The sequence below is a fragment of the Candidatus Ichthyocystis sparus genome (genome assembly GCF_900078745.1).
Lineage (GTDB): Bacteria > Pseudomonadota > Gammaproteobacteria > Burkholderiales > 2013Ark19i > Ichthyocystis > Ichthyocystis sparus.
Map to the genome: position 1 here is coordinate 57,672 of NZ_FKII01000047.1, position 162,503 is coordinate 220,174.

133 protein-coding genes, 7 tRNA genes and 1 pseudogene (1 of these 141 only partly in view) are annotated in these 162,503 nt (G+C 36.9%); 46 read left to right on the top strand and 95 right to left on the bottom strand.

The genetic code is table 11. The features are described 5' to 3' along the window. The 7 genes from A6733_RS03370 to A6733_RS03395 form a co-directional block, all read right to left on the bottom strand. Positions 1-161, bottom strand: partial view of a hypothetical protein gene (locus A6733_RS03370; RefSeq protein ID WP_092403519.1) — the beginning only. Its footprint begins 298 nt before the window's first position; the window shows 161 of its 459 coding nt (coding positions 1-161); it begins with the start codon at positions 159-161; the stop codon falls past the left edge of the window. A gap of 510 nt (positions 162-671) precedes the next feature. Next, positions 672-2,696 carry a ShET2/EspL2 family type III secretion system effector toxin gene (locus tag A6733_RS03375; RefSeq protein WP_092460429.1) on the bottom strand — a complete coding sequence of 675 codons (2,025 nt, stop codon included), beginning with the start codon at positions 2,694-2,696 and terminating at the stop codon, positions 672-674. A 275-nt stretch (positions 2,697-2,971) separates the two neighbouring features. Beyond that, complete coding sequence (locus A6733_RS03380) at positions 2,972-4,027, bottom strand: DNA-binding protein (protein ID WP_092403589.1); 1,056 nt, start codon at positions 4,025-4,027, stop codon at positions 2,972-2,974. Positions 4,028-4,049: 22 nt separating this feature from the next. Beyond that, positions 4,050-4,607 carry a hypothetical protein gene (locus A6733_RS03385; RefSeq protein WP_092411546.1) on the bottom strand — a complete coding sequence of 186 codons (558 nt, stop codon included), beginning with the start codon at positions 4,605-4,607 and terminating at the stop codon, positions 4,050-4,052. Positions 4,608-4,973: 366 nt separating this feature from the next. Further along, positions 4,974-5,468, bottom strand: a complete 495-nt coding sequence (locus A6733_RS03390; RefSeq protein ID WP_092460431.1) for a hypothetical protein — start codon at positions 5,466-5,468, stop codon at positions 4,974-4,976. Between the two features lie 259 nt (positions 5,469-5,727). After that, positions 5,728-5,868 (bottom strand): hypothetical protein, encoded by a 141-nt coding sequence (locus A6733_RS08815; protein WP_176695673.1) that lies wholly within the window; start codon positions 5,866-5,868, stop codon positions 5,728-5,730. A 220-nt stretch (positions 5,869-6,088) separates the two neighbouring features. Beyond that, on the bottom strand, positions 6,089-6,490 hold the full coding sequence (locus A6733_RS03395) for a DUF2237 family protein (protein ID WP_092403402.1): 402 nt from the start codon (positions 6,488-6,490) through the stop codon (positions 6,089-6,091). Positions 6,491-6,639: 149 nt separating this feature from the next. On the opposite strand from A6733_RS03395, the gene thiL reads away from it, so the two are divergent. After that, positions 6,640-7,614 carry a thiamine-phosphate kinase gene (gene thiL / locus A6733_RS03400; protein WP_092403404.1) on the top strand — a complete coding sequence of 325 codons (975 nt, stop codon included), beginning with the start codon at positions 6,640-6,642 and terminating at the stop codon, positions 7,612-7,614. Here the strand turns inward: thiL and A6733_RS03405 are convergent. Further along, complete coding sequence (locus tag A6733_RS03405) at positions 7,611-8,471, bottom strand: MBL fold metallo-hydrolase (RefSeq protein WP_092411547.1); 861 nt, start codon at positions 8,469-8,471, stop codon at positions 7,611-7,613. The two genes, thiL and A6733_RS03405, sit on opposite strands and share 4 nt — an antisense overlap. Positions 8,472-8,587: 116 nt before the next feature. On the opposite strand from A6733_RS03405, the gene A6733_RS03410 reads away from it, so the two are divergent. After that, complete coding sequence (locus tag A6733_RS03410; protein ID WP_092403408.1) at positions 8,588-9,025, top strand: prepilin-type N-terminal cleavage/methylation domain-containing protein; 438 nt, start codon at positions 8,588-8,590, stop codon at positions 9,023-9,025. Between the two features lie 27 nt (positions 9,026-9,052). Then, positions 9,053-9,841, top strand: coding sequence for a 3-hydroxybutyrate dehydrogenase (locus tag A6733_RS03415; protein ID WP_092460433.1), 789 nt, complete (start codon positions 9,053-9,055; stop codon positions 9,839-9,841). On the opposite strand, the gene A6733_RS03420 is transcribed toward A6733_RS03415, so the two are convergent. The 14 genes from A6733_RS03420 to rpsF form a co-directional block, all read right to left on the bottom strand. Then, positions 9,834-10,619 carry a hypothetical protein gene (locus tag A6733_RS03420; RefSeq protein ID WP_092460435.1) on the bottom strand — a complete coding sequence of 262 codons (786 nt, stop codon included), beginning with the start codon at positions 10,617-10,619 and terminating at the stop codon, positions 9,834-9,836. The genes A6733_RS03415 and A6733_RS03420 overlap by 8 nt on opposite strands. 272 nt (positions 10,620-10,891) lie before the next feature. Continuing rightward, positions 10,892-11,686 carry a peptidylprolyl isomerase gene (locus A6733_RS03425; RefSeq protein WP_092460437.1) on the bottom strand — a complete coding sequence of 265 codons (795 nt, stop codon included), beginning with the start codon at positions 11,684-11,686 and terminating at the stop codon, positions 10,892-10,894. A gap of 20 nt (positions 11,687-11,706) precedes the next feature. Next, positions 11,707-12,000, bottom strand: coding sequence for a BolA family protein (locus A6733_RS03430; RefSeq protein ID WP_092460439.1), 294 nt, complete (start codon positions 11,998-12,000; stop codon positions 11,707-11,709). Next, positions 11,984-12,544, bottom strand: a complete 561-nt coding sequence (locus tag A6733_RS03435; RefSeq protein WP_092460441.1) for an inner membrane-spanning protein YciB — start codon at positions 12,542-12,544, stop codon at positions 11,984-11,986. Before A6733_RS03435 ends, A6733_RS03430 begins: the two co-directional genes overlap by 17 nt. Before the next feature lie 30 nt (positions 12,545-12,574). Continuing rightward, positions 12,575-13,870 carry an adenylosuccinate synthase gene (locus A6733_RS03440; protein ID WP_092402723.1) on the bottom strand — a complete coding sequence of 432 codons (1,296 nt, stop codon included), beginning with the start codon at positions 13,868-13,870 and terminating at the stop codon, positions 12,575-12,577. A gap of 30 nt (positions 13,871-13,900) precedes the next feature. Continuing rightward, the gene (locus A6733_RS03445) at positions 13,901-14,095 is read right to left on the bottom strand and encodes a DUF2065 domain-containing protein (protein ID WP_092402721.1); all 195 of its coding nucleotides are present in this window, start codon (positions 14,093-14,095) and stop codon (positions 13,901-13,903) included. Positions 14,096-14,104: 9 nt separating this feature from the next. Beyond that, positions 14,105-14,983 (bottom strand): protease modulator HflC, encoded by an 879-nt coding sequence (gene hflC / locus A6733_RS03450; protein WP_092402719.1) that lies wholly within the window; start codon positions 14,981-14,983, stop codon positions 14,105-14,107. After that, positions 14,984-16,237, bottom strand: coding sequence for an FtsH protease activity modulator HflK (gene hflK, locus A6733_RS03455; RefSeq protein WP_092402717.1), 1,254 nt, complete (start codon positions 16,235-16,237; stop codon positions 14,984-14,986). Positions 16,238-16,329: 92 nt separating this feature from the next. Beyond that, the gene (gene dnaB, locus A6733_RS03460; protein WP_092402715.1) at positions 16,330-17,697 is read right to left on the bottom strand and encodes a replicative DNA helicase; all 1,368 of its coding nucleotides are present in this window, start codon (positions 17,695-17,697) and stop codon (positions 16,330-16,332) included. After that, the gene (gene pyrF, locus A6733_RS03465; RefSeq protein WP_092411552.1) at positions 17,687-18,550 is read right to left on the bottom strand and encodes an orotidine-5'-phosphate decarboxylase; all 864 of its coding nucleotides are present in this window, start codon (positions 18,548-18,550) and stop codon (positions 17,687-17,689) included. The genes dnaB and pyrF overlap by 11 nt, the downstream gene beginning before the upstream one ends. Before the next feature lie 39 nt (positions 18,551-18,589). Beyond that, on the bottom strand, positions 18,590-19,039 hold the full coding sequence (gene rplI / locus A6733_RS03470; RefSeq protein ID WP_092402731.1) for a 50S ribosomal protein L9: 450 nt from the start codon (positions 19,037-19,039) through the stop codon (positions 18,590-18,592). Positions 19,040-19,095: 56 nt separating this feature from the next. Next, the gene (gene rpsR, locus A6733_RS03475) at positions 19,096-19,401 is read right to left on the bottom strand and encodes a 30S ribosomal protein S18 (RefSeq protein ID WP_092402711.1); all 306 of its coding nucleotides are present in this window, start codon (positions 19,399-19,401) and stop codon (positions 19,096-19,098) included. A 7-nt stretch (positions 19,402-19,408) separates the two neighbouring features. Further along, positions 19,409-19,762: a single stranded DNA-binding domain-containing protein gene (locus tag A6733_RS03480; RefSeq protein WP_141663446.1), complete on the bottom strand. Its 354-nt coding sequence runs from the start codon at positions 19,760-19,762 to the stop codon at positions 19,409-19,411. After that, positions 19,749-20,150, bottom strand: a complete 402-nt coding sequence (gene rpsF / locus A6733_RS03485; protein WP_092402706.1) for a 30S ribosomal protein S6 — start codon at positions 20,148-20,150, stop codon at positions 19,749-19,751. The genes A6733_RS03480 and rpsF overlap by 14 nt, the downstream gene beginning before the upstream one ends. 372 nt (positions 20,151-20,522) lie before the next feature. Here rpsF and A6733_RS03490 point away from each other — a divergent pair, with 372 nt between their 5' ends. The 8 genes from A6733_RS03490 (at position 20,523) to A6733_RS03525 (ending at position 31,341) form a co-directional block, all read left to right on the top strand. Continuing rightward, entirely contained in the window at positions 20,523-21,965 is a 1,443-nt protein-coding gene (locus A6733_RS03490) for an aspartate ammonia-lyase (protein WP_092411554.1), read from the top strand. Between the two features lie 421 nt (positions 21,966-22,386). Then, positions 22,387-22,779: a hypothetical protein gene (locus A6733_RS03495; protein WP_092411555.1), complete on the top strand. Its 393-nt coding sequence runs from the start codon at positions 22,387-22,389 to the stop codon at positions 22,777-22,779. 1,225 nt (positions 22,780-24,004) lie between these two features. After that, a complete protein-coding gene (locus A6733_RS03500) occupies positions 24,005-27,172 on the top strand; it encodes a hypothetical protein (RefSeq protein WP_092411556.1) in 3,168 nt (1,055 codons plus the stop codon). Positions 27,173-27,387: 215 nt separating this feature from the next. Further along, a complete protein-coding gene (locus A6733_RS03505) occupies positions 27,388-28,128 on the top strand; it encodes a hypothetical protein (RefSeq protein WP_092403555.1) in 741 nt (246 codons plus the stop codon). Positions 28,129-28,317: 189 nt separating this feature from the next. Then, positions 28,318-29,154, top strand: coding sequence for an amino acid ABC transporter substrate-binding protein (locus A6733_RS03510; RefSeq protein WP_176696142.1), 837 nt, complete (start codon positions 28,318-28,320; stop codon positions 29,152-29,154). A 36-nt stretch (positions 29,155-29,190) separates the two neighbouring features. Further along, a complete protein-coding gene (locus tag A6733_RS03515) occupies positions 29,191-29,931 on the top strand; it encodes an amino acid ABC transporter permease (protein ID WP_092411557.1) in 741 nt (246 codons plus the stop codon). Further along, on the top strand, positions 29,928-30,602 hold the full coding sequence (locus tag A6733_RS03520; protein ID WP_092403573.1) for an amino acid ABC transporter permease: 675 nt from the start codon (positions 29,928-29,930) through the stop codon (positions 30,600-30,602). Before A6733_RS03515 ends, A6733_RS03520 begins: the two co-directional genes overlap by 4 nt. A gap of 19 nt (positions 30,603-30,621) precedes the next feature. After that, on the top strand, positions 30,622-31,341 hold the full coding sequence (locus tag A6733_RS03525; RefSeq protein WP_092403576.1) for an amino acid ABC transporter ATP-binding protein: 720 nt from the start codon (positions 30,622-30,624) through the stop codon (positions 31,339-31,341). A 47-nt stretch (positions 31,342-31,388) separates the two neighbouring features. On the opposite strand, the gene ppa is transcribed toward A6733_RS03525, so the two are convergent. Then, a complete protein-coding gene (gene ppa, locus A6733_RS03530; protein ID WP_092403574.1) occupies positions 31,389-31,910 on the bottom strand; it encodes an inorganic diphosphatase in 522 nt (173 codons plus the stop codon). Positions 31,911-32,027: 117 nt separating this feature from the next. Here ppa and A6733_RS03535 point away from each other — a divergent pair. The 4 genes from A6733_RS03535 (at position 32,028) to A6733_RS03550 (ending at position 33,152) form a co-directional block, all read left to right on the top strand. After that, positions 32,028-32,118 (top strand) — tRNA-Leu (locus A6733_RS03535). A 67-nt stretch (positions 32,119-32,185) separates the two neighbouring features. Beyond that, positions 32,186-32,261: transfer RNA gene (locus A6733_RS03540), tRNA-Gly, on the top strand. Between the two features lie 39 nt (positions 32,262-32,300). Further along, a tRNA-Cys gene (locus tag A6733_RS03545) sits at positions 32,301-32,374 on the top strand. 43 nt (positions 32,375-32,417) lie between these two features. Further along, a complete protein-coding gene (locus tag A6733_RS03550; RefSeq protein ID WP_092411558.1) occupies positions 32,418-33,152 on the top strand; it encodes an outer membrane protein assembly factor BamD in 735 nt (244 codons plus the stop codon). A 111-nt stretch (positions 33,153-33,263) separates the two neighbouring features. Here the strand turns inward: A6733_RS03550 and phaR are convergent, their stop codons facing one another. The 4 genes from phaR to A6733_RS03570 form a co-directional block, all read right to left on the bottom strand. Next, positions 33,264-33,806, bottom strand: a complete 543-nt coding sequence (phaR, locus tag A6733_RS03555) for a polyhydroxyalkanoate synthesis repressor PhaR (protein ID WP_092402846.1) — start codon at positions 33,804-33,806, stop codon at positions 33,264-33,266. A 69-nt stretch (positions 33,807-33,875) separates the two neighbouring features. Continuing rightward, entirely contained in the window at positions 33,876-34,106 is a 231-nt protein-coding gene (locus tag A6733_RS03560) for a hypothetical protein (RefSeq protein ID WP_092402845.1), read from the bottom strand. A 34-nt stretch (positions 34,107-34,140) separates the two neighbouring features. Continuing rightward, complete coding sequence (phbB, locus tag A6733_RS03565; RefSeq protein ID WP_092402844.1) at positions 34,141-34,878, bottom strand: acetoacetyl-CoA reductase; 738 nt, start codon at positions 34,876-34,878, stop codon at positions 34,141-34,143. Next, positions 34,878-36,572 (bottom strand): PHA/PHB synthase family protein, encoded by a 1,695-nt coding sequence (locus tag A6733_RS03570; protein ID WP_092411559.1) that lies wholly within the window; start codon positions 36,570-36,572, stop codon positions 34,878-34,880. Before A6733_RS03570 ends, phbB begins: the two co-directional genes overlap by 1 nt. A gap of 601 nt (positions 36,573-37,173) precedes the next feature. Between A6733_RS03570 and A6733_RS03575 the strand changes: the two genes are divergently transcribed. Next, on the top strand, positions 37,174-37,902 hold the full coding sequence (locus tag A6733_RS03575) for a hypothetical protein (protein ID WP_092402842.1): 729 nt from the start codon (positions 37,174-37,176) through the stop codon (positions 37,900-37,902). A gap of 177 nt (positions 37,903-38,079) precedes the next feature. On the opposite strand, the gene A6733_RS03580 is transcribed toward A6733_RS03575, so the two are convergent. Further along, positions 38,080-38,658 (bottom strand): hypothetical protein, encoded by a 579-nt coding sequence (locus tag A6733_RS03580; RefSeq protein ID WP_092460443.1) that lies wholly within the window; start codon positions 38,656-38,658, stop codon positions 38,080-38,082. Between the two features lie 343 nt (positions 38,659-39,001). Here A6733_RS03580 and A6733_RS03585 point away from each other — a divergent pair, with 343 nt between their 5' ends. The 6 genes from A6733_RS03585 to A6733_RS03610 all read left to right on the top strand — a co-directional run bounded on the left by A6733_RS03585 (position 39,002) and on the right by A6733_RS03610 (position 51,122). Then, positions 39,002-40,204, top strand: a complete 1,203-nt coding sequence (locus A6733_RS03585; RefSeq protein ID WP_092402840.1) for a site-specific integrase — start codon at positions 39,002-39,004, stop codon at positions 40,202-40,204. Positions 40,205-40,545: 341 nt separating this feature from the next. Further along, positions 40,546-42,627 (top strand): hypothetical protein, encoded by a 2,082-nt coding sequence (locus tag A6733_RS03590; RefSeq protein WP_092460445.1) that lies wholly within the window; start codon positions 40,546-40,548, stop codon positions 42,625-42,627. Positions 42,628-43,405: 778 nt separating this feature from the next. Next, positions 43,406-45,232 (top strand): hypothetical protein, encoded by a 1,827-nt coding sequence (locus A6733_RS03595; protein ID WP_092460447.1) that lies wholly within the window; start codon positions 43,406-43,408, stop codon positions 45,230-45,232. A gap of 916 nt (positions 45,233-46,148) precedes the next feature. Beyond that, positions 46,149-48,497: a hypothetical protein gene (locus A6733_RS03600; RefSeq protein WP_092460450.1), complete on the top strand. Its 2,349-nt coding sequence runs from the start codon at positions 46,149-46,151 to the stop codon at positions 48,495-48,497. A 227-nt stretch (positions 48,498-48,724) separates the two neighbouring features. Then, positions 48,725-50,077, top strand: a complete 1,353-nt coding sequence (locus A6733_RS03605) for a hypothetical protein (RefSeq protein WP_141663447.1) — start codon at positions 48,725-48,727, stop codon at positions 50,075-50,077. 64 nt (positions 50,078-50,141) lie between these two features. Next, complete coding sequence (locus A6733_RS03610) at positions 50,142-51,122, top strand: RluA family pseudouridine synthase (protein ID WP_092460452.1); 981 nt, start codon at positions 50,142-50,144, stop codon at positions 51,120-51,122. A gap of 116 nt (positions 51,123-51,238) precedes the next feature. On the opposite strand, the gene A6733_RS03615 is transcribed toward A6733_RS03610, so the two are convergent. The 15 genes and pseudogenes from A6733_RS03615 to A6733_RS09620 all read right to left on the bottom strand — a co-directional run bounded on the left by A6733_RS03615 (position 51,239) and on the right by A6733_RS09620 (position 62,910). Then, positions 51,239-51,315: transfer RNA gene (locus A6733_RS03615), tRNA-Pro, on the bottom strand. Between the two features lie 8 nt (positions 51,316-51,323). After that, positions 51,324-51,611: an integration host factor subunit alpha gene (locus tag A6733_RS03620; protein WP_092402414.1), complete on the bottom strand. Its 288-nt coding sequence runs from the start codon at positions 51,609-51,611 to the stop codon at positions 51,324-51,326. Beyond that, on the bottom strand, positions 51,608-53,998 hold the full coding sequence (gene pheT, locus A6733_RS03625; RefSeq protein ID WP_092411563.1) for a phenylalanine--tRNA ligase subunit beta: 2,391 nt from the start codon (positions 53,996-53,998) through the stop codon (positions 51,608-51,610). The genes A6733_RS03620 and pheT overlap by 4 nt, the downstream gene beginning before the upstream one ends. Continuing rightward, positions 53,995-55,020 (bottom strand): phenylalanine--tRNA ligase subunit alpha, encoded by a 1,026-nt coding sequence (locus A6733_RS03630; protein ID WP_092411564.1) that lies wholly within the window; start codon positions 55,018-55,020, stop codon positions 53,995-53,997. The genes pheT and A6733_RS03630 overlap by 4 nt, the downstream gene beginning before the upstream one ends. A gap of 68 nt (positions 55,021-55,088) precedes the next feature. After that, complete coding sequence (gene rplT / locus A6733_RS03635) at positions 55,089-55,451, bottom strand: 50S ribosomal protein L20 (protein WP_092402408.1); 363 nt, start codon at positions 55,449-55,451, stop codon at positions 55,089-55,091. Positions 55,452-55,474: 23 nt separating this feature from the next. Next, positions 55,475-55,672 carry a 50S ribosomal protein L35 gene (rpmI, locus tag A6733_RS03640; protein ID WP_092402406.1) on the bottom strand — a complete coding sequence of 66 codons (198 nt, stop codon included), beginning with the start codon at positions 55,670-55,672 and terminating at the stop codon, positions 55,475-55,477. Positions 55,673-55,682: 10 nt separating this feature from the next. Continuing rightward, on the bottom strand, positions 55,683-56,204 hold the full coding sequence (infC, locus tag A6733_RS03645) for a translation initiation factor IF-3 (protein WP_092402403.1): 522 nt from the start codon (positions 56,202-56,204) through the stop codon (positions 55,683-55,685). 26 nt (positions 56,205-56,230) lie between these two features. Then, positions 56,231-58,138, bottom strand: a complete 1,908-nt coding sequence (thrS, locus tag A6733_RS03650; RefSeq protein WP_092402401.1) for a threonine--tRNA ligase — start codon at positions 58,136-58,138, stop codon at positions 56,231-56,233. A 34-nt stretch (positions 58,139-58,172) separates the two neighbouring features. After that, a tRNA-Val gene (locus A6733_RS03655) sits at positions 58,173-58,249 on the bottom strand. Positions 58,250-58,333: 84 nt separating this feature from the next. Beyond that, positions 58,334-59,089, bottom strand: coding sequence for a uracil-DNA glycosylase (locus A6733_RS03660; RefSeq protein ID WP_092402398.1), 756 nt, complete (start codon positions 59,087-59,089; stop codon positions 58,334-58,336). Further along, on the bottom strand, positions 59,086-59,784 hold the full coding sequence (locus A6733_RS03665; RefSeq protein WP_092402395.1) for a hypothetical protein: 699 nt from the start codon (positions 59,782-59,784) through the stop codon (positions 59,086-59,088). Before A6733_RS03665 ends, A6733_RS03660 begins: the two co-directional genes overlap by 4 nt. A gap of 2 nt (positions 59,785-59,786) precedes the next feature. After that, positions 59,787-60,449 (bottom strand): BON domain-containing protein, encoded by a 663-nt coding sequence (locus tag A6733_RS03670; protein WP_092402392.1) that lies wholly within the window; start codon positions 60,447-60,449, stop codon positions 59,787-59,789. A 532-nt stretch (positions 60,450-60,981) separates the two neighbouring features. Beyond that, positions 60,982-61,111: pseudogene (locus A6733_RS03675) on the bottom strand (prepilin-type N-terminal cleavage/methylation domain-containing protein); the annotation flags it as partial. A 395-nt stretch (positions 61,112-61,506) separates the two neighbouring features. Further along, positions 61,507-62,022, bottom strand: a complete 516-nt coding sequence (locus tag A6733_RS09615; RefSeq protein WP_278183866.1) for a prepilin-type N-terminal cleavage/methylation domain-containing protein — start codon at positions 62,020-62,022, stop codon at positions 61,507-61,509. A 381-nt stretch (positions 62,023-62,403) separates the two neighbouring features. Then, positions 62,404-62,910: a prepilin-type N-terminal cleavage/methylation domain-containing protein gene (locus A6733_RS09620; protein WP_278183867.1), complete on the bottom strand. Its 507-nt coding sequence runs from the start codon at positions 62,908-62,910 to the stop codon at positions 62,404-62,406. A 1,338-nt stretch (positions 62,911-64,248) separates the two neighbouring features. Here A6733_RS09620 and A6733_RS03690 point away from each other — a divergent pair. The 3 genes from A6733_RS03690 to A6733_RS03700 all read left to right on the top strand — a co-directional run bounded on the left by A6733_RS03690 (position 64,249) and on the right by A6733_RS03700 (position 67,842). Further along, the gene (locus A6733_RS03690; RefSeq protein ID WP_092460454.1) at positions 64,249-65,379 is read left to right on the top strand and encodes a hypothetical protein; all 1,131 of its coding nucleotides are present in this window, start codon (positions 64,249-64,251) and stop codon (positions 65,377-65,379) included. A gap of 204 nt (positions 65,380-65,583) precedes the next feature. Then, on the top strand, positions 65,584-66,621 hold the full coding sequence (locus tag A6733_RS03695; RefSeq protein WP_092411565.1) for a hypothetical protein: 1,038 nt from the start codon (positions 65,584-65,586) through the stop codon (positions 66,619-66,621). 177 nt (positions 66,622-66,798) lie between these two features. After that, positions 66,799-67,842 (top strand): hypothetical protein, encoded by a 1,044-nt coding sequence (locus A6733_RS03700; RefSeq protein ID WP_092401588.1) that lies wholly within the window; start codon positions 66,799-66,801, stop codon positions 67,840-67,842. A 10-nt stretch (positions 67,843-67,852) separates the two neighbouring features. Here the strand turns inward: A6733_RS03700 and A6733_RS03705 are convergent, their stop codons facing one another. The 27 genes from A6733_RS03705 to A6733_RS03835 all read right to left on the bottom strand — a co-directional run bounded on the left by A6733_RS03705 (position 67,853) and on the right by A6733_RS03835 (position 92,941). After that, positions 67,853-68,455, bottom strand: a complete 603-nt coding sequence (locus A6733_RS03705; protein ID WP_092401591.1) for an NUDIX domain-containing protein — start codon at positions 68,453-68,455, stop codon at positions 67,853-67,855. Continuing rightward, on the bottom strand, positions 68,452-68,748 hold the full coding sequence (locus tag A6733_RS03710) for a DUF2818 family protein (protein WP_092401594.1): 297 nt from the start codon (positions 68,746-68,748) through the stop codon (positions 68,452-68,454). Before A6733_RS03710 ends, A6733_RS03705 begins: the two co-directional genes overlap by 4 nt. After that, positions 68,749-70,245: an NADH-quinone oxidoreductase subunit N gene (locus tag A6733_RS03715; protein ID WP_092460457.1), complete on the bottom strand. Its 1,497-nt coding sequence runs from the start codon at positions 70,243-70,245 to the stop codon at positions 68,749-68,751. A gap of 19 nt (positions 70,246-70,264) precedes the next feature. Beyond that, a complete protein-coding gene (locus tag A6733_RS03720; RefSeq protein ID WP_092401600.1) occupies positions 70,265-71,731 on the bottom strand; it encodes an NADH-quinone oxidoreductase subunit M in 1,467 nt (488 codons plus the stop codon). A gap of 18 nt (positions 71,732-71,749) precedes the next feature. Next, the gene (gene nuoL, locus A6733_RS03725; RefSeq protein ID WP_092401603.1) at positions 71,750-73,708 is read right to left on the bottom strand and encodes an NADH-quinone oxidoreductase subunit L; all 1,959 of its coding nucleotides are present in this window, start codon (positions 73,706-73,708) and stop codon (positions 71,750-71,752) included. Between the two features lie 5 nt (positions 73,709-73,713). Further along, positions 73,714-74,037 carry an NADH-quinone oxidoreductase subunit NuoK gene (nuoK, locus tag A6733_RS03730; RefSeq protein WP_242641518.1) on the bottom strand — a complete coding sequence of 108 codons (324 nt, stop codon included), beginning with the start codon at positions 74,035-74,037 and terminating at the stop codon, positions 73,714-73,716. A 2-nt stretch (positions 74,038-74,039) separates the two neighbouring features. Beyond that, entirely contained in the window at positions 74,040-74,690 is a 651-nt protein-coding gene (locus A6733_RS03735) for an NADH-quinone oxidoreductase subunit J (RefSeq protein WP_092401606.1), read from the bottom strand. After that, the gene (gene nuoI, locus A6733_RS03740) at positions 74,674-75,171 is read right to left on the bottom strand and encodes an NADH-quinone oxidoreductase subunit NuoI (protein WP_092401609.1); all 498 of its coding nucleotides are present in this window, start codon (positions 75,169-75,171) and stop codon (positions 74,674-74,676) included. Before nuoI ends, A6733_RS03735 begins: the two co-directional genes overlap by 17 nt. Then, positions 75,171-76,286: an NADH-quinone oxidoreductase subunit NuoH gene (gene nuoH, locus A6733_RS03745; protein WP_092401612.1), complete on the bottom strand. Its 1,116-nt coding sequence runs from the start codon at positions 76,284-76,286 to the stop codon at positions 75,171-75,173. The genes nuoI and nuoH overlap by 1 nt, the downstream gene beginning before the upstream one ends. Before the next feature lie 4 nt (positions 76,287-76,290). Further along, on the bottom strand, positions 76,291-78,597 hold the full coding sequence (gene nuoG, locus A6733_RS03750) for an NADH-quinone oxidoreductase subunit NuoG (protein ID WP_092401615.1): 2,307 nt from the start codon (positions 78,595-78,597) through the stop codon (positions 76,291-76,293). Between the two features lie 11 nt (positions 78,598-78,608). Then, the gene (nuoF, locus tag A6733_RS03755) at positions 78,609-79,895 is read right to left on the bottom strand and encodes an NADH-quinone oxidoreductase subunit NuoF (RefSeq protein WP_092460459.1); all 1,287 of its coding nucleotides are present in this window, start codon (positions 79,893-79,895) and stop codon (positions 78,609-78,611) included. Beyond that, entirely contained in the window at positions 79,892-80,368 is a 477-nt protein-coding gene (nuoE, locus tag A6733_RS03760; protein ID WP_092401620.1) for an NADH-quinone oxidoreductase subunit NuoE, read from the bottom strand. The genes nuoF and nuoE overlap by 4 nt, the downstream gene beginning before the upstream one ends. Positions 80,369-80,377: 9 nt before the next feature. Next, positions 80,378-81,631 carry an NADH-quinone oxidoreductase subunit D gene (locus A6733_RS03765; RefSeq protein WP_092401623.1) on the bottom strand — a complete coding sequence of 418 codons (1,254 nt, stop codon included), beginning with the start codon at positions 81,629-81,631 and terminating at the stop codon, positions 80,378-80,380. 4 nt (positions 81,632-81,635) lie between these two features. Next, positions 81,636-82,232, bottom strand: coding sequence for an NADH-quinone oxidoreductase subunit C (locus A6733_RS03770; protein ID WP_092401626.1), 597 nt, complete (start codon positions 82,230-82,232; stop codon positions 81,636-81,638). A gap of 8 nt (positions 82,233-82,240) precedes the next feature. After that, complete coding sequence (locus tag A6733_RS03775; protein ID WP_092401629.1) at positions 82,241-82,726, bottom strand: NuoB/complex I 20 kDa subunit family protein; 486 nt, start codon at positions 82,724-82,726, stop codon at positions 82,241-82,243. 9 nt (positions 82,727-82,735) lie between these two features. Further along, entirely contained in the window at positions 82,736-83,095 is a 360-nt protein-coding gene (locus tag A6733_RS03780; RefSeq protein WP_092401632.1) for an NADH-quinone oxidoreductase subunit A, read from the bottom strand. A gap of 41 nt (positions 83,096-83,136) precedes the next feature. After that, positions 83,137-83,221 (bottom strand) — tRNA-Leu (locus A6733_RS03785). Positions 83,222-83,228: 7 nt separating this feature from the next. Next, the gene (gene secG / locus A6733_RS03790) at positions 83,229-83,618 is read right to left on the bottom strand and encodes a preprotein translocase subunit SecG (protein WP_242641512.1); all 390 of its coding nucleotides are present in this window, start codon (positions 83,616-83,618) and stop codon (positions 83,229-83,231) included. Next, positions 83,603-84,376 (bottom strand): triose-phosphate isomerase, encoded by a 774-nt coding sequence (gene tpiA / locus A6733_RS03795; protein WP_092401635.1) that lies wholly within the window; start codon positions 84,374-84,376, stop codon positions 83,603-83,605. Before tpiA ends, secG begins: the two co-directional genes overlap by 16 nt. Positions 84,377-84,380: 4 nt before the next feature. Then, positions 84,381-85,154: a phosphate ABC transporter ATP-binding protein PstB gene (gene pstB, locus A6733_RS03800; RefSeq protein ID WP_092401638.1), complete on the bottom strand. Its 774-nt coding sequence runs from the start codon at positions 85,152-85,154 to the stop codon at positions 84,381-84,383. A gap of 4 nt (positions 85,155-85,158) precedes the next feature. Then, the gene (gene pstA / locus A6733_RS03805; protein WP_092401641.1) at positions 85,159-86,067 is read right to left on the bottom strand and encodes a phosphate ABC transporter permease PstA; all 909 of its coding nucleotides are present in this window, start codon (positions 86,065-86,067) and stop codon (positions 85,159-85,161) included. Next, the gene (gene pstC, locus A6733_RS03810; protein WP_242641511.1) at positions 86,057-86,959 is read right to left on the bottom strand and encodes a phosphate ABC transporter permease subunit PstC; all 903 of its coding nucleotides are present in this window, start codon (positions 86,957-86,959) and stop codon (positions 86,057-86,059) included. Before pstC ends, pstA begins: the two co-directional genes overlap by 11 nt. Positions 86,960-86,968: 9 nt before the next feature. After that, positions 86,969-87,976: a PstS family phosphate ABC transporter substrate-binding protein gene (locus A6733_RS03815; RefSeq protein WP_175330549.1), complete on the bottom strand. Its 1,008-nt coding sequence runs from the start codon at positions 87,974-87,976 to the stop codon at positions 86,969-86,971. Next, complete coding sequence (gene folP, locus A6733_RS03820; protein ID WP_242641510.1) at positions 87,976-88,851, bottom strand: dihydropteroate synthase; 876 nt, start codon at positions 88,849-88,851, stop codon at positions 87,976-87,978. Before folP ends, A6733_RS03815 begins: the two co-directional genes overlap by 1 nt. A 19-nt stretch (positions 88,852-88,870) precedes the next feature. Beyond that, positions 88,871-90,241, bottom strand: a complete 1,371-nt coding sequence (locus A6733_RS03825) for a phosphohexomutase domain-containing protein (protein ID WP_092401653.1) — start codon at positions 90,239-90,241, stop codon at positions 88,871-88,873. A gap of 65 nt (positions 90,242-90,306) precedes the next feature. After that, positions 90,307-92,226, bottom strand: a complete 1,920-nt coding sequence (gene ftsH, locus A6733_RS03830; protein ID WP_092401665.1) for an ATP-dependent zinc metalloprotease FtsH — start codon at positions 92,224-92,226, stop codon at positions 90,307-90,309. A 103-nt stretch (positions 92,227-92,329) separates the two neighbouring features. After that, on the bottom strand, positions 92,330-92,941 hold the full coding sequence (locus tag A6733_RS03835; RefSeq protein WP_092401656.1) for an RlmE family RNA methyltransferase: 612 nt from the start codon (positions 92,939-92,941) through the stop codon (positions 92,330-92,332). A 1,539-nt stretch (positions 92,942-94,480) separates the two neighbouring features. On the opposite strand from A6733_RS03835, the gene A6733_RS03840 reads away from it, so the two are divergent. From A6733_RS03840 to icd, 9 genes are all read left to right on the top strand, one after another. Beyond that, a complete protein-coding gene (locus tag A6733_RS03840) occupies positions 94,481-97,264 on the top strand; it encodes a hypothetical protein (protein ID WP_141663113.1) in 2,784 nt (927 codons plus the stop codon). Between the two features lie 301 nt (positions 97,265-97,565). Next, entirely contained in the window at positions 97,566-100,067 is a 2,502-nt protein-coding gene (locus A6733_RS03845) for a hypothetical protein (protein WP_092411566.1), read from the top strand. 247 nt (positions 100,068-100,314) lie between these two features. Next, the gene (locus A6733_RS03850; protein WP_092411567.1) at positions 100,315-102,861 is read left to right on the top strand and encodes a hypothetical protein; all 2,547 of its coding nucleotides are present in this window, start codon (positions 100,315-100,317) and stop codon (positions 102,859-102,861) included. A gap of 296 nt (positions 102,862-103,157) precedes the next feature. Continuing rightward, positions 103,158-106,892: a hypothetical protein gene (locus A6733_RS03855; protein ID WP_092415237.1), complete on the top strand. Its 3,735-nt coding sequence runs from the start codon at positions 103,158-103,160 to the stop codon at positions 106,890-106,892. Positions 106,893-107,381: 489 nt separating this feature from the next. Next, on the top strand, positions 107,382-111,137 hold the full coding sequence (locus A6733_RS03860) for a hypothetical protein (protein ID WP_092402961.1): 3,756 nt from the start codon (positions 107,382-107,384) through the stop codon (positions 111,135-111,137). Positions 111,138-111,458: 321 nt separating this feature from the next. Continuing rightward, positions 111,459-114,344, top strand: a complete 2,886-nt coding sequence (locus A6733_RS03865; RefSeq protein ID WP_092411569.1) for a hypothetical protein — start codon at positions 111,459-111,461, stop codon at positions 114,342-114,344. Between the two features lie 471 nt (positions 114,345-114,815). Next, positions 114,816-118,136, top strand: a complete 3,321-nt coding sequence (locus A6733_RS03870; protein WP_092411570.1) for a hypothetical protein — start codon at positions 114,816-114,818, stop codon at positions 118,134-118,136. A gap of 308 nt (positions 118,137-118,444) precedes the next feature. Beyond that, complete coding sequence (locus A6733_RS03875) at positions 118,445-119,251, top strand: inositol monophosphatase family protein (RefSeq protein ID WP_175330564.1); 807 nt, start codon at positions 118,445-118,447, stop codon at positions 119,249-119,251. A gap of 66 nt (positions 119,252-119,317) precedes the next feature. Next, positions 119,318-120,571: an NADP-dependent isocitrate dehydrogenase gene (gene icd, locus A6733_RS03880; protein ID WP_092402482.1), complete on the top strand. Its 1,254-nt coding sequence runs from the start codon at positions 119,318-119,320 to the stop codon at positions 120,569-120,571. 166 nt (positions 120,572-120,737) lie between these two features. Here icd and A6733_RS03885 read toward each other — a convergent pair whose 3' ends face one another. From A6733_RS03885 to hemC, 7 genes are all read right to left on the bottom strand, one after another. Beyond that, positions 120,738-121,475, bottom strand: coding sequence for an RNA methyltransferase (locus A6733_RS03885; protein ID WP_175330563.1), 738 nt, complete (start codon positions 121,473-121,475; stop codon positions 120,738-120,740). Further along, positions 121,463-121,585, bottom strand: coding sequence for a hypothetical protein (locus A6733_RS09625; protein ID WP_278183883.1), 123 nt, complete (start codon positions 121,583-121,585; stop codon positions 121,463-121,465). Before A6733_RS09625 ends, A6733_RS03885 begins: the two co-directional genes overlap by 13 nt. Positions 121,586-121,590: 5 nt before the next feature. Further along, a complete protein-coding gene (locus A6733_RS03890; protein ID WP_092402488.1) occupies positions 121,591-121,803 on the bottom strand; it encodes a cold-shock protein in 213 nt (70 codons plus the stop codon). Positions 121,804-121,997: 194 nt separating this feature from the next. After that, positions 121,998-123,182 carry a heme biosynthesis HemY N-terminal domain-containing protein gene (locus A6733_RS03895; RefSeq protein WP_092402478.1) on the bottom strand — a complete coding sequence of 395 codons (1,185 nt, stop codon included), beginning with the start codon at positions 123,180-123,182 and terminating at the stop codon, positions 121,998-122,000. Beyond that, entirely contained in the window at positions 123,179-124,237 is a 1,059-nt protein-coding gene (locus A6733_RS03900; RefSeq protein ID WP_092402476.1) for a uroporphyrinogen-III C-methyltransferase, read from the bottom strand. Before A6733_RS03900 ends, A6733_RS03895 begins: the two co-directional genes overlap by 4 nt. 84 nt (positions 124,238-124,321) lie before the next feature. Next, entirely contained in the window at positions 124,322-125,074 is a 753-nt protein-coding gene (locus tag A6733_RS03905) for a uroporphyrinogen-III synthase (protein WP_092411571.1), read from the bottom strand. A gap of 4 nt (positions 125,075-125,078) precedes the next feature. After that, the gene (gene hemC, locus A6733_RS03910; protein ID WP_092460462.1) at positions 125,079-125,999 is read right to left on the bottom strand and encodes a hydroxymethylbilane synthase; all 921 of its coding nucleotides are present in this window, start codon (positions 125,997-125,999) and stop codon (positions 125,079-125,081) included. Positions 126,000-126,209: 210 nt separating this feature from the next. Here hemC and A6733_RS03915 point away from each other — a divergent pair, with 210 nt between their 5' ends. Continuing rightward, positions 126,210-127,586 carry a DEAD/DEAH box helicase gene (locus A6733_RS03915; RefSeq protein ID WP_092402470.1) on the top strand — a complete coding sequence of 459 codons (1,377 nt, stop codon included), beginning with the start codon at positions 126,210-126,212 and terminating at the stop codon, positions 127,584-127,586. Between the two features lies 1 nt (position 127,587). Then, positions 127,588-128,376: a glutamate racemase gene (gene murI / locus A6733_RS03920; protein ID WP_092402469.1), complete on the top strand. Its 789-nt coding sequence runs from the start codon at positions 127,588-127,590 to the stop codon at positions 128,374-128,376. Here murI and A6733_RS03925 read toward each other — a convergent pair. The 6 genes from A6733_RS03925 to A6733_RS08280 form a co-directional block, all read right to left on the bottom strand. Further along, entirely contained in the window at positions 128,368-129,576 is a 1,209-nt protein-coding gene (locus A6733_RS03925) for an MFS transporter (RefSeq protein ID WP_092402467.1), read from the bottom strand. The genes murI and A6733_RS03925 overlap by 9 nt on opposite strands. 526 nt (positions 129,577-130,102) lie before the next feature. Next, on the bottom strand, positions 130,103-131,599 hold the full coding sequence (gene lysS / locus A6733_RS03930) for a lysine--tRNA ligase (protein WP_092402465.1): 1,497 nt from the start codon (positions 131,597-131,599) through the stop codon (positions 130,103-130,105). 5 nt (positions 131,600-131,604) lie between these two features. Next, positions 131,605-132,745 (bottom strand): peptide chain release factor 2 gene (prfB, locus tag A6733_RS03935; RefSeq protein ID WP_278183868.1). Its coding sequence is split into 2 segments (ribosomal slippage): positions 131,605-132,660 and positions 132,662-132,745, totalling 1,140 coding nucleotides; the frame shifts between segments, so codons are not numbered across the junction. A 38-nt stretch (positions 132,746-132,783) separates the two neighbouring features. Further along, positions 132,784-133,485, bottom strand: a complete 702-nt coding sequence (gene queC / locus A6733_RS03940) for a 7-cyano-7-deazaguanine synthase QueC (RefSeq protein ID WP_092402461.1) — start codon at positions 133,483-133,485, stop codon at positions 132,784-132,786. Positions 133,486-133,564: 79 nt separating this feature from the next. Continuing rightward, positions 133,565-134,890: a DEAD/DEAH box helicase gene (locus tag A6733_RS03945; protein ID WP_092402459.1), complete on the bottom strand. Its 1,326-nt coding sequence runs from the start codon at positions 134,888-134,890 to the stop codon at positions 133,565-133,567. Next, positions 134,883-135,050 (bottom strand): hypothetical protein, encoded by a 168-nt coding sequence (locus A6733_RS08280; protein ID WP_175330517.1) that lies wholly within the window; start codon positions 135,048-135,050, stop codon positions 134,883-134,885. Before A6733_RS08280 ends, A6733_RS03945 begins: the two co-directional genes overlap by 8 nt. Positions 135,051-135,818: 768 nt before the next feature. Between A6733_RS08280 and A6733_RS03950 the strand changes: the two genes are divergently transcribed. Next, a complete protein-coding gene (locus tag A6733_RS03950; RefSeq protein ID WP_092460464.1) occupies positions 135,819-138,710 on the top strand; it encodes a hypothetical protein in 2,892 nt (963 codons plus the stop codon). Between the two features lie 167 nt (positions 138,711-138,877). On the opposite strand, the gene A6733_RS03955 is transcribed toward A6733_RS03950, so the two are convergent. Further along, a tRNA-Ser gene (locus A6733_RS03955) sits at positions 138,878-138,967 on the bottom strand. Positions 138,968-139,104: 137 nt separating this feature from the next. Here A6733_RS03955 and A6733_RS03960 point away from each other — a divergent pair. From A6733_RS03960 to A6733_RS03975, 4 genes are all read left to right on the top strand, one after another. Continuing rightward, positions 139,105-140,466 carry a type IV secretory system conjugative DNA transfer family protein gene (locus A6733_RS03960; RefSeq protein WP_141663114.1) on the top strand — a complete coding sequence of 454 codons (1,362 nt, stop codon included), beginning with the start codon at positions 139,105-139,107 and terminating at the stop codon, positions 140,464-140,466. Further along, a complete protein-coding gene (locus A6733_RS03965; protein WP_092460467.1) occupies positions 140,453-141,208 on the top strand; it encodes a hypothetical protein in 756 nt (251 codons plus the stop codon). Before A6733_RS03960 ends, A6733_RS03965 begins: the two co-directional genes overlap by 14 nt. After that, positions 141,205-142,251 carry a dihydroorotase gene (pyrC, locus tag A6733_RS03970; protein ID WP_242641591.1) on the top strand — a complete coding sequence of 349 codons (1,047 nt, stop codon included), beginning with the start codon at positions 141,205-141,207 and terminating at the stop codon, positions 142,249-142,251. Before A6733_RS03965 ends, pyrC begins: the two co-directional genes overlap by 4 nt. A 211-nt stretch (positions 142,252-142,462) precedes the next feature. Continuing rightward, positions 142,463-143,362, top strand: coding sequence for a hypothetical protein (locus A6733_RS03975; RefSeq protein ID WP_092411575.1), 900 nt, complete (start codon positions 142,463-142,465; stop codon positions 143,360-143,362). Here A6733_RS03975 and purF read toward each other — a convergent pair. From purF to fdxA, 10 genes are all read right to left on the bottom strand, one after another. After that, entirely contained in the window at positions 143,359-144,774 is a 1,416-nt protein-coding gene (gene purF / locus A6733_RS03980; protein WP_092403328.1) for an amidophosphoribosyltransferase, read from the bottom strand. The genes A6733_RS03975 and purF overlap by 4 nt on opposite strands. A 27-nt stretch (positions 144,775-144,801) precedes the next feature. Next, on the bottom strand, positions 144,802-145,311 hold the full coding sequence (locus A6733_RS03985; RefSeq protein ID WP_092403326.1) for a CvpA family protein: 510 nt from the start codon (positions 145,309-145,311) through the stop codon (positions 144,802-144,804). Further along, complete coding sequence (locus tag A6733_RS03990) at positions 145,308-145,889, bottom strand: hypothetical protein (RefSeq protein WP_092403324.1); 582 nt, start codon at positions 145,887-145,889, stop codon at positions 145,308-145,310. The genes A6733_RS03985 and A6733_RS03990 overlap by 4 nt, the downstream gene beginning before the upstream one ends. 3 nt (positions 145,890-145,892) lie before the next feature. Further along, complete coding sequence (locus A6733_RS03995) at positions 145,893-147,182, bottom strand: bifunctional folylpolyglutamate synthase/dihydrofolate synthase (protein ID WP_092403322.1); 1,290 nt, start codon at positions 147,180-147,182, stop codon at positions 145,893-145,895. Beyond that, entirely contained in the window at positions 147,179-148,057 is an 879-nt protein-coding gene (accD, locus tag A6733_RS04000; protein ID WP_092403320.1) for an acetyl-CoA carboxylase, carboxyltransferase subunit beta, read from the bottom strand. The genes A6733_RS03995 and accD overlap by 4 nt, the downstream gene beginning before the upstream one ends. Before the next feature lie 22 nt (positions 148,058-148,079). Continuing rightward, a complete protein-coding gene (gene truA / locus A6733_RS04005) occupies positions 148,080-148,874 on the bottom strand; it encodes a tRNA pseudouridine(38-40) synthase TruA (protein ID WP_092403318.1) in 795 nt (264 codons plus the stop codon). A 24-nt stretch (positions 148,875-148,898) separates the two neighbouring features. Continuing rightward, positions 148,899-149,504 (bottom strand): hypothetical protein, encoded by a 606-nt coding sequence (locus A6733_RS04010; protein WP_092411576.1) that lies wholly within the window; start codon positions 149,502-149,504, stop codon positions 148,899-148,901. A 112-nt stretch (positions 149,505-149,616) separates the two neighbouring features. Beyond that, positions 149,617-152,115 (bottom strand): LysM peptidoglycan-binding domain-containing protein, encoded by a 2,499-nt coding sequence (locus A6733_RS04015; RefSeq protein WP_092460468.1) that lies wholly within the window; start codon positions 152,113-152,115, stop codon positions 149,617-149,619. 181 nt (positions 152,116-152,296) lie between these two features. Continuing rightward, complete coding sequence (locus tag A6733_RS04020) at positions 152,297-153,970, bottom strand: AMP-binding protein (protein WP_092402698.1); 1,674 nt, start codon at positions 153,968-153,970, stop codon at positions 152,297-152,299. A 183-nt stretch (positions 153,971-154,153) separates the two neighbouring features. Continuing rightward, complete coding sequence (gene fdxA, locus A6733_RS04025; RefSeq protein WP_092411577.1) at positions 154,154-154,477, bottom strand: ferredoxin FdxA; 324 nt, start codon at positions 154,475-154,477, stop codon at positions 154,154-154,156. A 334-nt stretch (positions 154,478-154,811) separates the two neighbouring features. Between fdxA and trxA the strand changes: the two genes are divergently transcribed. The 3 genes from trxA to rpmE all read left to right on the top strand — a co-directional run bounded on the left by trxA (position 154,812) and on the right by rpmE (position 156,792). Continuing rightward, positions 154,812-155,138: a thioredoxin gene (trxA, locus tag A6733_RS04035; protein ID WP_420885931.1), complete on the top strand. Its 327-nt coding sequence runs from the start codon at positions 154,812-154,814 to the stop codon at positions 155,136-155,138. 118 nt (positions 155,139-155,256) lie between these two features. Next, complete coding sequence (gene rho / locus A6733_RS04040; RefSeq protein WP_092402691.1) at positions 155,257-156,534, top strand: transcription termination factor Rho; 1,278 nt, start codon at positions 155,257-155,259, stop codon at positions 156,532-156,534. A gap of 27 nt (positions 156,535-156,561) precedes the next feature. Then, positions 156,562-156,792: a 50S ribosomal protein L31 gene (rpmE, locus tag A6733_RS04045; protein ID WP_092402689.1), complete on the top strand. Its 231-nt coding sequence runs from the start codon at positions 156,562-156,564 to the stop codon at positions 156,790-156,792. A 25-nt stretch (positions 156,793-156,817) separates the two neighbouring features. On the opposite strand, the gene orn is transcribed toward rpmE, so the two are convergent. Next, positions 156,818-157,360, bottom strand: a complete 543-nt coding sequence (gene orn / locus A6733_RS04050) for an oligoribonuclease (RefSeq protein ID WP_092402687.1) — start codon at positions 157,358-157,360, stop codon at positions 156,818-156,820. A gap of 623 nt (positions 157,361-157,983) precedes the next feature. On the opposite strand from orn, the gene A6733_RS04055 reads away from it, so the two are divergent. Together A6733_RS04055 and A6733_RS04060 are read left to right on the top strand one after the other, a co-directional pair. Then, entirely contained in the window at positions 157,984-159,078 is a 1,095-nt protein-coding gene (locus tag A6733_RS04055; RefSeq protein ID WP_242641592.1) for an efflux RND transporter periplasmic adaptor subunit, read from the top strand. Then, a partial coding sequence (locus A6733_RS04060; protein ID WP_092460472.1) for an efflux RND transporter permease subunit occupies positions 159,075-162,503 on the top strand: 3,429 nt, incomplete at its 3' end. The genes A6733_RS04055 and A6733_RS04060, both read left to right, overlap by 4 nt.

A 162,503-nucleotide genomic window follows, 5' to 3' on the forward strand; every position in this document is an offset into this window, starting at 1 on the left:
ACACTATCACTCCCACAAATGCCTCTACTACTTAAAATTATCAGAGTTTTCTTCAGTAAAACAAGCAAATCAGACCTAACAGACTCAAACCGAGCTCTGTAAACATATCTTTGATAGGCCACTGTAGAAAGAGTAGTAAGAACACCCACTATCAAAACCACAATTAGAAGTTCTATTAAGGTGATTCCTAGGAACAACTTATACTTATTTGTAGAGTACATTTTAGACAAGCCTACATAATAGCTTGATAATTACAAAAATTTTTAACTATCTTCAGTAATAAACAACATCTGTTAAAAATACTATAAGAACATAGGATATAAGAACAGCAATTGTAGCGCCAGCTAGATTAAAAATGTGACTAGCAGATTATATAATAACTAACACTGCCAGAATTGTATATCATTAAGATTGATATGGAAATATGTGATCTGTGTAGGCCGTACTGTTATTTCTTACCTCATTGTTTAATATACATATTAAGTAGATTTATAATATATGGATGTTGCAACCAGATTCAGTATGTATATTAATAATAATCCTTGAATGTCAGAACAACCAATCACTAAGTCAAATAGATATAAATTAAGATCAAGCACTTACAGCAAGACAAGCACTTTTAGCATGTAAGAGGCGAAAGATCCTGCCTAATATTCATTTAAAAATTAGCTTTACATTAATGTGCATCTTATATTGCAAATGGAACCCGCAGCTTGCTCTTCAAATAAATTAAGTCTTGCTAGGACTTGCCTGTAATTTGCGTTAAGATCAGCATTACTTAAAAATAAAGTAGGAATCGATTTCTTTGTTTCATTAATTCGTAAACGTAAATCCTTTATCACACTAACAGGCAAGCTATTTAGCATAGTAAAATAAGATTCTGCAGCATCCTCGCCCGCGACTAATATACTTGGAATGCCGTTATTGTCCGGAGCTACTAGTACATTAACCAGCGCACTTTCTGGTATTTTTTTTAATAAAAGTGAATAAATATCAACAACATCACACAAATTCTTAGTTAGTGCTATAGATAGACCTGTTGTACCGTCAGGCCTCCTAGACGTTATAAGTTCTGTTAACATATAATCGAAATGATTACTCTCTATACAGCCCTTAAACATAATAAATTTTTCTAGTAACTTACAAAAAGCAAGTACAGTACTGACATGACCTTCCTGCATAGCCATAAACAGGCCAGGAATGTTGTCACCGCCTTTAGAAATTAACAATCTAAATGCCATATCAGCCAGCTCTACATCTGATATACGCCCCTTCATGACAAGCAACTTATCTATCATAACAGCAAAAGAAAGCACAGCACTGCTATTTCCTTCTTGCATAGCCATAAACAAGCCATGCGTATCATGACCATCAGTAGATGATATTATTTTATAAAGCATCCGCACAAGTTTAGCATCAGATATATGGTCTCTTAGTATAAAAATATTATCCAGTAGTTTAGAATAGGCGGTTATAGCATTAGACTTTCCAGTATATAAAGCTATAAACAAAGCGGGTAGTCCATCATCTCTTTTAGAAAGTAATACATCAAAAAGAATATTGGAAAAATCATCAATAGACATTGCAGATTTCATTGGGATTAAATGATTTTCTAGTAGCACTCCAAATTGATCAATACATTCAGACTGTCCTGCCTGCATTGCTATAAATAGAGGAGGTACTCCGCTACTATTCTTAGCTGTCAATAATTCTGACATTAGATCTGCATTAACTTGTTCGAGACAAGAAAGTTTTTCTAATAAATAACCATATGACGCCACAGACTGTGATTTACCATCATACATAGACGTATAAAGGGCAGGGGATCCTCTAGTATTTTTAGCATAAAATATTTCTTTTACAGCTTCACGATCTAAGACAGATAAATCTATTCTTTTTGCTATGTCTCTTAGACAAAATGAACCAAGTTCATCATGCATAATGTGATATACCATGCAGCCAGAAATACCATATTGAGACAGAGTTTCTAATGTTGAGAATTTAAAATCCGCACTTTTCTTATATGAATACTCATATATTGCACATTCTCTCTCTTTAAAATGTCCTGTAGGTGAAAAAAAATATGATTCATAAAAAAATTTACCTATGAACATTTTAAGGGAAAATCTTCTTACATTTAGAAAGTCTCTAGGATCATAAACTTCACTACGAGAAGTAACATTGGTTTTATTGGGGTCAAAAAAATTAACTACCCAGCTACCAAATGTACGTTCTTTTCTAATTTTACGTGAAACTATAAATGACATTACATGACTAGAGCTATGCAAAAAGAAAAACCTCTGCTCAGAGTAGTTCATTTTTATAGCAACTTTATATAGAAACACACCAAAATTATCACATGCAATGATATGTCTGGCACATGATTTTTCAAATGTATTTTCATATAATTCTTCAATATTATCCGGAGTTACTTTTGCTATTGAATCTTTGCTTTGAAACAACTCACTAACTTTAATTTTTTTGCCTTTAGAATAACAACCAATAGCATTAAGAACAAACAATGTAGATAAGTGTCTGCAATCAATAATACGGCCACTGACTTCAACTTTTCCATTAAGTTCAGCTATTTCTTCGACGCTTTTAGTAGATATATATGGATCGACTTTATCATTGGCAAATACTTCATTACCAGAGTAAGCATACGTATAGATTGAGGATGAAAAACCTGAAACCATCGCCAGAACTCCATTCTCTTCTATTTATTATGAGCTCATGTAGCCTTAACTTAAGTATTTATACTGACATCAGTCCCGAGCTAAAAGCACCGTTTGGCGTATGTTGTATCTTATCAGTGAATAAAACCGCATGTCTATACAGAGTAATGCATATAATGCATTTTTTAACGAAAGTACCCGGCAAACGGTGAAGTGATGTAACGGTCCTCAGCAAAATCTGCTATTTCCAATAGTCCCTACTATTGGAAATAGTGTAATTATCACAAAAATAAGGATTATTCCTCTACTGGCACTGATAAAAGACTTTCCATATGACTTAACTTTCCCTCTAAAAATGAGTTCTTTTTAAGCAAATTTGTGTATTCCTTTTGAAAAGAAGCAATACGAGCCTTTTCTTCCTTTAAATCATCAACTGTCTTCTCATACTCTTTATGTTTTTTATCAAATAAACACTTTGATTTAACTAAGTTTTTTTCAAGATTAACTAATAAATTTTCTTTTTCATCTAGCTTTAGAGAAAGAAAATTTACTCTTTCTTTTATTAAATTATTTTCCAAACAAACCTTCTCCTTAGCCAAAAATATCTCATTTTTTTCATCAGCAAGACACTTAAACTTCTCTTCCATCTTTTTGATGGTAGAGATTTTTTCAGAAACTTGATTTTTCATCTCTAAGCATTGATCCTTAAATATATTGGCCTCTGCTCTAAGTTGTTCTTGTAAAATATGACTTTCTTCTCTTTCTCTCTGTCTTTCTTCTGCAATCTGTTGACAATAATGATCAAAATTTTCCCTAATCATTTTATTCTCTTGTTTCTTTTCGTCTAATCTGATCTTATAATCGTCTATCCTCTTCCCATATTCTTCAAGTTTAGCGCTCAACTTAGTAAGTTGCTTATCATGACTTATTAATTTGTCAGTAAGTAATTTATTTTCGGCAATAAGATTAGTTTCGCTATCCTTTAAGTGTTCTAGATCAGCCTGCAATTTACTGTTAACTTTTTTTGCCTCATCTATAGAGATATTAAGATTGTCTATAGTTTCCTTACAATCAACACGAAATTTTTCTATCCTGTCTTCCGCTGATGCCTGAATAGAATCGTATATTTTTTTTACTGATAAATTAAGTTCATCTGGCAAAGAAAGTGAATTATTTTTAACGCCCATTACAGCACAATTTTTACGCCATTTATTCATTAAACTAGATATTGTTGTCTTGCTTCCTGTTTTAAGAACCTCCCTCACTCTATCTATAGTAGGCGACATACCTGCTTCTTGTATACTTTCTATAGCATCTTTTACTTCTTCATAGGTTACACCGTAACGAGCCATCTTTGCCTCTATAAAAAAACCACTAAAAATACCTAGCTAATATAAGTATAATCATGAAAATAATAGCTATACACATTACAATCTCACCTATTATCGCTGAAGAAATAGAATATTTGTCGTACTTTATGTGAGAACTATTAGAGGAACAATTACTGATTTTGTCGACGGTAAAATCATCACTTAAGCTTCCAGAAAAACTCGAACCAAGTTCCAGTAATTCAATGTCTGCTTCATAATTACTACCTATGTTTTTACTAGAAGCAAAGTCACTATCCAAGACCTCAGGAGATCTCAAGCCAAGTTCTAGTAATTCGATGTCTGGTTCACAATTACCACTTGTATTTTTACTAGAGGTAAAATCACTATCTAATATTTCAGAAGAACTCAAGCCAAGTTCTAGTAATTCGATGTCTGGTTCACAATTACCACTTGTATTTTTACTAGAGGTAAAATCACTATCTAATATTTCAGAAGAACTCAAGCCAAGTTCTAGTAATTCAATGTCAGACTCATCATAATTGGCACTAGAATCTGATAAGTTAATATATTCTGATAATAAGCTACCGTACGAGGCATGCATGATTCTAACCTAAATAAAAAAACTACAATTATGTGACATTGTAGTAAAATGAATAAAATAAATCAACACTATATGTATGATGTATGACTACAGCAAAATACTGATTATGAGTCAGGAAAAGTAAGAAATCCACAAAAAACAAATGTCAATACCATACAAATCAGAGTGATATAATAATAGAAAAATAAACTAGATTAGATTTATCAGAATAAGAATTATTCTATAACAGTAATAAGATACGAAGAGAAAAATGGCAGTAGATTAGATATCAGATTGCCAAATAATAAAATAACCGACAAGTAATCGGCACAAAAAAACCAAGAAACAAAATAGCAACTAAAAATAAGTTAGTAATTTAAACAGACGTCATAAAATAGACATACTTAACAAAAGTGTCAATAACAAAACCGCAAGAGACAAAATAAGAAGAGCAATAATCATTAATAAAACAGCAATAGATCCCCAACGCCAACATTTATCATCATACGGAGCACACACCCTCCCCTCACAAACATCACCGGAAGAACACAAGCCAGTAGGAGAAGAAGATAAAGGAGGAGGAAGAGGAGGAGTTTCATCATCAGAACTCACAGAACCCAAATCATCAGACTCAGACCCATATCCACCACTGCGCAGCGATCCAAAACCGCAGTACACAAGGGAAGAAGAAGACAAAAGAGAAGGTGGTGGTGGTGACAAAAATGAACCAGATCCAGACCAATCACTACCCGGCGACTCAGCGCGACAGGGATACTCCATACCAGAGTAACGCCAATCAACATCGTAATGGTGCGCCCACCAAGGAACGCCAGGAACATCAACAGGAGAGGTACTTCCACGACCTAAGGCAGAATTTTCCATAACACTCCTCCGACCCCCTTCAATTACGACACTGTACGCGCCCCGTATATAATAAGGAGGTGAGAAGAAAAAAATCCACCCTATGACAGCTTTATTATTGCCGGCACTGTATTATTATAATCGTTGTATTGTTGTTATTGTTCTATTATTGTTATCGTTGTAGTTATTGTATTGTTGTTATCATTGCACCGCTTGCCCGGTTGGGACAGTTTCTTTTCTTCTTTCACCATTAAATTTAAACAAACCTAGAACACTAGAATCACCAAACTAAAGGCCAGGAGAAAAAACCGCAATTAGGACTAACTCTCAAACTCACCAACCAGAGCACACGCGGCAACCTAAAAACAAACACCGCAGAATCCCTCTTACCCCAACACCTTCTCTCTGTTCCCTCAAACAATCCTCAATTTCCCACACAAAAACAACACTAGGGACATTATCAGTGAAAGTACCATTATTCTCTATTAGTATTATCTACCAAGGGCAAACACCTATAAAACTCAAGCAATAGTCCAATAAAGGCCATTTAAGTGACATATAAATAACAAATCCAAACAATAATTTTTATAAAAGGATGTACTTTGTTGTATTTACGGTGTACTGGCGAATGAATATATGTATCAAGTGGTAGATGATTTTGGTGTTGCCTTATCATTCCATATAGCATATCGCTTACTTAGTAGACTGTTAATAGAAACAACCGACAAAACTGATTCATGAGTAGCGGTTAAATTAACCAACGGAGCAACATTAGCATCAAATGCTTTTTTCCATATAGAAACAGGGATGCAGCACCAAAGATCTACATAAATTTCGCTACTATCACAAAAATCTGGAATATTTGAACGTAAAAAAGAAAAAAAATCCTCACTTATCAAAGCACATACTAGAGGCTCGTTATCTGAATCACCAGAGATAGATCTACAAAAGCCGCCAGAACTTCCAACAGCCCTAGGGAAAAAGCAACACGATTCCAAAGCACCACCTAAAACATTCTTCTCACCTATAGAAATGCACGACACTAATGTCTCCTATAGCTATAAATAACAAATAATATAGCTTACTAAAGTAAAAAGTGGCAATATAAGACAATACACGTAGAGGTCATACGCCTAACTAACAAGAGCAGCGCACGTAATTTAGTTAGCGCGTTATACATTAAAAGATTGTTATGGATTTAGAAGAAGAGATAATTAATATTTTTAGGAATAACTTCCCTATCGCAAATGGCATTGGAGACGATTCTTCTATTATCCCCAACGGGGATAATAGTTATTATCTAACTACTCAAGATACATTAACTGAGAGCATTCACTTTAGCACTAAGTACTATACGCCGCAAGATCTTGCTTATAAGGCATTAGCTGTAAACATAAGTGATATATCAGCTATGGGCGCAACACCCAAATATCTGTGGAACAGCATATCTTTCCCGAAAAAAAAAGCATCATACATGCTTCAATGGAGCAACTTTTTTTGTGAATTTTGCAAAGATACCAATATAGAAGTAATGGGTGGCAATGTCAGCAAATCGCCTAGAGAAATACAAATTGTCATCACACTAATTGGCGTATCTGAATCCAAGTATATAAAGAGGATAAATGGAGCTGAGGATGGTGATTTCATATTACTGTGTGGTAATGCTGGCCATGCTCACGTAGGGTTACTATCATACGAAAATGATATATCTTGCAACAAATCGCTTGAGATATATCAAAAAGCACTCAAGAGACCAGCAAACAGATTCGCTGAGGGTAAATGGCTGGCAAAGCGCCCTCAGGTGCATGCTATGACAGATACATCGGATGGAATATTACCTAACCTAGTAAGAATACTCAAACAATCTAAAAAAAGTTCTGTAATAGAACAAGACTGGTTCCCCCCTTCTTATTCCTTTGCTAAAGTATGCGAAAATCTTGGGTGTGACCCTGAAACAGTACAACTTACAGGAGGGGAAGACTATGGATTAATATTTTGCGTAAGTCCTGATATGGTAGACAACATTGTTAGAGAATTTAAACAAGAGTTCAAATACGATTTGACAACAATTGGCAGGATAACGCAAAACCTCGAGGAAAGGATCATACTAAAAAAGCACGGATCGGAAAAAATCCTACCGATAGACAGCTTTTCCCATTTCAGTTAAGACAATTTGTTATAAACCGGTATAGTAAAGAAGAAAGGCTTACCTTTCATCAATGGTTCAGTAAACCCCAACTTTAGATTAAATTGGACTGCCTGAAAAATTAGTCGAGGGTAGCTTTTGCCCTCGTCTTTTTTGTTACGCGCGAAGACAAAATCTTCCTCCTTAGTTTTTCCTCTAATCATGGCATTTGTCCTAACATGCTCACCTATTGTGGCAAAACATTCCAATTTTCTACCAGAAGGATAGTCGTGTCCTACAAACACACGATAATTTTCAGGAAGTAAGTAAATATTTTTCACCGAATGATACAGTTCTTTAGCACTTCCTCCTATAAAATCTGTCCTTGCAGTACCTAAATCAGGCATCATCAGTGCATCACCCACAAAGACAGCATCATTGAACAGATAGCTTAGAGATGCCGGAGTATGGCCAGAGCTCAGTAACACTTTGATTTTATGGTTTCCTAATAATATTTCTTCCCCATCCTTCAAAAAGTGATCGAAACCTCCTTCAAGAAAGTTATTATTCAGATCCCAACCAAACTTTGGTGCCCATACATTAAGAACATTAAATATTTGATCAGAAATAGCTATCTTGCCACCAAACTCTTTCCTAAGATAAAACGATCCTGTTAGATGATCAGCATGAATATGAGTTTCCAATATCCAGCGCAAAGTAAGATTCTTATAATTTATATAGTTTATTACTTTCTCTAGCGAACCAATCTCAACCTGGCTACTATTATTGTCATAAAAAATAACTGGATCTATAACAGCAGCTTCGGAGGTGATATCATCGTGTAAGACATAGGTAAAGGAATTGGTTGCTTCATCAAAAAAATGTTCAATAGAGAACATAGACAGAACCTATAGTAGTTTAGGCAAAGACCATACAAATGTTCAAGATAGAAACAAATTAAACACGTACATTATATAATACAGCATTATATTACTAACTATATAAGGTGTAGGCAATGCCCAGCAATGCTAAAGGATTCAGCGTGCTTGAGTTTATGATTGCTGTTTCCATGATAGCTATACTAGCTAGCGTTTCTGCTACGGTGTTTGTATATTTTGGTAATAGGTCACAATTTATTGATTCCTTACAAGAAGCAATGCTCATAGCAGGATCTTCCGCCCAAAAAAGCATGGCTTTGTCATCAAGATGCAAAACTGGGACTGTAAACTTTACTGATCAAGATTCTCAGTACTTCAGTCAGGCAGTATTTGCCAAAAATGGAAATGCCTGCACCGCTACACTTACCTATAAAAATTATTCTAGCAAAACTGGTATTAGGGCTGAATTACGAAATAAAACAATAACCTTGAAATTCGAATTTACACCTAAGGCTGGCATAACTATGTCGTGTAGCACATCTGTTTCAAGTGAGTACACATCAGGCAAATGCTAAAACTTCAATAATTATAGGACATTTTTAATGAGAGATACCTATTACCAGGACAAAGTGGTGCTAGTAACTGGATCGAGCTCAGGGTTAGGATTCGGTATAGCAGAAAAATTCCTCACAAAAGGAGCAAAAGTCGTATTTAATAGTGCAAATTCTTCGAAGAAAGAATTGCAGGAATTAATTGATCCCTCTTTAAGAAACAACATGACTTACTTTCCTGCAGATATGTCTGTACCCAAGGAGATAGAATCACTGTTCGAAAAAATAAAATCCTCCCTAGGAACAGTAGATATCCTTATCAATAATGCAGGTATCCAGCATCTATCACCTATTGAACATTTTTCTGTTGAGAAATGGGACAATATCATAGCTGTAAATTTGAGTGCATCTTTTCATACTACTAGGTTAGCACTTCCTGGGATGAAGGAAAAAAATTACGGTAGAATTATAAACATATGCTCTGCTCATGCTTTAGTAGGATCGGCAAACAAAAGTGCTTATGTTGCTGCCAAGCATGGACTGTTAGGCTTAACAAAAGTAGTTGCCCTAGAAAATGCACAGACTGGAGTAACATGTAATGCAATTTCCCCTGGGTGGGTTTTGACCGAGCTAGTAAAAAAGCAAGTAGAAGAATTAGCAAAGACGGAAAAATTAGATTTTGAATCAGCAAAAAAGAAACTACTCTTAGAGAAGCAACCGTCAGGAAAATTTGTAACTATAGAGCAAGTAAGTTCACTGTGCCTGTTTTTATCAGGCGAGGAAGCACAGGAAATACGAGGTTCCTCTTTTAGCATAGACGGAGGATGGACAGCTACTTAGAAACATGAATCATGAGGTAGTGTATGACGGACCACAGCATGGCTGCTAGCACAGCAATGGTTATCATTGCTGCCAAGATGAGCACAATAATAAGCAACCACCCTATATCCTCATCACCCCCCAGTCTACTACTCCTATGAGGAATAAGTGGAGTGGATTCATCGCAAACACTTTCCCCTACCGACAAGGACAAGGTATCAGGATCAGATGAACCCAAATCCCCATTTGGCTCAAAAGCACCAACCTCCTCTTCATATTCAGATCCAACAGAAGATATTAGAGATAAATTAGAACTACTTCCACTACCCTCACAAAAATAGCAATCGGGCAATGAAAAAGGTTCAGCATCACTAGATTCACTACTAGCACAGGACTCAACATCTGTAGATTCATCATTATCAGCATCAGCACCGGAAGGTGGTAGCAAAGAAAGCACACTTAAGCAAGAACCACATATAGTGACACTACGCTTCCAGCACCAACCCTCAGTACTTGAATGTGAAACTGATTTAAGAGTAACTGATGGATCACCCAATACACTCCATCCGCTAGAAGAACCATAAACAGAACCTACAAGCTGCATCATATCTTCGAAACTGCCGGGACTAACAGAGACTGAATGACCCTCAGGATAAGAAATCGCGACAAAAGGAACGGCTGCGGAATCACTGCCATCCGGATTAGGGCCAGTACCAGATAACATACACCAAATTCTATGCAAAACAGCAGGATGAAGATCTGGATCAACCGATGAAAAAATATCGCAGCAATTTACCACGCTAACCCCTCTCTATGATAATAACGGCAAATTTAGCACAATGCTCTTCTAGAAACATAGAACTCCGACAGCCAATAAGATAGGACCAGACCCGTAGGGGTAAGCAATGAAATAGACCAAATCTTAGAGTAAACAAACACCAGAATATATTGTAATTACAATTACATAAAATTACTCTGCATAAAAACACAGCAATAAACAAAAAAGTAGGAAAAAAATGGGTCCTCTTTGGGACCCATATCATAAAAAATAAGAAGAAAATTATGCAATAATTACCGCTCTACCTTGGCCATTTTAAGCAGCGAGTCGACGTATTTTTGCAAATCCTCTTGTACTACCATCTGTTCTAATTGAGGCTTAATGGCATCAAAATCAGGAACTTTAGTGGGACGTGCAGCATCACGACGAATTATGTGCCAGCCAAATTGGGTCTTAACGGGATCAGAAATAGCACCCTCCTTAAGGGACTCTGCAACATCAGCAAAAGATTTTACATATACGCTCGGTGAAGCCCAACCCAAATCACCACCATTAGACTTAGAAACAGTATCCTTACTATACCTCTTAGCTAAATCTTCGAATTTAGCTCCTCTTAACAGTTTTGACTTGATCATTTTAGCATCCTTATCAGACGACACCAAAATGTGATGCAAATGAAGCTCCTGTCCATTCATGTTTTGCTTCATTTTTTCGTAGGCTTCTTTCAATTGGCGATCAGTCGGCTTATGAGTGTCCATGTAGTCCTTTATAAACGCACGAACAACAACATCCTGCGCAGCCAAATTTTGAGCAATTTTAACATCAGGATGCTCCTCAAACCCACGCTTCTTTGCCTCCTGATAAATAACTAAAGCACGAACAAGCTGATCTTTAATATGCTCGCGCACCTCTCCAGCACGTTTATCATCCTTCAGGTAGCCCGCTGGTGCCTGAGACATCAAAAAGTCAACAACAGACTTAGAAACTTTTTCACCATTAACAACAGCAATAGAGTCCTGAGGGATAGCAGCAACAGCACTAAACACCATTCCGCCCAAGATAGCAGCAACTAAAAACTTGTTTTTCATCCGAAAACCCTTCTTTTGATTCAAACAGAAACAGGGACTACCTTGATACTTATAGAGTGTATCTTACTCTGGATCATATCATCAAGTGTACTGTATACCAAGCGATGTGACTGTAGCTTAGTTTTACCATTGAACACAGAAGACTCTATGTAGACATACACATGTATCCCAGATTGGTCACGACCATCATTATGTTGTGGATGAGGCCTACGCTCTACTAGCAGTGACAGAGGAGAAAACGCATTCCTCAGCCTCTCCCTAATTTCATGCAAAATGTCGCTAAAATCTCTATCACCATTATAATCGTCGATCATCAGTCTCCTCGGCAACAGATAAACGGTTACGAAAGAGATAAGCAATCTGAACAATGGATAATATAATTAAAAATGCTGAAACGAAATAAAGTTTAAAGTAAAACCATGTATCTACATTAAAATAAAGAGCAACATAAATATTGAGTATGCCTAACAAGAGAAAAGATAATATCCAGGCCAGACTAATATTTTTCCAAACAAAAGGTAAAACTTTGAAATCTAGATGGTTCTTGAAAAGAACCTCAGGTATATTCTTACCCCTAATATGCGCAACCAGAAAAACTAAAGAACTTATCCAATAAACAACTGTAGGTTTTATCTGTATAAAGCGTGCATTATGGAATATTATGGTCATCCCGCCTAAAACCAAGGCAAGAAAAAACATCAATTTAGTTGATACATCAATGTTGTATGAAAGCAACTTAAAAATAACAATCTGTACAAATTGCGCAACAATTAAAGATGCAGTAGCCCAATATATTCCCTTCAGGAAATAAACAACGATAAAAGCTAAAAGAGGAATGATATTTAACAGTAATCTCATAAGCACCTTTGTTTTAAAAACTATTAACTCCTACCTCAATATAAGATCATCTCGTTTTGGACCAGTACCTACCATGGATACAGAAACACCAACGAGATCTTCCAGATACTGAACATAGAGCTGCGCATTTTCAGGCAAATCATCAAATGAAGAGATTCCAAGAGTTGACTGTTTCCATCCTGGCAAAATTTCATAGATCGGTTCACACTTATCCAAATAAACACAATCTGTGGATGCAATATCATGTGCAACCCCTTCATATGAATACCCAATACACACTGGTATCTCTTCTACTTCATCCAAAACATCAAGTTTTGTCAAACATAATGAGGAAAATCCGTTTAACTGATGGGCACGACGTAACATAGGAATATCTAGCCATCCACATCGCCTTGCACGACCAGTAGTGGAGCCAAATTCACAGCCCTTGTTTAAAAAATAATCTGAAAAGCTATCAGTAATTTCTGTTGGAAATGGCCCAGAACCTACGCGTGTACAATAAGCCTTTGTAACTCCAATAACGTTATGCAATAAAAAATGACTAACCCCAGAACCAATAGCAGCCTGAGCAGAAACACAATTAGAAGAAGTAACAAATGGATATGTCCCATGGTCAAGATCAAGAAACACTCCCTGTGCCCCCTCGAACAAAAAAACTTTGCCATCTTTGTCTTCACTATGCAAAACACTAGAAACATCACATGCCATAGGCATTAACTGCTGAGACGCAGACCACAAGGCATCCAAATTTTGCTTATAATCTATAGGAGAGGAATTTAAAAACGAAAAAGATTGATTATAGAAGTCTACCAGATCCTTCAAAACTCTACTTAGACGGTCTAAGGAAAGAAGATCCTGCATACGCACACTACGCCTTGCAACTTTGTCTTCGTACGCTGGACCAATACCACGCCCAGTAGTTCCAATACGACTATGTCCACGTGCACTATCACGAGCAACATCAAGACGAGCATGAAAAGGCAAAATTAAAGAACAATTAAGAGATATCCTTAACCTAGAACGAACATTAATACCTAAACTCTCTAAAGAAGCTATTTCTTCTAAAAGAGCAACAGGAGAGACAACAACACCATTTCCTATATAGCAATTCACTTCTGGATTTAAAATTCCGGACGGGATAAGATGCAAAATCAACTTTTTACCGTCAACAAATAGCGTATGGCCAGCATTATGCCCGCCATGGAAACGTATTACGCTAGAGACTAAAGATGCAGCAAGGTAATCTACTACCTTCCCCTTACCCTCATCGCCCCACTGCGCCCCAACAACTACAACATGACGTTTCTGACAAGACGACGAACGCAAAGCTACCTCCAGTATAACTCCGAGTATATTTTACTTAATGTGTGCTATTAGCGAAAAAAACACACCCACAAGCATCATAGAAAGGCCAAAAATTCTAATCTTTTGTACAGGCATAGACAAAAGCCTAGAAAAATTTTCTATCCACATCTTAGGAAAGGCAAATGGCAAAATTCCCTCAAGAACAAAAAAAAGTGCCAAAGCATGGATCAAATTATCCCAATTCATATAAAAAACCTACTTATCAGTACGTAAAGAATGCTGAGAGGAAATATACTTGAGCAAATCAATACTAGGATCTAGCACCAAAACATCTGATTTATCATTAAAAGAGTCTTGATAAATAAGCATGCTCTTATAGAATCGAAAAAACGAAGGATCACTCTTAAAGGACTTAGCATAAATATCAGCAGCCATGGCATCACCACTACCTTGAATTTCTGCTGCTTTTCTGTAGGCATCTGCCAAAACAATAAGCCGCTCCTTATCAGCAGATGCACGTATACTTTCAGCCTCACCAAAACCCTGAGCTCTTAACTGACCAGCAACGCGTTCACGTTCGGCTCTCATACGACGAAAAACAGAATCGCTAACTTCAGGAGGAAAATCGACCCTACGCAACCTAACATCAACAATTTTAACACCAAACTGACGCGCATCAGCATCAGCACTCTTGTTAACACGCTGCATTATATCGTCACGCTGACCAGAGATAACATCATGTACAGGAAACTTACCAACCTCTTCACGTAAGGCAGAATTAGTAGTTTGGGTTAAACGAAGTTCAGCAAAAGATAAATTACCAGACATGGTTGTAAGGAACAATTTTGGATCAACGATACGCCACCTCAAAAACGAATCAATGTTAATATTTTTCTTCTCGGAGGTAATGAAGCGCTCCGAGTTCTGGGAGTCTAGAACCTGTATACGCTTATCAAAAAACCTAACATTCTCAACAAAGGGAACTTTAAAATGCAAACCGGGATCCAAAACAACTCTCTTTATCTTCCCAAATTGCAAAACTACCGCCATCTCCCTCTCATCAAGTGTAAACACAGCAAAGCTTGATATAAATATTACTAAAAACACATAAATGCCCACAAAACGAGAATTCATTTAACGCCCTCCCCGTTCGCGAGTACCCAAAAGAGAAGACATGGGATCACCTTGTTTATGATAGGTTAGGTCTTCTTTAGAAGAATCTGTACGCGATGCAGAAGAAACAGGCTTAGGGGGAGTAGAGGGCGTAGTTTCATCTACGCTTGGCAAAGAGGAATTAACCTTAGGAGACATAATCTTATCAAGTGGCAAATAGAACACATTCTGGTTAGAATGAGAACTTATGTACAACTTAGAGGAATTTTTCAATATTTTTTCCATGGAATCCAAGTAAATACGATCCTCCGTTATTTTGGGATTCCTCCTATATGCTTCTAGAATCTGGCTAAATCGGCTAGAATCTCCCTTTGCCATACTTACTACCCTTTGCTTGTAGCCTTCAGCCATTTGGATTATTCGAGACGCATCACCCTTGGCCCTGGGAATTACAGAATTGGCATAGGTTTGACCTTCATTCTTTTGCCTTTCCTTATCCTGCACTGCCTTCACAGCATCGCTAAAAGCGTCCTGCACTTGTTCTGGAGGTTGAGCATTTTGTAAATTAACCTTTATAATCTGAATTCCTGTCCCATATCTATCCAGAATACTTTGTATAAGAGATTGACAAAGATCAGAAATATCAGCTCTTCCTCCATAGAGGACATAATCCATGACGTGCCTTCCAACAACTTCCCTCATTGCCGACTCTGAGGCCTTCCTAACCCATTCATCAGGAGTGGAACTGTTGTTAAAGGCAAACTTTCTAACATCACGCACGCTGTACTGAACAGAAAATTGGATATTAACAATGTTCTCATCATCAGTAAGCATTGTAGCTTCTTCTTTGTCTAAATTATCAGGCGTGTCATGATATCCAAGCTGAACAGTCCTAACATTTGTTACTTCATAAACCTCGCGACTCTCGATGGGAAACGGCCAATGCCAATGTAACCCAGGACCAAGAGTTTGAGTATACTTACCAAAACGCAACTCTACGGCCTGCTGACTAGCGCCTACAATGTATAAACCACTCAACAACCAAATAACAATAATTAATACAAAAACAACAACGAAGGTAAAGGGAAAACCACCTTCAGAAGGAGACGGGGGTTGGCGATTATCGTTAAAATTGTACTTCTTGGTGGGAGTTTTTACTCCAAATAAAGACTTCAGTTTATTAAGAAAATCCTGCCAAACCTGCTCTAAGTCAGGAGGAGTTTGCTGATTAAAAATAATGTTCAGCAAAAAGCGCACACCCTGCACAAATTTCATAGAAACTTTCTCTTAGTTTTTAGAAAAACACAAAAAGTATACCAAAATGGCAAAATATCTAAGGGAACAACGTACTAACATCTGAGGATAAATTAATACGCATGCACAGGAGCAAGATTTTCAAATCGCGTAATATCCCCAGAAAAATGGAGCCTAACAGTACCAACAGGTCCATTACGTTGTTTGCCTATGATAACTTCACATACTCCCTTTTCACGCGAATCTCGATTGTAGTACTCATCACGATATAACATAAGAATAAGATCAGCATCTTGCTCTATTGCCCCAGACTCTCTAAGGTCATTCATTTGAGGTCTCTTGTCACCACGTTCTTCCACACGACGAGACAATTGCGATAAGGCTATTACAGGACAATTTACTTCCTTAGCCAAAGACTTAATAGAACGAGAAATCTCCGAAACCGCGTTTGCACGCGTATCACTGTGATTACCAACAGACGACATCAGCTGCAAGTAATCAATAATAACAAGTCCCAACTTTCCCCCATAGTGTCGATGAAGGCGCCTAACTCTAGCCCTAACTTCATAAGAATTAAGAGAAGCCGACTCATCTATATATATAGGAGCCTCCTTCAAAAGTCCAAAAGAGGTAATAAGACGTTCCCATTCATCATTACTAAGTTGGGCATTTCTCACTTTGCGCTGATTTAAGCGACTCATAGAAGAAATCATTCGCATAGCAAGCTGTGTACTGGACATTTCCATACTAAATATACCAACAGGTAACATTTGCTGCACAGCAATATATTCTGCAATATTCAAAGAAAAAGCCGTCTTCCCCATGGAAGGCCTTCCAGCAATAACAATCAAATCTCCAGGCTGAAAACCGGAGGTCATATCGTCGAGGTCTACATAACCCGAAGGAACCCCTGTTATATTGGAGGGACCTGATTCCTGAATTTCCTGCAATCGCTCCATCACATCATCAAGAACAACCTGAATGTCAGAAAAACCAGTAATGCTCTTACCACCCCTCTCAGCGATGCCAAAAATCTTACGCTCAGACTCATCAAGAATATCACTAGATGAGCGACCACTAGGATGAAAAGCCAACTCAGCAATTTCATTAGATAAAGTAATTAGCCTCCGCAAAATTGCTCGATCACGAACAATCTCTGAGTAATGACGTATATTCGCAGCAGAAGGAGTATTCTTAACAATTGCAGCTAAATAAGCCATTCCCCCGACAAGATCCAATTGAGAACTATTTTCTAGAGACTCTGACAATGTAACTACATCTATAGGTAGAGAAACATCTACCATCTTCATGATATGAGAAAATATTATTCTATGATCATTTCTGTAAAAATCATTATCCGTAATAACATCAACTACCTTATCCCAAACAGAGCTGTCTAGCATCAACCCGCCCAACACCGCTTGCTCTGCATCTATTGAGTGTGGAGGAACCCTTAGTAAATTAGTTTCATTAGGAGACATTGACTGCCCTGTACTTATTAATTCGATCACGCATAAACAAAGCAACACTAGCAGGTGTTGCTTTTGAGTCTTTAAAAAAACTCATATCTTTAAAAAAATAAGACGGATAGCTTATGGAACGAGAAATCGCCACTAAAACTTTATTCCCCCCGGTTGCTTCAATGAGCTTCTCTAAAGACGCACCTTGAACACCGCAGCCCGGAGCCAAAAACCACAAATGAGGATAACTAAGGCGAATCTCAGAAATAGCATCAGGATATGTTGCACCTACGACCAACCCACAATTATTATATTTTGAACAAAACTTAGATACCAAGCCAGCAACTCTCATATATACATTGCAACCATCGTAAAGCGTACACTCTTGTAAATCAGAAGAACCCAAATTTGATGTTTTACATAGAACAAACACTCCCCTATCACCACTTTCTTGATAAGAGGAAAAGGGAAGTACAGCATCCGCACCTAAGTATGGATTCACAGTCGCAGCATCAGCAGAGTAGCGCTCAAAACACTCTTTAGCATAGCACTCCGAAGTAAATGGCACATCACCACGCTTTGCATCCAAAATTACAATGATATCAGGATAATGAAGATGTATAAAATCCACCAACCGCCTCACTTCATCTTCAAAACCGTAAGCAGCAAAGCGCGCAACTTGAATCTTAAAAGCACACACGAAAGGGGCGGTTTGTATAACCAAATCCTTACAGAAGGAAAACAGAGAAGAGCCATCAAAATCACTGAGGCCCATATAACGGGGATCAGGGTCAATACCAACACACAAGAGCGACGAAACACGCAACTGGTAGGACTCCAAACGCTCCAAAAAAGGAGCTCTAACAGGCTCCATCTCAACACCAAAAGAATAAAAATCCCAATCTATAAAACATCAAGAGGTTTCACCCAAAACAGAAACAGTTACAGAAAAAGAAACATCTGGGTGAACCGATATAACGACATCGTGATCGCCTACCGATTTTATAGGTTGAGGAAGACAAATCGACCGCTTTTCAAGTGAGAAACCATTCTCATTAAGGTGACGTAAGATATCAGCAACACCGACAGAACCAAATAGCCTGCCATCAACCCCAGATTTCTGCGTAATTTGAACTGTCAATCCAGACATTTTCCTTGAAAGCTCTTGAGCCGCCGTCAACTTACTACGCTGTATCTCTTCAAGTTCTCTACGATGAAGCTCAAATTCTCTTTTGCTTTGCTCCGTAGCACGTTTTACCTTACCCTTGGGAAGCAAAAAATTACGGGCGTAACCCGCCTTTACAGAAACAACATCACCCAACTTGCCAACCGAAGGAACATTCTCAAGCAAAATAACTTCCACAACCGACCTTGTCACACTAGGACCCTTCCTCATTAATTCCAATAAATTCACTTGCCCTACTTATGAGCATCCGTATACGGCAACAAAGCCAGAAACCTAGCTCTTTTTATAGCAGTAGTAAGTTGACGTTGATAAGAAGCACTCGTACCAGTCAAGCGTGCTGGAATAATCTTACCAGTTTCAGTAACAAAAGATGATAACAAATCAACATCCTTATAATCGATCTCTTTAACATTCTCTGAAGTAAAACGACAAAACTTACGCCTTCTAAAAGACACTCCTCTAGAAGAATCACGGCGCTTAGATTTGGTAGCTTTCTTTGCCGCACTCTCCCGAGCAGAGGAAGTTAACTGAGTAGCCATAAAAACACTATTCCTTATCACAGAAAAACCAAAAAGAATTCACATGGAGAACCGGAGACCTATATATCCCATGCGCACCCCAAAACCCTTCCAATATAACCCCCTTCCCAATGCAAGAGGGAGTAACTTTTTTATCAAAATCACCACCAACTACCACAAAGCGCACATCAACACTCACCGCCAAAAGAGACTCACATTCTGACTTGGAGGAGGTATGGCGCAAGGTACCCTCAACAACAGAAATGCCAGCAGGAGTATAGCGAGGGACAAACAACTCACACAACACACCTGATAAATAAACAAAATTAACCTGGGTAAAATGAGCATAAAACACAACACCCCCCAAGCTACACGGAAGCACTCGCTTCAGAAGACTCCTTAGCTGGAACAGGATCATCCAACCCAGCAACCTTCAGGAGAGAACGAGACTTCTCTTCCTTCATAATCGGAGAAGGGGAGGAAATTTCCTCATTGCGGCGCACGATAAGGTGCCTCAAAATAGCATCATTGAATCGAAAAGCGTGCTCCAGCTCGGTAAGAGAATCCTGTGAACATAGAGCATTCATCAGGACGTAGTGTGCTTTATGAATTTTTTCAATAGGGTACGAGAGCTGCCTACGTCCCCAATCTTCGAGACGAGACACAGAACCACCCTTACTAAGAATCATATTCATATAGCGATCGACCATTGCTTGAACCTGCTCGCTTTGATCGGGATGTATAATAAGAACTATTTCATAATAACGCATGCAAATAAACTCCTCACGGAAAAGTCCCCCCCTATAGGGTCTACAATCCGACACAGGGAGACAAGGAGACAAGGACAGTGGATATTCTAGCCATATTAAATAATATTGCAATCAGTAAAGTATAGATAAGTAAAAAGCTATGTATAGTGCAAACTACATAAAGTGGCGATTTTCATTTTTTTACAACAAAAAAGATGCTTGATACAAATAACACATTTAGCCCCGAAAAGGCACGTGCACATTGAAAAGTTGGATATAGAAAAGTGATTAATGACATACATAATGGATATTACTCCGTTGAATTTTGGCAAAGCATAAATACCATAGCCATAGTAGTCCAAAATTAGTTGGTAAACAGGAAGGATACTCACCATGGATGAGAATTGCGTCCGTATAGAACATGACAGTCTAGGAGAGTGGCCAATACCATATAATGTCTATTGGGGAATACATACAGCTCGAGCCATAGATAACTTTCCTATAACGAGACACTATATAGGGGAAGAGCCACAGTTCGTACGGGCAATAGCAGAGGTTAAAAGGGCCGCTGCAGAGGTCAACATGGAGCTGGGACTGATAAAAAACGATATTGCGGAGGCAATAATCGAAGCCTGCATAAAAATATCCCAGAATCAATACGATGATCAATTCATCATAGACCCAATACAGGGTGGTGCTGGTACATCTACCAATATGAACGCTAATGAAATCATCGCCAATCTTGCTTTGGAAATTATGGGGCACGAAAAGGGAAGATACGACATAATACACCCTGTAGATGATGTAAATCGCTCACAAAGTACAAATGATGTTTACCCAACAAGCATAAAGATCACTTGCATTAGGATGATTGATGAGTTCTGTTTGTCGGTTAGAGAACTATGCGACTCTATAGACAAAAAGGCAACAGAACTAGCAGATGTATTAACAATTGCTCGTACCCAGCTACAGGATGCGGTACCCATAACGCTAAAGCAAGTTTTTTCTGCTCAAGCAACAATGTTAAGGCGCCTTCTATCTGGCTTTGAGTTTTGTCAGAAATCACTAGGCGACATACACTTAGGGGGGACAGCTATTGGTACAGGTATAAACACTGAGCCAAGATATGCTGAAATGGCGTGCAATAAGCTATCAGAAATAACAAAATTGAAATTATCTCAAGCATCTGATTATGTAGCGGCAACACAGGATACAGCGGTATTTGTAGGCTTCTCTAACACAATGAAGCAGTTTGCAATCACCCTCTCTAAAATTTGTAGCGATTTGCGTCTTATGTCTTCTGGACCGCAGGCCGGGTTCAGTGACATCCAGCTTCCGCCGCGAGCTGCTGGCTCTAGCGTAATGCCAGGGAAGGTTAATCCCATTATTCCAGAAGTTATAAATCAGATTTGTTTTCAAGTCATAGGAAATGACCTGACTATATCTATGGCTGCGGAAGGAGGTCAGCTGCAGCTTAATGCTTTTGAGCCAATTATGGCCAAGTGCCTCTTTGAGAGTTGTCACTACCTAACTACCGGGTGTAGAACACTTAACATATCTTGCATAAGTGGCATAATGGCAGACAGAGAAAAACTAGCGGATCGAGTTTCTAGGTCTGTTTCTCTTGCAACAGCACTATCTCCAATAATAGGTTACGAAGAAGCAGCCGGTTTGGCTAAAGCAGCCCTGGAGACTAATCGTACTATAAAAAGTTTGGCCCTTGAGAGAGCTGTGATTTCAGAAAAAGAAATAGAAGATGCTCTATCAAGCTATTCTTTAACCCATCCATCTCATCAATATCCAAGACTTGTTAAGAAGAAGAAAACAGCTAAGTAATGGATTAATTCATATAAAGCCACTGTCCTTAAGAGGTGGCTCATCTAAATAAGCAACGTGGAATATTAATCTAGAGGGTGTTGCTGTGCTTGCGTAAATCAAAAATCAATTATATACAACAAACTACCTAAATACATGGAAAATACATTTATCTTCAGACTAAAAATATAAATAGCAGTAACGTGATCTGCCCAGGGAAAACATACAAAAAAATAAGAACACAAAAATACTAATTCTTACTAATTGTTAACAATACAATCATCTAAGCACATTATAATAAATTATAGTCCCCAGTTAATTATATCCATACTTTTTGATAAATATAAGTTGTTGCTATAATCATTTTAAATAAGTACATTTGCATTAATGATGATTATATTATTTATAAACAAGCAACAAATGTAACAAGAAAGGAAAGTACGTGAACCCTATACATTCCAAACTGATGTCACCATCTTCATATTGTGAGCAACCAATAAAAAGTTCTAACGACAAGTATGAAAATGAATCAATTACTAATTGTATTGGAAGTATTAATGCTGAATGCAGTTCAAAATATACACCAGTGCTAGAAAGTAGCAGCAACACAGATACTACTGATAATTATAATTCATCACTCCTTACAGATACATCTACATTATTAACTAGATCCCCAATAGGAACTACCGCATCTAATCCTGCATTAGCAAAAAAACATATTAATATAAGAAGTTTTCGTGAGAGTAGAAATATAAGAACACCGACTAGTGAGTGTTCAGAAGTAAATGTTTCAAAAATAGCGAAAATATTTGATACTGGAGTACTAAAATTATAAAATACACTAACATTACCTGATAATGTACAACTTATGAGATAGAAACAACTAAAATAATAGTGCAATATTAATACCAAGTAACAATTGATGGGTTAATACATTCTTAGCCCTATAATAACAGGTCGTGCTTACACATAATGTAATCACGATCTTAATCTTATAGTGACTTTAAATTTTTTATTTACTTGTTATAAATATTTATTGAGTTGTTTTAAACTTTTATGAATTTTGATGTTTCTATCTCTCATAAAAAAATATTCATCAAAATTTTAAGTTCACTGAACAAATAAAAAATTTTCCTAATCATATAATTATGACAATTAAATAATATTATTTATTACTTAAATCACATTTATTATGTTAAAACATTCCTACTACAAACAATAAATAAATGAGTGAATAGGAAAGAACGTTAGATAAATATGATATAAATCTATAGACATTTAAAGGAAAAAAATGACGTACCATATATTATTGAAAATAGTAAGTATTGTATTTTTATATAAAATTATCATATGTGGCACTAAATATGAGTAAACTAATCAATAAAAGTATAAAATTTAGCGATGTAAGTTTACTTTTTTTATGTGACTCCTAATTATTAAAATAAAGAGGCAAATTTTGTTTTCACTTTTAATATTAATTGAGACATTAATATCTAAATGTAGGTACTTTATTGGGGAAGAAAATATAAATGCTATATGACATATGTAAGACTATGGTAAGTATGTTTCCATAACAGCAAATACGAAGAAACAGCTGCATCTAGTATTTTATCTCTCAGTTTATTCTTGTCAATAACAGTTAATCTATCAAGTAATAAAGAGAATTTCATGAGTCTGAAAAAGCAGTAAAATTTAAAGGAATCATTGTAAGATGAAGCTCGAATTGTGAGATTCTGCACAAACACACAGATAAATAGGTAATTATGAAATTAGTTCAAATAAAAAACCGCTAATATTAATAGCGCACACAACAAATTTATAAACTACGTTATACATAAATAAGTAATGTAAAGATATACTTATTAGATTAGCAATAGATTATAATCGCCCACAAAACATGTTGTTTATCAATAACATGTCCATAGACAAAAATCTATCTAGTGTAGGTATATAAGAAGACGGATATTTAAAAAGTATTATAAATTATTTTGTACTAAAAAGTATTAGTTGTTATACTTTATTTGTTATCGTCTAAAGTTAACTTAACTTGAGTGTAATATATGATTACAACATCAGCTTCAAGTTCCTTATCTAATATTGATTCTGGCAGTGTTCCAGATGAAAATAATAGTTCATTAATCCAAGTGGAGCATAGTAGTACCTCAGAATCGGAACAAAATTGTACTTACGTTAGTGCACAACCATGCCAATACTACTATATGCTGCCAGAGCAGCAATTAAGTACACATATACCTATACAACAAATGACTAATACCTACCAAGAACCAATACCACATCAAAGTCAAGCTCACGCAACGTACTATACAGCACCAAATAACATGTATGCATATCAATTCTCTTCACATCAATTACAACAAAATAGAACTATAAATTCTAATTTCCATAGCATATATACATGTCCAGAAAGATATAATGCTCTAATAGCACCAATGGGCAGTCAGCATTATGCGCAGCAATATTTTCCTAACCCAATGGAACATTCTCAACAAACAACTTACTTTCCTCCAGGAGTACCTCGTGAATACACTTCTGCTGAATCCTATCCTGTTAACAGATGTTTATATCCATACCATGGAAATTTTTATGGATGCTATGGCAACAATCAATATCCAGCGCAACAATACAATCCTACTATAACAACACATGGGTACAATTATCCTTTGAATGAAATATGCCAACAAGGACAAGAATTAGAACAACCTCATTCTTTTATTATATCTCAGGATATGCATACAATAAATACAACCTCAATGCCAACAACATCAGGAAATCAGCAAATTTATTCCAATATTCCCGCTACTCTCACAAATTATCCCACACCAAATGTACAATATATTTCCGATAAATATGATAATCATTCTAACTCTAATAAAATGGAATCATTGTATAGACAACAAATAGATGAAGGGCACTTTAAGAGCGCAGATAGTACAGAAGTTACTATAGAAATTAAGAGAAGTATTGAACGACTACAACATCAAGTAGATTTTCTATGCAGCAAAGTACAATCAGGAAATTTATGTGAACACAATACTTACCATTTAGGCAATACTAAAGTAAAGATCAGTAAAAGTACTGGAACGGATGTAACTAATATTAGCAGCAACAAAGGAGCATCTGAAGATGCTACCTTAGATTTTCATGCAGAGTCATCTACATGTAATTTTATGCCATCAATTATATCTTTACTGTCATGGGAAGGTGGAATATACTCTGACGCCCTAAAATCTACAGATATTAATTGTAGTAATTTTGTTAGCAATATTATCAAGCTCAATGAAAATATTAATATTGAGCGTGTTGATATAGAGAAAAATGGCATAATAATTTCTCACTACGTAAAGCAATGCCTCTTCCATCTAGTTTTAAAAGATATATACAAACTTGAAAAAAGATACCCAATTATACTTGAACCCAATGATACATTGGAAAAATTAAAGGGAAAAGCCCTATCAAATGATAGACTTTTTCATGAATTATCTAATATATGCTCAGCAATAGATAATACAATAACCACAACAGCTATAGATGAGTTGTTAAAATCCTTCCCAGAAGGAAGGATCTGTATTTTCGATTGCGACAATAAATTTTCATACATTGAACTTTCAAAAAAAGGTGAAAATGGGGAACTTGTTGGAACTGAAGCATTTGATAATCTTATAAATCTTGTTAAAGAAAACATTATCTCCCTTCCCGATGAAATTACTAGATTCATAACATCTTCAAAAACGGCTTTCATAAAAAATGGATTTTTGGGAAAAATCAATAACTTAACATTGCAGAGAAAATCTCTAGAGTCAATCAGGAGGGTTGCAAACGAAATTTGGGAGAATATTAGCTTCGACGCTGCCATAATGAAATTTTACAGAATTATATATCGCACCCAACAAACTAGCATAGCTATCATGTCAAAAATAATTGAGGGAGAATTTTCTCCTCCCGAAGGATGCACTATCAGCCAATATATAATTAATATAGTAAATAGCTTTAAACAAACGATATCAAATGGCATTTCACTTTCATCAGTTTTTTACGATGAAACAAAAAAAAGTATGGTATGTATTAACCAATCTGATTTAGATGCGCATTGTAAAACAATAATAAACTATCTTTCATCTGAGTTTACTTCCTCATACAAAAACATATTACTAAACAAATCTATATCTAATTTAGAAATGAGGTCGAGCAAGAAAAAATTGGAATGTGCAAGACTATCCTTAAATATTGCCCATAATGGTTTATACTGCACCACTATAAATTATTCTGACTTTTCTGATCAATTATTAGAAAGTATTGCTCATTATGAGCTACATGAAATAATAAATGAACATGATATAACTAAACTTGATTTATCTAACTTCTACAAAAATTTTATGGAAACATTGCTAGCAACTATGCTTCCTAGAATATCTGTTCTTGAGGAAGAACTAGCTTCGTTTATAATTAAAAATGATTTATCACTAGAAGATATTAAGATATTATTTTTATCTGACAAAAGTCATTTTAATAAATTCAAAAAATTTTGCAAAGATGAGTTAGAGCATGCCTCGCAGTACAATAATATTGAATCATATCTGGTAGTAAAACACTTTAATTTGTATAAAAAAGATGGAACAGGTATACCGATAAATATGGAAGACGGTGACAATAGAGCGCTCTTTTCTTTATCCTCTAATGTAAAACTAATAAAAAATGTCATATCTAGTCTTCCTAGTATAGTTATGTCAACTATCAAAAATAATGATACTAAGTTAATTGAAAATGCATTTTTTGATTATTTTCATAAAATACTGATAAGTAAGTCATCATTAAATAAGTTTAATGATATTATTAACAATGCAGTAACAGAAGTAAGCATTAATTCTTCACTGAAAAAAGCGGCCTCTGGAACAGCAGATCTAATTAATAGATTTGTAGATATTAGTGACACTGATAAATTAGAACAGTACCCTGTACGATTAATGGATGAGTTTTTAGTATCTTCACTGGAAGCTAAAACTCACGTAAGAAATATCGTTGAACGGTTCAGAGATAAAATAGACAAAGCAGTAAAGTATGCAATTATTTTGACTAATGGAAAAACCTCTTCTCCATCAAGAGAGGAAATATACATATTAAATTCACATCTAATAAATGACACGTATAAAGCCTGTATCAGCTCATATAGAGGAAGTTGTGTCGAAGAATATAAGAGCATTGCTGACTAAATAATACTGATTGTCATCTGCTAAAAAAACTCCACAAAAATTTCTTATTTAATTAAAATAATTGCAAATTTATGACTATTAGTTGGTCATATTAGTTACAGTTAACACAGAAATTGTTAAAACATTCATATCTATAATAATGCATATAGCGTAAATATATGCTTAATGCGTAATACTTACTTATCATAAATAGCCCACAGATTAGAGAAACGCGTATGATTAATAATTGTTCTACGAATGAGTCCACCCTAAGCAACAGAAAACATCAATACTATGGTTCAATGGACCATGAAGATGCTACCTGTAGTACATCAACTAATATTAGTACTTCTAGTGAAATTTCTATTTATAATTTTTCTCAATATGAAAACTTATCACCTGAAGAGGTATCTCCCCTTTTGCCCAAAAATGGAAATAAGTCTCTCTCCAGTACTCCTTTACAGGAGCCGTCTTTTCTGGATGCCGAAATAGAAGATAAGTCGTGTCAAGTCCCAAAGAGTGTGTATACTTTATTTAACACCTTAATGGTAAGCTCTTTAACATTCCTTTCAATTGTTGGGCTACTAGGTGTAAGATGCCAGAATTTTCGTAGTGGACTACATGCCTGTGGTATACCTCCAGAAAATGCAAATCAGACTGAAAATTTCATTATTAATAATGACAATGACACTAGTTACTGCCGTGATATGAAATTAAGGCAAAATGAATGTCGGGCTTTGTCAAAACACCTCCCCAAATTGGGCGGTAATGATTTTGAATATACACTTACTTTGGTTATATCGTCATCATTATTGCTAGTATTTTTGTCAGCAATACTCGTATCTGCCTCTTTCAAAACGGATAATGAATATTCACCATCCTCAAATTCTGCTGACAATAAACTTGGATTAGGCGAAAAAAGGGCATGTGAGCTAGAAGAAGTGGGGGTATGTGAACTAAAAGAAACAGAAAATTGAAAAATAAGCAATACCTTCTCTTTATCTATCGACCGTTATCTATTATCCTGTATCGGTTGCCCGTGTATCATGGCGTGCTCTCTCCGTAAACAATTATAGGTACAGTTCTAGATGATATTATTACGAAAATTGTCCAACCCCAATGGCTTATTGTGTGCTGCATTTTTTTCAATTTATTCCTCAATGTGTATGGGAGACTCTAGCACTCTAGACACCATTACTAGTACAAATACCTTTCGTATTGGGTATAGAACATCCTCAATCCCTTTCTCTTACCTTGATGACAAGCAAAACATTGTCGGGTATAGCATGGATTTGTGTAGATCTATATCATCTGAGATACAAAAAAAACTTGGACTAAAAAATCTAAAAATAGAGTATGTGCCCATTACTTCCCAAAATAGAATCGTTTTATTACAGAGTGGAGCTATAGATATTGACTGTGGTTCTACTAGCAACCTACAGTCTCGAAGGAAACAGGCAGATTTTAGCTACAATATATTCCTTGCACATATAAAAATGATGGTAAAGGCTGGAAGTAGCATAAAAGATTTCAAGACAGTAGGAAAAAGGGCTGTTGTAATGACATCCGGGACATCGTCAGATAATGCTCTTGCTGAATTCGCAAAGAAGAACAACCTAGAATTTAACGTAATCTACGGAAAAGACCATGCTAACTCTTTCTTACTGCTAATTACTGGCAGAGCATCAGCTTTTGTTAATGATGATTCTATACTATATGGTCTAAAAGCTCGTATATGGAGTCGTTCTAAGAATTTTGTTATTCTCTCCGAATCTTTACGTACAGAGCCTTACGCTCTAATGTTCCGTAAAAATGATCCTAGATTCAAAAAAATTGTGGACGGTACTTTGGCAAAAATCATGAAATCCGGGGAGATAGTTACATTATACAGAAAGTGGTTCATGTCACCAATATCTCCTAGAGGAATCAACTTAAACATGCCACTGTATGATGACACTAGGAAAATGTTTGTAGCCCCTAACGATTTTTCTGCTAAGGGATAGGTCATCATCCATTAGAGAGAAAGTAAGGAGAAATTAATGCAGTATAACTGGGATTGGCTATTCTTCTTAAAAGTTGGCTACGATGGGCAAGTCTACGGCAAAATGATTCTTAGTGGCTTAATGTACACGATCATAGTGGCTCTATCGTCGTTTATCCTGGCTTTTGTTCTGGGAGTATCCGTTGGAGTTATAGCTACCATAAAGAATAAATTCATATCTTTAGCCGCTACTTTTTATATAAATGTTTTTCGCAATATACCGCTTTTGGTACAATTGTTTCTCTGGTTCTTTGTAATGCCTGAGTTCTTACCTATAGATACTGCTGATTATTTAAAACAAAACGTACCACCAATATTTTTTGGAATATTGGGGTTGGCGTTTTTTACTTCCAGCCGCCTTGCAGTGCAAGTAAAAGCAGGAATAGAAAGCCTTCCCAGAGGGATGCGTGAAGCTGGAAGAGCTCTTGGCATGAAGAAGTTTCAAATTTATAGATATCTACTACTTCCAGCTGCGATACGCATGATCATCCCTTCAATAACATCTGAAGCTATGAACAACATAAAGAACTCTTCTGTAACCTATGCCATAGGAGTTACTGAGTTATACTTCCAGTATAAACAACTTACGGAGAAAACTTCGCAGGTCATAGAAACAACATGTATTGTAACGATGCTGTATTTTCTTCTCAATTTCATTACTTTCTTGATTTTACAGTACGTTGAGAAGAAACTTACAATACCTGGCATCATTAGGAACGAACAAGAGGACAACACATGATTTTTCTCTCAGTTATAGCCGAAAACGCCGGGTTCCTTCTAAGTGGTCTTGCTTACAGTGTTAAAGTCTCCCTCGTAGCCACCGGATTCGGGTTGATCTTCGGAACCGTTCTTGCTTTGATGTACATTTCAAAGTTCTCTTCTCTTAGGACCTTCTCTAAGGTATATATAAACTTCTTTAGGAGTATTCCGTTAGTACAAGTAATGCTATCCTTCTATGTGATTATACCTTTTATGATTAAAATAGTGACTGGCGATTTTTTTCATGTCAGTGCCGAAAGCTCAGCTTACTATTCATCAGCTCTTTTTGAGTCTGCATACTTTAGTGAAATAATAAGAACTGGCATACAATCCATTCCCAGAGGACAGATGATGGCTGCCTATTCTCTAGGGTTTGGCTATATTGATGCTATGCGCTACATTATTCTTCCTCAGGCCTACCGTAATGTTTTTCCGGTATTAATGACCCAAGTATTTATTATTTTTCAGGATGTATCCCTGGTATATGCAATAGGAGCTATAGACTTTTTTGGGGCTGCTGATCAAATTGCGCAGCGTGAATTCATGCCTACTGAGATGTATTTATTTTCTGCTGCAGCATACTTCATTATTTGCTACAGTTTTTCCCATTTTTCTAGATATCTTGGGAAACGACTTAACATAAACCACTAGGGCAGCACACTCTATGAGTATGATATCAATACAATCTGTACGCAAACATTACGGCGACGTTCGAATACTGAAAAATTGTTCTTTAGATATACAAAAAGGAGAAGTGGTAGTAATATGCGGCCCATCTGGATCTGGCAAATCTACTTTAATAAGGTGTGTAAACGGCCTCGATCATTTTCAGTATGGAAAAATTATTGTCAATGGCACTAATTTAAAAGATCCTAGTACTGACATGGCTAAGCTACGCTCTCGCATAGGCATGGTCTTTCAAAGCTATGAACTCTTCCCGCACCTAAAGGTAATAGATAATATAACTCTAGCTCCTATAAAGGTACTTGGGTATTCTAAGGAAAAAGCACGCAAGAAGGCTGCTGAATTATTAGAGCGTGTTGGATTAAGTGCACATGCTAATAAGTACCCAGGTCAAATATCAGGTGGACAAAAACAACGTGTAGCCATCGCAAGATCTCTGGCAATGGATCCTATTGCAATGCTATTTGATGAGCCTACCTCAGCACTAGACCCAGAAATGACTAAGGAAGTACTAGGAGTGATAACTGAACTAGCCAAAGATGGAATGACTATGGTAATAGTCACTCATGAGATAGCGTTTGCCAAACAAGTAGCTAGTCGCATAGTCTTCATTGAAAGTGGTGAAATCATAGAGGACTGTCCGGTAACACAATTTTTCGAAAACAACTCTTCAGAGCGGGTACAAAAATTTCTTTCGGATATATAGGAAGTGTTGTATGAACCGGTACTACCAGGTTCACACTCCTGTTACAGTTAATTGGGCTTCAAGATGGAGTTTAAGATTATACCTTCAGCTTCATCCTTTCCTAACCAACCTGACACTTTAACCCATTTACTTTTTTCCAAATCTTTGTAATGCTCAAAGAAGTGTACCAATTCGTCTTTAATGCTAGCCGGGATATCTGATATGTCTGACATATGGGCATACATAGGAGCGCATTTGGTGGAGGGTAAAGCAAGTATTTTAATATCGTCGCCACTTTCATCTGCCATGTCTAGTGCTCCAACTGCACGACATGGTATTGCGCATCCATGTATCAATTTCACTGGACACATAACCAAAACATCTAGGGGATCACCGTCATCGGAAAGTGTTCCCGGAATGTATCCATAATCCAGTGGATATGACATAGATACGCTTAAGAACCTATCAACCTTTAGTAAACCTAAATCTTTATCAAATTCATATTTGACTGGATCAGAATGTGCTGGTATCTCTATAATGGTCGTAAAGTTGTTTGGTGCTATTTTCAAATGTGATAATGTATAGGTCATGATAATCTCCGGCTAATTACAGGCTTTAATATTGGCACAAAATTGTAAATTCTTGTCAGAAAAAATTTATAAAATCCTATGTTGGTTTTTTGTGCGTTTGATATAGAATGATAGTGTGCCTGGGTGGTGAAATTGGTAGACACAGCGGACTTAAAATCCGCCGGGACATTAAAATCCCTTGCCGGTTCAAGTCCGGCCCCGGGCACCACTAACATCTGCGATTTATTTATTATTGACATTACGCTCCAGCGAGGTGACAATATGGCTCACCGTGTGCGGGAATAGCTCAGTTGGTAGAGCGCAACCTTGCCAAGGTTGAGGTCGCGAGTTCGAGACTCGTTTCCCGCTCCATTCATTTTTGCCTAAAGATTATTATTGAGCTTGCATCGGGGCGGGGTGGCAGAGTGGTCATGCAGCGGCCTGCAAAGCCGTGTACGCCGGTTCGATTCCGACCCCCGCCTCCACACACGTACGTGTTGATGTTATTTTTCCCTTCGAAAGGTGCTGATGCGTCGGTTAATATTTGCTGTCGCTTCCTTCCTGGCCCTGTCCGGATGTGCCTCGATAGATAAGGTAAGCCCGGACTTGTCGCCCGACAGTATATACAAGATAGCCCAGAACAGTTTGCTAAACTCCGATTATAGCAATGCGTCCCGCTATTATGAAGCTCTAAGTCTCAGATTTCCCAACAATCCTTTAACAAGGAAGGGAGAAATTGAGCTAGCTTACACGTACTATGAAAACGATGACTTAGATCAAGCATTGGCAGTGTGCGAGCGTTTCCTGAAAATTTATCCAGATGATACAAATGCCGACTATGCTCTCTACTTGAAGGCATTGATATATTATGAGAAAAATCAATACAAATTCTCAGAGCTTGTAAAACAAGATTCCTCTGACCGTGATTCTAAAACCCTTAGCGAATCATTTCTTCTCTTTAAAGAACTTGTCACACGTTACCCGGATAGTGTATTTCGCCCAGACGCACAAAGGTACCTATCCCATATTGACTTTCTACTGGCAAAACATAACTTTGATATAGCGCTGTTCTACCTAAAGCATGGTGCTTACTCAGCAGCTTTATCTAGATTTCAAGGAGTGCTAGTAGAACACCCAACATCTTCCCTTAGAGAAGAGTCACTGTCTCACATTATAGATTGCTATAACCTCATGGGAATGAAGGAAATGGCTGCTGATACGAAAAAAGTTCTACTAGCCAATTATCCCAATGTAAAGGCGTAATTTTCTGTTGGATATTTCTGCGCTGGAGTAGACAGTATGTCTAACATACCACTGGGTATTTGGAATAGGCGGAGAATACGCTATCACACTTAAAGATTTCACGACAACAAGCTAAGAATTCTTGTCATCAGCTGTAACTGAGGAGGCATAACACATCCTGTCTATGTGATCCTTCATCTGATCGAACATAACATTTGTATTATTCATATAGGTTTTTACCATATCCTGGAAAAAAGGCAGAGACCAGAAATTAGGAAACTCTCCCATAATAGAAGGAAAATTACCAGCGCAACCGCCACTACCATTAGTGCACCTCTCTTCATTGGAAGATACATCTTTCGAGGATGCACCAGAAGACAGGAAATCATTCATATTTTTTTCCAGATGAGAATAGAAAAGTGACTGCATAGGGTGGCCGTAGCACCTTATCATAAAAAGTAAAAACTCTACAGAAAAAACAGGCTTATTGGTATTTTCCTCTTCAATAAGAACTTGAAGAAGCACATTACGGGTCACATCTTTACCTTTTTTGAGATCAATTATCATAAATTGTTCTGAGTCTAGTACTAACTTTTTTACATCATTTAAAGTTATATAAGCACCATACTCTGTATCGTATAAACGCCTATTAGGATATTTTTTAATTAATCTCATAGTGGTAAGAAAAAAATATAAGCCAACATAACCCTAGCAAATCCATGATTAGTATAATGGTACCTAAAATTAGGAAAGGCCATAAGAAAAATCTTGATCAAGAGTCATAATAGACAAGATACTACCAAGCTTACAGGTTAAGGATAAACAACCACCAGGTAGCATCAGGGATTTAAGAGACGAACCATCAACATCAATGGAAGAATCTCCAGTACTAAGAGCGGATAAAACACTTGAAGATCCACCAACACACCCCGTGCTGTCATGAACAGCAGGATAGAATAAAGAACGAGTAACCATATAATCAACCTACCCAAAATTTAAAACCTCAAAATCAGTACATATATTGCCCACCATTGATAGAAATATTGGCTCCCGTCATAAAGGCGGCTGCATCAGAAACCAGATAATCAACCAAAGCAGCAATCTCAGATGGATAGCCAAACCTCCCCAAAGGAATTTGCGGCATAACTTTGCTCTTTATAATTTCCTCCGGAATGCCTTTGAGCATAGGCGTATCTATATACCCCGGAGATATAGCGTTCACTGTTATTCCCTTTTGAGCAACCTCCAAAGCCAAAGATTTTGTAAAACCCAACACTCCAGCTTTAGCAGCTGAGTAGTTAGTTTGTCCAAAAGCACCCTTCTGTCCATTTACAGAAGAAATATTAACTATCCTACCCCACCCTCTCTCGATCATGCCATCTATGACCTTCTTTGTCATATTAAAGAGCGAATTAAGATTAGTGCTAATAACATCGTTCCACATTTCAAGTGTCATTTTACGAAATGTAGAATCCCTGGTTATGCCAGCATTATTAACCAAAATATCTACAAATAGGCCAGATTCATGTATGTCATCTACACATTTTTGACAAGATTTATAATCAGACACATCAACAAAAAAAGCAAATAGTTTGTCACCAAACTCGGGAAACTGGGATAGCCATTCCTCAGCCAAGCCGGCAGCCCGCCTGTACCCGACGATAACAGTATATCCAGAATCGAGCAAGCGCCTGCAAATAGCATAACCTATACCACCCATACCACCAGTAATTAGAGCACTATGCATTAGCAAGCTCCTCTCATTCGTCTTGAGGACTCAAAAACGTATGTACCAGGAGCTTCACTTAGATGCGTATAGGAACTATCAACATCATGTCGTTTAAATGAGGAAATATTATGCATCCACTCGGCCCAGTCTAACCACCAACTACCACTATGCTTAGGAGAAGATAGTATTTCCTCCCCTGAACTAGAAAAAGCACGGTCTCCCAATTTATAATTTTCTGAATAGTAGAAACGTTTGCTATGGTTAGGTGGAGAAACGACTCCTGCTGTATGTCCAGCAGATGACAAAACAAACCTGATATCGGCATTTGGAAATGCACTCATACCAAAATAGACAGAATTCCACGGCACTATATTGTCCATAAGGCAAGACACCATGTATATAGGACAGCTAATCATTCCTCCACTCAAATGCAGTCCTTCCCATAAAAAACTTTCTGTACTCATGAGTACATTGCGCATATATAACAGCTCTAGGTACTCAATAAACATTTTGGCTGTAATATTTGTATGGTCAGCATTCCAGGCAAGTATATCAAATGGCTTTGATTCTTCTCCTAGTAAATAACGACGTCTGACGTAAGACCAAATAAGATCCTCTGAGCGTATAAAAGCAAATATCCAGGCCAATTCATATCCGTATATTATAGGATCAGTTTCAGTTCTACGTTTTATAGCATCTATGGTTCCCTCTTGTACAAATGACCCTAGTATTCCTGAATATGAAGAGTTAATTACGGATACTAGTAAGGTAGCACTACATACCCAATCTAACTTATTTAAGGACATGATCATCAAAGATATAATGAGAAAGAATCCTGAAATGCAGTATCCCAATACATGGATTTTATCGTAACCAGTAGCCTCACGAACAAAACTAATACAATCTATCAATGCATATACATAGTCTTTTAGGTTGTAATCAGCCTGATCAGGCTTCATACTCCTCCATGACAACATGAAAACAGGATAATTTTGTGATATGCAAAACTGTACTAATGAATTTTCCTTTTGTAAGTCAAGAATGTAAAATTTATTAATGCACGGTGGAAAAATCATTACTGGAGGTCTTTTAGGACACGGTTGATTGTAGAATATAAGTTCATAAAGATCAGTCTTAAGAACAATATTGCCAGGTGTAGTTGCCAAATTATGGCCAACCTTAAAACATCCATCAGGTACGCGGCCAATATCTATTTGGCATATATCTTTATATAGCATTTTGAAACCACGACACAGCGTTTCCCCAGAAGTCTTAATATAAGCTGATAAAGCTACAGGATTGGTAAAAAAATAGTTAGCTGGATTTACTATAGAAACACACTCATCTAACCAATAGTGTTGGGTATCAGAGAATTTATAGTTAAAGAAAATTATGTCCCTATAGCGACTAATAAAATCACAAAACAAAAGATATATTTGATGAATATATTGAAAATAATCTCCACTTCTCCATAGTGTATTATAAAATCTATGATCCTCGTATAGTAAGGAGGAGCCATTTACAAAAATTTGGCGCCAAATATCCATGTGTCTATCTCGGATATCATTAACCATTTCTTCAACATTAGAAGGTAATAAGTTACCTTTAATAAATAAATTTTTATCTGGTAATAGCAACCCTCCAAAAACTTGTACAGCATAGCTAAATAAGAAGAATGCCTCTCTCTGCTGAAAGGAAAATTTGTCAAACACTACTGTTCCTTATCTTATTTATTAATAGGCACAACTTATGCAGTTTACAAAAAGTACAAAGTATAGTTACTAACACCTTAATTAATACAGACATACCAAATTAAATATATTGTACCCTGCTTCATAATAACCACTCAAATATAGTAACTATGACTATAAGTAATAACATTAGCTCAGTAACAAGAAATTAATTTTTAGAAAAAACAACGGTGCATTTCTTAATAATGCTTTATATATCATATAATTAAAGTATTTATTATGTATGATATGTAGATAACATAGTCCAATAATTTAGGTTAAGTTATACAATCATCTAGAATTGCATATAAATATAAAACTCACCGTTTCATATTGGCTTCCCAAACATTAGTGACATGTGTACTTCGTTATTAGAAATTAATTATATTTTGTCAGATACTACCTATTAAAACTACTTCCATAATTGCAAAATTACAATGTCTGCTTAGCCAAAATCAAATTACCAGTAGTAGAACATTTATGTACGAGTAGAAATAAATCTCTCATCTTATCTGTGTTCTACTATCTGTAAGATTTAGGCAATAAGCTAAAATAAAGAAATGTCTACAGGAGAATAGGAATAATGTACGGTGGCATTGGTAGTACTAGAGTTGCAAATAATGATATTGATACTGGAGTTGAGGACGATATTAATGATCTTGATTTGAGCTGTCTTACAGGAAGCCTTCTTGATGAGATAGACCAAGAAATTAGCAATCGTACCGGTAACGTAAGTTTTGCCAGTAACAGAGAAACTAACGTAGATGACAACAATCATTATTCTATGCTGCATGGTAGTGACTCACCTAGAAGCGCTGAAACAGATAGTGATCATGAAAATTGTGTCGTTGTCACTGGATCCTATGGTGACGTACTAATAAATCTTGATGAAGGAGGTGAAAGTTCGTTAATAGAAACACCAGCAGCACAAAGATGTTTAGGTGGATATTTAGCTTTATCAGGTACAATAACTCTTTTGTTTACTGCTTTAGCAGCAACATGCATGGCTACTGATAACAGCAATAGTAGTTCAGATTTTTCTGCATTCTGCGCTGGATCAACCAGCATATTAGAAGTAACTAATGATACAAGTTATACCAGAACAGGCATACTTATCTCATTAATGTCACTTCTTGGAATGTCAAGCATCTTTTCTGCAGCGTATGCACTTCTTCCATCGAATACATCATGCTGTGATGAATCAGGTTCTCAGTCGAGTTCTCGGTCTAATAGTATTACCGTTAGAAGTGAACCCACTGTCGTTAATATTAACAATGTTAGTGAAGATGAAAAAAGGCCATTATTGAGGTAAGTATTCCCGATATTAGGGAAGTATCTTTGAATACATCATAATTAAAAACTATAAGCCTGGGGAAAAGCACTACCCAGGCTTTTCTGCAATAACAAGGTAGAAAACATGGTGGTTCTTTAAGAAAAGCCTGTTATGAGTAACAAGATCATTTATGAATAAAAACTCAATATATTATAACTATTTACGGAACAAACTTCCCAACTTGCCTTCCAAATCCGTGCTGGACACAGGGGCAGCAGAATATAGAGATACGTATTTAGGTAACTCCACCTCTACAAACCTAGAAAAAAGGAGTTTAAATAAACCCAAGGTACCTTCGGCAATTTCGCTAGTAACCTCTTCCATAACTTTGCTATTTCCTAGCAAATCTTCGCTTAGAGACGATCTTGCGTCACAATAAGAACACATAGCCAATTTTTGGCACTCTTCCATGATAGACGTTTTAGCACCACTAACAGCATCTTCAAAACTTAACTGACCTTTGCCAATCAAAAAAGCCTTCTGCGACCCATATCTTCTAAAGATGCTTTTAAGGCCAATATCAACTCTACTAAGAGTCTTATCTACGCAAGTAGCAATTAAATCCAACGAAGACAAGGATAAACTTTGAGAACTAAGAGAAGATAGCAAAGACTTACAAGCTTGAGACTGAACTACACTTGACAAAGGAGACGAAGATGCCCCCCCATCAGATACATCACTTTCCCCACCAGAAGCACCAACAATTCGACTAACACCATCTCCAGAAATAGACACATCGACTCCATAAAAAGTAATGGTCCCCCAGCCTAAATAAGCCAACCAAAGACAGCGCTGCTAAGGGATAATAGCTAGTGGACCTTATTTATATTCATAAGTAATCTCAAAAGAGACGAGATATTTATTCTTATTAAGTTAAAAAACCAATAATCTGAGGGTAACCACAAACAAGACCGTATGACACTGATCATAACACTGTTATGTAATTGCTAGAATTGGTAATATCCATTCGGATAACGTAATAATTATAATTATTATGGACTTTATCTATACCCTCCGTTACCATAGAATGGTAGCGATAGTCATAAGCTTAAGTATCTACAACTCTCTCTATAAATATATGAAACTCAATCCTCTGCCTATATTTGACAAATTAGAATTGATTAATTACCCCAATCATTTTTCTAATATTCAATTTCCGGAGGATTATACGGCAGTTGTCGGCTTTTTAAAGCAATACAGTGGAAACGCGTCAACTTTTGAATCGTATAGGAGGGAGGTAGAAAAAATTATTCAGTGGTCATGGAGAATAAAAAGTACTTCTATACTTACGATTTCTAGAGATGATGTCGAGGAGTATATAAATTTTTGTATAAATCCTCCCAAATTATGGATATCAACAAAAAGATCACCAAGATTCATAACTAAAGATGGAAAGCGTTATCCCAATGAGAATTGGCGTCCTTTTGTCTCACACATTAGTAAGTTGGATCATAAAAAAGGCAAATACCCTTCTAAGATTAATTATTCTATTTCTCAAAAAAGCATACAAGAAATATTTTCTGTATTAAGTAGCTTATTTAGTTTTCTTTCTCTTGAAGGTAAAATTGTTCGTAACCCTATTTCCCTAATCAAGCAAAAAAGTAAGTATTTACAAAAAGTACAGAAAAATATTTGTTCATTGAGGCTTACTGAAAAACAGTGGAGCACCTGTATAAAAGTAGCATCAGATATGGCTGATAAAGATAAGCGTCACGAAAGAACTCTTTTTATTTTATCCTCACTTTATTTACTCTACCTTAGGATATCTGAGCTTACTGCTACTGATCGCTGGATTCCTCAAATGAATAATTTCTACCAAGATAGCCGCGGGTGTTGGTGGTTTAAAGTTCTAGGCAAAGGAAACAAGCTACGAGAAGTTGCAGTTAGCGACTCAATGATTGAAGCTTTAAAAAGATATAGAAGAAGTTTAGGATTAACGGATCTACCCTCCCCTACAGATAATCACCCATTGATAATTAAAGAAAGAGGAAAAGGTCCAACCACTAGTACTCGCAGAATCAGACAAATTGTACAATTATGTTTTGATGGAGCAGTATTAGTATTAAAAAAAAATGGGCACCATCAAGAATCACAAATGCTCGAATCAGCAACAGTACACTGGTTGCGTCATACTGGTATATCTGATGATATTAATAAAAGATGTAGACCTATTGCCCATGTAAGAGATGATGCAGGACATAGCAGTAGTGCCATAACTGACCAATATAATGATATAGAAATAATGGAAAGATACAATTCTGCAAAAAACAAATCTACTTAATAGTTTTATCTTACCAGTCATTAATATTATTAATTATAGATATAGTTACCTGTAATATAGGTATAGTTACTTGTAAGCAAAGATACCACTTGAATTTATATCTATTATTGATACCAAATTAAGGGGAATTTCTTGTATTAAGCGTGTTATGACAAAGGTATCATCAACTATTTGCTACCTTGTATATTTAGTTATAGTTAACCATGCAGTGTGATTACACCGCATTAGTAGCACTACTTTATATTTCATTGTTTACATCATTGTTCATTTTGGTGAACTTGTGGCGTGTTTTATAGAAATATAGATAAATATAACAACGATGCTATGTGGGATCTTTTCATATGGTTAATAAATGCGCTTCAGATAATGTATCACCTCAAGAGGAAGAAGGGGAAGATTTAAGTGCCCTGGAGGGAGCTGTAGGTGGCGCCATACAACCAGTAGAGCAAGATCTTCCTCCTAGCCCCTTGGGAATCCCTCTACCTCCTATTCCTGGTTTCTTTACAAGTGTATTTAGCACTGGATCACAAGAAACATTATATGAAGATGTAGAAGGACATGGTGAAGTTGGAGAATACGATGAAACTGGAAGAGGAACACCTCCTGATGAAGAAACTCTTGCTCTACGAAGAAGGTTGGAGTTATTAGAGTCAGAGGTTAGTAGACTGGAAGATTATATCTCCTCCAAACGTAGAGAAAAAGAGGAACGTACAAGAAAAAAAGGTCATACGAGATCTAGATCAGAAATGAAGGCCTCAGATGTAAAAGAAGCAATGGCAAAACATGGTGAGACTTCAGGTACACATTCTTGTAAATTAGAACATGAAAAATCAAAAGATAATAAGGAAGATACGTTAAGACAAATTGGAAAACTACTGAGGAGTTCGTTTAGGCTTAGACGCGGGTCAAGTAAGGTGAACGTAGGCGGTACAACAACACCTGTACATGGGCCAGAAGTAGGTGTAAGTGGCACAATGACGCTTGGACGTAGACAATGTAAAAAACCTAAACCAGACACTGTACATAGACTGGGAGTAGATCTAAGCGGCACAATGACGCTTGGACGTGGACAACACAAAAAACCTAAACCAGATGATTCGGACTGGGGAATAAAATCGGTACCAACTTCACCCACTAGGCTTAGGCCTATAAAGCATCGTGAACGAGATTGGTTTGGATCTAATAAATCTCCATTATCAGATACTGTATCTAAGACGTCTCAGGAATCTAATTGCAGCAGCTCTTCTTCTTCACTTTCTTCTGTTAGTTCAATACTTGATCTTGGTAGTAAATTATCTTCAATGAGTATAGGTAAAGAATCACATCATCCTGAAACTGCTACTCCTGTCGTTAGAAGAAAAACTACTCTTGGAGCCTCAGGCACTAAGCAAAAGAAAAAAGGTAAGGAGGAAGATACTACTGCAAGTATGAGTGCTACTAGATCTACAAGAGCAGATGTAGGATCATCTAGGAAACATAGTACTAAAAGTAATAAAAGCTCTTCAGGTTCTTCCGACAGTTGGCCATTTTCAGCAAGTGTTTCTAGTTTAGGCAGTGCTTATGCTAGTAGCCTCGCTGGCCATTCTCCTTCCGAATCAGCTACAAGTCATGAGGTTCATGGCTCTAGTACCTCGCTGGCTAGATCATCAAAGTCATCACATAAAGAGTCTAGCCCCTCTTCATCTGAAGATAAGAAAAGAAAAAAAGATGCTCGCAAATCTGTCCAGGAAAAAGATGAACTTCTATCTAGAGGATTAAGCGATTTTATATGTAAACATAGTATTGTAGGTGGTAGACATTCATTAAAGTGTAAAAAACCATCTGCTTCCGATAACATTATTAAATGCTTAATTGCTATGGAAATGAGGCTAAATGCCGAATTTGGAGATTTGACTTCAAATCTTTGGGATGAGCTTGCTGCGTCATGTAGATATATTTTAAGGAGGAGTATTGAAAAAGTTGAAGGCGGTTACCTTTCAGAATGCAGTACACGGTTAACTAAAAAGGCCAAGGCTTTAAAGGTATCAGATTTTTCATGTCATATCGTAGGTAGATGTTCAACTGAACTAGCACGAAAATTAGCACATAGTAGTTATCAGGGGGCATTAATGTCAGAGCTTGATAAAAATGTTATTTGTGTCCAAGTACGCACGAATATTTCTGCTCACATACTAAAATATTTAGGCATGGTAAGACCGCTTTTAAGTAGGATAGAGGCAGAGATAAGAGGTAGGCTCAATGATCCCACAGAAGTGCTAACATTAAATCTTGAGGATCGTATACATGAACTCATGTTGCATAACGTGTCATTACGCTTCCATACTCCTGCTGAATTTTCACAGGGAATAGATAGTCATGGTAATCTAATGATAGCTGTAAGTAAAGCTGATACGGTTACAATAAAAGTGGATATCATACAATAGTGTATTTTACTACTCTAATTACATAACGGATCATGTTTTATTGTGAGTTAATTTATTTAATTGACGTTAAGGCGAAAGCATACTACTGTAAACTACACTATAATAATCTAAAGGATTGTTCATTTGGCAGTATTTATAACAATAATTAGCTATCAAGTAGTGGCAGTTTGGATGACAAAAGGATATTCACCAAGATTTATAAATATGAAATACCAAGCCATTAAGCAAAATTTGAAAATTTACACATCGTGATAGAAACCTAAACTGAAAGTAATTTATTACTGATACGTGATATTGCTACCATTAGGGGTAAACCGCCAAAAATAAATAATGATCTAGGACCATGCTGTTATGCAACTAGTAGATATCAGATTACAATTGCAGGTAATCTTACGGGTAGTATAAGTGTAAACGTGTAAGAAAAAAGATATATCAGTCTTGCCATTACATATAGTTACCTAGTACTAATACTCCGTTGTATGCCATACCGTTGTATGGTGTATAATGTCCTTCGTAGAATTGATTTTATGGGGTTGATGGTAGGCGTTAGTTGCGCAATAGCATATTGAAATTTGCATAGAGCTGATATGGATTTTATTGGTTGTTGGTGTTGCCAATAGTTAATAAGCAATTTGCTTGGTGCTTTGCAATTGGGTATTGTTCCTAATTGTTAATAATAATTGTAGCTATAAGCAATAGCTCTAAAGGTAGTTATCGAATTGTCTGGATTTAGCTTACTACCACTACAAATAAACGAAGCACTTACAATTAATTAGCGTTGTCTGGATCTAGGTTAGATATGTTCAACAAAAATACTGCTACTGCTACTTCTCCTTCTAGCTCAAGTTATGTAGGTGATAGCTCGGGTGACGACCAAGAATGCCCTGAAGGTGCTACTGGGACCTTATCGAGTGTCAGTACACAAGAAGAAGGTGGAGAGAGTTCTGTCAGCCTCACTACCGATCAACCTGCTGCCTCAGGTACTACAGGGGTAGAAATTTCACCCAGAAAAGCAGAGCTAGTACGACAAGTAATGCATCTTGAAAGAGTTCTTGCCGGACTTTTACAAGAACAAGAGGAGGAAATTCCTTCAACCCAACCTCAACAGGTATCACCTGCAGATACACTTCCCGAGGAATCTATATACGAGTTTATGGGGGGAAATACAGGGGGAGGGTTTTCTCCTTCTCCTGATTTGATGCGTTCTGTAAATATAGGAGGTGACGAGGAAGAGGACGAGTATGGGTGCGTGGGTGATTTTTCACCATCAATAACAGGCGGTGCCAGTCCTACTTCATCATTACCTATACCTGTGCCTATACCTCCATCTAGAAGTCATCGTGTCGCCTATATGAGAAGTTATAGCCAAGACTCCTCTAGCAGTAGTGTTAGAGGAACTTCCCCTGGTGTAGCTTCATCTAGCAGCGAAAAAAGAGAATTGCAAGAAAAAATAAAACGTCTTGAAGCCAGGTTTGCCGAGCTTTCGCAACAAGCACGGGAAGAATTAGGTGAAGATAGTAGTAGTAGTGATTACTTCCTGGAAAGCCCAGACACCGGTAGGCACAAACATAAACATCACCACTCAAAAGGGTCTGGTAAAGGTCGTGGATTTAAGAGATTAATGTCTCTTGTAGAGGGCAAATTACACAGAAGTCCGAGCACAACGGACGTAAGAGTCAGAACAGATTCCACAGTCTCTGGGTCCTCTGTGGGCTCCAATAAATCCTCCGCAAGCGCATCATCATCTTCTTCGTCAATGGGAAAATCATCATCTCCTTCTACCAGCCACTTAGGGTCTAGAACATCTTCCGAATCCGCAGGAACGTCTACTGGGTCGGGAAAATTCCTTAGATCTCATAGTAGGTCAGCTAGTTCTTCTGTATCTCGTGCTCCGACAACAATAGAAGAGATGGTGGCTAGAAAAGATGACATGGTCAGTAAAGGAGAAAGGGAATTTTTGATTGGTGGTGGTGATCTCGGAGAAGATTTAAGTTATCCCAAGCCCCCATCTACAGCAATCTGTAATGCACTCAATGCTTTAACCCTACGAGCAGAGGAAAGGTTTACGGGAGGACCTTTCCCAACCCTTGTACATCTTTTAATCGGGGCTTTAAGATATATGTGCAGGGAAGTATTAGAAGATAAGGCATTACTAAAAATAATTATGGGATGTGAATCTATATGTGAGTCTAAAGTTTCTAACGGTGAATTTGATCACATTCTTTGCAAAGCTACTCCCGCAACAGAGCAAAAAATAACAGGAGAGGTAGCACGTCTTTTGTTGTCCCCAGACGATACTAATTCTGTGCATTTCTACATGCTAACAGCTACAAATTTATGCTGGAATAGGCACTGTAAGGCAGTCACACGGATGGCAAGTGTTCTTGCTGATCATATGCTCTCTACTAGTGGTGCAGCACGAGGATCATCAATTACAGATATGACGTCAGCTGTGGCTATTGTTGAGGAGTTGCAAAGTATTCTTACTTCTGACACAGCAGCTCATATTGAGCTTGATGTTAAATTTAAATACCATGCCGACGGTAGTTTCAAAGGGGCGTCTGTTCGAAAAGCAAGAATAATATTGGGATATCTTGATGTCTAAAGCCCTATCTAGGCCACACTAACCGCAAATTTATTTTTACTCTTTCCTTTAGGGGCACATAACCCAATACAAAGGTTTCTGAGAGTCTGTAAAGTCTGAAGAATAAATACTAAGGCACACAGATAACCCTAGCTCTAGAATTGTCTCCTAGGTCATATTCTTTTAGGTAAAGTACAAACAAAACCTATTTGTTGCTTGCAAATTATTTTTTCTTCCTTTACAACCTAAAAATATACCCAGCCACAAAAATTCAACCACAATAGTTACGGTATCTTGTACAGCGGACATGCTCATGAAAAATACTTTACTTGGATTCTTGAGATTTCATTTCTATTTCTATAAACACTTAAACAAGCACACCATACAGCCAAACAATATGTGTAACTTATCTATATATTCTGATTGCATATCTATACCGCACATAAAACCCGTGAAAAAATCTACGATAAGTCCCCAAGAAACCGGCCAGTGTACACCACACTATAGTACTACTGCAATATTGTGTATGGATTTTTATCATTAGCTAACAATATAAATGTATCTCACGAAGATATCACTGAAGCACGTTAGGTACAATAATTATGTGTGGCACTAATAAAAAATAGTGACTCTCAACAAAAATTATATCCTGTTAGAATCCCGGAAGGGGTTTGTTTGTTATCGATCGTCTGCGTTGAATGTGTGCTCTTCTGTTTTGTTCCATATTTGCGAGACAATAATTAGATAATAGACAGATGAGTCTGCTCGTAGATAAGTCTGTCCGTGCGTGCTGTGTTTATCTCTCTTAAATTGCTCCTTTAAACTGCTCTGATTTTAGATTAGTTTAATGAATAAAACGAAATTAGTGTAGTGATAAGAATGGAATGATTCAGTAATGGAGGTAACTACGGCATCGCAATGATGGAGGTTGCTATACATGGTTAGCAGTATAAAGTCAGGGGATGGGTTACACAGCAGCGCTGAAGAAGAATCTGATGTTTTTGTCAGCGCTGGTGCGGTTGCGTCTGCTTCTCTTCCTGGAAGGAGACCTCCTGGTATTCCTCTTCCTCCTGTACCCACGGTTGCGTTGTCTGCAGATTCCGCAATAACACAGCAGGGAGATGGTGCGTCGGGCATATACATGGACATGGGCATATATGATCTGATTCCCGATGATGAAGAAGCTTCTACAGCCGAATTAGAAAGAAGAGTGGATGATTTAGAATCAGCATTAGCTAAGATGTCAGAAAAGCTAGATAGGGTTCGTGAATCAAAAGCCGAGAAAAATCAAGCAAGGTGGTGGGAAGAGGGACGCGGGGCTAGAACTAAGAAATTGCGTAAGACAAGTTTTTCACTAAGCTTAGGACCTCAATCTAGCGATAAAAGCACAAGAAGAAGAAATGTGAGTAGTTCATGCGCGCCTGCAGATAGTGTCGGTGAGACATTTTTGCCGAGCGGTAGGTCAGACAGTTTACCAGCAAGATTTCGCTCTCTTGACTTAACTTCTGGTTATGATGCGCATGTGTATGACAAACCTACTGGTAAAAGAGCATTTAAGACTAAGTATACTCAGCAACAGCCAAATTACAGTGTAACTACTACTGAACCTTCTTCATCAACTCCTGAACATTCAAGGAAACGGATTCCTAGCGTAAGGTCACTAACATCTTCTTTTAGAAGCTTTTCAATGAAAAGATTAGCCTCAAAGCTCTCCTTATCATCCTCCGAATCAATAGAATCCTCATCATTCATGGGGAAACGTTCATCCACGGAACATATGGTGGAAGACAAAGAATCACCTATGAAAAAAGTTTTGTTGGTACAAAAAAACAACAATGATGTGGATAAATCTAGAAAAGATAATAAAGTTAAAAACAGCAAAACACACTCAATGGGAAGGGTTTTAACCAAATTTTCACTTACTTCTAGGGAAATGCTTCAAGGTAACAGCTCCAGTAGCAGGATTGGTAATGTTCCTTCTGTAGCAATCTCTAAGGAAGAGGAAAAAACTTCAAATGTGGATGAGGTACTTGGTTCTGCACGATCAATAATTATTAAGCTACTTCATAATTGTTGTTCTAAAGAAGATCTAGAAAAGTTAGTTGCAGTACACTTAGGTGTGTTAGGAGAAATATTAACCTCTGTGGAAAAGGAAACAGAAAAATTTTCGCGAGAAAAGTATCGCTTGGCTACTGAAATTGATTGGTCTAGGCATGACATGTCGGATCTAAGAAGTAGTAGAGATGTTGGAAAACGTGTTGAACACGTAATCTTTGACAGCGAATCTATGTCCAGAATTAATTCTATTGCATCATCAATTATTAAGTCGCATTACGAAGAAAAAGGACTTGGTATTTTGCGGACAACCCATACTGCTATAAGACGGTACGTTGAAGATAGGTATGATGATCCTAAAGAAATGGGTAAGGTAGTACTGGAAAAGGCTATGCACATTGCAAGAGAAGTTTATTCATCATTAGGAGTATTTGCTGGTGTTTGTCTATCATACGAAGAAAGTGATAATGGACCGAAGAGTATAGTAATTAATAGCGCAACAGCTAAACTTGGATATAGAGTTAAAGTCGATCGTTTTAGCAAATGTGAAACTACCTCATCACCTTCTAGTAGCAGTAGCAATAAGTTGGAAGTAGAATTACAAAGTCAAGAAGTAAGTAGTAGTGCCATAGAAGACTACAATCCTTCAGGAATGATTGTGTCGATTGTGAAGCGTAAAATTTGTGTATTATTGGTAAATTGTGCTGAAAAAGAGGTATTAGATTTATTGGCTATGCACTGTGAGAATATATCTAAATTACTAAGCCTTGTTTATCGAGAAATAAATCTACTAAAAAAAGAAGTAATGGCGGATGTAGAATCAAATGGTTGGTCGAGATATGTTCTGGAGCGTACGGAATCTGTTGATGAAAAAATTATGTCTATTGAAAGATCGTTACTTACAGATGAGCGTGTGGGGGCAATTAACGATTCATTAATGGCAATTGCGAATAATCTACACTCTAAAAATAAAGGTAGACTGTCTGATCTAACTAAAGAAGCATTGTTGTCTCGTAAGGGTTGTGGAGCTACGGGAGAAATAGAAATAAATGAGGACGAACTCCGGAGAATGGTTGCATTAATATTTAGCAACATTTACACAACATTGAAGGTTAGCTGTCATATTGACACATCAACTTCTGTTGGTTGCTCTGGAGAAATTGTTATTAGTGTTATGGGTGTGGAATCGCACATTGGGTATGGTACTTCAACTATAATAACTGGAACATAACAGCACCTTACTCCTGATAAAAAGCACATAAATTTAATTTATAATCTGTAAGATGGTAAGGTATATTGTGCACTTCTGCCTCTTATGTTACTGTAAAGCTCGATTTGTACTAGAATTTACGCTAAATGTTGTCGCACAAAATTAAGAATAATACAATTATGGTTTGTATATTTATGGATTGTTAACTTTGGACGTATATTCATAATAAACAGGGTGTTACGCGTAGAATGTTGCTGCTGCGTGGTTGCTACTACGTAAATAAATGGATCAGACCTAACAATAATTATAGGATAACGCCCGTGAGTATTTGCTCACATAGTAGCATTCGTAACAGTAACGAAGAATCCCCTGGTGAAGGATCTTCTGGCCCTTCCGGTGCATGTGGTACAACTTACGAGAGCAGATGGAGCCCTTTTGCGGATAAGGACTGCGTTGGCTTCTCCTACCCAATGTCAACTCTGTCGAGTACGAATAGTGCTGGTAGCGCAATTTGCTACAGAGACGGTGGGGGGTATAACTCTCAGCCCCTAACTGCCCATGTAGAAGTGACACTGCATACCGATTCAGAAGAAGACGATGGAGAAAGTAACCTAGAAAGACGACTGTTCGGTGATTCTCCTACTGATACAACAAGGTCAGGATCTGAAAACGGCGCCACTACCCCTATAGTACATACCATGCTCTCATCAAAAGAAACTAAAGCCACGAGACTCACGGGTAGGAAAAGACGGACTCGTGTAAAAAAAAGGAGTGTTGCGGGTATTTCAGCACTGCCCAAGAATAGGGCACCTCTCGCCAGAAGCACAAGCTTTGCATCCTCCATGGTAACTGTGTCCGTAGTGGAATACGAGGCATCAGATGATTTGCCACCAGAGATACCTGCGATTACATCTAGTCTGCTCCGATCTAGCAATAGAAGATATGGTCGTTATTTTGCAAGGTTTTTCCCGTGTTTATCATCAGGAGATAATACAGATAGCACTCTTGGCTGTAGTATTGGTAGAGCAAAAGCCATGGAGATAGTAGTAGGTAAATTAACGACATTTTTGGGGGAAAGCACAGAAAAACCGTTAAAAGATTTAGTTAAGTGCCACAAAGAAATCATGGGCGAAATATTTGAACATTCATCTAAAATGCTTGCAGAGATGTCATCAGCTGCCCTTGAATGCGCCCGCAAATTTGATTGGAGTTTATGCGACTCTAGTGAAACGAAAGACAAAGTCGCAGTAGCTGAGAGTATTGGAAGGTCTTTATTTGACGATGAATACAAAGCAGATTTATGTGAAAAATTTAGATCTATTGTTAGAGAATCATATACCTCAAGAACAAATGAAATACTTACTTTAACTAGATCATCAATGTTGTCATATTGCAAAGAAAAATATAGCAGGAGGGCGCTATCAATAAATGCTGAAGCGCATTTTCCGTTAATAGAATGTATTTTTCGTTCTATTTATGGAGGGGGTGCTTTTGAATTTCTCTTTAAAGTATCAGTGTCGAGTAAAGGTATTTGTTCTAGAAGCATTGAAATTAAAGAAGTTAGAATTGCCCTGTGTTATGGCGAGCACAGGGTAGCATAGTACCTTTTGCTATTTTGACACCACAGTGTCGTGTCAAATATATCTTCTATGAAAACGCTTGTTTGTGAGAAGAAAATCCTCTGCTAGGATATTTCACTTTTTAGCAACCAATATGAATGACGTGTACTCTATTACTGTTGAGCCGGGTGAGGAAAATTGTCGTATAGACAAGTTTTTGGCAACACACTTCCAATATTTTTCACGTTCTAAATGGAGTCGGTGCATAGAATGCGGTGGAATTTACGTAAATCGCAAACAAATTGATCCGGATTATCGGGTTAACTCGAATGACATCATATCCGTTCACTCGTTTCCTGTGGTACAGGAATCAACTATTGTGCCCCAAGATATTAAGTTCTGCGTTCTTCACGAATGTGATAGCTATATAATAGTTAATAAACATCCTGGACTTGTAGTTCATCCAGGATCTGGATGCATGGATGGAACTCTTGTTAATGGTTTGTTATATCGCTACCCTCAATTAAAACTTTTACCAAGGGCTGGGTTAGTACATCGACTTGACAAAAAAACCAGCGGCCTTCTCATAGTTGCAAAAAACGATTATGCTTATACATATTTGACTGAAAAAATGCTTGAAAAACAAATAGAAAAAAGATACTGGGCAATTGTTTGGGGTAAATTTACAACATATGTATCTATAGAAAAAAATATTTCCCGCGATCCTGTTAATAGAACGAAAATGATAACTTGTAGCGAAGGTTCGGGCCGTACTGCAAAAACTCACTGCTTTCCTCACACCACGAACGCCAACTCAAACATGAGCCTTATTGAGTGCATTTTAGATACTGGGAGAACACATCAGATCCGTGTGCATCTTAGCAGCATCAACTTTCCCCTAGTTGGTGATGAAACCTATTCGTCACGTAGGTTGTTTCTATCTAGCCCTATCAAAAGGCAATGCCTACACGCCAGGTCTTTAACTTTCACCTGTCCAGATAAACAATCACTAGTCACCTACAACTCACCAATACCGAACGATATGGAATATGTAATAGGTAAAATAAACGCCGGGTTTAGAAAATAGTCATATGCGATATTACAAATTACAAGGAATAAATCTGGCAAAAACAAAAAACACCGTAGCATTTTCAACGCAAACAACACCAAGCCGTAATACCGTGAAACCTACACAGCATTAAATGGTCGGGATGAGAGGATTTGAACCTCCGACCCCCTGCACCCCATGCAGGTGCGCTACCAGGCTGCGCCACACCCCGACCCAAGCTTAGGCACAATGACCAACAAGCAATTTTAGTTTGTTGCTAGGATGAAATGTAACAACACGCCTAGCAGATATTGGAACCTCCTCGCCTGTTTTGGGATTTCTTCCAGGACGTTGCTGCTTGTCTCTGAGCTGAAAATTACCAAAACCGAACAAACGAACTTCCTCTCCCTTTACCAAACTGAGACGAATTTCATCAAAAAATATATTCACAAACTCCAAAGCATCATGTCTGCTTATATCGAACCTTTGCAAAACTAATGAAACTAGATAGGCTTTCGTTACTGTCATAAACTTCTTTCTTCTCTTAAAACAACAGAGGGCAAACTTTCTGCCCGTGAAACTATAGCTGCAACAATTTCGCCAACTTCAGAATCAAGAAGAGTTCTTGTCTTCGAACATATTCCTAATCTAAAAGCTAAGCTACGACGAGCGTCATATTCCTGATCGAAATAGACATCGAACAATCTTACCGAAAAAACTATGTCTTCAGCTACTGGTGTTGTACACAATAGATCAAAAATATTCTGAAACGGCAAGTTACTAGGAACCCAAAAACAAACATCTCTCACTACTTTAGGGTGAACGGAGAATGGTTGATAAGGAAAGCGACTTACTGTACAGAAATTATCTTGATATAATTCGAACAACACAGGGGAGTATAACAAATTGAGTGATTTTTTAAAACGAGGATGCAACTCACCTACAACACCCACCACTTCATTTTTATAAACCAAGTACGAAGAACGGGTGGGGTGAAAAAATGGATTATCACCTGCGTCAGTACAAGTTAGTAACACTGACATAGCTCTTTCAATATCGCCCTTAACATCAAAAATATCTATCTCACGTTGAGATACGGCTCCCCATTGTTCTGGTAGGATAGTACCGTAGCAAAGGCCAGATACTTTATTTCTTTCTTGTATCTCCTTGCCATTTTTTTCAAAACAGGTAGCTTCCTCAAATATCTTCAAGCGAGTAACACCGCGCCTAATGTTATACTCAAGAATATTGACAAGGCCGGATAAAAGCTCAGATCTCAGGGCACTCATGCTTTTACCTATAGGGTTCAAAATAGAAACAAGATCTACTTGAGAATTCCACCGCTCTTTCCCCGGATCACAAAAAGCATAGGTACAGACTTCATGATATCCAGATAATATGAAGGAAGATTTAATTTTATCGGATACATAGTCATCGGTAAAAAAATGATCTTGTGATAATGTTGGATAGGAAAGAGGAATATTTTCATATCCATATATTCTAGATATTTCCTCAACTAAATCTTCTTGTGTAGCAATATCAAAACGCCAGGAAGGCACAGATACAGCTAACTTCTCTTGAGGAGATCTATGATTAGGCAATCCAGCACGAAACAACAGATCAGAAATATCATCCAATTTTATAGAAAATCCTAAAAGTGAATTAATTTTATCTGCATCCACAGGAATGCAGACAACCTCACCAACACTCTTGGAGCGGTGACTAACCCTCTCTTTTATTACACCACCACAAAACTGTTTTACCAAATTAAGAACATGACCAAATGCCGAAAACACAGACGATGGATCAACACCCCTTTCAAAACGGAAACCTGCATCAGTCGAGATATGTGAAATTCTAACTTGAGTAGAACAAACATTAGGGTTGAAACAAGCAGCTTCTAAAAAAACCGTCTTTGTTTCATTGGAAATAGCTGATTCAGCAGAACCGATCAATCCGGCAATAGCTTGGGGCTTAACAGAATTAGCGATAACCAAAAAACGACCATCTAGAGATTGAGTTATGCCAGATATGGTATTAATTTTTTCTGACTCTTGTGCTCTACGGACAAATATCTCCCCATCATAAAACTTATCTGCATCAAAAGCATGAAAAGGCTGTCCCCATGTTAAGAGAGAATAATTGAGAAGATCTACTAAAGTATTTACTGGTTTTAAACCGCTCAACAATAAACGATGAGTAATAACGAACGGCAAAGGTCTATCAAGTGAAATATCTTCTATCAAAGCACCATAATATACACAACAATCATCATGCGACTGAATACGCAACCTATCCGTGGATACGTCTGGTGCTTGATCCCATTCACTGCAATTGCTGGGAGTCCAGATATCAAATTCACGTGACCAAGCACCTATTTCCCGTGCAATACCCCAAACACTCAAACAATCGGGACGGTTAGGTAGAACAGAAATATCGAACAGAGCATCTTCAGGGCAGAGCAAATCAAAGGAAGAACCAATTAAAGAAGAATCTACGGACAATTCCAATATACCGTTAGAGGAATATGGCAAACCCAGCTCATCTGCAGAACAAAGCATGCCCTCAGACAGCTCTCCCCTAATAGTAGCTTCCTTAATTGTCAAGCCAGATGGTAAAACAGCCCCTACTAAGGAACAAACTACCGTCATACCAGAAGAGACATTTGAAGCACCACAAACTATTGACAAACATCTATCTTGACCAACATTAACTTTACACAATCTGAGGCGATCGGCATTGGGATGTGGATAACATTCCACTATATATGCTACAACAACTTTATCGCCTAAGGGGGAATGTAGGGAAACTGACTCCCTTTCAAAACCGGCCATTGTGAGACGATCGGCTAGATCATTATAGGAAACGTCCAGTTTTGGTAAAAAATCTTTTAGCCAAGAATAAGAAAATTTCATTTAAAACCACTGAAATTAAATTGAGATAAAAAACGCAAATCATTTTGATAGAAGAGGCGCAAATCATCAATACCATAAAAAAGCATAGCTAATCGCTCAATTCCCAAGCCAAAGGCAAAGCCACGATACTTATCAGGATCTATGTTGCACATGGAAAGTACATTAGGATTTATGAGACCACACCCGCCAAGCTCCAGCCATTGTGGTTGAGACATTTGAGCGGTCTTAAAAAATATATCTATCTCTGCAGAGGGCTCAGTAAAAGGAAAAAAAGAGGGCCTGAAGCGCACGTCCAAAAAGTCATCATCAAAGAACTTATGGATAAAAAGCTTCAATATGCCCTTAAGCTGAGAAAAATTAGTGTCATTATTAACACAAATGCCTTCTATTTGATGAAACATAGGTGAATGCGTAGCATCTTGATCTACACGATAAACCCTGCCCATACCAATAACACGTACTGGTGGACAGTGCTTCAACAGATACCTGATTTGTAGAGGAGAAGTATGAGTACGGAGCAAGCCGCCACCTTCCGAGAGGTAGAAAGTATCATGCATAGAACGAGCAGGATGGTATTCAGGTGTGTTCAAAGCAGTAAAATTATGCCATTCGTCCTCTATTTCAGGGCCAGAGATACAATGGAAACCGGCTGAATGCCAAAGAGAACGCAGACGTCGCATAACTATCGATATGGGATGATAGCCCCCCGGATCGTCCCCTCTAGCAGGCAAGGTACAGTCAATAGCTTCGGATAAAAGCCTCTTGCTGACTTGCTTTTCCTCCAAAAAACGACGACGCTCACGTACTGCACACTCGATTTTAGCACGCAAAACATTCAAAGAGTACGCAACAGACCTACGTTCCTCTGGTGGGAAATTTTTTACCAACCTTAGAGGAACGGTAACAAGACCATCCTTACCAAGATACAGAGCCTTAGCGTTATCAAGCGCAGCGAAAGTAGACGCCACCCCTATCTCAGAGAGCGCCCTTTCCTCCAGCAACATGAGGTCTTTGTCGCTCATAACACCCTACTTCAGAGATAAAAAATCCAATTGTACAGAACTAAAAACCGACAAACATAACTTCAAGGTTAAGCAGCAGCGGATAAACTCCTCACCCTTTTCACTAAATTGGCAAACGCAGGCTTATCATGAAAAGCCATGTCAGCAAGTACTTTTCTATCAATGTCCACACCGGACTTTTTCAAATCATTCACGAAGGCACTATAGCTTATACCCATCTCACGGGTAGCTGCATTTATACGTACAATCCACAGTGACCTAAATTTGCGTTTACGCTGACGCCTATCACGATACGCGTACTCAGCGGCCTTCATGACCGCTTCCTTGGCTACACGATAAACATTCTTACGTCTACCACGAAATCCCTTAGCTAATTTAAGCACTTTTTTGTGACGAGCACGTGCCACAACACCGCGTTTAACTCGAGGCATAACTCATTTTTCCCACAATTTCGTTACGAATAAGGCATCATCGCGCGCACAGAAGAAACATCTGATTTACAGACATATGCAACAGAGCGCAATGAGCGTTTAAGCTTACTTGTCTTCTTGGTCAATATATGCCTTTTAAAGGCTTGGGACCTCTTAATCCTACCACTGGGGCTAAAAGAAAAACGCTTAGCAGCTCCACGGTTTGTTTTCAACTTAGGCATATTCCTCCAACTACTTTTTACGAAGGGAAATCAAAACCACTACCATCTGACGACCCTCAATCTTTGGCATTTGTTCTACAGCTGCTATATCGATCAAATCCTGCCTAATACGCTCCACCAGCTGCAAACCCCTATCCTGTCTGGACATCTCACGTCCACGAAAACGCACTGTGACCTTGGCTTTATCACCCTCAGAAAGAAATCGCACTATACTCCTTAGCTTAACCTGATAGTCAGCTTCATCAGTCACAGGGCGAAACTTTACTTCCTTAACCTGAACAACCTTCTGCTTAACCTTAGCTTCATGAGCCTTCTTAGCTTCTTGGTACTTAAGCTTACCATAATTAATTAACCTACAAACCGGCGGATAGGCTTGGGGCACTATTTCCACCAAATCAACACCAAGTTCTTCGGCCGAATCCAAAGCCTCAGAAAGCTTCAAAACACCAACCTGCTCATTGTTAACTCCAATAACACGAACCAGATCAGCCGTTATCTCCCTATTAATACGTACTCGTTTACCTTGTATGATGGAACACCTCCTGTAGTATCATTAACTTATTGATGCGCCTCAATCTCAAGCTTCAGACGATTTAAAAAGTCTGACAAACCCATACAGCCCAAATCTTCGCCAGAACGAAATCTAACAGAAACAACCCTATCTTTACACTCTTTATCCCCTAAAATAAGAAGATACGGAATCTTCAATAAAGTTTGCTCGCGAATTTTATAGCCAACGGTTTCATTACGCAAATCCTTTTTAAACCTAATTCCAGCTTCATCCAATAAGGAAGCAACCTCATTAGCATAAGCCTCACATCTCTGGGTTATCGTCAATATACAAACCTGAACCGGAGAAACCCAAAGAGGAAGTGCACCTGCATAATGTTCTATCAAAATCCCAATAAAGCGCTCAATAGAACCTAACACGGCCCGATGCAACATTACTGGATGAAGCCGCCTGTTATTTTCCGCCACATACTCGGCATCAAGACGCATTGGCAAGAAAAAATCAAGCTGGAGAGTACCACATTGCCAAGATCTTCCTATGGCATCCTTAACATGAAACTCTATTTTGGGACCATAAAAAGCGCCCTCCCCTGGCAATTCATCCCAAGAAAGGGAATCCTCTTCCAAAGCAGACCTAAGTGCATCTTCTGCGTGATCCCAAACTGCATCATCACCTATCTTTTTATCAGGTCGTAAGGAAAGTTTTATCGTAACATCTGTAAATCCAAAATCTCTGTACACCGACAATAATAATCTATTAAATGCAATCACCTCGGAAGAAATTTGCTCTTCTGTACAAAAAATGTGGGCATCATCCTGAACAAAGGATCTAACTCTCATGAGGCCATGCAAAGCCCCAGAGGGTTCATTACGATGACAAGAACCAAATTCTGATAACCGCAAAGGCAAATCGCGATAAGAATGTATGTTGGCATTAAAAATTTGTACATGCCCGGGACAATTCATAGGTTTTATAGCGTAATCTCGTTTTTCTGACTCTGTAACAAACATATGTTCAGAGTAATTGTCCCAATGTCCGGACTGTACCCACAGTGATTTACTTACCAGCTGTGGCGTTTTCACTTCTTGGTAGCCATTTTTGGTTAAAATAGCTCTCATATAACTTTCAATTGATTGCCAAATAGCCCATCCACTAGGATGCCAGAACACCATTCCCGGAGCCTCGTCCTGCCAATGGAAAAGTCCCAACTTCTTACCTATGCGCCTATGATCACGCTTTTCTGACTCCTCAATAAGACGCACATAATTATTTAAGTCACTAACATTAAGAAAGGCTGTGCCATAAACACGCTGTAGCATTTCATTTCTAGAATCGCCACGCCAGTAAGCACCAGATACCCTCATGAGACGAAAAACTTTTAAAAAACTAGTATTAGGTACATGAGGACCACGGCAAAGATCAACAAAATCACCTTGACGATATAGAGAAACTTCTTCACCCTCAGGAATAGAAGATATTATTTCAGCTTTATATTTTTCATCAAGTTTAAGAAAAAAATCTATGGCTTCTTGCCTACTTAGAACAAAACGCTCAATAGGCAAATTACGGGCGGCAATTTCCACCATCTTGCTTTCAATAATAGGCAAATCAGCATCAGTCAAAGAACAAGGCAGAGAAAAATCGTAGTAGAAGCCATTTTCAATTACGGGACCGATTGTAACTTGGGCAACAGGGTACAACTCTTTTACAGCATGCGCTAGCAGATGGGAACAGGAGTGGCGAATAATATCAATAGATTCACTGTCTCTATCTCTGATTAACACCAACTCTGAATCTTGATATATGGGATAATAGATGTCGACTAACCGCCCATTAATTTTGGCAGCAACAGAGCACTTAGCTAACCTTGGGCTAATAGAAGAAGCCACTAAAAAAGCGGTCACACCATCATCGTACTGGCGAACACTACCATCAGGGAATTTAATCTGAACCATGTCCTGCTTACAATAAGGCATTAGCACGTTGGCGTGGTAGGCACGATTGGACTCGAACCAACGACCCCCACCATGTCAAGGTGGTACTCTAACCAGCTGAGCTACGTGCCTACCTAAGAGAGACTTCATTTTAGATAAACCTTAATGCTCTGTCAAAGAAAGAACACATATTGCTCAAATATACAATCACATCATCTAATTATTATCACTATCTACAGCATTTGCTAACTGTAACTTAGAAAGAGTATTTCTAGCAAAAACCAAATCCTCCCAAGCTTTTGCTTTTTCTAACGGACTGCGTAAAAGATAGGCTGGATGATAGGTAACAATCAAGGGAATACCTGCATAATGAAACACAATACCTCTCATGCTTCCTAACCTAGTATTTACGGAACCAAGAAGAGCCTGTGTAGCAGGCCTACCCAGAGCTACTATAATCTGAGGATTTATTAGCTCGATTTGCTTGCGTAGATAGGGCAAACAAGTTTGAATTTCCTCTAAAGTAGGAGACCTATTGTTTGGAGGACGGCACTTTATGGCGTTTGCTATATACACGTCCTTCCCCCTATCTAAGCCCAGTGCAAACAGCATGCGATCCAAAAGCTTGCCTGCTTGACCAACAAAAGGTTCCCCGATATTGTCTTCATTTTCTCCCGGAGCCTCTCCTACAAATAACCACTTAGCCTGTCTATCACCAACACCCAATACGGCCTGCTTACGTTTTAGACATAACCCACAATTAGTACATTCAGAAACAGATTTAGACAAATCTAACCATTGATCAGCAATTAGCTTCTGCGACAAAACAAAATGGTCAATTCTATACAAATCTGTTTGCTCTTCTGGATCTAAATTATCCGCCTCAACATCACGTACAGATTGCAAAAAAGTCCTACGAGAGCGCCAAATACATTTGATACCCATGTAATACAATCGCTCTCTTCTGTTCATATTTTTACCTTGTTTAGGAGATTTTGCTCGTGCAGCATCATAGCAGACGGCAAAATAGCGTAATCCACACTAACATCAGTGGGATTGAGTACACGCTTTGGAGCATGCAGGCAAACCATAGCTGCTGAATAAATATCACGAGCTGTATGATGCTCAGTATTAAATTCGGCATTGCTGTCACAAATTAGCGTAAAGCCTGTGCCATAAAGGGCACTTCCATAAAAATCACGATCCCTAACCCAAGTATCAAACTCATCTTGATCCATAATAACCGGGGGAAAACACTCATTTATGGAACCGCTTGTTAATTCGTAAGAGGAAAGCAGCACCAATCCTGGCTTAAGTAGCAAAGAAACAATGGAATGGCTCACATTCTTTTCTGTGAAGGCTTTTACAGCTAATGCTTCCGTAGATTTAATCGGTATAATTGGAATATTAGCGGCAGAGGCAATGCCCATAGACAACGAAACAGCTACACGTGTAGACGTGAATCCTCCAGGACCTATATCAACTGCCACGTAATCCAAATCATCTGGTGATACAAATTCGCGAGCCTTCAGTAGTATGTCAACCAACCCAGACGAAGGATGACAATAAGAATGGTCATAAAAAGAGCCACCAGTACGCAACGAAACATACAATGAGGCAGGAGAATATGATGAAGACAACGAAAGTATATTAGGAATAACCGACATGTCTACCCATCTGAAGCAACATCAAATTGCCTAGTATGTGATAAATAACGAGCATCCAACAACTTTGCTGTTTCCTTTGAAACAATTTCAAAAACATCAACTACTCTCTTAACTCCAGTAATACCTCCAACATAAGTTAAAGCAGCATCTGCCTCTTCTCGTGTAACTATACCCATTAGATAAACGACACCATCTTCAGTAACAACATGAACTATATAGGGAAATCGATCACCAACCTTAGAAAGATCTGATCTGATATTATCGGCCAAAGCATAGTTCCTTGCACGCTGCATTATAGTTGTTTCGGAAGAGATCGTTAACTCAGAAACTAGCTTGTGAACGCGCCTAACACGTGATACAGCGTGATTAACTCGAGTTTTATCTTCGCGTGATATAACTTGACCAGTCAAGAGCACAGTGCCGTTATAAACAGTAACTTCAACATGTCCTCGAGAATGAAGAGCGCGATTAATGGCAGACTTTACATTAAGCTGGACAGAGCGATCAAACGCCTCCACGTCCGCTTGAAGACGACTAGAATTAACTACAGAAGAGGTACCACCTATAACCGTCACACCACCACAACCGCCCAGAAAAGCAATCATAGGAACGGCAATATAAACCGAGAGCAGTAACACCACCCAACGAGGCAAATTATTTCTCATAAGTTCTCCAATTCAGGACACACTGTAGCCACGAGGCTTTAGTAAATGATACATCATTACTCGAACTACATAACATATCAATCCTGAAGAAGAACCAGCAATAATAGACGCAGGTACAAAAACCTAGACTCTTATCAGACTACAGCTATAAGAAGTCCAATTTTTTTAATACCTACAGCTAAAACTGCTAGAAATCTGGTACAATGGGCCATGCTACTGGGTGGTAGGCACCAGCTCAGTTTTTTGTGAGAACATCCCATACTCTAGATTGATCCACATCAGTAAAACACTGCTTACGTATAGCGTCACCGGCCTTGGTGGAATTGGCTGCGCCGAGTGCATGAATACGCAAGGCTTTGCCAGAGAAACCGGCAAGTCCACCTTATGATGCTAATTTCTCTTATAATTTTATTATCCGGCAATAAAACAGACTCACTTCCATCAGTAAAGATGCAGCTACCCTTGATCATAAACCTTACAAGAGCATTGTCAGTAAAGTTCCTAACATTCTGATACGCAGCAACAAATATAGTTTTAGCGACATAATTCTGATAAGCTGGAATAGCAATGGCGGCTGGAATACCTATTATAGCTACAGTTATTAGCAATTCAATCAAAGTAAAATCACTAACCTTAATCATATTACTCATAATGTATCGCATCACTAAATTATTATTTCAGTAACACCCACTTTACTTAAATCACAGAATAAAGAAGGGACACAAATACCTGAGGTTACAAATTTACTGAAGAACAGCATAAGTCTATGAAAAATTATCAACCCTGATTAAGAACACAAAACAATGCACACTCATGCCAAACAATCACCATTTATTATCATCTTATAAATTTACCCGGTATAGATAAACCTATATATCGGCATGTTAATGACTACCTCTACTTTATAGGTTAATATGCATTTCATTAACCTCTCTAAAAAAACATGACAACTAATTGTTACAAGTATAATTAACATGTTTTAGTTATCTTGTATTGTAATTTAAAAGCATATTATATGTTCATACTCTAACATAAAATGTAAGACAGATAGTTTTTACTAATCCAGATCAGTAGGAAAGTAAGTACCAGCCCAATTTTGGTAAGTACAAATAGAAGTATAATCAAACACAGATTGATCCACGTCAGTAATACAGGTATTACTCAAATGTTTATCTGTAGTCAAATTATTGCGAAGTGCATGAATACGTAAAGCTTTACCAGAAAAACCAGCATACCCACCATCTGCCTCTGATTTAAAAAAACCAACAACAATGCAACCATTGAAGTTCGTACCACCAGTACCAATGCTAATCTGTATTTTACTGAAAATTTTATTATTTGGCAGTAACATAACGGTATCCCCCGTACTAAAGACACAACTACCCCTTCCGGTTAACCTAATAAGAGCTTCATTGGTAAAGTTTTTAATAGTTACATAACCTGAAGTAAACAATGATTTAGCAACATACTTTTGATAAGCTGGTATGGCTATAGCAGCAAGAATACCTATTATGGCCACAGTTATTAGCAACTCAACCAAAGTAAAAGCACCTATCTTAATCAGATTAACCATATACGAATCCCACCCTACATTATTATTTCTTATTAATAGCACTTATCTTTGCTGATAATCATAGAATAAAAGGAATTCAAACACTTGAGAATAAAAATTTACCGAAGAACAACATATGCCGAAAAAAAAACAGACATATATGCCAAATAATCACCACTTATTATTAATTTTGAAGAGCATCTACTATGAGTAGATTATATATTTGTTTTAACTTCAATAACTATCACAAGTAATTTATGCACATACTATAAATTCAACTCCCCAAAAGTCATATTACAATCAATTATTCAGGCTACAATAGATATATTTTATCTGTCTTTAATCTGCAAGTACACTGTATCTATGATATCAAACACAAGACAGTTTGTTTAATGAGCTATATCAGTAACCTGGGAAGTAAGTGCCAGCCCACTCCTGGTAAGAGCAACCAATGGACGTATAATCAAATACAGATTGATCCACGTCAGTAATGCAGCTATTAGATAAATGCTTGTCTACACCAGACTTATGACGAACCGCTTGAATACGTATAGCTTTATTTGATAAACCAGCGTGCCCGCCATCTGCCTCCGGCTTAAAAAATCCAACAACAATACAACCCTCATACTCTTCACCTCCAACACCAATGCTAATCTGGATCTTAGAGAGGGCTTTATTATTTGGCAGTAACATATCAGCATTTCCCGTGCTAAAAATACAACTGCCCCTTTCAGACAGTCTAATAAGAGCTTCACTGGTAAAGTGTTTAACAGTTGTATAGCCTGAAGTAAACAGCGATTTAGTAACATACTTCTTGTAGGCTGGTATGGCTATAGCAGCAAGAATACCTATTATGGCCACAGTTATTAGCAATTCAATTAAAGTAAAAGCATTCGTTTTATTAATCATATACATATGCCTATATTTCACCTCATTTTATTACATTATTGTTATCTATTGATATCGCTAATCACCTTTAGTGATTTGTATTCTGTGAAATCGCATAACACAAAGCCACAGATTTCAAAACCACTAGAACTCACAAATTTACTAAGAATCTAGTAAATCATACCAACTTTTATTAGAAAAAAAACAATACCTACAGACTAGTAGCATTTAATGTCACAAAAATTACAATCTAAATTATTTAATTTCATTTATATTATTGACATCGACAATAATATAAACACTGGGACCACAAATTTACTAAATTTATCCATCATCTAGATTATTTCATTTATATAATTGATTATAAATATTAATATCTATAATCAATAGTTATTAATCGCACTAACAATTGTAGGTAGTCATAGAAATTACATTACAGCTAAGATGGCCTTAAAAAGGCTAAATTGCGTAGATAATCAACAACTTCAATAGGCCATAAAAACTACATGTCTATATTTTATAAAATATTGTGCCAACAAAATTAGTAAACTATCCTAATGTTCGTACATATAAAGCATCTGCTGTATTTATAAATAATATAATTTTATTATATCGGATTAGAAATCTATAATACAAATGCATATAATTTTAACTAAAAATTAGTTTTAATAAATATGATTAATAACTTAATACAGCACATAATAAATTATAAAGAAGCAATGATTAAAGCACAGAGATTGTGCTTATTTTTTATAATTTTAAGCATATCATGCTGACTTATAGTAAAAAATTTTATGCATGTATAATACTATGTTAAAATTTAAATTATTAATAATTAACTATTCTCGCCAAAGATGTTCAAATAAATATTAAGCATAAAATACAAAATAATATTCTTCCGGTGTATTAGTATCACTAGGATAGCAATATACTAATGAGAGAAAAAGAAAAATAAATTTTCCATTAAATAGAATTAGCACAACTGTCTGTAAAAATAAAATTTGTGTACTGCACATCAATCATTAGTTATTACCACATCTAGATATAGTAATTATTGTAATTCAAGGGTATAGGGTGGGCAAAGCGCGTAAACAAACTAATACATAACATTTTTCTATTACGCAAATAATATAATCTATTACAATATTATTGCAGCAACAAGCTACATTTAAAAAATTCTTCAAAGAAGTTATCAAATATATTTTGGTTACTTTAAGAAAATATATAATAAAACATATTAACCATACTAAATATATTGGATAATATAAGTTATGGGTAGTGGAACTTGTTTAGTATCTACCAAACTATCTTACCTCTTATAGATGCTACAAATAATATTTATGCTCGGGATTGAAATAAATGGATTACAACATTAGCGGGACTACAAGAAACTCTGAATATAATTCTGACTTGAATGCCTCAGGCACATCATCAACCACTACATCTGATACTAGACCTGATTCACCAGACATATCTGATATGCTGCAAGCTCTAGTGGTGCAAGATGTAGGAGAAACCGGTGAAATTGCTAGTACTTTATCTACTGAATCATCTTTATATCTTGGAAGTTCTTGTGAGAATAAAACAGATAGTAGTGTCTTAGAGCAAAGCGACAAATGTAGCAGTAATCCTATGAAGACTACTAAAAGAAAAGCAGTATTTTCAGAAGCACCTAGTATTCCCGCAAAAACAATGAGGAGCACACTACATGAGGAAGCATCTAGTAGCAAAGAAGGTAACTATCAACAGCATGTAGAATTACTAGAAAAAAACTCTTGTGCTAATAATAAAACACTTTACAGTCAAATAAAAGATGTAGCTAATGAAGAAGTTATAGCTAGTACTTCTGGCGCTAGTACTTCTGGCTTAGAAACTGTCAAAGGAGCAATAAAAAAATCAAGTCCTGCTATTATGTTTGGAGTAAAGAGAAAGCGTGACTCATATGATACAGAAAATGAGGTTAGTTCAAGAAGAAAACCATCAACTTCCATGATACATGGCACATACTATATAGAGGAAGAAGGGATAGAGTATATTAACAGGGCATCTGATTTGTTAGATGGGATCAGTGGTAATAACAAATTAAGTAGAGACATAATTCATGACATGAAAAACTTATTTTCTTCAGAAATATCAGAAGAAGAAGATGGTGAAAATATTATAGGAGCTACGTGTGCTAATAATACTTATGATATTGTAGAATTGAAAGATAGGAAAGAAATAACAGAGATGTATGATCTACTTAATGACATGATAGATATTGTTAATTCAGGAAAAAAAAAGGGACCAAATATAGACGTAATACTAACTAGTATTTTTAATGTAATAGAGCCGATAGTAACTTCTAAGATAGTAAGATATTTTGAGGAAAATTATGTTGAATCTGATGATGAAGATGAACTTGATGAATTATCACCGCCTGAAGCTTTAAAATCAATAATTTCGGGCCTAACAGTACTACTGATTAAGGAAAGAATTTTTCCAAAGTAATCCTAGCAAAATTATAAAGATAAAATTTTTGAATAAATTTTGTACTTAGCGTACAGTATTATTTTGCAGTGTGTGCATAAATATTCAATTATCATAAAAAAATATAATACTTATATACTACCATTAGTAGTATGATTGTTTTATCTTTATCATTGTAGTATAGAAATTTTATTACTTTATTATTTAAGAGGCTGCACTAAGATAATGGATTCTGTTTCTGGGACCGGCAATTTATCACGCAACATCAATATTATTTGTACGCAAGATAACTCATGTGAGAATTCAAGTTCATCAAGTAAATTGATTGGCATATATTATTCTAGTAGTAAAAGTAGTGATATAGAACTTATCAATAGAGTTTCATCTATTAATAAGAGATTGTCAGATATGGCATCATCATTATCATCTATTACGGTACGTAGTGAAGAATTATCATCTTTAGCTATGGAAAGAATAGATAATTATGGGAAAAAGCTTTGCGAAGAAGAAATTAAAATATTGCAAGAAATTGCATCTGATAAAGAACAAAATCATATTAATTGTGCAACTTCAGTTAGTAATTGTTCATATATTAAGAGCAGTATCTCGTTCTTGGCAACACCACTTATTTTAAAAATAGAAGAGAAAGAATGTAAGATATTTGATACTACTATATGTCATAGTGGTTCTATATCAGAAAAAATTTCACATCCTTACTTAAATGATGAAGCAGGATCAAAACTATCTGAAGATACTACACATAGTATAAGTGTAGCAATTAATGAAGCTAATGTCATACATAGTAAGTCATGGAGATTTCTAAAGACATTATATAAATCAGTAGGTAAACTTACTTCTATTTTAACTTCTTTATCTATAGCAGATGCTTATAGTAAAGAAATTAATAATGAATTATTTTATCTACATAATAAAATAAAAAATAGCAATAATAAAAAAAATATAGAATCAATGAAAGTTAGGATTCGTATTCTTGAAAATAGAAAGGAATTTGTATCAAGATCGCATTCCTTAAAAAAGGATAAGTTTAATAGTTGTATAAAATCTCTTCTTTCTTATATGAGTGTGCTAGAAAAATCTGATAAAAAAATTAAATCTGGAATTGAAAATGTTATATCCTACAAAAAGTGTGTATATCTTATGGAGGCACATCACATAATATTTACCATGTTGGAATCAGGACATAATTTTCTAAGAAGAGATGATGTCATTGAAATTACAGATCCAATAACTGATTTTAATTAAAATAATTATAAGAGCGAGTAATATTATCTTTAAAAATATATTCATTTGTTATAAATATGGTAAACAATAAAGAAAAATATAATACTTATATATAGCTATTCATAGTACACTAACTCCTATATTACATTAGACATCTAATATGGTAGCTTTAGCACTTAGGGGGATGTGTCAAACATAATGGATTCAGTTTCAAAAGGAAGCGATTCATCACATAGTACTAATATTTCTACTGTACAAGATGAGCCATCTTATGATGACGACTCATCAAGTTTAGATACATTACGCACTTTATCTTCTTCTAGCTGTAATAACAGAGAACTTATTAATAGAGTTTATTCTATTAATAAAAGATTAACTGATATGGCTTCATCATTTATATCTGTTATGCTAATTAGCAACGAGTTGTCATATTTAGCTATGGAGAGGATAGATAAAGAAGAACAGCATCTTGACAAAGAAGAGATTGAAGTACTAAAAGAAATTGTATCTGAAAAACATACAGATCATGCTGACTATGCAAATTTGGTTAGTAGTTGTTCATCTATCAAGAGTAATATGTCATTCTTAATAACACCTTATGTTTTAGAAGCAGAGAAAGAAGAGGGAAAGAAACTTGATGATGATATGCTTTATAGCATCCCTATATATAAACATGTTTCACATTTGAATTTAGATCTTGAAGATAGGGCAAAATCAAAACTATCTAAGAGCATCGCACGACGGGTACTTGTAGCACTTAATGAAGCTGACACGATACACACTAAGATATGGAGATTTTTAAGGGTATTATACAAATTTGTAGATAATTTTTTATGCTCTTTACAATCATCATCAATAACAAGTACTTATCTTAAAGAAATTAATGAAAAGCTAGATAATCTATCTAGTGAAATAGAAAATCCCCACTGCCATAACAAAAAAACCGTGGAAACTATAAAAAATAGAATTATACTTCTTGAAAGAAGGAAGAAGTTTGTATTAAAAGTTCATTCCTCTAAAAGTAATAAATATAAATATCATGGAAGGTTACTCATATGTTACATAAAGACTCTAGAAAAAACTGGTACTCAGCTTAAGTATGGAATCAAGCATGTCGAATCTTACAAGGAATGTATATCTATTCTAGAAGCGCACCACATAGTACATGCCATGTTGGGAGCTGGATATGAGTTCCTAAAAAAATACGACGTTTTTAATATGACAGAAAGAAGCAATGATTGAAGTTCTTATATCATGTTAGCGAGAACATTCCTTGAGCTGCTAGAAGACTAAGTGCTGACAGAGTCTTAGAATCAGTAATAGCACCTTTATTAATCATATTTCGTAAATCGCTACAACCTATGAAGAAACAGTTAATAACCTCTCCTTCATCTGTATCCTGTCCAAGATAATTAAGATCTTTTGCATAGTAGAGATACATTTTTTCGCTAGAATATCCTATACATGGGTAGAACAACCCCATAGACTTCCAATAGCCAGCTTCATATCCGCCCTCTTCCCTAAATTCTCTTTTGGCTGCATCAAGTGGATCTTCACCTTTATCTATTTTACCAGCGGGAAATTCCCAGAAAATTTGCTTACAAGCGCACCTATATTGGCGTACGAACAAATATGCATCACCTCTACAGGCTATTATCACTACTGCCCCTGGATGACGCATGTATCTCCTAGATGACAAAGATCCATCATATAAAGCAACTATATCCTCCTCGAGGCTAAGGGGGCCAATTGTTACCAAAGAACGGGAATCACAAACTGTCTCAACAAGATACTCATCACCGGAACAATCTTCATTAGAAAAATTGTAAAGTGGTGGCTCACAATCTTTGTTCATAGCCTTTCTCTTTTTATCAGGTAGTGTATTACAAAGCCAGGATAAGATAAAACTAAAAAGCCACAAAAAGTTACGGTATAAAAAACCCAATCCTTATGATATATGGATGAGAAATACGACTCACAAAGCAAAGAAAACAATAGGCTAATAATATATCCAAGCAAAAACTCAATAAGGACAGTGTACCATCTTTTTGATTTATTAGATAAAAATGGCAAGAATGACTTAGGATAAAATGGGGCATTGGCAAAAAACAACGCCACCAGCACAACAGAAATATACGAAGCTAGCATCTAGAGTCCAGTCATGTATACCATATCAGAAGCAATGCGGATAAGTGGATATGAAAAAACACCAATGGCGAGTAAAGATAAGCAATGGACAACTAAGAACACATAAGATGAATAAGAAGTAACACACCAGCTAACTTCTGGCTGTGGTCGATCAAAGAACATGACCTTAATTATACGTAGATAGTAGAACACGCCTATTACTGAAAATATAACAGACAAAGAAGCAACAACCTCATGTCCGGTAAGAACAAGTTGATTAACAACAAAAAACTTCGCCCAAAACCCTAAAAGAGGCGGTATTCCTGCCAATGACAAAAAAGCCAAACAAGCCATACTGGACAAAAAAGGATTAGAATGGAAAATACCCGACAGATCAGAAAGATACTTTACGGGGGCAGAATCTTTTCTAACAAAAATGCAGAAAAAAACAGCGGCTAGAACAGACAAGGAATAGGAGAAAATAAAAAACAAAAAAGCGGGATAAAAATTTAAGTTAATAACAGACTGATACGATGGCGAATAATAGCTTGAAAAAAAAGCCAGCAAAACGAACCCCATTTGAGCAATACTTGAGAAGGCCAATATTTTTCTTATATTGTTTTGAGAGACTGCAACTACATTGCCAAAAATAATAGTCATCAAAGCAATAGCTGGAAGTACAGGATGCCATACTGAATGTAATACAGAAAATCCATGAAAGAGAATCTTGACTGCAAAAATAGCTGCACCGACCTTTGCAAGAGCCATCAAAAAGGGCAGAGAAACCTCAGATGCACCTGCATAAACGTCTGGCAACCATGCATGGAATGGAAACACACCCAGCTTAAAACACGCAGAGGAAAACATTAACAAAACACTTACTACAAGCAACGAGTAGTTCAAAAAAACAGAGTCTTTTATTAACTGTGCATTATGTAAATAAGCATCTCCAAGTACCCCGTAGGAATAGGAAACACCGAGTAAAAATATTACTGAGGCAATAGCACCCAAGACAAAATACTTAATTGCTGCTTCGTTAGATTCAGGAATATCCCTGTCAAAAGTTACCATAGTGTAGGTAGCAATGGATGTTATCTCCAAACCCAAATACAGTGACAAAAAATGATTGCTGGATGACATAACCAAAGAACCTAAAAGAACCATAAGTGATAAAGGATAAAAATCGCTCCTGTTCTGCGAGTCCTTTAGGAAAACGGTAGCATAGGTAAGGGAAATCATATATATCAAACAAGCTACAGCATCCCAAATCCGCACCAAAGAGTCATTAATGTAGAAAGAATCCCACATGGTGTATCTAGGAGTGGTCAACTTATAAACTGACCAACATAGAGCAAAACAGGAAACAACCATGCACAAGAGATAGGACAACCTATCTAACAAAGATTGACGGCGGCTGAAGAATATAGCCAAAACCAACAAAAGAACGTCCGTCAGCAAAACAGAAAGCTCAGGTATGATTCTCCAGATGCTAAATGGTGACGACTCAAATGTGTGCATAGTCAATAACTATCCTTAATCAAGTCACGGGCCGCACTAAATTCTGAACTGAATGGAGTAACACTTTATTAACCGGGGCAGGAAAAACGCCAAAGAAAATCACTAAAAAAGCCAAAACTGCCAGAATAGTTGATTCGCAGCCAGTCATAGAAACCAAAGATTTTACGCTATCGTGAACAACGGGTCCCATAATAACTCGCTTGACTGTCCACAAGCTATAAACTGCGGACAATACCAGAGACAAGGACAATACTAAAACCCACCATATGCTACTATTGCCAGCGGACAAGAACACCAAAAGTTCGCCTACAAATCCAGATGTTCCGGGTAAACCACAATTCGCCATAGCAAAAATGACAAAAAGAGCTGAAAAATAAGGCATTACATTCACAACACCGCCATAATCAGCAATTTTACGGCTATGCAGCCTGTCGTACAGTACACCTACACAAAAAAACAGTCCGGCAGAAACAAAGCCATGGGAAATCATTTGATACAATGCCCCTGTTAAACCATCAATAGTGTTAGAAAAAATTCCAAACGTTACGAACCCCATATGAGAAATTGAAGAGTATGCAATCAATTTTTTCATATCTCCCTGAGCAATGGCAACAAACCCTATATAAACGACAGCAATAGCTGAGAGAGAAAAAATAATTGGTGACATTAGGTGTGATGCGTCAGGAAAAATTGGCAAAGAAAAACGCAAAAACCCATATGCTCCCAACTTAAGTGCCATAGCAGCCAATATAACAGAACCACCTGTAGGGGCTTCAACATGGGCATCAGGCAACCAGGTATGCAAAGGAAACATTGGAATTTTAACGGCAAAAGCGAAAACAAAAAATAGGAAAAGTATTACCTGTATATCCAAAGGCAAAGAAAGCTCATGCCACTGAGCAATAGAGAAGCTACCGTGAGCAAACTTAGAAAGAGTAACTAAACCAACAAGAAGTAACAAAGATGCAACCAAGGTATAGAGAAAAAATTTGAATGCAGCATATACTCTACGCTGCCCCCCCCACATACCTATCACCATGTAAAGTGGAATTAATGAAGCTTCAAAGAAAACATAGAACAGCAAACCATCTGTTGCAGAAAAAGCACCGTTTATAAGACCGGCCATGGAAAAAAAACAAAACAGATAAGCGGCAATTGACTTCTTAACAGAGTGATAAGTAGACAAAACTACGAGTATTAACAAAAAGTTATTTAGGAGTAAAAAAAGCAAAGACAACCCATCTATAGACACAGAATAATTAGCACCGATGTACGGAATCCAGGAATGATTTTCTGCAAACTGGTAAGCTGATGACGAAGAATCAAATCTTAGGTACAAAACAAGTGTTGAGATAAAGCACAATATTGACCCTAAAAATCCTAGTGAGCGAACAATCTTAAGTGGGAAATAAGGAACAAGTAGGACTAATCCCCAAAGGATAGGCAGCCAGATGACCAGACTCAAAATGGGAAAAGAATGAAGCATGGTACCTTATCCTGACTATCAAGAGTAAAATAATGAAAACATAGGTACAAACAATATAACAAGTACACCGCAAAACATAAATAAAGCATAGTTACCAATAAATCCTGTTTGCATTATTCTCCAAGAATCAGAGAGTATACTCACAGTACGCGCTACGGTATTAACCAAGTAATCAATGATGTGATTATCTACCCAAGAAGCGAGCTTACACTTCTTTAAATAAAAAGCAAAAATCGCTTCGGCTAATTCATCAAGGTAGTACTTCCTATAGAGAAGTGTATGAAAACAAGAGAATATAGAAAGGCGCTTCATAAACACAATTAGATACGAATCAAAGCTAACCAGCCAACCTACAACTACTCCCAAAACCAGCAATAAAAAAGAAGCGGACATAAAAGAATGGAAGGTAAAGGAAATCAATCCACCCTGGTCAGCAATTTCTTTAAAGATGCTAATGGATAATGGAGAAAGGTTACCAGTTAAATTCGAAAATACGCCTTCTGGCATAATTGAGAGCAAAAAAGGACATCCAAAAAACAGTGAAAAAATGGACAAAACCACCAAAGGAATCACGATGGAAAACGGCGATTCACTGGGGGGAACATAATTGTCAGACTTTGCAGATAAAGGAAAACGTTCCTTACCATGAAAAACAGTAAAAAACATGCGTGACGTATAGCAAGCTGTCACAAAAACGCCAGCAAAGGTTGTGTAATAGGCCCATTGAGCTGCCCACCCAGAAGCAATTCGTGCAGAATCTAGAATCATATGCTTGGAATAAAAACCAGAAGTAAATGGAAATCCAAGCAAAGAAATCCCACCTACGAGAGAAGATATCCAAGTAATAGGCATATATCGGCACAAACCGCCCATGTTTCTTATATCTTGTTCATGATGCATAGCAACTATTACCGACCCAGCGGACAAAAAGAGCAAAGCCTTAAAAAAGGCATGACTAAGCAAATGAAAAATTGCAAATGATGGAACATCCAAACCAATTGCTACGCACATGTAGCCTAACTGAGAAATAGTAGAGTAAGCAATTATTCTTTTTATGTCATTTTGAACCAAGGCAACCAGTCCAAGGAAAAAAGCAGTAATACCTGAGATTATTAAGATAAAAGACAACGAATTAGGAGATAAACGAAAAATTGGCATCAACCGAACAACCATAAAAACACCAGCTGTAACCATAGTAGCAGCATGAATCAAAGCCGAAATTGGGGTAGGACCTTCCATTGAATCTGGCAACCAAATATGCAATGGAAATTGGGCAGACTTAGACATAGCGCCAACAAACAAGGCCAAGCAAGCCAAGGTAATAATGGGAAGCACTGAAGCCTGGGAGTGATATAGCAATATATCAGTAAAACTAGAAATGTTAAGGGTTTTGGTTAAGCCAAAAATAATCGCCATTCCTAGAACGAATCCCACATCCCCTACTCTATTAACAACAAAAGCCTTAAAGCTAGCTTTAACAGCACTTGGTTTATCGTACCAAAAACCTATCAAAAGGTACGAAACAAGTCCCACTCCTTCCCATCCGAAAAACAACTGCAAAAGGTTATCTGAAACAATCAAAACCAACATGAAAAAAGTGAATAGAGAAATATAGGAAAAAAAACGCTGATAACCCTTATCACGACTCATATATCCTATTGAATAGATATGTACCATTAATGACACTATATCAACAACAAGAATCATAGATAGAGAAAGTTGGTCAATAAAAACAGATATATCAAAGGAATAGTTTTTGCTAAAAATCCAGTTGTAAATAACTCCGTGAAGGGTATGTCCAGCTAGAACTGCTGGCAACAAAGAAAAAGCAAAACATAGTGAAATTAGAATACCTATAATGGTAACTACATGAGCAAACTTCCTACTACCCCAAATATTTCCAGCCGACATTGCCAAAAGTGAAGCAAACAGAGGCGATAGAGCAATGCCAGAAAAATTCAGCTGTGAAGGCGACATAATTCTCAATCCTTCAAACGATTTAGTTTTTCAACCAAAATCGACCCGTAATTGCGAAAAACCAAAATAACTATAGCCAAACCTGTAGCTGATTCAACAGCAGCCACAGTCAAAACAAAGAATACAAAACACCAACCAAAAGGATTAGACTGTTCTGCGGAAAAAGCCATGAAGTTAGTATTTACTGACAATAACATAAGCTCAATTGACATGAGCACAGAAATAAGATTACCCCTGCGAGCTATAACACCCACCAAACCAATAGCAAAAATAATCAGAGAGACTAATAAAGCCATGTGAGGTAAAGTAAGATAACCAGAAACAGGCATCATCATGATGAGCCACCCGTATGAGAAGAAGGCCTAGAAACAATAGTAACTCTATCTTTGGCCGTAACTGACAATTGCTCCCACTTATCTTGTGTTTTAGGTTTACCTGATGTACGAACACGGTGGGCTAAAATTACGGAAGACAATACCCCCAGAAATAGCAAAACTGATGCCAACTCAAATGGATAAAAATATCTGGTAAACAGAACCTCGCCCAATTGTGCTGCACTACTCATCTGTGAAGGAAAGGCCTGTGAGTACACACTAAGGGCAAAATTAGAAGTTAGCAAGCCATATAAAAGCTCAGAAGTCACAAGTACTGAAACCGCAATACCGAAGAAGCCAAAACAACTATTTTTAACTGATTCCCAAGCAACTTCTTCCGAACGACTAATCATCATAACAACAAATAAGAACAAAACCATTACTGCACCAACGTAAACCAAAATTAGCATTAATGATAAGAATTCTGCCCCAAGTAGCAACCACAAACAGGCTGCAAAAACAAAGGAAAATACCAAAGAAATAGCAGCATGAACTGGGCTTTTGAAAAAAACAACAGCCACCGCCGAAAAAATTAAGGCCAAAGAGAAAAAAATAAAGAAAAACAGTAACAAATCTATATTCCTAATAACATCAACGATATGGAGCATCCAATGAGCGTTCTTTGGCAATGATATCTTCGTACCGATCACCTATAGCCAACAGCATTGGTTTAGTCATCAAAAGATCTGTATGGGATTCAGCATGATAATGATGCACACTTGTCTCAACAATGGAATCCACTGGACAAGATTCCTCACAAAATCCGCAAAAAATACACTTACTTAAATCTATATCATAACGTGTCGTGCGCCTGGTACCATCTTCCCTCTGCTCAGACTCTATAGTAATTGCCAAAGCAGGACAAACACATTCACACAACTTACAAGCTATACAGCGCTCTTCACCATTCGGATAGCGACGCAAAGCATGCAGACCTCGAAAACGAGGACTTTTGGGAGTTTGCTCTTCTGGAAATCTCAGCGTTATTTTAGGGCGAAAAAAATGACGAATAGTTAGTGCCAAACCATGGATGATTTCAAAAAGCACAAAGTAGCGCAAGGTTAAAGGTATTTTTTTAAATTTAAACATTACACTCCCCTTGCGTAGGCACAAGCACCACTCTGGTCAAGACAAGAGCCGTGGAAAACATTCAGTGGCGACAACATCCAGCAGGTAAGAACAATAACGCAAAAAACAGTAAGTGGCAAAAACACCTTCCAACCAAGATACATGATTTGATCATAGCGATATCTAGGCAAGGTAGCCCTAACCCAAATGAAAATAAACAAGATAAAAATTATCTTAAGTAATAACCAAAAAGTACCGGGAATAAACGATAAAAACGAAAAAGGAGCATCCCACCCTCCCAAGAACATCACAGAAATAAGCACTGATACTAGAATCATATTCGCATATTCTGCGAGAAAGAACACGGCAAAGGGCATGCCTGAATACTCAACGTGAAAACCGGCAACCAATTCAGACTCACCTTCTGCCACATCGAAAGGGTGGCGATTAGTCTCTGCTATACCGGAAATAAGACTAATCAAGAATACGGGAAACAAGGGAAACAAATTCCAGCTCAGAAAATTCAAACCATTAGAATGCGCCCATCCTATAGTTTGGGCATGAACAATATCCTTAAAATTCAAGCTACCTGACACTAGCAATACACAAATCAAAGAAAATCCCAAGGCTACCTCGTAGGATACCATTTGTGCCGCAGAACGCATTGCTCCTAGAAATGCATACCGAGAATTAGATGACCATCCAGCAAGAATTATCCCGTATACACCGAAAGAGGTTATAGCGAGAACATACAATAAGCCGGCATTCAAGTTGGTAAAATATAAGTTCTCAGAAAACGGTATCGCAGCCCAAGCTCCTATGGAGGACACGATAGCAATTACGGGAGCTATTCTAAAGACTCCCCTATCCACATTAAGAGGGGTTAAAATCTCCTTACCCAGGAGTTTAATCACGTCTGCAATAGGCTGCACCAACCCCCATATGCCTACCCTGTTAGGACCAAGCCTACACTGCATATACCCAATTATCTTTCGTTCAAAATAGGTCAAGTATGCAACGGATAGAAGCAAAACTAGAACAAAAACTGCGATCATTACAAAAGTTGAAGAGTAGTGCCACACTAACGTGCCAAAATGTGATACTACCCACTTTTTTAAACTATCTACAAAAAACATAAAGTCATTCCACGTAAACAGTTTGGGATAAAGAAGGCAAGCATCCAGACTCTACAACAATGGTACCATCCACAACATTAGGATCAACACAAACTTTAGCTTCAAAACGGAACTCACCCTGACGCAGCATACGCTGCTCACCATCAACTATAGAAAAAAGTTGTGCTGACAAAGGGGAAACACGAGCCAAGTTATCTTTCCAGGCCATAGCAGAGTTTTGAAGCGGAGCTGAACGTCTAACAACGCCATCAGTATTGTAGGCATGCCTATATGAAACACAAGACAAACCAGCATGGTCTGTAGCAAAAACAGAAGAAATAGAAGGAGCAAATACCGGGAGATCATTTGAAAATCTCCCTCCCCTATCGCCCCAAGAAGATTTTATTTCCTCCTGTATATCCTGACAATTATCATAAGAAAAATCATTTCCAAATAAAATGTTACCTAATCTACGAAGCACTTTCCAGGCAGATTTAACATGAGTAGCAGGTTGGGCAGCAGCATAAAAGGTCTGCCACACCCCTTCCATATTAATATACGTACCATCAGTCTCATATGGGGAAGCTATAGGTAGATGAAGATGAGAATTCCTAGACGCCGACTCAAATGGAGAAAAGCAAACTACGTACTCAGATTTGCTACAATACCGGCTAAAACCACGAGATTCGCAAAAATCAGCACCATTATCATCTAAATTAAGTAAGAGCAATAACTTATGGTCAGATAGCATAGGAGGTTCGCCAGAAACAGCCCCGGAAACATATGCTCCAACAGCATTAGCACCTTCTCCAAAAAAACCAAAATTAGCACCCAAGGCACGAGATATATGGAAAGATAAATAATGTATAACGCCAGCATCTACATGAGATTCCGCATACGCTCCCAAAACAATAGACAAAGAAGACATTGAGGATAGCTTCTTAGCAAAATCGGAATATTCAGCACCTTCTTTTTCCAAAATTTGCCCCAACTCAGGAGGAACATCATACTTGTTATTGCGCACTATACTCGCAAGAATAGACAACAAAACAGCAACAATACTTTTAGGGGAAACAATTAAATCTGTTTCCAGAGGCATCAACCAATTCTCACCTGTTACATGCAGACGATGAACTTTGGTGCCACGATTCCTTATGCTCCCACGCAAACTGGCAGCAATTAATGGCTGCTCATGGCGTATAAAACTTCCAATTATAAAAACATCTGACGATGCCAAAAAATCACGTACGCTCGTACCAAGATATGGGGCGCAATAATCAGGGATTTGTCTTCGATAATCACCGTAATTTAGCCTAGACTCTACGTGCTTAACTCCTTTTTTTCTAAGTATCTTCTGAAAAAGATACAACTCCTCCAAAGTAGACGAAGGATGGGCCCATCCTGCTATTTCATTGGAGGAATAGCGATTCAATATTAAAACAAGCTCATCAAACGCTTCATCCCAGGTTAGAGTTTGCCAAATTCCATCTTTTTTAATTTTTGGCATCAACAAACGGTCCTCAGCAATACCAGGATAAGAAAAACGATCTCTATCGGAAATCCAACACTGATTTATATTTTCATTTTCCAGTGGAAGAACTCGGTATACTGTGTTTAGTTTAACCTGAACGATCATGTTAGAACCCAAGCTATCGTGGGGGCTTATAGAGCGTCTACGCGATAACTCCCAAGTACGCGCAGAGTAACGAAAAGGCTTTGAGGTCAATGCACCAACCGGGCAAAGGTCTATAACATTACCGGAAACTTCAGAAGAAACAGCGCTAGACAAAAAAGTTGTAATCTCTGAATGTTCTCCCCTCCCAATAACACCTAGCTCCTTTATACCGGCAACTTCTTCACCAAAGCGAACACAACGCGTACAGTGAATGCACCTAGTCATATCTGTAGATATCAAAGATCCCAGATTTTTGTTAGCCACAACTCTCTTTTCTTCAGTATAAATAGAACTAGAAGAACCATAACCAACTGCCAAATCCTGCAACTGGCACTCACCACCCTGATCACAAATAGGACAATCAAGAGGATGATTGATCAGCAAAAACCCCATCACCCCCTTCTGAGAATCAATAGCTTTAGGCGAGTGAGTCATAACTTTCATACCGTTGGAAACCGGTGTAGCACATGCAGGTAAGGGCTTAGGAGACTTTTCAACATCAACTAGGCACATTCTGCAGTTTGCAGCAATACTCAATTTTTTGTGATAGCAAAAATGTGGAACGAATATCCCAAGTGCAGTGGCAGCATCCATAACAGTACTACCTTCAGGTACCTCAATTGTCTGACCATTGATTTCCAACGAAACCGTACTCATATGTTTATCTTTCAACAAGAAGAATCTGCAACCAAACACGCTTTGTGGGTAATATGGTATTCAAATTCCGAGCGAAAGTGCTTAATAAAACTCCTAACCGGAAAAGCAGCTGCATCGCCCAATGCACATATAGTATGACCAGATATGTTTGATGCGACTTTATCTAGCAAGTCTAAATCCTCTTCACGTCCCAAGCAATTTTCAATGCGATGAACAATCTTATATAGCCAACCCGTACCCTCACGACAAGGAGTACATTGTCCGCAGGATTCTTCATAATAAAAGTGGGATAATCTCTCCAAAGCCCTTACCATACAAGTGGAATCATCCATTACGATGACAGCACCAGACCCCAACATGGAACCAGCTTTGGAAAGACAATCGTAATCCATTGTGCAGTTCATAATGATATCAGGTGGCAAAACAGGGGCAGAAGACCCACCAGGTATAACTGCTTTAAGTTTTCTGCCAGAAGTAACTCCCCCTGCCATCTCCAAGAGTTTAGGAAACGGCGTTCCTAGAGGAATTTCATAATTTCCCGGGTGAAGAACATGTCCACTAACAGAAAAAATTTTGGTGCCTCCATTATTGGGAATGCCTAAGGACAAAAACACCTCCGGCTCATGGTTCATGATCCAGGGAACTGAAGCAAAAGTTTCCGTGTTATTAATTAATGTGGGGCACCCATAAAGGCCCACATTAGCTGGAAATGGTGGCTTAAATCTAGGTTGGCCCTTATTCCCCTCAATTGATTCCAAAAGCGCAGTTTCTTCACCACAGATATACGCCCCGTACCCACAATGCGCAAACAAATCAAAATCTACGCCAGACCCTAAAATATTCTTACCTAACAAACCGGCATCGTATGCTTCCCCAATTGCATCCTCAAATTGCTCATAAATCTCATATATCTCACCATGTATGTAGTTATATCCAATGGTAGCACCACACACATAACCAGCAATAGCCATCCCTTCTACTACAGAGTGGGGATTGTAAAGAAGAATATCCCTATCCTTAAAAGTACCAGGCTCACCTTCATCAGAATTGCAACATATGTACTTCTGCCCTGGCTTATTTCTAGGAATAAAACTCCACTTTAGTCCAGTAGGAAATCCAGCCCCCCCTCGACCTCGAAGAGAAGATTTTTTTACATGATCTATAATGGCCTCGGGGGAAGTTTTCTCTTTCAAAATACGCCGCCACGCAGAATATCCAGAACGTGACTCATAAGCCGACAGCCTCCAATTAGAAGAATCATCTATGCTTAGATTAGAGAGACAAACTCCCACACTCATCTATCTATCTCCTCTAACCATTTATCAAGCTTCTCCTTATTCATACGGCACATCATTTTATGATTGTTATGCAATAAAACTGGAGCTTCTTTACAAGCGCCAAAACATTCACCTTCAAGCAGAGTAAAACGTGAATCAGGTGTAGTTTCACCAAAGGAGATACCCAACTTCTCCTTTAAATAATCAGCAACCTTCTTAGACCCACGCAGGGCACACGGAAGGTTAGTACAAATAGTCAATTTATTACAGCCAGTTGGCTTCAAATTGTACATATTGTAAAAAGTTGCAACTTCCAACACAGAGACAGCAGGTACTTTTAGATAATTAGAAACGTATTCAATAAGATCCGAACTCAACCAACCATTTTCTTCCTGAGCAATACGAAGAGCAGCCATCACGGCAGAAAGCTGCCTCCCTTCCGGGTATTTAGAAATTTCTCTATCAATACGACACAAACTTTCGTCCGATAACATGTATCCGCCTTAACGATCAATCTCACCAAACACAATGTCTTGACTACCTATTATAGCAACAACATCAGCTATCATATGGCCCCTTGACATCTCATCAAACGCTTGTAAATGCGCAAAACCAGGTGCACGAATCTTCAGTCTATACGGCTTATTTGCTCCATCAGACAATAAATAAATACCAAACTCACCTTTAGGGTGTTCAACAGCCGCGTATACCTCCCCTGGAGGAACATGCATACCTTCTGTAAAAAGTTTGAAATGATGAATCATTTCTTCCATATTAGTCTTCATATCAGAGCGTGAGGGAGGTGCAACTTTATGATTATCAGTTATAACTCGACCCAAATTTTCACGTAACCACGAAACACATTGTTTTATAATACGATTAGATTGCCTCATCTCTTCGATACGCACCAGATAACGATCATAGCAGTCCCCAGTGCGTCCTACAGGAATATCGAAGTCCATTAGGTGGTATACCTCATAAGGCTGATCTTTCCTCAAATCCCAAACAACACCAGAACCCCTCAACATAGGTCCAGTAAAGCCCAGTGCTTTGGCTCTCTCAGCAGAAACTACTCCTATATTAACTGTTCTTTGTTTCCAAATTCTGTTATCGGTAAGCAATGTCTCATAGTCGTCAACATAACCATCAAAGCGCTGACAGAAATCGTCGATGAAGTCCAATAAAGAGCCATCGCGAGCGCGATTCATAGAATTAAGATCTCTCTTGGAACGAAAGCGAGACGGTTGGTATTTAGGCATGCTCTCGGGAAGATCACGGTACACTCCACCAGGTCTAAAATAGGCAGCATGCATACGAGCACCAGACACTGCCTCGTACATATCAAATAAATCTTCCCGTTCACGGAAGCAATATAAGAAAACCGTCATAGCACCCACATCAAGGGCATGACTACCTAACCACAACAAATGATTTAGAATTCGAGTAATTTCTGAAAAAAGAACTCTTATATATTGAGCACGAATTGGTATTTCTACACCTAAAAGCTTCTCGATCGCCAAACAATATGCATGCTCATTGCACATCATGGATACATAATCCAAACGATCCATATAGGGAAGAGATTGTAAATACGTACGTGTCTCTATTAATTTTTCAGTAGCACGGTGCAAAAAACCTATGTGAGGATCAGCTCGCTGCACGACCTCCCCATCTAGCTCTAAAACTAACCTCAAAACTCCATGCGCGGCTGGGTGTTGGGGACCAAAATTTATGCTGTAATTCTTTATATCAGTCATTACATCATAACCCCTCTAAATCACCATAATTTTCCTCACGTATTATGCGAGGAACATTAGTACGTGGCTCTATGCTAACCGGTTTATATGACAAGCGTCCTTCATCAGCATCGTACGAAATTTCAAGATAACCTGAAATTGGAAAATCCTTTCTAAATGGATGTCCAACGAAACCATAGTCCGTAAGAATCCTTCTTAGATCTGGGTGGCCAATAAAAATTATACCTAACAAATCGAATGCTTCCCTTTCAAACCAATTAGAACATGGCCAAATATCAGTTACAGAAACAAGCAATGGCCTGCTATCATCTGGGCAGAAAGTACGGACACGCAAACGACAATTATTGTTAATAGAGAGCAAATGCAATACAACTGCAAAGCGAGCAATGGCTTTAGGGGAAAAATGAAGATAATCTACACCACACAAATCAACCATGACATCAAATGGGCAAATTGAATTTCTATGAAGCCAGGAACAAACTTTGTGATAATTTTCATGAGACACTGTCAAAGTCAACTCACCATGAGCTTCAGAGATATCCTCAAAGCTACCTGACAAATTATCCATTAAAACAGAAGTAAGTGACTCGCAGGTAAACATAATCAACCTCAAGAACGAACAAGAGAATCAATGCCACGTATCTTCCTTTGAAGCTGAAGAATACCGTAGATTAGAGCCTCTGCAGTAGGAGGGCAACCAGGAACATAGACATCAACGGGAACTACTCGATCACAACCACGAACAACAGAATACGAATAGTGATAGTATCCACCTCCGTTAGCGCAAGAACCCATGGAAAGCACCCATCGTGGTTCTGGCATTTGGTCATATACTTTGCGCAGCGCGGGAGCCATTTTATTACAGAGGGTTCCGGCCACTATCATCAAATCAGATTGACGAGGTGAGGGCCTAAATACCACTCCAAATTGATCAAGATCATACCTAGAAGCACCAGCATGCATCATCTCAACAGCACAACAAGCCAATCCAAAGGTCATAGGCCACATGGAACCAGCCCTCATCCAATTCATAACCTCGGCAACTGTTGTAGTAACAAAACCACGCGAAGACAATCCTGCGGCAGTATTATCCATATTATATTGCTACTCCCACTCCAAAGCGCCACGTTTCCAAATGTAGGCATATACAACTAAAAACTCGACCAAAAATATAAAAACTCCTATGGTAGAGCTAAGGGGCAAAGCGCGAAAGGCAATTGCCCAAGGAAAAAGAAAAGCCAATTCTAAATCAAATAGAATAAATATTATTGATATAAGGTAAAAGCGTACATCAAATCTATCTATAGCATCACTAAAAGGGTCAAAACCACACTCATACGCCTCCAACTTTTCTTTGTACGGATTCCTAGGAGACAGAATAAACCTAGATATCAAAGTAGGTCCAACACCAATTAGAAAACCAAAAACTATAAATACCAGAAGCAAAAAATAGTCACCAAGCATTGACAACACCCCCCATAATATCATTGGAAGCAGTATAAAATTGGTGCCGACGATGAGATTCGAACTCACAAGGATCTCTCCACCACCCCCTCAAGATGGCGTGTCTACCAATTTCACCACGTCGGCAGCAAAACTAACCTTTCTTCTGTTCAGCGGGGGATGGCTTGGAATTAGGTATCGTCTCAATAGGTGGAGACGATACGGTTCCCCCTCTAACGCTAGCTACAGAAGAAACAGCAGTCGAACGATCAAGAACGCTTTGATTAACAGAAGAGCCTTGATGTGAAACCAGATAAGACAAGGTCAAAGAAGTCAAGAAAAAAACCGTAACAGCACTGGAAGTCAACCTGCTCAAAAAACTACCGGAACCAGCTGCACCAAACAATGTACCAGACGCACCGGAACCGGCACCAAAAGCGGCACCAGCATCAGAACCTTTACCTTGCTGTAATAAAACCAAGACCACCAAGGTCACAGAAACAAAAACATGTAAAGAAACAATCAACCCTAACAGGAAGCCCAAGCCAGTTCTCCCATTTCACATATCTTGATAAAGTCAGTAGCCTCGAGAGAACTAGATCCCACAAGGAAACCATCTATCTCAATGATACCACGATCCAAAAACTCAGAAACATTTTTGGGGGAAACACTGCCCCCGTACAGTAGAGAAACAGACTTCATAGGCATGCCAAAAGTTTGGTGTAGAAACTTTCTAATATCACAAAATAACAATGAAACTTCGCAAGGATCGGCAACATGGCCCGTGCCTATGGCCCAAACAGGCTCATAGGCTATAACAATTCTATTTAAAGAGTAAACATCAACGTTAACAAAAATATCCATCATTTGCGAGAATAGTACAGGCCTCGTTAAATTTTTTTGATATTGCTCAGCATTCTCGCCTATGCAAACAAAAGGGATAAGATCGCTAATCAAAGCCTGATTAGTCTTAGACGAAAGATCATCAGGCATTTCTCTCGAGTAATTTCGGCGTTCAGAGTGACCAATTATTACATATCCACACCCAATATCAGCAAGCATGGAGGCAGAAACATCACCTGTGAAAGAACCCTTATCGTAGGAAGAAACAGTCTGAGCACCCAGATAAATGGACCCACTAAGTCCTTCAATAAGACTATGCATGTAGGTATATGGCGGGCACAAAACAGCACGCACCTTCTTTAGGTTAGGAGAGGCTTGGTTCCAAGTAGCAATCCAATTGTCAACGAAAACTTGAGAACTATTCATCTTCCAATTGGCAACAACATATTTTTCTCTCATTGAATCACCCTACACGACCGGTAATATAGTCCTCAGTTCTTTTATCTTTAGGGTTAATAAAGAATAACTTAGTTTCCGCAAACTCAACTAATTCACCAAAATACATATAGGCAGTATAGTCTGAAACACGAGCTGCCTGCTGCATATTGTGCGTCACCACTAAAATTGAAACAGTTTCTCTCAAATCAGCCATAAGATCCTCAACTTTGGACGTAGCAATAGGATCCAAGGCAGAGGTAGGCTCATCGAACAACAATACTTCTGGTCCCGTGGCCAGAGCACGAGCGATACACAAGCGTTGCTGCTGCCCTCCAGACAAATCATAGGCAGGAGAACGAATCCTATCATTTACCTCTAGCCAAAGACCCACAGAACGAAGCACGTCTTCAACTTTATCATCAATAAATGATTTAGAACGAATTCCGGATATACGAAGTCCGTAAGCAACATTATCGTAAATGGATAATGGGAATATGTTGGGCTTTTGAAAAACCATACCTATGCGAGAACGAATGCTTATTGGATCAACAGAAGAATCAAGCAAATTAACAAGATCAGGGTAAAGGTAAATTGATCCGGTGTGGCTACGATTATGGTACAGATCATGCATACGATTAAAGGCCCTTAGCAAAGTGGACTTACCACAACCAGAAGGTCCTATTAAGGCGGTAATGTTCCTTTCGTACACACTCATATTGATATCTTTAAGTGTACGCTTACCATCATAGTAGAAACTAAAATTCTCTACTCTACATTTTAGAGCAGATTCTGATCCCATAGGATTACCTTTTTAACTTCTTGCGTAAATGATAACGGAGAAAAACAGAAGCAGCATTCAAAAAGAAAGTCATTATAATTAATACCAAGCTTGCGGCGGCAGCGTTAATTTGAAAACCTCTCTCAGGTCTATTAGTCCAATTAAAAACTTGGAGAGGTAATGAGGAAAACTCAGAATAAAGCCACCTCATATTAAAAAATGGAAAATTAAGATGAATTGGTGATTCCGGCAAAAAGCGCAAAAACGCAGCAGCACCTATAGCCACCAGGGGAGCTGTCTCAGAAAGTGCACGGGACAAAGCTAAGATCACCCCAGTAACAATATTGGGTAGGGCATACGGTACAACATGGTGCTTAATTACTTCCCATTTAGTTGCTCCTAGTGCGTATGCTGCTTCACGGAGCGAATTTGGCACCTGAGAAATAGCCTCACGTGCCGTAACAACAATTATAGGCAATACTAAAAGGGAAAGAGTAAGACCTGCAGAGATAATAGTTCTACCAAGATGGAGATGATAAACAAACAGGGACAAACCCAAAAGACCGTAAACTATTGAGGGCACTCCAGCCAAGTTTGCCAAATTAACTTCCAGAATAGAAAGAAAAAAGTTCTTTGGAGCAAACTCCTCTAGATATATGGACGAGATAATACCAACAGGAACAGAGACTATAAAGACAACAGAGATAATACATAAACTCCCAACCCAGGCTGCAAAAATACCAGCACGTTCTGGATAGTGTGACGAATAACGGAAAAAAAATGACGGATCAAGCCGAGAGTATCCTTCCATTAGCATATGAAAGATAATAGAAGAAAATATAAGCACAGAAAACGACAAAAAAATCAGGCCTAAAATAATGAAAAAGGTCTCCTTCATCTTTTCAAATCGAAGAATTGACCTTTTAGTTAACATACCTAAAGCTCCTTTTAATCCATTGCCCTAGAAGATTAAAAATCAGTGTCATGGCAAATAAAGATAACCCAACAGCGAATATGGCACGAAAAGCAAATCCATCATATGGGACATCACCCCCAACAATTTGCACAATGTAGGCTGTCATGGTCTGACCAGATTGCATGGGATTAAATACCATTTTTGCCTCTAATCCAGCAGCAATTGAAACGATCATAGTTTCGCCCAAAACACGAGATGCTGCTAACACATATGAAGAAAAAATACCAGAAAAGGCTGCAGGGTATACCACTCTACAGGCAGTCTGGAAGCTAGTTGCTCCTAGGGCATAGGAAGCTTCTCGCCAACCGAAAGGGACAACGCGCATAGCATCTTCTGACAAAGAAGTAATATATGGAATAACCATAATTCCCATTACAAAACCTGCAGATAAAAGACTCAAACTAGGCAATGATGTAAAAACTTTTTGGAGAGCAGGAGTAACAAAAGTTAAGGCAAAGTACCCATAAACAACCGTGGGTATTCCACCCAGCAGCTCCAAAAATGGCTTGAATAGTTCACGAAAACGGTGGGAAGCAAACTCAGACAAATATATAGCCAATAATGTCCCTATGGGAATTGCAACTACTAAGGAAACGGAAGCAACAACCAAAGTGGCACTAAGCAACGGGAGAACGCCATAATGGCCATTAGCAAATAATGGAGACCACTTCTTACCAAACAAAAAATCATTCAGTGGCACAGCTCTAAAAAACGGTAGCGACTCCTTAAATAGCAAAAAAACTATCCCCACCGTTACAAATAGAGAAAAGCATGTCACACAAAAAAAAAGAAGAGAAAGAAAGTATTCCTTAATTTTCTTAATGTTTGAGTGTCGCGAACAATTCAACACAATACGGCCTCATTTTTTATGTAATGTGGTAGATAAAAAACGTTTCAAATTTGTAGAACTAGCAAGTTCACCACCATACATGGTACCTAAAATACGAGCATCTAGACGTGCAAGTACAGCCTCGTAGACATCTCTTGGCAATGGAAAATAACCGCTATCCTTTGCAAAACGAGAGGCATTACTGAGGTAATAGCGCATCAAGGAAGCAACATCTAACTTATAGGTAGACTTAAGAGAAACGTAAACAAACAGTGGTCGGGCTAACAGGTAGTCGCCATTAGAAATAGTCTTAATAGATGGCAAAACAGGACCATCACCTTTATCCACTGGCACAATGCGGAGTATACCATTGTTACTAGCATAGTAGGCATAACCAAAATACGCCATTCCATAAGGATCATGAGAAACAGCGTGGACCAATACATCATCACTTTGGGAAGCATGAAAATCAGAGCGCACCAACCCCGTCTTACCATTAATAAGACTTGTGAAATAGTCAAAAGTGCCGGAACCTGGTCCAGGTCCATATAAAGTCAGAGAAAAACGTGGATACGCCTTATTAACTTGATTCCAGAAGATAACCTTCGAATCAGAGGATACCCCCCAAATCTTCCTTAGTTCAAGCACTGAAACAGAACGAACAAAAGAATTTTTAGGATTAACAATAATGGCAACAGCATCATACGCAACAGGGAGTTCTACATAAGAGACTCCATTCTTGGAACATAAAAGCATCTCGGACTTAAGTATAGGTCGAGAAGCGTCAACTATATCAAGTTCACCTCTGCAAAATCTTTGAAATCCACCTCCAGTACCGGAAATAGATATAACTATGCGCTGATTTGCTGCTCTATCAGAGCTATCCTGGTAAGCCTCAACTAAAGCCTCAGTAATAGGATAAACGGTAGCTGAGCCATCAATCACCACAGACGCCAAAACAGGAAAGGACAATAATAACAGGACACAAAAAGAAACTAACAGAGTACAACAGCTGGCAATTTTCCTAAGGAAAATCACTAGAAATCCCCCCACCCCGTAGCAATTATTTTTTTCCAAACAATCAAAGCATCACGAACAGCAGACACATCATGAACCCGTACTATATGAGCGCCAAGACAACAGGCAGCTAAACAAGAAGATATAGTACCATATAAACGTTCTCTAATGTTTCGGCCAAGAAAGAGTCCCAAATAACTTTTTAAGGATGGGCCAACTAGAACAGGGTATCTCATTTTTACAAAATCCCTTAGACCAGAAAGTAACTCTAAATTATGTTCTAGCAACTTGCCAAAACCAATACCTGGATCAATACACAAGCGATCAGGACTTACGCCAACACCTAAGCAAACCTCAACTCTCTCCCTCAAAAAAGCAAGCACCTCACCAACAACATTGGCGTAAACAGGATTTAGCTGCATGTTGCTGGGATTGCCCTGCATATGCATTAAAACAACCCCAACAGAAGAGTGAGAAACTACATCCAGTGCCCCATCCCCTCGTAGGGCTGAAATATCGTTGATTATATCAACACCCAAAGCAATACTATGCTTCATAACTGAAGGCTTATATGTATCTACAGATACTGGTACACCTAGGCCAACTGCCACTTCCAAAAATGGCATAACTCTGTCTAACTCCTCTTGCTCAGACACAGCTTCTGTCCCAGGACGGGTAGATTCACCACCAATATCTATAATATCTGCTCCTAACTCTACGAGATTAGATAAATGTGCTTCAATGTCAGAATAATTTTTAAGAGATGACAAAAGACCATCTCCAGAAAATGAGTCGGGAGTTACATTAACAACGGACATAATTAAAGGACGATTAATATCCAGCAAATACCTGCCACAACGCCATTTAATCGGTGAAAATTCTCCATGATGCATCATAACCCCAAAATCCCGCTATTCACACCACAGCATCTACAAAGCCTTGGGCATGATTTACAATATGAGAAACATGCAAAGCAGCTTCAGAAACAAATTCTTCACTCCTTGACTCTAGCATAATTCTTAAAACAGGCTCTGTGCCAGACAATCTTATCAAGACACGAAAAGAATCTCCCTCAGTTACTCTACACGACGACAAAAAAGACTGTAGCGTAAAATCTTTTTCCCAATTGTAGTGTTTCTTCACTCTCAGGTTCAACAGCCTTTGAGGGTATGGTGAAAAATCTAGAAAAGCGGAGTACACATCATCCAGGATAGGAAAAGCAAACAGAAGCTCAATTATATTAAACATGGCGTCAGAGCAAAACCAACCATCCCTATTAACAATTAAATGTCCGGAAGGCTCTCCTCCAAGAGAAGCATTTTCTGTGGCCATTTTTTGAACAATATTTTTATCACCGACAAGTGAACGATAAAATGGAATACCCTCCATTTTAAAAAAATCCTCTAACGCAGAATTAGTCATCACTGTACCAACAACACCAGATAATGGAGTATCAATTAACCAGCGCTTAGAAAATAAATAAAGTATTGTGCTTCCATCGCAAACACTTCCATCTGGCATAACAACAAGCACACGATCCCCATCACCATCAAAGCAAAGACCAATATCTGCACTACCTGATTTCACAACATCAACTAAAAAATCTGGGGAAGTAGATCCACATAAATTATTAATATTGTATCCATTAGGTTGGCAGCAAAGGGGTAGAACATCAAAACCCAAAGATCTAAACAAGGACGGAGCAATTCTATAGAGAGCACCGTGAGAACAATCTATAGCTATTTTGAATGGCAAAGGAGAATAGTATCTAGAAAAGTAATTATAGCAACTACTTAAATACTCGTTCAAAAGCTCAGGTCTATGGTAAATACGCCCAGAAGAAGACTGGTATTCATCAACCTTATAGAATAGATTAATTATTTCCACTTCTACATTTGATGAAACCTTTAATCCAGCACCAGAAAAAAATTTCAGACCGTTATCATGGTACTGATTATGGGAAGCGCTAACAACGATACCCCCCAAAATATCATTCTTGTGCACTATGGAAGAAATAATAGGCGTACTTGCAACTCCCACATCCCATACATCAACACCTGCTAAGACCAAGCCGGACATAACTGCTTCTGAGAGAGATAAGCTACTAGCGCGTGTATCACGGCCAACCAAAACAATTGGCGTGCTGGAAGGATGCATGCGAGACATAATGCTCGCATAAGAAAAAGCAATACGGCGAAAAGCTGGCGACGTTACGGGAAAAACACCGCAGCGCCCGCGAATCCCATCAGTCCCGAATTCGAGAGACAAAGGAGGATGAGCGAACATTAGGACCCAACATAATACCCACGAGTGCCTCTATCACAATCGCAGAAACACAATAAAACCAAGCACTAAGACGGCAAAGAACGAGGACCTTCGGGCTCAGAGGGAGTATCAACAGTGGAAGCAGTAGCAGCATCACCTTGCCCAGTAGAGGAATCACCCTTCTTAGATGGGAGAGTAGTATCACCCTTTGGTGGAGAAGGCTCACGGCCCTCCATTATATCCTTGAGCTGATCGGCATCCAAGGTCTCCCACTCTAAAAGTGCCTTAGCCATAGCTTCAACACGATCCCTACAGCCCTCCAGTATTTTCCTAGCAAGATCGTACTGAGAGTCTATCAACAAACGAATCTCCCTATCTACCTGTTGTCTAGTCATTTCAGAAACATTATGCCAGGGAGATCGACCCCAAATTGAGCTAGACTCACTGTCTACATAAACCATTGCTCCAAGTTCATCAGACATTCCATAGCGAGTAACCATTGCTCGAGCCATATCGGTAGCTCTCTCAAAATCATTACTAGCACCTGTGGTCATTTGATTCATAAACAACTCTTCGGCAATTCTACCACCAAACAAAACGGCCAAACGATCCAACAACTGCTCACGGTTCATGGAATAGCGATCTTCTATTGGCAATTGCATGGTCAAACCCAAAGAACGCCCCCTAGGAATAATAGTAACTTTATGTACAGGATCAGAGTGTTTCAAACTCATAGCAACAACGGCATGACCGGATTCATGATATGCAGTATTGCAACGCTCATCTTCAGACATAACCATAGAACGGCGTTCAGATCCCATCATAATCTTATCCTTGGCACTCTCAAAATCACTCATATCCACAAACTTTTTGTTAGCACGGGCAGCAAACAACGCGCCCTCATTAACAAGATTAGCCAAATCGGCCCCAGAAAAACCAGGGGTTCCTCGAGCCAAGATATCAATACGAACATCATCCGCCATCGGTACCTTTCTAACATGTACCTTTAATATTTGCTCACGACCACGAATGTCAGGCAAGGGAACCACAACCTGGCGATCAAATCGACCCGGTCGAAGCAAAGCAGGATCAAGAACATCTGGACGATTAGTAGCTGCTATAACAATTATCCCAGATGACCCCTCAAAACCATCCATTTCAACCAACATTTGATTCAAAGTCTGCTCACGCTCATCATTACCACCACCCAATCCAGCCCCTCGCTGGCGACCAACAGCATCAATCTCGTCTATAAAGATTATACACGGGGCACATTTCTTAGCTTGCTCAAACATATCCCTAACACGAGCAGCACCAACACCAACAAACATTTCAACAAAATCAGATCCAGAAATGCTGAAGAAAGGAACTTTAGCTTCACCAGCGATAGCCTTGGCCAAAAGAGTCTTACCAGTTCCAGGATTACCTACCATCAAAACACCCTTAGGAATACGTCCACCAAGCTTCTGGAACTTAGCAGGGTCCTTTAAAAAGTCGACTAATTCAGAAACCTCCTCCTTTGCTTCGTCACAACCAGCAACATCACTAAAAGTAATAGAATTCTGATTTTCGTCCAGCAAACGTGCACGTGACTTACCAAAGGTGAAGGCACCACCTCGACCACCTCCCTGCATTTGACGCATGAAGAAAACCATCAACACAACCAAAACAAATAGAGGAAACCAGGAAATAAATAAGTTCATGAGGAAAGATGGTTCTTCCTCTGGTTTTGCAACAATATCGACCTTGGACTTAAGAAGATCACTTACTAGCCACAGATCACTAGGAGCATAAGTTTTTACACTTTCATTATTTACAGTAGTAGCCCTAACTACGTGCCCCTGAATTTCTACAGACCTGATACGCCCAGAATGCAACTCCTCCATGAATCGTGAGTACGACACTGAAGTACTAGACGGACCATGGAATCCAAACTGGTCGAAAACAACCATTAGCACCACGCCGATAACCAGCCAAATCATAAGGTTTTTCAACATACTATTCACAGAGGCACCTCTTTCAGAAATCTCTCCCAGATGAGGACTACACGCACCAAGAGCCAACATACTCACACGCATGCATTGTAAGTCAAACAAGCACCAAAAACACCTACCGACGCCCACAACACCACAAATAAAGTTCTGCAGAATCAGAACGAGAAGCCTTAGGCTTAAGTATAGTAATTTTGGAAAACTCTCCCCTAAGGCGATCTTTAATTCTTGGTAATTCATCGCCTTCAAAGACTTTGACCAAAAAATTACCACCTTTTTTAAGATAAATCTCACAAAAATTGGCAGCAATCATAACCAGACCACTCATGCTAGCCTGATCAACAGAAGCAATGCCACTTAAGTTGGGGGCAATATCGGATAAAACAAGATCTAGGGAGGAAACACCCACCCAAACTTTCATCTCCTCACTAAAACACGCATCAGTTATATCAGCCTTCCTGAACTGAACACCAGGTATACTATCCATACTGAGCTTATCAATAGCGAAAACGGCGGATTGAGGGTCAAGTATACTACTAACAACCTGCGACCAACCACCGGGGGCAGCCCCTAAATCGACAACTCTGCGCACAGAACGAAACATCCCGGTCCGCCTACTAATTTCCAATAGCTTGAAAGCGGCACGAGACCTATATCCAGCCACCTTAGCATCCCGTACGTACTTATCCCTTCTTTGCCTTTGGAGCCAACGACTAGAACTAGACGACAAGCAAAGCTCCCCTTGCCATTATAGAAACCTCGTTATTGTCACAACAAACTTCGCTATGCTGAAAAGTAAGAACATCGTACATGATATCACCAGATGTACCATACGGGATAGACCATGTGAAATCAAAAATTGCTTCATTGGTCTCTTCATTAATACAATAATTCCCTATATCTAATATATTGCTATCATACTTATTGAAATCAAGACCTCTTAGTAATCATTAATTCTTATTAAATCAGATATTAAGGTATGCAATGACATGACAAATAAGAATTCATCAATCAATATAAATTAAATCCTATAATAAACACTTGGTTGTTATAGTCTTAACTTATTCGTGTACTTACAAGATGAAAAATTCATACTAAAAAGGATCCACATTTACAAAATATCACTAACATTTCCTGTGTTAAAACCTGTGGAAAAATCAGAATAACATCTAATCAAATAATGAGTTAAGTATGTGATGAACAAATGCTCTATTGAAAGTAGAACCCTTAATAATGCCCATGATAAGTGGTAAAAAATTCTTCAAAAACTCTGTTTACTGTGCACTATGTTTACTGTACAAATAGAGCAGTAGATCACTTTAGCTATAGCATTCTCATTATATAGTTTTTAATAGGTAATGCTATTTAAGCAATAACTTTGTCTACAGCACTAACTCCAGCAAATAAGTAAAAAATCAACAAAACTAAATTTATGTGCAAATAATACATATTTTTGATTAAATTTAAAATTTATAGGCATATAAATTCATAGGCATACGTATCAAAAAAAATAGCGTTCAATGTACTGGGTACAAACATTAACTTGTTCTTTTACTGAAGAAAATAAAAATTATCTTTGGTGTAAATATAAAAAAAGTAAACTCTCCTATCTATTATAGCGATAGTGCTATAAGACGTACTACCTCATGCCTATGGAGTATAATCATTACCAAGAAGGACATATGAATATATCAATGATTATTTTTTGCACGATCTTTTTCATCCATTTATGCAAATAAAAAATACTAATTATTAGAACGTCTTATAGGCATCGAGATATTCATAAATTTCTTCTTAATACTACTTAACAAACTTAATTTTGTTCTTGATAATTACTGAAACACACAGATCGATCTACTGGTGACAAATTCTAGTTATATATATTTGTTACTACAATGTAGGTTCCTATGTATATTTAAATGTATATAGGTAAGTATGGAAAATTAAAAAATGTAATGATGCAGTCAAACGAAGGGAACAAATAAAATTTATAGTAATAAGTTGGAACTTACTTTTTATATGATTATAATGTATCGTGTGATGTGTAAAATGCATTACAGATACTTTTTTGATGATCACATTACGCTTAAATTGTCTTCTTTTATGAAGATATCTGTAGTATCAGTAAAGAAAACGATCACCAACCTAAGCAAGTTTAGGTGGCTTAATTGATGTCAAAAATTAGCATGATAATTAACCCCATCGTCTTGCATTGACTATCCAACTCAGCGTCCATATGAATTATTACCACATATCACATTGCGATACATTGGCTGATATTTCTGAGCTGATTGATTTAGAAAGTACTTATGAACATAAAAATCAAAACATTGATCAATCATCTGGGAATATAACTGAAAATATGTATGGCGAATTGCATCAAATATCATCATCCCAGTACAACAATGAATACGATATAACTACTAATACGGCTACTACTAGTGTGCACTTAGTTGACGAAAGTTACTATGTGAAAAATTATCAAATGCTATCAAATCAGCATGATATTACACAAATTACAGAAGAATATGAATACAAACTGCCGTTTCAAGATGAAGATGAAATTCCCAGCACATCTAAATCAAACAGTAACAACTACATAACAAAAAAAGGACATCAAACAATGGCAACAGATGAAGATAGCATCATGACTCATGATGATTCATATGACCAAATACTAACATTTCAAGATAACTTATATGACTACAGGCTGCCATTTCAAGATTATTTATATGACTACAGATTACCATTTCAAGATGAAGATGAGACAGTCAGCACATCTGAATTAAACAACAGCAACTGTGTAACAGAAAAAGAACATCAAATAATGATGCTGGATAAAGATGAAACTATAAAAAAAATCATGGATGAACATAAATACGCATTACCCAATAAATGTAGAGATGCTATAGCATTTGCAGAAAAAATTACCATATGTGACTCATATGCCATTAATTATCCTTCCTGTGAGCTTATAGAATACGAATTTGGAACTTCATTATTGTCATGGAAAGATGGAATATATAGCTTAGCCGTCAAAGAAATTGGTCTAGGAGAAATAGAAAGTAAAATTGAAGCAATGACATATCGTAGAAAATACGAAGCATATGGTAATACTAATAAGCATGAAGAAAAAAACTTTTCGGTAGTATTACACTTTCTAGAAAAAGTGTTTATATCTCTGGTCATTGAAGAAGTAGAAAATGTAGAGGCAGAACATTCAATACAGATAGAATATGGCATGTCAATAGAAGATCTTAGGAACGCTGCCATAAATAACCCTACTTTCTTTAGTAAGCTATCAGAAAAGTGCATGAGTATTATTGAGCATAAAGTAAAAAATGATATTTACAGCATCATTCCTTGTAAAATGTTCACTACCACCAATATAAATGATATATCTTTCTTTGCACCTAATAAAAAGAAGCGCCTTAATATATTTAACAATATCATAGTTGATTCTGTTTCAAACTTGATAGAGAGGATAGTAGAGTTTATAACTGAGATAGACTCCAAGTTTATATTGTTCTCTTTTTTTGGAAAATTGTGCGGTTTGTATCTTCAAAGACAATTATTGCAAAAAATCAAAGAAATTGGTAATAGAATATCAGATAATGTATCACAATCTGCTGTATATCCTGGGATTAGATCTATTACTGAAATAAATTTGGCAATTGATTCGTATAATGCTACTGGAAGCATCCCAGAACATAGTGCATCTGGTTTTTATGACACAATTCACCGGACAGTTTACGATTTCAAGGAAGAGATATGTAAAAAGATTAGAGAATTTAGATTTTTCTACGATTATTTGAGTAACACCATAAGTGAGTCATCAGAGAATGATATTCTGATATTCTCTAGTAGATTATTGGAATATTTAAAATACGAAACTATGTGCTTGTATGGGAAAAAGATAAAAGTTGTAGACAAGATCAATAATAGATTTTTGTATTATGAAAATACTATATATAACCCTCCAGAAATGAACTTTGTAGGCAAGAACGATATCTCACTTATCAGTAATATTAGAATAAATAGTAATCACCTATCTAATGGAGTGTATTCATCAGCTATAAGAAATTCTTGTTTTACGCACAGTAAACTTGAAGAGTCATTTTTGCTCGAAATGAAGCCATATATAAGGTCATCCCATATCAAAGATCCAGACTTCTCAAATTTCTATTCCAATCTTATGAATATGCTTGCATCCCTTGTCTATCATAAATTAATAAATCTGGAATTAGAATTATCATCGTATGTACTCATTCCAGGAAATAATATTTATACTATTAAACAACTAATACTAAGTAATAGTTATTATTTAAATAAATTTTCTAAAATTTGCGAAGATGAATTGGACTTAATCAGGCAATGTGACAAAGAATTATCTTATGGTATATCAATGACAAAATGTTTTTTTTATGAAAAGGAACTATTGACCTCTAAATCATCTGCTTCAGCTATAACACCACGAAGAGCAGAAAATAAGTTATCTTATTCTCCAGAACTATCATTAGATGTACTGAGATATGCTATCTCTGAATTGCCCAATATGCTGCAATCAACAATAAGTAATGCAGACTACAATTTTTTTACAAGCGCCCTTTTCAAAAATTTTAATGGCATAACAATAGCTAAAAGATCATTACAAGAAATTTCTGCACTAGGAAGAAATATTTTACAATCTGTACATGAAAATCAATTTATGATGGATAGCGTGGAGTATGTTATTAATGAATGCAACTATATTACTTATAATACTATCCAGTACAATAGTTTGTTCCTTCACACACGTGGTTTAGTGCTTGGCAATTATAGATCAGTAAGATTTTTCATAGATAGAATTATATTTTTGTTTGAAGAAGAAATAAGACGTTTATCTCGGGAGTCAATAGTTTTGATTGATAATGTTGTAGCACTCCCCACAGAAGAAATTATTGATAAATTATTCAATGCATTCAAGAACGAAATTACACAAGAATGTATTAATTCGTTTTCAGAAATATGTGTCAGGAAATATATATGTGAAAAATTAAACATTTCATGTTAATAATATGCCTATTGCATCCTTTTCTTCTAATGTGAACAGAATCCTAAACAGCAGAAGAGTTATACCTAAATAAAACATGCTGACACTGCGAAAATAATCCTGGTCATCTTAAGTAAGTTAGTGATATGCCATTGTTATTGCTTTAATTTATCCTGAGTAAAAAGAAAAAATATCTTTTGATTATGGAAATAATTACTGGCGGCAGAAAAATAATTTCATATTTATGATACATCATTTGATGTTAGTAATTCACATAATGATCACTATCTCGATCCTAACTTAATTAATCAACAGTAGCTTTATGAATTATCATCCTATAGCCAATTATGACATATTGGACAATGTTCATGATCCAGAAGAAATTGATGTATCTCAGAATAAAGAACTTTCCGAATTAACTGACTATGAAGTATATGAACCATCATTTAAATATGAAGCACCTAGCACATCAACATTTAACACAAATACCAACGATTTAGAAATACAACAACAAGCAGTAGAAAATCCATATGACATACCACAAAATGTGGATGAGAAATTTTTAAACTATCTATTATCACTAGATGATGTACCTAGCACGTCGAAATCAAGTGTCAACATAAGTGTTGTGGAGGATCAACAACATCAAGCTATGAACAATGAATGCAATATATCGAAGGCCACATGTGAAACGGATAGACATTCAGAATCACAATACTCAAAGGTAATTAGCATCTGCAAGTCATACATTCTTAATGCTCCTTCCAGTAAATTTTTAGATCATAAATTTGGAACATCACTTCTATCATGTAAAGATGGAATATATAGCTTGACTGTGAGAAAAATAGGCCTAGGACCAATAAAAAACAAACTTATAGATATAATACATCACAATGTAGTAGGAAATAATTTCCTTGGTAAATATGGTGAAGAAAATTTATCCGTAATAACATACTATCTGGAAAAGGTATTTATGTCACTGGTAATCAGAGAAGTAGAAAATAATGAGATAGAATGCCCAGTCCAGATAGTTTCAGGTATGTCAATAGAAGATCTTAGAAATGTATCTATAAATAATAATCATTTCTTTGATAGGTTGAGTAAAAAATGTCTGGATATAACAAAAAACAAGATGACTTCTGATATTTACGACAATATACCCCGTAATATGTTTACTAGAACTAATGTATGTGATAGTACTAAGTTCGTGTTTTATAAAAAAATACATGCTAATAGATTAAATGGACTCATGGTTGATTCCATGTCAAACTTAAAAAAAAGAATAATTGAGTTCATAACTAATGCAGAACCTAAGTATATAGCGTCTTCATTTTTTGGTAATTTTTGTGGTTTATATCTACAAAGGCAATTATTAGAAAAAATTAAGAATATTGGTAATAAAATATCAGATAATGTACTAAATTATAATTCATTTCCTGGAATCAGATTTAGTAACGAAATCAACTTGGCAATAAGTTTGTATGATTCTACTGGCAATATTCCAACGCATAGTTCATCTGGTTTATATAACTTTATTCATCAAAAAGTTTGTGAATTTAGGGAAGATATATGCGCCCAGATTAGACAATTCAAATTTTTCTATAATCATTCAAGTCATACTATAAGTGAAGCATCAGAAAATGATGTAGAAAATTTTTCAAATACATTTATAGAGTATTTTAAGTATGCATCAATATGCTCATACAGAGAAAAATTGCTAAGTGTAAAAAATGTCAAATTAAACACTTCGATGATGCGTAGTATAGAAGAAAGTAACACAGATATACCCAATAATTACATGAAGAATGGAGTATATCTGTCAGCTATAAAAAATCATGATGGTTTTAGACACAAACAGCTCGAAGAATCATTTTCCATAGAAATGAAGCAGTATATTAAATCAGCAAAAATTGAAAATCCAGATTTCTCACACTTCTACGAAAATCTTATACATTTGATAACACTTACTATATCTGATAAATTATTAAACCTAGAACTAGAACTATCATCATATGCTCTCATTCCTGGTAATGATATATCTTCCATTAAGAAATTAATATTAGGTAGTAGTTATCACTTAAATCAATTTAACAAAATTTGTGAAAATGAAATTGATCTCATTATGCAATATAGTAGTAAATTATTCTACGGAATACCTATGATAAAATGTTTTTTTCCTCAAAAATCAAATGTCCCTAAGTCATCAGTTTGCCATATAGTTCCGAGATTAATTAGATTAAAACACTCTTATTCGCCAGAACTATTATTGGATGTACTAATATCTGCCATTTCTAAATTACCCAATATGTTTCAATTAGAAATAAACAATGCGGATGATAAATTTTTTGAAAATACTCTTTTCACTAATTTTAATGGAAGATTAATATCTAAAAAATCATTACAAGAATTTTCTAAAATAGAAAGAGATGTTTTACATATAATTCATGAAAATAAGTCTACGATAAGTGTACTCAAGGAAATTATTGATAAAGCAGATAAATCTGTTCTTTCTTGTGCAAATAATAGTGGCTTTAAAAGTATGGTATTTTCTAGTAATGAAGTACTTCGTATTGTGAATCCAATAATGCTCATGTTCAAATATAAAATAGAGAACTTATCTAGGAAGTTAATAATTTTATCAGGAAGAGAAATGATTCTACCTTCTGAAGACATTGCACATAAGTTATTTAATTTATTTATGAATAAAATAAAAATTAAATGTTTTAACTCTTTATCTGAAATTTGTTTAAATGAGTATGTAAGTAATGAAAAATACGTTAAATCACGAAATTTAGCTAAGAGGATTAAGCTATCTCACTTATAAGAAAAATATCGTGTTAATAATAATTATTGCATTAAAAAGGAATCAAAACGATTTTTGTTATTCATACATAAGTATTATATAGCAACAAATTATCCATCACACTTTCTAGATTAAAGTAAAAAATCATTTCTGAAAAAAAATTAATTATCATATACTATAACTACAAGTTGTAGGGTACAATAAATGCCATAAAAATGATAATAATTTACCTTATCATAGTAACTTGATTAATTAATTTAGTGACGGTATGAATTATTACCCTATATCGAATTGTGATGCGTTGGATAATTTTTGTAACATGGAAAGCACTGATGTAACTCAAAATCAAGTCCTTTCTCAATTAACTAATGAAGAATACGGATATGATCCCCCATTTCAATATCAGTATATGGAACCTAGCACGTCATGGTTTAATACAAATGCCCATGCTTTAGAAACACAACAACGACAAACAACAGATGATCAGTACGGTGCATCACAGTATATAGATAATAGTGGATTCTTAGACTACCTATTATCGCCAGATCAGGATCATAGCATTTTAGAATCAAATTTCAATACACATGCTGTAGAAACACAACAACAGCAAGTAATAGGCAATAAACTAGATATACCACAAATTTCATATGAACCGAATAAATATTACGAACTACAATCAGTATATAAATCATACATTCTTGAAACTCCTCCTTGTGGTTTTTTAGGCCACAAATTTGGAATATCGCTCCTATCGTGGGAGGGTGAAATATATAGCTTGATCGTTAAAAAAATTGGACTAGGACCAATAAGAGATAAACTTGAAAATATAATATACCATAGTGTAGTAAGTAATAATTTTTATGAATCTGGTGGAGAAGATTTCTCTGTAATAATGTATCACCTAAAAAAAATATTTATGTCACTGATAATTAGAGAAATAGAAAATGATGAAATGGAACACCCCGTTCAGATAAGATCTGGTATGTTAATAGGAGACCTTAGAAACGCAGCTGTACATAATTCTAATTTTTTTGATAAGTTGGGTGAAAAATGCCTAGATATAACCCAAAATAGGATAACACACGATATTTACAACGACATGCCTAAGAGGTTATTTACTACAACGAGCATAAACGATTTTACTAAATTTGTGTTTAATAAAAAATCACATGCTGATAAATTAAATAGAGTCATGGTTCATTCTATTTCAAATTTAAAAAAAAGAATAATTAAGTTTATAGCTAATGCAGAACCAAAATATATAGTATCTTCATTTTTTGGTAAATTTTGTGGTTTGTATTTACAAAGACAATTATTAGAAGAAATTAAGAGTATTGGCAATAAAATATCAGATAGTATACTAAGTTATGATTTATTTCCTGGCATTAGATTTAGTAGTGAGATCAATTTAGCAATAAGTTTGTATGATACTACTGGCAGTATTCCAACATATAGTTCATCTGGTCTATATAATTTTGTTCATCAAAAAGTTTGCGAATTTAGGGAAGACATATGTGCCAAGATTAAAAAATTCAAATTTTTTTACAATGATTCAAGCGGTACCGTAAATGAAATGTCAGAAAGTGATATAGAAACTTTTTCAAATAAATTAATGGAGTATTTTAAGTATGCATCCATTTGCTCATATCGAGAACGAGAAAAATTGCTAGGTGTCAAAAAGGTTGATGCAGCTACTTTGATAATTAAAGGGACTAGGAAATATAATATTTCATGCATCAAAAATATAGATATGACTAATAACTACATGAACGATGGAATGTATCTATCAGCTATAAGAAATCATAATGGCTTTAGACACGTACAGTTAGAAGCATCATTTTTTATGGAAATGAAGCAGTATATGCAATCAGCAAAAATTGATACTCCAGATTTCTCGCACTTCTATGAAAATCTCATACATGTAATAGCACGTACTGTATCTGATAAATTGACAAATCTAGAGTTAGAACTATCATCATATGTACTCATTCCAGGAAACGATATACATTCTATTAAACAGTTAATCCTAGATAGTAGTTACCATTTAAATCAATTTAACAGAGTTTGTGAAAATGAAATTGACCTCATTATGCAATGTGATAGCGAGTTGTTATATGGAATACCTGTACTAAAATGCTTTACAGCTCAAAGATCGAACATATCTGAGTCATCAATTTGCCGTATAAATCCACGCCTAGTAAAATCAAAACATTCTTACTCCCCAGAACTATTATTGGATATAATAATATCTGCTATCTCTAAGCTACCAAGTATATTTCAACTAGAAATAAACAATGCAGATGATAGATTTTTTGAAAGTTCTCTTTTCACAAATTTTAATGGAACATTAATATCTAAGAAATCATTACAAGAACTTTCCACAATAGGGAGAGACATTTTGCATCTGGTGCATGAAAATCAGACTACGATAGATATACTTAAAAGTATTGTTGATGAAGCAACTAGATTAGAACTTAACTTAGAAAATAATAATGTAATGCGTAGTATAATAATTTCTAAGGATAAAGAAATACTTTGTATTGTAGAAACAATAATGTTTACGTTCAAAGAAAAAATAGAGAATTTATCCCGAGAGTCAATAATTTTATCAGGCAAAACCATAACTACTCCTTCTGAAGAAACCGCGCATGAATTATTAGATTCATTTAAGACTGAAATTACGCTTAATTGTTTTGATTCGTTCTCAGAAATTTGCTTAAATGAATATATACGTGCCCAAAAAAATTATATTGAACAACAAAGTCTTAGCAAAAAACCTAAACTATCTCATTCTCTTAAAACAGACAGTATGTAATTTTACTTTTTTAAGTAAATGACATATAAAATATCTACATATAATAAAGGTATGTGCTAATATAAATGAAGATCATGCGGGGTAAAAAAACAGCGCTATTTATTGTTAACAAAGTCGCCACTAATACTTAATATTAAAATAAGAAAGAATAATTATCTGAAAATACTTAATAAATATATAAAAAGTTATGAAATTGTAGAGATAATCACTGAAATAAAAAAATAAGTTCATATTTGTATATATTATTTGATGTTAATTATACTTGTCATCATATCTTTAATTTATTTAGTGAACATATGAATTACTACTCTATAGCAACTTGTGATATATCAGATAATGTTTATGATCCAGAAGATACTGATTTACCTCAAAATAAAAGCCTTTCTCAATTATCTACACAAGTAAGTGAATATATGAATAATCCACAGCAAATGACAATAAATCAACCCGAAACAACACATACTACTGAAGAATCATATGAATATGATCTTCCATTTCAGCATGAAATATCTAGCATATCAGAACTAAACACTGATTTACAGATTATGGAAACACAACAACAGCAAATTACTGAAGAATCATGTAAATATGATCTACCATTCATTAATTTATATAATATGGAAACGCAATTACAAAAAATTGTAGAACATATAGATGAAGTAACACAGATTACTGATAAATCATACGAACATGATCTAACATTACAATATGAAATGCCTAGTACATCAAAACTAAGCACTGATTTACAGATTATGGAAACACAGCAACAACAAGCTATAGAAAATACAAATGAAATAGCACAGATTATTGATAAATTATGTGGATATGATCTTCCATTTCAACATGAAATGCCTAGCATATCAGGACTAAACACTGATTTACAGATTATGGAGACACAGCAACAACAAATTATAGAATATATAAACGAAATAACACAACTTACTGATAAATCATGCGAACATGATCTACCATTTCAATATGAAATTACCAGCACAGAACTAAACACTGATTTACAGATTATGGAAACACAGCAACAACAAACCATAGAAAATACAAATGAAATAGGACAGATTACTGATAAATCATATGGATATGATCTAACATTTCAAAATGAAATACCTAGCATATCAGGACTAAACACCAATTTACAGATTATAGAAACACAGCAACAACAAACCGTAGAAAACACGAATGAACTAGCGCAGACTACTGAAAAATCATATGGATATGATCTGCCATTTCAATATGAAATACCTAGCATATCAGGACTAAATACTGATTTACAGATTATGGAAACACAACAACAAATTATAGAATATATAAATGAAATAACAAAGATCACTGAAAAATCATGCGAACATGATCCAACGTTCCAATATGAAATACCTATCATATCAGGACTAAACACTGATTTACAGATTATGGAAACACAGCAACAGCAACAACAAATTATAGAAAATACAAATGAAATAGCACAGATTACTGAAAAATCATGTGAACATGATCCAACATTTCAATATGAAATACCTATCGTATCAGGACTAAACACTGATTTACAGATTATGGAAACACAGCAACAGCAACAACAAATTATAGAAAATACAAATGAAATAGCACAGATTACTGAAAAATCATGTGAACATGATCCAACATTTCAATATGAAATACCTATCGTATCAGGACTAAACACTGATTTACAGATTATGGAAACACAGCAACAGCAACAACAAATTATAGAAAATACAAATGAAATAGCACAGATTACTGAAAAATCATGTGAACATGATCCAACATTTCAATATGAAATACCTATCGTATCAGAACTAAACACTGATTTACAGATTATAGAAAATGCAGATGAAACAATACAGATTATGAATGAACATAAATACACATTACCGAGTAAATACACCCACTCCGTACCATATCTAACAGAAGCTATTACCTATAAACCATATACCCTTGATGTTCCTTCTTGTAAATTTACAAACTATAAATTTGGAACTTCACTACTATCATGTGAAGGAGGAATATATAGCTCAGTTATCAAAGAAATAGGCATAGGAGAAATAGAAACCAAGCTTGATGAAATTATAGTAATTAATAGGTTATCAAAATACAACTGCATGAATAGTTCTGGAGGTAAAAATCTTTCTTTAATATCACATCACCTGAAAAAAATATTTATATCATTGATTCTAGAAGAAGTAAAAAGTGTTGAATCAGAATACCCAGTACATATAGCACCTGAAATGTCAATAGAAGATCTCAGAAATGCATCTATAAATAACCATGTTTTCTTCCAAAAGTTTTCTGAAAGGTGCTCAAATATTACGCGTTCTAAAATAAAAAATGATATTTACCAATATATACCTAGCAAGATATATATTGCTACAAATATAAATGATAACACTAACTTTCAATTTAACCCAAAAGCACATGCTAAACTATTCAATCACATAATAATAAACTCTATTTCAGATTTAAGAACAAGAATAATAGATTTCATAACTAATGCAGAATCCAAGTTTATATTGTTTTCTTTTTTTGGAAAATTATGCGGTTTATATCTACAAAGACAATTGTTAGAAGAAATTAAAAACATTGGAGATTTAATATCTGAAAGAGTGAAAAAATATTTTATATCTCCTGCAATTAGATCAATTAATGAAATAAATTTAGCAATTAGATCATATAATACTACTGGTAATATTCCCTCAAGTAGTGCATCTGGTTTTTATAATATCATCCACCAAGTAGCTTGTGACTTTATGGATAATATATGTACCCAACTTAAAAAATTAAAATTTTTCTATAATGAATCAATAGGAACCATAAGTGAATCGTCAGAAGATGATATATTAATATTTTCACAAAGATTGTTAGAATATTTTAAGTATGAAATTGTATGCTCATGTCAAAAAAAATTGAAACCTGTATACAAACCAAGGAGTAAGAATTTACTTAGTAAAAATAAAAAGTCTTCAAAAACAAAACATGAATTAGATTACAATGTTTCATGTATTAGTGATATGCATATAAATAGCAATCACCTACGAGATGGAATATATTCATCAGCTATAAAAAACTCTGATTTTAAATATAGTAATTTAGAAGAGTTATTTTTGATGGAAATGAAAAGTTATATAAGGTCAGCAGATATTGAAATTCCAGATTTTTCATGTTTCTATACAAATTTTATGCGTGCCATATCTTCTATTATATATCACAAATTAGAAAACCTAGAATTAGAATTATCTTCATATATACTTATCCCAGGAAACAACATTTATACCGTAAAGCAATTAATACTTAATAGTGATTACCATTTAAACAAATTTAGTAAAATTTGTGAAGATGAATTAGATATGATTAGGCAATGTGATAAAAAATCATCCTACGGTATATCAATGACAAAATGTTTCTTTCATGGGAAGGAATTATATACCTCCCCATCATCTGCTTCATCGATAACACCTCGCAGAGTGGATGGTAAAATCTCTTATTCTTCAGAACTATTGTCAGATGTTATAACATATGCTGTCTCTATATTACCAAGTATAGTACGATCAAAGATAAGCAATGCAGATAACAAATTTTTCACAAGCGCTCTTTTCAAAAATTTTAATGGTATAATGATATCCAAAAAATCATTACAAGAAATTTCTGCACTGGGAAGACATATTTTACAATCGGTGCATGAAAATAAATTTCTCCTAGATAACCTGAAAAGTGTTAACAATGAAAAAGTGGATTATGCTAGCAGCGATTCATTTGTTGCAAGACCCGATAGTGTGGGGATCACTAAAAATATGAATGCAAAATTTTTCATAAATAAAACTGTGCTTTTGTTCGAAGAAGAAATATACCGTTTATCACTGGAATCCATAATTTTACTTGGTGATACCATAACACTCCCCCCCCAAGATATTGCTTACACGTTATTTGGTGAATTTAAGAGACAAATTACGTTTTACTGTATTACTTCGTTTTCCGAAATGAGTGTCAGTGAACATGTAATAAGTACTTAGTAAAGTAATTTTTTGCCAAAAATATAATAGAATCCAACACCAAGGTATGTATCAATCTATATAGCGTATAGCGTGCAGGACCTTAAAGACACAAATATTGCCATTTAAAATATATGCATGAACAAAACTACTCAGTAATGCACAAAACATACCACCAATAAAACTGTTAAGTAGCGTTAAATAGCACTGATAACGTAGTAAATTTATCATATCTTATATATCCACCAATACACCATGAAACACATAAATAAACAAACCTAATAATATATCTTGTACCTAACAAACATTTAAACTACACTGCCAATATGCTTAAGAGATAAAAAAAATAGTTCCACTAAAACACTTAATCAATATATACCTGGAATAAAATTCTATAATAATATATAACAGGTATCAAAGAGATAATTTCATATTTATAGATTTAATTTGGTGCCAATGATTAGAAAAAATATGTCTAAACCCATTATTGTAACTTAATTTAGTGATAGTATGGATTATTATCATATAGCAACTTGTAACACATCAAATAATGTTTCTGAACTAGAATGTACTGATGGAGAGCTAGATCAATATCTTAGTCAATTATCTAGCCTAACAACTGAAAGCACATCAAGAGTATCGGGTCAAATATTTCAGTATAACAACCAAAATGCCACAACCGTTAATACATACAGTAACAGTGAAAACTCAGATACTGAAAGTTGTTCTGCAAAAACTTATCAACAAACACCTTCAAGTAAACAAGATATCATACAATACACTGATGAATCATATGAATTTACTGCTCAACTACCAGAAGAAATACTTGGCGTATCTAAATTAAATATTAGCAGCCACCTTACCAAAAATCAACATGATGATGTTCAAGAAAATGATAAATCATGTGAATTCATCCAACAATTATTGGATGAAATACTTGATAAATCTGAATCAAAAGTCAACAACTACCTCAATCAAGCGCAACAACAAACAGTGATAAATCAGCATGAAATTGCTCAACATATTGATGAATCATATGAATTTACCCAACAATTACCGGATGAGATACTTGATACATCTGAATCAAACATTAACAACTACCTCACCCAATCACAACAACAAACAATGAAAAATCAGCGTGAAGTTTCTCAAAATATTGATGAACCATATGAATTTACCCAACAATTATTGGATGAAATACTTGACACATCTGAATCAAAAGTTAACAACTACCTCACCCAATCACAACAACAGCAAGAAGTGAGAAATCAACATGACGTTGCTCAAAATACTGATGAATCATATGAATTTACCCAACAATTACTGGATGATATACTTGACACATCTGAATTAAACGTTAACACCTATCTATCAAGAATACAACAAATAATAAAAAATCAACATGCTATCACTCAAGATAATTATGAACTATATGAATGCTCTCTCCCATTATCAGAGAAAATTTCTAATATACCTGAATTAAACATTGGCAATCATCTCAGTCAAATACAACAACAGCAAATAATAGAAGATCAGCACGATGTTGATCAAAATACTGATGAATCATATGAATTTACCCAACAATTACTGGATGATATACTTGATGCATCTGAATCAAACGTTAATAACTACCTCACCCAATCACAACAACAGCAAACGGTGGGGAATCAGCATGACCTTGTTCGAGATACTGATGAATCATATGAACTTACTCCTCGATTACTAAATGAAATACTTGATGCATCTGAACTAACGTTTAACAATTATCCCTCTCAAATACAACAAATAGTAGAAAATCAAAATACTATCTCTCAAAATACTTACGAAACGTATGAATGTACTATCCCAACACCAGATGAAATTTATAATGCATCTAAATTTAATGTTAGCAACTATCTCGAACAAATACAAAGACAGCAAATAGTAGTAAAAAATCATCGTGTCATTGCACAGATTGTAAGTGAACACAACTATACATTACCATTTCCAGATGAATCACATATTATATCTGTATTAAATACAGACAATACTCATACAAAAATACAATATCAACAAATAACAGAAAATACACATGAAATTACGCAGCCTAAAAATTGTATTTTACAAAATAAAAAACCAATTCCTCAAGCATCAATACCAATATGTGAATCCTATATTATCAGCACTCCTTCCTGTAAATTTTTAAAGTCTAAATTTGGAACCTCATTACTATCATGGAAAGGAGGAATATATAGCTTGATTGTCAAAGAAATTGGCCCAGAAATAGAAGATTATAAAATTGGAAATATAGTATCACCCAATAAGAAAGCATCATCGGCAGATACACGCAACAATAATCGTGATGAAAAAAACTTTTCCGTAATATCTAATATCGTGAAGAATATATTTATCTCATTGGTCATAAATGAAATAGAAAATGTTGAAGCAGAGTATCCAATAGAGATAAAACATGGAATGTCAATTGAAGATCTTAGAAATGCTGCCATAAATAACAATATGTTCTTTGAAAAATTGTCTGAAAAATACACAAATATTACTAACAATATGGAAGATATTTACAAAGATATTCCTACTAGAATATACGTCAGGACTGAAATAAAAAATACCGCCAGACTTTCATTCAATGAAGCATTACACTCTCATAGATTAACTATTCTTATAACTAATTCTATTTTGAATCTAAAGGAAAGAATAATAAAGTTCATAACACAAGCAAAACCTGAGTTTATATTGTTTTCATTTTTCAGTAAATTTTGTGGTCTGTATTTACAAAGACAATTGTTACAAGAAATTAAGAATATTGGTGATAAAATATCAGATATTGAACAAAATTTTCCAATTCCTCCAGGAATTAGATCTAACACTGAAATAAATTTAGCAATAAGATCATATACTAACACCGGTAGTATTCCACAAAATAATGCATCTGGCTTTTACGATTATGTTCACAAACAAATTTATAAGTTCAGGTACAATGTATATTCTGAGATTAAGAAATCTAGGTTTTATTATGAAAATTTAAGTGGCACAATAAACGAGGCATCAGAAGATGATCTATCAATATTTTCAGATAGATTGTTAGAATACTTTAAGTATGCCGCTATGTGTTTATATCGCGAAAAATTATCGAATAACACAAGCGAAAAGAAGAATTTTTTTGCTACTTCTACATCTAAGACATCTGCTTCGGAAGTAGCAAGTATAGATGATAAACGAAATATTTCGTGTGTTACTAAAATAGGAATAAACGATGATCATATAGTGAATGGAATATATTTCTTGGCTATAAAAAATTCTGATTTTAGGCACATTAAGTTCGAAGAATTATTTTTGATGGAAATGAAGATATATATCCAATCATTACATGTTGAAAATATAGACTTTTCTCATTTGTATGCCAACACTATGAGTGCTATAGCTAGCATGATGTCCCATAAATTAGATAAATTAGAATTGGAGTTGCTATCTACGGTACTCATTCCAGAAAAAAAAATATCTACTATTAAGGATTCAATATTGCGTAATGATTACTTGTTATATATATTTTCTAAAATTTGCGAAGATGAGTTTAACATGATTAATCAATGTGATACAAACCTACCATACGGGATATCCATGAAAAATCTATTGAGTCAAGAAAATAAAAAAAACCCCGACCCATATGCCTATAAAACATCCATTTCTTCCATAACACCGAGACAAACGAAACCCAAAATTTCTTATTCTCCTGAATCATTACTAGATTTACTAAGATCTGCCGTCTTAAAATTGCCCAATATGCTGCAATCAAAGATACAAAATGCAGATGACAGTTTTTTTGTAAATGCCATTTTCAAGAATTTTAATGGCACAATAATATCTAAAAAATCATTACAAGAATTTTCTAATCTAGGAAGAAATATTCTGCAGTCAGCACATGAAAATCAACACCTGAGCTATAGATTAGAACGTATTGTTGATAAAATAACAAAACAACTACCCATGCAAAATGTTATTAAGTACAGTAAATTACTTTCAAAAATATGTAATGCAGCACATAAAGACAATAAATTAATCAATAAATTAGATGAGATTATACTTTCTTTTGAGATGGAAATAGAGCGTTTATCTCGAGAATCAATAATTTTATTGGATGATAATACAATGTCTCTTCCATCTAAAGACACAGCGAATAAATTATTTAATGAATTCAGAAGTGAAATTAAAAGTGACAGTATTAATTCGCTATCGGAGATATTTGCAAGTAAATATACAGTAGGCACTTGATAAATAAAAGGCGTATAGAAAATAAAGGTAAAAAAACAGTATAAGTCAGTGATATTATGCAAAGATAGTGAAGTTATTATTGCAAATTTATGGATTATTATTTACGGTAAACTATTTAAACTGACGTGCTAATACAGAATAATAAACAAATAATTACCTGAAAAATATCAATAAATATCAAACATAAATAAAATTACAAGAATAATAACCGATATCTAAAAAAATAATTTCATATTTATAGATTTTATTTGATGTTAGTAGTTGTCCATTAAATAGCCAAACTTATTGTGGCACCTCAACTACTTAACTTAAAGTGAAAGTATGAACTGTTACCCAACTAATGATACATTGGATAGAGTTTCTAATAATATAGAAAATTCTAATGGACTACAAAATACAAATTCTAGTCAATTATCTGGCCATGCAGATGAAAGTAAGTGTGCTGTATTACATCGAATATCCTCAAATCAATATGATATTACTGGTATTACTGAAGAATTGCATAAATATGGCCTACCATTACAAATTACTGAAGAATCCTACAAATATGATCTGCCGCTACAGATTACTGAAGAACCATACGAATATGGTCTGCCGTTACAGATTAATGAAGAGCCACATGAATATGGCCTATCATTAGATATTACTGAAGAATCGTATAAATACGATCTGCCGCTGCAAATTACTAAAGAACTAAGTGAATATGATCTATCATTACAGATTACTGGAGAGTCATATGAATATGATCCATTGTATGAGTACAATCCAACATTTAAATATGAAATTCCTAGTACATCTGGATTAGGGGTAAATGGTAATTATAAGCAAATGGTAGTAAATGAATACGATGTCAAACGGATTATTAGTGAGCACAAGTATGCGTTACCATTTAAATATGAAACACCTAGCACATCTGGGTTAAATGTAAGCAATCACCCCACACAAGCAGAAACTCAGCGAATGCTAGGAAATTCAAGTAGTATTGACGAACCTAATTATGGTCAGGCGTCACTTAAATTTACACTACTTAATAAAAGTACAGACCCACTTCAATCAACATCTCTGCCTGCATATGAGTCATATGTTATTGATAACCCTTCATGTGAACTTGTAAGATGTAAATTTGGAACATCACTTCTATCTTGGGATGGTGGAATATACAGCTTGAGTGTTAGGAAAATAGGTCTAGGACTAGAAGCGTATCAGATTGGAAGTGTTGCGCTGCAAAATAAGAAAAAGACGTCGTCAATAAATCTCCTCTATAGTGATGAGAGCGCTGGAAAGAATTTTTCTGCGGTGTTGCATTACCTAGAAGAAATATTTATATCACTGGTTATGGAAGAAGTAGAAGATATTGAAGAAAAACATCCAGTACAAGTAAGGTCTGGAATGTCAATTGAGAATATTAGACATGAGGCTATAAATAACGGTGTTTTTTTTAAAAAATTATCTAAAAAATGCGTGAATATCATCCACAGCAAAATAAAAAGTGATATTTACAAATGTATACCTAGTAAAATATTCATTGATACCAACCTAGCTAGCTCTCATAGATTCTCATTTGATGAAAGATTTCACTCTAGCCGATTTGATACTACGATGATTAACTCTATTTCAAATTTGAGAGAGAGAATAGTGAGATTTACAGCTCAAGCAACACCTGAGTTTATATTATCTTCATTTTTTGGTAAATTTTGTGGTCTGTATCTGCAAAGGCAATTGTTACAAGAAGTTAAGAATATTGGTAACAAGATATCAGATAGTATACAAGATTTTCCAATTTCTGAAATTATATTTAACACCGAAGTCAGCTTAGCAATAAGTTCATATACAAATACCGGCAATATCCCTCAGCACAGTCTATCTGGTTTTTATGATTATGTTCATAGAGTAGTTTACAAGTTTGAGGGGAATATACATAGTAAGATCAGAGAGTTTAGATTTTTCTATAATGAATTAACTGGCACTGTAAGTGAGATACCAGAAGGTGATGTATCTGTCTATGCACACAGATTGTTAGAATATTTTAAGTATGCATGTATGTTATCGTATCGAAAGAAACTATCAAATGTGCCCAATAATCGTAAAAGGCCTTTAGTTGATCCATGTAAAAGAAAGAACTTAGAGGCATCAACTGTAGAAAAATATGATGTTTCAAGTATCAGTAATATAGGGATAAATAGCACCCATATAAGTGAGGGGATATATTTTTCGGCTGTAAAGAATTCTAGTTTCAGACATAATTACTTCGAAGAGGTGTTTTTGCTAGAAATGAAGATGTATATCAGATCCCTTAATATTGAAAATCCGGAGTTTGCAGATTTATATGATAATATTATGGGTTCTATAGCTAAAATAATAGCTATTAAACTGGAAAAACTAGAATTAAATCTAGCATCGCATATACTTATTCCAGGGAATAATTTATCTGCTATTAGGGGAATAGTGCTAAGTAATGGGTACCATTTAGATCAATTTTATAAAATATGTGCTAATGAAATTATCCTTATAGAACAATGTGATAGAAAATTATCATACGGCCTATCTGTAGAGAAATGTTTTTTTATAAAAAAGTCATCGTATGCCAGCAAGTCTTCTGTTTTATTGATAATGCCACGTAGAGTAAAATCTAAATACTGTTTTTCTCCGGAGATATCGTTAGATATATTAAAATCTGCTATCTTGAAATTGCCGGGTATGGTAGCGTCAACAATCAGTAGTGCTGATGATGGTTTCTTTGCAAGGGCAGTCTTCAAAGATTTTGATGGCATAGTGGTAGCTAAAAAATCATTGCAGGAGATATCTGAACTGGGAAGAGCAATTTTGCAATCATCACATGAAAACAAATATTTAATAGGCAGCTCAAATTGTGTTGTTGATGAGGTAATGTCGATCTTCCCTTTGTATGGCATCATTGGGCACGACAATTTGGTTTCTCGCGCACGTAATATCATACTTTATAAAAACAGCAAGCCAATTCAAATAATAGATGGAATTTTGCTTTCCTTCGAAGATGAAATGAGGCGTCTATCAAAAAAATCAATAATTTTGTTGGGCGATACCATATCTCTCCCCACTGAGGACATATCTAACAAATTGTTTGATAAATTTAAGACAGAAGTTAGGAATATCTGTATTAATTCATTCTTAGAAATATGCGTCATGAGGGTTGAGAATGTGCTATCCAATGATCATCAACCAAAGTAACATAAGGATTGCGCCATCATAAGTCTTCCTTCATATATGGTTGGGACAAACAATTTAATGTACGCGTGTAAGAATTACTGTAATGTGTGAGGTAATATATCTAACAGCTAAGTGATGTCGCGTGCTCTTACTAAGTAGTTAAAGATCGCGCGTGTTAATAGTTAGCAGATATCCCACATTATATAAAACGGGGGCAGATTGTATTTAGCATTACGTTTGCATCTAGTAGGAACTAGTAACACAATTATGTTAATCACTTATGGTGAAAAAGGTGCTGTTATCTTTTTTGCATATATTTTATGTCACTAAAGGTGGTTCTGTTAAAATTATTAATAACTGTATGTTATATAATAAAAGAACAATTATCGATACAAAAAAACAATTTCATATTTATATACTTCATTTTGTGTTAGTAATTAATGTAATAATAAACTTTGTTATTGTATATTAATTACTCAACTTAGTGATCACATGAACTACTATCCCCTAACATCTTGCAATACATCGGTTGACGTTTATGAGTTAGAAAATACCAATACACCTCAAAACCAGGACCATGATACGTCATATAGTTATATAACTGAAAACACGGGCGGTGTATCAGGCCCAACATCTCTCTCACAGGACAATAATCAAAATCTCACAGCTGCTGATATACGTGGCACTGCTGAGCAATCAGTTGGTGAAGGTGATTATGTACAAACTTATCAACAAATACTTTCAGATCAATCTAACATCACACAGCTTAATTATGGAACATATGAATATACTACTCCCAGCACGTCAGGATTAAACCTGCAAGGCTACCCATTGCAAGCTCAGCAACAGCAAACAACTGAAAGCCAGTATAACGTTAATTATGGGGAATATTGGTATCCTGCTCCGTTTCAAAACGATGCATCCGGCACATCAGGGTTAAACCTGCAAAGCTATCCATTGCAAGCTCAGCAACAGCAAGCAACTGAAAGCCAGTATAACGTTAATTATGGGGAATATTGGTATACTGCTCCCTTTCAAAACGATGCATCTGGCACATCAGGGTTAAACCTGCAAAACTATCCATTTCAGGCCCAACAACAGCAAACAACTGAAAACCAGTATGAAGTTAATTATGAGGAATATGGGTATACTGTGCCACCTCAAAACGATGCATCCAGCACATCAGAGTTAAACCTGCAAGGCTATCCATTGCAAGCTCAGCAACAGCAAACAACTGAAAACCAGTATGAAGTTAATTATGAGGAATATGGGTATACTGTGCCACCTCAAAACGATGCATCCAGCACGTCAGAATTAAACCTGCAAGGCTATCCATTGCAAGCTCAGCAACAGCAAGCAACTGAAAGCCAGTATAACGTTAATTATGGGGAATATGGGGATACTGTGCCACCTCAAAACGATGCATCCAGCACGTCAGGATTAAACCTGCAAAGCTATCCATTGCAAGCCCAGCAACAGCAAACAACTGAAAGCCAGTATGACATTAATTATGTGCAATATGAATGTACTATACCATTTCAAAGCGAGGAAGCAAGCACTTCAGAATTAAATCAACAAAACTATCCATTACAAAATGAAAAACAACAAATTATGGAAAACCAATACGACATTACACTAGGAACGCATGAACATAATGAAATCACGCCATCCAATAAACACACATGCATATCTTACCCAGCAGAGACAGATGTTCACTCACACATATTCAATGTACCTTCATTTGCATTTGTAAATTTCAAGTTTGGAATTTCCCTCTTGTCATGGGCAAATAAAACATATAGCTTGATTATTAGAGAAATCGGTATAGGAGATATAGAAAAAAAGCTTGAGAGTATGGTACTTAAACAAAATAATTTAAACAATGCAAAAAAATATGACAAACAAAATATATCTTTATTATTACATCACCTAGAAAAAGTGTTTATGTCATTAATTACAGAAGAAATAGAAACCATTGAGGAGGAATATGAAATAGATATAAGACAAGGCATGTCAGTTGAAAACCTTAGAAGGGCAGCCATAAATAATAGTTCTTTCTTCAAAAAATTGTTTGAGAAGTGCTCACATATAATTGAAAATAATATAGCAGATGACATTTACAAAAACATCCCTTATAAAATATTTACCCAAACTGCCCTGCGTGAAGGAAGTTGCTTTATCTTTAATAAAAAATCGCACCTACGTAAATTCAGTAGTATCATAATTAGTTCTATTTCGAACTTAAAAGAAAGGATAATAAGATTCATAACTGATTCAGAGCCTAAGATTATATTGTCTTTGTTTTTCGGTAATTTTTGTGGTTTGCATTTACAAAGAAGATTATTACAGGAGATTAAGGATATTAGTGATAGGATATTGTATAATATAGTAACGTATGCTATACCCCACGGCATTAGATCTAACACTGAAATCAGTCTAGCAATAAATTTGTACACAGATACCGGTACTATTCCATCACATAGTGTATCTGGTTTCTATGATTATATTCATAGCGCAGTTTATATGTTTAAGGGAGAGATATTCAGTAAAATTAAAAAATATAGACTTTTTTACAATGATTCAAGTGGTGCTGTAGTTAAGGCATCAGAAAATGATATAGAAATTTTCTCAAATAGATTTCTAGAATATTTTAAATATGCGGCTATATGCTCATATCGCCAACAGTTAGTAAGTACGTACAATGACTCAACAAATCCTTCAAATATACAAAATGCAGGGGTATACGATATTGAGTGCGCTAGTAGGATAAATATAAATAGTAGCCACCTACATAATGGTATATATTTTTTAGCTACAAAGAGTTCTAGTTTTAGACATAGTAAGCTAGAGGATTTTTTTTTATTAGAAATGAAAAAGTACATCAGATCAGCAAACATTAAAAATCTAGAGTTTTCATGTTTTTATAGTAATATTATAAGTATAGTGGCAAATATTATCTCTTACAAACTGGAACTAATAGAATCAGAATTATCTTCGCATATACTTATTCCAGGAAATGATATATCCACTGTTAAGGAATTAATACTAAATAGTGACTACCATTTACATCAATTTTCTAAAATATGTGAAAACGAAGTATCACTTATCGATCAGTGTGATATCCCATTGTCGTACGGAGTAAATATGATTAAATGCTTTTGGGATACTAAGATACCGTCTAACCCAATACCATCTACATATAAATCATCTGTTTCCTTAGTAATGCCACGTCAAGCAAAATCAAAGTACTCCTATTCTCCCGAACTATTGTTAGATGTACTAAGATTTGCTATATCTGAATTACCAAGTATGGTTAAATCGGAAATAGAAAAGGCAGATCAAGGATTTTTTGTAAATGCTCTTTTCAAGAATTTTGATGGTATAGCGATATCCAAAAAATCATTAGAAGAAATTTCTAATTTAGGAAAAAATATTTTGCATTCAGTACATGAAAAAAAAATTATCATGAATACTTTGGAATATATTTTCCATGGAACTATTAGTTCCATCACTACCTATGAAAATGCCAATGAATCTGATTTGTTTTATTACATACGTAGCATTGTTCTTTCCAGGGGTTCAAAAATAGGGGTTTTAGTAGATGAAGTTATACTCTCGTTCGAAAATGAAATAAGGCGTTTATCAGAAGAGTCTATAATTTTAGACGGCAATACCATAACTCTTTCCACTAAAGATATTGAAAATAAATTATTTAATTCATTTAGGAGCGAAATAAAACTTGAGTGTATTAATTCATTATCTGAAATTTGCACCAGTAGATATACAAATTATATAACAAAACAATTCATATGAATAAAATAATTTGAGTACATTTTTCATGTCAGCAAAAAATATATCAAATATGAGTAACTATAGTTCAAGAAATGAACCTGTGTAACAATCGAGGTATTTAAGTTGCGTTTGGCAATAAATGGTCGTTAGTAGGAGAAATGGATCATTTAAACGCGTAATACTTGCAAATATGCCTTACCTTCCGTGACGATAGTTTAACAATCTATTAATAGGTATAATGCAACCTATCATGATCTGACAAGTATTCATCATTCAAAACATTTTTTGTATACTTAACAATTAATATAATTTAGTAAGAGGAAATATACGTGCACCACTACTTAAGTACTGCCATAAGAGCTGTACGTCAAGCTTCATATGCTATCATAAGAGATTCGAGAGACTTAAATCAACTTAAGATAAAAAAAAAACCAGATGGCACATTTCTTACATCAACAGACCTTGAAGTAGAAAAACACCTCGTCTCAATACTTCACGATGCTTACCCGGAGCATGACATATTCTCTGAAGAAAGTGGATGGTCCTACAGAAGAGATAGTCCTTTTGTATGGCAAATAGACCCTATAGATGGAACTCACAATTTTATTCATGGAGTACCGCATTATGCAATTTCTGTTGCTTTAATGGAAATGGGCATAGTAACGCATAGTGTAGTTTACGATCCTAATTTAAATGAAATGTTCACTGCCAGCAGAGGTTCTGGAGCATTCTTGAACGATAGAAGGATTAGAGTTTCAACGTGTGCACATATATCGCAATCATGTATTAGTCTGTGCACGCATACAGCATCAAAATATGGAACCGGACATGATATATCACTACTTAAAGCATTAGATGGCAGGGTACATGGAGTAAGGATAACTGGATCAGCCGCTTTATCATTATGCTATGTGGCCTCAGGCCGGTTTGACGCTTGTTGTGGAGAAAATCTTAAAATTTTTGATATAGCAGCCGGAAGTCTATTAGTAACTGAGGCTGGAGGTATTGCATCAGAGCTTATACAAAACAAAAAGCAAAACTACCTGGAATCGGGAAACATATTAGCCTCATCGCCCAAATTGGCAACTATACTGCTAAAAATACTCAGGGAGAGCATAGAACCAACAAAACTGTGACCAACCAAAAGTAGAGTGAAATATAGTATACTTCTTGCACTGTACAAATGACAACAGGGGAAGTTAATGTACAAAAAGATTACTGTACCGGCTAATGGTGAGAAGATTACTGTCTCTAAAGAGAGTATCGATACTCCAAACAACCCCATAATCCCATTCATTGAGGGTGATGGTATAGGGGTAGACATCTCGCCGGCTATGATTTTTGTTATTGATCACGTAGTGAGTAAAGCGTATGGCGGACGAAAAAAAATTCACTGGATGGAAATTTACGCTGGAGAGAAATCAAACAAGGTGTACGGGCCAAATACATGGCTACCTGATGAAACCGTAGATGCTCTGCAGGAGTTTTGTATATCAATCAAGGGGCCTCTTGCAACGCCGGTTGGTGGGGGAATAAGATCTATAAATGTTGCTATCCGCCAGAAACTTGACCTTTACGTATGTCTTAGACCCATTAGGTATTTTAAAGGCACTCCTAGTGTACTCAAGAATCCAGAAAAAACAGATGCTGTGATTTTTCGTGAAAACTCTGAAGATATATATGCTGGCATAGAATGGGAAGCAGGATCTCCGGAGGCAAAGAAGATAATTTCGTATCTACAGGATATGCTTAATGTAACGGCAATTCGCTTCCCAGAAACTTCTGGCATAGGAATAAAACCAGTATCTCGTGAGGGAACGGAGAGGCTAGTTCGTCGAGCCATTCAATACGCAATTAAGGAAGATAGGAAGAGTGTTACCTTGGTTCACAAGGGAAATATAATGAAATATACGGAAGGCGCATTCCGTGATTGGGGGTATGGAGTAGCTAAGAATGAATTCGGTGCTAAAGAGATAGACAAAGGCCCATGGTGCACTATCAATAACCCGATAAACAGCAAAGAAATCATAATCAAAGATTCCATAGCTGATGCATTTCTTCAGGGAATTTTGCTGCGCCCGGAAGAAATAGACGTTGTAGCAACACTAAACCTAAATGGTGATTATATATCCGATGCCTTAGCGGCGCAGGTTGGTGGGATAGGAATATCTCCAGGTGCAAACATATCAGATTCGGCTGCAATATTTGAAGCTACCCATGGAACAGCTCCTAAGCATGCTGCACAGAATAAAGCCAATCCAGGCTCACTTATCTTATCTGCAGAAATGATGCTACGACACATAGGATGGTTAGAGGCAGCTGACTTATTACTGGCAGGAATTGGCAGATCTATAGAGAAAGGACAGGTTACTTATGACTTAGCAAGACTTATGTCAAATGCCACTAAATTAAGCACATCTGATTTTGCTAAGTCAATTGTGGATAATATAGGATAATAAAATAGAGGGAATAGGGTACTTGTGCCCCCCCCTACTTCCCTTATAATCAAGGGATAGAATGCTCTTCTTTGGGATTAATTTTCCAAGAGGTGGCAGAAAAAAATTATATAAAACGTACTATAGAGCCGTAGTACATATCGTCAAACACGAACAGAATGTCTTTTTATTCTGATTCTGATAAGCAATATTCCACTTGAGATAACAATCCTCGCAGTAGTGCGACTTCTTCTTTTTCCAGATTAGCTTTGGAATAGATACGACGAAATTTAGACATAGTAGATGCAGACAACCGATTACAAAAACGTATTTTTTCTAGCACTCTATTGAGATGATCCATCAGATGAAAAAATTCCTGTGCTGTAGCCGGGCAGCAGCGCTGTTCAGTAGCATCAGTTTTATCATTACCCAACAATAGCTGACGCCTAAGTTCGTAACACACAACTTGCACAGCTGCGGCCAGATTAAGAGAGGGATACTCGTCTGAGGCAAGTATATAGACAGCACGGGAACAAGACATGAGCTGTTCGTTAGTTAAGCCTGTCTTTTCACTACCAAAAACAAAGCTGACGTACTTTCCCTGACGTATAAGTGGCAAAACCATACCTATAGCATCAGGCAAAGACAAAGAAACAACAGAATTCCTTTTACGCAATCTAGAGGTCAACCCCAAAACACAGCTACTCTGAGCAACTGCATCAGACAATGAACCAAACGAAAGAGCCTGTTCAAGAACATCGCACGCATGCGAAGAACGAGCCAACTCGACCGAGTCCTCTTTGCTCAACTGAGATCCAACAAGGCAGAGCCTTCGTAGCCCCATGTTTTTCATGGCTCTAGCAGAAGCACCAATATTTCCTGGATTAGAAGTACCGCAGAGAACTACACCTACTAAGTCAAGCACCAGATCCTTTCCCTAGAGAAACACCGAGCACGGAAAAGGGCGCCACCTCCAGCAACGCCAACAAATAAAGAGACCAACAAAGAAATAAAACTCACCCTCAAAAAGCACATCTTTGTCAGCAAGATTGAATATTAGCAGCCTGCTTACCCTTAGGGCCATCTATAACTTCAAAGGATACCATTTGTCCTTCTTTTAGGGTCCTGAAGCCATTCATTTGAACCGCTGAATAATGCACGAAAAGGTCCTCACCACCCTCATCTGGGGTAATGAACCCGTAGCCCTTAGCATCGCTGAACCACTTAACCTTTCCCCGTTTCTTCTGAGACATCACACAAATCCTTCCAAAAACAACTACAAAAACAGAACTAGTAAATCTGAAACACTACCAGAGCAAGGGAACACACCAAGTGGAGGAAATTCCACAACCCCGGCATAATAACCCACCTAACGGGCACAAAGCCAACATCACAAGGGCAACTGCAGTATACATCCTATACCCAAAAAAAGATAGTATGGATAATCCTATTGTCTGGAGAATGTCTTTTTTGCACAGCGTCTAAACAAAACATTAGCTTGCTCGTGTTCTCCAAGCCTATCTAGTAGAAACGCCTTTTCATAAATAGGAAGGGCCATATCGTGACCATAACAACACGCTTGCTCTAGATACTCCATAGCCTTACCCCAAAGAGAACGCTTCTGACACAATCTACCCAAAGTCACTAGCAACAGAACATCCTTGGGATGAGAACACAACCACGATTCAGCACACTCTATTTGATGATTAACACTGCTATCGACAACGCAATCAGAATACAACAAAGCTAACTCGGATGACCAATATTTTTTGTTGTAATCTTCTATGTAGCGACAAGCGAGAGTACGTTGAGACAACACCAAAAGACGCTCAATGACGTGACAAACGTGCTCCTTCTGATCTTCAGAAGACAAGCATGAAAAAAAATTCTTCAAATCGTCAACAGATTTAACATTGGAAATTAATCCTAAGTACAGACTTTTCTTAAGAGAAAAAAAGGATGCAGGATGGATATGTTGGCGCTTTTCCAAAACACGAAAATACCTCATAGCATCAGACCAATTTCCTAATGAAAGATGGGCACGGAACAGTAGGCGTATCACTGCTAAATGCCTGGGAGCAGATTCACGATCATATGGGGATAACAACTCCAAGGCTCGTGCTGGATTATTATCATTAAGATATAACTCAGCTGCAGTTAAGCGCTGTGCCCTATCACCACCATGTAAGCTCTTAACACGCTCTAACCAAGTATCTCTTTCATAAACTTTACCTAAAGCATGGTAGGCCTGGGCGGCTATCAAACCGGACACAATAGGTAACAAGTTAGACTCAAAAGATTGCTCAGCAGCGCTGGCGGCACGTGCATACCTCCCCTCCAGAAAATACACAAACCCCTCAGAAAACACCCGTAAAGCAGACTCATGTTTCTTTTTTTTACGCAATTTTAACAATCGTTCTGGTATTCGAAATAAAAAATCTATAGACCGAATTAGAAAATAACCTAGGAAGAATAAAAATATCGAGGAAACAAGGAAAAATGAGAAAGAAACCTCTACACGGTACGGAGGAACCGTAAATAAAACGGAGCTGCCATGAGAATGAAAAGCAATCACCACAACCAAAACAAGAGCAATGAATAAAATCAACACACGCAACAACTTCTCTATCATGCACGTACCTCTGAGCGAACAGAATCAGAAGACAAAACAATACCATTTCTTTGCTTACGATTAATTACATCTATAAAACTCTCCATGTCAGACATATCAATAACATCATTAGAAATAAGCCTAAACTTAGACAGATCAACAATAAGATTGTTAAATTTTTTATAGTTTTCATCATGGCTAAAGTATCGATTAGCTAACGAGGAAATCTTGTTAAGACTAGATTGATACATATCTTTATCATGAATAGCCCAAGATAAACGCAAAGAAAGAGTATGCAAATGTACCATCTGCCTAACAAAATCTTTCTCTTCTACTGTAAGCAAGCGCAAGTTAGGGCAATCATCATGATCTATTCTAACGAAATCGTGGAACTTTTTCTGAAGCTGAAACCAAAAATTTTCCCAGAAAGAATTACTATCATCACCTAACGCACCACCCATATTGCTAGATTTAGCGCGATCTGAAATGTTATCAAAATTCATGGCAGAAAAAACAGTGTCTAGATATGCAACCTGAGAATAAAAATCCCCACTCACTTCCAGACGCAAACCCTTCAAAATTCCAATTCTACCATTAATCAAACCTGCTAAATGAGAAAAATCAGGATCATTTATACTGTTTGCTAATCTATATGCAGCTGATAAGAAAATAATAGCTTCACTAACATTGTTTGACCACATAAGACTGGAACGGGAAACACTTACATATTCTCTTATCTGTGTTAGGGATTGCATATTACTTACGCCGGAATACTTATTTAAAATCTCAATACTTTTATCATAACTAAGGGCAAGCTTTTTAAGCTTCCCATCAATCTCAACAAAGTTATTAGATAAATTACTTAATAGTTTGGAATTCTCCAATTCAGAATCTCGCAATTTAACAATCATTTGCTGATTAGACATAATGTAGTCATAAAGAAAATTTCCTGCAAAAAAAACCCCCGTACCGCATACAAACAACAAAAAGACTAGAAAAAACACCACCCAAAAGGACACACCTGACCTTCGGGGGGGGGGACCATCATCAGCTGATTTAAATAATGAATTCGTCACAACTTCAACCCTTTCTCCTTAGTACTAAGGTTACTGAGAAATACACAGACATAGCTTAACTCAAAGACACTTATTATCCCAGTCCTACCCATGTCTCTCCAAGGCCGTCATGGTAATGGTATCAAGCAGGCTACACACATCAGCAGACGGAGCCAAAAAAACAGGCCCCACGTCCCACTCCAGAACATTATCACGGATGCGAGGATGAGTACAAAGAAAAGAAAATTTGTTATCACAGAAGGTGTTACTTTGCAAAAAAGAGCACACTATTCGAGCAGTTTCAGTGCTGGTAAGCACCCAAATAATATCCTTATGAGAATCCAAAAAATATGAGAGCCTCTTATCCCAATCATTATCTATACTGCGCCTATAACAAACATACTCTTCTAAATTAGCTCCCTCTTCTGTAAGCCACCTAGATAAAGAAGCACGCGTGGGATCACCGCGAACCAGTAAAACTTTCTTAGAATTACAATTAGCGCCCATATTATTCAAAATTTTGCATACACCATCACTTCCTCCATATCCTTCTGGAAATATAATTGTGCCTTGGAATAAATATTTACCCAGCGTAGATGCCGTACCCTCCCCTGCAGCTATCCAATGCGAAGAGGTAATAGGAACCTCATGGAGACACAATGAATTCAATACAGAATAACGACTGACAAAAATAACAAAATCATAGTAATCATATATTGGTAACTGTTGTGGTAAAGGAGTTATTTTAAGAATGGGAAAAGGGTAAGCACAAATGTTACGTTGTTCAAGAAGGTTACATAGGTCCACCGCATCATCATGCAGTTTTGTTATCAAAAAAACGGCATCAGAGATTGGCATGTGGCTACATACCAATACGACATAATTCTTGCTTAAAGTACTGAAAAGCTCTTTCAGCTAGCGCTTGCCATTTATTCGTACTTTCCTTAGCATCAAACTCAGCCATATACAGCCCATCTGGAGAGAATAAACGTGCCCTAAGGCGAATTTCAGATTCCTCATAGGATGCATTTGCTGCGAACGGAATATTGCAATTTGCCCCCAACAAACATCCTAACCTTCTTTCTGTATGTGCGAGAACCGCATCCTGTTGTCCTACGTCCAAATACGACCAAAAATCAAGATTTTCGTGCTCCTTCTTAGATTCAATAGCCAAAAATCCCTGGCCAGGAGCGGGTATGCTAATTGAAAATGGCAGTCTTTGTTTTATATACTTCACCAAACCCAAACGAACCAACCCTGCAGAAGCCAAAACAACCCCATCTAGCGACAAGTCGCGTATCTTACTCAAACGAGTCAAGATGTTACCACGAATAGGAATAACATTAAGATCGGGACGGTATCTAAGCAATTGAACAGATCTACGAATACTGGATGTGCCAATTTTACCTCCATACGGGACATCATCTAGGGAATTATAGTCATCAGAGACAAATGCATCTGAAGGGTCAGACCTGTGTCCTATCCAGGCCAAAGATAAATTATTAGGCAAAACGTAAGGAACATCTTTTAGTGAATGAACTGCGCAAAGTGCCTTTCCCTCCCCTATGGCTACCTCTAATTGTTTTACGAAGAGTCCTTTGGTATCGAAGCTCTTCCAATTATCAACATCTGACAAAACATCACCTTGTGTCTTAATAGGCAACAGGTAAATGGATAACTTAGGATTAAATTTTAACAATGACATACGAACTGATTCAGCCTGCCGTATGGCCAATCTAGACGATCGCGTAGCAATATAAAAACTAGATAAAGAGTAAACCATAATAACTATTACCTTGAAACTAAATTAGAAACAACTATAAGCACGTACGTCAATAACGACTGCTACAAAAATATGCTTGATTTATTTGATAATTAGATGAAAATCTCCTATAATCAGCTTTGCTTTCTGGTTTCGCCACCTCTTCGGGAAAATAACTGATGTTCGTGGCATATACGTACTTCCACAGTGCTACCTTAGAGAGTACATTCAATGAGCAATTTTAAAGACCTAGGGCTTATACCTGAGTTATTGTCTGTGTTGGACCTAATGGGTTATGAGAACCCAACACCTATACAAGAACAAGCCATACCGGCAATCCTATCATGCCAGGATGTTCTTGGCATTGCTCACACCGGCACCGGCAAGACCGCCAGCTTTGCTCTTCCCATAATACAGAGAATAGCACCGTTGGCTAGTCGTAGCTTTTCCCCGGCAAGGCACTCTCCTCGTGTGCTAATTTTAGAGCCGACAAGGGAGTTGGCTTTACAAGTATGTGATGCGGTAAGTAAGTTAGCCTCCAATATTCCGATACGTTCCTGTTCCATATTTGGCGGAACGAATATGGAAGTTCAGTCTCAGGCTTTGCGCGAGGGTAGAGAGATACTGGTTGCTACGCCAGGTCGTTTACTAGATCACCTTAATTCGCAAACTGCTCGTTTTCAGGAAATAAATATCCTGGTATTAGACGAAGTGGATTGCATGTTAGACATGGGGTTCTTGCCTGATATAACACGCATAATTGCTTATCTACCTGTTGAAAGACAAAATTTAATGTTCTCAGCGACAATATCTCCTGAGATAGATGTGTTGGCACAAAAAATTCTTCGACACCCAGTTAGGATACAGATATCGGAACTTAACTCTGTTGCCGACACCATTGAGCATGTCCTGCATCCTGTTTCTGAGAGAAACAGGCAAGACACCTTGATTCAACTTTTGGAGAGTAGTAATAGTAAGACACTAGTGTTCGTTGAAACTAAGGATGTTTGTGCCAGATTAGCGCGCTTACTGTCGGAAAGGGGTCTTTCCACTGCTGCAATCCACGGAGACAAATCTCAAAAAGAGCGTGTAGAGGCTTTAGAATCGTTTAAAAGTCAGAGTGTAGATGTGCTTATAGCAACGGATATTGCGGCAAGGGGTTTAGATATATCTGATTTACCAGAAGTAATCAATTTTAGTCTTCCTCAATCATCTGAATCTTATATTCACCGTATAGGTAGAACGGGTAGACGGGGGCAAAAGGGTATAGCAAGATCATTAGTAACAGCTCAAGAGGAAAAACGCATAAAGGAAATAGAAGATCTGATAGGAAAAAAAATAAAGCGTGTTGTTGCTGGGGGAGACAGGTCAATGGGTGTTAATGGAGGAACTTGTGCCAATAATAAACCATATACACCGGAGAAGCAGAATTCAACTCCTGATGATTTTGATTTTAGCAAGCCATACGTGATGCAGCACAGCCAAAAACCTGGGGAGAGGGGTGCTGGTGCTATCGTGTCCCCCTTACGAGTTACCAGGAATCTGTACGGAGAAAACAAAAGTCTTGCTGCGCTATTTAGACCTGTAGTTAAGTCTGCATCTGACTAATATGATTGGCATGATAGACTCCGGCATTGGCGGACTTAGTGTCTGGAAGGCATTAAAGTCTATACCAGATGTGCCAAAAATAATATACGTTGCAGATTCGGCGTATATGCCCTACGGTAGACGAAAATCTAGAGACATACGTCTACGTGTAATGAAGATTTCGGATGCTCTTATTCAACGTGGATGCTCCATAGTAGTATTAGCTTGCAATACAGCTACTGTTAATGCAATAGCTGCGTTAAGGCATAGGTTTGCTGGCACTATATTTGTTGGAGTAGAGCCAGCCATAAAAACGGCATCCAGTTTATCCAGGAATGGAAAGATTGGGCTTCTTGCAACCAGGTCCACCATAAACAGTTCCAAAGTTCATAGTCTAATTGGTCAGTTTGGTAAGAATTACTCCTTTTTCTTACAGAATGATACTGGGCTTGCTGAAAGCATAGAAAAAAATGAAGAAGTTAGACCTTCAGTTATAGACAAGCACTTATCTTTTGTACAGCAAAAGGGTATAGACACACTGATATTAGGATGTTCGCACTATCCACTAATAATTTCTCAAATTTGTGAAAATCTACCCAAAGGAGTGCAAATAGTAAGCGCAGAGACTGGGATAACAAAAAGACTCTGCCGCATACTTGCGGAGCGCAACGTAAGTTCAATATATACCAATGAGAAAATAGGGGACATATTTGTAACAACTGGCCAGAACCCAGACTACGCTAGGACATTTTCCAGGGTACTGAAGTGCAACATAAACTTTGATAATGAGCTAGACCTAAGCCTACTGTAATTCTCTCGAACAAATCTTAACTGGCATTGTTGCCAAAAGAGAAATGATTACAAGCAACATAACAGTACAATAAATTATGCCTTTGCTCTCAAATAGATATGCCATACCGTAATTACCCAAAAAACCGCCCATATAGTAGGAGGTGGTGTACAAACCAACAGCAGAGGAATGCGCCTTATTTGCCCTTGTACGAACGGCTGATAACGACGAAATCTGTATGCCAAATGCACCCATTATCACTAAAAATGTTCCCAAAAATACAAAAAACTTGCTTGGCAATAAACACGTAATCGTCCCTAAAAACATAAATCCAACTGAAAAATACCAGAACCCATAGGTAAGGTGGCTCATAATTATCATAACTCTCGATGCGAGAATACAGCCGATGGGATTAGCCATAAACAGCAAACCCCTCTCTGTGGTAGAGGAATAAAATGGATGTCCTCCGAGACGCAAAACACCAACTGTGTAGATAGAAATAATAGAAAAAAGCAACAAAAAACCAGCAAAATAAACATGTAGTAGCTTCGTATTTGTCAAGTGATCTCTCAGCTCATAAATAATGTGAGAGAACTTCTTTTTTAGAGACACCTTCCTTATATGGTGAGATGCAGATTCAGTAAATTCACCTAAACAGGACCTTAATGACATAATTACCAAAAATGAAACAAAAGTAACCACTCCAGTAAAAATATATGAAGCTCTCCAGGTACCAAAAGCATCCGCCATAATGCCTGACAACAGCCTAGAAGCCATACCACCGGATGCAATACTTATTACATAAATCCTAGAACCTCTTAAAGAAGACCTATGTGAACCTTGATTAGATGCTGCTGTGGCAGCAGCTGCAATAATTGATGGAACAAAAAATCCCAGCAATGACTGAACAAAAGCAAACTCCCAAAACTTGTTCAACAAAGAGGTGACTATCTGGCAAATAATTAATCCCAAAAATGAAATTGTTAACATAGTCTTCTCGCCGTAAATATCATTACAGGCGGAGACAAAAGGAGAGGATATGGCTAACATTAGCAATGTTAGAGATTGGGACAAGGCTATGGTAGACAGAGAAACATTAAAATCATGGGACAACTCAGTTAAAAAGGGCTGAGACAGGTACAAATTTAAGAAAGCGGTAAAACCACTCAAAACCACACCCCAAATGGAAGGGGTATTGTGTAAAACTTTTGTATTAGACATGGCTCTACCTAGACCATAAAAACATATGTACACCTCGAGTGTAATGTACTCTACACTTTACACTGAAGCAAAAGTAACGTTGTTAAGAACAAAAAAACCATACTACTAATAAATGGAGTAACATCCAGCTAATAATATCAACAACTTAAGATAACCAACTCCATTTAGCTTAATAAAAAATCCAGTGGGTGTATCATAATACCTTGAGATAAGCGGATACGAAAATACCACTAAAATAAATAGTACTGCGTACTTAACAACTAAAAACATGGCACTCCATGAACCATGGAGTTTCATATGGTACTACGACTTTTATTGATTAATGCACACACTAATTACGATGTCTAATTTTAAATTTACAGAAGGAAGACCCTTGTATGTTCTAATCTGCTTCCTCTATAACCTTCACAAGTCACAAGAATCCTACAATACCTTGCGTTCAACGGTAAGTTAGGATATGTGTATGATAAATATACGTACATCAGACTTCACTAAAAAATAGCATACTCAAGTAACCTATATGCAACTAACCCTTAAGGTGGGGAAAGAAAATAACATCTCTTATACTTGAGGTGTTTGTAAGAAGCATAACCAGCCTATCTACTCCTATACCACACCCACCGGCCGGAGGCATACCATATTCAAGGGCATGCACATAGTCAGCATCGTAATACATAGCTTCTTCGTTACCAGCATTTTTCCTAATGACTTGTTGTTGAAAACGCTCGGCCTGGTCCTCGGGGTCATTAAGCTCAGAAAACCCATTAGCTAACTCTCTTCCTGCTATAAATAGCTCAAATCTCTCAGCAACATTATCATTAACATCTGATGAGCGTGAAAGAGGAGATATCTCAGTAGGATAATTAACAATATAGGTAGGTTGAAACAACTTGCTCTCTGCTACATTCTCAAAAAGAGTAACATGAATGGCACTCAGCGACTTCTGTCCATCTAGAACATCTTCTTTTACACCCAACAACTCCAGCTGTGCAAGCAGAAACCTAGAGTCTGACAACTGTTCATCAGTAAATGAAGTATACTCTTTTATGGCATCCAACATACTTATACGCTGGAATCTACGAGAAATATCAAGTTCTCGACCTTGGTAAGTAAAAACTGCAGTTCCTAAAACATCCATAGTAACTTGGCGAATTAGCTTCTCTGTAAAATCCATCATCCATACATAATCTGTATATACGGCGTACATCTCCATCATGGTAAATTCAGGATTATGACGCGGACTGATGCCCTCATTACGAAAGTTACGATTAATTTCAAAAACACGATCTAATCCACCCACTAATAGGCGCTTAAGATATAGTTCAGGAGCAACTCTCAGGAATAGGTCACGATTAAGAGCATTGTGATAAGTAACAAAAGGCCTAGCAGCAGCACCACCTGGTATAACATGCATCATTGGGGTTTCAACTTCTAGAAAATTATTCGCCTGCAATACATTTCTCATTGAGGAAATAGCTTTAGAGCGCTTAAGAAATACCTCTCTTGTCTCTTCATTGACTATCAAATCCAGGTAACGCTGCCGATAACATATCTCCTGGTCGGCTAATCCATGGAACTTATCTGGTAGTGGGCAAAGACATTTTGAAACTAGCTCCAATTTAGTAACATTTATTGTCAGTTCCCCCGTCCTAGTAGAAAACATTCTGCCTTCAACATAACAGATATCGCCAAGATCCCAGGTTTTAAAGTCACCATATAGATCATGTCCAACGCTATTCTCATTAATATAAATCTGTATCCTGCCCCCAAAATCCTGTATGGTTGCGAAGCTGGCCTTGCCCATTAGGCGTTTTAACATAATACGACCAGCTACAGTTACAAGAATTTCCTTACTATCAAGTTCTTCGTGTAAAAGATTTTCACACAGCTTTATTATCTGAGAAATCGTATATTTAGGACGAAAGTGATTCTTATAGGCAATGCCATTCTGCTTGATAAGAGCCAGTTTTTCAAAGCGTTCGCGAATAACATGGTTATCGGAAACATCGTTATCTTCTTCCATAAAAACTACCTTCCATCTTTATCAAAAGCACCAGAGAGAATAGCTTCATGCTTTAGACTAGCCATAATAAAATCATCCAAATCCCCATCTAGAAAATTCTGGGTATTTCCAGTTTCCATGTTAGTCCTCAAATCTTTGATACGAGACTGATCCAAAACATATGAACGAATCTGATGTCCCCAAGCAATATCAGATTTAGCATCTTCTAAGATTTTTTGGGCTTCTTGCCTCTTTTTTAGCTCATGCTCGTAAAGGCGGGAACGTAAAACCTTCATAGCCTCATCTCTATTTCTATGCTGAGAACGATCGCTTTGGCACTGAACAACTATATTAGTGGGGAGATGGGTAATACGAACTGCAGACTCGGTACGATTAACATGTTGGCCGCCAGCACCGGAAGCACGATACGTATCTATTCTCAATTCAGCAGGATTAATTTCTATTCCCAGGCTATCATCTACTTCTGGGTATACAAAAATGGAGGCAAAGCTCGTGTGCCTACGGGCATTAGAATCAAAAGGGGATTTTCTAACCAAGCGGTGAATTCCAGTCTCTGTACGCAACAATCCTGTTGCATACGGGGATTTAACATGTATCGTAGCACCCTTAATTCCGGCAACTTCTCCTTCATCACAAGCAATAACTTCAACAATTAAGGACTTTTTCTCACAATACCTAAGATACATACGCAACAACATAGCGGCCCAATCTTGCGCTTCTGTTCCACCAGCACCAGACTGAATCTCCAAAAAGCAACTATTCTCGTCCATCGGATGAGAAAAAAGACACCGCATCTCTACGTCATCTAGGGCAAGCTGAAGACGAAACAGATCATCCTTGATAGATGAGATTACAGAAGCGTCGGACTCCTCTTCTGCCAACAGCAAAAGAGAAAAAGCATCGCTAAAACCAGCAGCTATACAGTCAAACTGTTCCACGGAAGATTGCAGCCTTTTTTTTTCCCTAGAAAGCTCCTGGTACTGCTTAACATCAGACCAAACAGACTCACTTTGCAAAATTTCATCAAGTTCAGCAACACGGTTCCTCCGACTATCTACATCAAAGGCACCCCCGGATCTCAAACAATCTCCTTTGAGCAGAAGAAATAGAGGATTTTAAGAACAAGACAAGATCCAAATCAATCATTCATTGCACCCTTCCCCATTGATTATATATAATCTAGGTTAGTAACATAAAGAGGCATAACAAGTAGTATCAGCAACATTAGCAAGTTCAAAAGCACGTCGCCTAAGTAGACAAGAGGAACAACTACCACAGGCAAAAATACCATCAACTGCCTGATAACAAGACAGAGTCTTAGAGAAATCTAGACCCAATTTATGTCCAAGAGAAACGATATCAGATTTGTAAAAACTAATAAACGGTACTTCGATACTTACGGGAACAGAAGCAATACCTAGAGGCACAGCGTGCATAATCAATGCATTATAGGCATCAAAATAGCCCTTTTTACAATCTGGATAATTGGCGCAATCCTGCTCATTAGCACCTATGAAAACCTTATTAATCCCCATAGCCTCGGCGCAGGATAGAGCAAATGACAGGAATATAGAATTCCTAAAAGGAACATAAGTATCGGGAACCTCACCCTTCTGGGGTAATTCATGAGCAATCTCTTTAGTACTGTCCATCAACGACGATCCACCCCAAGGCAAAGATATGCTCTGTATCCAGTGATCAGATACGCCATAGCTGCTAGCCAAGTCCTTAGCCAAATCAACTTCACGCCTGCTTCTTTGACCATAGTAGAACGATAGAGCACAAAGGTCATACCCAAGACTCACTAGATAAGCCAACAACACAGCAGAATCCATACCTCCAGAAAGAAGTATTACACCTTTTTTAAGTATAGAAGTATCGGACACACAATCTCCGCCGTAGTAAACAAAAACAAAGATAAAGCATCATACTACCAACTCAGACCACCTGCATCTTCCTAAAAAACTAAAAACGGGAAGATGCGCGTGAATTAAAAGACTTTTTACGTCCACCGGGCAACTTCTGTTGACCTTGACCGCGAGCACCCCCACTACCAGCAGCACCACCACGAAATTGGGAGCGCCCTCCTCCTCCACCTGACCTGTCCTTTGAGGCATAACGCAAATCTTGCGAAGAAGGACGACGAGAGGACGAGGGTCTCCTATCTGAAGAAAAATTACAAGAATCAGGAGAAGATGGTTTAGAAGCACTTTGATTCATAAAACGGCCTATAGCATGCCAACGTTTTCTGTCAGAGCGAGAAACAAAACAAACAGCTTCACCATCTGAACCGGCGCGAGCAGTACGACCAATTCTATGGATATAATCTTCCGGAGAATGTGGTAAATCGTAATTAATTACATGCTGAATGTGTGGAATATCCAAACCACGAGCAGCAATATCAGTAGCAACCAATACACGATAACGTTTATTACGAAAAGCATTCATTACGCGCTCACGCTTGTTATGGCGTAGATCACCATGTATAGCCCTAGCATCATAACCACTCTTGGACACGAGTTGGGCTATACGATCAGCAGAGTACTTAGTCTTAACAAAAACGATAACAGAGCCAGTACGTTCTTTCAATTGATCTATTAAAGTATCATACTTTCTATCATCATCATCTATAAAAACAACCTCTTGCTTTATATTTTCAGCCGGATTGAATGGAGATCCGATGGAGATACGCTTATGATCTGACAAGTACTCTCCAGCCAACCGCATAACATTGTGCGGCAAAGTAGCAGAAAACAACAAACTTTGACGAGTAACCGGCAAATGCTTGCATATCCTTTCAATTTGGACAGAAAAACCCATGTCAAGCATGCGATCAGCTTCATCCAAAACCAAAAAATTGACGTTCTTAAAACAAATTTTACCCCTAGAAAGATGATCATTTATACGACCAGGAGTACCGACGTATAGACGGGGACCAAGACTCAACTGACGGAACTGATGTTCAATGGAATCACCACCTATCAAGAGAGCAGTCTTTACAGACGAATCACGTAACAGGTCACGCAAAGCCTTAATGACCTGAGCCGCTAACTCACGAGTAGGAGTAACAACCAAAGCCGCAGAATCAATGTTAGACACCAGATTAGCAGCTAACGGAATACCGAAAGCCGCTGTCTTGCCAGCCCCAGTTTGGGCTGAGCCTAAAATATCGTGACCAGCCATAGCTAGGGGAATAGTAGCAGCCTGAACCGAAGTAGGAGTTTTGAAACCGATCCTATCTAGGGACTTTAACACAGCACTAGGAATACCAAACGAACCAAAATCATTCATGCACACAATCCTCACCGCCCAAATCCATCATCAAAACAGGATGAGGGCAGGACTGAAAGTAACCAACAGGGAAAGAAAAAATATCAACGCGAGGCCAACAAAAAAAGCCAAGAACCGGCAATAGAACAGGAAGAGACAGTCCCAGACGTGAGAAGATCATACCACCTAAGAGGACAAAAAACACACCCCGAAACAAAAAAAACTAACAATTGCCGAAAGCAGGCCCAACATCATGAGCAGAGTATAAGGCAATTCAATAGCGCAAACTCTGTCACATATCACAAATATCCAGCAAAGGGCACATAATATCTCTCTCAGAGTCTCTCTCAGAGAAACATATTAAAGACAGATTGCTTACTCTACTAAGCCATAGTCAAAAACAATTTCCATAAAGTAATAAGAAATTTTCTATTTTACCCGTAAGACACTTAACCTAAGTCCAACCTGCAGCACCACACTTGTTGTCATGAAACACACTTGAATTATTACTACAATTACAAACTTGAATAATCAATAACAAAAATTTTAATAACCACTAAACTAATACAATTACACAATCCTTACAAACATTACTACTCAATTTTAATATAAACAATCCTCATCTCTCTTCCTCTTCTCTTTTTATCTCCATGTGCTAGTAAATAACGGATCATAAAGACCATAAAAATTCTGGAAACTAAAACTACCCCCTCTAACCTGTGCAGTAAGTATTAGTAAGTAAATATGTACTTAAATTAAAATATACTTAGATACATTATGTATTGAATAATATAATAATAACAATTAACGTGATATACTCCACCGGCAGATAGTAACAATTTTTGTGCTTGCATGTTGTGATATATAATCGGCCACACACAGTTTATGTGTCCTTCTTTTGTATCACTATTTCACCAACTAAAAAGCTAACTAAAAAGTTATCAGATAAATGGAAAAGCTATCAAATGGTTACAACAATGGGGTCATTATAGAAGAATGCGGAAGCAATATCTGTTCTGATATGGATTCTTGCACGAGCTCCCATGACTGGAGTACTGAACTTAACCAAGCATATCTATCAGAAACATTATCGTTATGTGATCTAGAATCGTTACCGTGGATAGATACCAACAAAGATCTTATGCCGCATGAAGCATATCAATTCGATAGCCAAGTGTTTGGCAGTGAAATAAAACTAGATTCCATATTAGAAATGAATAGTCCTGGAACTTGTCATGCATCTGAAGCTACCGTAAGTAGTATAGACGTAGCATCAACCGATGTGAAATATGATTTTACCCCTACGTGGGAGGAGATAGCAGATACAAGCATTGATGTAGAAGACTGGGATATTGGGCTTATTTTAAAACATGACAAGCAACATTATACCGTGTCAAGATCAAATTCTACAGCATCATCGTATGAGGGCGTTGCTACATCACCTGATGATAAGTCCCAGATGCTACAACTAACCAACTCAAATGATCTAATGTCAATAGAAACTGAAACGGTTGCATGTCATTATGATGACAGAGACTTATTGTCGAAACAAAGCGCTTCAGATTATGGAAAAGAAGATTGCAATATTGAGTCACCGAAACAGGACAGTCCTACACAATTGAATCTTACAGCATCATCATATGAGGGCGTTACTACATCACCTGATAAGTCACAAATACTACAACTAACCAGCTCAAATGATCTAATGTCAATAGAAACTGAAACGGTTTCATGTTGTTATGATGCTGGGGACTTGTTATCGAAACAAAGCGCTTCAGATTGTGGAAAAGAAGATTGCAATATTGAGTCACTGAAACAGGACAGTCCCACACAATTAAATCTTACAGCATCATCATATGAGGGCGTTGCTACATCACCTGATAAGTTACAAACGCCACAATTAACGGTCCCAATAATTTCATATCGTTATGATACCAACGGTTTATCGAAGCGAAGTCTTACAAAATTTGAATATGAAAGCCACATCACACCACCTAAGAAATCCAGAATACTAATAGTAAGCTTAAATGGCCTGGAATCGATCGATTCATCAAGTCAAAGCACTTCAAACTACGTAAAAGAAAATCTCAACTCAGTTGAAGAATGTAATCCCTCAACTAGTGGCTGTGCGCTTGTGTTGGATAGGTCGGACAATGCTGACAAATCAAAAACTAATTCAAAACATGAAATAGTCAATAATAGAACTGTAACTAAACCTATAGTCATACGCATAGCAAGAAAAGAAGTTCCGCCAGCATTAAATAAATCGGTACAAATTACCATAGATCCAACAGTTGTTAACAAAAAAAGAAAACAAACCCCATTGCTGCAGTATGGTCTATCATCTAAATCAGATGTCGAAAGTAGTCACTCAGTCCAGCAAAACACGTCTTCTAGCTCAAATGCAAAAACGTATCCAAGCAACGGCAACGGCAACGGCAACGGCAACGGCAACGGCAACGGCAACGGCAAAAAATATACGATAGCGCTAGAAATTGAAAGCATGAGAACAATCAGACAAATTAAAAAAGAAGCTGCTGCACTCACAAATGAAGGAACAGAATTTACACAAGTAATAAAAGCTATTAATACAGCGAAAAAAATGGCCAATACATGGAAGTGCAAGTGCGAATCGATTTTGGAAAAAGCACCGACATCATGGAAATCTTCTTATAGAAATAATGGCAAGCTAGAAAAAATAGGTCAATTTACAACAAATGCAGTAATGAATTATTTAATATCCGCTCTTCCTATATCACCAAATATTCCTACATTACTACCCAAATTCTCAGAAGATTGCTGCGAGCATGCCAGCAAGGAATACCGTAGGTATGCTATTGATAAATTTAACCTTAAATCAACTTTATCTCTAATAATGACAATTATAGAATTAGAAGCAAGATCAATATTTAACATCTGTAGCGATGATGCTCGAATTGAGCTAGTAGAAAACGAATGTTTTAAAGTAAGCAATTCTTTGCATACATACGACTTTAATAGTCTTTTGATTAATAATAATAGGAATGATATCTTAAAAAAAATAGGCAGCTCATTAGAGAATGTTTTAGGATCAAGGAACCATTTTGGCGCAGTCAATACGACTACATATTTACAAAAAATATCACTACAAGTGTTTAAGAGTATAGAATATAGGTTTAAAAAACTCATAACACCCAAGAATGATATCGCGGTATCTTCTACCTGCTCAGAAAGAAGGATTTTGATGGCACAAGATACCTATAAGCACCCGATTTCTGAGTCAATTATGTCGGCATTTCTCTCACACGATGTAGTATCAAATGTATCATCTGTGTTAGGTAAATATACAGAAATAAAAAATATATCACCTATATCCAAAGCAGAATTTGTATTTCTAACATGGAAACTTATTATTAGTCTGTCACTAGAAATGGCTAAAGAGGAAACATACAGAGCATATAGTTTCATTACTGCTAATTTTCATGGAGTAAAAGTAACAAGGATTGTAAAAAATGTGCTTGAAGTCATATTAAGTAGGTTTGAAAAAAAAGCAGCCGCTGTTATTTCAAAAGAGTGTGAAATTTTTGTTTCAAAACATATGGATGAACATATATCAAAGCAGCATAAAGAAGGCATGTTCTCTCAACATTTGTTAGAAACTCACAAAATGCTGTCTTTAATTAATAGTTTCAAATCAGACGTAAAATCTGCTGTAGAAGGATCCCGCTATGTACAACGTGATTCTCTCGTTATAATTGATGGAAGAGTAAGTACCGATATAGAATCTACTTTGGGAAAAGTATTTGAAGAACGTATAGAAAACTTGGTAAAAGTAGCGGCTAAAGAGCACATTAGAGACTAAATACAGTAATTATCTTATTAAGATATTCTTAAATATCATAGGGTTAGATCGCATACGAAAGACGACGAACACCGATACAGAAGCGCCTTAAAAAAACATCTTCACATAAAGGACACAGTAAGATGCTAGTTATGTACCAAATCTACATTGGACAGCACACAAAGACATGGCGGAGAGTGAGGGATTCGAACCCACGGTGGGAGTAAACCCACAACAGTTTTCAAGACTGCCGCATTAGACCGCTCTGCCAACTCTCCGTACGAAAGAGCGGATTATATTACAATTAATGAAATATAACCAACCATACTATTCTAAAATTTTTAACAAATAAAATCCATCAAATATCATTGACTTAAACTGATACCAAATATAGTCTCGCATCTGGCCGCTACGATTGGAATTACCGGCAGTGCTAGCTGATATAGTAAGATCTGCATTATTGTTGCTAAAAAAATTGGTCTATTTCTTCAGGAAAAATATTTTCAGTAGGACAACGGATGGTGTTTTTTCTACTGTATTTATGTTAGGAGATAGCTGCCAAAAAACATTCGACCCCAAGAAATATATAGATCCTGTGAAGGGTATATTCATTGGCCTAAGTAATTACGGTGACCCTATATTTAGACCATTACAGATGATTCAAAAAAATCATATCGCTTTTATAGGTGAAAGCGGTTGTGGAAAAACTATGGCAGCAACATCAATATTAGCTCAGTGTGCAAAACACTTTGATGAGTGTTCTATAATTTTCGATCCCAAAAATGACAAATACATGCTCAATACTCTACACAATTACCATGATGATAGCAGTAAATTTCATGTCCTCGATTTGTCTCCAGACGCTCCACCACAAATAAATCCTTTTCATGGGGCATCGGCGGCAGAGGTAGAAATGATGCTTATATCAGCCCTACAATTATTCAACTCCGGAAATTCTGGTGTAGATTTTTACCGCGCTGAGGACAGAGATGCAGCGCGTTTATCTGCTGATATAATACACAACAAAAAGACTTGTTTCCCAGAATTTCTAAGCATAGCTGGATCCATAAAGGCCATCTCCAGCAAACATGCTTTCTGGAGAGACTGTCAACAACTAGGATTTATACCTGCCCTTCAGGCTCATTCTGGCCTATCCATAGCTGACACAATTAAACCAGGCAATATCCTGTATGTAATAGGCAACACTTCACAACCTCGTGTACAAGCTGCTATTAGGCTAATACTACAAAGAGTTATTCAAATAGCTGAGAAAAGAGATCAGCAATATTGTAAATCTATTGGCATATTTATTGATGAAATTCGCTATGTATTATCAGAGGTTATGCTTACATCTCTTTCAACAATTAGGGACAAAAATGTTCACCTTTTAATTGCTTTTCAGGATGTTGGTAACCTTTTGGAAGCGACATGCGTAAATCCAAAGGCAGTTGAATCTATAATCATGACTAATACTTCCATAAAATTTGTGTATCGCATATCACATGCTCAAACATTATCTACACTTGAAAAAATATCAGGATGTATTTACACAAAAAATATTGCTATACCACGTATACCTGCTGGTCTTATAAGTCATCTTCCTAAACCTCAAAACTCATCTCATGCAAGTGTAGGCATTATATTTGGTGATGGGCCAGCTTATATTGTTCGATGTGCTCCATTACACCTATCATCATGTACGGATCTAAATAAAATAATGATTAATAGTCATCCAAGATGTAATAATGGAATTTACTCCCCACATGATCTCATCTAAAGAAAAATCAAGAAAAAATTTACTACGTATTTCAGAGGCTCGTGCTGTTAATAAAGAAAAGATAAATATGATTTTGTCATTTATGTTAGATGAAACTTATACAACTATAGAAATTTTAAAAATGCTTTTAAAACTAAGAAAAACAGAATCCATTAAAAAGATTATGTATAACCTAAAAACTAATAATATTATTTGGGAAAAAAATATAGCCATTTCCTCTTTAAAAAAATTGACTGTATATGGCCTAACTCTACATGGAAGAATTATGATATCCAGTGAAGAAAATATTATACAATCAGCATCTATAAGAAGAGTATCAAGAAATGTTAGGCAGTATAAGCATACTTTAATGCTTCAAAAAATAAGGATACGGGCTCAACATGCTGGATGGAAAAATTGGGAAAAAAGTGGATATTCTACCGGTATAGGAAATAAAGATGCAAAAGTTGACGGGATTTGCAAATCCCCAGATGGAAAAATATATGCTATTGAATACGAAAGAACATTGAAAAGTATTGAGAGATATAGAAGTATTATAAATTCTAGGCTACAGGCTATAAAAAGGAATGGATATCACTACATAGTTTGGATAAGTGATAATACTAGTGTACACCTCCGTCTCAAAAAAATATTGTTTTCTATAGATTATGTTATAATACACGGTACGGTGGTGCATTTGGAAAAAGATAAGCATTACAGTAAAATGATGTGCATTAACTATGCAGATTGGCCAATTGTATGATGAAAACCATAACAATAAAGGCACCAGATGACTGGCATCTTCACTTACGTGATGGAGATATTGCTAGGGCTGTTATCGGTGATACTTGCCGTCAATTTCGCAGAGCTTTAATAATGCCTAATTTAGAGAAACCAATAACTACGGTAAGTGATGCTATACTTTACCAAAACAGAATAAAAAATCTCCAACCACACCCTAATTTCACTCTATTTATGACCCTTTATCTTACAGATAAACTGTCAGTAAAAGATGTGTATGAAGTAGGTAAAAATGATGATGTTTTGGCAATAAAATGGTATCCAAAGGGTGTAACAACAAACTCTTGTAATGGAATTGCACATAGTAGCTTAATAAAAGATGATGTTCTAGATGCCATAGTAAAAAATAACATTGTTTTATGCGTACATGGAGAAAGCTCTTTACCTGGGCTAGACCCATTTGATCGTGAAAAAATCTTCTTGGAAGATGAGCTTAAACCTCTACAAAAGCGTTTCCCAAAAATTAAAGTAGTTTTGGAACATATAACTACAAGACAAGCTGTAGAATATGTTATGCAAACCCCAAATACTGCAGCCACTATAACAGCCCATCATTTGGCATTTGATAGACGTGATCTACTAGACCGAAGAATACGTCCCCACCTGTACTGTCTCCCAATAATGAAACGATGGGATGATAGAAAAGCACTTATAGAAGCCGCCATATCTGGAAGTCCAAAATTTTTTTTAGGAACTGACTCAGCTCCTCACACTTCTGACAATAAGGAATCTTCGTGTGGATGTGCAGGATGTTACACAGCGGCGCATGCAATTGAGTTATATGCAAGCATTTTTGATACCCATGGCAATATGGATAAGCTAGAGTATTTCAGTAGCATTGCTGGTGCAAATTTCTATGGCCATAATACAAATAAGGAATCTCTAATCATAGAGCCAGAAGAATGGACTGTACCGGAAGCAATAACCCTATCTAATATGAAGAAAATAGTACCTCTGTGCGCAGGTAAAACTTTTCTCTGGAAAGCTAGAATGGTCTTAATCTGAAAACAACAACAGTTAGACATAATATATACTTGGTTATATTATGCGAAACATTTCTATGTTGACATTATTAAGAAAAAACAGGGAAGATAAAAGATTTAGTGATATATATGTTGATGGAACGGTGAGTCCCGTGCCCCTACCTTATATATGTAGTGGCAAGAATAAAAACCTATCGTTATTAGGGTTTTGTTTATGTATTTGTAAAAAATTAATGCCTGCAAGTAGATTTAGAGTACTTTTAGAAGATTATATACAATCAGTAGTATTTGAGATAATAAATAATTCTGTACTAAAAAAAGATATTTTTTCTTCTTTATCTATTCTAGTAATAATAAAACGTCACCTTGATTCACACACCACTATTTGTCTCATAATTAGAGATATAGTATCTAAGGTTAGATATACCGGCTATTTACATGATATATTTAATAATATTACAAACTACAAAGAAAAAATTGAAAATCAAAAATCTGTTGGTATCTGGATCAGATTTACAAAGTATCTTTCTGAGATGATTGATGGTAAAAAAAATAAAGTGATTTTAATTTTTCCATCAAAGGAGTATGAAAAACTAGTATCAGAATTTATATCGGCAACTATATCTAGTTTATTCAAAAAACAAAAAATATCTATGGGTCTAATTTTAGAAAGCAAAAACCCTGAGGAAATGAAAGAAAGATATGAAGAAACTATGATTTCGCTAATACCAGAAAAATGTGGGCATAAAATTTTATTTAGAATAAAAACAAAATCTGAAGAGTATATTTTGAAATGTCTTAATAGCATGGAAGCTAAAGATTACGAACGTGTAATAGAGAAAATGCCTCCTTTTATTTACGATATATTAATTACAAAAAGAGAATCTAAAAAAATAATAATTGATAGTTTCAAGAACATCCTCAAAAACCCAGAAAAATCTGATTCCATCATGATGTCTGCTATAGTTAGGGCTAGCAATCCATATGGATACAAAAAAAATATAGACAACTACCATATGCTGGAAAATATTAAACTAGCAATATCATCCATAAAATCACCTGAAGTAAGAGAGATCATATGCAACTCTCTTCCAGATAACATAAGACGTTCACTTAGATATTTTGAAATCTAATCTACAATATACACTCCGTCAAAGCATGATGCTTCAGCTGAATATATGTCAGGGGACAAGTTAGCTATTAAATTTTTCAGGTCTGACAAATCTTGATACACAAGACCATCTGCATCAATTTCTTTGCAAATATCATCTTCATCACGTGAATGGGCAATAAGTTCATTATATGTTGGCATATCAATTCCATAACAATTTGGGTATCTCACTGGAGGAGAAGCAGCAGCCATAAAAACATTAGATGCTCCTGAATGCCTGGCCATCTGCACAATTTCTCGACTAGTAGTTCCTCTAACTATTGAATCATCAACCAATAAAACTGATTTGCCACGAAACTCTTGCACAATAGGATTAAGCTTACTCCTTATTGATTTTTTGCGAAAAGAGTGACCAGACATAATAAATGTTCTGCCAATGTAACGATTCTTAACAAATGCCTCACGATAAGGAAGTCCAAGGGATAAGGATAATGATAAAGCTGAGTGACATGCAGAATCCGGTATCGGTACCACAACATCAATACGACTATGCAGTCCCGCTTCTCTAACCCTTTCAGCAAGAAGAATTCCCATTCTTCTGCGAATGTCTGATATCGTGTGACCATATGAAATAGAATCAGGGCGAGAAAAATAAATGTATTCAAACAAACATGGACGCGATAGCACATTTTTCTCATACTGAAACCTGTAGATATTCATTGAAAAATCGATGAACACTATCTCACCAGCTTTTATGTCCCCCATTAATTCAAAGCCATTAACATCCAAGGCAACAGACTCAGAGGCCACCATGTAGGATATATTCCCAGCATTATCCTTTGAGCGTCCCAATACTAGGGGACGAATGCCATATCTATCTTGAAAGGCCAATAGCCCGTGATGTGCTATTAAACACACTACAGAATAAGCACCTTTAACACGGTTAGATAGCGCTAATACAGCATTTGAAATGTGATCAGGCGTTAAAGCGCGCCCTTGTGCAGCACAACCTAATTCATGAGCCAAAACATTTAGCAGCAACTCAGAGTCAGAAGAGGTATTGATATGACGAAAGTTACGATTCACCAAATCATGACGCACCTCATCTGGATTTACCAAGTTGCCGTTATGAGCCATTACCAATCCATAAGGAAAATTAACATAAAATGGCTGGGCTTCACTAGCTAAATCATGAGAACCAGAGGTAGGGTAGCGGCAATGAGCAATCCCAGACTCTCCAGACAGCAAAGAAATCTCCTCATCAAGAAATACATCTCTCACTAGCCCTGAATTTTTTACTAAATGAAAACATCCACTCTCAAGAGTAGCCATACCAGCTGCATCCTGACCTCTATGCTGAAGAACAATCAATCCATCGTACAAAACCCTACTAGCCGAGGAGTGACCAATAACACCCAAAACACCACACATCATTTAGCCTTATGAATAAAATATACATTTCTAACTGCCATTCATCCACTCATGGATATCACCATAAAAGTATGGAAAAAATTTGTTAAACGTAGTTTCTATAGGCTCACGCAAGACTGACTTATTAAAAAAGACCTTATCCGAAAAGTTGGTCCGCTGCAAAAATGCTATCAAGATAAAAGAAATAATGAATCCCCGGAACACTCCTGCAAATAAACCAAATACAGTATCTATAACTCCCATGCCGGCCTTTTTTGCAACTGCAGAAAAAAATAAGCCACAGGTATTAAATCCAAGGAGAGATAGCAAAAATGCAAATACTGGCACTAATATTTTGGGTTGAGGTAGCTGCTGATTATTCCACCATAAAACTACACTATCTGAGTGCCACTTTAAGAACCAAAAAGCAGCAAACCACCCCAATAGCGAAAAAAAATCACGCACAAAGCCACGATACCCTCCCCACCAAGAGGAAATAGCAAAAATAACGACAAATGACCAATCCAAAAATGACAAAGAAGAAAGATATTCAGTACTCATACTTCTTTTTCTTCCCTTTCTCGAAAAGAATTTCCCACATGTTTAATATTATTAGAAGAAGAATAAGATCTATTTTTAACCTTTTGTGTAGCTAATCGGCCCGCATCGTGTTTGTACGGGTAATTATGAGCAGCAGCACTGCCAAGCTTTGAATGATCAGAATTATGGACCACAGAAGAAGAGGGTGCACCATTATGTTCGGTGCGATGATGCCTCAAATCACTACCAACAGGACTACGAGTAGTTGATGACTGAGGAACATGATAGTCACTGGACGAACTTAAAGGCTCGGTGGAAGCATCATTCTTAGATCTATCATGCGGGTAAATAACAACAGTTTGTATGGGTTGTACCACATGAGGATCGGACTCCATATTATCCGTCTCAACCAAATTATGCACAAAAAGCTGCAATGGCTTATCCTGACTGGAGGAGGAATAAGAACGTCCACGAAAAACTACTGGTAGTAGTGCAACCGCCAATACTGCCAATACACCAGCACCCAACAACCTTCTTCGCGCTAAAATAATTTGGGAGTCATCCCTATCACCCAAGGTTGAAGCATTATTTTCCTTCATACTTTATAACCTATGCCATGAAAAAGATGGTATCTTCATAAAATAACCTATCAAGTAGAATGACCCAAAAACGACTATGCGATCGCATTCTAGCGAAGATCTATAGGCTTCTCTGTAAGCATCCAAAGGTTCAGAAAAAACATTGATTTTGGAAATGTCTACGCCAATCGCACAAAGCGACTTTGATATGTCAGCAACAGAACAAGCACGCAGAGATGGTAACTCACAAATAAACCATCTATCAATTTGGACCTTAATAAGTTCTATAATACCTTGTATATCCTTATCCGCAAGGCAGGAAAATACTGCGCTGACATTTCTGGAGTAAGGCATATCAGTTAAAGTATCAACCAAACAATTAACACTAGCTGGATTATGGGCTACATCTAGTACTATTGAAGGCTGACCTGGAATAACCTGAAAGCGACCAGGAATAACTGCGTGTGTTAAAGCGAAACGAATATCATTTAAAGATACTGGAAGGCGATCAAACAGCGCTTGGACAGCCATAAGAGCACATGAAGCATTCCTTAACTGATGCCTGCCTCGCATCGAAGGTACTGGAAGAGCTTTCCATAATCCATAAGAAGAGGAGTGGCACCATTGTTTATTGTCAACCTGCTCCCAATAAACGTAAAAATCCTTCTGTAAGCAACAAAGGTTGGAGCCTATTTCCCTAGCGTATAGTAATAAAGAGGAGGGAGGACGCAAATCACCGCAAACAGCAACTTTATTTTTACGAAATATTCCAGCTTTTTCAAGTCCTACGGACTCACGATCATTACCCAAATAATGCTGGTGATCTAGATCAATACTTGTAACTATAGAGCACTCGGCATCCAGTACATTGGTCGCATCCAATCTCCCCCCTAAACCAACTTCATATATAAGGACATCAGTTGAATATTCTTGCCAAAAAATAAATGAAATAACAGTAATGGCCTCAAAGAAAGTCAACTCAAGATCAGAAAATTGCAGGAAAAACTTTTCTGCAATTTCATACCAAACCTCTTCCGAAAAAACAGAGCAATTGTAGCGAATACGCTCACGCACTGTAACAATATGGGGAGAGGTAAAAGAGCCAACACGGTATCCAGCCCTATGATAGACATTTTCCAGGTATGAGCAGGTTGATCCTTTGCCGTTAGTCCCACCGACTAAAATTATAGGAACTGAAAGAGGGTGCAACCTTCCTTTAGCCTCCATAACACGGTCCAAAGATAAATCTATCCGCAGATTATTCTGATAAAAACGATCCTGAAACCACTTATCAAATCCCAAAGAAAGCCTCATTTATTTGGAGCATCGCTAACACCACTAACAGGCATCAATAAGCCAATGATATTACTGATTTTATCTCTTAGAAAACGCCTATTAACAATCATGTCAATAGCACCTTTTTCTAGCAAAAATTCTGATCTTTGAAATCCTTCCGGCAACTTCTTACGCACAGTTTGCTCAATTACCCTAGGACCAGCAAAACCAATCAGTGCGCCAGGCTCAGCAATCACTATATCAGCCATAAAAGCAAAGCTCGCAGACACACCACCCATTGTTGGATCAGTCAAAACACTTATGAAAGGCAACTTAGCCTGACGTAAAATATGCAAAGCTGCTGTGGTTTTAGCCATCTGGAAAAGAGAAAACATACCTTCCTGCATACGAGCACCACCTGATGCAGAAAAACAAATAAATGGACAACCTTGCTGGACAGCATAGCGGATACCACGTACGAAACGTTCACCTACTACGGATCCCATTGATCCGCCCATAAATGAAAAATCAAATGCTGCCACCACTACCGGAAAATCCCTTACCTTGCCAAAAACTACCTGGATAGCATCTACAGCACCAGTTTCAGTACAGGACACAGACAAACGATCCTTATAACGTTTAGTATCACTAAAATTTAGTGGATCAGTTGGGTGCACCTCTGTCCCTATGAACTCATGATCATCTGGATCAAGGAAAAGATCCAATCGCAAGGAGGCGCTGAGACGTTGGTGCTGAGAACAATCTGGGCAAATGTACATGTTCTTAACTATATCAGATTGATATAAAACAGCATCACAGTGCGAACACTTGGACCAAACACCCTCTGGAACGGTACGTCTAAGGTCAGGGTTTCTTTTAATCTTTGGTGGCAAGATCTTGTCTAGCCAACTCATTCACCTCTCCTAGCAAATATTTTTAAACCACAAGCGGAGGAAATAAACACGCACTTTCTTCCATTGGGAATCGGTATTGTGCAGGGTATTTCACGGAGAGTAAATACAGACCATCAGGTAAAGCCGTAGGAGAGGAAGATGAAAAACGGTTTCGCTTTAACAACAGCTCACTTAACCAATTCACATCCCTCAACCCGCGGCCTATATAAAGCATGGTACCCATGATATTTCGTACCATATGTTGCAAAAACGAGTTGGCCTCAATGTCAAATATCCAAAAAGACCCTACTCTAAACAACGATATGTCCTTAACCTCGCGCACCGCAGAAACAGCCTGACACTCAGCACCCCTGAAAGATGAAAAATCATGGCAACCAATTAGTATTGGTAAAGCTTCCCTAATAGCCTCCTCAGATAATTTATGGTGAGTCCAAGCAACACGGTGCGAATAAAGCGCCGGCCTAACTGGTCCCTGGTATATAACATACCTGTACACACGTGATATAGCACTACGACGAGCATGAAATATATCAGGAACCTGTTCTGCCCAAACAACCCTCACGGAGTCAGGCAGGTAGGTATTAGCGCCCCTCACCCAAGCCACAGGCTTACGAACAATATCTGTATTAAAATGTACTATCTGCCCTACTGCATGAACACCTGTATCTGTTCTACCTGCTGCAACAATAGAAACACTCTCTCCAGCAACTTTAGACAACGCTAGCTCTAAACATTCCTGAACAGTTGGAACAGAACATTGCTTCTGCCATCCACAAAAGCCATATCCTAAATACTCCACCTGTAGAGCCCATCGCATACAACCTGCCCCGTTCTAAGATAATTACCTGACCAGCCAAAGAGTGGAACAAAAAATTAACCATATTGCAATAGATATTTTCTCATGCAAAAGTAAGAGAGGAACTTGGTAAATAACACTATCTGTAGCATCAGAATTAACCGTAGAAGCTTCTGACAAAAATTGCTCTAGGCGCAGCTTAAGACTCTGTAATGAACATGCTGACCCTAATATAAAATCCTGCGAGTACCTAAATGTTAGGAAAAGCCTAACAGCAAAAGTTTGATACTCTAAACCAAAGAATTTAAATATAGACATTAAATGGAGGAATCCAGTTAGCATATCCTCAGGCTCCATCCAAGATAGAGCAATAACCCACCAAGACAGTATGGTTATTAAGTATAAAACCTGTCTCCAGTAAAATAAAAGCCCCTCTTTGGTAGGTAAAAATGGTACTGATGTCACTGAAAAAATAACAGAACCTGGAGTGGTAAATGGCAACACCAACCCAGAAATAAAAATAACCCACCTAACGCGCCACAAAGCTTGCATAAATCTTCGCCTAAAAAAAACAATGGCAAGCGTAATAGGAATCAGAAGAAGAAAGGGAAATTTTACCTGAACTGACCTAGTGGTTAGGACAGAAGACACAAAAAACCACAAAAAGAGTGCGGGATGTAACTCCCTGAAAAAACTACATATGCTACCCAAAAAACCTCACTACGCAGGAAAAATTTAGTAAAATTTCCCAGTATTATAGCGGCTATTGTTTCTTAGTATCTATATCATCTATCTCACTTAGGTCCAGATCCAACTCCAACATATCCTCTTCTGCATTAACAAACTTAGTAGTTAACTCATCCCTTCCCGTACTAGAATTCTGGGGTGATGCAACAGGGCCACTACTATCCACTTGTTTCTTGCTAGATGGAAACACAGGTCCTGGCAAAATATCATCAGATATTTTGGGTGTGAGCTTAACTTCATCTACATTAGTTGAGTGCTCGGGGATGTCATGCTTAGTATCTCCTAGATTTGTAGAAATATTATAAGCACCTTTACTACTTAATTGCGGTAGGTAGTTGCCTAGCCCTAGCTTATCAATACCATTAACAAATTTTGACCAAACTGGACTTTCTGAATCATGCATTGACAATATTTTATTAGACAAATCCTCTATGTCCTTATGGCGTCCCATAAGTCCGTATGTTTCAGCCAATTTTAGTGAGACATCTAAGTTAAATGACTTCTCTAATTCTGCTTTAAGGATATCTGCAGCTTCACCTATACGACCATACTGTATATAAACATCTGCTTCATCTATAGGATTAACCACAGAGCTTGAAACTGCGTGTGAACCGCCATCCAAACCAGAACCAGTATGTTCAGAATTATGTAAAGATTTATCAGATCCTTTATTATCACCTCTTTTTTCAGAATCATACGCCCTAGCCCACCTGTTAGTATCACTATCTAAGGGAGCTTTGCCAGATTTTGGCGAAACTTTACCAGAATTTCCACTCCTCCTACCAAACAAAAGATAGGAAGCTATTAATGCCACACACACAACTGCAATGATCATTGGCAGCTGATCTAAAGTAAATAAGTTTGAAAGCATGGCACCTAAAGAATCATCATTAGACGTAGCAACGATGTTCGCCACAGGAACTGAGGGAGTAGTAGGAGCTACAGCACCTTTTCCAGAAGGATTCAATGCAGACGACAGATCTGGTGATCCTGCTACTTTGCTTTCAACAGAAGCAGCACTGGCAGTCAAATCAGTGGGAAAGCGTTTGTTTTTTGATTTACTGTCTAGAGAGGAGATAACTTTATTACTTGAAGAAGAATTAGCAATATTCGCCAACTTACTACTATACTCTTTAAGCTCTCTGGTAAGCCTTACAACTTCCTTTTGCAGCATCTGTATCTTGGCGTAATTGGAACTCCTAGAGGCACCGTACGAAGCTTTATTGTTATTAGCAATACGATCTTCTTCTACATCATCCAATCCAGACGAGGATAAAACGGCTGGCTCAACCCTAACAACATCTTTTCTAGAATGATGGGCGCTCTTACCATCAAGATTAGATGAATTAGAAACCTTTTTACTATTACCATATTTCTTCAGATGATGGTGCTTCCCTCCTCCATACGATGGTTTTTGTTTTTGAGGAGTATATTTCTTTTTTGTAAAGCGCTCCTCCGCATTTGGTGAAGAGGAAGTTACATCTTCTGCAGCCAAATTTAACTGACTTACATTTGGAAGCACTACAACTTGGCCAGGAACTAAATAACCTTCAACGTCAGTTCGCAAGGATCCGTTAATACGATTAATAGCATCTCTCATATCCTCTGTAGTTGTACTTGGATACACATATCTACTAGCTATAGAATCAATAGTATCTCCCTGCTGCACAACATATGCTGGCTGACTAGAGGAATCAGTATATTTATCTAGTTTATCTACATCTATAGATAATACAGCAGCATCTAGGTCCTGAGTCAATTCAGACCAATTATCAGAGTCAGCAAATGAATCAATGTCATAGTCTAAATTCCAAGACTCGAATATGTAACCGCTAGATGGGGAAGAATCCCGTGCATCAAAATTTCTACCAGCACTTCCATGTTCTACCGGATGATCTTCGTGAGCATCATCTGCGATAATTTTCATGGAATGGTTTGTATTTACATGATTTTCATGCTTATCTGAATCGTAGTGTTCAGTAGTAACATTAGCATGATGTAAATATTTACTAGCATTGCTATCATCATAAATTGAGGAACCAACACCTTTATCTGTAAGTATAGGACTAGAAAAGCCCTGTGGATCCAAAGATACTAAAAACTCTCTACCTATAGTCTGAGGACCTAAAGAAAAACTCACAGAAAAAGAGAACAACGGTTCATCAATAACTGAGGTCGAACTAAAGTGAACAAAGTAGTAGCCATCCTGCTTTTCTAAAGAGTATGTAACTTGAGACATATTAGGTATTGAGGATTTGGAAACATAAGAATCTATGCGAGACTCTCCATTTCCACGCTCGAGACCAGAATCATCGCCCAAGTCTACTTTTATATCATCTATATTCTCCATGGCAGATGGGTATACGGCTACCCTAGCAGATAAAGGTTGTCCCAAATAACTTTCTACATCCAATGGGCCTAATGAAAAAGCAGACGACAACCCGGGTAAAAGAAATATAGCAAAAGACAACAAACTACGTGTTCCACAGCAAGTTTTTTTTGTTCGTTTGTGCATAATCAGTCACTTAAAAAAGCACACCCAGCACGATACCCGGGGGTTTAGCCATTATTATTATCCACGTACAGCCGAAACTTAACACAAATTAGCAGACTATGAATAAAGACTGAATTCTATTGAGGATTATCACGGCTACTAGTACAAATAAGAAGAGCTGCCCACAAAACAGCAAAAGGTCTTATTTAATAAGTCTGCGCAAAACTTTGCCGACGGCAGACTTTGGAAGAGAATCTCTAAATTCCACTTTGCGAGGAATCTTATACCTAGTAAGAAATTGACTACAAAAAGAGATAACCTCCTCCTCGGTTAAGGAAGGATCCTTTGGTACTATAACTGCCTTAAGTATCTCTCCGACATTGGGGTCATTCGAACCAACAACTGCTACTTCTGAAACCTTTGGATATTTGCTAATAACTTCCTCAACTTCGCTTGGATAAACATTAAATCCTGACACATCAACCATATCTTTCTTACGGTCAACTATACGGAAAAATCCTTGCTCATCCATTACTCCTATGTCACCGGTACGCAAGTACCCATCCGAAGTAAAAGTGCTCTTGGTTTCCTTGACATTATTCCAATACCCTAGCATCACTTGAGGACCCTTTACGCAAATCTCACCCGGCTCACCCGGACCAAGCCGTTGGTCATTTTCATCAAGCAAAATTACATCAGTGGAAGAGATAGGAATTCCTATGCTTGACTTGAACTTGCCATAATTCATAGGCATACAACAAACGGCAGGACTGGTCTCAGTTAAACCATACGCCTCATTTATAACAGTCCCAGTAAGCTCAGACCATCTTTTGGAAACAACCTCTAGTGTAGATGCACCTCCACTCATAATCCAATCGTAATTTGCAAAATCAGAACCCCGAAAATCTTTATTATTCATCATGGAATTAAAAAGAGTATTAACCCCAGAAAAAATATTGGCACGATAGCGATACACTCGCAGCGTTTTAAGCAGCATTGCTGTATTTCTTGGATCTGTTATAAGTAAATTCTCACAACCAATAAAAAAAGAAGTGAGACAATTTACCGTCAAAGAAAATATATGATACACAGGCAGCGCAGTAACCATCATGGACTTCTTTACATCTAACGTGGACCCGCGAAACCAAAGCGCTATTTGCATGATGTTAGATAAGAAATTACTGTGGGTAAGCATAGTACCCTTGGATCTGCCAGTAGTACCACCTGTGTATTGCAAAACAGCAATATCACCCAAACTTGCCTGATGAGAAATACGATCCACTCTCTTCTTTTTAAATAGTATGTCCCTGAGACGATCGACATTCATGTAGCAAATTCTCTTTATGCTAGGTACACGACAAATGTACTTCATGTACAAAGACAAAGCCTGTCTTTTAGAGAAAGTCAACAAGTCCCCCACCCTGGTTAAAACAACAGATCGTACCGGAAAGCCATCCATTTTTGATGCTCCTTCAACAACCGGTGCAAATCTATCAGACACAACCAGTAGGGAAGATCCAGAATCCAACATCTGGTGGTAAAGCTCAGAACTGGTGTAAAGAGGATTTACATTGACCACTATTGTCCCAGCAAGCATAGATCCAAAGAAAGCCACAAAGTACTGAAAGGTGTTAGGCAACATAATTGCAACTCGGTCACCAGGACTAAGACCCCTGTCGGAACGAAGATATTCAGCAAAAGCATAAGCCAAATCTGCAAGCTTAGAGTATGTCATAGTACAACCAAAACTATGCAGCGCTACCTTATCGCCATACTCTTTAGTTAGGGAAGTAAACATATCAGCAAGAGAGTTGAAAGGAATCTCGCCAATGTACTCAGGAATGTTCCCATAACTACTAAGCCAGGGTTTATTCATAAAAAAGTCCTCTGCCAGGAAAAACAAACTACAACCTTCTCTTTATACTACGACAGTTTGAGATAAATATTTATCACTCAATAGAATAATTAAAGACCACAAACTATAAACTACAATACAAGCAAGACATCTTTTTAGGGAAGAATGGTTGCACACAGATAACAAAAAGTCACTATAATATAACTACTCCTCTAATAAATGGAGTTTCTTGGCCACATTTTCCCACTCCTTAGCATCAGCAGATGGGTCTTTCTTATGATATATTGAAGGCCACTTCTTGGCCAAGCGTTCGTTTAGTGTTAAAAAGTATCTCATATCTTCCGGTAGTTCGTCCTCATGGAAGATTGCCTGCACCGGGCACTCGGCTACACATAAACCACAATCAATACACTCATCAGGGTCTATTACTAAAAAGTTAACACCCTCGCGAAAACAGTCAACAGGACACACGGAAACACAGTCCGTATACCTACAGTTAATGCAAGACTCGGTAACTACATAAGTCATGGGGAAAAATCTCTCACAGACTATGCTAACATAGTGATACCATAGGATATAAATTTTGATCTTTGTTGCAATAGATTTTTTTAGTTTCGAAATACCTTGGAATACCAATTTTAATGTAGTCCCAAATTAAATGCTAAAATAGCGTAGCTACTAATTCCCATTGTTCAGCTTTAAGTGCTATAATCGCCTTCTGTTTGTTTTTCCACGATGGCAGTAGTTCCTGTCCATTAGTGGTCGTCATGTAGCCTGCAGGCCTGTACTCGCCACCGTAATAACCCTTTTCATATAGTTTTTGGGATAAGCCTGTCTGCACGATAAAGTAAGGAAGATTATTGTGAGCACTGTAAATGCAATTAAAGATGCAAGTGATTTTGAAAAAACTGTTTTAGGTAGTACTATGCCGGTTATCGCGGATTTTTGGGCTCCCTGGTGTGGACCTTGTAAGGTTATTGCTCCTTTACTTGAGGAGTTGGCTGTTACATACTCTCAAAGGGTGGCTTTCGTCAGTATCAATGTTGACGACCACCAAGATTTGGCGGCAAAATACTCCGTTAGGGGAATACCGACAATCATTTTTTTTAGAAATGGCGAGGTTGAGTCGCATAAAGTTGGTCTCTTGAATAAGTCTCAGTTAACTACTTTCATAGACTCTAATATATAGCCATTAGCGCGGCGGACCCGCGCGTATAGTTGGTCACGCTCTATGTTGATCTTCCATCGTATAGAGGGTTGCTCCGTCCTTCTCATATTTCAACGTTTTTTTGTTTAAAGTAATGTCTATGCGACTATCTGAATTAAAAGCTCTCCATGTAACCGAACTGCTAGAAATAGCTGCCGCTAACAGAATTGAGGGCGCAAACCGTTTGAGAAAGCATGAACTCATCTTCGCTATCCTCAAGAATCATGCTAAAAAGGGTGACACTATACATGGCGATGGCACGCTAGAGGTGTTGCCAGATGGTTTTGGCTTTTTGCGCTCATCAGATACTTCTTATTTGGCGGGTACGGATGATATTTACGTCAGTCCGTCGCAAATACGGCGTTTCTGCTTGCACACGGGTGACACCATAGAGGGTGAGATCCGTATGCCCAAGGATGGTGAACGATACTTCGCTCTTATAAAGGTTGATTCAGTTAATGGGGAAAGTCCTGAGTCTACTAAGAACAAGATACTGTTTGAAAATCTTACTCCTCTTCATCCTACTGAACACCTCTCCCTTGAAAGAGACATGAATGCTGAAAGGGAATTCAGGTTAGAGGAAAATTTAACTGGCCGTACCGTGGATATGATCGCTCCTATAGGTAAAGGTCAAAGAGGGCTTCTAGTTGCTCCTCCTAAATCCGGTAAAACGGTGATGTTGCAGCACATAGCTCACTCTATAACTTCTAACCACCCTGAGGTTTCCCTAATAGTGCTGCTGATCGACGAGCGCCCTGAGGAGGTTACAGAAATGCAGCGCTCGGTGCAGGGTGAAGTTGTCAGTTCAACATTTGATGAACCGGCTGTAAGACACATACAAGTTGCTGAAATGGTTATAGAAAAAGCCAAGCGCTTGGTAGAACATAAAAGAGATGTGGTTATTCTTTTGGATTCAATTACAAGACTTACCCGTGCATATAACACCGTTATTCCAGCATCGGGGAAAGTTCTAACTGGTGGTATAGATGCCAATGCTCTTCACAGGCCTAAGCGTTTTTTTGGAGCGGCTAGAAATATCGAGGAAGGTGGTAGTTTAACGATACTGGCTACTGCTCTAATAGACACCGGCTCGAGAATGGATGAAGTAGTATATGAGGAGTTCAAGGGAACGGGAAATATGGAGATACATCTGGATCGTCGCTTGGCTGAAAAACGAGTGTATCCTGCTATCAATATTTCGCGCTCTGGAACCAGACGTGAGGAGCTTTTACTCAAACCTGATATACTGCAAAAAATTTGGATATTACGCAAAATAATTTATGCAATGGATGATATTGAGGCTTTAGAGTTCGTTATGGAGAAACTGCGTTCAACGAAGAACAACGATGAGTTCTTCGATTTGATGCGTCGCGGCTAATAGCAAATGTATAGTTTGGAGAGTTGTATGAAAGAAGGCATACATCCTGAGTATGGCGAGGTAGAGGTTATATGTGGTTGTGGCGAAAAGTTTGTAACTAGGTCTGTATATGTAACCAAGGGCAAACCCATGAACATAGAAATTTGTTCTAATTGTCACCCTTTTTACACTGGTAAGCAAAAAATAGTCGACACTGCTGGAAGAGTTGAGAAATTTAACAGACGTTACTCAGGAATCAATTTAATGCTGAAAAAATAGAAAAGGAGGGGTATACCCTCCCCTTCTAGTTGGCAATAAACATTGTTCTATAGAACTGAAGTTCTGCTATGGATTGTCTAACGTCTAGCAGTGCTTGGTGAGCCAAGTTCCTCTTTCTAAGCTTTAGAAGCTCCGGCCTCCATCTGCGAACAAGCTCTTTTATCGAGCTCACATCTAGGTTGCGGTAGTGAAAAAATGACTCTAGCTCTGGCATGTGTTTTGCGAGGAATCTTCGGTCCTGGCATATACTGTTTCCACACATAGGAGATTTGTTGGGTAGTGCATTCTGGTTAAGAAACTCCATATACTTGTCCTTTACACTGTTCTCGTCTAGAGTGGAAGATTTAACACGGTCTATCAATCCGGAGCGGCGGTGTGTTCCTTGGTTCCAAGCATCCATCTTATCTAGGATTTCTGCGCTTTGGTGTATAGCTAGCACTGGACCTTCTGCAATGATATTAAGATTCATATCAGTAACAATCATAGCAATCTCTAAGATTTTGTCATTCTCCGGAGAAAGACCTGTCATTTCTAGATCAACCCAAATCAGGTTAAATTCATTTTGCATGCAATACCTATCCGTCTAAATAGTAGAAAATTAAGTTAATAGTGGCAAACACAGCAGCGACCTCAGCAAAATTCTATCATGCCATTCTGCCAGGAAAAGTAAACTTGTTTCCCTTAAACAAACTTACCTACAAAAGGAAAAGTCTAAATCTATCCTTAGATTTAGTCTCGGCCATTTTTCTCTAGATGGTATAAATTCTAAATCTATGCGTAATTTTTTAATTCAGCTGCTAGTAAATTTTCATAAGAACAAATTTTCTCCTGCACAAGACGGTAGGACCTTGCATAGTGTGAATTTTTATTAATTACACAAACACGACATTACAATCTCACCCATACAGCATAATCAAATCATGCTGTACTTATAGGGGTTATTTATTACCTAAATTTCTAAAAATTAGTGATTTTCTTACTGTTAGTATTGGTATACCCAATGCATCATATGAAAGAGTGTAGCATCCACGGGTAATAAACCGATTGTCAATTATAATAATAGACACAACTAAGTAGTGTTAGTACCACTTGTTACTGACTAAGATCTATAATAGTAGCAGTAATTCATCTTTCCTAGGTACCCACTCTATGCGAATAAAAATACCGTTTCTGTCGCCTTTAGTACTTTTAATGTTGGTTGCTTGTGGGCAACAAAGCCATACAGAAAGAGAAGTTACACCTTTAGTGTCGGTAGTACAGTTAGAGATAGCTGATAGTATGACGCGATACCGTACCTATTTTGGCCGCGTAGTTCCAAGGCAAAATAGCATTCTTAGCTTCCAAGTCCCTGGACATATACAAAAACGCCATGCTAGCATGGGGCAAGTGGTTTCTAAGGGTGACCTGCTTTTCGAGCTTGATGATCATGATTATCAAGCAGCAACACAAGCTGCTAACTATCTGTATCAAGCAACTTCTGCCCAGTTTGAGGCCGCATCCGTTGATTATGACAATAGCAAAAAACTGTTATCTGACCGATTTATCACAGAGCCTGACCTAAATAGAAGACACGCAAAACTGCTTCTGTCTCAAGGAGAAATGTTTAAAGCCAAGGCCAAACTGGTTGATGCACAAAATCGTCTGTCTGATACCAGATTACTTGCTCCATACGATGGAACCATAACACAAATAATGGCCGAAGATGGACAAAATGTAGCACCAGGAATTCCTGTAGCTGTAATAGCCAGGGATGATAGTTTTGATATAACTATCGATATCCCACAAAGTGACATAGGGTTAATAAAAAATACCTCTAATGCAAAGATCACCATAGACTATGCGCCTAACAATAAAAGATCATGCTCGGGTCAAATAAAGCACATAGGAAGCAATACAGACCCAAGATCGAATACATATCCAGTTATCATAGCATTAGAGAAATGTGATGCAAAAATACGATTAGGGATGACAGGGTATGTAAATTTCTCCAACAAACTAGATAAAAACAATTATTTTCTTGTTCCTGTAACGGCAGTTAGCAGTCGAGAAAAGGGGCCAACCTTTATCTTTACTGTTGAAAAAAATAAACTACATGAATACAACGTGTCTATAATAGGAAGTGACGATAACGATCACTACGTAATTGAGAGTGCAGAGTTACCACCTGATAGTAATATAGTCATTGGCCCAATATTTATGCTTCATAATAATCAAAATGTACGCGTAACAAGAGAAATGTCAAACGAAAAACTCCGTCAATCTAAAGAAGTTGGCCATTTGTCATGATTTGCAAAGATTTTAATTTTTCTATATGGGCAGTTGAAACAAGATCTTTAACGAGATTCTTGCTTATTGCCATTATTGTAGCTGGCATTTATTGTGGCTTACAACTGGGACAAAAAGAGGACCCAGATTTCACCTTCAGGGTTGCCATTGCAGAAATTATTTGGCCTGGAGCATCACCAAAGGAGGTGGAGAAGCAGGTTGTTTCTCCATTGGAGTCTTACCTTAAAGATTTGCCCAACATGCGTTACATACACAGCGCATCAAGAAACGGGAGGGCTTCATTTACATTCTATGTCAAAGGTGACACTACACACGAAGAAATATCAAGTACTTGGTACAACATGCGAAAAATCTTTATGGACAGGAGATATTTGCTGCCTAAAGGAGCTTTGGGGCCATTTATAAATGATGATTATGGTGACACATTTATAACACTTTATGCAGTAAGCGGAGACAAATACAATCTAGCACAGATTAACAATATCGCTGAGAAAATAAAGCTATCTCTATCTGAAGTAGCTGGAGTAAAAAAAGTATCAATAATTGGTAAAATACCAGAAGAAGTAAGCTTAGTTATACCTACTCAAAAAATGCACAACATGGGGCTATCATTATTCTCTATAGCATCACTCATAAATGATCACACCAATGTAGTAGGTAGCGGTTCTTTGGACGGTAAGAGCGTACATTGGCCAATATACACTGATACTTCTGCTTATTCTATAACAGACATAAAAAACATTCCATTTACTTTAAACAATCGTACATTGCACATAAAAGACGTAGCAAAGGTTAAAAAGCACCTAAAAACTCCTGCAGATAGTAAGATTTTCTTCCAAGGCAAGCCTGCTGTAATCATAGGCATAGTAATGAATGATGAAGAGAACATTATAAATGTTGGCAGAAATTTATCTGAATCTGTTGAAAAAATTAAGAAAAATCTTCCTATTGGAGTTGATATAGAAACAGTAACAAATCAAGAAAGTTCTGTGCGCTCATATATAAAGACCTTTCTATACAAGTTATCCGTAGCAGTAATAATAATTTTGATGGTGACATTTTTTTCACTAGGAATTAGAACTGGATTTGTGGTTGCTATTTCTATTCCTATAGTTTTAGCCGCTACATTTGTAGTTATGCACTATATGGGAATAAGTTTTCAAAAAATATCCCTTGGTGCTTTAATAATTTCCTTAGGACTATTAGTTGACGATTCCGTCATTTCTGCGGAGATGATTACTCATAAATTAGAGGAGGGTTGGGAAATAGTAAAAGCTGTAGGACACAGCTATGACACAACTGCTGCTCCTATGCTTACTGGAACTTTGATCACAATTGCCGGATTCATACCCATAGGTATGGCTCGCTCTTCAGCTGGGGAATATGTATTCTCACTATTTGTTGTGGTAGCAGTTTCAATGCTTATATCGTGGGTAGTATCAATTTACTTTACCCCGTATATTGGATATGAGCTACTGAGGGGATCAATAGATAAAATTAAAACAAAACACAACACAATATCTAACAATCAAAATAAGGTAAAAACATGTGTTGTTTGGTGTCTTAAAAATCGTTACTTAGTGATAATATCGACCATATTAATCTTTTTCTTATCCTGTTTTGCGCTTATAAAGTTTGTTCCTCAGCAATTTTTTCCAGCTAGTAACCGTCCAGAAATAGTAATTGACCTTTGGGGAAGTCCAAATAGCAGTAAAGCACAAACGGAAAAGATAGCCAAAGAAACTGAAAGTTACCTGCTACGGACACAAAAAATCAAAGATAAAATTATAAACGTTACTACTTATGTCGGTCAGGGGGCACCAAGATTCTACATGCCTCTCGATCAACAGAGACCAGCTAACGAACTTGTTGAAGTTATAGTACTAGCCAAAGATATACCTTCTAGAGAATTTTTGGCAAATCAAATTGAGCATGATTTATCAAAAAACCTTAAAAGTGCACGCTTCCGAGTATCATTACTAAACTCAGGACCTCCTGTAGGATGGCCAATACAGTTTCGCGTGTCAGGTCAAGATCATAGAATAATAAGGAACATAGTATCACAAGTATGTGAGATAATAAAATCTGACAAGAATACTTATAATGTATTTGACGACTCTGAAATACAGACAATAGCCATTAGATTTAATCCAGACCAAGAGCGGTTACGTGCTCTTGGAGTAAGCATGAAAGTACTACAATCAACTATTAAATATATTACCAATGGTCTACCCATAAGTGAACTTCGCGAAGGAAAAGAGAGAATAGCTATAATTTTGAGGGAATATGATCCTAAAAAGGTAATATCACTTAATGACCTCAAATCTTCTTATGTACAATCAGAAAACGGCACTTGGATACCTTTGAAAGACCTTGGGCATTGGTCATTGCTAAAAGAACAAAATACAATTCACCATAGAAATGGTATAGAAACGGTAACTATAAATGCCCAGACCAAAAATATAAACAATATAAACTCCATTGCTATAAAATTAAACGAAGAAATGGATAAAATTAGGGAAAATATTCCTAGTGGGTATAGCATTACTGCTGGAGGATCATTTGAAGAATCAAAAATTTCTCAAAAGTCAGTCTATGTTAACCTGCCGGTATTTATTCTGTTAACAATTTTATTATTAATGATTCATTTAAAAGATTTTGAAAAATCTGTTTTAGTTTATGTTACTGCACCTCTTGGAATAATAGGAAGTACATTATCTTTAATAATAACAAACAGGCCATTTGGTTTTGTTTCTCTTTTAGGAATAATAGCACTAGCTGGTATGATAATGCGTAACAGCATTATCCTAATTGACCAGATTGATCAGGATATTGGTGATGGAATTCCAATCTATAATGCCATTATAGATTCCACAGTAAGGCGCTTTAGGCCAATTGTTTTAACAGCTGCTGCGGCTGTATTAGCTTTTGTTCCTCTGAGTTTCAATTTATTTTGGGGGCCTATGGCGGTAGCCTTAATTGGTGGATTAACTATAGCTACAGTACTAACTATAACTTTTCTACCAGCACTATATGCAGCATGGTTCAATGTTAATGATCCTGATGATCCGCAAAGTGGTGGAACAACATCTGGCCCTGACGATAAACACTATAGTATCGAAGACACAAATGATAATAAAAATCTCATTGATGATGATCAATTATCAGATATAGATGAAAAAGATACACAAGAAAACTCTGAATCAAAATCTGATATTGATGAAGATTTTGATAGTGATACAGACACTGATCTATCTGAAGAAGATACAAAAGTAAGTACTGAATCAAAGTCTGATACTGATGAAGATTTTGATAGTGATACAGACACTGATCTATCTGAAGAAGATACAAAAGTAAGTACTGAATCAAAGTCTGATACTGATGAAGATTTTGATAGTGATACAGACACTGATCTATCTGAAGAA

Excerpts from the sequence above, each read along its gene's own strand:
- phbB (WP_092402844.1), bottom strand. The coding sequence starts at position 34,878 with ATGCATAGTGCTCTAATTACTGGTGGTATGGGTGGTATAGGTTATGCT.
- icd (WP_092402482.1), top strand. The coding sequence starts at position 119,318 with ATGTACAAAAAGATTACTGTACCGGCTAATGGTGAGAAGATTACTGTC.
- hflC (WP_092402719.1), bottom strand. The coding sequence starts at position 14,983 with ATGAATTCTCGTTTTGTGGGCATTTATGTGTTTTTAGTAATATTTATA.
- A6733_RS03765 (WP_092401623.1), bottom strand. The coding sequence starts at position 81,631 with ATGACTGATATAAAGAATTACAGCATAAATTTTGGTCCCCAACACCCA.
- A6733_RS03735 (WP_092401606.1), bottom strand. The coding sequence starts at position 74,690 with ATGCTCCATATCGTTGATGTTATTAGGAATATAGATTTGTTACTGTTT.
- hemC (WP_092460462.1), bottom strand. The coding sequence starts at position 125,999 with ATGGTTTACTCTTTATCTAGTTTTTATATTGCTACGCGATCGTCTAGA.
- A6733_RS03780 (WP_092401632.1), bottom strand. The coding sequence starts at position 83,095 with ATGCTTGGTGACTATTTTTTGCTTCTGGTATTTATAGTTTTTGGTTTT.
- A6733_RS03705 (WP_092401591.1), bottom strand. The coding sequence starts at position 68,455 with ATGAACAAAGATTGTGAGCCACCACTTTACAATTTTTCTAATGAAGAT.
- pheT (WP_092411563.1), bottom strand. The coding sequence starts at position 53,998 with ATGAAATTTTCTTATTCTTGGCTAAAAGATTTTTTACCAAAACTGGAC.
- murI (WP_092402469.1), top strand. The coding sequence starts at position 127,588 with ATGATTGGCATGATAGACTCCGGCATTGGCGGACTTAGTGTCTGGAAG.
- pstB (WP_092401638.1), bottom strand. The coding sequence starts at position 85,154 with ATGGGATCAGAATCTGCTCTAAAATGTAGAGTAGAGAATTTTAGTTTC.
- rpmE (WP_092402689.1), top strand. The coding sequence starts at position 156,562 with ATGAAAGAAGGCATACATCCTGAGTATGGCGAGGTAGAGGTTATATGT.
- tpiA (WP_092401635.1), bottom strand. The coding sequence starts at position 84,376 with ATGAGAGAAAAATATGTTGTTGCCAATTGGAAGATGAATAGTTCTCAA.
- A6733_RS03380 (WP_092403589.1), bottom strand. The coding sequence starts at position 4,027 with ATGGCTCGTTACGGTGTAACCTATGAAGAAGTAAAAGATGCTATAGAA.
- A6733_RS03630 (WP_092411564.1), bottom strand. The coding sequence starts at position 55,020 with ATGAGCGACAAAGACCTCATGTTGCTGGAGGAAAGGGCGCTCTCTGAG.
- A6733_RS03945 (WP_092402459.1), bottom strand. The coding sequence starts at position 134,890 with ATGAATGATTTTGGTTCGTTTGGTATTCCTAGTGCTGTGTTAAAGTCC.
- orn (WP_092402687.1), bottom strand. The coding sequence starts at position 157,360 with ATGCAAAATGAATTTAACCTGATTTGGGTTGATCTAGAAATGACAGGT.
- A6733_RS03505 (WP_092403555.1), top strand. The coding sequence starts at position 27,388 with ATGATTAATAATTGTTCTACGAATGAGTCCACCCTAAGCAACAGAAAA.
- nuoK (WP_242641518.1), bottom strand. The coding sequence starts at position 74,037 with ATGCCTGTTTCTGGTTATCTTACTTTACCTCACATGGCTTTATTAGTC.
- A6733_RS03390 (WP_092460431.1), bottom strand. The coding sequence starts at position 5,468 with ATGGAAAATTCTGCCTTAGGTCGTGGAAGTACCTCTCCTGTTGATGTT.
- A6733_RS03865 (WP_092411569.1), top strand. The coding sequence starts at position 111,459 with ATGAACTGTTACCCAACTAATGATACATTGGATAGAGTTTCTAATAAT.
- A6733_RS03720 (WP_092401600.1), bottom strand. The coding sequence starts at position 71,731 with ATGCTTCATTCTTTTCCCATTTTGAGTCTGGTCATCTGGCTGCCTATC.
- A6733_RS03445 (WP_092402721.1), bottom strand. The coding sequence starts at position 14,095 with ATGAATTGGGATAATTTGATCCATGCTTTGGCACTTTTTTTTGTTCTT.
- A6733_RS03905 (WP_092411571.1), bottom strand. The coding sequence starts at position 125,074 with ATGCCAATCTCTGATGCCGTTTTTTTGATAACAAAACTGCATGATGAT.
- dnaB (WP_092402715.1), bottom strand. The coding sequence starts at position 17,697 with ATGTCTCCTAATGAAACTAATTTACTAAGGGTTCCTCCACACTCAATA.
- A6733_RS04020 (WP_092402698.1), bottom strand. The coding sequence starts at position 153,970 with ATGAATAAACCCTGGCTTAGTAGTTATGGGAACATTCCTGAGTACATT.
- nuoG (WP_092401615.1), bottom strand. The coding sequence starts at position 78,597 with ATGAGTACGGTTTCGTTGGAAATCAATGGTCAGACAATTGAGGTACCT.
- purF (WP_092403328.1), bottom strand. The coding sequence starts at position 144,774 with ATGATGTGTGGTGTTTTGGGTGTTATTGGTCACTCCTCGGCTAGTAGG.
- rpsF (WP_092402706.1), bottom strand. The coding sequence starts at position 20,150 with ATGCGTTATTATGAAATAGTTCTTATTATACATCCCGATCAAAGCGAG.
- A6733_RS03510 (WP_176696142.1), top strand. The coding sequence starts at position 28,318 with ATGGGAGACTCTAGCACTCTAGACACCATTACTAGTACAAATACCTTT.
- A6733_RS03410 (WP_092403408.1), top strand. The coding sequence starts at position 8,588 with ATGCCCAGCAATGCTAAAGGATTCAGCGTGCTTGAGTTTATGATTGCT.
- A6733_RS03770 (WP_092401626.1), bottom strand. The coding sequence starts at position 82,232 with ATGTTTACCTGCGAGTCACTTACTTCTGTTTTAATGGATAATTTGTCA.
- A6733_RS03520 (WP_092403573.1), top strand. The coding sequence starts at position 29,928 with ATGATTTTTCTCTCAGTTATAGCCGAAAACGCCGGGTTCCTTCTAAGT.
- A6733_RS09625 (WP_278183883.1), bottom strand. The coding sequence starts at position 121,585 with ATGTGCTTTTTGAGGGTGAGTTTTATTTCTTTGTTGGTCTCTTTATTT.
- A6733_RS09615 (WP_278183866.1), bottom strand. The coding sequence starts at position 62,022 with ATGGTTAATCTGATTAAGATAGGTGCTTTTACTTTGGTTGAGTTGCTA.
- A6733_RS03990 (WP_092403324.1), bottom strand. The coding sequence starts at position 145,889 with ATGAAGGAAAATAATGCTTCAACCTTGGGTGATAGGGATGACTCCCAA.
- A6733_RS03660 (WP_092402398.1), bottom strand. The coding sequence starts at position 59,089 with ATGAACAGAAGAGAGCGATTGTATTACATGGGTATCAAATGTATTTGG.
- pyrF (WP_092411552.1), bottom strand. The coding sequence starts at position 18,550 with ATGGAGCCTGTTAGAGCTCCTTTTTTGGAGCGTTTGGAGTCCTACCAG.
- A6733_RS03525 (WP_092403576.1), top strand. The coding sequence starts at position 30,622 with ATGATATCAATACAATCTGTACGCAAACATTACGGCGACGTTCGAATA.
- A6733_RS03690 (WP_092460454.1), top strand. The coding sequence starts at position 64,249 with ATGGATTACAACATTAGCGGGACTACAAGAAACTCTGAATATAATTCT.
- rpsR (WP_092402711.1), bottom strand. The coding sequence starts at position 19,401 with ATGGCTACTCAGTTAACTTCCTCTGCTCGGGAGAGTGCGGCAAAGAAA.
- nuoI (WP_092401609.1), bottom strand. The coding sequence starts at position 75,171 with ATGTTTAAATTTAAAAAAATACCTTTAACCTTGCGCTACTTTGTGCTT.
- A6733_RS03670 (WP_092402392.1), bottom strand. The coding sequence starts at position 60,449 with ATGAGAAATAATTTGCCTCGTTGGGTGGTGTTACTGCTCTCGGTTTAT.
- A6733_RS03605 (WP_141663447.1), top strand. The coding sequence starts at position 48,725 with ATGTTGCTGCTGCGTGGTTGCTACTACGTAAATAAATGGATCAGACCT.
- A6733_RS03575 (WP_092402842.1), top strand. The coding sequence starts at position 37,174 with ATGTACGGTGGCATTGGTAGTACTAGAGTTGCAAATAATGATATTGAT.
- A6733_RS03585 (WP_092402840.1), top strand. The coding sequence starts at position 39,002 with ATGAAACTCAATCCTCTGCCTATATTTGACAAATTAGAATTGATTAAT.
- lysS (WP_092402465.1), bottom strand. The coding sequence starts at position 131,599 with ATGGAAGAAGATAACGATGTTTCCGATAACCATGTTATTCGCGAACGC.
- ppa (WP_092403574.1), bottom strand. The coding sequence starts at position 31,910 with ATGACCTATACATTATCACATTTGAAAATAGCACCAAACAACTTTACG.
- A6733_RS03870 (WP_092411570.1), top strand. The coding sequence starts at position 114,816 with ATGAACTACTATCCCCTAACATCTTGCAATACATCGGTTGACGTTTAT.
- rplT (WP_092402408.1), bottom strand. The coding sequence starts at position 55,451 with ATGCCTCGAGTTAAACGCGGTGTTGTGGCACGTGCTCGTCACAAAAAA.
- nuoF (WP_092460459.1), bottom strand. The coding sequence starts at position 79,895 with ATGAGTGTGGGAGTTTGTCTCTCTAATCTAAGCATAGATGATTCTTCT.
- rho (WP_092402691.1), top strand. The coding sequence starts at position 155,257 with ATGCGACTATCTGAATTAAAAGCTCTCCATGTAACCGAACTGCTAGAA.
- A6733_RS03975 (WP_092411575.1), top strand. The coding sequence starts at position 142,463 with ATGCCTGCAAGTAGATTTAGAGTACTTTTAGAAGATTATATACAATCA.
- A6733_RS03950 (WP_092460464.1), top strand. The coding sequence starts at position 135,819 with ATGGAAAAGCTATCAAATGGTTACAACAATGGGGTCATTATAGAAGAA.
- A6733_RS03665 (WP_092402395.1), bottom strand. The coding sequence starts at position 59,784 with ATGTCGGTTATTCCTAATATACTTTCGTTGTCTTCATCATATTCTCCT.
- A6733_RS03845 (WP_092411566.1), top strand. The coding sequence starts at position 97,566 with ATGAATTATCATCCTATAGCCAATTATGACATATTGGACAATGTTCAT.
- A6733_RS04015 (WP_092460468.1), bottom strand. The coding sequence starts at position 152,115 with ATGCACAAACGAACAAAAAAAACTTGCTGTGGAACACGTAGTTTGTTG.
- A6733_RS03715 (WP_092460457.1), bottom strand. The coding sequence starts at position 70,245 with ATGCACACATTTGAGTCGTCACCATTTAGCATCTGGAGAATCATACCT.
- A6733_RS03500 (WP_092411556.1), top strand. The coding sequence starts at position 24,005 with ATGATTACAACATCAGCTTCAAGTTCCTTATCTAATATTGATTCTGGC.
- rpmI (WP_092402406.1), bottom strand. The coding sequence starts at position 55,672 with ATGCCTAAGTTGAAAACAAACCGTGGAGCTGCTAAGCGTTTTTCTTTT.
- A6733_RS03560 (WP_092402845.1), bottom strand. The coding sequence starts at position 34,106 with ATGGTTACTCGTTCTTTATTCTATCCTGCTGTTCATGACAGCACGGGG.
- pyrC (WP_242641591.1), top strand. The coding sequence starts at position 141,205 with ATGATGAAAACCATAACAATAAAGGCACCAGATGACTGGCATCTTCAC.
- A6733_RS03385 (WP_092411546.1), bottom strand. The coding sequence starts at position 4,607 with ATGCATGCCTCGTACGGTAGCTTATTATCAGAATATATTAACTTATCA.
- pstA (WP_092401641.1), bottom strand. The coding sequence starts at position 86,067 with ATGTTAACTAAAAGGTCAATTCTTCGATTTGAAAAGATGAAGGAGACC.
- folP (WP_242641510.1), bottom strand. The coding sequence starts at position 88,851 with ATGATGCATCATGGAGAATTTTCACCGATTAAATGGCGTTGTGGCAGG.
- nuoL (WP_092401603.1), bottom strand. The coding sequence starts at position 73,708 with ATGTCGCCTTCACAGCTGAATTTTTCTGGCATTGCTCTATCGCCTCTG.
- A6733_RS03925 (WP_092402467.1), bottom strand. The coding sequence starts at position 129,576 with ATGTCTAATACAAAAGTTTTACACAATACCCCTTCCATTTGGGGTGTG.
- phaR (WP_092402846.1), bottom strand. The coding sequence starts at position 33,806 with ATGAGATTAATTAAAAAATATCCTAATAGGCGTTTATACGATACAGAG.
- A6733_RS03515 (WP_092411557.1), top strand. The coding sequence starts at position 29,191 with ATGCAGTATAACTGGGATTGGCTATTCTTCTTAAAAGTTGGCTACGAT.
- A6733_RS03695 (WP_092411565.1), top strand. The coding sequence starts at position 65,584 with ATGGATTCTGTTTCTGGGACCGGCAATTTATCACGCAACATCAATATT.
- A6733_RS03550 (WP_092411558.1), top strand. The coding sequence starts at position 32,418 with ATGCGTCGGTTAATATTTGCTGTCGCTTCCTTCCTGGCCCTGTCCGGA.
- A6733_RS03425 (WP_092460437.1), bottom strand. The coding sequence starts at position 11,686 with ATGAAAAACAAGTTTTTAGTTGCTGCTATCTTGGGCGGAATGGTGTTT.
- A6733_RS03710 (WP_092401594.1), bottom strand. The coding sequence starts at position 68,748 with ATGCTAGCTTCGTATATTTCTGTTGTGCTGGTGGCGTTGTTTTTTGCC.
- A6733_RS03860 (WP_092402961.1), top strand. The coding sequence starts at position 107,382 with ATGGATTATTATCATATAGCAACTTGTAACACATCAAATAATGTTTCT.
- A6733_RS03985 (WP_092403326.1), bottom strand. The coding sequence starts at position 145,311 with ATGAGTACTGAATATCTTTCTTCTTTGTCATTTTTGGATTGGTCATTT.
- A6733_RS09620 (WP_278183867.1), bottom strand. The coding sequence starts at position 62,910 with ATGATTAATAAAACGAATGCTTTTACTTTAATTGAATTGCTAATAACT.
- A6733_RS03590 (WP_092460445.1), top strand. The coding sequence starts at position 40,546 with ATGGTTAATAAATGCGCTTCAGATAATGTATCACCTCAAGAGGAAGAA.
- A6733_RS03775 (WP_092401629.1), bottom strand. The coding sequence starts at position 82,726 with ATGGATAATACTGCCGCAGGATTGTCTTCGCGTGGTTTTGTTACTACA.
- A6733_RS03430 (WP_092460439.1), bottom strand. The coding sequence starts at position 12,000 with ATGATCGACGATTATAATGGTGATAGAGATTTTAGCGACATTTTGCAT.
- A6733_RS03415 (WP_092460433.1), top strand. The coding sequence starts at position 9,053 with ATGAGAGATACCTATTACCAGGACAAAGTGGTGCTAGTAACTGGATCG.
- thrS (WP_092402401.1), bottom strand. The coding sequence starts at position 58,138 with ATGGTTCAGATTAAATTCCCTGATGGTAGTGTTCGCCAGTACGATGAT.
- A6733_RS03895 (WP_092402478.1), bottom strand. The coding sequence starts at position 123,182 with ATGATAGAGAAGTTGTTGCGTGTGTTGATTTTATTCATTGCTCTTGTT.
- A6733_RS03620 (WP_092402414.1), bottom strand. The coding sequence starts at position 51,611 with ATGACAGTAACGAAAGCCTATCTAGTTTCATTAGTTTTGCAAAGGTTC.
- thiL (WP_092403404.1), top strand. The coding sequence starts at position 6,640 with ATGGATTTAGAAGAAGAGATAATTAATATTTTTAGGAATAACTTCCCT.
- A6733_RS03700 (WP_092401588.1), top strand. The coding sequence starts at position 66,799 with ATGGATTCAGTTTCAAAAGGAAGCGATTCATCACATAGTACTAATATT.
- A6733_RS03825 (WP_092401653.1), bottom strand. The coding sequence starts at position 90,241 with ATGTTCGCTCATCCTCCTTTGTCTCTCGAATTCGGGACTGATGGGATT.
- A6733_RS03375 (WP_092460429.1), bottom strand. The coding sequence starts at position 2,696 with ATGGTTTCAGGTTTTTCATCCTCAATCTATACGTATGCTTACTCTGGT.
- nuoE (WP_092401620.1), bottom strand. The coding sequence starts at position 80,368 with ATGTTATCGGACGAAAGTTTGTGTCGTATTGATAGAGAAATTTCTAAA.
- A6733_RS03965 (WP_092460467.1), top strand. The coding sequence starts at position 140,453 with ATGATCTCATCTAAAGAAAAATCAAGAAAAAATTTACTACGTATTTCA.
- A6733_RS08280 (WP_175330517.1), bottom strand. The coding sequence starts at position 135,050 with ATGATCTTCTCACGTCTGGGACTGTCTCTTCCTGTTCTATTGCCGGTT.
- A6733_RS03995 (WP_092403322.1), bottom strand. The coding sequence starts at position 147,182 with ATGAGGCTTTCTTTGGGATTTGATAAGTGGTTTCAGGATCGTTTTTAT.
- fdxA (WP_092411577.1), bottom strand. The coding sequence starts at position 154,477 with ATGACTTATGTAGTTACCGAGTCTTGCATTAACTGTAGGTATACGGAC.
- nuoH (WP_092401612.1), bottom strand. The coding sequence starts at position 76,286 with ATGTTTTTTGTAGATAGTTTAAAAAAGTGGGTAGTATCACATTTTGGC.
- A6733_RS03490 (WP_092411554.1), top strand. The coding sequence starts at position 20,523 with ATGGATGAGAATTGCGTCCGTATAGAACATGACAGTCTAGGAGAGTGG.
- hflK (WP_092402717.1), bottom strand. The coding sequence starts at position 16,237 with ATGAAATTTGTGCAGGGTGTGCGCTTTTTGCTGAACATTATTTTTAAT.
- A6733_RS03855 (WP_092415237.1), top strand. The coding sequence starts at position 103,158 with ATGAATTACTACTCTATAGCAACTTGTGATATATCAGATAATGTTTAT.
- A6733_RS03435 (WP_092460441.1), bottom strand. The coding sequence starts at position 12,544 with ATGAGATTACTGTTAAATATCATTCCTCTTTTAGCTTTTATCGTTGTT.
- A6733_RS03915 (WP_092402470.1), top strand. The coding sequence starts at position 126,210 with ATGAGCAATTTTAAAGACCTAGGGCTTATACCTGAGTTATTGTCTGTG.
- A6733_RS03405 (WP_092411547.1), bottom strand. The coding sequence starts at position 8,471 with ATGTTCTCTATTGAACATTTTTTTGATGAAGCAACCAATTCCTTTACC.
- truA (WP_092403318.1), bottom strand. The coding sequence starts at position 148,874 with ATGCGATGGGCTCTACAGGTGGAGTATTTAGGATATGGCTTTTGTGGA.
- accD (WP_092403320.1), bottom strand. The coding sequence starts at position 148,057 with ATGAGTTGGCTAGACAAGATCTTGCCACCAAAGATTAAAAGAAACCCT.
- A6733_RS03850 (WP_092411567.1), top strand. The coding sequence starts at position 100,315 with ATGAATTATTACCCTATATCGAATTGTGATGCGTTGGATAATTTTTGT.
- A6733_RS03600 (WP_092460450.1), top strand. The coding sequence starts at position 46,149 with ATGGTTAGCAGTATAAAGTCAGGGGATGGGTTACACAGCAGCGCTGAA.
- A6733_RS03890 (WP_092402488.1), bottom strand. The coding sequence starts at position 121,803 with ATGTCTCAGAAGAAACGGGGAAAGGTTAAGTGGTTCAGCGATGCTAAG.
- A6733_RS04055 (WP_242641592.1), top strand. The coding sequence starts at position 157,984 with ATGTTGGTTGCTTGTGGGCAACAAAGCCATACAGAAAGAGAAGTTACA.